A 228,545-nucleotide genomic window follows, 5' to 3' on the forward strand; every position below is an offset into this window, starting at 1 on the left:
CTTGAGTATCTGGGGCGTTCCGATGACCAGGTCAAGTTGCGGGGCTATCGGATCGAGTTGGGCGAGGTCGAGAGTGCGCTGACGGCACTCCCGGGAGTGGCCGCGGCCCGTGCGCTCATCCGCGAGGACCGACCGGGCGACAAACGCCTGGCCGCGTACCTGGTGGCCGATGCCGGGCAGGAGTTGGACGCCGGCGAGCTGCGTCGGAGCCTTACGACGGTATTGCCGGAGTACATGATTCCGGCCGCGTTCGTCGTCCTCGACGCATTGCCGCTGCTGCCCAACGGCAAGGTAGACCGCCGGGCCCTGCCCGCCCCCGAATCGGACACCCACCGAGCCGGTGGCCAGGCACGGCGTACCGACGAGGAACGGATCCTGTGCGCCGTGGTCGCCGAGACACTCGGCATCCCGGAGGTCGGTGTCGACGACGACTTCTTCGCCCTCGGCGGTGACAGCATCCTGTCGATCCAGGTCGTGAGCAGGGCCCGCAACGAGGGACTGGTCATCACACCGCGCGATGTCTTCGTCCACCGCACCGTGGCCGCGATCGCGTCGGCCGCCGTGCCGCTGGGCGCCGAGCCGGAGGCCGCGACCACCCCGGGCATCGGCGAGGTGCCGCTCACCCCCATCGCCGCCTGGTTCCTCGACCGGCCCGGCACGTTCGACGGTTACAACCAGTCGAGCGTGCTGCGCGCACCGGCCGGGGCAACCGAGAGCGATATCGCCGCGGCGCTCCAACTGCTCCTGGACCACCACGACATGCTGCGGCTCCGGGTGACGGCGACACCCGGGGGACGGCCCGGTCTCGAAGTGCTGCCGCAGGGCGCGGTGAGCGCCCGCACGCGGCTGACGCGGGTCGACATCGCCGGGCTCACCGGCGCCCGGACGGATGCGCTGGTCGCCGAGGCCGCGGAGGCCGCCCGCCTGCGGCTACGGCCCGGCACCGGCGGTGTGCTGGAGGCCGTCTGGTACGACGCGGGGTCCGACCGGCCCGGCCGGCTGCTGCTCGTCGTCCACCACCTCGCGATCGACGCCGTCTCCTGGCGCACCCTCACCGCCGACCTGGCCGCGGCCTGGCATGTGGTCACCGCCGGCGCGGCGGGCGACCCCGCGCTCCTGCCGCCGGTGCGCACCTCCTACCGCAGATGGGCGGAGCTGCTGGTGGCCGAGGCGCGGAGCGCCGAGCGCACCGCGGAACTGCCGTTCTGGCAGGAGATCCTGCGCACCGAGGACCCGCAGTGGGGCTACCGACCGCTCGACCCGGACCGGGACACCGCCGACGGCGTGCGGACGCTGACGGTCACCCTGCCCGCCCAGTGGACATCGCCGCTGCTGACCACCGTGCCGACCGCGTTCCACGCGGGCATCAACGACGTGCTGCTCACCGGCCTGGCGCTGGCGATCACCGGATGGCGTGCCGAGCGCGGGAGCGCGGGCGGCTCCGCCGTGCTGCTCGATCTGGAGGGGCACGGCCGCGAGCAGATCGCCGAGAACATCGACCTGTCCCGTACCGTCGGCTGGTTCACCAGCATGTACCCGGTGCGGCTCGACCCGGGGCCGGTGAGCCGGTACGAGGCGCGGGCGTTCGACGCCCCGCTCGTCGACCGTGCGCTCAAACGGGTCAAGGAACAGCTGCGGGCCGTCCCGGACCACGGCATCGGCTACGGCCTGCTGCGTCATCTCAACCCGCGCACCCGCGACCTGCTCAGGGACGCCGTGACGCCGCAGATCGGCTTCAACTACCTGGGCCGCTACGCCGGTTCGTCGGCGGCGGGCGGCACCGGGGACTGGCAGCTGCTCTTCGACGGGGGCGGACCGCGCAGCCAGGACCCTGACATGCCGGCGCATCACGTGCTGGACATCAACGCCTACACCAAGGACCTGCCGGAGGGGCCGCAACTGGTCGCCGGCTGGACCTGGCCGACGGATCTGCTCAAGGAGGAGGACGTCGAGGAACTCGCCGAAGGCTGGCTGCGGGCGCTGCGCGCCGTCGCGGAACACGCCCAGGCACCCGACGCCGGCGGCTACACGCCCTCCGACCTTCCGTTGGTCTCGCTCAACCAGGCTCAGATCGATCGACTGCAGAACAAGCTGCAGAACAAGCTGCAGAACAAGTGGGGTGGACGCAAGTGACCGGGTTCCAGCTGCAGGACGTCCTGCCGTTGACACCGCTGCAGGCAGGCATGCTGTTCCATGCCGTGTACGACTCCGAGGCGGTGGACGTCTACACCGCGCAGTTCGTCTTCGACCTCGAAGGACCCGTCGACGCGGCGGTGCTGTACGCGTCCGTGAAGGGACTGCTGCGCCGGCACGCGAACCTGCGGGTGGGCTTCCTCTACGAGGACCTCGACGAGCCGGTCCAGGCCGTCGCCGTGGACGTCCCGCCGGTCTTCGAGGAACTCGACTTCGGCACCGGCGACGAGGCCGGGCGCGCCGAGCGGCTCGCCGCGTTCCTGGCCGCCGACCGCACACGGCGGTTCGACCTCTCCGAACCGCCCCTGATGCGCTTCACCCTGATCCGGATGGGACACCACCGGTACCACCTGGTGATGACGAACCATCACCTTCTCCTCGACGGCTGGTCGATGCCGCTGCTGGTACGGGAACTCTTCGAGCTCTACGCGCGCGGCGGGGACGGCGGCGCGATGCCGCGCGTCGCCCCCTACCGGGGCTACCTCGCCTGGCTCGCCGGCCAGGACCGGACCGCCGCGGCCGACGCCTGGCGCGCGGCGCTCGCCGGAGTGGCACAGCCGACCCTGCTGGCCGGGGAGAAACCGGCCTCCGCGTCCTCGGGAGAGCTGCCCGAACAGCTGGTGCTGAACCTGGGCGCGGCCACCACCGCCCGGCTGCGGGAGACGGCCCGCCGGCACCGCCTGACGCTCAACACGCTGGTACAGGGCGCCTGGGGCGTCCTGCTGCACCAACTGACCGGACAGGACGACGTGTTGTTCGGCACCACCGTCTCGGGCCGGCCGCCGGAGATCCCCGGGGTCGAGACCATGGTCGGCCTGTTCATCAACACGATTCCGGTCCGCGTCGCCATCCGCCCCGACGACACCCTGGCGACACTGCTGCACCGGATGCAGGACGAGCAGGCCCGACTCCTGGGCTCCCAGTACCTCGGCCTGACCGAGATCCGCGCCCTGACCGGCCTGGACGACCTCTTCGACACCCTCGCCGTGTTCGAGAACTACCCCATGGACGCGGAAGCGCTGCGGCAGGCCCAGGAGGGCCTCCCCGGCCTTCGGGTCACCGGCTTCCGCGGCACCGACGCGGCGCACTATCCGCTCACCCTCACCATCGCGCCGGGCGACGATCTGCGAATCACCTTCGGCCATCGCACGGACGCCTTCACCTCCAAGGCCGTACGGCTGATGGCCGAGCGGCTGCGGCTGCTGCTGGAGAACTGCGCCGATGACCTGGAGCAACCTCTCGCCGCCCGGTCGGTGCTGCTCGACGGCGAGCACGCACGCCTGCTGGACCAGGGGAGGGGCGCACCCCTGCAGGCCGGTGTGCCGCGGGCCGGCCTGCCGGAGCTGTTCGCCGCCCGGGTGGCGTCGGACCCGGACGCGGTGGCGGTCAGGCAGGGCGAACGTGCCCTGTCCTACGGAGAGTTGGATGAACTCTCCGGTGCCCTGGCACGGTGCCTGACCGGTCTGGGCCTGGCCGCTGAGGACGGAGTCGGCGTGCTGGTCGGCCGCTCGGCCGCACTGGTGACGGCCTCGCTGGCCGCGGTCCGGGCCGGCGGCGCGTACGTACCGCTGGACGACCGCTGGCCGGTCGGGAGACTGCGCCGGATATCCGCCTCGGCCGGTCTGCGCGCACTCGTCGTCGCGGCGGACCTCGCCGGCCACCCCTGGGTGGCCGAGGCCCGCGGCACCCTTCCGGTCGTCGTGGTGGACACCGACGGCCGCGTCCTCGACGGCGCACCCGTCGGGCCGGGAAGCATGCCTGGCCCGACCGATGCCGCGCGGCTGGCGTACGTGATGTTCACCTCCGGCTCCACCGGCGAGCCCAAGGCCATCGGCGTCACCCACGCCGACGTGGCGGCGCTTACGGCCGATGCCGTGTGGCACGGCGCAGCCGACGCGGTCCTCCTGCACTCCACTTATGTCTTCGACGCCTCGACCTGTGAGATCTGGGTCCCGCTGCTCAACGGCGGAACGGTCGTCGTCGCCCCTGACGGCCCGCTCGACCCCGAGCGCCTCGGCCGCATCCTGGCCGCCGAGAAGATCACCGCGCTCTTCCTGACCACCTCCCTGTTCAACCTCGTCGCCGACAGCGATCCGCACCTGTTCGAGACCGTGCGCCTGGTGGCGACCGGCGGCGAGGCGGCGGCAGCGGGCGTCCTGCAACGCGCGGCGACCGCCTGCCCGCAGACGACGTTCGTCAACGCCTACGGGCCGACGGAGACGACGACGTTCGCGACGCGGTACGAGGTGCCGTCGCAGCCGATCGCGGAGCACCGGGTCCCGCCCATCGGCAGGCCGCTGGACGGGATGCGGTGCTACGTCCTCGACGCCCGGCTGCGACCGGTGCCCACGGGCGTGGTGGGCGAGCTGTACCTCGCCGGACCGGGCGTGGCCCGCGGATATGTGGGCCGCCCCGACCTGACGGCCGCGCGCTTCGTGGCCGATCCCTTCGACGCGTCGGGCGAGCGGATGTACCGCACCGGCGACCTCGTGCGATGGGACGAGGCCGGCCGACTCGTCTACCTCTCCCGCGCCGACGACCAGGTCAAACTCCGCGGCCACCGCATCGAACCCGGCGAGATCGAAGCCGCGCTCACCGCCCTGCCGACCGTGGCGGCCGCCTGCGCCGTCGTCCGCGAGGACACCCCCGGCGACCGGCGGCTGGTGGCCTACGCCGTGGCCGCGAACGGCGCGACGACCTCCGCGGAGGCACTGGCGGAGCAGCTGGGCCGCACCCTGCCCGGCTATCTGGTCCCCTCGGCGTTCGTCGTGCTGGACGCACTGCCGCTGACCCCCAACGGCAAACTCGACCGCCGGGCCCTGCCGGCACCCCGGCACACGGCGGAGGGCGGCGGACGCGCCCCGCGCACCGTGCAGGAAGAACTGCTCGCCGACCTGTTCGCCGACGTGCTCGGCATCGGCCGCGTCGGTGTCGACGACAGCTTCTTCGCGCTCGGCGGACACTCCCTGCTGGCCACCCGCCTGGTCAGCCGCATCCGCACCGCCCTCGGCGTGGAACTCGAAGTGCGCACGCTCTTCGAGCGCCCCACCGTCGCGCAACTGGCCGCGGCCCTCGACGACGCGGGCACCGCACGGGACGCCCTCGTGCCCGCGCAGCGCCCGGCGAGACTGCCGCTGTCCTTCGCCCAGCAACGCCTGTGGTTCCTGGGCAGGCTGGACGGACCCGGCGCCACCTACAACATCCCGCTGGTGCTACGACTGGACGGCCCGCTGGACATTGCCGCCCTCGGTGCGGCGCTGGACGACGTCATCGAGCGCCACGAGGCGCTGCGGACCGTGTACCCCCAGCACGACGGCGAACCCGAGCAGCTGGTCCTCGACCCGGCCCAGGCCCGGTTCACGCTGACCGTCGACGACGTCGAGGAGCCCGACCTGCCCGCCCGGATCACCGCCGCGGTGACCGAGCCGATCGACGTGGAGGCCCAAGTACCGCTGCGCGCACGCCTGCTGCGGCTGGGCGCGGAGAGCCACGTGGCGGTACTGGCGCTGCACCACATCGCCGGCGACGGCTGGTCGCTGGCGCCGCTGGCCCGGGACCTGGGCGCCGCCTACCGGGCGCGCGCCGAGGGCAGGGCTCCCGACTGGTCGCCGCTGCCGGTGCAGTACGCCGACTACGCGCTGTGGCAGCGGCGCATACTGGGTGAGGAGTCCGACCCCGAGAGCCTGACGGCCCGCCAACTGGACTTCTGGCGCCGGGCGCTGGCAGGCGTGCCGGAGGCACTGACGCTGCCGTGGGACCGGCCGCGGCCCGCCGTGACCGACCACCGGGGCGAGGCGCACTTCTTCCGCCTGGACCAGGACACCCACCAAGGGCTCGTGGAGTTGGCGCGCGCCTCGGGCTGCACCCTGTTCATGGTGGTGCAGGCGGCGGTGTCGGTCCTGCTGTCCCGGCACGGTGCCGGCGAGGACATCCCACTCGGCACCGCGGTGGCCGGCCGGAGCGACGAGGCCCTGGACGACCTGGTCGGGTTCTTCGTCAACACCCTGGTCCTGCGCACGGACCTGTCGGGCGATCCCACCTTCCGCGAACTCCTCGACCGCGTGCGGGAGTTCGACCTGACCGCCTTCGCGCATCAGGACGTGCCGTTCGAGCGCCTGGTGGAGGCACTCAACCCGGCACGGTCCCAGGACCACCATCCGCTGTTCCAGGTGATGCTGGTGCTGCAGAACCAGGCGACGGCAGACATCGAGCTGCCCGGACTCACCGCGACCGGTCAGCCCGTGCACACGGGCATCAGCAAGTTCGACCTGACGTTCAGCTTCACCGAGACGCGGGACGCGTCGGGTACCGCCGCGGGCATCGACGCCCACCTGGAGTACTCCACCGAGCTGTTCGACCCCGGGACCGTGCACCGACTCGCCCACCGGCTCCACCGCCTGCTCTCCGCGGTCGTCGCCGACGCCGACCTTCCCGTCCGCGGCTACGACCTGCTCACCGCCCAGGAGCGGTCGCGGATGCTGGGGGAGTGGGGGCGCGGCCCCGCCGCCTACCTGCCGGCCTCCACGGTGCCGGAGCTCTTCGCGGAGCAGGTGACGCGAACCCCCGACGCCCAGGCAGTACGCGACACGACGGGCACCCTGACCTACGCGCAACTCAACGCCCGTGCCAACGACCTCGCCCACCACCTGTCCGGACACGGCATCGGCCCCGAGGACCTGGTGGCCCTCGCACTGCCCCGGTCGACCGACCTGATCGTCGCGATACTGGCGGTGCTCAAGGCAGGAGCGGCCTACCTGCCGCTGGACCCCGCATACCCGCCCGCCCGCATCGCCTTCATGCTCGACGACGCCGCACCGTCCTTCGTCATCACCACCGCCTCCCTCCGCGCCGAACTGCCCACCACCGCCCGCTGCCTGGCACTGGACGACACTGCCGCCTGGTCCACCGGCCACACCGCAGACCCGCGCACCGGCCCCCTGCCCACGCACCCCGCCTACGTCATCTACACCTCCGGCTCCACCGGCCGGCCCAAGGGCGTCGTCGTCACCCACCAGGGCGTCGGCGCGATGGTCCGTACGCAGACCGAAAGGCTCGGCCTCACCTCCGCCAGCCGCGTGCTGCAGATGGCGTCGATCAGCTTCGACGCGGCGTTCTGGGACCTCTGCATGGGACTGCTGACCGGCGCCTGCCTGGAGATCGCGGACCCCGCACAACTGGTGCCCGGACCCCCGCTCGCCGGCCTCCTCGCGGAACGCGGCATCACCCACCTGACCCTCCCGCCGGCCGCCCTCGCCGTCATGCCGCAGAACGAGGGCATCCCGGCCGGCACCACCCTGGTGCTCGCCGGCGAGGCGTGCCCACCGGCGCTGGTCGCCCGGTGGGCCGACGGCCGGCGACTGGCCAACGCCTACGGACCGACCGAGACCACGGTCTGCGCCACCATGAGCGACTTCCAGCCACCGACCGCCCCGCAAGGGCCGACCCACCGGGTACCGATCGGCGTCCCCGTACACCACGCACAGGCGTATGTGCTCGACGACGCACTGGAGTTGGTGCCGCCGGGAGTGATCGGGGAACTGTACGTCGCCGGCGACGGACTGGCCCGCGGCTATCTGCACCAGCCGGGCCTGACCGCCGCCCGGTTCGTCCCCGACCCCTTCAGTCGCACCGGCGGACGCATGTACCGCACGGGCGACCTCGTCCGCTGGAACGACCGGGGCGAACTCGAATACCTCTCCCGCGCCGACGACCAGGTCAAGCTACGGGGCTTCCGCATCGAACTCGGCGAGATCGAGGCGGCGTTGACCGCGGTCCCCGGCATCACCGCCGCCTGCGCCCTCGTCCGGGAGGACCGGCCGGGCGACCGGCGCCTGGTGGCCTACGCCGTTCCCGCCGACGGACAGCGGGAGACGGCGACCGCCCGGATGCGCCAGGCACTCCGCGCGCAGCTGCCGGAGCACATGGTGCCCTCCGCGTTCGTCGTACTCGACGCCCTGCCCCTCACCCCGAACGGGAAGACCGACCGCCGCGGACTGCCCGCCCCCGGCCCGGCCACGGGCACAGGCACCGGACGCGCGCCGGACACCGAGCAGGAGAAGCTGCTGTGCGCGGTGTTCGCCGAAGTCCTCGGCGTGCCCGGCATGGGCCTCGACGACGACTTCTTCGAGGCCGGCGGGCACTCCCTGCTCGCGGTCAAGCTGGCCCAGCGCATCGAGGACCGGCTCGGCGTACGCCTGTCGATGCGTGCCCTGTTCACCGCACCCACCCCGGACGGCGTACGGCGCCTCCTGGACGAACCGGACGGCGGCGCCGCGGACGCCCCCGGCCCCGATCCGCGACAGGACGTGCGCCTGGCACCGGACATCACCCGGGCACTCGGGCCCACGCCCGGCGAACCCGCAGGCGGCCGCCGCCCGTTGCTGACCGGCGCCTCCGGCTTCCTCGGAGCGTTCCTGCTCCGCGATCTGCTGGAGTCGACGGGAGCCCCGGTGGACTGCCTGGTCCGGGCCCGCGACACCGCCGAGGGAGCCCACCGGCTGCGATCCGGCCTGGAGCGGTACGGGTTGTGGAAGGACCACTACAGCGACCTGATCCATCCGCTGCCCGGCGACCTGGCCGCACCGGGCCTGGGCCTGTCCGACAGGCAACACCGGGCACTGCGCAAGCGGGTCGGCGCCGTCTACCACAACGGCGCCAGGGTCAACTTCGCCGCCCCGTACACCGAACTCCGCGCGGCCAACGTCAGGGGCACCGAGGAACTCCTGCGGATCGCCGCCGCATCGGAGTCGGGCGGCATGCACCACATCTCGACCACCGGCGTGTACGCACCGCACACCGCCGACGGCCGCCCCCTCACGGAAGCGTCCGCCACCGGCCCCGTGCACGAACTGCCCGACGGCTACGCGCAGAGCAAGTGGGTCGCCGAGGAGCTCGTGCGCATCGCGCAGCGCCGCGGAATCCCGGTCACCGTCTACCGCCCCGCGCGCATCTCCGGCGCCACGCACACGGGCGCCTGCCAGGACCGCGACCTGCTGTGGCAGTACATCAAGGGCTGCCTCCAGGCACAGGCGGTCCCCGAGGGAGCCGACGACTCGACCGACTGGATACCGGTGGACTACGTGAGCGCGGCCATCGTCACCCTCGCCGGCAACCAACACCCGCCGGCGAACCAGGCCGACCAGGAACCGACGACCTTCCATCTCACCCACCCCGAACCACCCATGCTCTCCCAGGTGTTCCGGGCAGCGGCCACACTGGGCCACACGGTGCGACCGGTGCCGCTCGACCACTGGCGCAAGCTGGTGGCCGACCAACCGGACAACGCCGCCCAGCTCTTCCTCGGCGGCCCCGGCGGTCAGGGAACGGCCGGCGAAGCGGAGGGCGGACCCCGCCGCACACGCCGGACCTTCGACTCCTCCCGCACCCACCGCACGGCCGCGGCAACGGGAGTCCACCTCCCACCCCTCACCGACGAGACCGTACGGGCCTACCTGACGTACTTCACCGGCACGGGATTCCTCCCCACCCCCGCCCAGGACCGCTGAACCGACCCGGCACGCCCGCCCGGCACGGCCACGCACTCGGCGCAGGCAGGTCCGTGAGCTGCCCCTCGACCCGCACCCAGCAGGTCGAGGGGCAGCTCACGCTCCCGACCGAAGCACAAGGTTGATGACGACTGGCTGCCACGGGGACGTTCCGGCACGTGGCGCGCCGCGCACGTCGATTCCCCGAAGCCCCCACCCGCGCACCCTCCCGGCGCTACCGTGGAAAGGAGAGTGCGCAAGGCCAGTGAGCACCGACTCGATCCGATGGAGCGAGATGCCGGAATCACGCCACCCTGAGGGAACGACTCCTCCCCGACCGACCCGCCCGCCCCGGCAAGCAGCCGATATCGAGCAATCACCGCCGCAGGGCAGACGATTGAGCACCCTGGGCTGGATCGCACTGACGCTGGGCAGCGCGCTCCTGGGGGTCCACTACGGGATCGCACCGGTCTGGGCGGCATGGGGGCAACTGGCGGCCGGTGTGGTGCTGGTGGTGGCCGGGGTGTGGTCGGTGTTGCGGGGACGACAGCATCTGACGCCCGTCCTGACCGGTCTCCAGGGGCTCCCGGCGGACGAGCGGATCGTGTTGTTCCTCCGGTCGTTCAAGGACGACGACGGTTTCTCCCAGGTGGCCGCACTGCGGTGGTTCCGCCTGCTGTTCACCTCCATGCTGCCGACGCCCGCCCATCTGCGCACCGAGGAGGACCAAGTCGCCCGCGCGGTCGCGCCGTTCGGGCGGATGGTCGCGCTCGGGCGCCCGTCCGACCGGCTGCCGCGGCTCGGCGCCGAGCGCAGCTACGCCTCGGACGCGACCTGGCAGGACGAGGTGCTCGCCGCGCTCGACCACGCCGCGCTCGTCCTGCTGGTCACCGGGGCGGGACGGAGCCTGGCCTGGGAGGTCGACCAGGTGGTGGGACGCGACGAACCCGCCCGCCTGGTCCTCCTCGTCAGCCGCGACCGGCGCCAGTACGAGCACTTCCGCGAGGCGTTGGGGGATCATTTCCCCAACGGGCTGCCCCACTACCCGCCGGCACGGGTGCGACACCGCCTCCTGCGGGGGCGCTACGTCCGTGCCGCGATCTGGTTCGACGGTGACTGGACACCGCACTGGGAAATGCTGGACGGCAGGTTCCCCCTGATCGGCCTCTCCCGTCGCACGCAGCGGGCGCTGCCACGCGCCCTCCAGGAGGTCTACCGGCGAGCCGGGGTGCCGGCACGGGTCCCGCCCACGACGCCGCGCCCGTGGGCGGTGAAACTGAGCGTGCCGCTGCTCGCCGCGTTCTGGCTGGGCCCGCTGGTGTGGTCCGTCTTCGCCGTCGGCGCCCTCGGCGGCCGTTCCCACGCTCCCGCCGGTGGCCTTTCTCCCTCCCTCGCCACCCCTTCCGGCGACCTGCCCGCCGCCGGCCACAACACCGTCCTCGACCTCCTGCTCACGGGCTGGCCGCTCTGGTTGTGGGCGGCCGTGGTGGCCGCGTTCGCGTACCGGACGTGGCGCGGCGGGCCCTACGCCGTCACGGTGGCCCGCCTCCAAGGCGTCGCCTTCCCCGTCTTCCTCCTGGCGCTCGTGGTGTCGCTGGCGCTCTCCCCGCAGGGCTGGCTGATGTTCCTCCCCTTGGCCGGCCTGGCGTTGGTGATGGCGCAGCAGGGGCTCTACTGGCTGTTCTCCCTCGGCCTGGTCCTGCTGGTGCTGGGCGTCGTGGGCATGCCCGTGGCCACCACACTGCTCATCCGCCGCGACGTACGCGAATGGATCGACTCGCGCCTGTAGCACCGGCCCCGTGCGTTCACCAGCCGGACTGGCGGAGAACGGAGCGGATCCGCATGCCCGTTCACAGATCCGGATGCTTCGTCGCCACGTGGTAGTAGCCCGAGTGGAACACCAGAGGGGTGCCGCCGTCGGCCTCGTACTCCTCGACCTCGCCGAGGAAGATGATGTGGTCGCCGGCGTCGACGCGCTGGACGGTGCGACATTGGAAGCGGGCGACCACACCGTCCAGCAGGGGGGTGCCGGCGATGCCGGGGGTGGTGGAGGTCCCGCGGAACTTGTCGTCGGCCGGGGTGGCGAACTGGCGGGAGAGATGGTGCTGGTCGGCGGCCAGTACGTGGACGGCGAAGTGTGAGGCGTCGGTGAAGTCCGGGAGGCTCGGGCTGTTCTTGCCGGGGCACCACAGGACGAGGGGCGGATTCATCGAGACGGAGGTGAAGGAGTTCGCGGTCATGCCGACGTTGCGGCCGTCGGGGGCACGGGCCGTCACCACGGTCACGCCGGTGGCGTACTGGCCCAGTGCGCGGCGCAGTTCGCGGCCGTCGAAGCGGGCGGCGTGCTGGGCGCGCTTCTCGGCGAGGAAGCGGTGCGCCTCGGCCTCCTCGAACCACCAGCGGTAGAGGGTGCGCGGGTCGTCGAACCCGGCGGCGAGGGCGCCCGCGACCGCGGGGATCTCGGCCGCCGCCGTCAGCAGGTCGCGGTGGTGCTGACTCAGCTCCGTCAGCAGGGAGTTGGTCCAGCCGACGGCCCATTGCGCCCAGCCGCGCCAGAAGTTGTCGAAGGTGCGCTGCATCCACTGCGGGGTGAAGGCGGCGCTGCCGTGGCGGAGGATGCTGTCGAGGTAGTGGCTCGCGGCCTGGGCCGCGTTGTTCGAACCCTGGCCGGTGATCGGGTCGTTGAGGACGACGGCGTCGGCCATACCGAGGACATGCCGGCCGGAGGCCAGGCGGGCGACGGGGTGCCGGACGGTCGGGGTGAGCCTGCCGCGCAACACGCCGCCGCTGTCGGTGAGCCGGGCGTGCCGGCAGCGCTCGTATTCGTCGGGGAAGAACCGGTGCAGGATCTCCAGTGAGCGGGTGAGATGGCCTTCGGGCGTGCGGACGTCGTCCCAGCAGTCCATCGGACCGCCGGGGACGCCTTCGAAGACCATGATGTCGCAGGGCCCGGTGGTGGTGAGGGCCGGGAAGGAGAAGTACTCGCCGACGCCGGGGACCATGCGGTAGTGGACGGCGGCCTCCCCCTCCCGCGGCGCCGCTCCCGTGACGTACGTCAGAGCCAGCGCACGGCGCGGCCGGTCGTACGGGGAGAGTTCGGAGTTGCGCGGGAAGAGTCGGCTCAGCTCGCCCTTGCCGGTGGAGACCACGACGAGATCGTGCGTACGGGCGTACCACTCAAGGTCGTTGACGCCCGCCTCGTGCAGCACGAGCTCGCCGCGGCCACCCTCCGCGAACTGCTCGATCCACGCGGCACACTTGACCCGCTGGTCGACGGAGCGCGCGGGGCCCTCCAACGGCGCACGCCAGGAGACGTCCGGAGTGCCGTGCGGACCGATGAGAGAGAGCGCGATGCCGGAGATGTCCGGGGCCTGGTCCTCCCAGTGGTGCAGCCCGAGTTCGCGCTCGCTCTGCAGCGCGGTGTCGAACATGCACTGGCTGGACATGACCGGGCCGCGACGAATCTCGTCGGGGCTGCGGTCGGTGACCAGGGTGACGTCATAGCCGTGCGCCTGGAGTCCCAGGGCGAGTTGGGCCCCCGCCTGCCCGGCTCCGATCACCGCGATCCTTCTCATGTACTGCTGTCCTGCTCTCGTTGCGTGTGTATCGCTGACGTGTCGTCAGGTTGCTGTGGAGCTACCTACCGGCGACCGCTCAGGCAGTGACCTCGGCCAGGTAGTTCTTCGCCGCGACCGGGTCCATGAACCAGTGGAAGAAGTCGCGCGGGTCGTCGAAGCCGTTGACGAAGCGGGCGGCGACACGGGAGTTGGCACTCGCCGCGCCGAAGAGCTCCAGGACGTGCTGCGGCGGGGCACCGAGCATCGCGTTGGTCCAGGCCGTGGCGGCCTGCGCGTTGTCCCAGAAGCGGCCGAAGGCCAGCTCCATGAACGCGGCGTCGTACGGACGCTCGCCGTGGTCCAGGATCGTGGCGAGGTAGGAGGCCGCGCACTTCGAGGCGTTGTTGGACCCCTGGCCGGTGACCGGGTCGTTGAGGACGACGACGTCGGCGAGGCCGAGCACCTGCGCGCCCGAGGGCAGCGTGGCGACGGGCTTGCGGACGGTCGGCGCGAAGCGGCCCGCGAGGGTGCCGTTCCAGTCGGTGAGCGTGACCCGGGTGCAGCGCTCGGCCTCCCACGGCACGTACGTCCGCAGCAGCTCCTGGAACTTCGCCAGCTGCTGGTCGGGGGTGAGCCCGTCGAAGCAGTCGAGCGGCCCACCCGGGATGCCCTCGAAGAACATGATGTCGCAGGGGCCGCTGGTGGTGAGGCTGGGCATGGTGAAGTACTCGCCCACACCGGGGATGACGTTGAAGCTGACGCCGGGGCGGTCGGGCAGCGGCGCCATGCCGTTGACGTACGCCAGGGCCAGCGCGCGCTGCGGGGCGTTGTACGGGGAACGCTCGGCGTCCCGCTCGAAGAGCCCGGCGATCTCGCCCTTGCCGGCCGCGATGATCACCAGGTCGGACTCGGCGGCGTAGCGCTCCAGGTCCCCGACGCCGGCCTCGCGGAGGTCCAGACGGCCACCGCGGCGCGCGAACTCACCCATCCAGAGCGGCATCTTCACGCGCTGGTCGATGGAGCGGGCGGTGGCCTCAAGGCGGGCGTTGAAGGAGAGCGCCCGGCCGCCCTGTCCGTCGGCGATGTTCACACCGAGCCCGGCGATCGGCGGACAGGCATCGCCCCAGAAGTCGAGGCCGAGGCTGCGCTCGTGGGCCAGCGCGGTGCCGAACATGGCCTGGCTGGACATGACCCGGCCCTCGCGGATCTGGTCTCCGGTGCGGTTGGAGACGATGGTGACGTCATAACCGTGGTCGATCAGACCGACACCGAGCTGGAGGCCGGCCTGGCCGGCTCCGACGATGGTGATCTTGCGCATGAGAGGGGCCTCCGGGGGTTGGGTTGCGCGGTATTGAGCGGTGCCGTGCAGTGCCGTGCGCTGAACGGCGTTTCCGCGACGTGAGGGCGGTTGGATGGAATGCGGCTGCCCGCCGGAGGGGGGCCGGCGGGCAGCCGCGGGAAGCTGGGTGACCCAGGACCGGGGGATTGGCCCTGGGTCACCCGGCCGGCTAACGGGGCCCGGACGAATCGGCGAGCCGGGGCAGCGCAGGCAAGGGCGCCGCGATGTGCGGGGGTTCGGCCCCGGCGGCTCTCGCCGCTTCGGTCGCGCCGCGCACACGCAGCGCGCATGCGACAGGCTGTCCGCTGAGCGCGACTCCGCTTCTGACGAGCGCGGTCCGGCCCGGCACTCCCTGCATCGTTGATTCCCTGATTTCTTCTCGGGTCCGCGGCGGTGGGGAATCAACCTTGGTATGGCAAGATCGTCTCCGCTATCCGGATCACGCGGGTCGCTGTCCCGATCGCGCATCTCGGCGGTGGAGGTTCACATGCCCGCTGAAGAGCACCCGCTCGCAAACCACCAGCGGTTCCATACAACGGACATTTGGGAGGCGCGGGCCGAGGTCGGCCGCGCCTTCTGCCCGCATGAGCTGCGCATCATGCAGCGCTCGGCGACGCTCGACGCCCGGCTGCACGGCACACCCTTCGACCGCACGGGTCTGTACTACCTCGATTACGGAACGGAAGTCCGGATCACACCGGGCGACCTGGAGAACTTCTTCCTCGTCCAGATACCGCTCGCCGGCCACGCCGAAATAGCCTGCGGCCGGGAGGAGATCATCTCCACCCCCGAACTCGCCTCCGTCCCCTCTCCGACCGGAAAGGTGGACATGCGCTGGGGTGCCGGCAATCCGCAACTGATCGTGTGGCTCGACCGCGCGGCCCTGGAAGCGCACCTGGGCAGCCTGCTCGGCCGCACCGTGCGCCGCCCGATCTTCTTCTCGCTCGGCATGAACCTCACCACGCCCGGCGCCCGCTCCTGGCTCAACATCGTCGACCTCATGCGCCGGGAGGCGGAGGGGTCTGACGGCATGACAAACCAGCCCCTGGTGACAAGACAGCTCGAATCGCTCCTCATGACCCAGCTGTTGATGGCCCAGCCCCACAACTACACGCCGGCGCTGCTCGGCGAGCAGCCGCGCGTGGCCCCGCCCGCCGTCCGCCGCGCCATGGAGGTCATCGAGGGACACGCCGCCGAGCCGCTCACGGTCCCGGAGATCGCGGAATACGTCGGCGTCGGCGTACGGGCCCTCCAGGAGGGCTTCCGCCGGCACCTCGACACGACACCCCTCGCGTACCTGCGCGAGGTCCGCCTGGACCGCATACGCAAGGAACTCCTGGCCTCCGACCCGGGCACCACGACCGTCACCGCCGTCGCATCCCGCTGGGGCTTCCTGCACCCGGGCCGCTTCTCGCTCGCGTACCGCGGACAGTTCGGGGAGTCGCCTTCGGAGACGCTGCGGGCGTAGGGGACATCCGGACTCCCGAGAGGGGCCCGGCGCGGCATGCCGATCCCCTGCATTGCGATCCTCTCGCGCGCCGGCTGCTTGCTGACGCGCGAGGGGACCGTGCGGTGCCTCAGTCGGTCGGCTCCTGCTCGGCGGCCGGCTTGGCGGTGAGCAGTGCGGTGATCTCCTGGGCGAGGTGCGGGCTGAGCTCGCCCCAGCCGTCCTTGTAGCCGTAGACGCCGGCGAGGGTGCGGGCCTCGTAGTCGCCGTTCATGATCTCGATGTCGTCGGCCGTGATGAGCGCCGGGTGGGCAACGCCGACGGCCGCCGAGACCTTCAGCAGCTCCTTGCGCAGGGTGCGCAGATAGACGGCGGCCCGGGTGGCCTTCGAGGCCGGGTCGAGGCCGCGCGCCAGCCACGCGTTCTGGGTGGCGACGCCGGTGGGGCACTTGTCGGTGTGGCACTTCTGCGCCTGGATGCAGCCGATCGACAGCATCGCCTCGCGCGCCACATTGATCATGTCGGCACCCAGAGCGAAGGCGACCGCGGCGTTCTCCGGCAGGCCGAGCTTGCCGGAGGCGATGAAGGTCAGGTCGTCGGTCAGCCCCAGCTCGGCGAACGTCCCGTAGACCCGGGAGAAGCCCATCCGGAAGGGCAGCGACACCGAGTCGCTGAAGGTCAGCGGCGCCGCACCGGTGCCGCCCTCACCGCCGTCGATGGTCACGAAGTCGACACCACGGTCACCACGCGCCATCAGCGTGGCCAGCTCCTGCCAGAAGCCCATCTCGCCCACCGCGCTCTTGATCCCGACCGGCAGACCGGTCTCGGTGGCGAGCAGTTCGACGAAGTCGAGCATCGAGTCGACATCGTGGAACGCGGTGTGCCGCGAGGGGGAGGCGCAGTCCTCGCCGACCGGGATACCGCGGATCTCGGCGATCTCCGGGGTCACCTTCGCACCCGGCAGCATCCCGCCCAGCCCGGGCTTGGCGCCCTGGGAGAGCTTGATCTCTATCGCCTTGACCGGGGCCCCGGCGACCACATCCTTGAGCTTGTCGAGGTTGAAGGTGCCGTCCTCGTTGCGGCAGCCGAAGTACGACGTCCCGATCTGGAGGATGAGGTCCCCGCCGTTGCGGTGGTACGGGGAGAGGCCGCCCTCACCCGTGTTCTGCATCGTGCCGGCCAGCGCCGCACCCTTGTTGAGCGCCGTGATCGCCGCGCCGGAGAGCGATCCGAAGCTCATCGCCGAGATGTTCACCACGCTCGCCGGCCGGAACGCCTTGGCCCGCCCGCGCGGCCCGCCCAGCACCTTGGCCGAGGGCAGCGGGGACTGCGGGTCGTGCAGGTCGGGCAGCGCGCCGGCGAACGTGCGCTGCTTCAGGTAGGCGTGCCCCTGCATGTGCTCGACGTCGTTGTCGGTTCCGAACCCGAAGTAGTTGTTCTCCCCCTTCGCCGACGCATAGATCCAGGTGCGCTGGTCACGGCTGAACGGGCGCTCCTCGTCGTTGGAGGTCACGATGTACTGCCGCAGCTCAGGACCGATCGTCTCCAACAGGTACCGGGCGTGCCCGAGCACCGGGAAGTTCCGGAGCAGTGCGTGCTTCTTCTGGACAAGGTCACGGGCGGCCACCAGGGCCAATGCTGTTGCGGTGGCCGTGGCGATGCTCCGGGCGCGCATGAACGTTCCTCTCCTCGATGCTCGACTCCATCGCCACGCGGCGGAGTCGTCGTGTCGTGTCGTATCGGGCGTTGTGCGGCAGGCACAACCAACCAAGCAGGCGTCAGCGTCCGTCGGAGAACGCGCAACGATAGTAGGGGCTCGCCCGGACACATGAGGGGTCAGGGTCGCCGGGTGCGACAGTCGTCCCGTCGGGGGTTGATCCCAGCACGTCGGAACGGACCGCGCACGGTGCTGACCGTATCCGCTGCGCGGAAGATTCACCGTCCGCTGTTCCGCACGCCACGCTGCCTGGCGCCGGCACCAGGCAGCGTCGCTCGGCGGAGGAGTCGCCTACCGGCCTCGCTCAAGTGGCCTGGCCGACAGTCGCGTTGACGAGGCGACGGCGGACGGCTGTGCCTGCGGGGAGGAACGGAGCCTGGCCGAGCACCTGTTGGGCCTTGAGGCTCTTCCCCGACCGCGGCAACAACGGACCGACCGGCGAAGCACCCTCCGATCACCGGTGGCGCGGACGACCGCGAGGCACGGTCACGCCACCAGGCGCAGCCAGGCCTCCGCGAGTGCGGCGTGACCGGCCGGCGTCGGATGCACGCCGTCCGCAGACCAGTGCTCCGGCCCACACCCCGCGGCGAGTTCGGCGAACATGCCGTCCGCGGCGAGCAGGTGCGCGCCGTATGCGCGGGCGAGCTCGCGCACGACCTGGATCTTCGGGTCCAGATCGGCCCGCCACTCCTTGCGGACCGCATCGTCGATCTGCGCGTGACCGGCCTCGACGGTGCCACTGACCGGCAGGAGGAACGGCTCGATGAGGATCAACTCCGTGCCCGCCTCGGCCAGCGGCGCGAGCAGCCGGTCGTAACCTGCCGCGAAATCCTCCGCCGGGATCACCTGGCCGTCCGGGTCGATCGTGTGCCAGCCCATGTCGTTGACGCCGACGAGGATCGACACCACGTCCGGGCGCGCGTCGAGCACATCCGCCTGCCAACGGCCTTCCAGATCGCTCACCTTGTGGCCCCCGGTCCCGGTGTTCAGCCAGGTCACCGGCCGGCCCGGGTGCCGGAGGCCCCACTCGCCCGCGACCCGCAGCGGGTAGCCGAACCCGAGGCCGTCCTCACTCTCCAGCCGCCGGCTGTCGGTGATCGAATCCCCGGTGAACATCACGGTGGCTCCCGGGCGGAGGGTGATCGTCATCTGTACTCCTTGAAACGCGGGTTGGGGGAGGAGAAGGTTCGCCGGGGAACAGGGCAGCGGCTCAGGATTCCGCGATGCCGAACCACGCGCCGGCGGCCCCCTCGAACGCCTTCCGGCCGAAGTCGCGCTCGCCGGCCCAGGCGACGACGCCGTCCGGCCGGACGAGCACGGCACCCAGCCCCAGGTCGTTCCTGGCCGTCCCGGCCGCGTAACGCAGCCGGCGCTGCCACCGCCTTGCCGCAGCCCGCAGACGGCGGTCGGCGCTGAAATCGAGCACGACGCCGCGGCCGTCGTGCATCAGGTCGGCCAGGCACGTACCGTCCTCCAGACGGAAGTCCGGAGCGGTCCGGCCGACCAGCGGCTGATCGCTGCCGAGATCGTGGCGGACCGACGAGCCCGAGAGCCTCCCGAACGCGTAGGTCGTCCCGTCCCGGGTCCCGAACAGGTCGCGGAGCACTCCTTGGAGGGCATGGCCGTGCGGGTCCGGCGACATCGCTGCCACCTGGGCGCGGGACCAGTCGAGCACCCGCGCGCCGACCGGGTGGCGTTCACGGGTGTAGGTGTCGAGAAGGCCGTCCGGCGCGTGGCCGCGCACCGTCGCCGCGAGCTTCCACCCCAGATTCAGGGCGTCGCCCAGTCCGGTGTTGAGCCCTTGTCCGCCGAGGGGGGAGTGGATATGCGCGGCGTCGCCCGCAAGCAGGACGCGTCGCCGCCGGTAGGTCGTCGTCTGCATCGCCCGATCGGTGAAGCTCGACGCGAGGTGGACTGCGTTCAGCGTCACGTCGGTACCGGACACGCGGCGCAGCACCGCCTGCAGATGATCGCGGGTCGGCGGCTGCGAACGGTCGAACGCACCGCCGTCGAAGTCCATCGCGCCGATATGCCCTTCCGTAGGCATCCGGAGGTACATACCGGTCGGCGTCAGGTTGATCCCCGGGCGGAGCTTCTCGGGATCGTCGAGGGAGGCGACCATGGTGTAGCCGGTGAACCGCGGCTCGCTGCCGACGAATTCGAAGCCGGCGAGCCGACGCACCACGCTGCGCCCGCCGTCGCAGCCGACGACCCAGCGTGCCGCGTACTCCTGCTCACCGGCTCGCACCACCACGCCCTCGTCGTCCTGCGCGACGCCGGAGACGGTGACGCCACGCCTGATCTCCACACCGAGCTTGGACGCCCGCTCGGACAACACCGTCTCGATCGCCGCGAGGTCGGTCAACATGACGTCCGGCGCCAGGGTGGGCAGTCGGAACGGCAGCGCGGCGAGATCGACATCGGCCGGGTCGAGCACCATGCCGGCGAAATGCCCCAGGCCGCCGCGAAGGGGGGCCGGCCCGTCCGCGTCGAGATCCACGCCGAGTGCGTCGTCGGCACCCGACGCCGCCAGCAGCGGATGCAGCATCCCGCGGCGGTGGAACGCCTGGAGCGACGAGCCGAACAACCCCCGCATACCGAGCGGGTTCGCCCGCCACGGCGAACCGGGCTCCGACTCCCGCTCCAGCACCACGACCGAGCAGCCCGCGACCCCCAACTCGCAGGCAAGGAAAAGACCGACCGGGCCAGCACCCACGATCACCACGTCATGCATGGGAAATCCCCTTCCGAACACGGAACTCTGTGACGCGCCAAGGCTGCTGGGGACCGCTCACACCGGGCTCACACGGCGCTGACACGGGAGCGCACCGACGCCGCCCTGATGTGAGAACCCGACGGCGCGTACGCGAAGATGGGGGAATGAACGGGGGCGCGCGGCTTCGCCTCACGCTGCTCGGCGCCTTCGCGGCATCGCGCGGCGACACCGTCCTGCCCGTTCCCGGCGCCCGCCTGCAAGCCCTTCTCGCACGGCTGGCGCTCGCCGGCGGACGCCCGGTCGAACAAGGGGTCCTGGTCGACGCGATCTGGGCCGAGAACCCGCCGACCGGCCCCGCCCACGCCCTGCAGGCCCTCGTCTCACGGCTGCGCCGAACCCTCGGCTCGGCCGCCGACGTCGCACAGCTCGCGGGCGGCTACCGACTGGCCGTGGACGCCGCCGACGTGGACGCGCTGCGATTCGAGCGGCTCGCCGCGGACGGCCACCGCCGCCTGCGTGCCGGCGACCCGCAGGCGGCGGCGCCCCTCCTCGGAGCGGCCGTGGCGCTGTGGGGCGGCCACCCCGGCGCCGAGCCTGCGATCATCGCCGGCGTGGCGCCCGCCGCCGCGACCCGGCTGGCCCACGCCTCGATCGAGGCCGCCGCCGACCTCGCCGACGCCGAACTGGCACTGGGGCACGCCGAGACGGCCGCCGCCCGCCTGACCGCCCTGCTCACCGAGCACCCCGTCCACGAACGCGCCGCCGCGCTGCTCATGGACGCACTCGCCGCCCAGGGGCGCCAGGCCGAGGCCCTCGCCCGGTACGAGCAGGTCCGCGCGACCCTGGCCGACGACCTCGGCACCGACCCCGGCACCGCCTTGCGCGCACGCCACCTGCGCCTGCTGCGCGCCGACCGGCCCGCCCCCGACATCGCGCGGACCAGGCCGAGCAACCTGCCCACGCCGCTGACCCGCTTCATCGGCCGCGACGACGACCTCGCCCGGATCGACACGCTGCTCACGGCCGGACGCCTGGTCACCGTGGTCGGTCCCGGCGGCGCCGGCAAGACCCGCCTCGCCGTCGAGGCCGCCCGCCGCCACCTGTCCGCCTACCGCGACGGCACCTGGATGATCGACCTCGCCTCCGTCACCGAGCCCACCAAGGTCGGCGCGGCGCTGCTGGCCGCGATCGGGCTGCGCGGCTCGGCACTCTTCGAGGCCTCCGCCAAGCTGCGCGGCGACCCGATCGGCGAACTGGGCGTCCTGACCGACCAGTTGGGCGGCCGGGAGAGCCTGCTCGTGGTGGACAACTGCGAGCACCTCGTCGACGCCGTGGCGCACCTGGTCTCGGCGCTGCTGGCCCGCTGCGCCGGGCTGCGGGTACTGGCCACCAGCCGGGAGCCGCTGGCGATCGACGGCGAGGCCCTCGTCCCGCTCGGCCCGCTGCCCCTGCCCGCACCGCACGCGGACGTCGAACAGGCCCGCCGGACGGCGTCGGTGCTGCTGTTCAGCGAGCGCGCGGCGGCCGTGCGGCCCGGGTTCGACGTCGACGCGCACCACCTCGCCGACGTGCTGCGCATCGTGCGCAGCCTGGACGGCCTGCCGCTCGCGCTGGAACTGGCCGCGGCCCGCCTGCGCACCTTCTCGCTGTCCGATCTGGCCGCCGGGCTCTCCGACCGGTTCCGCCTGCTGACCACCGGCAGCCGGACCGCCGCCCCACGGCACCGCACACTCCACGCGGTCATCGCGTGGAGCTGGGACCTGCTCGGCGCGGACGCGCGGACGGTCGCGGAGCGGATCGCGGTGCTGCCCGGTGGTGTCACACCGGCCTCGGCCACCGCGGTCTGTGCAGGCACCGCGGTACCGGCCGGTGAGATCCGGGAGCTGCTCGCGGGCCTGGTCGACCGGTCGTTGCTGCACCTCGCACCGGACACCGGCCGATACCGGATGCTGGAGACGATCCGCGAGTACGGCCTGGAGCGCCTGACCGAGCAGGGCACCCTCACCGACGTACGGGACCTGGCCGCCCGCCACTGCGCCGAACTGGTCGCCCGCCAGGACCTGTTGCTGCGCGGCCCGCACCAGCTCGACGCACTCCACGTGCTGCACGCCGAGTACGACAACGTGCTCGCCGCACTGCGCCACCTCTCCGACACCGGCGACGCCGACCGCGCGATCGGGCTCGCGGTCAACCTGATCTGGTGCTGGCGCATGCTCGGCCGGCACGTCGACGCCGCCTACTGGCTCGGCGAGGCGGTCGCGTTGCCGGCCGGGCAGCCGAGCGTGGAGCGCGACATCGCCGAGGGGATGCTGCTGCTCAACTTCCTCGCCGCCCCGAGCACACCGGCCATCGACGCGACCGCGAAGCGGCGCGGGGAGCTGCGTCGGCTCACCGACCGCCTGCGCAGCCACCCGGAGTTGCCGGGCTGCGGCGGCGCCCTGCTCGCGATCAGGCTGGCCTCCCAGGACAAGGACGACGCGCCGTCGTCGATCATCCAGCGGCTGATCGACGGACCGGACGTGTGGCTGGCCGGGCTGGCCCACATGTTCCGCGCCCACTTCGCCGAGAACGAGGCCCACCTCGATCAGGTACGCAGCGACATCCCCGCCGCCCTGGAATGCTTCGACCGAGCAGGCGACCGCTGGGCCCTGGCCAAGACACTGCCGCTGCGCGCACTGCTGCGGCAGTACGACGGCGACCTCGACGGAGCACTGGCCGACCTGAACGAGGCCAAACGCCTGGCCCGCACGTTCGGGTCGCTCAGCCTCGACGACGAGATCTTCATCGACCTGCGCCGCATCGATGTGCACGAACGGCTCGACGAGAGCGCGCGGGCGCGGAAGTTGGTCGCCGCGGCCCGCGAGCGCGCGCAGCGCTCGGCCTCACCCGAGCTGGCGATCGTGCTCGACGCACGGGAGGCCGGTCTGCGGATGCGGACCGGCGACCTCGACCGGGCCTGCGAGTTGGTCGAGTCCGCCGAGGCCGGGCTCTCCCTGCTGCTCCCGGCCGTCGGCGCCCACGGACGGGCGCTGGTCGCCACGGTGCGGGGCGCACTCTGTCTCGCACTCGGCGACGGGCCCGGCGCCGAGGAGGCACTGGACCGGGCGCACGCGACGGCGATCGACAGCGGGGACATGCCGTTCGTCGCGATGGTGGCGGTGACCGTGGCCGGACTCGCCGCGCTCCACGGGCGGCACCGGGACGTCGCCGGACTGCTCGGCGCGGCGGCCCGCCTGCGGGGCGCCCACGACCGCACCGACCCGCAGGTCCGGGCGCTGAGCAGCCGCAGCCGGCTCGCACTGGGCGAGGAGCGCTTCACCGAGGCGTACGAGACCGGCTGGCAACTGGACCCACCGGCGGCCCTGACCCGGACCGATCCGGCCCGACTGCGCTGTGCGGCGCCGTCCGCCCCACTTCCCGAACCGGGCGATGCTCCGGCACGGCGGGCGTGAGCCCACGGCGCGAGGGGTAAGAAGACCACCCGTGACCGTCACCGCAACAACGGCCCCACCCACAGCGACAGGATCGTGCAGGACGCTCAGGAGTCCCACACCCCACCGCTCTCGCCCGCTTCGGGCGGAACATCACTTGTACGGCGAATAGCGCGCCAGGTCATTTAGAGATCGTTTATCTGGGCTCGGCAGGATGTGAAGTGTCGAGAAGGATCCTGCGCAGGAGACGGTATGGCCAAGTTGTATCTGGAGAAGCTCAAGTGCGTCACCACCGAGGGCTGGAGCGGCTTCGATGAACGGAGGCTGGTCGTCCAGGATCGCGGCACCGTGTGGAACGGCAGGGTGCTGGGAGACCGGATGTTCACCGTCAAGTACGACTGCGACTTCACGGGGACGATTGCCGTCTGCCTCGGGGAGGCCGGCGCCTCGGGCGGGGACGGCGGGCTCGGGCAGCAGTGGATCACGGACACTCCTGGCGAACGCAGCCTGCGCTTCAGGGCGGAGGGCGCCGAGTACCGGCTGCTGTACGCGGTGGAGTAGGCAACTCGCCCCAGTAGCCGGCAAGTAGACGCCCGCCGGCCCCGGATGGGGTTCTCTGGCATACAGAACGCAAGACGCCCTCGTCGTCCGACGGGGGCTTCTTCGTCTCCGCACGGAACCGCCTTCCTCTCGCCTCCGCCACAGGCGTCCCCGCCGCCCGACCGCGCGCCGCAACCGCCACGACGGCTCTCCCTACGCCACCTCCTCACCCGTTCGACGGCGGCCGCGCGCCACGCCACCGCTCTCCACCGACGATGGGCGAGGGACTACGCGATGGGCAGCCCAGCTGTGCACCGCGCACGGTCCGCCGGAGCCGACCGGCGCAGCGCCGGCACCGGCCGCCTGCACCCCATCTGCCCGGAGGTCACCGTGGGTCACGCCGTGGGCGACGTACTCGGCCTGGCCGCCGGTGTCGCGGTCAGCCCGCTGCCCATCGTGGCGATCATCCTCATCCTGGCCACCCCACGCGGACGTCTCAACGGCCTCCTCTTCGCCCTCGGCTGGATCCTGGGACTGGCGGCACTGGGAACGATCATGCTGGCCGTGGGCGGCTCGGGCAGCGCCTCCGACCACAAGCACCCCGCCACCTGGGTAGGAGCCCTCAAACTCGCCCTCGGCCTGCTGCTGGCACTCCTCGGCGCCCGGCAATGGCGCCACCGCCCCACCGACCCCTCCCAGGCACAGCTCCCGAAGTGGATGGCCGCGATCGACCGCTTCACCCCACCCAAGACCCTCGGACTGGGCGTGGCGCTGTCGGCGGCCAACGCCAAGAACGCTCCCCTCACCCTCGCCGCGGGTGCGTCCATCAGCGCGGCCGGAATCCCCGTGCCCCAGCAGGCCGGAACCCTCGCCGTCTTCGTGCTCGTCGCCTCGGTCGGGGTCCTCGCACCGCTGGCCGTCTACCTGTTCATGGGAGAGCGGGCCCAGCACGTCCTCGGCAACTGGCGAAACTGGGCCGCCCAGCACAACGCCGCCGTGATGGCCGCCCTCTCCTTCGTCCTCGGCCTCAAACTGCTCGGCGACGGCATCAGCATCCTCGCCTCCTGACGACCGCCGTCGCGCACCCGCTCCCTCCCATGGCGGTCCCGACACACAGGAGGGACAGTGGGATGAGGGGCCGAGGGAGACGGAATGATCATGGATCGTTACCCGCCCATCGCAGATCACGGCCTCGTAGGCGACCTGCAGACGGCCGCCCTGGTCTCGTCCCAGGGGGTCGTCGACTGGTTCGCGGCCCCCCGGTTCGACTCGCCCAGCGTCTTCGCCGCCCTGCTCGACCACGACCGCGGCGGCTACTTCCTGTTCGCGCCGGAGAGCCGGAACACCGTCTGCAAGCAGCTCTACTACCCCGACACCGCCGTCCTGGTCACGCGGTTCATGTCACCGGACGGCGTCGGCGAGGTCTTCGACTGCATGCCACCGGACCGCACCGGCACGCCCACCGACAGGCACGTACTGATCCGCGGCGTGCGGGCGGTACGCGGCACGGTGCACTTCACCCTGGAGTGCCGCCCGCGCTTCGACTACGGCCGGGCCACCCACCGACTCGACCTGCAGGGCAGCACCGCCACGTTCCAGGCACCGGACATCACCGCCCATCTGCAGAGCACCTTCCCGCTCCAGCAGGACGGCACGGACATACGGGGCGAGGTGACCTTGCGGCCGGGGGAGTTGGCCGCGGCGGCGTTCACCGTCGGCGGGCCCGAGGACGGCCCCCCACCGCCGGTCACCCCGGACCGGACGATGGAGCAGTTCTGGGACGTGGTGAATTTCTGGCAGGACTGGGTGCACTCCTCCCGGTACCACGGCCGGTGGCCCGGTGTGGTGCACCGCTCCGCCATCACGCTCAAGCTGCTCACCTACGCACCCACGGGTGCTCCCGTCGCCGCCGCCACCATGGGTCTGCCCGAGCAGATCGGTGGCGAACGCAACTGGGACTACCGCTACACCTGGGTCCGCGACGGCTCCCTGTCCGTGCGTGCCCTGCTCGACCTGGGGTTCGCCGAGGAGGCGGCGCAGTTCACGCGCTGGATGGGCGACCGCCTCCAGGCCCGGGAGGGCGCCGACGGCGAACCGTTGCAGATCATGTACCGCGTCGACGGAGACCCCGAGCTGTCGGAGGAGGTGCTCTCGCACTTCGAGGGCTATCGGGGTTCCGCACCGGTGCGCGCGGGCAACGCGGCCGCCGACCAGCTGCAGCTGGACATCTACGGAGAGGCGCTCTATGCCCTGTCGGAGGGGCAGGAGGCCGCCATGGGCGGCAGCTACCACGGCTGGAAGAACGTCGCGCGGACGCTGGACTGGCTGGCCGATTCCTGGGATCGCCCCGACGAGGGCATCTGGGAGACCCGTGGCGGGCGCCAGGACTTCACCTTCAGCCGGGTGATGGCCTGGGTGGCCTTTGACCGGGGGCTGCGCCTGGCGAGAGAGCACAGCCGCCCCGCAGACGCCCCTCGTTGGACCGCGGCCCGCGACGCGATCCTCGAACAGGTGATGGAGCGAGGCTGGGACGAGAAGGAGCAGACCCTCGTCCAGCACTACGGCAGCGACGTCCTCGACGCCTCGCTGCTGCTGGTCCCACGCGTCGGGTTCCTGGCCCCCAGGACGCTGAGCTGGCTGTCGACCCTGGACGCGATGGAGCGCACGCTGGTCTCGGACAGCCTGGTCTACCGCTACGACCCCGCCGCCTCCCCGGACGGTCTGCGCGGCGCCGAAGGCACCTTCAGCCTCTGCACCTTCCTCTACGTGGACGCTCTGGCCCGCGCCGGACGCATCCGCCCGGCACGCTACGCCTTCGAGAAGATGCAGACCTATGCCAACCACGTCGGCCTGTTCGCCGAGGAGATCGGCCCCAGCGGCGAGCAGCTGGGCAACTTCCCGCAGGCATTCACCCACCTGTCGCTGATCATGGCAGCCACCACCCTCGACGACGCCCTCGACCGGCAGCGCGACTGACCACCACCAAGGCCGCCGAGCCGCTCAGCCGCCCGTGGCGAAGCCGGGGAAGAGCGTCATGCCGCCGTCCACGTAGAGCGTGGTGCCCACCACGTAGTCCATCAGGTCCGAGGCGAGCCCGACCACCGCGCGGGCGATGTCCTCCGGATCACCGACGCGACCGTAGGGAATCAGCTGCAACAGGTCCTTCTCGGCATCGGGAGTGTCCCAGGCACTGCGGTTGATGGGCGTCCTGATGGCACCCGGAGCGACCGCGTTGACCCTGATCTTGTGAGGGGCCAGTTCCTGGGCGAGCGTCTCCATCATCATCTGCACGCCGCCCTTGGAGGCCGCGTAGTTGACGTGACCGGCCCAGGGGATGAGCTGGTGCACCGAGCTCATACAGATGATCTTTCCGGCCGATCGCGACACCTCGGGAACGACCCCCCGCCGCAGGAATTCCTTGGTCACCTCCCGCGCGCACAGGAACTGGCCCGTGAGGTTGACGTCCAGGACCTTCTGCCACTGCGCCGCCGTCATCTCGGTGAACGCGGCGTCTCGCTGCAGGCCGGCGTTGGCCACCAGGATGTCCACGGTCCCGAATTCCTGAACCATCCGTTGGGTCATCGCGACGACCTGGTCCTCCTGGGACACATCGGCCTCGTACGCCGCCGCGCGCACTCCGAACCCCGAAATCTCCTCGGCCACCCGCTCCGCCGCCTCGCGCCCGGCGACGTAGTTCACGACCACGTCGGCCCCGGCGCGCCCCAGGCCGATGGCCGTCGCCTTGCCGATACCCGAGTTCGCGCCGGTGACCAGAGCCGTCTGGCCCTTGAGCAGCTGCGCGGGAATGACGCCCTGAGGGGCACCCTGAGTGACGCTCACGCCGGTTCTCCTCCTCGATCGGCCGGTCTCACGACCTCAGGTGAGTCCGGCGACTCCTGACGCCACGGAACCATCCGAAAGCCCAAGCCACACGCCGGACATGGGCAGATTGCGCCGGCCGGACGACCCGACCAGGGCCCCGCCTTTCCCGAAATGCGGACGATGTGCGCCCGGGATAGGCTGTCTGGCAGCAAGGTCAGGCTCTCTGAGCGGTTTCACCCGCCGGTCGCCTATACGCGAAAATCAATTCTTTCTGCGGCGACCCGACGAACGCGGTCCGCCCCCTCGCAGTCCGCGGAGGATGGGCGACGGCCACCTCTCTTCTCGCCGGCCGTCTCGCGCCTTGCACGCCGAAACGGCGCCAGCATCCGGGCCCGCAGCACGCAGCCTCTGTGGAGGTCGGGATGAGAGTTGTCGTTGATCTTTCCCGATGTGAAGGGTACGCGCAGTGCGCCTTCCTGGCTCCGGACGCGTTCCGGATGCACGGCGAGGAAGCGCTGATGTACGACCCGAATCCCGACGACGCCCAGCGCGACCGGGTGCAGCGCGCCGCGGCCGCCTGCCCGGTCCAAGCGATTCTGGTCGACCAGTTGGAGGGCCGGGACGCGGCGGCGGAGGCGACGCCGTCATGACCAGCGCCGACAACCTGCAAGCGTTCCGGCGCGATGGCCGCATCGTGGTCGTGGGGGCGTCACTGGCGGGACTGCGGGCCGCGGAAGCGCTGCGCGACGAGGGATTCACCGGATCGTTGACCATGATCGGCGACGAGTTGGGCGAGCCCTACGACCGGCCCCCGCTGTCCAAACAGGTACTGAACGGGTGGGTGCCGGCTGCGAACACCAAGCTGCCGCGACGCCGTGACATCGACGCGGAGTGGCTGCTGGGCGTGCCCGCCGGCGGACTGGACCTGGCGACCAACCACGTGCGACTGGCCGACGGACGCGAGGTTCCCTTCGACCGGGTGCTGATCTCCACCGGAGTTCGGGCCCGGCCCTGGTTCGTCGAGAGCGAGGCGGCCCTGGACGGCGTGTACATCGTGCGGACGCGCGAACACGCCGAGGCCCTGCAACGAGCCCTCGCCGCCGGCCCCTCCCGGGTCCTGGTCATCGGCGCCGGATTCACCGGCTCCGAGATCGCTTCCATCTGCCGCGAACGCGACATCCCGGTGACCGTCGCCGAACTCGCGCCCGCCCCGCTGGTCGGGGCACTGGGCGCCATGATCGGCGAGGTCGCGGCGGACATGCAACGCGCCAACGGCGTCGACCTGCGCTGCGGAGTCAAGGTCACCCAGCTCGAGGGCGACGCACAGGGGCGCCTTCGCCGCGCACACTTCGACGACGGCAGCACGATCGACGCCGACGTGGCGGTGGTGGCACTCGGCGGCATCCGCAACACCGAGTGGCTGCGGGACTCGGGACTGGCGGCGGGCATGTGGGGAATCGCCTGCGACACCGGCTGCCGCGCCCTCGACCTCAACGGCCTGATCACCGACGACATCTTCGCCGCCGGAGACGTCGCACGCTGCCCGAATCCGATCTACGAGTACCGGCTCATCTCGCTGGAACACTGGGCCAACGCCGTGGAACAGGCCGAGGTCGCGGCGCACAACATGGTCAGCGGCCAAGCGGATCGCTGGCCCCACCTGACCCTCCCGCTGTTCTGGTCGATTCAGTTCGGCGTCAACATCAAGTCCGTGGGCGTGCCGACCTTCGCCGACGAGGTGGTCGTCACCCAGGGATCGGTGCCCGACCACCGCTTCGTCGCCGCATACGGCTACCGGGGCCGCGTCACCGCGGCAGTGAGCTTCAACAATGCGAAGTGGCTGGACCACTACCGGCGGCTCATCGAGACGGCCGCGCCCTTCCCCCCGCCGTGCCCCGCACCCGACCAGCCCGCCGACATGAAGCCGGTGCCCGTCGACTTCCCCGGCCCCACCCTGCTCGCCCAGGGCGCCACCGTGGTCGTCACCGGTCATGACCCCAGTGAGCGGCGCGTCACGGCCGCGTTCTACCAGCACCGGTAGGAGGGAAACCGAGATGACCACCACCCAGGCGTCCGACATGCTGCGCCGGATCCTCGACTACTCCTCCCGGGCCGACCCCTACCCGCTCTATGCCGAGCTGCGCAAGACGCCGGTCGCCCGGCAGGAGGACGGCAGCTACGTCATCAGCACCTATCGCGAGATCACGGACCTGCTCCACAACCCGCACCTGAGCTCGGACACCCGCAATCTCTCCCGCCCGGCGCCCGGGGTCGCGTCACAGGCCGAGCCGTCGTTCATCAACGTCGACCCACCCGAACACGACCGCCTGCGGCGACTGGCGATGCGTCATTTCGGCCCCCCGCACACCCCAAGGCTGGTGACGGGCATGGAAGACGCCCTGACCGCCACGGTCAGCGGCCTGATCGACGACTGCGCGGGCAAGGAGCAGATCGACCTCGTCGACGACGTCGCCTACCCCTTCCCCGTCGCCGTGATCTGCCACCTGCTCGGCGTGCCGCGCGAGGACGAACCGAGGTTCCACCACTGGGTGGACGACCTCATCAACTCGATCGACTACAACCCCGAGACCGACCCGAAGGAAAAACTCGACAAGGGCGTACAGGCCCGCAAAGACCTTCGCCAGTACCTCAGCGGACTGCTGGAGCAACGCCACGGGAAGCCGGGCGACGACCTGTTGACACGCCTGGCCAACGACGACGGACCCGACGGCCGGATGACCGACGAGGAAATCGTCTCGACCGCCAACCTGCTGCTGATCGCCGGCCACGAGACCACCGTCAACCTCATCACCAACGGCATGCTGACGCTGCTGCGCCATCCGCAGATACTGCAACGACTGCGCGACGAACCGGACTTGATCGTGCCGCTGGTCGAGGAACTGCTGCGCTACGAGCCTCCCGTGCACATCATTCCCTGGCGGGCGGCATACAGCGACATCACCGTGGCCGACACCGTCATCCCCAAGGGCTCGCAGATCATGCTGATGTTGGCCTCGGGCAGCCGCGATCCGAACCACTTCCACGACCCCGACCGCTTCGACCCTGATCGACGCGACAACCAGCACCTCGGTTTCGGCAGCGGCATCCACCTGTGCTTCGGCGGCCCCCTGGCCCGAAGGGAAACCCAGATCGCACTGAGCCAACTGGTACACCGCCTCGACCGTCCCAGGCTCGTCGCCGACCCACCCCCGTACCGACGCAGCCCCGTGCTCCGCGGACCGATCCATCTGCACATCAGGCAGGGCGACGGTTAGCGCGGCAGCCGAGGCCGGGGGACCGCGGCCTGGCCAGGCAGAGCACCCGGCCAGGCCGCGGCGGCGGGCCGTTTCGTCAGCACCTCGCCCCTTGGGCGAGGAGGCCCCGCCCAAGTAGTCGGGGCGGGATCCCCCGGGTTCCCGAAGGGCGGACGCGCTGCTCGCCAGGCGCCGGCAAGAGGCCGAATATCCGATGTCGCGCGGTGGTCCAGGCACGGGGCCGAGGACCGCGCCGGGTGCGCCGGTCAGGGACAGCCATCCGGCGGCGCACGACGGCGACTGCCCCAAGGCCGGCGACCAGGCATAACTCCCCCTCATCACGCTAGTTTTGACGGGGTCACAGAAAATGTGGTCCGTTGGTGAAGGGAAAGGGTTTTCTGCAGTGCGTGTGAGATTGAGGGACCGGTTGCGGTACTGGTTCGACGGCACGATGGACCGGGGGACGCCGGCCCTGATCGGCTGGCTGGGCCTGGCCTCGGTCGCCCTGATCGCGGTGGTGACCGTCCTGGTGGCCGTGTTCACCGACTCGGACACCGAGGCCAACGGCGGTTGGCCGGGCGTGGCTTGGATGAGTCTGCTGCGGACGCTCGACCCCGGGACGATGGGCGGGGACACCGGCGGACCGGTGTTCCTGGGGCTGATGCTGACGGTGACGATCGGCGGGATCTTCATCGTCAGTGCCCTCATCGGTGTGCTGACCACCGGCCTGGACGCCAGGATCCAGGCACTGCGCAAGGGCAAGTCGCGGCTGATCGAGCAGGGGCACACCGTCGTGCTGGGCTGGTCGGAGCAGGTCTTCACGGTCATCGCGGAACTGGTGGAGGCCAACCAGAGCGAACGGCGCTCCTGCGTGGTGATCCTCGCCGACCGCGACAAGGTCGCGATGGAGCACGAGATCCGCCGGCGGATCCCGGAGACCGGCCGCACACGGGTGATCTGCCGCTCCGGCAATCCCCTGCAGCGGACGGACCTGGAGCTGGTGAGCCTGGACGCGGCCAAGTCCGTCATGGTGCTGCCCTCGGTCGGGAACGACAGCGACACCGACGTCATCAAGGTGCTGCTGCTCCTCAACGGCCGCCGCTGGAAGGGCGCCCGCCCCAACATCGTGGCGGCCGTGCAGAGTTCCCCCAACCTGGCGGCGGCCCGGCTGGCCGCGGGCGAGGACGCGCTGGTGATCGACGCCGACGACATCGCGGTACGCCTGATCGTGCAGTCGCACCGGCAATCCGGCCTGTCCACCGTCTTCGGCGAACTGCTCAGCTTCGTCGGCAACGAGTTCTACCCGTACCCCGCGACCGCACTGGCCGGCACCACCTACGGGGAAGCGCTCAACCGGTTCGACCTCGGCATCCCCGTCGGCCTGCGCAAGGCCGACGGAGAGCCCCTGATCAACCCCCCGATGGACACCGCCATCGGCCGCGGGGACCAGGTACTCGTGGTCGCCGAGGACGACACCCTCATCCGGCTCGCCGACTCCCGCCCGGCGATCGTCGAGACGGCGATCGCCGAACCCGCCAGCCCGCCGCCGACCCCCGACCGCACCCTCGTCATCGGCTGGAACTGCCGCGGCGCAAAGATCGTCAGGCTGCTGGACCGCCTGGTGGAGACCGGTTCGTCGCTCGACATCGCGGCCTCCCGACGCCCCGACGAGGACTTCGGGGTGCAGCTGGAGAACCTGACGGTCGGATACAAGCCCTGCACGCCGACCCTCCGGCCGTCCCTGGAGTCCCTGGGCCTGGACCGCTACCGCAACATCATCGTCCTCACCGACGACACCGACCCCGAACGCGCCGACGACCGCACCCTGGTGACCCTGCTCCACCTGCGCGACATCGCCCTGCTGACCAACTGCCCGTACTCCATCGTCACCGAGATGCACAGTGACGCCAACCGCGAGATCGCCCAGGTCACCAAGGCCGACGACTTCATCGTCAGCACCAAGATCATCAGCATGCTGCTGACCCAGCTCACCGAGGACCGCCACCTCCACACCGTCTTCACCGACCTCTTCGACCCGGAAGGATCGGAGATCTACCTCAAGCCGGCCACCGGCTACCTCACCCCGGGCACCCCGGCGAACTTCGCCACCGTCATCGAGGTGGCCCGGCAACGCGGAGAGACCGCCATCGGCTACCGCCTCGCCCGACACAGCGACGAACCCCCGGCCTACGGGGTCATCCTCAACCCCGCCAAGACCGCACCCCTGTCGTTGGGCGAGGGCGACACCATCGTGGTCCTCGCAGAGGACGGCCGAGTGACGGCGAACGCGCCTGAACCGAGGGACGAGTCCAGCAGCGCCGCATCGGCGCAACTGACGCCGTAGAACAGGCGGGATCGTCCAGCGGTCCTCGCGGAGAAGACCCACAGCGGGCCCGACACCAACTGCCGGGCCCGCAAACATAGTTCACATCGGAAACTCAGTGCCGCGATCAACGGGCCATGGCCGCCTCGAACGGATCCCGTCGTCGGGCGGTATCCATGCTGTGGCCCGCGATCGGCACGCTCCTCGGGCCGCTGCGTTCGGGGGCGGTGGACCTGACAATGACGGGGCTTGCCAGGTCGGCGTCCCGTCATTGCAGAAATCGCCCCGACGTCTCACTCGTGCCGCTCCAAGCGCGGGGCCTGGTGGGGCGCCCGGGAGTGGAAGCCGGCCAGGAAGAAGGGCGGCTGCGATCAGGTCATGACGGTGAGTCGGTCAGGCCGGTGGGAACCTGCCATTCGCGGCGGCGGCCCTTGTTGGTCAGCAGCAGTCCCTCCTTGAAGATCAGCAACCCCAGCTGGCTCGCCACCTTCGCGGCGGGCGGCAGCGTGTCGCCCGCCTTGCCGTACCCGAAGCCGGGCAATGCGGCAGCGCCCAGCCCGAGTTGGGTGAGGCTGTCCGCGGGGGGCACCTTGACGACGTCGGCGGACTTGTCGCCGGTCAGGCGCCGGATCAGCGTGGGCCCCACTCCCGGCGGGACCGGCAACACCTCGCGGATGAAGTCCAGGACGCCCTTCGTCAGTACGGTGCCGGCTTCCGAAGGACGCTGCTGCCGGGTGAGGACGATGTCCCACAAGGCCGAGCCGTCATCGAACGTGGCGGCGTTGAGCTGCTCGTGGACACCCAGGACATGGCCGATCACCCGCCAGATGTGGAAGTAGGCGTCCCGGTCCTCGGGCAGCAGCTCGACGCCCAGCTTGGCGAGGCCGCTCGGGATCACCACGGAGAAGCTCATCAGCGTGCCGGCCAGGTCCTCCTGGTTGACCGGCACCCCCAACCTGGCGGCATCCCAGTCGCCGAGCTGGGACACGTGGTAGCGCATGGTGGCGTGCAGCAGGCGGATCTTCTGGGCCGAACGAAGCCCGCGACCGCTCGGCCCCAGGCCGTCGTTGTCGAGGACGTCCACGACGAACTGCGAGGTCTCCGCCAGCCGTCGGTACACCCCGGAGGTGAGGCGCTGGGAGCGGACGAGCACTTCGGCCCCGTTGCCGCAGGTGTAGCAGAGCGGGAGCGAGCCGCAGAGCAGAATCGCGGTGATCAACGGCTGGTATCGGCCGAGCAGTTCGTGACCGCGTTCCATCTGCGCTCGATCCGCCCAGGACGGCAGTACGGCAGACTCCTCGAAGTACTGCTGGAGCTTGGGCGACAGTCCGGCCGGCACGGCGTCGCCGTTCCGGCCGAAACCGAGCAGCGTCTGCCGCACCTGCTCCTGCTGTCCCAGCTCGTACGTCTCGGCGATGGCGGCGTCCCCGAGCGGGTCGCCGTTGGTGCGCATCTGGTCGAGCAGTTGATCCGTCCAGCCGTCGGCAGCCATGTGGTCCTCCGTCGAGGTTGCAGGGACACGTACACGTATCACCGCACTCCGAGCCAGGCGGCAGCCTCAACCGAACGAGGGCGCGTCGCCCGCATCCACCGCGCGGCCGCTCTGCGAACCTCACGCACTGCGGCAGCGGAGCCTCAGCGGAAGGGCACACCAGGAACGCATGGAGGGTCCGGCGAAGACCGCCGGCCGCTCGGGGTCCGCTGCCGCGGTGGGCCAGGAGGTGCCGGGTCACGTGATCCGCCTGCCTGGGCGCGGACCCGGCAGCGAACAGACGGGGCCTTCGCGAGATCGTGGGCGGGGCCGACGTCGGCTGATGCGGCAACTAGGTCGGGAGGCGGTCCTCCGGGACGTGGAAGCAGTCGTGGAATGCCTGGCGGCCCGGTTCCGTCAGTGCCAGGGCGCGGCCCGTGCCGATTCTGGTGACCCAGCCCGCGTCCAGGGCGTGGGAGCAGATCGCGGCTCCGACGGCGCCGCCGAGGTGGGGGCGGCGCTCGGTCCAGTCCAGGCAGGAGCGCACCGGCGGGCGCCGGGTGGTGGCGGGTAGTGCGATGCCGTGCTCGGTGAGGTGGGCCGCTCCTGCGGGAGTGAGCCGTGGTTCCGGTTCCCAGGTGATCAGGCCACCCGCGACCAAGGCGTCCGTGACGGCCAGGCCGAGGGTGCCCGCGAGGTGGTCGTAGCAGAGCCGGGCGCGGGCCAGGGCCCGCGCCCGGCCGGTGGCGCCCAGTGACGCGGGCCGGGTGGGGCGGCGCGGGGCGAGTTCGGCCAGGCTCTCGATCAGCGCCGTCACTTTGGGGCCTGCGAGCCGCAGATAGCGGTGGCGGCCGTGCCGTTCCTCGGCCAGGAGGCCGCCGCTCACCAGCAGGTTCAGGTGCTCGGTGGCCGTCGAGGGCGCCACCCCGGCATGCCGGGCCAGCTCGCGCGCCGTCCAGGCCCGGCCGTCCAGCAGGGCCAGGCAGATGTCGGCGCGGGTGTCCTCCGCGAGCAGCCGCGCCACTGCGGCGAGGTCGACGCCGACGTCGTGGTGTGTCCTGTCCGGCCTGCTCGGTCTGTCAGCCGCCATGCCCCCGAGTATCCCGGAGGGTCGGTTCGGCCGGCACCGAACCGACGGCGTTCTACGCTCCCCGCCCTGAACCGCCCCCCCGTACCGCCCTCCGAAGGAGCACGAACGCCCGATGGTGCGACTCATCACCCGGTACCTGCGACGCTGCACGGTTCCCGGTGCCCACGCCGCCAGCCCGCTGGCCCCGCCCGCGGACGCTGCTCTCGCCATGGCCCGCACGCCCTCGCCCGCACCAGACCTGCCAAGCAGGCCCGCGCCGGAGCTCGTCCTCACCGACGCACCCGGTCCCTCCGCCACGGCGGTGATCTCGGACGCCCTGGACCGCTTCAACACCGGCATCACCGGCATCGACGACCGCCTTCCGCTGGCCGTCCTGGTTCGCGCCCCCGGCACCCGCCGCATCCTCGGCGGCCTGACCGGCCGGACCTCCCTCGGCCTGCTGTTCATCGACCTCTTCCACCTGCCGCCCGAGCTGCGTGGCTCGGGCCTGGGCAGCGCGATCCTGCGCCGGGCCGAGGAGGAGGGGCGGGCGCGGGGCTGCCGGTCCGCCGTCCTGTACACCATCAGCTTCCAGGCGCCCGGATTCTATGAACGCAACGGCTGGCGCCGCATGGGGGAGGTGCCGTGCATGCCGGCCGGCACCAGCCGGGTCTTCATGACCAAGGAACTCTGAGGCCTCATGCCCCGGGGCCGCGGCGGACTGTTGACCGGGGACGTATGCAGACGTCCTCGTTCACCTCAGCGGTTTCAGCCGGATCAGCCGGAATGGGCCGGATCGGCCGGATCAGCCGGGCGGGAACGGCGAAGGGGCGAGGGCGAGTTCGCGGAGCAGCTCGACCGCGCGGGGCCAACGGCCGTACCCGGCGGCGGGGTTGAGGTGGCTCACCGGACCGACGTTCACCAGCCCCTCGTGGCCGAAGCCGCCGGTCATGGTAGTGCGGCCTATCGGCTTGCGGTGTACGGTGATCCGCCAACTGCCGCTCCAGGAGGGGGCGGTGGGTCGTACCTCGCCGTGCTCCTCGGCGGCGGTGCCGTCGTCCACGGTCAGCCATGAGCACGCATGGTGGCTGGTGAGGCCGCGGCCCCGGGCCGTCGGCCTGGGGGCGGTACCGCCCTGCTCCCTCACCCCCACCACACCCGGAGGGCTCCATGAGAACCGTCAAATCCGTCACGCGTGGAATACCCGCGCTGCTCGCCACCGCCGCGCTGCTGGCCGTGGCGGTTCCCGGAGCCGCCGCCGCTCCGGACACCGTTCCCGCCTCGGCGCCCACCGCGTTGACGGGCAAGGGGCTCGCGGCCTCGTGGACCGGTCCGCTCAGCACCCGGGGCCGGTACATCGTCGGCGCCAACGGCGACCGCTTCAAGCTCAAGTCCGGCAACTGGGCGGGCGCCCAGGGGACGTACCAGGGGAGCGGCGACGTCAACGACGTGGCGAACCACCAGGCGCACCAGAAGTCGAACAACATCCCGCTCGGCCTGGACCGGACCCCGATCCGCCAGATCATGGCCGACTTCCACAGTCTCGGCATCAACAGCGTCCGGCTGCCGTTCGCCAACGCGCTGGTGCACGACAAGACCGTGGTGCCGGACCCCGCGGTCGCGGCCAACCCGCAGCTCAAGGGCAAGACGCCACTGGAAGTGTTCGACGCCGTCGTCGAGGCGCTGACCGCCGACGGCTTCGCGGTGATCCTCAACAACCACACCACCAGCTACCGCTTCTGCTGCGGCCTGGACGGCAACGAGCGCTGGAACAGCGGACAGTCGACCCAACAGTGGATCGACGACTGGGTGTTCATGGCCAAGCGCTACCAGGCCAACAAGCGCGTGGTCGGTGCCGACCTGCGCAACGAGGTCCGCCGGGACACCTGGGACGACGCCAACTGGGGCTGGGGCGACGCCCACGACGAGTACACCGCCTTCGAGCAGGCCGGGAACAAGATCCTCCAGGCCGACCCGGACCTGCTGATCATCATGGAGGGCATCAACTGGCAGGGCATCCCCGCAGCCCCCTTCCCCCACCAGCGTCCGGACCTCAAACCGGTCCGCACCCTCTCCCACACACTGATCGACTCGAACAAGCTGGTCTACGCCGTGCACTTCTACGGCTACACCGGCCCGGCCAACACCGGTGCGGGCAGCGGCCCGGGATCAACCGACGATCCGCGCTACGAGGACTTCACCCCCGACCAGCTCGCCCAAGTCGTGAACAACGAGGGGCTGTTCGTCACCGAGGAGGGGAAGCACTTCACCGCCCCGGTGTGGGTCAGCGAGTTCGGTGCCGCCGGGCGCGGCTCCACCGACGCCAAGGAGAAGGCCTGGTTCAAGAACTTCACCGACATCCTGGTGAAGAACGACACCGACTTCGCCCAGTGGCCGCTGGTGGGCTGGAGCGACGACAAGGGCACGCCGAACGACAACTGGGCGCTGATCTCCTACGATGCGTCCGGAAAGAGGACCGGCGTCGAGGACGACGGCGACTGGCGGGCCACCGACTGGAACAAGCTGGTCAACGCCCCCGCCAAGAGCGGCCCCATCGCCCCGGTCAACCACTGGAACACCGTCTACATCGACCACGGAGACTGGAACCTCTCCCGCACCATGCTCGCCAAGGCGGACTGGAGCCCGGGCAACTCCAAGGGCAACTGCCCCGACACCGAGCGCCTGATCGGACTCAGCCACAGCCACGGCCGCGGCCTGTGCACCGACGTCGCCGAGCCGCTCAAGGCGACGGGTGTCTGGGAGATGGTCGACGACGAGCGCTACGTCCAGCAGGGCGACTGGGCCAACGGCTACAACAAGCTCCAGTGCCCGGTCAACAGCTTCGCGGTCGGGTACAGCATGAACGGCCCCGCCATGGTCTCCCTGCTCTGCGCCCCTTCCGCCACCCCGCTGCCCACCAAGGGCCGCAGCGTGTGGTTCGACCAGGGCGACAACCGCCCCACCACCGGCGGCGCCAAGGGCAGTGACTGGGCCGAGAACGACTACAAGGGCCAGTGCGCCGACAACGAGTACGTCGCCGGCGTCGCCATGACCTGGAAGTCGCTCCAGCAGGGCCGCCCCGACGCCCTGTTGTGCCGCCCCCTCACCTGATCCAACCCACACCGACCGACCAGGTGGCGCTACCCCGCCAACACTGCGGCCGACGCGTTCCACCTCCCCACCGAGCGCGCGGAGGTGGAACGCGTCGCGGCCACACGGCTCTCGCCGCGAGGGAACACGTCAGCCAGGTCCATACCGTCGCCAAGGGCATGGACATCGACGCCGGCCAGGCCGCGCCAGGGCTTGCCCACCCAAGCCCGCTGAACCTGCCCTTGTCACCGGTTCCGGTGCCGGCGGGCTGAGTTCTCCACCACCTCGGGCCGCGACGCGACGTCCATCGATGTGCCCTACGAGGCCCGTCCGGCTCGCGTCGGCCGGGCCCGGATCGATCCGCCCGTTGCCGACGTCGTCCGCAACCGTTTAACAGACCGCAGCAGCCTGAGAATTCACCAACGTCGTCCGTCAGGACGCACGTCATCAGAGGAGCGCAGTGAAGATCTCCAGTGCATTTGCATCCTCCTTGGACGCACCCGCCCACATCGCTGCCGCCGAGCGGCTCGGCTACAAGCGCGCGTGGCTCTACGACACTCCGCACCAGAGTCCCGATGTGTGGATGCTGCTGGCTCTCGCCGCGGAACGCACCGAACGCATCGGCCTCGGGCCAGGAGTGCTGGTACCGACACTCCGCCATCCCATGGTCAACGCGGCGGGGGCCGCCGGTCTGGCCGCACTCGCCCCGGGAAGGACCGCCGTCGCCTTCGGAACCGGTTTCACCAGCGCACGCGCCATGGGAGCGAAACCCGCCACCTGGGCATATCTCCGTGAATACCTCACCGCGTTCCGGGGCCTGCTCGCGGGGGAGACGGTGGAATGGCAAGGCGCCCGCCTCCGCATGATGCACCCGTCCGGCCATGCCCCCGAGCGCCCGATCGCGATCCCGATCGCCATCTCGGCCACGGGGCCCAAGGGACTCGCCGTCGCCCGTGAGCTGGGCGACGGGCTCTTCTCCGTCAACGAGGAAACGTCGGGCGCCCGGGACTTCTCCTGGGCGGCGCTGACCGTTCACGGCACGGTACTGGCCGAGGGCGAGGCGCTGAACTCGCCGCACGTCATGGCCGCGGCGGGCCCGGGGAACGCACTCGCGTACCACTTCCTCCACGAAGCCGGCCACGACGTGCGCAGCATGCCTGGCGGCGAGCAGTGGTTGCAGTCGATCGAGCGCACCGATCCGCAGGAGAGCCATCTGGCCGTTCACGCACAGCACTTGGTCGGGCTGAACGAGGCCGACCGCGCCGCCTGGCGGGCCGGGAGCTGGCAGGCGGTTCCGCGTACGACGTTCACGGGAACCCGCGAAGAGGTTCGGCAGCGTCTTGCCGAGGTCGCCGAAGCAGGCGTGACCGAGCTGATCTACCAGCCCAGCGGACCCGACATCCCCGCCGAGCTCGAGCAATTCCTTGAGGCCGCCGCAGGGCTGTGACCACGTCCCCACCGTTCAGCGGGGCCGGCACCAAGAGTCCGTGAGCAGATTGCCCGGCCCAAGGCAGTGCCTCCGGGAGCCTGTCGTGATCGCAGATCCGGCCGGGTAACGGGCAGCACCTGCGGCACGACGTGCGCCCACCGCACTGTGTCTGCTGGGCCCCACTCGTTGGAGGAACGGGCGGGGCAGTCGGCGCAGCGCCGCCGACGACCATCCGGTGTGTGTGCACATCATTTCTGCGGGCCGGTATCACGCGACAGATGAGGACGAGCCGTGCGACGTGGACTGATCGTGGTGGATGTGCAGAAGGACTTCTGCGAGGGCGGCAGCGTCCCGGTGAAGGGCGGCGCGGACCGCGCGGCGGCCATCGCCGAACTGGCGCGGCGTTCGGCGGGCAGCACGTACGCGTATGTGGTCGCCACGCGCGACCACCACATCGACCCGGGCGGGCATTTCTCCGACCGCCCGGACTTCTCGAACTCGTTCCCGGTCCACTGCGTGGTCGGAAGCGAGGGCAGCGAATTCCACCCCGACTTCGCGCCCGTCACCGCGGACGGCACCGTCGACGAGGTGTTCTACAAGGGCGCCCACTCGGCCTCGAAGAGCGGCTTCGAAGGCTCGACCGAGGGCGGAGCCCCGCTCGCCGACTGGCTGCACGACCGCAAGATCACAGCGGTCGACGTCGTGGGCATCGCCACCGACCACTGCGTGAAGGCCACCGCACTGGACGGCATCCGTGCCGGCTTCGCCGTCCGCGTCCTGCTCGATTACACCGCCGGAGTCGCTCCCGGCACCACCCGCGCGGCCGTCGACGAGATGAGGCATGCGGGCGTGCAGCTGACCGGCCATCCGGTCGTCCTCTCCTGATCGACGAACACCGCCTCCCGCCTGGCATGTACGGCCAAGCCCGCCTCGCACTGTGGGCCGATCCGAACGCCCCTGTCGTCGCCGATACGACGGCATCAGCACGCCGCGCGCCCGCGGCCCGGTCGGCGGCCGATCGCCTTGGTGACCACCGTGTCCCAGGACGGGACGGCGAACCTGGTGCCCCTGCGAGGCTCGGCCACAGCGGTGGCTACGGGCTTCCGCTGCCTCAGGGCTGGATGACGATCCGGCCGCGCAGCTTCTTCTCCGCCACCGCGCGATAGGCGTCCGGGCCGTGGTCGAGGTCGAAGGCCTGCGCGACGGGGAGCGGCCTGAACTGGCCGCGCTCGAAGTGGGGGCTGATCCGCCTGAGGCGCTCGGCGGAGGCTGTCACGTCCAGTTTGCGGCTGTCGGCGCCCAGCATCCGCAGTTCGCGGTGGTAGAAGTCCCGAAGGTCGATCTCGGCGGTGGAGGTGCCGATGGCGCTGATGACGACCAGACGTCCGCGGTGGGCGAGGGACGCGACCGCGGACGGCGTGGTGACGCCCCCCACGGCGTCGTAGACGACATCGGCGCCCCGGTCGCCGGTGATGCGCCGGATCTCGGCGGGGACATCGGTGGCGTCGTCGAAGGGCACGAACTCGTCGATGACCTCGGCCGCGGGGGTACCGGCCGCCGGGGCGTGGGGGGCGACGCCCACGATGCGCCGGGCACCGATGGCACGGGCGATCTGCGCGACGGCTCCGCCCACGCCTCCTGAGACGCCGAAGACCGCGATGGTCTCGCCTGCGGCGAGTCCGGCGGTCTCGATCGCACCGAGCCAGCCGACCACGAAGTTCACGCCGACCGTCGCCGCCTCGGCGAAGTCCAGGATTCCGGGTTTGCGGGCCAGGGCACCGACGGGCAGGGCGATGCGTTCTGCGTGCGAGCCGTCGAGGCTGAACCCGACGTCGCCCCCGGTGCCCCACACCTCGGCACCGACCCAGTCGTCGGGTCCCTCCAGGACGATGCCCGCGAAGTCACGGCCGGGAACGCGGGGGAGGACCGTGTCCTCCATGCGGCCCGACACGGCCATCACGTCCGAGGGGTTGACCGAGGCGGCCTTGACGGCAACGACCGCCATGCCGTCACCGGCGACCGGGTCCGCGACCTCAGCGACACTCAGCACCTCGGGGCCGCCGAATCGCTCGAAGCGTAGCGCGCGCATGCTCGCTGTCCTCTCTGGGTGTGGGAAGAGATCCGCTGGTCAGTGGGGGAGGGAGAAGCGTGTGTCGGTGTCGATGTCCACATCGAGCGCGTTGATCATCAAGGCCAGCCCGCTCCACCGGCCGATGATCATCAGCACTTCCAACAGCTGCTCGTCGTCGAGCGCCTCGCGCACCCGGTCCAGCGTGGCGGGTGCCAGGGTCGCGGTGGTGACCAGTTCGGTGGTCATCTCCAGCACGGCCAGCTCAGCCGGGCCGAACTCGCCCTCGGCGAGCCGGCCGTCGGCGGCCAGGGCGTCGCGTTGCCGAGATCCGATACCGCAGTCCTCGGCCAGGTGCGTGTGCTGCGCGATCTCGTAGGGACAGTGCATCAGGTGCCCGACGCGCAGGATGACCAGCTCACGCAGGCGTGCCGGCACCACCGTGCTGGTCAGGGCGGCGCGGCCGGCGAGCATCCACCCGGCGAAGGGCTCGCCCGCGTGCGCCAGGGCCCGGTAGACGTTCAGGTTGCCGCGCTCGGCGACCAGGCCGCGGACCTGGTCGGACATGCTGGTGCAGTACGAGATGCGGGTCACGAGGAGGTCTCCAGCCGGGCGTCGTGATCGATGTCCGGATCGACTGCGTTCAGGACGATCGCGAGCCCGTAGTACAGGCTGACCAGGAGCAGCAGTTCACTCAGCTCCGGCTCGTCGAGCACGGTGCGGGCCGCCGCGAAGGTCTCCTGCGTGACGGTGCCGGTCGTGCAGAGTTCGCTGACGAAGGCCAGCACGGTGCTCTCCGGCTCGGTGAAGCCGGTAACCGGTCCCTCGGCACTGAGCGCGCTGATCTCCGCCGGGCTGATCCCGGCTCTTCGGCCCACAGAGGTGTGCTGGGCGATCTGGTAGGCGCAGCGCTGGAGATGGGCGGTCCGCAGGACCACCAGTTCGCGGAGCCGCGGGCCGAAAGTGCGGCTGCCGAGTTGGGCGTCGACCATCGCGCTCCAGCCGTCGAACACCTTCGGAGCGCCTGCGAGGAGGCGGAAGACGTTCAACTCACCGTGCCGGCGCATGAAGTCACGGGCGGCAGGACTGACCGACTCGACGGGGGTGAGCGGGATGCGGGACACCGTCAGCGCTCCTTTCTGGCCAGCACGAACGTCCCCTCCACCACCTGGAACGACTCGTCCATGCAAGTGCCGTCCGGGGCGGTTTCTCCCGCGTCGTGCTCGACGAAATCCACCACCAGCGACCGCCTGACGCCGAAGACCGCATCCCGTTCCACATAGGGGTCGTCCCTGCGGACCAGCATGGTGATCAGTGGCTCGAAACCCTCGGCATGCAACCAGAAGTGCACATGCTCCGGGCGCATCGGCGACCGGTTCGCGGCACGCAGGATCTCCCCGCACGGCCCGTCGGTCGGGACCGGGTAGTACCGCGGGGCCACCGACCGGTACCAGAACCGCCCCTCGTCGTCAGTGGTCAGCAAGGCGCGCATGGCCAGCTGACCGTGCAGCTTGTCCGGCATCTGCACGTCGTAGAGGCCCTCCCCGTCGCTGTGCCAGGTGTCCACCTTGGCGCCGGCCACAGGGTTGCCGTCCGGGTCGAGCACCTGGCCGTTGAAGAACAGCGGGGGCCCGTCGACCTCACCGGAGATGTCCGATCCGTTCTTCGCCGTCGGCCGGCCCTCGACGTAGAAGGGGCCCAGCAGCGTCGAATCCGTCGCCGACCCACCACCTGGATGGTGAATCAGGTCCACCAGGACACTCAGGCCCAGAATGTCGGACAGCAGCACGAACTCCTGCCGGGTCGGAGTGCAGGTCTTGCCCACACGCTCAAGGAAATCCATCACCTTGAACCACTCCTCACCGGTCAGCCGCACCTCCCGCGTGAAGTCGTGCAGGTGCTGCACCAGACGAACGAGCAGTTCCTTGACGCGCTCATCCTCTGCGCCTTCGAAAGTCTTCTGCACCACCTCGGTGATCGAGGCCGCGGTCAGATCGATGGACATCGCATCTCTCCTGTCGCTCAAGTGCCGCCCCGCGCAGGACCATCTTGCGCCGCCTGCGGAACTCGTCCAACGACCCGATGAGACAACTACCGCTGTTCGCTCGACAGCGATCGAGAACCTCCGCCAGCTGGCGCAATGCGCCCCGTCACCGAAGAGGTGGCCTCTGGTCGCCTATGCGAGGTCTGCTCCGGGGGACCGCTCACGCCGGATTTCGGAGGAGTGCTTCGCTGGTGTGATGAGCCGGAGGTTTCGTGGTTGCCGAAAGTGAACCGGCAGAGTGCGGCGGTTGTCGGCGAATCCTGGAACCAGGTGCACGTTCGGATGTTCCCGCGCCACACCACCGGAGTGCCCGGTTGCGGGTGAGTCAGGACCAGCAGATCACGATACTGGCACCATGAGGACGTCTTCGGGGAGCGGTCTCGAAGAGGGCGCCCCTGCTTGCCAGTTCGACCTGATCCGGAAATCCTGCGTGCGTCTTGTGCGTCAGGGAAGGGCGTTTGTGTGCCTCCCCCTCTGTTCTGCTGAGCTGCAAGGGGGCTTGCCTGTCCTCTTCGTGTCTTTCTCGACGCACTGCGCTTGTATCGGACCTGTGAAAAAGCCGGTGGGCAGCGCGAGTTCGGTGCGATCGTCGTCGCGCTTCCGGTGAACTCCTGGCGGGAGGCGCACCGACGGCCTCGCGTGCCCTCCGCAGTGCAGGTCCGATGCGATCCACGACATGCGAGCGTACGGCTGACCGAATAAACTCCGTTCTGTCGCCAGGTCCCATACTGGATCACCTCAAGAGATCCGCAGCAATTCTGTGCACGAGGGTGGACATATGTCAGCGAGTGATCGGTCGGACTGCAACGAATTCTCCGACGATGGCGCGAGGAAATTGCCACCCACGGCCCGATATTCCCGCCGTGGATTCCTGGAACTCTCGGCGGCTGGAGCCGCCACGGCCGGTATGGGTGCCTATGTCACCCTCGGGGCGTCGAGGCCCTCGGATGCAGCCACACCGTCATCAGCTGAGAAAGAAGAGCTCGTAGACCAGGCGACGCCGGCTCGTTATTTCGTCCGGCGGGAAAACGGTTCGTACGAGATGAAATGGGGTCCGGTCGGCGCCGCCGCAGTCTCCGGCGATCCGAGCCTGCGATACGGGGACACCATCCCGAATGACCGGTCCTATATCCACAATCGGGCAAAGCCGCCCGCCATCGGCGTCAAGACGTGGCGGCTCAGGCTTACCGGAGACGCACTCACCCGCCCCCGGTCGTTCACGTACGCCGAACTGTCGGCAATGCCTCAGGTGACACTGCGACGCACCCTCGACTGCGGTGCGAACTGCGCGTCCTTCTTCCCCAAGCTCCCGCCCTCGGGAGCCGGCCATCAATGGCTGCCGGAAGGCTTCACCCAGTGGCACTTCGGTGCGGTGACCGCGGCTGAGTGGACGGGAGTACGAGTCAAAGACGTACTTGCCGCAGCCGGGGCCCACGGTGCGGTCGAGGTGAAGTTCATCGGACTCGACGAGATATCCAGTCCCGGTGATCCGGGCGGAACAGTCCACTACTCACAGGTCGTTCGCGCCGAGGAGGCTCTCAAGGACGACACGCTGCTGGTGTACCGCATGAACGGGACTGCTCTGTCAGCCGACCACGGGTATCCGGTACGCGTCTTGTTCTCCGGCTGGGGCGGCAACCACATGGTCAAATGGCTGGGGGAGATCCAGGCATCGAAGCGAAGCATTCCGATAACGGGTCCAGCGAAAAACCAGGTGCTCGTCGGTCCGGACTACCCCACCCCGGTCCGCCCCACAGTCGCTCCCGTCCGCAGTGCCGTCGAGCACGACCCCGAACGCACCCTCATGCCGGGAAACCACACGCTGTACGGTCGTGCTTGGTCCGGCACCGGGTCCGTCGATCGAGTCGACGTCACCGTGGAGCAACTCCTCAGGCCACAAACGTGGACCACTGTGATTCCGTGGCGTGAGGCGAAGCTCCTCAGTACGCCCGAACCCCTCATGTGGGTTCGTTTCGCGCTGCCGTGGCAGAACGTGCGGCCGGGGTACTACCGGATCATGACGCGCGCCAAGGACACGGCCGGCAACATCCAGCCTCGCCCCGAGGACGTCGTGTGGAACCAACACGGGCTGGGGTACAACGGACACCATCCCCTGGAGCTGATCGTTCTCCCGACCGGCGACATGCCGTAGCCCCGCGCGCGTCCGCCGCCGGCCCTCCGCCCAGCCGTGCAAGGCCGCTCCCTGCGCAGGCTCTGTCGTCGTCGCGGCTGGCCATCAGGCCCTCGCGACCGACCCGCCGTGAGGATGTACTTGGCACCGCCCCGCCGTCGGCCGGCCGAGGCCCTTGTGCCGGCGCACCGTGTCGGGCCGAGTAGACCTAGCCGCTCGTTCCCCTCGGCAGCACGGCATGCGCGATGCCGGTGAGGTTGCCCTGTACGACCAGGACCTCCTGCCGGTCCGATCCGTCGAGGCCGGCTGCATAGACGCTGCCGCCCAGGTCGGTCACGTACATCCGGCCGCCGTCCGGATCGAGGGCGATGCCGATGCCTTCCATCAGGTGAGTCATGAGGATCTCGGACGTATGCCTGCCGTCCGGCGGGTGCACCGGCGCGCGGTTCACGGTGTTGCCCCGCGGCGGGTCCCCGCGGTCCGTCCAGTACAGCATGCGCTGTGCGTGGTCGAGTTCGAGGTCGATCGGCTCCGGCAGCCCTTCGAAGAGCACTTCGATGTCGCTGCGTTCGGTCGCCTTCTCTCCTGCGGGCAGGTCGATTCCGGCCCGCAGGATCTTCCCCTGGCCCGCGTCGCTCGGGCCCTTCTGGCTCCAGTAGAGGTGTCCGCCGACCGGGTCGACGGCGACTCCCACGCACCACCTGGTCTCGTCCCGGCGGTCGTCCTCACCCTCGCCCGTCTGCACAAGAGTCTCGACGCGCGATCCGTCGAGGTCGCAGCACATCACACGCATGCCTTCGCGATCACCCCAGTAGAGCCTCCTGCCGGCGCTCTCGAACTGGAGCTGCTTCGGCGTGTGCGTGCCGCCGTCGGGGACGATCGTCTTTCGGTTGCCTCCGGCCATGTCCACACGCTCGATCGAGCCGTCGTTCTCCGGCGGCACACCCATGTTCGTCCAGTAGAGGTGCCCGGCCGCCACATCGACGGCCACCCCGTCGGGGATCCTGCACCCGGTGACGAGGAACGTCTTGTCGGAGCCGTCGGGGTTCACGGAGAACAGGCGACCGCCGCTGCTCGCCTCGAGCACGAACAGTCTGTCCTGGCCCTCCATCACGGTCCCTCCTGCGTCTCGGGGCCGTGCCGGGCGCGCACGGCCAGCAGGGCCGAGAGCATGGCGTCGCGCCGGTCGGCCAGCTCGTCGACCGTGTAGCCGTTCGCCTCCTTCAGGACACCGCTGACGATCGTCTCCTGGAGCTCGGGCGTGAAATCGGGGGTGCCCAGGTCCTGCCAGGCGTCCACCATGCGCGGCATGAGGGTGTCCATGAAGTGCTGGATGCCGCCTTCTCCTCCGCCGAGATGCCACAGCAGGTGGGGGCCCATGACACCCCATCGGAGCCCTGGCCCCCACGACACCGCGGCATCGGAGTCGGCCACGTCGAGCACTCCCTCCTGGACCAGGTACACCACTTCGCGGTACAGCGCGACCTGGATGCGGTTTGCGACGTGCCCCGGGAGTTCCTTCTTGAGGTGGATCGGTTTCTTGCCGATCGCGGCGTAGAACGACATGACGTCCTGGATCGTCTCCGGCGCGGTCCTCTTCCCGCCGACGACCTCGACCAGCGGCACGATGTGCGGCGGGTTGAAGGGATGACCGATGACGCTCCGTTCCGGGTGTCGGCACTCGGCCTGGATGACGCTCATCGTGATGCCCGACGAACTCGACGCGATGATCGCGTCGGGCGGCAAGGCGTCGTCGATGTCGGCGAACAGCTTGACCTTGAGCTCCGGGCGCTCAGGCGCGTTCTCCTGTACGAAGTCCGCGTCCGCGACGGCCTGGTGCAGGTCGGTGGTGAAGCGCAGCCGGTCGGGCGAGGCTCCGGGCGCCAGCCCGATCGAGGCGGCCGCGTCCCAGGCCGCCTGCACGTACGACCGCAGAGCAGTCTCCGCGGCGGGGGCGGGGTCGGTCGCCGTGACGTCGAAGCCCCGGACGAGATAGTGCGCCGCCCAGCTCGCACCGATGGTGCCGGTGCCCACGATCGCCACGCGGTGGACGGACCTGTGCGCTTTCATGCTGGTCACTGCTCCTGGAATTGTGCGGGGGTGCGGGTGTGCACAGGGCAACCCTCGGTCCGCGGGTGCGCCGACGCATCGGGCTGTGCGCCCAGGATTCGCGTGTTTCCTTGGTGCCGCGGTACAGGGCAGGTGCGCTGCCCCGTCCGCCGCCGACCCGCGGGGTTCCCCGTGACGGATGCGGGGTCCCGGGCACGGAGCGTGCTGACGTGTTCCGTGTCCGAGGTGTCGCCGCACGACCGTCCGTAGCGAGGTGGACACCACGGGGCCCGGTTCTGAAAGGGGAAACCGTGGGGTCGGCCCGAACGGCCAGGACGGCGCCGCGGGTCCGCCCGCGCCGTCCTGCAAGGGGGGCGCGCGAGGGCGCTCTGGCGGATTGGCGTGAAAGAACCAATTTGATCAGCAACGTGGTATTCCGCGCCCAATGGCTGCGGCTCTACTCCCTTCTAGCGTCGATGCCACTGATGCCACCGGATTCCCGATCGGAGGAGGGCACATGAAAGCGACACACGGCCCGGCGGCCGATGCGGGCGAGACCATCCTGAGCGGCGCATTCCCGGGCTCCGGCAAAGGGCCGTCCGAGGTGGAGCCGCCGGTACTCGGCGGCCCGGAGTACAGCGACTACTACCTGCTGGACAAGCTGCTCACCGACGAGCAGCGGGCCCTGCGGAAGAAGGTCCGCGAGTTCATGGACCGGGAGGTCATTCCGGTTATCAACCCGTACTGGGAGCGGGCGGAGTTCCCCTTCGAGCTGGTGCCCAAGCTGGCGGAACTGGACATCGCGGGCTTTCAGATCCCCGGTTACGGCTGCCCTGGAATGAGCAACGTGACGGCCGGCATGGTGATCCTCGAACTGGCCCGGGGCGATCTGAGCATGTCCACGTTCGCCGGGGTCCACTCCGCCCTGGCCATGACGTCGATCGCGCTGCTCGGCTCCGAGGAGCAAAAGCAGCGCTTCCTGCCACCGATGGCACGCCTGGAGAAGATCGGCGCCTTCGGTCTGACGGAGCCCACACACGGTTCGGACGTGGTCAAGCTGGAGTCGACCGCGCGTCGGGACGGCGATTCCTACGTCCTGAACGGTCACAAGAGGTGGATCGGCAATGCATCTTTCGCCGACTACGTGATCGTCTGGGCCCGCGGCGACGACGGACACGTGGGTGGCTACGTGGTCGAAAAGGGCACACCCGGGTTCGACGCCCAGGTCATCAAGGGCAAGACGGCTCTGCGCTGCGTCCAGAACGCACAGATCTCCCTCGTCGACGTCAGGGTGCCGGCCGAGAACCGGCTGGCGAACGTCCACACCTTCCGCGACACCGAGAAGGTCCTGCTCGCCTCGCGCTTCTGCGTCGCCTGGGAATCGGTCGGCGCCGCCATCGCCGGCTACGAGACGGCGCTGGCATACGCCAAGCAGCGCAAACAGTTCGGTATGCCGCTGGCCGCCTTCCAGCTCATCCAGTACAGGCTCTCGCGGATGCTGGCGGACATCACCGACATGCTGTGCATGCAGTACCGGCTCAGCCAACTCCTGGACGACGGCGAGTACTCGATGCCCCGGGTCGCGCTTGCCAAGATGCACTACACCGAACGAGCCCGGGCCATCCTCTCCGACGCCCGCGACATGCTCGGCGGCAACGGGATCCTGCTCGACTACCACGTGGCCCGGCACCTGTGCGACATCGAGGCGATCGACACGTACGAGGGCACCGACACCGTTCAGGCGCTGATCGTCGGCCGTGACATCACCGGCTACAGCGCCTTCGTACCCGTGGCGTCCGGCCACTGACCGGCGTGCAGCGCGGCGTCCCGTGCCGGCGGGCCGGCCCCGGGCGCCGCGCGCCACCCCGTTGAGGACTAGGAGCAGTCATGACCAACGCGCCCCTCCTGGAAGGACTGCACGTCGTCGATCTCGCGAGCTTCATCGCCGGGCCCGCCGCGGCCACCGTCCTGGGTGACTTCGGCGCCGACGTCGTCAAGGTGGAACCCCCGCATGCGGGCGACGCATACCGTTCGCTCAGCCGCATGCCTCCCAACCCCCATGTCGAAGGGGTCAACTACCCCTGGCAGCTGGACAACCGCAACAAGCGCAGCATCGCGGTCAACCTCAAGTCGCCCGGCGCTCGGACCGTCCTCGAGCGGCTGGTGCGGTGGGCCGACGTGCTGGTGACCAACTTCCCGCCGCGGACGCGCGAGAAGCTGGGCCTGGAGTACGAAGCTCTGGCCTCGCTCAATCCCCGGCTGATCTACGCCGACGTCACCGGCTTCGGCGAGGAAGGCCCGGATGCGCATCTGCCGGGCTTCGACGTGACGGCGTACTGGGCGCGCAGCGGCCTGATGGACCTCACACGCCAAAGGGCAGCGCCGCCGGCCATGAACGTGTTCGGCTCGGGCGACCACTCCACGGCGATCTCCCTGTTCGCCGGCATCATGACCGCGCTGTACCGGCGCGAGAGAACCGGTCAGGGTGCACGCGTGACGACCTCGCTGATCGCCGAAGGTGCCTGGGCGGCGAGCATGTGGCTGCAGGCCGTACTGGTCGGTGCCAAGCCTCCCCGTCCCATCGACCGGTCCGACCCGCCGAACGCGCTCGCGAACATGTACCGCACGGCAGACGACCGCTGGATCGTCCTCGCCTTCGCCAACGAGGACAAGCAAGTTCCCCTGTTCCTCCAGGCCATCGGCCACCCCGAGGCAGCGGAGAACCCGCGCTACGCCGACATCCCGAGCCGGCGCGCCCACGCCGCAGAGATCGTCGCCCTGCTGGACAAGACCTTCGCGACGCGTTCCCTGGCCGAGTGGCGCCAGGTGCTCGACGCCGCGGGCCTCACCTACGGAGTCGTCCAGACGCTCGGTGAGTGCGCCCAGGACCCCCAACTCCTCGCCAACCGGGTGTTCGTGCCGATCGACGACGGCAGCGACGAACCGCACCTGACCATCGACAGCCCCGTCCGGCTGGACCAGGAACAGAAGGTCCGTCCGGGCCCGGCCCCGGACCTGGGTGAACACACCGAGTCCGTGCTCCACGACCTCGGCTTCGACGACGCCGGAATCGAGGAGCTGCGCAGGACCGAATCCGTCGCCTGAAGCCGCCGCTCGGCAGCGCGAGGGAGGAAGGAAGACACCATCATGACCAAAGCCACGCACACACCGACCGTACGGACCGAGGAAATCGACGGCATTTTCGTGATCACCATTGACCGGCCGACGGCCCGCAACGCCATCGACGGGGCCACCGCACAGGCACTGGCTGCCGCCATCGACTACCTGGAGGCTCGTGACGACCTCAGGGTCGGCATCCTCACCGGTGCCGGCGGCGTATTCAGCGCGGGCATGGACCTCAAGGCATTCGCGGTCGGAGACGCTCCCATCGTCAGGGACCGCGGCTTCGGGGGCCTCACCCGAGCCCAGCTCAGGACCCCGCTCATCGCCGCCGTCGAGGGCTATGCGCTGGGCGGCGGCACCGAGTTGGCCCTTGCCTGCGACATGATCGTGGCCGCGCGGAACGCCACCTTCGGCCAGACCGAGGTCCGCTACGGAATCGTGCCGCCCGAGGGCGGAATGGTGCGCCTGCCCGAACGCATCCCACGCAACATCGCGCTTGAGCTCCTGCTCACCGGCGAGCCCTTGTCTGCCGAGCGCGCCGAGCGATTCGGTCTGGTCAACGAGCTCACGGATCCAGGACAGGCCCTGAAGCGGGCTCTGGAACTGGCCAGCAGCATCGCCCTCAACGCGCCCCTGGCCGTGCGGGCCATCAAACGCGTCCTCAACGAGCGGCAAGCGTTCCGCGACCAGGACGCCTTCGCCGAGCAGGACCGGATCGCCGCACCGGTTCTGGCGTCCCACGACGCCCAGGAGGGCGCCCATGCCTTCGCGGAACGTCGCTCACCGCACTGGCAGGGGCGCTGACACACGCCCGGCCCTGGCACGAAGATCGGTAGTAACCAGGAGCGAGTAGTCCACCGCCGCGAGGTCTGCCTGTCGACTCCGACGGACGACTGAAAGCGCCCCCGGAGAAGCTGCGTGCGGCCGACTGCACCGCCGTGATGGCGATGTTGCAGGCCACGGTGGGACGGCTCGACCGGATCTGGTCACGACGGGGGAGTGCGAAGGAGCGTCGAGCCGAGGTACCGAACGGCGCGCAGCGCGATTTCCAGGTCCGTGTGCCCTGGTTGGACCGGGTGTCCCATGATTTCCTCGGCCTTTCGAATGCGGTACTGCACGGTGTTCTTGTGCAGAATTTGAGCGCTCGCAGTGGCGGTGTAACTGCAGCCGTTGTCGAGGAAGAGCAGAGCGGTTTCCCGGAGCCGTGTGCTGTTCTCGTCATCGATGGCCAACGGGCCCAGGGTGCTCCACACCCAGGCACGCATGTCGTCGATGTTCGCAGCCATCAAGGCGATGGGAGCAACAGCGGAGAAGTCGGTGAATCGGGGCACCGGATCGGCCGCTGACGCGAGTTCCTGCGTGCGGACCGCCTGCCGGTGTGTGGAGCGGAATCCTTCGACGCCGCAACCCGCCTCCCCGGCACACACGTAGATGGCAGGATCGCTGCGTTCGAGCACCTGCGACAGTCGCTCGAAGGAGACGCCGCCGTGCGAGCCGAGCGGCAGCCAGGCCCAGGCCAGAACTGCATCGCGAGGAACGAAAAGCGGCCTGGCAGAGCAGGCCAGTCCGTGGGCGATCTCGTCGGTGATCCGGTGGAGCCGAGCGAGTCCCTCACCTCCGTCCGTCAGTGTGGGCAGCCAGGCCACCAGCCCGAGGTGATGCTGTCGAAGCCGGTAACCGAGGTATGGCTCAGCCCAGTTGAGGTCGACGTCATTCTCCGCGAGGATGTCTCGCACGCGTGCGGCGCGCGCCGCGGTCTGACTGAGCAGCCAGTTGTCACGTTCGTGTTGGTAGACCAGGATGACGTGCTCGGTGACCTGGTCGATGTAGCCGAAGCTCACCTGGAGCATGCGCCGGCTGGTTGCGGTGGAGATGCCGTCGTCGGCGTCCAGTTTTTTGAGCTCGTCCAGACACCACTGCAGAAAACGCCAGTGTCCGAGCCGGTAGGCCCTGATCATCGCGCTCAGGGGGATTCCCCTTTGAGCAAGTCTTCTGGAGTACTCAAGAGCAGCCGCCGGTCCCTCGACCTTTTCCAGGGGAATGTCGTTCTCGAAAACGTGCAGCAACGTGGCGACATTTTCTGCGACGCTCGCCAGCAGGATTTTGATGACGGTTGCGTCTCCCCTGAGCTCCGGGATCTCGGCCAGAAGATACGCGCCGACGTCACGGCTGACCTCTGGGAGGTGTGACCCTACGTTCTCCGCGACCACCGAGAGTTGTTGTGCGGCCTCGGGGTGCTCCGCAGCCATACCGCGATCCTACAGCTCGGCCGGTGGACCCTCCTCTTCGTCGGACACGACAGACCCTGCTTCGGCACGCCCGTTGCGATGACCGCGATGGATTGGTCCCTCGGCACGAATTCCCCGTCGAAGGTCGTACTGAGCGCCCAGTGGTTGTCCTGCGGTCCATGTCTAACCTCTCCTTGCGACGACGGGGAGAGGGGACGGTTGAGAGAAGCCGGCATGAACCTCGCATCCCTACTGGTAAGCACTGCCCGAACGCATCCGGATCGCCCAGCGCTGCGTCTGGGGGACGTCACGGTCTCCTATCGCATGCTCGACCAGGGCAGTGCCCGCATGGCGCGGCTGCTCCGCGACCGTGGTGTGAAGCCGGGGAACCGTGTTGCGGTCATGCTGCCCGACGTGCCGGAGTTCGCGCTCGCCTACTACGGCGTGCTCCGGGCCGGCGGCATCGTGGTCCCGATGAACCCCCTGCTGAAGTCCCGTGAGGTCGTCTACTACCTCGGCAACTCGGGTGCCCGGCTCCTGTTCGCCTGGCACGACTCCGCCGACGAGGCACGCACCGGTGCGCGGCAGGTGGACGCGGAGGCGGTCATCGTCAGCCTCGGAGCATTCGACGAGTTGCTGGAATCCGTCCCGCCGATCGAGGAGCTGACCGACCGGCACGACGACGACACCGCCGTCATTCTCTACACCTCGGGGACGACCGGCGAGCCAAAGGGCGCCGAACTGACACACGCCAACCTCATCCGCAACTGCCGCATCGTGGCCACCGATCTGGCCCAACTCCTCGCCGAAGACGTGGTTTTCGGTGGGCTGCCCCTGTTCCACGCCTTCGGGCAGACCTGTACCCTCAACGCCGTCGTCGTCTCCGGCGCGTGCCTGACTTTGCTGCCGCGCTTCGACGCGGCGAAAGCACTGGGAATCCTCGAGGGGCACGGGGTGACCGTCTTCGCCGGCGTTCCGACGGTGTACAGCAGGCTGTTGAGGCAGCCCGGCCTGGATGCCTACGACGTCTCTCGGCTGCGCGTGTGCCTAGCCGGCGGCGCGGCGATGCCGGTCCAGGTGCTGCACGACTTCCAGGCCGCGTTCGACTGCGTCGTGCTCGAAGGATATGGGCTCTCGGAGACCTCGCCCGTCACCTCGTTCAACACCTTGCAGGCCGGACCCAGGCCCGGCTCGGTGGGCATCCCGATCCGGGGTGTCCAGATGCGGGTGGTCGATGACGGTACGGAGGTACCGCACGGTGAAACCGGCGAGATCGCTATCCGCGGCCACAACGTGATGAAGCGGTACTGGCGACGCCCCGAGGAGACCGCCGCCGCGATCCAGGACGGCTGGTTCCTCACCGGTGACCTCGGCCGGGTCGACCAGGACGGGTACTTCTGGATCGTCGGACGGACGAAGGACGTGATCATTCGGGGCGGGTACAACGTGTACCCCCGCGAGGTCGAGGACGTGTTGTACGAGCACCCGGCGGTCGCCGATGCCGCGGTCATCGGCCTGCCCGACCCCGATCTCGGCGAGGAGGTCGGTGCGGCGGTGGTCCTCAAACCGGGCGCCCGCACGACGGCCGAGGAACTCCGCGAGTACGTCAAGCGTCGGCTCGCCGCCTACAAGTACCCGCGGCGGGTATGGGTCACGGACGCACTGCCCAAGGGGCCCACCGGGAAGATCCTCAAAAGGGAGATCGTCCCGCCGGTCGAACCGGAGGAGCGTTGAGGCGACCGCGCCGGCATGGCATCCGGACCCGTGAGCGGTGGGGCGCTCACGGTGCCTTCTGGCAACGCGAGTTCCCGGGCGCCCGTCTCGCCGTTGCTCCTACGATGTGGCCCTCCTGTGGAGCACGGTGTCGATGATGAGGTCGAGCTCCTGTGGGCTCGGTGGCCCGCCGGTGAGCAGAAAGGTCTGCATTATCAGGGCGGGACCGGTGCGAGCCGCCAACGGATGCACGGCCTCGTGGCCGTACTCGCTGCTGTGCACGCCCTCGTGCAGGATCGCTTCGATGCGCTGAAGACGTGGCGCGATGACCTTGTCGGCGAACAGGGCGCGCATGTCCGGCTCGTGCAGCACGTCGATGATGAACTCGATTCCTGGTACGAGGGTTTTGCCCGCCAGTACATCGCTGAAAGCGGCGAGGGATTCGGCGAGGTTTTCCCGGGGCGAGCGCTTCGGGTCCGGTTCGGGTAGCGGGGGAAGGGCGTAACGCAGGGCGTCCAGAACCAGGGGCTGCTTGCCGGGCCAACGCCGGTAGAGCGCGGCCTTGCCTGTGCCTGCGCGAGCGGCGATGCCTTCCATGGTGAGACGGCCGTAGCCGTTCGCGGTCAGTTCGTCGAGCGTCGCGACGTAGATCGCGTGCTCCAGTTCCACCCCTCGGCGGCGGCCGGGTGTCGCACTTTCTGCCATGGTCCCAACAGTAGACGCTGGCGTTCCTTTGCTCCTACACTCCCTTTAGTGAACGATCCCGTCTACTAGAAGAGGTGAGGGTCGGATGGCTGATCTGCATCCTGCGCGTGACCACTTGGGCGACCGGGAGCCGGCAATGGATTTCGAGGCGGTGTACCAGGGGCGTGAGATCGCCTACGGAGCGGACGACCGCAGGTCGGACCTGATCCCGTGGCGACTGGACGCCCCCCAGCCGTTGGTCGTGGAGCTGGAGGCGGCGGGTGACATCGCCGGCCCGGTTCTGGAATGCGGCTGCGGGCTCGGGGACAACGCCTTGTTCCTGGCGGGCCGCGGCTATGAGGTGACGGCCTTCGACGCCGCACCCTCCGCGATCGAGCGCAGCCGGGCCAAGGCCACCGCTGCCGGTACCCCGGTGACCTTCACGGTCGCCGACGCGACGGAACTGCGCGGCGTCGCTGTTCCGGGAGGCTTCCGAACGGTCGTCGACAGCGCCATGTTGCACTGCCTGGACGCCGATCAGCGGCAGGCATACCTCGCTGGACTGCGTCGGGTGTGCGCGCCTGGCGCGAAACTCCATGTCCTGTGCTTTCGCGGCGAGTTGGCTGATCGCCTGGGGATGCCGGCCGACATGGGCGAACGCGGCCTGCGCGAGGCCTTCGCCGGCGCATGGACGATCCGGCGTATGGAGCCCCGCCGCTACACCACCGGTTTGACCCTCCAGGAATGGCAGAAGCTGACGCCCGAAGTGTCAGGCGTCCCGGAGCAGGACGACACGGTGACCGTCGACCGAGAGGGCAGGATTCTGCTGCCGTTCTGGCAGATCACCGCCGAACTGGCCTGACGGGCAACGGTCGAGCGTCAGGGTCTTCTCCGGTATTGCGGGGAACGCCGCCACGATGCCGGTACGCGATCTCGTCGTGTACCTCGTGATGGCCGACGCACTACTGACGCATCAGGCGGTTTCGGCTGACGAGGGGCCCGCCTGGTGTCCTCGTGCCTGGCCGCATGGCCTACCGCACCAGGCGGGCCGGCGTCGTTCTCAGACGGCGCTGCGCCCGCCGTCGACGGGCAGTACCGCGCCCTGGACGAAGCTCGCGGCGTCGCTGGCAAGGTAGGCGATCGCCTCGGCGATCTCCCGCGGAGCGGCCGGGCGGCCTGCCGGGGCCTGGGCTGCCAGAGCGTCGAGGTCCCCGCCCATGCCGGCGGTGCCCTCCGTCTGTACGGGGCCGGGCCGGACGGCGTTGACCCGTACCCCGTGCGGGCCGTACTCCGCGGCCCATGCCTTGGTCAGCAGTTCCACGGCCGCTTTGCTCGACCCGTACAGCGCCATGCCTGCCATACCGTTCTCGGCGGCGATCGTGCTGAGGTTGACGATCGCGCCGCTGCCTCGCTCGGCCATGGCGGGGGCGAGCGCCGCGACCAGATGGAACGGGGCCTTGACGTTGAGGGCGTAGACGGCGTCGATGTCGCGCTCCTGTACCTGCTCGGTGGGGCCGAACGGGTAACTGCCCGCGTTGTTGACCAGGATGTCGACCTGGCCCCCGCCCAGGGCCACGGCCTTCTGTGCCAACTGCCGTACTGACTCCGTCTCGCGGAGGTCCGCGGGCGCGAATGCGGCCTTGCCACCGCGGTCCAAGATGGCGCTGACCACGGCCTCGCCGCGGGAGTGGTCCCGGCCCGCAACCACCACCTGCGCACCACGCTCGGCGAGCAGTGCCACAGTGGCGGCGCCGATGCCGCTGGTCGCTCCGGTCACCAGGGCCACGCGCCCGGTCAGATCAAAAGAACCCATGAGTTGTCCCTCGTATCGGAAGGGGAGAGGGCTGCGGAGCGCGGCTGCGCCGTGGCTGCTTCTTCCTCACCCCGTTCGTGAGCTGACATGCATCGAAAAGCGACGTTCCGCGTGGTGGATTCCGTCTTCGCGCTACGCGATGCCGGATTCCGCGGTCGGTGTGAGGATTGTTGCGCGGCCGGAGGGCATCGCGGCCTCCGCCGCGCCGTTGCTCTGCAGGTCAGGGCCATGCGGGCGGTCAAAGGCAGCCTCTATGGCGGCCATTCGTGAGATGTCTGGCCGGGGTGTGGGTACCGGCGGGATCGGCCCGGATGCCACTCAGCTTTCGACTGCCTTGGGGCGCGGCATCAGCGCATCCCACAGGGGCGTGGATTCGCCCCGGTTGTGCGCGCTGAACTCCTCCCAGTACCAGTCCTGGCCCAGCAACTGCTTCACCCGCGGGATTGCCTCACCGTCCGGTCCGCTGTAGTAACGGACCTTGTGCCTGTCGCCGTCGGTGACCATCCGGAACATCACGTCGGCGGTGAGTGCCGGATCGGAGCGGACGAGGTTGAGCGAGGCGAAGGCGTCCCATGACGCGAGGTAGTCCTCCGGGACGTCCTGCGCGCGGTCCACCTTGCTGAAGATCCCGGTGTTCATGTTGCCCGGGAACAGCGCCTTGACCGCCACTCCGAACTCGGCCAGTTCCGCGTGCAGGCCCTCGCTCAGCGCCGCGACAGCCGCCTTGGACGCCTCGTACACCGACGTGTAGGGGAAGCCCGCATCGGCGCTGATCGAGCTGACGTTGACGATGACGCCCGAGCGCTGTTCGCGGAAGATCGGGATGAATGCCTTGTTCAGTGCGATCAGTCCGAAGACGTTGGTCTGGAACTGGCGGTGGGCCTGGTCCATCGTCGTGGCTTCCAGCGGGCCGGACTGGAAGTACCCGGCATTGTTGATCAGCGCGTCCACGCGGCCGAATTGGGACCGGGCGAGTTCACCGAAGGCCAGGTCGGCGTTCTCGTCGTCCACGTCCAGCAGGAGCGTCCTGACGTTCTCCACGTCGGCGTGCACGTCCAGGTCCGACTCGTTGCGGACCGTCGCGACCACGTGCCACCCGGACTCGGCGAACCGCCGCACGGCCAGGTGCCCGAACCCACTCGCGGTGCCGGTGATCACGATGGTTTTCGCGGACATCGAAGTACCTGCTTTCACTGAGGTGATCTCCCGTGACGGCGCCGGTCGGCGGCGACCGGAAATCCGCGGTCATGCCGCCGGGTGGCGGCGAGGAAGTGCGCGAGGCTGCGGGGCGCATCGGTGGCGAGCCACGCGTGCTCGGTAGACCATTAGTGAAACACCGTTGCGGTAATAGTGCAACGTGGTTGCGGTACCCTCGACGGGTGACCCGCCCAGAGTTCGAGCGCGCCCGAAGCGCCGAAGCCAAACGCATCCGTGAAGCCGCGATCCTGGAGGCGGCCACACGCCTGGCCGGTGAACACGGCGTGCGCGCGGTGACCCTCACCGCTATCGCCGCGGCGGTCGGCATGCACAAGTCCGCCATGCTGCGCTACTTCGAGACGCGGGAGGAGATCTTCCTGCGTCTGTCCGGGAACGGGTGGGTGGAATGGTCCCAGGACGTACGCGGCCGGCTCGCCGACGAAGGCGCGGCAAGTGGCGAGGCTCGGATTTCCGTTGTCGCGAGCACCCTCGCCGACTCACTCGTCGCACGTCCGCTCTTCTGCGACCTGCTGGCACACACCCCGCTCAGCCTCGAACGCGGCGTGTCCTTCGCGGCCGTCCGGTCCTTCAAGGTGCGCGCCCTCGCCGAAGCCGAGTCGGTCGGCGCCGCGTTGTGCCGATCCCTCCCGCTGACTCCGCGGCAGGCGGGCAATGTCGTCGCGACCGCGACCGCCATGGCAGGCGCGATGTGGCAGATGGCGGCACCGGGAACCGAACTGCGCCGCTTCTACGAGGACACCCCCGAACTCACCCACGCTCTGATCGACGTCGGCCCGCGGCTCACCGACATCCTGGCCGCACTCCTGCACGGCTACTGCGCCGATACGGCGGCGTGACCACGGGCGCGAGGATGCCGTCCGGCCAGTGAGATTCACCGGCCCCGACCGCTCCGACGGCGGTCACGCCGACACGGACGTGCGCGTCATCGCCCCGGGCGCCGTCCGCAACTCCGCGTGGCTGCTCGACCGTAGGGGAGACCGGCAGGCCAACTCGGCACTCCCACGGGTCGGTGCAGGCCCGGCTTCGGTTCCATGCGCGAACCCGGAACCGCTACGAGCGGTGTGTCAAGGAGCGGAGTGGTCCACCGGCCGAGCCTTCGCCGGCTTCCCGAGTACGCGTACCGGTGAGACCGGAAGCGGGGCCGAGCCGAAGCCGCAGCCGGGCAACCATGAAGACGAGCGGCCTGGCCGAACACCTCCGGGCCGCACCGGACGCGCTACGCGAGAGAGTATGGGCTGAACAGACGAGCAAGGAGGCGGAAGTTGGACACCGGCAGTGCAGCGCTGGTCGTGATCGACCTGCAGAACGGGTTCGTCAACCACCACAGTCGCCATGTGGTCCCCGTGGTGTGCGACCTTGTCGCCCGCTGGTCCGAGGCAGGCAGACCGGTGCTCTTCACCCGCTACTTCAACCACCCGGGCAGTGCCTACGAGCGCTTCTTCCAGTGGGACCGTCTGCAAGGGCCGCCCGAGACCGACCTCGTCCCCGAACTCGTCGGCCCGGCCGCCACCGCCCACGCGACCCTCGACAAGACCGGCTACACCCTCTTCACCCCGGAAGCCACCGACCTCATTCGTCGCGAGGGATGGACCGACCTGGTCTTCTGCGGCATCGCCACCGAAAGCTGCGTCCTGAAATCCGCCGCAGACGCCTTCGAACTCGGCTACGCACCCACGGTCGTCACCGACGCCTGCGCCAGCGACGCCGGCCCCGACGTGCACGACGCCGGCCTGGTCGTCGCCCGCCGCCTCATCGGCGCAGGACAACTCGTCACCAAAGACCACGTGATCGCCCAACTCCCCACACCCTGCAACGTATCGGTGCTGGAATGACCCCATCGCCGTCACGTCGGCGAACACCCTGCACGCCGCCGTCGATACCGACCTGGTCGTCATCGGCGGCGGACCTGCGGGCGTGCTGCCGCCCCTACCGCGGCCGGCGTCGGTGTGCGCTCCGTGCTGGTCGATCGTCATCCGGCGAAACCCACAGGCATTGCCTCCGAGACCTTCTATCCGCCCGCAGTATGCGGGAAGCGTGAGCAGCCAACTCCCTCCGGAATTCACTCTGTTGGCCTCACTCGCCCATTCGAAGCCCTCATCCGGGACTGTTGTCGGCGTCCTCTTCCGGAGCGCTGTCGGCGTCCTCGCCGCTGCCGATGGGCCTCGTCTTCCGCTTCACCTCGACGCGGTTGTACACCTTCTCCGTAAGGAACGGCGGGCCGAAAGAGGCTTCCACCGGGTACTGACCCGGATCCGCGGTGGTCGCGATCTCCACCGCCGGGCGAACCACGGCCCATTTGCCCGGAGCCAGTTTCAGGTTGAGCTCGCGGCAGTACAGTGTGCGGCCCTCGTTCGCGCGCTCGCAGGATGCCTTGTCCTCCTGGCCCGCGTCGTCCTGCCGGGTGTAGGGAAGCCAGTCCTCCATGAAGCGCATGCCGCTGGGGACGTGGAAGAGGATCTCCGCCACTTCGACCGGGCAGGCGGTTGTGTTGGTGATACGGAACGCCGGGTACTTCCATTTGTCACCGGGGTGCACCACAAGCGAGTTGGACGGGGCCAGTGACAGCCTGGGCTTGGTGGCACTGGCCGGGCTGAGTGCAATGTGCGCCAGGGTCATGCCGCTGTGGCCGTCGCTGTTGGCGTTCAGCTCCTTGTGGATTCCGGCCCGGCCGGGGTTGACGAACCGCACGGTCACCTTCTCCACGTCCTTGGGGGAGTAGAAGAACAGTTGGCCCTTCTGCCACGCCGGATCGTTGGTGGGCTGCTTGCTCTGGGAGGCGACGCCCTTCTTGCCGGTGTAGTACTTGATGAAGTCCCGCTGCAGAATGAGGCGCCCGGTCGTCTCCACCTCGACCCGCAGATAGGTCGGCCGTCCGATGTCGTGTCCGGGCCACATGTTGTAGCCGTAGTAGAAGGTCAGCTCGTACAGGCTCTCCGGATCGACCTCCACCTCCTGCTCGATGAACCCGAGCGTGGCATTGCCATTGATGTCGATGAAGTTCTCGCTGGGGAAGAACGTGTCGCCGTCGGCCTTCGGGAACTGGCCGTCGGCCTCTCCGTTGATGAGGTCGACGGCGTCCTGCGGCTGCTGGACGCTCACCTGCTGCGCCTTGTCTTTGTATACACCGCACTTCCAGCCGCCCAGCCCGACGAACTGATCTCCGTTGTGCCGGCCGGCGGCCTTCAGATGGTTGCTGGTACCCCATTGGTTCGGGTTCAGCGTGTAGGTGGTGAAGTCTCCGTTGACTATGAGGTTCTTTTTCATGGGACGGCTCCCTCATGTGTCTGTCGTGGTCGCATGCACACCATCGATGCTCTGGGAGCCCCACAGGGGCGCCTACCCCGGTGTGTCCGAACGGGTGATCGCGCCTGCCCGCACGGCAACTGGGGCGAGCGCGCGGCCTGTCCGCCGTTCCCCCGATTGCGGTCGAGCGATCGCCGTCCCGCCGGGGCCGGTACAGCATGGGTGGCCGTAAGCGCCCGGAGGCGGGCGGGGGAGAAGGAAGCACGCCAACCATGAATCTGAAGACGGCAGCCACGAAGCTGAAGGAGCGCGGTCGCGGATGGGGGCGACACCGCGGGCTCCCCTACAGTTACGGTGAGCGTCACGACCGCCGACGCAGGCGCAGGAAGTTCCGCAAGGACGAGTACGCGGACGTGCGCGCCAGGTGGACCGGCATCATGCTGGGGCGCGACTTTCCCGCCCACGAGGAGCCCTACGCCTCCCGGCTCAAGGCCCTCGGCGTGAACGCCGACCGGTACCGCGGGAGCATGGTTCCGGCGACCGGCTCGCTCTGGCCCGACCTGGACTTCTCCAAAACCGGTACGGAGCTGAGCCGGAAGTCCGGGAACATGCAGGAGAGTTACGAGCGCCTGCGCACCATGGCCCAGGCATACGTCCAGCCCGGCACCGGGCACACCGGGAGCGCCGTCCTGCGCGAGGGCGTGCTGCTGGGCCTGCGCCACCTGCGCGACCAGGTCTACAACGAGAACACCCAGCGGTACGGCAACTGGTACCACTGGCAGATCGGCGCCCCGCAACGCCTCCTGGACACCTGCGTGTTGCTGCACCCGCACCTCGCGCCCGCCGACCGGGACAGCTGTCTGCGGGCGGTCGACCACTTCGTCCCCGACTCCGCGGTCGGTTCCTACACGGGCACCAGTACCGGCGCCAACCGCGTCGACCTGTGCCGCGTGCTCGCACTGCGCGGCGCCGTGGGCGAACGGTCGGCGAAGATCGCCCTGGCCCGCGACGCACTCTCCCCGGTGTTCCCGTACGTGACCGCCGGCGACGGCATGTACGCCGACGGCTCGTTCGTTCAGCACACCACCGTCGCCTACACCGGCAGCTACGGACAGGTCCTGCTCGACGGCCTGGCACGACTGCTCGCCCTTCTCGGCACCTCACGGTGGGCGGTCACCGATCCCCAGGCCCAAAACGTCTTCGACGCCGTCGACAGGTCCTACGCCCCCTGCCTCTACAACGGCCTGATGATGGACCACGTCTCCGGTCGCGCGATCAGCCGCCCCGGCGGCGACCACGGACGAGGGCGCGGCGTGATCGCCGCCGTCGTGCTGCTGGCCGAGTCCGCGTCCGCCGTCGAGCGTGCGCGCTGGCGGTCGATGGCCAAGGGCTGGCTCACACACGACACCTACGTCAAGGACCCGCTCGCCGGCCTGGGCATCGACACGCTCTCGCGGATCAAGCCGCTGCTGGACGACGAGGGCACGGCCCCCGCGCCCGAACCGGTCCGGCACATGCTCTTCCCGGCCATGGCCCGTGCCGTGCACCGCAGGCCCACCTGGGCGGCGGCCGTGTCCATGGCCTCCTGGAAGATCACCCACTACGAGACCGGCAACGGTGAGAATCTGCGCGGCTGGCACACCGGCCAGGGAATGCTCTACGTCTGGAACTCCACCACCGGACTGGGCCAGTACTCCGACGCCTTCTGGCCCACGGTCGACCCGTACCGGCTGCCTGGCACCACCGTGTCGAAGAAGCAGCTCAAGGACGGACACGGCGGTGACTGGGGCGCGTCCTGCCCCGACGTGCGGTGGGTGGGAGGTGCCACGGACGGCACCTACGCCGCGATCGGCCAGAACATCAGAGGACTGGGCAGCACACTGCGAGCGAAGAAGTCATGGTTCTTCCTGGACGACTGCGTGGTGTGCCTGGGCGCGGACATCAACAGCTCCGACGGGGTCGGTGTGGAGACCATCGTCGACAACCGCAACCTCGGCGAACGCGGCACCCACACCCTCACCGTGGACGGCGAGGCCCAGCCGGGCACCCTCCCCTGGTCAGCGACGCTGACCGGCGCCAAGTGGGCACACCTCGCCGGATTCCACGGCTATATCTTCATCGGCGGCGTCAACCTCCAGGCCCGCCGCGAGGAGCGCACCGGCTGCTGGCGCGACATCAACACCGGCGGATCGACGACCCCCCTCACCCGTCGCTACCTCACGTTGTATCTGGCTCACGGGAAGACCAAGCCACCCGGCTCCAACCATGCCTATGTGGTCCTGCCCGGCGCGAGCATCGCCACCGTGAAGGAGCGCTCGGATGTCACCACATGGCTGACGATCCACGCCAACAACGAAAAGCAGCAGGGGATCTCGGTGCCGCGGCTCGGTCTGCGGGCGGTCAACTTCTGGTACTCCGGAACAGTCGGTCCGTTCGTCTGCGAGGCGCCCGCCTCAATCCTCACCCGGGAGAGCGGCACCACCGGCACCCTGTGCGTATCCGATCCCAAGCGCACGGACCAGCCGTTCGGCATCACGTGGAACCGGAAGGTCGCGGCGGTGACCTCCCACGACGACACGATCGAGGTGCTCGGCACAGGAGACTCCCTGAGACTGCGCGTGACCCCAGGCGCGGCCGGAGCGACACACTGCTGCACGGTGACCCTCGGCTGACCAGGCCCGCAGACGATGGCCGGTACCGCCGCGGCCGCTGACGCCCACCCTGCCCAGTCCCGTCCGAACGCGGGGCCACCGCGCACGACCTCGCGGTCGGCTCGGCGCCGTTGCTCCACTGCATACCCTGGCGCGTGGCCCACAAGCACGCCTTCCGTGCCCTGGTCCGCGAGCGGCTCGGGGCGACGGCCGCGTCCGTATGCCTGTGGAGCGCGCCGCGTCTGATCCACGTTGCCGGCGACTTCACCCGCTACGACGCCCACGCCGTGCGCGAGCGCCGGCGCAGCATCGACCTCGTCCGCTACCGGTACTCCGTTTTGCCGCCTCCCCCGAGGCGTTCGACGTCGTATCCGCGCGCGGGCATCCGGACACCTCGCGGGTCAACTCCTGGGCCGCCGGCCTTTCTAGGCGAGGCCGGTGGCGCAGGGGGCCTCGACCGAATGGCTCGATGTCGACCTTGGCCAGAGCGTGTATGTGGCACCTACCATGCGAGCAGATCCATGGCCGTGCCGATTTCGGTGACGATCGGCGTCCCTTGGGCGCGGCCGGGACCGTGGAGGCTGTGGTGAGTACGGATCAGCAGTGGGACATCGTGACCGGCGTCGGGATCACCGCACTGGGTGTGGCAGCGGCCAGAGCCGTCGAGACCAGCCGCCCGGCCCCCCTCGCTGCGGATCCCTACGCCGCAGGGTTCGTCGCCGCGGCCCAGGCGCCGGTGTCGCTACCGACCACCGTGGACGCCTCTGCCGCCGGCAGCGGCTCCTGGGCGCACCTGGTCGACTATCTGGCGCTGCGCACCCGAGCCTTCGACGACTACTTCCTGCGCGCTGTCGACGACGGTGTCACGCAGGTGGTGATCCTCGCCTCCGGCCTGGACACCCGGGCGTTTCGGCTGGGCTGGCGGGCGGGTACGGCCGTCTATGAGATCGACCAGCCTCGTGTGCTGGACTTCAAGCTTCGGGTGTTGCGCGAGGCCGGGGCCGAGCCGCGCTGTGCACTGCGGCCGACCGCCGTGGACCTCCGGGACGACTGGGCCGCGGTCTTGGAGAGCGCGGGGTTCGATCCGTCCCGCCCCACCGCGTGGCTCGCCGAAGGGCTGCTGCCGTTCCTCCCGCCCGAGGCCGAAGAACACCTCCTGCACGAGATCCACCGATTGTCGGCCCCTGGCAGCCACTTGGCGGCCGAGTACTTCAAGGATGTCCGCCGTGCGTTGGAGGACCCGGTGATGCAGCAGAACGCCGCGATCATGGGCGTTCAGATGGCTGACCTGATGAGCAGCGCCCAACGGCCCAGCCCGACCGAGCGGTTGACCGAACGCGGCTGGCAGACCCGGGTGATGACGGCCACCGAGGAAGCCGCAGCTCACGAACGTGCCCTGACGTCGACCGCCATGTTCGACACCATCCGCCATCTTTTCGCCCGCCTCTCGTAGCCGGTAACCACCGGCAACCGCAGCGCTGCTGTGCGACCTCATGCGGCCGATGCCGAGGCTGCCGGTGAACTGTTCGTTTTCGCGTTCCTTTGCTGGAGGTCACAGGAGGGGAGCGCCGGTGAGGGAGCGGTCTGTCACTACTCTTCGGCGAACAGGGCACCGAGGTCGCACAAGGCGTTCAACGTGCTGGGCTGCACAGCAGCACGCCGCCTCGGCAACTGCCCCGCGCCCCCGGGCAGGTCGGCGACTCGGCATGCGTGATCAGCCGTCGGCGCTCACAGCATCGCGGGGCCTGCACGCGCAGTGACGTGATGTGGAGCGCAGGCCGGTGCCGGCCTGGTCGTCCGTCATGGAGGCGGCGACGGGGTCCCCGTGCGGGTGGATCTCCAAGAAGCCCTTCAGAGCCTGAGCAGGCGCTCGGCGTTGAGGTGGGCAATCTTTTCCTTATCGCCAAGATTGATGGGCATATGGTCCAGAAATTGGCGAGCGGCCTTCATGTTGGCGTACGGCCAGTCGGTGGTGAAGAGAATCCGGTCGATCCCAAGAACGCCGACCATGGCACGGAAAGCGTTGTAGGACAGACTCCAGCTGCTGTCCACATCGCCGGATTCCTGGTTCCTGAAGTCGCCGGCGAGGATGCCGCCGTAGAAGTTCTCGCGGAGGTATTCCTTGACGGTGCGCTTGAGGCCGCCGCTCGCCTCCCCAATGAACGAGTAGTCCGTCCGCCATGCCATCCAGCCCAATGCTTCGAAGTGGTGACCCACGATGATCTGCAGATTGGGGAACCGGTCGAACACCCCGCCCAGGATCAGACGGATGCAGTGGATCCCGGTGTCAAGGTGCCAGCCGAGCCCGGCAGCAGACATGTTGGTCGAGACATACGGATCGAATCCGCTGTAATAGGCGTCGATCACCGGCTGTGGCGGCAGGGTGGGGTGCAGGTAGATCGGCACGTTGAGGGCCTCGGCACATTCGAACACCGGCCAGAAGAACTTGTCGTCGAGGAAACGCCCGTTTACGTGGCCGTTGATCAGGGCCCCCACGAAACGATGGTCACGGACAACGCGCTCAAGCTCGCTTGCGGCAGCCGCTGGGTCACGCATCGGCAAGGTGGCGAAACCAAGGAACCGCTCGGGATGCTTCGAGATCGCAGCTGAGACGGCGTCGTTCGCCTGCCTGGTCAGGTCGACCGCGATCGAGGGCTCAAGGATCTCTGGGCCGGGGTAGGTGTGCGAGAGGATCTGCACGTCGATCCCCGCCTCATCCATAGCGGCGATCCGACCCTCCCCCAAATCGTAGATGCCCGCTGGCCAGCCGCCTTGAGCATCCGTCTCGAACCGGCCCGCCTTCTTCCATACGTCGTAGATCAACTCGCCCGGGCTGTTCTTGTTCGCCTCATGAATAGCCGGAATTTTATAGTGCTCTTCGAAACCGATAACCTTCACCTTTAGTGCTCTCCTCGATCGATACCGCCCCGATCCGGGGGCGAGGCTCTTGAATCCACGCTGACTGTGGGGCGTGGTTGTGTTCAGGCGTACAGGGCTGCCGTGCGCGGGTCGATGGGGATGCCGATCAGGGTGGTGGTTTGCGTTGTGAGAGCTCTGTGGACGGCTTCGGCCGCGCTGCCGGGCCCTTCGGTGCGCAGGCCGGTGCAGCCGTATCCCCGGGCGTGGTGGGTGATGTCGATGCCGGGGAGGTCGTAGGAGGGCGGGTGGTGGGCGCCGAAGGTGCGGGAGAGGGCTTTCATCGCGGCGTATTCGCCGTTGTTCAACACGATGACGATCAGCCGTAAGCCCAGCCGGGCGGCCGTCCAGAGGGCCTGGATCGAGTACGGGGCGGAGCCGTCGCCGAGGAGGCAGACCACGGGGCGGGAGGGGTCGGTCAGGGCGATGCCGACAGAGGCGGGCAGAGCCCGGCCCAGACCACCGCTGGCCGCGTTGTAGTAGCCGCCGCCCTGCCGTACGGGCAGGTGCCGCCACCGCACTTCCCGGAAGGTCGGCAACTCCGTCGACCCCGGATTGCCGAACACGGCCGGCGTCCGGGGCGCCGCGAGATGCTCCCGGACTCGGTCACGCACCGATTCCGCCATAGGCTCATGATCGGTTTCAGTAGAGCGCTGGGGATCCGCCACGCCGCGCCCGGCAGTCACAGGGCGTCCAATGGACCACCGCGCTCGGGCGACGCGGGCAAGGCCCGTGCAGTGGCTAGGCCGGGGGCCCGTAGGTCAGGCGGCGCAGGACGGTCTCGGTGGCCAGGCCGTCGGCTGGTCCGCCGTCCCCGGTCGTCGGCAGCGCTTCCGATCTTGCATGGCGCATCGTGATGATCGCCCATAAAATGGACAGCGGTGACGTACTCGCGTGCCGGTCAGGCGCGTGAAGTCGGTGCGGAAAGGCGATCGACCCGGGGATGGGATGCCTATGGATCAGGCCGCCAGCCCGGCGCGGACCGTCATCCTGACCGTGGATGACGACCCGGGTGTGTCGCGTGCCGTCGCCCGTGACCTGCGGCGACGCTATGGCGCGTCGTATCGCGTCGTACGCGCGGAGTCCGGCGAGTCCGCCCTTGCCGCCCTGCGCGAACTGAAGCTGCGCGGCGGCCCCGTCGCGGTGATCCTGGCCGACTACCGGATGCCGAAGATGAACGGCATCGAGTTCCTCGAGCAGGCCATCGACATCTACCCCGGCGCCCGGCGGGTGCTGCTGACCGCGTACGCGGACACCAACGCGGCCATCGACGCGATCAACGTCGTCGACCTCGACCACTACCTCCTCAAGCCCTGGGAGCCGCCCGAGGAGAAGCTGTACCCGGTCCTCGACGATCTCCTGCAGGCATGGCGGGCCACCGATCACCGGCCGGTCCCCATCACCAAGATCGTCGGACACCGCTGGTCGGCGCGCTCGTCGGCCGTACGGGAGTTCTTGGCCCGCAACCAGGTGCCGTACCGCTGGTACTCGTCCGACGATCCGGAAGGCCGCCGGCTGCTGTGTGCCGCGGGCCAGGACGGCCTGCGGCTCCCGCTGGTGGTCACTCCGGACGGCACGGCCCTCGTCGAGCCCGAGGACCGGGAACTCGCCGCCCACGTCGGCCTCGCGACGACCCCGGCAACCGACTTCTACGACCTCGTCATCATCGGTGGCGGACCGGCCGGTCTGGGAGCGGCGGTGTACGGAGCCTCCGAGGGCCTGCGGACCGTCCTCGTGGAACGCTCCGCGACCGGAGGCCAGGCAGGTCAGAGCTCGCGCATAGAGAACTATCTCGGCTTTCCCGACGGCGTGTCCGGGGCGCAGCTCACCGACCGGGCCCGGCGGCAGGCGGCGAAGTTCGGCGCCGAGATTCTGACCGCGCGCGAGGTCACCGGGCTGGAGATCAATGGCGCGGCGCGCGTGGTCCGGTTCTCGGACGGCTCCGCCGTCGCCGCGCACTCCGTGATTCTCGCGACCGGCGTGTCGTACCGACAACTGGACGCACCTCACGTGCCCGAGTTGACCGGCTGCGGAGTGTTCTACGGCTCGGCCCTGACCGAAGCGGCCGCATGCCAAGGCCATGACGTGTACATCGTCGGTGGCGCGAACTCCGCCGGCCAGGCCGCGATATACCTGGCCCGGAGCGCCAAGTCGGTCACCCTACTGGTGCGTAAACCGTCCTTGTCCGCCTCGATGTCGCACTACCTCGTCCAGCAGGTCGAGGAGACGCCCACGATCTCCGTGCGCACCAACACGGTCGTCGACGACGTCCACGGTTCGCATCAACTGGAACAGATCACCCTGCGCGACACGACGACCGGCCACACCGAACTCGTCGACGCCCAGTGGATGTTCGTCTTCATCGGCGCGGCCCCGCTGACCGACTGGCTGGCGGGCTCGGTGCTCCGGGACTCCCGCGGGTTCATCCTGACCGGCCCCGATCTGACCGCGGACGGACGCCCGCCGGCCGACTGGGAGTTGGACCGGCCGCCCTACCACCTGGAAACGAACGTCCCCGGCGTGTTCGTGGCCGGCGACGCCCGCGCCGAGTCCGCCAAGCGTGTCGCTTCCGCAGTCGGAGAGGGCGCCATGGCGGTCATGCTCGTGCACCGATATCTGGAGCAGTCATGAACGGCCGGTCGATGCCGTGCAGTCAGGAGGAACTCGGCTCGCTGTTCCTGTTCGAGAAGCTGTCCCCCGACCAGCTCGCCCGGCTCTGCCGCGAAGGCCGGGTGGAGGAGTTCCAACCCGGGCCCGTGTACGGGGAGGGCGAGGCCGCCACGTGCTTCTACGTGCTCCTCGAAGGGACCGTCGTCCTCTCGCGCCGGATCGGGGACTACGACGTGGAGGTCAGCCGCAGCTCCAGCCGCGGGGTGTACGCGGGAGCCTTCCAGTCCTACCTGGGTGACCGCCTGCGGCAGGTGTACAACAGCTCCCTGCGTGTCACCGAGCCCTCACGCTTCTTCGTACTGCCCGCGGAGACCTTCGCCGCGATCATGCGCGAGTGGTTTCCCATGGCCGTGCACCTGCTGGAGGGCCTCTTCTTCGGAGTCAAGAGCGCCCAGGAGGCCGTCGGCCAGCGGGAACGGCTCCTGGCTCTCGGGTCGTTGTCCGCAGGGCTGACCCACGAGCTGAACAATCCCGCCGCCGCGGCCGTGCGGGCCACCTCCGCGCTTCGCGAGCGGGTGGCCGGAATGCGCCACAAGCTCGGCATCATCGCGGCCGGCCCGTACCGGCGCGACAGCCTGGAGACGCTCGTCGACGTCCAGGAACGCACGGCCGAGCGCGTTGCCAAGACCCTCACCCTGAGCCCGCTGGAAGCCGCGGACCGGGAGGACGCCGTCTCCGACTGGCTGGAGGACCACGGCATCGGGGACGGATGGCAGCTCGCACCGACCTTCGCACAGGCCGGCCTCGACACCGACTGGCTGGACCAGATCGCCGCAGCCGTGGACCGGGACACCCTCGAAGGCGCCGTGCGGTGGCTCAACTACACCGTGGAAACCGAACTGTTGATGAACGAGATCGAGGAGTCGACCAACCGTATCTCGGCCCTCGTCACCGCGGCCAAGCAGTACTCGCAACTCGGCCGGGCGCCCCACCAGGTCGCGGACGTGCATGAACTGCTGGACAGCACCCTGCTGATGGTGTCCGCGAAGATCGGCCCCCACATCACCGTCGTCAAGGACTACGACCGCAGCCTGCCGAAGATCCCGGCCTACCCCGGCGAACTCAACCAGGTATGGACGAACCTGATCGACAACGCCGTCTCGGCGATGAACAGTACCGGCGCCGGCGGCACGTTGACCGTACGCACCGCGCGTGAGGGGGACCATCTCCTCGTCGAGTTCCGCGACACCGGTCCCGGAGTCCCCGCGGAGATCCGCGACCGGGTCTTCGACCCGTTCTTCACCACCAAGCCGGTGGGGGAGGGGACAGGCCTCGGCTTGGACATCTCATGGCGCATCGTCGTCAACAAACACCGAGGAGACCTGCGGTTCCACTCCGTCCCCGGCGACACCCGCTTCCAGGTGCGCCTCCCGCTGGCCTCCGCCGACCCCCGTGCCCCACAGGAGCCGTCATGACTTCCCCGAACCGAATCGACGCCTCGGTCCCACCCAGCGGAACCGGTTGCGTCGAGTGCGACGCCGGCGGCGGCTGGTGGTTCCACCTGCGACGCTGCGCACAGTGCGGCCACATCGGCTGTTGCGACGACTCGCCCGCCAAGCACGCGACGGCCCACGCGCGGGCCACCGGTCACCCGGTGATCCGCAGCTTCGAACCGGGCGAGACCTGGTTCTGGGACTACGAGACCTCACAGATGTACGCCTCGGGACCGCAGCTGGCTCCCCCGGAGAGCCACCCGGCTGATCAGCCCACCCCCGGCCCCGCGGGACGAGTCCCGGAGGACTGGGCCGACCGTCTGGGATAGGCAGCGGGGCTGCCGACGGCGCGACGTCCTCGGAAGGAGCCGGTCCGCCTGGAACGGTGCGGTGGACTCTGGTGGACTCTGCACGCAGCCGCCTTCTCCTCTTGGCACACCGACGGTCGCCACGCCCCGGGCTCCCCGCCACGGTGCGCTTCCGCCGTCGTACACACCGTGGAATCACGCGGCCTGACGGGCGATAACCTTGAGCGCCCGAGGGAGCGGGCCGGTCGACCCAGGGGGAACGAAGAGTGGCGGAAGACAGACAGGCTCCGGTCCTGGTCGGCCGGCAGCGGGAGACGGAGGTGCTCACCGCGGCCCTGGTCCAGGCAGAGGACGGTGCGAGCGGCTCCACGGTGCTGCTGCGCGGCGAAGCCGGCATGGGCAAGAGCACGCTGCTGGCCTGGGCGGCGCGCGCGGCGCGCGAGCGCGGATTCACCGTCCTGCGGGCGGTCGGCGCCGAGGCGGAGACGGACCTCGCGTTCGGGGCGCTCCACCAGGCCTTCTGGTTGCTGCTCCAACGTTCGGGCGCCCTCTCGGTCCACCAGCGGCACGCCTTGGAAAGCGCGCTCGGTATCCGGCCCGGAACCCCGAGCGGGTTCGCCGTCGGCGCCGCCGCGCTGGCGCTGCTGGACGAGGCCGTGCGGACCGCCCCCGTGCTGCTCCTCCTGGACGACCTGCACTGGATCGACTCGTCGAGCGCGACCGTCTTCGCCTTCCTCCAGCGGCGCTGCGCCGATCTGCCGCTGGTGATCGTCGGAGCCAGCCGCCCGGACGGCCCGCCCGCCCAGACCTGGTCGGCCGAGGCCGTCGACGTACGGGCGTTGCCTCGGGCGGAGGCAGCCCTGCTGCTGGCCGCCTGCCACCCCGAACTGGCGGCGACCACCCGGGACCGGGTCCTGGCGGAGGCGGCCGGCAACCCCCTGGCGATGATGGAGTTGCCGAGGCAGCTGACGGCAGACCAGCAGCGAGGCGTCGCTCCGCTGCCGGTGTTGCTACCCCTGGGGCGGAAGCTGGAGCGGATGTTCGCCGACCGGCTGGCCGCGATGACACCGGAGGCCGGGCGCCTCCTCCTGCTGGGTGCCCTGGCCACCGACCGGGAGTTCACCAGCGGGGCATGGCTGCGCGCCGTCGCGGACGAGGAGGTACGAGAGACCCTGGAGCGGCTCGAAGCGGACGGCCTGGCCCGGCTCGACGCGGCCGGTCACCTGGTGTTCCGTCACCCCCTGGTCCGTACCGCAGTGGTGTGGGCAGCCTCCGACACCGCGCGCCGCGAGGCCCACCGCACCCTGGCGGCAGCCCTCGCACCGGACGACCCCCGACGGCTGGTCCACGAGGCGTCGGCCGCGCTGCCACCGGACGAGGACCTCGCCCACCGCCTCCAACAGGCCGGCCGCGACCTCGCCCGCCGCGGCGGCGACGCGGAGGGCGCACTCCTGCTGGAGCGCGCCGCGGTCCTCAGCCCCAGCTCCTGCGATCGCGCCCGTCGGCTCACCTGGGCCGCGGTGATGGCGGCCCGCGGCGGGCAGCTGCGTCACGCCGCCGCCCTCGTCGACGAACTGAAGGCCAGCACGGTTCCGCAGGACGTCGCACCGCTCTTCGCCTACGCGGTGGTCTACGTCGATCAGAGCCACCGGATCGACTTCGAGTCCTCCGCCGCGTTGCTGCCCGCCGCCCTCGACGCGTTGACGGCGCCGGGCGCCGACGCCTTCGGCGGACTGGTGGAGCAGGTCTACTTCAAGCTGCTGCTGGCGGCCACCTACACAGACGATCCCTGCGCGTGGCGGGCTCTGGAACGGCACCGGGAGCACGTGTCCGAGGCGGGCCGGCTCTGCCTGCGGGCCTGGACCGACCCGGGCCCGGACATGGCGACCGCGTTACGGGCGGCGGCCGATGGCATGACGCAGGAGCAGGAGGCAGGCGCGGCCTGGCTCCTGCTGTGGACCGCCTCGGCGCTCGACTGCCCCGAGGGCGACCTGTGGCAGCGCCTCACCGGGCTGCACGGCTACGCCACCCAGGGCTCGGTGGCGAAGGCCAAGTGCCACCAGGACTTCCTGCTCGGCCACTGGGACCAGGCGGGCGTCAGCCTGCGCGAGGCAGAGATCGCGGACGAACTCGGCTACCACTGCAACGCTTTGATGCTCCGTCAGTGCCACGCCCACTTCTTGGCCGGGCGGGGCGACGAGGCCGCACTGCGGGAGGTCGAAGCGGCCATCAGGCCGACCGCCAGCCGCGCCCGGATGCGGTACGTGCTCGACCGCCTGACCCACCTGCGCGGCCTGGCCGCGCTCGCCCACGGTCGCTATGAGGACGCCTACGCGCAGTTCTGCGAGCTCACCCCGCCCGGGCGACTGCCCAGCGGTCCCCCCTGGCACCACGGACTGGTCTTCGACCTGGTGACGGCCGCCGTGCACACCGGCCGTCTTGCGGAGGCACGGCGACACGTCGAGGCGGGGCGGACGGCACGCTCCGCGGAGATCTCCGGCCGGCACGCCTTCCTCCTCGCGGCCGCCACCGCCGCGGCCGCCGAGGACGATGACGACGACGAGGTCGAGGCCGCCTACCGCGCCGCGTATGCCGTACCGGGCGCCGAGCAGTGGGCGTTCGACCTCGCCCGCCTGCGGCTCGCCCACGGCTCGTGGCTGCGCCGGCGCCACCGGCCCGGGGCCCGGGAGGTGCTGCGCGTGGCGCACCACGTGTTCCACCGCCTCCAAGCGGACCCCTGGGCGCGGCGGTGCGAGGAGGAACTGCGGGCCGCCGGTGAACCGGTGACGCCGTCGCAGGGCGGGCCGGTGCCGGAGTCGGCCATGCTGACCGGCCAGGAGCTGCGCATCGCCCGCCTGGCCGCGACCGGCCTGAGCAACAAGGAGATAGGCCAGCGGCTCCGGCTGTCGCCCCGCACCGTCGCGGCCCACCTCTACAAGATCTTCCCCAAGCTCGGCATCACCTCGCGGGCCGCGCTCGCCCATGCCCTCGGCACCCGCTGACCTGTCCGCGCGCCCGCCGGGCCCTGCGACGCCGCCACGGGACGGCAGTCAGATGACCTAACCCGCCGCCGCGCCCCCGGGCCACGCTGACTGCGCAGGACTTCGGAGGAAGGGCGGTCAGGTTGGACTCGCAGGTGAAGACCGAGTCGGTCGCGGACGAGGACCAGGCGGCGTCCTGGGGCGAGGCGATATCGCGGACGCTGGTGCCGGTGGAGGTGGTCCCGCTCACCGGGCAGCCGTTCGACGGGAGCCTGGTGTCGCGCCGGCTCGGATACGTGCGGATCTCGACGCTGGAGGCGGACGCCGCCCGAGTGTCGCGCACGGCCGCCCTGATCGCGCAGGCCCCGCATGCCGAGCCGCAGGTCGGAGTCGGGGTGCAGGCGTCGGGCCGGGCCGTACTGGAGCAGGACGGGCGCCGGGCGGAGGTGCCGCCGGGCGGGCTCGCGCTGTACGACGCGACACGGCCGTACTCCGTCGACTACCCGGAGCGTTTTCGCACCCATCTGTTCCATCTGCCGCTTCGGCTGTCGGGCGTGCCGGAGCGCGATCTGCGGCACGCGGCGGGCACGGCCGTCGGTCCCATGGACGGATGCGGGGCGGTGCTGTCGTCCTTCCTCGGCACCCTGGCCGCGTCCGCGCACTCCCTCCCCGCTGCGGTCGGCGACCGGCTGGCGGGCAGCGTGGCCGACCTCGTGAGCGCGCTCGTCGCCCAACTGGCCGTCGGACGAGCGGCGGACGGGCCGGCCGGCCCGAACGAGCACCTGGTCCGACGGGTGCGGCAGTACATCGACCACCATCTGGACGACCCGAAACTGACGCCCGAGCGGATCGCGGGTGCCCACCAGATCTCGGTGAGGTACCTGCACCGACTGTTCGAGGGCGAGGACGTGACGGTGTGCCGGCTCATCCGGCAGCGCCGCCTGGAGGCGTGCGCCCGCGAACTGGGCCGCGGCGGCCGTACGGCGCCGACCGTGTCGGCCGTCGCCCAGCGGTGGGGCTTCGCCGACCCGGCGCACTTCAGCCGGACCTTCCGCGCCGCCTACGGCGTCCCGCCGCACGAATGGCGCGCGCGGCGGTCCGACGACCCCCGCTGACACATCACCGAACCGCCCGCCGGCGGCCGTGAGTCGAGCCCTCCGCGGCGGTCTTCCTTCCGGGGCTCGACCGGTCGCTCGGCGACGCGGCCTGCCGCGGCCGGCTGGCCCGGGAGTGCGCCTCGGGCACCGCCGAGGCCGATCCGGACGCCGTGCACGGGTGCCTCCTGCTCGACACGTTCCGCCCCACCGGCGCCGCCCGGACCGCGCCGTCCCGGCCCGCCACCGTGCACGTCGTCCTGCCCCACCCCTCCCGGCGAGCCCCTGCTCCCGGTGAGCCCTGACCGAGAATCCTGCGAGGAGTGCTGATGTCCGTCGTTCTCGACACCGCCGAGGTACCGCCCGCCGATCGGGCCGCGTACTGGCACGAGGCCGTCTCCGGTACCTTCATCCCGCTGGACGTGTCGCTGCTCGAAGCCGCGCCCGCGCCCGCGACCCTCACCAGCCACCGCCTGGGCACCCTCCAGGTCTCCGTGGTCCAGGCCGGGCCGCAACGGGTCGAGCGCAGCGGGAGGCTGATCGCCCGCGGCGGGGAGGACCACCTCACGCTGGCGCTCCAGCACCGCGGCACCGCGCGGCTGGTCCAGGCAGGCCGCCAGGTGGAGCTGCGACCGGGCACCTTCGCGATCTCCGACGCCGGGCAGCCGTTCGCCAAGGAACTGGCGGAGCCCTTCGCCTTCACGGCCTTCCACTGGCCCCGGTCGGCCGTGGGCGTCTCCGAGGAGGACCTGCGGGTGCTCACCGCGACGGCCTTCGACACCGGCAGCGGCACCGCCCGACTGGTGGCCGCCTACCTGGAACGCCTCTCCCGGGCGGCCGACTTACTGGAGCCGTGCCCGGCCGGCCGGCTCGCCACCACGGCCCTGGACCTGCTCGCGGTGCTCGCCCACGAACGCCGCGGCCGGCCGGTTCCGGAGGCGCCCGAGGCGGCCCTCGCGACCCTGGCGCGGGTGAAGGACCACATCCTGCGGCACCTGGGCGACCCGGACCTGACGCCGGAGCGCATCGCGGCCGCCCACCACGTCTCGGTGCGATATCTGCACAAGCTCTTCCGCTTCGAGGGCGTGACGGTGGCCCGCTGGATCCAGCGCCAGCGGCTGGACATGTGCCGGCGGGACCTCGCCCGTCCGACGGCGGGGCGGGCGACCGTGGCCGCGGTGGCGGGCCGCTGGGGCTTCGTGAGCGCCAGTCACTTCAGCCGCGCGTTCCGGGCCGCCTACGGGGTCTGCCCGCGTGAGTGGCAGGCAGGCGAGGGGGCGGGCCGCCCGCCGGGGACGAGCGCGACCCGCCCCGGTGCCGGTCACCGGTCGGCGTGGATCTCCGCGACATAGCCGCCCGGGAACCGCACCATCGCGCTGTCCCGGCCGCTGACCGAGACCGGCCCCCACAGCACCGAAGCGCCGGCGGCCTTCGCCCGCCTCAGGGTCGCGCCGAGGTCGGGCACGCCGTAGCCGGTGAGCTCCCGGCCGAACGGGTACGGCAGGTGACCGTCCGTCACCGTGACCGTGGTGGTGCCGAAGCCGGAGGTGAGGCGCAGGAGCCGGTACGTCGTACCGGGCAGGCCGATGGCGGCGCCGTCGGCCTGCCGGTCGTCGGAGACGATCCGGCCGTCGGTGAAGGAGAGGTAGCTCCGCAGGAAGGCGCGCACCGCGTCCGGCGACAGGTAGAGCCGGTTCTCGGGCACGCTCACCAGGTCGGGGTAGGACGGCGGAGCGGTGTGCACATAGAGCTGGGCGCTGACCCCGCCGGGGAACTGGACGACGGCGTCCCGGCCGATCGGATCGGCGAAGGGCGCCACGGTCACGGCCGCGCCGTCGGCCCTGGCGGCCCGCACCGCCTGGTCGAGATCGGTCACCAGCCAGCCGGTGCGCTCGGTGCCGAACGGGTACGGCACGGGCGTGGTGAAGTCGAACACCGACAGCGTGCCCACCGGGGAGAGCACCAGCTCGGACAGCGTCCGGCTGGGCGTGGGCGTCACCTGGGTCGCGGTCGGCCCGATCGTGGTGCCGCCGAAAGTGGCCACCCAACTCGCCACGAACGCCTGCTCCGTGCCCGGCGCCACGTAGACGTGGGTGGAGTCGTACTGCGGGCCGACGGCGAACTGCCGGTGCGAGACCGGCGGCCTCGTCGGGGTGCTCTGGGCCACCGAGGCGGTGGGGAGCGCCGTCAGCGTGGCGATCGCCACCACCAACGGGACCGCCCGGCGGGCCAAGCGGTGCTTCATGAGGGACCTCCCGGTCGTCGTGCGCGCCCCGGCTTCCGCCGTGCCGATGGTCGGGCGCGGGTCTGGTACTGGGCGGAGGAATCGGTCGGTGGTGGGGCGGATACGGAGGTACTCAGGCCGCCGGCGGGGCCCAGTGGGCGTCGGGGGCCGAGACCCGGTGGGCGGTCACCGAGGTGACCAGGAGCAGCAGTGCGGCCAGCCCGAGCGCCAGGGTGAGCCGCCCGTGCAGGACCAGCGCCGCGCCCGCGACGCCGCCGAGCAGCATCGCCAGCGCGGAGAGGATCCGTCGCCCCTGGCGCGGTCCAGCAGCCCCGGCCGGTGCCGAATCGGCGGCGAGGCCGGTCAGGGTGAGGGTGAGCACGGTGGTGGTCAGGTCGGGCACACCGAGCCGACGGGCCACGGAGTTCTGCAGACCCATGCCCAGTCCCAGCAGGACGATCAAGGCGTAGGGGGCGCCGCCGGCCGCGGCAGTGACGGCCGCCACGGCCGTCAGGAACGTCTGGACGCCGCTGGCCATGGCCAGCAGGCGCCCGCGGTGGGTCGCCGTTCTGTTGCCCAGCCGCCCGCCGGCGAGCGCACCGGTGAGGAAGGACGCCAGCGAGACGAGCGAAGCCGTGGCCGACAGACCTGCGGCTCCCGCCAGGGCGAACCCCAGGAAGACCACGTTGCCGGTCATGTTGGCCACGAAGACGTGCCCGAGACCGAGGTAGCTCACCGCGTCCACCACCCCGGTGGCCACGGTCAGCAGCAGCATCAGCGGCGGCAGCGGGCCGTGCCGGTCCGTCCGCGGCGGGACGAGCGTGCGGAGGGCGTCAGTCAGCAGGGCGCGCAACGGCCTTTCCTTCCTCGGGTGTTGCCGGACGGCGCAGGACCGCCCGGCTGAGCAGCCCGCTCGACGGGCCGAGCACGAGGGCCACGATCGACAGCCACATCGGCCAGGCCGTCAGGCCGACCGCGTGGTCGGCGGACCAACGTCCCGGCCCGGTGAGGGCGAGCGCTCCCGACACGACGACCAGCACGAGCGGGTACTCGTAGCCGTCGTCCTGCACCCAGAGCCCGTGCGGCAGTTTGACGGTGGCCGCCACCGTCATGACGCCCATGGCGACCATGGCCGCCAGCGGGGTGAGTGCGCCCAGGGCCAGGAACAGGCCCGCACCGATCTGCCCGGTGCCTGCGGCGAGGGCGGTGAGCGGCCCGCCGCGGAACCCGTCGTGCCGGAACTCCTCCGTCCCGCCGACGAGGCCGTGGCCCCCGAGGCGGTAGCTCACCTTCTGCACTCCGTGCCCGGCGATGAGCAGGCCCACCACCACCCGGAGGATCAGCAGTCCGGTATCCATCGTGTCCTGTTCCCGTCCCTGGTTGTGTCCCTGATGCGGAGTCGGCGCGCGGGCCGGGTCAGCCCGCGGCGTGTTCGCCGATGACGGCCTGCGCGTAGACGACTCCCAGGCCGTACGCGTCGGCGTGTTCCTTGACGATCTCCGTGACGGCGCCGTAGGTCTCCGTACGGGCCCAGTCGCGCTGGAGCTCCAGCAGCACCTGCAACCAGGTGACGGGCACGGCGCCGGCCTGCGTCATCCGCTGGATGGCGTGCTCGTGGGCCGTTGGGGAGACGCCACCGGAGGCGTCGGCGACGACGTAGACCTGATAGCCCTGGTCGATCATGGAAAGCACCGGCAGGACCAGGCAGACCTCGGTCCACAGCCCTGCGATGACGACCCTGCCGCGGCCGGTGGCCTTGACCGCCTCGACGAGGGCCGGGTCCTCCCAGGCGTTCATCGAGGTGCGGTCGATGGGCTTGGCGTCGGGGAACACCGCCTGGAGCTGCGGCAGGAGCGGTCCGGAGAAGGACTCGGCGGCCACGGTGGTCAGGATCGCCGGCACGTCGAAGGCCCTGGCGGCCTTGGCGAGGCCGACGGTGGCGTTGATGATCGCGGTCCGGTCGCCGCTGCCGGTGCCGAAGAACATCTGCGGCTGGTGGTCCACGAACAGCATCACGGCGTTGTCCGGGGTGAGCAGGTCCGGGCTCGGAGTGGCGCTGACCTGGGTGAGGTCGACCATGACGGGTTCCTTACGTTGTAGGTGGGTTGGTCCTGCGCACGGTGATCCGTGGAGGAAATCGGGAGGGGCGGTCCGGGGGGCCGCGTCAGAGGAGGAAGCACGGGTCGAAGGGCTGGTGGTGCTCCGTGGCCAGGCCGCGTCCGACGCGCCATTGGCGGTACAGCTCCGACTCCGCGACGACCTGCCCGAGCAACTCCGCCTGGCGGGCCCCCGCGCCGACGGCTCCGGTACGGGCACGGCGGCCGTTGTGGTAGCCGCCGAAGTGGGCGACCGGGCTCCATCCGGGGCTGACCGCCGGCAACTCCTCGTCCATTCCCTCGTACTCGGCCGCCGCGTGGACGATCCGGCCGCCGACGACCGTCAGCAGGGACTCGATGTGCGGGATCTCCGGCTCGGGCACGGTGAAGTAGTCGTCGGACAGCACCGCCAGGTCGCCGTAACAGCCCGGTCGCAGCACGCCCTTGACGTCCTGCTCGCCGGTCAGCGCCGCGCCCGCGGTGGTGTACATCGCCAGCGCCGTCTCCCGGTCCACCCGGTTCTGCGGCGGCCGCACCGCCAGGCCGCCGACCGTACGGCCGGAGACCAGCCAGTGCAGGGCGACCCAGGGGTTGTAGGAGGACACCCGGGTGGCGTCCGTGCCGGCGGCCACGGTCAGCCCGCGCTCCAACATCGCGCGGATCGGCGGGGCTTCCGCGGCGGCCCCGAGGCCGTACCGGCGGGTGAACATCTCACCCTGGAAGGACAGCCGGTTCTGCACGGAGAGCGAGCCGCCGAGCGCCGCGATGCGGTCCAGACTGTCCCGGGAGACGGTCTCCGCGTGGTCGAAGAGCCACCGGCTCCCGGCGGGGAAGAGTCCCTCGGCGGCGAGCTTCTCGAACACCGCCAGGTCGCGGCGGATCGTCTCGTCGTAGGTCGCGTGCAGCCGGAAGCCCCAGCCGTGCTCCATGAGCAGCCGGACGGCCTTCTCGAACTCGCCCTCATATGCGGCGAGTTCGGGTCTCGGCTCGGCGAAGTTCTCGAAGTCGGCGGCAGCCCAGGTCAGGTTCTCGCCGGCGCCGTTCAGCCGCAGCCACGCGTCGCCGTCCCCGGGGCGGACCGTTTCGACCCAGCGGGTGAGATCGTCGAGTTCCTGGCCCGGGGTCTGCGGGAACAGGTGATAGGCGATGCGCAGCGAGAGGTGACCGTCCCGCGCGAGCTCGGTCACCGTGCCGTAGTTCTCGGGAAAGCTCTGGAACCCGCCGGCCGCGTCGATCGCGGAGGTCAGTCCAAAACGATTGAGCTCGCGCAGGAAGTGCCGGGTGGACGTCTTGCGCTCCTCGCCCTCCAGCGCCGGGGCCTTGGCGAGCGTGGAATAGAGGATCAGGGCGCTCGGGGCGGCCAGCAGCATGCCGTTGGGCTCACCGTTCCGGCCCCGGACGATCTGGCCGCCACTCGGGTCGGGGGTGCTCCTGGTGCAGCCGACGGCCTTCAGCGCGGCGCGGTTGAGGATCGCCGACTGGTAGAGATGGAGAACGAACACCGGGGTGTCCGGCGCAGCCTCGTTCAGTTCGGCGGGCGTCGGGAGCCGCCGCTCGGCGAACTGCTCGGACGACCAGCCGCCGACGACGCGCACCCACTGCCCCTTGGGGGTGCGGGCGGCCTGCTCCCGCAGCATCGCCAGGGCCTGGCGCAGCGAGGTCACGCCGTCCCAGCGCAGTTCCAGGACGTAGTTGAGACCGCCCCGGATCACGTGCAGATGCGAGTCGTTGAGACCGGGCACCACACGCCGGCCCAGCGCGTCGACCACGGTGGTGGACGGTCCGACGACCGGGGCGACGTCCGCGTCGTCCCCCACGACCGTGATCAGGCCGTCGCGGAGGGCGAGGGCGCCGGCCTGCGGCCTGCGGACGTCTCCGGTGAAGATCTTCGCGTTGCGGACGACGACGTCAGCGGCGTCCTCGACCGCGCGGGGAACCAGCCCGCTGACCGGCATTGCAGGCACCTCGACAGCCTCCTGTGACGGGGATCGGGTCGCGCGAAGTGGAACGGCGACCAGGACGGTCGAGCGGGCCGGCTACAGACCGGCCCGCTCGCACCCATGGCAGGACGGTAGAGCCGCCTCCGGTGCCGGACTTGGCTCACAGCGCACCGCTTCCGGTCCCAGAGCGCACCCGTCGGCAGACCGCCTCCGGACGGCGTGAAGCCCCGGTCCCCCCGCATCCGGCAGGATCGGGGGAGGACCGGGGCTTCGGTAGGGGACGGACGCGTCGCCGTTTCGTTCACGCGGTCACTTCGCCGGGCGGCGGGTTCACCTCCCCGCCGCGCGGCCGCTCATCGGCACGCCCTCGATCGCGACGTACCCGGGGGAGGCCGGCGCCCGGCACCGCACGGTTCTGACGGATGGGCAGACCACCGCCGCGATCCGGGTGGCTCACCCTCGGCCTTGTGCGGATGTCACCGGCCGGTGCCCTCCTGTGCCCCGCACCCGGAGCTCGTCGCGGAGCCCGCCTCCCCGCGCGCGGCCCGCAGGATCGCGCGACGGATGGGCTCATAGCCGGTGCACCGGCAGATGTTGGAACCGACCAGGGCGTCGACGCGCTCCGGGTCCTCACCGAGGGCGGGATCGGCCGCCAGCGCCCCGGCGGCCACCATGAGGAACCCCGGGGTGCAGAAACCGCACTGCAGGGCGTGTTCGGCGGAGAACGCACGCTGGAGCGGATGCGGCTCGCCGCCCGGCCCGGCAAGCCCTTCCACGGTGCACACCGAGCTGCCGTCGCACTGCACGGCGAACATGAGGCAGGAGCGGACCGCCGCACCGTCCACCAGTACCGTGCACGCCCCGCACACGCCGTGCTCGCAGCCCAGGTGGGTGCCGGTCAGCCGGCAGTCCTCCCGCAGTACGTCGGCGAGGACACGGCGAGGCTCGACGCCGAGCCGGTACACCGTGCCGTTGACGGTGAGAGTGATCCTCATGCGTGTCCTCCCTCGGGTCCGGCGACGCGTGACCGCTGGTCCTGAGCCGCCTGACAGAGCGTCCTGGCGACCAGGACCGCAACGGCCTGGCGCTTGTACTCGACATCGGCGTACGGCTCCGCCACGGGAGCGGCGTCCTGTGCCGCGGCGATCCGGCCCGCCCGGGCGAACGGATGGCGGTCGGGCAGCCGATATCCGTCCACGGACGTTCCGGCCTCGGCGCCGAGCAGCGACTGCTCGGCCGCGCGGGCCCGCACCGGCCGGTCGGCGCAGTTGGCCAGGCCGATGCGCGCCTCGTCGATCACCCCGTCGCGTACGGTCAGCGTGGCGGCGACGGCCACCTGGGCGAAGCAGAAGTGCGTGCGCCGATGCTCAAGGAAGCCGACCCCGGTGTCGTCACCGAGCAACGGGAACCGCACCGCGGTGAGGAGCTCATCCGGTCGGCGTGCGGTCCGGTGCGGGCCGTGGAAGTAGTCGCCAGCCGCCACCGTGCGCCCGCCCTCCAGGGAGCGCAGCTCGATGCCGGCGTCCAGCGCGGTGCCGACGGCACACCACTCCGAGGCGGGGTGCGCCCAGGCGAAGCTGCCTGCCATCGTGCCGCGCGAACGGATGGGCGGATGGGCGATGTTGACCACGGCGCGGGCGAACAGCGCGCCGAGCGGGCCCGGCACGGACTGCGCCGTCTCGAAGGCGCCGTGGCGGACCAGGGCGCCCACCCGCAGCGTGGTGCCGTCCGTCCCCATCCGGTCGAGCTCGGCGACGCGGTTGATGTCGACCACCAGCCCGGGGCGCACGCGTTGCAGGCGCATATCGAGGATCAGGCTCTGCCCGCCGGCGAGCACCTGGGCCTTGCCACGGGCGGCACCGAGCACCGCGACGGCCTCGGGCACCGTGGTCGGCACGACATAGTCGAAGGCAGCCGGCTTCACCGGACCTCCTCCCATTTCGGGGCACGGGCCGCCCGCCAGACCACATCCGGGGTGAGCGGCATCTGCAACAGGTCCGGATCGGCGATCCGCAAGGCGTCGGCCACGGCGTTGACGATCGCGGCCGGAGTGCCGATGCACCCCGACTCGCCCGCGCCCTTCGCGCCCAGCGGTGTGCCTGGGCCCGGTGTGCAGGTGCCCCTGATCTCGATGGGCGGCACCTCGGTGAACGTGGGCAGCAGATAGTCCAGCAGACCCGAGGCCACCCTCGGTACACCGTCGTCGTAGGGAATTCCCTCGTACAGTGCCTGGCCGATGCCCTGCACCGCCGACCCGAGAGCCTGCCCGCGCACGAGCGTGGGATTGAGCACCACTCCGCAGTCGTCCACGGCCACCACCCGCAACAGGCGCACGGTGCCCAACTCCGGATCGACCTCGGCCACCGCCACGTGGGCGCCGAACGGGAAGGCCATTCCCGCCTCGAACCGGTCGTCCACCCGCAGTGGCCCGGTGGCCTGCACCAGTTCGGCCAGGCCCATGGCCACCGAGCTGTCCTTGGCGGCGTGCACGGCGCCCTCGGACCAGCCCACCTCGTCGACCGACACCGCCCACAGCCGCGCGGCCCGCTCCCGCGCCTCGTCGATGAGCAGCCGCGAGGCGTGCTGCAGCATCGCGCCGGCCACCTGGGCGGAACGGCTGGCGAAGGAGCCCAGGCCCTCGGGTTGCCGGTCGGTGTCTCCTTCGACCAGCCGGACCCGCCCCTGGTCCACTCCCAGCGTTTTGGCGACCAGCGCGGAGAAGACGGTCTCGTGGCCCTGACCGCTGGGGGCCGCGCCGCACCGGGCGGTGACCGCACCGTCCGACCCGGCCTCGATGCCGCCGAACTCGTGGAGCCCACCGGGCTCACCGCCGGAGCGTTCCACGTAGCAGGACAGGCCGATGCCCAGCGGCAGGGCGTCCGGGTCCGTCCGACGCCGGGCCTGCTCCGCCCGCCATGTGCCGTAGTCGAGGGTCTCCAGCGCCAGATCGAGCGCGGCGGCGTAGTTCCCACTGTCGTAGCACCGACCGGTGGGTGTCCGGTACGGGAAGCTGTCGGGCGGGATGAAATTGCGCCGGCGCAGCTCCGCCGGATCCATGCCCAGTCGACGGGCCATCACGTCCATCGCCCGCTCCAACGCGATCGTCGCCTCAGGGCGCCCGGCGCCACGATAGGGATACGTCACCATCGTGTTGGTCAGTACCGAGCGAACCGTCGCGTGCACCCTGGGAGTGGCGTACGGGCCGGTCGCCATCCAGGCGGTCTGCATCGGCAGCCCCACCCCGAGGTGGGGATAGGCACCCACGTCGGCGTCGATGCTCAACTCGTATCCGAGCAAACGCCCGTCGGCGTCAGCGGCCAGTCGGACCCGCTGGTCCTGCCCCCGGCCGCGGGTCGCGACCAGCATGGACTCCAGCCGGTCCTCGATCCACCGTACTGCCCGGCCCAGCTGCACCGCGAGGCAGGCGACCACGACGAACTCCGGGAACGCCGCGCTCTTCGATCCGAACGCCCCACCGGTGTCAGGAACCACCACGCGCACCCGGTCGACCGACCACCCGAGCAGTGACGCCAGTTCACGCCGCAGCCGATGAGGCATCTGATGCCCCGACCACACCGTCAGCCGGTCTCCCTCGGGCACGGCGAGGATCGTCCGGCACTCCATCGGTGTGGGCATGAGCAGTTGCTGGCGGTAGCGGCCCTCCACCACCACCGCAGCCCCCTGCCAGACCGATTCCTCGATCGGCTGCCCGGCCTCCCCCTGAAAGGCGATGTTGCTCAGACCGTCGAACAGCCGGACCGCATCCGCCGCCGCGGCGGACGGCGTCACCACCGCGGGCAGCGGATCGATCCGGAAGGACACCTCGGCCGCCCCGTCCTCGGCCCGGTAGCGGTCCTCGCCCAGCACCACCGCCACGGCCTCACCCGCGTACCGCACCCGGTCCCTCGCCAGGGCCGGCCACTCGCGGCCGGCCACGGCTTCCTCCGTGGACAACCTGGCGAGCAAGGCATGGGGCACCGGAGGAAGCCCCGTCCGGCCGGATGCCGCCGGGCCACGCGAGGGAGGCTCCGACAGGTCCGCGGCGGACCAAGCTCCCACGACCCCCGGCACGTTACGGGCGGCGGCGCAATCCACCTCACGCACCGTGCCATGGCCCACCTCGCTTCGTACGAACACCGCGTCCAGACAGCCCGGCACCTCGATGTCGGCGACGTAGCGGCCTCGGCCGGTCAGCAGCCGTTCATCCTCACGTCTGGTCCATTGCTCCACGACTGCACCTCCGCGATGCGTGCTGCGCGCAGGGAAGATGATCGTCCGTCAGCCCCGTGTGAGCGCGAACGCCCCCACCGGCACGGATGTCTGGGCGCGCTGGGGAAAACGACAGTACGGTCCGTCCGGCACGATGAGGTGGGCAACACACGGAGCGGTGCGCGGTGGGGACGGACCTGGTGCACCGTGGGACAAGGTCCCGGCGGCAGCACAGCCGGTCACGATGCGGCGGAGCCGTCCTCGGTACCTGTCGGTAGCGCGACGGCGTGGCGGGGCATCATGGAGAACGGGACCCAGGCGCCGCCCGCAGCCAGCTGGGCGGCAGTCCGTCGACGGCAACGTGTAACTGGTCGGACTCGAACGCGCAGGACTGATCGACGGCTGTCACGCTCAGGCCGTGCGTGACGCATGGTGTGCGTGACTGCGCATGCAGACAGGCGTACACGCGTGAACCCACTCCTCATAGAGGACCACGCGCAGTGCTGAAAGGCCGCACATACCCAAATCGCTGAAGTGGTGCATGGGGTGGGCGGTATCCTGGGGGTTCCGTCAGGGGCCGTCTTCAAAGGTCGCCGAGTGGTGGATCGCGGTGGGGTGATTCGTCGCCATGAACTGGCCGACGCTGAAGGGGAATTCGTCTGTCGGCTGCTGCCCCGGTCGGAGTGGGGACGGAAGCGGCTGGACGGCCGGATGGTTCGCAGCGGGATGGTGCGGAAGTTCCGGGCGGGGACGGGTTGACAACCGGTCGCTGTTCCCGATGGCTTGGCCAGGACGATGGTCGGGCAGGCGAGTTCGGGGCTGCACGGGCTGCACGGGCTGCACGGGCTGCACGGGCTGCACGGGCTGCACGGGCTGCACGGGCTGCACGGTCTGCACGGGCTGCCGGCTCCCGCGGCGGCATACAGGCCGACCGGACGCGGTGGGCGCGTGAGCGGCCGAACTGCGCCCGTGGTGCTGCCCCCCTCGCTGCGTGCCTGGCTCGGGCCGATTGCGGCCCTCGCCGCGCTGGTGGTCGTCGTGCTCGGGGTGTTGTACGGCGACGGCCGCAAGCCCGGCACGGTGGATGCGTGGGTCGGGGCGGCGGTGGACGGTGTGGGGCCGTCGTGGCGGCACGTCGCGCTGGCCATGGACTTCTTGGGGGAGCCCGCCGGATCGGCGACGCTGGTCGTGGCCGCCGTGGCGGGCTGTCTGCTGCTCAGGCGTCCGCGCGCAGCGGTGTTCGCGGTTGCCGGGACCAGCCTGCCGGTGGGGACCGCGACGCTGACCAAGTCCCTGGTGGGACGCACCATCCACGGCGACAACCTGTCCTACCCGAGCGGGCACACCGCCTTCCTCACCGCGCTCTCCCTCGTGGTGGCGCTGCTCGTGACCGGCCGGCTCGGCCTCGGCCGGGCGGCCGGCACCCTGCTGGTGTGCGCCGCGGGGCTGGTGGCCGGCGGCGCGATGGGATGGGCGCAGGTCGCCCTGGGCGCGCACTACCCGACCGACGTCCTCGGCGGCTGGTGCACCGCGCTGGCGGTGACGCCGGCGACCGCGTGGCTGGTCGACCGGGCGGCCGACTGGCTGGTCGATCGGACGGCCGACGCCGGTCGATGGGAACGTCGTTGACGTCACGTCACGTCACGTCACGTCACGTCACGTCACGTCACGTCACGTCACGTCACGGCAAGCGGCGGAAGACGGGCTTCACCGGCCGCCCGCCCAGCCAGGGGGTGGGGTCGGCGGCGTCCAGTGCCTTCCGGTACACCGCACATGCCTGGGCCACCACCTCGACGGTGCGGTCGATGTCGGCGTCGTCGAGCGCGCTGCTCACCACGAACGACGGGGCCAGCACGCCGCCCGCGAGGAGTCGGCGCAGGAACAGGGTGCGGTACTGCTGCGACGGCTGCCGGTTCTCGTCGAGGGTGGCGAAGACCAGGTTGCTGGCCCGGCCCCGGACGACGACGTGGTCGCCCACGCCCATGCTCGCCGCGGCGTCGCGGACACCGGCGGCCAACCGCTCGCCGAGGGCGTGCAGTTGCGCGGTGATCCCCTCCTCGGTGTAGGTGGCCTGCACGGCCATCGCGGCCGCCAGGGAGTGCGTTTCCGCGCCGTGCGTGGTGGACAGCAGGAACACCCGGTCGTGGGAGTGCCGCAGCCCACCCCGCTCCATCAGCTCGCGGCGTCCGGCCAGCGCGGAGACGGCGAACCCGTTGCCCAGCGCCTTGCCGAACGTGGAGAGGTCGGGGACGACGCCGTACAGGCCCTGGGCGCCCGCCTCGGACCAGCGGCAGCCGGTGATCATCTCGTCGAAGATCAGGACGCAGCCGTGCCGGTCGGCCAGTCGGCGCAGGCCCGCGAGGTAGCCGGGAGTGGGGTCTGTCGTGCCCGAACGCGGTTGAGGGCTCGGGGAAGGCTCGGTCCGGCCCGTGGGTTCGAGGATCAGGCAGGCGATCTCGCCGTGATGACGGGTCAGCAATTCTTCCGTGGCGGCCAGGTCCCCGTACGGGAACGTCACGGTGAGTTCGGTGGTCGCCGTCGGAATGCCGGCGGACATCGGCGTGGTGCCGATGAACCAGTCGTCGACGGAGAAGAACGGCTGGTCGCCGCAGACGGCCACCCTGGGGCGCCCGGTGACGGCGCGGGCGAGGCGCACCGCGGCGGTGGTGGCGTCCGAGCCGTTCTTCGTGAACTTCACCATCTCGGCGGTGGGCACCGTGGCCAGGAAGCGTTCCGCGGCCTCGACCTCCATGAGGGACGGCCGCACGAAGTTGCTGCCGCGATCGAGTTCGCGCCGCACCGCCTCGATCACGCGGGGGTGGGCGTGCCCGAGGCTGACCGACCGCAGTCCGGAGCCGTACTCGACGTAGCGGTTGCCGTCGACGTCCCACACGTGGGCACCGCGGCCGTGGCTGATGACCGGGGCGAGGTTCTCGGGGTACTGGTCGTCGCCCTTGGCGTAGGTGTGCGCGCCCCCGGGGATCAGGGCGTGCAGCCGCTCGTTCGCCTGCCGCGACCGGGTCAGGGGGAGTGATTCGATGTCTTCGGTGGTCACGCCGACCTCAACTCTCGTTTCGTTTCCGGGCGTCGGCGAGGCTCGGCGCCTCCCGGTCCCGCTGGGACATCGAGGTGACCGGCAGCGGCCAGGCAATGGCGAGCTCCGGGTCGTCGAAGGCGATCGTCACGTCCTCGGCCGGATCGTGCGGACGGTCGATCCGGTACGAGGTGTCGGCGGTCCCGGTCAGCGCCTGGAAGCCGTGCGCGCACCCCGCCGGGATGTACAGGGTCGTCTGCGTCGCGTCGGACAGCTCGAAGAAGGCCCGGCCCAGGTAGGTCGGGGAATCCGGCCGCAGGTCCACGACGACGTCGAAGATCCTCCCGGACGAGCAGCGCACCAGTTTGGCCTCGCCGGCGCCGGAGCGCAGGTGCAGGCCGCGCAGCACGCCCCGGGCCGAGCGGGAGACGCTGTCCTGGACGAAGGCGTGCGGGTCGAGGCCCACCGAGCGGAGCACGTCGGCGTCGAAGGTGCGGCAGAAGAAGCCGCGCTCGTCGGCATACGGCGTCGGCTCGAACAGGTACGCACCGGCGATCGCCGGGACTTCGGTCGCTGTCATGCCGGGCGCGTTCATGGAGCCTCCCGCAAGGCGTGGGCGTGGTGGGCCGCAGGGAACAGGGCCGTGGTCAACGCGGCGAATTGGTGGTCGAGTTGCCGGGCGGCGATCAGGTTCTTCTCGGTGAGCGTCCGCCGCAGCTCCGCCGCGTGCTTCTCCAAGGCCCGGAACTGCTCCAGCAGTCGGTCGGCGTCGACCTCGCGGGCCGGGTGGCGGTACGCACCAAGACCCATCCGGGCCATGAGCGCGTCGCTCTTCGCCGCATAGCTGAGGGCGAGCGTCGGCGTGCCGACCTTCAGCGCGCAGATCAGGTTGTGGTAGCGGATCGCCACCACGGTGTCGGCGGTCGCCGTCTCCTTCATCAGGTCGGCGAGCGAGGACGTTTCGGCGGCGGTGACCAGGGGCGAGTCCACCGCGTCGAGGATCGCTGTGACCACCGGCGCATCGCATCGGTCGCCGGTGAGCAGCCGGACCGGTCTGCCGTCCTCGACCAGCGCGCGGACGAAGCGCGTCGTCCCGTCCAGATAGCGCCGGTGGATCTCCTCGGCCCGGGCGCGGTCGTCGTCGCTGCCGCGGAAGGCCATCACGCCGACGCAGACCAGGCCCGGCGGGCCCGCGGGCATGCCGGCCTCCGGCGTCGGCAGGGAGAACGCGAGGTCCGGGAAGACCGCGTCGTCCGCGGTGTCCACGCCCATCGCCCGCAGCGCGTCGCGGGACTGGTCGTCCCGGTACGAGCGGTATGCGGCCAGCCGCGCCGACCAGCGCACCAGGGCCCGGGTCGACCGGTTGCCGATCGCGGCGGCGCCGACGCCGACCAGCGCCACCGGGGTGCGCAGCAGCCGGCCGGACGCGCAGAGCAGGAACAGTGCGTACGGGAAGCCCCACGGCCGCAGCGGCAGCGTGGCCTCCAGGACGCCCATGCCCGGCACGATCACCACGTCGTGCCGGCGGACCCACGCGGCGGTGCGGAAGGCGTCGACGAGCTTGCCCAGCCCCTTCGCCGCGATCGCGCCCGCACGGGACGCCGTCCGGTACTCCCCGCGGTACCAGTGCAGCCGCGTCGCGGGGATCCCGTACCGGGACGTGACGACCTCGGGGCCGCCGCACAGCGCGTCCACCACCGCGCCCGGGTGCGCGGCGCGGAGGTAGCCGAGCACGGCCTCCAGCGACCCGTCGTTGCCGAGGTTGCCGGAGCCGAGCAGACCGAACACCCCGACGCGCACCGGAGTTTCGTCCCCGGGCCTCATGGCTGCCTCCCCTCGCGGCCGGCGACCAGGGCGTCGACGGAGACGCCGAGCTGGGCCGGGTCGACCGGGGCGCGGTCCTCGACCCGCTCGCCGGTGCCCGGCCGGACCCGGCTGGTCATCCACGCGGCCAGGTGGCGGTGGCACGCTCGCCGGTCGGCCGAGGACAGCGGCGCCCGCCGGATCGCCGAGGCAAAACCCCAGACGTACTCGGCGAGGAGACGGGGCGTCGGGTGCAGCGGGCCCGCCCGGCGCGGGTCGAGGTTGACGCACCGGGCGCGCTTGGAAGGATTCGCCCGCTCGGCCCGGGTGGGGTGGTCGCGGCGGAAGTACAGCAACTCCGGCACCTGGTGGAAGGGCCCGTGCAGGGTGAGCTCGGCGACGAACGTGCGGTCCGCGTGGTGGTAGCTGTCGAGCGGCCTCACCCGGCGCAGCACATCGGCCCGCAGCACCCCGTAGAAGTCGTCGCCGCCCGGCTCGAACAGCAGGCTGCGGAAGCGCTCCGGCGCGTGCGGGGAGTCGGTGGCGAGCCCGTACTCGTACGGGACCTTCACCTCGCCGGCACCGTCGATGACCGCCTGGCCGGTGTGCGCGAGGATCACGTCCGGCCGCTCGTCCAGCGCCTCCACGCAGCGTCGCAGCAGGTCGCGGCCGTAGAGGTCGTCGTGCGAGGCCCACTTGAACAGCTCGCCGCGGCACTCGACGAACACCCGGTTGTGGTTGGGTGTCGCGCCGATGTTCCGCGGCAGCCGGAGGTACCGGATGCGCGGGTCCCGCGCCGCGTACGCGCGGCAGATGTCCTGGGTCCCGTCGGTCGAGGCGTTATCGGAGACGACCAGCTCGAAGTCCTCGTAGGTCTGGCCCAGCAGGGCCTCGAACGATTCGGCCAGGTACTCCTCGCCGTTGTACACGGGCAGGCCGATGCTCAGCCTCGGTCGGGCGGTCATGAGGTCCTCACTTCGGGGGTGGGGGAGGAGTGGCGCTCGTCCAGGGCGGACCGCAGGTGCAGCCACCACACGGCCGAGCCGCTGACGGTCGCGGCGGCGACGCCCCAGGCCGAGCCGACGGTGCCGGCGGCCACCGCCCCGCCGAGCCCGCCACCGACGTAACAGGCGGAGGCGAACAGCTGGCAGCGCAGGCTGCGTCGGGCCGCGGCGAGCGCACGCAACCCGGCCGCCGCGCCGGTGCCGAGACCGGCGCCCGCGACACCGAGCGTGATCGGCACGATGAGCTGCGCGGCGGAGGGCCACACGTCGCCGAGCACCAGCGCGCCGAGCCGGTCCGGCACCAGCAGCAGCGCCCCGCCCCAGAGCAGCGCGCCCGCGGCCTGCCCGCCGCCCAGCAGGAGACAGAACGAGCCCAGTCGCTGCGGGGCCCGCCGCAGCACCCGCGCCGCCTCCGGGACGGTGACCAGCGAAAGCCCCATCAGCACCGCGAGGAACGGGCCGAGCAGCAGCTCTGCGCCCCGGACCGCACCCACCGCGCCGACCCCGACGATCGCGCCGAGCCCGTAGGCCCGCAGCTGGCTCGCACCGCTCAGGGCGACGTTCTCGACCAGGTACCGGTAGCCGAGGTCGCGTTGCTCGCGCAGCCACCCGCCCGCCAGGGACGTCCGGGGCCGGATGCCGGACTGGAGGCAGCCGTACCCCGCGGCCACCGCGGCGGCCGCGCCCCAGGCGAGCAGGAAGGCGGCCACGCTGCCCACGTGGGTCGCCACCACCATGGCAGGGACGAGCGCGACGCCGCACACGACGTCGTTGACGAACGCCTTGCGCCCGGTGCCGGCGGCGAAGAACGCGAACCGCCAGGCGTCTTGCAGCAGCAGCGCCGGCAGCACGACGCCGAGGCAGGCGAACGCGGGCCCCACGCGGCCGCCGAGGGCGAGCCCGACCACCAGGCACGCCGCGCCGAGGGCGGTGCCGAGGCCGAGCGCGGTGCCCGAGGACCGGGCCACCGCCGCGCGCCAGGACGCGGCCGGCACGCTGCTGAAGCGCACCACGAGCGGGTCGGTGGCCAGTCCGCGGGAGACGTTGAGCACCACGCCGTAGGTCACCCAGGCCAGGCTGAACACGCCGAACGCGGCCACCCCCAGCGAGCGGGCCACATAGATCCCCACCACGAAGTTGGAGATGCTGGAGGCCGCCTGGTCGGCCAGTCCCCAGGACAGCCGGCCGACCATGGCCCGCTTGGCGGTCCGCCGGGCTGGTCCGGCCGGGGCCGCCGATACCGTCGTCTGCTTCCCCCCGGTGGTCATCGGCGTCATGCCTTGATCAGCCCGGCGGCGCCCAGGGCGTCGGCCGCGGCGGCGACGGTGTCGAACGGCAGCCCGGACCGCTCGGCGACGTCCAGCAGAGCGTGCTCGCCGTCGGAGAGGTTGAGCACCCAGAGCATGGCCAGCTGGGCCTGCTTGGTGTCGCTGCGGCCGCCGAGCGCGTCGTACAACCCGCGTCGCCCCAGCTGAGGTTCGCCGTAGGGGCTGAGGTTGAGGTAGCGCCGGTTGCGGTCCAGTACGGCGCACGCCTCGCGGCAGACGGCGAGGGTGTCCGCCATCGCCTCCGGGGAGACGAAGTCCGGGTTGTCCGCCGAGGTGTGGTACTCGGGATAGGCGGCGTACGGGGTCCGGCTGAGCGACCCCACGCCGAGGTTGAATCCGGGGGAGCAGTACTGCCGCTCGTCGTAGCCGTACGGGGTGAACTCCACGACACGGTGCGGGCGTCCGGAGGCGGCGAGCACGTGCCGCAGCACCCGGTCGATCTCCGCGTCGCCCCGTCTGCTCTGCTTGTACGTCAGGTGGCCCGGGTCTCCGGCGCAGGCCAGCACCAGGCCGTGCTTGACCCGGTCGATCCGCTGGGCGTTGCGGGCGAGCCAGGTGATCGCCCCGATGGTGCCGGGCGCGTAGAGGAACCGGTAGGTGTAGTACGGCGTCCGTTCGGCCAGCGCCCGGGCCAGGAACGTCGCCACCGCGATACCGGCCAGGTTGTCGTTGGCCAGCGACGGATGGCAGACGTGGCAGGAGACGATCACCTCGTCGGGGACCTGACCGCGGACCACGTGCTCGGCGTAGGTGAGGTGACCGTCCGCGAGGGTGGAGTCGACGCACACCTCGTACGCGCCGTCCGGCAGCGCGTCCAGGGTCTCCTGCGCCAGGCAGAACCCCCAGTCCGGCGTGTAGTAGCTGGTGCGGTACGGCACCCAACTCGGGTGTTCCGGCAGGGTGTGCAGGTGCCCGCGCAGCTCGGACAGCGGCATGGTCGCCGACACCGGCACGCTGTAGCCGAGCACGTGCAGGCTGGACGCGGCGAAGTCGACGACCCGCCTGCCGGTGGCGTCGGCGATGTACGCGTCCCGGATGTTCCACTCCTGCGGCACCGTCCAGTCGAGCACCTGCGTCCCGGTCGGCACCTCGTGCACCGTGAGCGGGACGTACTCGCCGACGATGTCCAGGGTGTCGCGCACACCGTCGCCGGTGATGCTCCGGCACAGCGGGTACAACCGCTCCACCAGCGCGTGCATCTCTGCGCCGAGCCCGGTCATCGGCGCCGCCGCAGGGTGTCGTCGACCGCGCCGGTCTCGGACGCCGCGCGCAGCACGGCGAGCCGCGTGAAGCGCCGTTCGAAGCCCTCCCGGGTCAGCCCGAACTTCCGGTAGGCGTCGGCGAGTTCGAGCGCGCCCTGCTTGACCGTCCACGCGCAGTCGAAGCCGGGGATCGCGGCGCGGAACCGGGAGAAGTCCACCCGGTACGACCGCGGATCGGCACCGGTCTCCCCGGTGATCTTCACCTGCGAGCCGGGCACCGCCTCGGCGACCTGCTCGGCGATCTCGGCGACCGTGACGTTGTTGATCTCACTGCCGATGTTGAACGCCCGGTCGTGCACCGCCTCCCGCGGCGCGTCCAGCGCGGCCGCGAAGGCCCGGGCGATGTCGACGGCGTGCACCAGGGGGCGCCAGGGGGTGCCGTCGGAGAGCACCAGCACCTCGCCGGACAGCAGCGCGTGGCCCACCAGGTTGTTCAGCACGATGTCGGCGCGCAGCCGCGGTGAGTGGCCGAAGGCGGTGGCGTTGCGCAGGTACACCGGGCTGAAGCCGCCGTCGGCCAGCGCGTGCAGGTCGTCCTCCACCCGCACCTTGGACTCCGCGTACGGCGTCACCGGGCGCAGCGGGGCGTCCTCGGTCACCAGGTCGTCACCGCCGGCGGCGCCGTAGACCGAACACGTCGAGGCGTACAGGAAACGCCGCACCCCGGCGTCGCGGGCCAGTCGCGCCAGGCGCACGGACGCATGGTGGTTGATGGCGTAGGTGAGCTCCGGCGCCAGCGATCCGAGCGGGTCGTTGGAGAGCGCGGCCAGATGGATCACCGCGTCCACCCCGGCCACATGGGCGGCCGTGACGTCACGGAGGTCCACCCGGTGCCCCGCAGGGTCCGCGGGCGTCGGGCCCAGGACGCAGTCGGCGAACAGGCCGGCGTCCAGGCCGACGACCTCGTGCCCGGCGGCGGTGAGGATCGGGGCCATCACGGTGCCCAGGTAGCCCAGATGCCCGGTCAGCAGTACGCGCAAGGTTCATTCCCCCAGGTCGAGAGTGAGTTTGGTGACGGCGAACGCCTCGGCGTAGCGCGCATGGCATTCGATGCCGCGGATGCGGGCGAGACCGAGGAAGGCCTCGCGGTCGTACCAGGGTCGGTGCCGCTGCGAGGGGTAGTGCTCCTGCAGCAGTCGCACCTTCTCTTCGGCGATCTCCGGCGACAGCGGCTGGTACGCCGCCATGCGGCCCAGATCGCCGTCCCACTTGACGATCTCGTAGCCGAGCACGAGGTGGTCGCGGAACGCGGTGGGGATCAGCTGCGCCAGGCCGCGGTGGTCCTGATGCGCGTCGTCGGTGCGCGGGGCAAGGACGAGATCCGGCTCCGTGCCCGCGCGCAGCTCCTCGACCGCGGCCTTGGCCTCGTCCCAGTGCACGGGCAGTCGGCCGTCCGGCAACTTGTCCACGGTCAGGTGCAGTTCGGCGCCCGGGCAGAAGGCGGCGAGCGCGGCCCGTTCCTCCTGCTCCCGCTCGCTGCCACCGCCGGAGAGCACCAGCGCGTCGATGCGCAGGCCCGGCCGCGCGCGGCACAGCGTGAGCAGCGTGCCGCCGGCGCCGATGGCGAGGTCGTCGCAGTGCGCGCCCACCGCGACGATCCGGTCCAGGCGCTCGGCCCCGAGCCGGATCACGCCCGCGCTCCGGCGCAGTCCCTGCTGCCGGTCGCGCGCGCCCCCGCGCCGTCCCGTTCCCACACGGCCCACGGGCGATCGCCCCGGGCGTAGGCGGCGTCGAGCGCGGCCCGCTCCTTGACGGTGTCGGTCGGCTTCCAGAAGCCGCGGTGCCGGTGCGCCACCAACCGGCCCCGCTTGGCGAGTCGGCCGCATCCGTCCGCGACCAGGTCCCCGTTCTCGGGGATGTGGTCGAAGACCTCCTGGCGGAGCACGAAGTAGCCGCCGTTCTCCCACAGCGGCAGTTCGCTCACCGCGGTGATGCCCCCGACCAGGCCGTCCTCGCCCAGGTCCACGCAGTGGAACGAGGACTGCGGCGGCACCACCATCATCGACGCACCGGCATCGCGCCGGGCGAAGGAGTCGATCATCTCCGGCAGCGGGGCGTCGGTGAGCACATCGGCGTAGTTGGCGAGGAACATCTCCTCGCCGTCCAGGTGGTGCCGCACCCGGCGCAGCCGCTCCCCGATCGGCGACTCGACGCCGGTCTGCGCGAACGTGATCGTCCAGTCGGCGATGTCGGTGGACAGCAGCTCGGTCCGCCCGCCCCGCAGCACGAAGTCGTTGGACGTCGTCTCCTCGTAGGTGAGGAAGAAGTCCTTGATGTGCTGTGCCCCGTACCCGAGGCAGAGGATGAACTCGGTGTGCCCGAAGTACGCGTAGTAGCGCATGACGTGCCAGATCAGCGGCCGCGGACCGACCATCGCCATCGGCTTGGGCATGTCGTCGGCGGCTCCGCTGCGCATCCGCAGCCCGTAACCGCCGCAGAACAGAACGACCTTCATGGCGTGACCTCGACAATGCTCAGTTCCGGGATGGGGAAGACCAGCCGGCCGCCCCAGGCGTGCACAAAGGACAACTGCTCGACCAGTTCGTCCCGCAGGTTCCACGGGAGGACGAGGACGTAGTCCGGTCGGTCGGCGGCGATCTGCTCGGGCGGCAGGATCGGGATGCGGGTGCCCGGGGTGAACCTGCCGTGCTTGTACGGGTTGCGGTCGACGGTGTACGGGAGCAGATCGGGGCGGATGCCGCAGTGATTGAGCAGGGTGTTGCCCTTGCCCGGGGCGCCGTAGCCGACGACCGTCTCGCCGCGCTCGGCCGCCCCGATGAGGAACGTCAGGAGGTCCCGGCGGACCTTGGCCACGCGTCCGGCGAACTCGGTGTAGCCGGACAGCTCCTGCAGCCCGGCGGCCTTCTCCCGGGCCAGCACGTCGGCCACCTGGGGCGACGGCTCGCCGGCCACCTCGAGCGGCCGGGCCCACAGCCGGAGGGAGCCGCCGTGCGTGGGCAGCAACTCGACGTCCACGAGGGCGAGTCCGCCGCTCGCCAGCGCCCGGATCGCGGACGCGACCGTGTAGTACTGGAAGTGCTCGTGGTAGATCGTGTCGTACTGGTTCCCCTCGATCAGGGTCAGCAGGTGCTGCACCTCGATGGAGACCCAGCCGTCGTCGGCGACCAGCGCGCGCAGCCCCTGGGTGAACCCGACGACGTCGGGGATGTGCGCGTAGACGTTGTTGGCCACGACCAGGTCCGCCGGGCCGTGCTCGGCGCGGACGGCCGAGCCGGTGTCCGGGGTCAGGAACTCCGTGTGCGTGGGCACACCCTTCTCCCGTGCCGCGGCACCGACGTTCACCGACGGCTCGATGCCCAGGCAGCGGATCCCCCGGTCCACCACGTGCCGCAGCAGGTACCCGTCGTTGCTCGCGACCTCGACCACGAAGGCGTCGGGGCCGAGAGCCAGGCGCCGCACGGCGTCGGCGACGAACGTGCGGGCGTGCTCCACCCAGGAGGCCGAGAAGGAGGAGAAGTACGCGTACTGGGTGAACGTCTCCTCCGGCGTGATCAGCGGCGGGATCTGCGCCAGCCAGCAGTCGGTGCAGACCCGCAGGTGCAGCGGGTACGCAGGCTCCGCCGCGTCCAGTTGGTCCGCGGCGAGGAAGCTCTCACACGGTGGCGTCGCCCCGAGGTCGACGACGCTCGCCAGCGCTTCCGAGCCGCAGAGTCGGCATCGTGTCATCTACTGCCCCCCATTGATTCCGTCCCCCTTGATTCCGTCCGACCCGCGATCGCGGTGCGGTACGCATCCACCAGGCGCTCAAGGCCGACGGCCGGGCAGAAACCCTGCTCGTAACGGCGTCGGGCCGCCTGGCCCATCTCCCGGTTGCGGGCCGGCTCGGCCGCGATCCGGCGTATGCAGGACACGAGCGAGGCGGCCTTGCCCGGCCGGTGCAGCAGCCCGGTCACCCCGTCCTCGACGAGTTCGACGAAGGCGCCGTGACCGGCGGCGACGATCGGCACCCCCGCCGCCATCGCCTCGACGACCACCAGGCCGAACGCCTCCAGCCACGTCGAGGGAGCCAGCACGGCGACCGACCGCGCGACGGCCTGCTGGCACCGAGCCGGGTCCAACAGGCCGACGTAGCACACGTCGTCACGCCCCTCCGCCCAGGCGGACACCTCTCGCTCCAGCGGCCCCGTGCCCGCGATCACGAGGGGCACGCCCACCCCGCCGTCCGCTGCGATCTCGTCCCACGCCGCCATGAGCAGCCGCACGCCCTTGGCCTCCGCGAGCCGACCGAGATACAGCAGATGCGCGCCGGCGCCCGCTCGGCGGACGTCCGGTTCGGGCACGAAGTTGTGCTTCACCGCGAGCCGTTCGGCCGGCATGCCGGCCCGCACCAGGACATCGCGCTGCGCCGCCGAGATGCACAGGAACCGCTCCACGCCGGACCACCACCGCCGGCGGTTGACCGACAGGCTGACCGCGAGCGGCACCGTCGCAAGCCGGGAGCCCCGGTAGCAGCCGTGCCGGACGGCGGGCAGCGGCGCCGCCCCGACGCACTCGGTGCACGGCCGGCCGTCCCGCTGCAACGTGCCGGGCGGGCAGACCTGGGTGTAGTTGTGCAGCGTGGCCACCGCGGGCACGCCGGCGTCGGCGCAGGCGGCCAGCACCGCGGGCGACAGGAGCGGGAAGACGTTGTGGACGTGCACCACGTCCGGCCGCTCGGCGCGCAGCCGGGCGGCGAGTTCCGAGCGGACCGCCGGGTTCCACGGCACCAGCAGCGGCACCGCGGCCTTGCTCAGCAGGGAGCGGGCGGCGATGTCGTCGCTGCGCCGCTCGAACACCTCGACCCGGTGGCCGGCCGCGCGCAGCAGCGCCGCCTCCTGGTCGACGACCTTGTTCTCCCCGCTCGGCTGCGCCGAGGCGTAGCGGTTGTGCACCACGAGGACATGCATGGTCAGGTCACCTCCGATCTCTGGGCCCGTCGCGGGATGCGGCGTCGGGGAACCACGGGCGTCGGGACGGGCGGGGCCGCGGCAGGCGCCGCCAACAGCGCGGCGGCGACCGTCAGATGCAGCAGATACGGCGAGGCGTCGCCCAGCCCGGCCTCGGTGTACGACGCGATCGCGCAGTAGCTGATCAGGAAGATCGCGCAGGCCCTCGGCAGCGACGGCGGCCGCAGCAACGCCACGCCGCCCAGTACGAGGAGGAGCGCCGCCACGAGGGCGATGCCGATCAGACCCTGCTCGTGGTAGACGGCCAGCCAGCTGTTGTCGATCGGCAGCCCGCCGAAGGACTTGTCGCCCAGGCCGACGCCGAACAGCTGCTCCGCGGTCGTCCGGGGCGCCGCCAGCAGGGCGTCCCAGACCTTGGCCCGGCCGGTGAGATTGGAGAAGTTCTCCTGGCTCTGCCCGCGCAGGAACCACGCCTCCAGCACGGAACCGAGCGCCACCGCGGCCACCGCGGCGCACAGCACCGCCCAGGTGAAGAACCGGCGGGCCGCGGCGCTGGTCAGCAGGAGCGAGCCGATCGCCAACGCCAGCCCGATGAACAGGCCGAGCGTGGCCGTCCGGGTGTGGGTCAACGCGAGCAGGATCAGCGACGGCACGATGACGACCGCCGCGCCGGCCCGGTCGGTCCGGCGGCCCAGTACGAGCAGCACGGTGAGCCCGATGATCACCGCGGCGTACTGCCCGATCTGCGGCGGGGTGAGCGGCCACAACGCGCCGACGAGGCGCCCGCCGTAGAGGTCGGGCAGGGCCGCACCCGGTGAGACGACCAGGCCGGCGGCCACCGACCCGAGCACCGCGAAGTACATCCGGATGTGGTGCCGGACGAACGTCGGGCCGCCGTCCCACCAGCGACTGAGCAGCCACAGCGTGCCGACGAAGAGAGCCAGCCGGGCGCAGCGGAACAGCGCGCCGAACCCGGACTCCAGGCGCGCGCTGGAGATCACGCTCGTCACCAGCAGCAGAGTGAGCAGGGACAAGGGGGCGCTGGGTCGCACCCGCAGCCGGGGATTGAGGACGAGCGCCAGCGCGAACGCGGCGACCAGCGCGCCCATGGTGACCAACTGGATGAGGGAGCGGGGCAGCGGAACGATGGTCTTCGCCCCGGCGGAGCCGAGCGTGTTGAGGACCAGCAATCCCCAGACGATCCCGACCGTCTTCGGTGTGCCGGCAGGCCGCGGTTCCGCGCCGGGGTGCGTGCCCGCCGTGTCCGGTCCGCCCGGCAGCGCACCGCGCGTCAGGTCCCCGCCCATCTCAACCACCGGCCTGTGGGTCGAGAGTGCTGCCCGCGTCCTGCCGGTACGGCGCGCCCTGCCACTGCCCGGAGTCGAGGACCCGGCTGGGATCGTGGGCGACGAACGTCCACGGGCCGACGTAGACGTTGTCGTGCCAGCGGTTGTGCTGCCGGCCGGTGATCGCCTCGGCCACCCCGTCGCCCTTGTACGGGGACCAGTCCGGATAGGTTCCGTAGTTGGCCAGGACCGCCATGCGGTCGCATTTCGCCGTGCAGTTGACGACGGAGGTGTCCAGCACGAAGCGGTTGCCGTGGATGTCCACCCGCTGGGTCTTCCACCGGCAGTCGGCGTAGAGCGGTGCGCGGGCGATCGCCGGCTTCGCACAGCGGCCGGTGTCCCGCACCAGCAACGTGCAGGCTCCGGACGAGGTGTTGGCCGGGCTGTTGCAGAACCGGTCGGCGTTCTCCCACAGGGTGATCCCGTTCCAGTTGTTCTCCAGCACGTTCCGGTAGATCTCGATCTTGTCGGTGCGCGCGCGGATCCGCGGTTCGCCACCGGACTCGGACAGATAGACGGTCGCGAACGGGAAGTCGTCGCCACGGTCGGCGGCCCGGCGGCCCTCGACCCAGTTGTTCCGCCGGATCGTGTTGTTCCGGATGACCGCGTTGTAACTGGTCTCGTAGATCAGGGCGGCGCCGTCGTTGGCCTCGATCACGTTGTTCTCGATGCGGAAGTCGTTGTTGTCGGTGTCCGCCCACAACCCCGTTCCGCGGTTGTCGTGCACCCAGTTGCCGCGTACCTCGGCGCCGTCGACGGCCCAGAACTTCACGCCTCCGGTGCAGCCGCAGCCCGGCCGGCGCCGTTCCCAGTCGCCGGTGTTGTTGCCCGTGATCTCGTTGCCCTCGACCACCAGGTCGCCGACATGGCCGCCGCTCGTGTAGGCGTTCATGCCGTACTGCCCGTTGTCGCGCAGGCAGTTGGCGCGGACCCGCTGGTGGGCACCGGCCATCAGCCCGGCCCCGGAGTTGTTCCGGATCGTCGCGTGCTCGATCACCCACCCCTCGGCCGAGTCGTGGTTGACCACGCCCTCGTTCTGCGGCGCCACGAAACCCTGCACGGTCAGGAAGCGGAGGGTGACGTCGCGGGCGGTGCCGCCGAACGCGTACTGGTTCTCCTTTCGGCCGTCGAGCACCGCGCCCGGCGCACCGAGGTACCGGTCCCCATTCTTGGGGACGACCTGGGCGTAGCGATCCGGGTCGAGCCGGTGCGTGCCAGGGCGGAGCCAGAACGTGGTGTGCGGCGGATTGTCCTTGGTCTTCGCCGCCAGGTCGCCGACCACCGCGGGATCGACCGTCACCGCGCCCGCCGGCGCCTTCGCCGGCCCGGCCGCGGGTGCGGCGCACACCCGGGCCACGGACGTGGACGGTGCCCCGAACGTGACGGGCGCAGCGGTCGGTTTCGCCTGGCCGCCGTGCGTGCCCGCACAGCCGGTCGCCGCCAGCAGGGCCAGCGCCAGCGGTGCCGCCGCCCACGCCCAGTGCCGCCTCTCTATCCCCACGCGCCCCCCTAGCCGCGGAACCTGAGCACGGTGGTGAAGCCCTCCGCGCCGTCGGCGAAGCCGGTGCCGACCAGCGTGGTGGCGGGTTCCTTGCGCCCGAAGCCGGCGGAGTACCAGCCCAGCGGCGGAGCGGTCTCGCCGCGGTGCGCCCGCCAGCGCAGCTGCCCGGGCAGGTCGAGCACCGCGGAGCGGTCCTCACCGTCCCGGGTCCAGGTGAGCACCGCCCGGTCGTCCACCAGCTCCGCGGCGATCGCCGGACCGAGGTGGAACGCGAGGCGCACCGCGGCCCGGCGCCGGCCGCGCACCTCGTCCACGACCCTCAACTCCCGCCGCGCGGAGGACAGTTCCACCCTGCGGCGGTGCACCGAGCCCTGGTATCCGTCGTGCTCGGCACACCAGCGGGCCACGCCCTCCTCGGAGGCGCCGGACGGGTCCGCGACCAGGACGCGGCTGCGGGCATGCCGGGTCCACAGGAACGGGCCGCCGGAACCGGACTGGTCACCGCCGTCCAGCTCCAGGGTGTTGTGGCCGAGGGTCGACCGGAAGTACCGCCGCCACTCGGGCTGCCCGTGGTAGCAGAACGTCCCCGGGTCGGCGAGCACATCGACCCCGTCGTGCCGCACCTCCACGGACAGCGCGTCCGCGTGGGCGTGCGCGGCGATCGACAGGAAGCCGTGCGGACCGCCGTCGCAGCGGCACCAGATCCCCGCCGGGCCGCGCAGGACGGTCATCCCGGCGTCGGCGAAGTGCGCCGGCCGGCTCGCCGGGCGGGCCACGTCCCGCACACCAGGTGCGATCAGCGCGGCCAGCAGCGGGGTGCGTACATCGGTGGCGGTCACCGTCGGCCACCAGGCGAGCCGGCCGAACACGGCGTCGCCGGTGGCCAGCAGCGAGGCCCAGCGGTCGGTGCCCGCGCCGTCCACGACCAGACCGTGACCGTCGTCCGCGTCGCCCTGGCGCGGCGGCCGCAGCCGATTGTCCACGACGGCGGCGAGCGCGTCGGTCATCCGCAGCAGCACCAGCCGGACGGTCGCGGGGACCGGCCTGCCCGCGGCGCCCGCCTCGGCCAGCGCCGCCAGGCCCAGCTCCAGCACGAGTCCGTGGTACTCGGTGGCCAGTTCGCGGTTGAGGCCGGAGCCGAAGGTGTTGCCGCGCAGGTGCCGTTCCAGCGACCGCAGCGCGCCCGCCCGCCACCGCGCCGAGGCGGGGAACCAGCCGAACGCGCAGGCCGCGGCGAACTGTCCGGCGGCCTCGGCGATGACGTGGTTGTTCGCCGAGGACCCCCGGCTGGGGAAGGCGGCCAGCCAGCGCTGGTGGTGCCAGATCTGGTGCAGCGCCACCGGGTTGGCCTCGAACAGCCCGGCCGCGCCCGGCCAGCCGTCGAGCAGCCGGCGGATCCACACCCAGGACAGCAGCCGGATGCCCAGCTCGATGCCGCTGATCCAGTGCACGCCGCGCAGCGGCGGGTTGGCCGCCCACCACGACCGCAGATGCGCGGCCACGCGCTCGGCGTACCGCTCGTCCCCGGTGACCGCGTAGGCGGCGGCGAGCACGGTGAGGTACTGGTGCCGGGACAGCTCCCAGATCTGCTTGATGTCGCCGACCGCATCCTCGTTCCGGTACGGCACGTCGAAGGCGTAGCCCGACGGGGCCCGGCGCCCCGTCTTCGGGTCGTACCACCAGTCCGGATCGGCCAGATCGTCGCGGACCACCCCGAAGTACTCGGCGTGCCCGTCCATCAGCCGGTCCGCCTCGGCGATCAGACGTTTCGCGGCGTCCGGAGTTACGGCGGCGAGCGCCCCGGCGGGCAGCACCGCGGTGAACCGGGCGCCGGTCACGCGCGGGCCGTGCGGCCGCGCCGACCGCCACCGCCGCCTGCGCACCGCGTCGCCCACCCGGCCGCCGACCTCCCGCGGTCCCATCCGGGACAGGCGTCGCAGGTACCAGCCCGGACTCCCCGAGATCACGGTCATCGCGCCCTCGCCAACGTCACCGGCGCGCCGCCGACCAGGCCGGCCCGCACGGCGAGGGTGGCCGCCGTGGTGGCGACCAGCGACTGAAGCGGCACCGGCATCGGCCCGCCGGTCCGCACGGCCTTGATGAACGCGGCCAGTTCGGCGGACTGGCCCTTGTCCCGGGCCTTGGGCAGCCGCGAACTGACCCACTTCTTGGGGCCGTACACCGAGGCCCGCACGAAGTCGTCGAGCCGCAGCACCTTGCCGTCCGCGACCAGGTCCAGCGTCTCCTTGGGGAAGCCGGGCGCGCCGGTGGTGAGGTAGCTGAGGGTGGCGGTGGATCCGTCCGGGTAGCGCAGCACGACCTGGAGGTCCTCGTTGCCGGACGGGGCGAGGGCGTACACCGAGACCGGGTCGGCCCCGAGCAGCCAGCTCGCCGTGTCGATGAAGTGGCCGCCCTCGCCCTCGAACCGCGAGCCCTCGGTGCCCTGTTGGAGGTACCAGCTGCCGTGCTGGAGGCGGCCCGCGTTGACCAGGTAGCGCAGGCTCGCCGGGCCGGTCCGGGCGCCGAACTGCTTCCTGGCCTCGGTCAGCAGCGGCGCGAACCGGCGGTTGAAGCCCACCTGCAGCCGGTCGTTGCCGGACTCCTCCACCGCCGCGAGCACACCGGCCAGCTCGTCCTCGGTGAGGGCCAGGGGCTTCTCGACGAACACCGTCTTGCCGGCCAGCAGCGCCTGCCGGGTCAGTTCGGCGTGCGAGCTGTGCCGGGTGACCACGAACACCGCGTCGACGGCCTTGTCGCCGAGCACGGCGTCGAGATCGGTGGTCGCCTCCGCGAAGCCGAACTTCCGCTGCGCGTTGGCCGCGGACAGCGCCGTCGTGGTGACGACGGTCGACAACTCGACGCCCTCGCGCCCGGCCAGGTGGGGGAGCAGCATCGACGTGGCGTAGTTCCCCGCGCCGACGAACGCCAGCCGCACCGGCGTCCTGGTCGCCCGGACCGGACGGTGCCGCACGTGCACCGCCGGCACGGCCACCGCCTCCCCGGCCCCCGCGTGTTCGGGATACCGGAACAGCACGGCCACGGCCTTCACGTCGCCGTCCTCCAGGCGCCGGTACGTCTCGACGGCGTCGTCGAAGGCGGCGACGTGCGAGACCAGGGGCTCCACGTCGACCCGGCCGCGGGCGACGAGGTCGAGAAAGCAGGCCAGGTTGCGGCGCTCGGTCCAGCGCACGTAGCCGATCGGATAGTCCCGCCCCTGAAGCTCGTACTCAGGGTCGTAGCGCCCGGGCCCGTAACTGCGGGAGAACCGGACGTCGAGTTCCTTCTCGTAGTACGCGTTCCACGGCAGGTCCAGGCGGCACTTGCCGATGTCGACGACCCGGCCGCGGTCCCGGCTCAACTGGGCGGCCAGTTCGACCGGTTGGTTGCTGCCGCCGCCGGCGGCCAGGTACACCTGGTCCACGCCGTGGCCGTCGGTGAGTTCGGCGACGGCGGCCTCCACGGCCGCGGACGCGGGATCGCCGCAGGCCGCGGCCCCCAGGCGCACGGCCAGCCCGCAGCGCGCCGGGTCGGGGTCGACGCCGACGACGCACACTCCCGAGGCGACGAGGAGCTGCACCACCAACTGGCCGATCAGACCGAGGCCGATGACCAGCGCCACCTCGCCGAGCTGTGGCTCACCGCGGCGCACGCCCTGCATCGCGATCGCCCCGACGGTGCCGAAGGCGGCATGCCGCGGTGCGAGGCCATCCGGCACCGGGGCGTAGAGGTTCCTCGGCACCCAGTTCAACTCGGCGTGCAACGCGTGCTCGTTGCCGGCGCAGGCCACGAAGTCGCCGACCTTCACCTCGTCGATCCCGGCGCCGACCTGCTCGACCACCCCGCACAGCGAGTAGCCCAGCGGCGTGTAGGAGTCCAGCTTGCCCATCACCTTGCGGTAGGTGGCGGGCAGCCCGTTGGTGGCCACGCTCTGCATGACCTTGGCCACCTGGTCCGGCCGGGAGCGGGCCTTGCCCAGCATCGACATACCGGCCTCGGACACCTTCATGAGCTCGGTCCCGGTGGATATCAGCGAGTAGGAGGTGCGGACCAGCACACCGCCCGGCTTGCATCCCGGCACCGGCACATCGAGCACCGCCAGCTCACCGCTCTTGTAGTTCTGCACAACCTGTTTCACCCGAGCTCCTCTTGTCTCCACGCCGTCAAGCCGCCCGGCTCCGGCCGGAGCCGGAGGTCGCGCCGCGATACCAGTACTCCAGGGTCAGCACATGCCACAGATGCTTGGAGAAGTCCCGCTGTCCGGCGGCGTCCTCGGCGACCATGCGCGCCAGGGCGTCGCGGCGCAGCAGCCCGGAGGTGACGAGCACGCCGTCGTGCACCACCTCGCGCACCAGCGGCGCCAGGTCCCGGCTCATCCAGGCGCGCAGCGGGGCGCTGAACAGGCCCTTGGGCCGGTAGACGATCTCCCGGGGCAGGATCGAGGCGGCCGCCTCCTTGAGGACCGCCTTGCCCTGCCGTCCGACGATCTTGCGATCGCCGGGCACCGCGAACGCCGCCCTGACCACCTCGACGTCCACATACGGCACCCGCACCTCCATCGACGCGGCCATGCTCGACCGGTCCGTGTAGGCGAGATTCAGACCCGGCAGGAACATCCGGGCGTCGCCCAGGCACATGCGGTTGACGAAGTCGTCGAGGTCGTTGTCCTGATAGACCTCCGCGTGCTCGGCGAGCACGTCCTGGACCGTCCCGGCCAGCTCCGGATCGAGCAGGGCGAGCAACTCGTCCCGGTCGTACATCGTGTAGCTGCGCCGGAACGCGGTCTCCTCCGGCAGCTCGGCGAAGGAGAGGAACCGCTTGGCGAAGCGCACCGACCGGTACCCCCGGCGGGCCGTGGCGACCGGCAGCCGGTCCACGGCCCGGGACAGGCCGCGCCGCACCGGGCGCGGGACGCGCTGGTAGCGCAGCGCGAGCAGATTGGCCAGGTGCTTGCGGTACCCGGCGAACAACTCGTCGGCGCCCATCCCCGAGAGCATCACCTTGACCCCGGCCTCCCGGGCGGCCGAGCAGATCAGGAACGTGTTGATCGCGGCCGGGTCGCCGATCGGCTCGTCCAGGTGGTACGTCATCTGCGGCAGCAGGTCGAGCACGTTCGGCGCGATCTCGATCTCGTGCAGGTCGACGCCGAACCGCCCCGCCACCTGCCGGGCATGGCGCAGGTCGTCCGGCATCGCCTCGAACCTGGCGTCCTCGGCGCGGAACCCGATCGTGTAGGCGGAGATCCCGGGCCGGTCGCGAGCCGCCAGCGCGGTCAGATAACTGGAATCGAGACCGCCGGAGAGGAACGTCGCCACGGGCACGTCGGCGCGCAGATGACGCCGGGTCGACTCCTCGACGACGGCAGCCAGGTCCGGCCGCTCGCCGGACCGGGCCCGCTCCTGCCCCTCGGCGGCGACGTCCTTGAGGTGCCAGAACCGGCCGCGCTCCACCCGGCCGTCGGGCCGGCACCGCAGCCAGCTCCCCGGCGGCAGCTTCTCCGCCTCGCGGAACGCGCACCGCGAGTCCGGCACCCAGTAGTAGAGCAGCGAGGCGACCAGCGCCGCATGGTCCACCTCCAGCGAGCCGCCGGTCACTGCGGCGAGCGCCTTGAGCTCGGAGGCGAACGCCAGGCCCGCACCGCGCCGCAGCAGGAACAGCGGCTTGATGCCCAACTGGTCCCGGACGAGCACCAGTTCGCCGGTCCGCTCGTCGAAGATCCCGAACGCGAACATACCGCGCAACCGGGGCAGGCAGTCCGTGCCCCAGCGCCGCCAGGCCTCCAGCAGCACCTCGGTGTCGGAGGTACCGCGGAAGCGCACCCCGGCGGACGCCAGCTCGGCACGCAGCTCGGGCGCGTTGTACAGCTCGCCGTTGTACGTCAGGGCGAGGCCGTCCGAGACCATCGGCTGGGCGCCGGTCCCGGACAGGTCGATGATCGCCAACCGGCGGTGCCCGAGCGAGACTTCGCCGTCACCGACGGGGTGGTCGTAGCGGCCCGCCCCGTCCGGACCGCGATGGGCGAGGGCGTCGGTGAGCCGGTCGGTGACGGCCTTCCCGTCCGGCCATCGGTACGTCCCTGCGATGCCACACATGTCCTACCGAGCCTCCTGATCGTTGTCCGGGACCCGCGCCGCCCACATCGACTGCAGCTGCGTCCGCGGCCGACCGGTCCCGTTGTGCCGGGCCGGCCGCTCGGTCCGCCCGCGCAGCGCGGTCTGCAGCCCGTCCCACAGCGTGCCGTCGGTCCGGTCCCGCGGATCGGGGTCGATCAGCACCACACCGAGCACCGCGACGCGCTGGTCCGCGAGTTGGCGCGCCACGGTGTGCAGCCAGGCGGCGCTGCCGTGCCCGGCCCGCACGACGAGCACGGCCCGGGTGCCGAGGCACGGGAGGTCGGTCCACGCGGTGCCGGGCGCGACCGAACCGACGCCGAACCGGCGCCCGTCATGCGCCCCGGCCGCGGCACGCTCGCCGCTGACCACGCTCGGGCCTCCCGGCTTCCGGCGGCGCCCCGCGAGCCGCGAGCCGGGCAGAGCGTCGACGATGACCACCGGCCCGTCCGATGCCAGGCACCCGGCGACGTCCAGGGCGAGCGCGCTCGTGCTGCGCGCACAGCCCAGTTCCAGCAGCGACACCGGTTCCGCCGAGCCCCGCACGGTGCGGGCCAGGGAGCCGACGAGCCGTTCGCGTGCCGCCCGGATCCGCCGGCGCTGCCACGGCCGGCCCGATCGCCGGGGCAACTCCGCGATGACCGAGGCGCCCAGGTTCGCCGCGATGTCCCGGCGCAACACGGGGCGGTCCGTCACCACCACACCGACCGCGGCCAGCGCGAGCCCCAGGACCAGTCCGAGGACCAGCCCGACCGCGGCGTCGGTGAGCGCGGTCCTGGCCAGGGAGCGTGGCAGCGCGTGCGGGGCGTCCACGATCTGCGTACCGGCGATGACCCGGGGCGTGCCGGTACGCGCCTCCTCGGCGCGCTGGTCGAAATCGGCGATCCGCGAGGTGAGCTCGGCCCGGCGGGCGAAGCGCGACTCGATGCTCGCGGAGTCCTTCGGATCGCTGCCCGACGAGCGGTCCCCGATCGCCTTGTTGACCTGGGCGAGCTCGACCCGCAAGCGGTCACGCTGGTCGTCCAGGGCCTTGGCCTCGGCCTTCGCGGCATCCCACATCCGCCGCACATGGTCCGCGACGAACGCATCGGCCAGCGCCTTGGCACGGGCCACCGCCTCCGCGTCGCTGCCACCCGTCACCTCGATCTGCAACAGGTTGTTGGTCAGGCCGGTGCCCTGATAGTCCCGCAGGAAGTCGGCCGGTTTTTCAGCGGACTTGAGGGACTTCAGGGCCTCGTCGGCGATTTTCGTGGTCCCCAGCAGCGCGACGTCGGTGCGGATCAGCGTTCCGGGATCGTTCGGCTGGTCCTCCTGATGCGCGACCAGCACCTTGGTCACCGCGGTCGGCGGCGTCGGCAGCAGGACCGCCACCGCCCCGCCGACGAGCAGCCCCAGCAGCGCCATGGCGCACCACAGGCGCCGCCGCCTCCGCACGGCCACCACCAGCGCCTGCAGATCCAGCAGCGGAGCGGCGGCCGACGCCTCCGACGTCGTACGCGTCGTCACCCGGCACCCCCCGACGCGTCGTCGCCCACCGCGAGCGCCGGTGTGGCGGCGTCCCGAGGACGGCCGGCAGTCCGCGTCGGACGGGCCCGGACCGCGCCGGCCAGGACGACGCCGACGACCTCGTGCTTGGCGTCCGCACACGCCTCGGCGACGCCGGCGAGCTCCCCTGCGGTCCAGCTGCCCGCGCTGAGCACCACCAGGGCACCGGACGCGTCGTCACGGTCCGGCACCAACGGCCGGTCCACCGAAACCCCCACCACGTGCAGCACGGGGCATCCCGTCCGCAAAGGGCTCGGGGAAGGACCGCCCCCGGCCTCGGCGACGAGCTGCCCGGCGGCCCGGCGGGCGATCTCGTCGCCGTCCGGGACGACGACCAACAGCCGTCGAGGAGACGGCAGTTCGTTGCGGAGACGGGCGCACACCCGCCGGTAGCGAAGCTGCCTGCCGGCCTCGTCGCCCGATGCCTGCGGGGTGGGTGCGTCCCACCGGATGTCGAGGCCCAGCAGCCCGCGGAGCCGGGCCCGCGGGCCACGGCCCGCCGGCCGGCGCACGGGCCGCTCCTCGGGAACCTCGACGGTGCCCAGCAGCGTCGAGCCCAGCGCCGCGGCGATCTCCGGTGCGGCGCGCAGCCGGCGGCTCATCCGCGCGGCGGTGAGCTGGCCGACGACCGCGAGCAGGAAGAACAGCAGCGCCCCGGCGACGATGAGCTGCGTTCTCGTCGGCGGTGCCTCGCCGGCCGGCCGGGCCGCCGGCCCCATGACGACCATGTTGGCCTTGGTGGCGGTCGGGGCGGCCTGGTCCAGCTTGTTGACGGCCTCCTGCAGCGCGGTGCGCAGCTGCGCGAGCTCGGTGCGGGTCTGCACGCTCTCCACCGTCCGCCCCGGATCGGCCGCGTCGGCCAGCTCGGTGATGCGCCGGCCGGTCTGCACCACCGTCTGCCGCAGCGCCTCGGGCCGCGCCGCCGCTTCGGGGTCGGCGCTGTCGCCCGCGATCCGTGCGGCGAACGCGACGAACTGATGGACCATCTGGTCCGAGAGCTGCTGGGCGCGCTCCGGGGTGTCGGCCGTACCCGAGACCATGATGATGTTCCCGTCGGCGGCCTTGGCGCCCACCCGGTCCCGCAGCTCACCACCGCTGACCCCGGTCCAGCCGAGCGCGGCGGCCGTGCGGTCGACCACCGCCGAACTGGTCGCGATATCCACCTGGGTCAGCAGCTCACGCTCCTCCCACTGCCCCGGCAGCAGGACCGACGCCGACGCCGTGTAACTCGGCGGAAACAGCAGCGAGGCGCCGAAGCCGACGAGCGCACCCACCACGGCGAGGACGGTGAGGAGCCGCCGGCGCCCACGGATGATCCGCCCGATCGTGACCAGGCGTATCGAGTCATCGCTCAACGGCGGGGCCTCTTCCCCGTCCGGTTCCGATCGCCCGCCGGCACCGGAGTGCGGCCGCGGCAGGCGGCGGAGTAGGCGGCGAGCAGCGCGGCCTGCGAGTTCCGCCAGGAGAGCTGCCCACTGATCCGCACCTGGCCGATCTTGCCCATCCGGGCCCGCCGCTCCGGGTCGTCCAGCAGCAGCGCGATGAGCCCGGCGAACTCGGCCTCGTCGTTGGCGGGCGCGTAGACGGCGGCGTCACCGGCCGAGACCCGCGCCTCCCGGAGGTCGAACGAGACGATGGGCCGCCCCATCGCCATGTACTCCAGAACCTTGTTCATGGTCGACACGTCGTTGAGCGGATTGCGCGGGTCGGGGGAGAGGCACACGTCCGCGGTGGACAGATAGCGCACCAGGTCGGCGTCCGGAATACGCCCGGTGAACTCCACCTGCTCCGACAGTCCGAGCCGCCGGGACAGTGCCACCATCGCGTCGAAGGCGTCGCCGCCGCCGACGAACACCGCATGCCAGTCGGTCCGCCCGAGCTCGTCGCGCAGCTTCGCCAGGGCCCGCAAGGCGTAGTCGACGCCGTCCTGCGGGCCCATGACGCCCAAGTAGCACAGGAGATGAGGCTTGCCGCGCTTCAACTCCGGCTCGGACGACACCGGTTGGAACCGGTCCACGGCGGGCGCGCTGCGCACCACGAAGACGTCCTCCGGCCGCTTGCCGCCACGGCGCACCGCGACGTCCCGGTAGCTCTCGTTCGTGGCGAGCACGACGTCCGCCGCCCGGTAGGTCCGCCGTTCCAGCGCGCACACGGCGCGGTAGAGCAGGTCCTCGCCGCGGTCGAACCGGGAGAGGTACAACTCGGGTACCAGGTCGTGCTGGTCGAAGACGAACCGCGCACCGCGCCGCTTCAGCCACAGTGCCGGCAGGAACAGCAGGTCGGGCGGGTTGCAGGCGTGGACCACATGGACCGGGCCGACCTTGCGGGCCAACCGGGCCGTATGCCACAACGCCGATCCGTACTCCCGCAGATAGCCGGCCGGGCCTCCGGTGGCCGCGCGCAGCGGGTAGCGGTGGATCCGGACCCCGTCGATCACCGCCTCCGGCTCGGTGTCCCGCTTCTCCCCGCGGGGACAGATGACGTGCACCTCCCAGCCCGCGTCACGCAGCGTCGTGCACTCCTGCCACACCCGCCGGTCGAACGGCACCGACAGGTTCTCCACCAGGACCAGCGCGCGCCGGCCCGTCCCGTCGCCGCCGGCTGCGTCACCCGACGCCGTGTCACCAAGCAAGGCCCATGTACCCCGGTTCGGCCCGGCGCGCCTCGGCGTCGGGAAGGCGGATGAGATCGACGATCACCGGGCCGCCACCATGGGGCAGCGCCGCCACCACGGCCGGATCCCTGGTCCCGACCAGACACACCTCGGCGTGCTCCAGCACCTCCTCGACGGAGTCCGCGAGCAGCTGCGCGAGGTGCGGCAGCCGGGTCTCGATGTACTCGCGGTTCGCACCGAGCAGCCGGGACAGGCTCACATTGGCGTCGTGGATCCGCAGGTCGTACCCCTTGCCGAAGAGCACCTCCGCCAGCTCGACGAGCGGGCTCTCACGGAGGTCGTCGGTGCCGGGCTTGAAGGACAGCCCGAACAGTCCCACCCGGCGCTTCCCGGTGCGCTCGACCAGGTCCACCGCACGCTGCAGATGGTCGGCGTTGGAGGGCAGCACATGGGCGAGGATGGGCACCGAGACGTCGGCCCGCCGTGCCGCGTGGACCAGGCTGCGCAGATCCTTGGGCAGACAGGAGCCACCGAAGGCGAAGCCGGGCCGCAGGTAGGCGGGGGAGATGTTCAGCTTGCGGTCGGCCAGGAACACGTCCATCACCTGGTGCGAGTCCACCCCCAGTGCCTGGCACACCGCGCCCAGCTCGTTGGCGAAGCCGATCTTGAGGCCGTGGAACGCGTTGTCCGCGTACTTGATCGCCTCGGCCGTCGGGATCGGCACCCGGAACACCGCGCCGGGCAAGCCCTCGTACAGCGCCGCGACCACATCGCCGCTGGCCCGGTCGAGCTCGCCGACGACGGTCTTGGGCGGGTCGAAGAAGTCCCGCACGCTCGTGCCCTCGCGCAGGAACTCCGGGTTGACCGCGACCCCGACGTCCACCCCGGCCGTGCCGCCGACGTGCTTCTCCAGGATCGGTACCAGCAGGTTCAGGCAGGTGCCCGGGAGCATGGTGCTGCGGAACACGACGGTGTGCCGCCCGCCGCGCCCACCGCGATCCGCCAGCGCGGCGCCGATCTGTGCGGTGACCCGCTCCAAGTACGTGGTGCACAGGCTCCCGTTGGGCTCCGACGGCGTGCCCACGCAGACCAGCGACACCTCGCTGCCCGCGATCGCCTCGCGGACGTCGCCGGTGGCGCGCAGCGCTCCGGTCCGCACGACCTCGGCGATGAGCTCGCCGATCCGCTCCTCGACCACCGGGGCCCTGCCGTCGTTGACCAGGTCGACCTTCACCTGGTTCACGTCCACCCCGATGACCTCGTGCCCCATGCCGGCCAGGCACGCGGCCGACACGCAGCCCACGTAGCCGAGCCCCAGGACGCTTATTCGCATGACTCGTTCCTCCCCCCAGGCAGGCCCCTTCGGCCTGCGGTCCGTGCGCCCGCCGGACGACGCATCCCACGCATCAGTAGGCCCCCTGCCCTTGGAGCACCGCACGCAGCGTCTTCCACAAGATCACCGTGTCGAGCGCGAGCGACCAGTCCTCCACGTACCGCAGGTCCAGCCGGACGGCCTCCTCCCACGGCAGGTCGCTGCGCCCGCTGATCTGCCACAGGCCGGTCAGCCCGGGCTTGACCAGCAGCCGCCGCCGGATGTCCGGGCCGTACGCGGCGGACTCCTCCGGCAGCGGAGGCCGCGGACCGACCAGCGACATCGATCCGGTCAACACATTGAAGAGTTGCGGGAGTTCGTCGAGCGAGTACCGCCGCAGCACCGTTCCCACCCGGGTCACCCGCGGATCCCGGCGGAGCTTGAACAGCAGACCGGCGCCCTCGTTGCGGTCGGCCAGCGCGGCACGTGCCCCGTCGGCCCCGGCGACCATGGTGCGGAACTTGACGATGGTGAACTCGCGGCCGTCCTTGCCGACCCTGCGCTGGCGGTAGAACGCCCCGCCCCGACTGTCCACCAGCACGAGCAGCCCGACCAGCACCATCAGCGGCGCGAACAGCATCAGCAGGATCGCCGCGCCCAACCGGTCGACGACCTCCTTGACCGCCCGGCGCCCCCCGGTGAAGGCCGGCATGCTGACCCGCAGCAGCGGAATCCCGAGCACCGCGTCGACATGCAGCCGCGGGCCGGCCACCTCCATCAGCACGGGGGCCACGACCATCTCGGCGTCGCTGCCTTCGAGGTTCCAGGCCAGCCGCTGCAGCCGGTCCGGTGACCAGTGCGGATCCGGCGTGACCGCGACGACACGGTAGCCGTCGCGGTGGACGTGGCCCGCGACGTCCGTCAGCCGGCCGACGACCGGCACGCCGTCCAGTCGGTCACCGTCGGCCCCGAGACCGTCCGTCGTGCACACCGCGTCCACCCGCCAGCCGAGGTGCGGGAACTTGCGGGTCCGGGCGATCAGGTCGCGCACGGTGTCCAGACTTCCGGCGGCGAGCACCGGTCGCAGGCACCGTCCTTCCTTCCGCTGCCTGTGCAGCCGGAGACGCAGCAGATACCGCGCAGTCATGGTGATCAGCGCGATCGCGGGGATCGCGACGAAGATCCAGAGCTTGATGTTGCGCGAGGCGAGGGCGATCCCGCCGAGCGCCAGCACGACAGTCGCCGTGAACAGCGAGCGTCCGAGCCGGCGGAACTCCTCGGCGCCCTGGCCGAGGACGGCCGGAGCCCACGACCGGCTCACCGCAAGCGCCCCCAGCACCAGCAGCTCGGTGCCGAAGGCGAGAATTCCCCATTTCTCATGCCAGTTGGCCGCGTCCCGGGCCCCGAAGAAGTTGCCGATCGCCGCCACCACGAAGGCGGTGACCACCGTATCGCTGGTGATCACGGTACGGCGGTACCGCTGCTCCCAGTCGCTCGCGGGCCGGTTGGTCGACCCGTTCTCCGGACGCCCGCGCGCCGATAGCAACGGGCCGACCAGTTCCCCCTGCTGCACAGATCCCCCCAGGCCGTCAGTGATCTCGACGCATTCGCTCCCCACGCCTCCTCCCCCAGGAGGCCCCACCCCCGCATGCCCTCCCGGCTGTTGCAGCGCTACGTGAGCGCCCCACCCGGGCGGCAGTGGACTCGCATGTCGTGCCGGACTCCCGAGGTGCGCGGAAGCCCGTCACAACCTCGGGCTCCCCACACCCAAGGCCCCCTCTCGGGCTCCACGAACCGATCCCCCCACGTCCGGCACCGAGGACATGACTGTCCCCAGTACCGGACCCAAAGATCATGATTTGTTGCCTCGTGTCATGTGAAGCAGCGTCAATGTAGACCATCAAGGCCCAACTGAAGAGGGGAATGTGTGCAACTTGTGGCCAAACTTTGAAGGTTGATCCACTGAATGGTCACCACCGGTGGTGCCTTGACGGGGGACGCACCGTGTGACCTGTGACGACGGGAGTTCTCGGGGCTGCCGGTACCGGCAACCCCGGGGCGCCCCGGCGCTGCCGGCCGGCCCGCGCCGGCAAGTGCGCGGCCAGGCTCCGGCTCGGGCGAGGGCCCGGCCGCAGGGGATGCAGGTGCTGGTCCAGCACCACGGAAGGCCCGTCAGAAGGACCGGACTTGACGGAAAGTCAGTTCGCCATCTGAGTGTCTGGAGCAAGCCTGCGGATGGCGAGAAAGGAACGGGCGACAGTGACGAGAATGAGGTGGTGGTGGGTCAGTCAAGTCAGTCACCCGCCCTCGGCCCTGCGCCCCCGCGGGTTCTTGTGCCACGTCGACCTCGGTGGGGGTTGCTGCTCGTTGATCCGGTCGGCCCCGGTGGAGCCCCGCGCGCCCGAGGGGTCGACCGGAAGAGGACACCTTCGTACGCGTGAACGCCTCATCGGCCATCACGTCGTTGCCGCGTATTCTTCGGGTCGCCAATCCCCGGGCGTTCAGGGGCTATTGCTCATCCTGATGGATTCCAGGATTCTGCTGGTGACGCCGAGACTTCAGCCCATAGAATGTCGCGCGCTGCTCGCGATGGCGGCCGGTGAAGTTGGCGGTGGGGCGGGGTGCCGTGATTGAGCTGCAAGAACGCGCAATGCAGGGTGGTTCCCCCGAAGGCTTTGAACGGGTGTTCGCTTTTCCTTGCCCGCGCCACTTAAGCATCATCTGTCACATCCTTATTCCGCAAAGCCGTCCACTCACCAGCAGTGGGCGCTTTCCCGATTCCTGGTGCCCGCGTCCGGGCGCCGCGAAGTGGACGTGCAGCGAGAAGTGCGTGCTTCGTTTTCCTGCCAAGAAGTGTGGAGTGTGATGCCATGAACCAAGTTGGCGCAGATCCGGGCCGCCCGGCCCGGAGGCTCGCGGCGCCGCTGGCGCGCATAGGGTTGTCTGTTCTCTTACTGGCAGGTGGCACCATGGGAGCGTCGGCCGGACCGGCCGCCGCCTCAACTGCCGACGGCACGCTGACAGTTCAGGTGCTGCGCGACTTCTTCGGCACCGGCGTGATCAACACGACGATGGACGTGCCGCAGCGGGGCATGAAGGTGCAGGTCTCCGACCGCGCCGGGCACGTTGTCACCGGCCTCACGGACGCCACCGGAAAGGTCGTGGTGTCGCGGTCGACGGCGCTGAGCGGCGGCCGATACCGCGTCGACGTCAGTATTCCGGCACCGTACGCCAACTACCTGCGGGCGGCGCCCGCGTCGACGGCGGAAAGCCACTTCGACAGCTTCACGTCGTTCGTGGACGTGTCGGGCGGAAAAAGCGCGTCAGTGGTGACGGGGGTCTGGGATCCGGCCGACTACGCGCTGCCGGAATCACGGTATTTCGTGCCGGTCCAAAATGGCGCCAACGGAACCGACACCCGGGCCTTGGTGGCGTTCGGAACGAAGACCCGAGGCACCTGTCCCGCCGATGCGCCGTGCCCCACCACACTGGCCACCCAGGCCCAGGTCGGCACGACGTTCGGGCTGGCGTACGACAAGTACCAAAGCCGGCTGTTCCAGGGCGCGTTCGCCCGCCGATACGCCCCGTACGGGCCGAAGGGCGGCGGCGCGATCTATACGGTGCCGACCGACGGCTCGGGCGCACCGGAGCTGTTCGCACAGGTGCCGGGCGCCACGACAACGCAGCACGACACCGCCAACATGATCAAGGACCCCGGCTTCACCGACGCACCGGGCAAGGAGAGCATCGGCGGCCTGGCCCTGTCGGAAGACGGCTCCACGCTGTACGCGGTGAACCTGCGGACCCGCAGCCTGGTGAGCTTCAACGCGACAGGAGCCACCGCCTCGGGCCCCAAGGCGACGGTGCGGATCCCGGACCCGGGGTGCGCGAGCGCCGGCGACTGGCGACCGTTCGGCCTCGCCGTCCACAACAACGCGCTCTACGCCGGCGGCGTGTGCACCGCGGAGAGCACCCAGCAGCGCGCGGACCTGAAGGCCGTCGTCTACGCCTACGACGGCAAGCGGTTCACCACGGTGCTGACCCACGCGCTCACCGACAAGCGCGGCACCGTCTTCACCGGCGCCGGCAACGGCGCCCAGGCCACCCACTGGAATCCGTGGAACACCACCCTGGAGAAGTGGGACGAACGGAAGCTGGGCGGCGCCTTCATCGATCCGCAGCCGGAGCTCGCCTCCCTCGCCTTCGCCCGCGACGGCTCGATGATCCTGGGCTTCCGCGACCGGTTCATGGACGTTCTCAGTGCGAAGGGGCTGGACCCCCGACCGAACAACAACACGCCGGAAATGGGCATGTCCGGTGGTGACATCACCATGGCCTGCGCCGACCCCGACGGTGGATACGCGTGGGAAGGCACGGGCAACTGCCCCAACCACGCCACCCCCGCCAACGACGGCGGTGAGGAGGCCGGAGTCGTCGAATACTTCCCGGGCGACTTCTTCGGCGGCGGACACCAGGAGACCGCGCTGGGATCGGTGGCCTACATTCCGCAGCAACAGTGGGTCGTCAGCACGGAGTTCGACCCGACCGTCAACGTGGAAACCGCCGGGACCGGCTACTACGACATCACCACCGGTCTGGGCCCGGGCAACAGCCCATCCGCCAACGCGTACCAGTTCGTCGGTCAGGAACAGAACGGATTCGGCAAGGCCGGCGGACTCGGTGACATCGCCTACGCGGCGGCGAACGCACCGATCCAGATCGGCAACCTCGTGTGGTTCGACGGCGACCACAACGGGATCCAGGACCCGGGGGAACCGCTCCTGCCGGGGGCGACGATCAACCTGCTGGACGCACACGGCAAGCAGGTCGCCACGACCAAGACCAATGCCGCCGGAGAATACTATTTCGGTGGTGTCGGCGCCGCGTACCAGCTCACGCCGGGCGCGAAATACACGGTGCAGTTCAACGTGTGCACCGCGGACACCAGCAAGGTGCCCGGCCGGCCCCCGACGAGCGCACTGCGCTTCACGCTCCCGCGAGCCGGTGCCGACCGTGCGCATGACTCCAACGTGACCCCGCCGACCACCGGGAAGCTGTGCAACGGCTACGCGCCTGTCACCGCACCGACCAAGCCGGGCGGGGTCGATCACACCATCGACGCCGGGGTGTACGTCCCGAAGGCGACACCCACCCCGACCCCGACCCCGACGCCCACCCCGACCGCGCCACCGGCCTCCACACCGCCGTCACCCGCGCCGCCCGCCGACCAGGCACCGGCCGACAAGAGCCCGGGCTCGCTGGCGCACACCGGTATGTCCAGGCTGCCGGAGATGATCGCCGCCGCCGGCCTGCTGGTGGGCGGGGGCCTGGCCCTCGCATACGTGAGCCGTAGGCGTCGCGCCCAGAAACACTGAACGAACGGAACACCAGTGATCTGCCTGCCCGCGACCCGGAGGGCGCGGTCGGGCAGATTCACGTCTTGGCCGGCCCACGAGGGCCGGCCTCGGCGTCGTCTGTCACGGACGGCAAAGTGCCGCCGTGACCGCACGGCGGCCGAGCAGCGTCGTGACGGAGAGGGTGAATCAGCAGAGTGCCAGCGTCGAGCCGCGTGCGGAGCGTCAGAACCCAGCAAACCCCACCGGGCCGTGCGGCCGACCGGCGCCGCTGGCTGCGCCCGCGCTGGGCGGCAGCCGGCCTCGGCCTGGCGGTGGCCGCCGTGGCCGCGTTCCTGATCGCCGACGGCAGCTCGGGTGACGGCGGCCGGCGTGCACTGACGTCGGACGAGGCGAACCGGCTGGCGATCACACGGTTCCTCAACTACCAGGCACACGGCCGTACGGTGACGATCACCGTGCCGGGCACCGCCGGCGGGCTCGTCGTCACCGGATCCATCGATTTCCAAGGCAAGCTCGGTTACGGCGTGGTGCACGGCACCGGGCGCGACACCTCCAGCGACGGGCTGATCCAGTGGACGGCCACCACGGTCCTCGTCCATCCGATGGCGCATGTCCCGGCGCAGGCACCCGCGTCGCCGCCCCGCTCGGGCTGGTACAGCCGTCCCCTGCAGTCGTCCGGCATCGCGCTCGACAGCTCGCTGGCCATCGCACTCAACCTGGCCGGCGACCGACCGGACAATGCCCAACTGCTGCCGCAGAACGGCGCCGCCTGGTGGGGAAAGGACCAGGTGGACGGGCATCGGGTGGACGTCATGACCGGGCCGTACTCCCGCGGCCACGCCGGAACGGCGGGCACCGTGCGCTACTGGATCGGCGAGGACGGCACCATGTACCGGGTCCGCATCAGCGTGGGTTCCGAGACACAGCCGGTGGTCATCGATTTCGGCACCCGGAAGTACGTTCCGGTCAAGCCCGCACCGGGAGTCACCCCGAGGCCGTAGCGGCCGCTCAGGACGTCTGCACCCGCGCGTGCGCGGCGAGCAGGGACGCCGGCGGCAGCGGGATGCCTGCCGTTGCCGGCAGGGCCGGAACGGCCTGCACGGCGGTGGCGCCCGTCGTGGTGGCGTGGGGGAACTGCGGCTGCGGGCCAGGCGCCGCGACCTCGGTGAACGGGATGCCACCGGGTGCCGTCGGCCTCGTCCAACTGCCTGCCGGTGAGGGTGTCTTGGCCGGAAGCGGGCAGGCCGCGGCTGTCGCAAGGGCGGCAGGCACCGTGCTGCGCAGATCGTTGCCGCGCAGGCAGTTGCCCCGCCCCCGCGTGGCGGTGGGGAACGTCCAGCCGACGTCGACGCCGTTGCCGGTGAACGTGTTGGCCACGATCTGATTGCCGACCGGAGGAATGTCGGCGGTTGCCGTGATCACCAGCCCGGCGTTGCCGTTGTCGGCGATGCGGTTGCGGACGAACTGGTTGTCGCTGCCGCCGTCGATGCCGATGCCGATGCCCCATCCGCCGTCGGCCTGCGCCGGGGTGGCCCTCTGCTGGTTGGCGGCGATCAGATTGCCGGCGAGGACGGCGCCCTGCTGCGGCAGCAGTTTCTCCTGGTGGTCGGAGTTGGTGGTGAGCCCGACCCGGTTGCCGACCAGGCGGTTGCCGATCACGTACATGTCGCCGCTGGCGTTGGTGCCTTCGTAACCGACCGCGTTGAGTTCGGCGATGTTGTCCCGCACCACGATGTGACAGGGCTTGCACTGTCCGACGTAGATCCCCGAATCGGCCCCGCCCGAGGTGTACGAGCGCTCGATGACACCGTTCTGCGCGGAGAACGCGTAGATGCCGTACAGGCCGTTGCGGGTCGCCGTCACATAGGAGACCAGGAACGACTTCAGGAAGGTGGCGGGCTCATCGCCGGTGTCGTAGCCGCCGCTCCTTCCCGGCAGGCCGGCGGCCGCCTTCGCCGAACCGGTGACCAGGACCCCGTTCTGCGTGTTGTTCTGCACGGTCAGGTTCTCCACAGCCACCCCGGGCGCCGTGACGACGATGCCGTTGGGCTGCCGCAACCGCCCGTCGATCACGACCTTGTCCCGGGACTCCCCACGAAGCGTGACACCAGGCGTGGAGACCTGCACCGACTCGTGGTAGACACCCGGAGCGACCAGCACCAGGTCACCGGAGCGAGCGAGCGACACCGCATCCGAGATCGTCGGGGCATCGCCAGGCACGCGGATCGTCACCTGCGCACCGCTCGGCCGCCTGCCTTTGCCCGATCCTCCCTCGCCGCCGCCGCCGCCGCCGCCGCCGCCGCCGCAGCCGGCCGCCAGCGTCAGTGTGCCCAGTACCGCCGCCAAGGCGCGAAGAGCCAGTCGAGACATGATCCCAGTCTGGCACAGCGCCCAATCCACCGCCAGAATCAGGAAGTTGACACATATCTGCGATTCCGGTGTGGCACTCTGCACACCATGCAGCAAGCCGATCGCCAGCCGTCGCGCCGCACGTTCCTCAACGCCACCGGCACCATGGCGGCCGCCGGTCTGGCCGCAGGGTGCGCAGCGGACTCCGCCCGGCCGGACCGACACACCCCTACCGCAGACGCCACACCCCCGCCGGTTCCGGTGACGGGCCGCCATCAGGCAGGCATCACGCTCCCTCAGCCGGCCCAGCCCAACCTGCTCGTGGTGGTGGCCGACCTCGCTGCCGCCGTGGCCGGCGGTCCGTTACTGGCCGAACTGGGCGAGGCCATCCGCACACTCGTCGCGGGCACCGACCGGCGCCTGCTCGGCCAGCCGCCGGGCGACCTCACCGTGACCGTCGGCGTGGGCCCCCGGCTGGTGCGCACCGCCGGTGCCGCGCTGCCCGGCGCGGCCGACCTCCCGCGATTCTCCCGCGAGCGGATCGACCCCCAGGCACGCGGCGGTGACCTGTTGCTGCAGATCTGCGCCAGCGACGCGCTGCTCCTCCCGGTCGTCGCCGCCGCGCTCCTGGACCAGGCCGGCGACCGCATCCACGAACGCTGGCGGCAGTCCGCGCGCCGCGGTACCAACGTGCCCGTCGGCAACGGCCTCACCGCGCCCCGCAACCCGCTCGGCTTCATCGACGGCATCGTGGGCCCGCACACGACCACCGAACAGCAACGCGACCTGTGGCTGGCCGGGCCCCCCGCCGTCGCCGGCGGCACCCTTGCCGTACTGCGGCGCATGGAACTCGACCTGCCGCGGTTCGCCGCCCTGTCCACAGCCGAGCAGGAAGCGGTCTTCGGGCGACGCCGGGCCAGCGGCGCCCCCCTCTCCGGCGGCACCGTCGCCGCAGGCCCGGAACTCGGAGCCAAGACACCGGACGGACGCTATCTCGTCCCCGCGGACGCCCATGTGCGCAGGGCGAACCCCACCGTGGTCGGCGTCGGCCTGATGCTCCGCCGCTCCTACACCACCGACGCGCCCGCCGCCGGCCTGCTCTTCATCAGCTTCCAGAACGACCTGCGGACCTTCACCGCCACCCTCACCCACATGGACACCTCCGACGCGCTGCTGCAGTTCACCACCACCACCGCCAGCGCGAGCTTCCTGATCCTCCCCGGCTTCGACCGACAACACCCGCTCGGCTCCCGCCTGTTCGGCTGACCAAGGCGCACCCGGCGGCATCCGTGAAGCCCGTCGCGGTCAGGCAGGCTTCGAGGGCCCAAGTGCCGCCCTTCGAAGCCGAGGTTGGTGCCCACGGGCGGCAGGCCGGGCCGCTCTCCTGGTACGCGAGGGTGTGGCCGTGGCGCCGATCAGTCCTGGCGGAGCGGGCAGTTGTCGGGGCAGTCGCCGGCCCGGCCTCCACCGTCCTCCCGGGCGCTCGCCCCGCGCGCGTCGCACACCTCGTGGACGCAGGGCTCCGCGTAGGCGTCGTACGGTCCGGATCCGGCCGCTGCGCCGCAGCCGCCGTCCCCGGCGTCGGCCCTCCCCTTGTCGTCGCACTCCGGGGCCGGGCCCAGCAACACCTCGATGCCGGCCCGCAGATACCGCTCCAGCGTGGCGTCCGGCACCGAGACCAGGGCAGGGGGGCGGATCTCCGTCCGCATCAGGCTGGTGCCGAGCATCCAGGCCGCCAGGAGTTCCGCGCGCAGATCGGCGTCCGGCCCGCCGAGGCGGGCTGCCAGGCGCTTGGAGAACACCTCGGTGAGATCGGCGCGCAAGCGCCCCACCGCCTCGTCGCGGCCCGAGGACCGCAGCACGGTAAGCACCGGGTGCGGGAAGTCGCCCTCCTTCGGCTGCCCGAGCAACATCGCACAGAACCAGTCGGGGATCGTTTCGACCGGCTCTTGAAGCAGCGGCTCGAACATCTTGTCGGTGCAGGCCACGTCGTTGAACAGCGCCGCCTTCGAGCCGAAGTAGCGGTAGACGAGGGCGGCGTCCACGCCCACGTCGCCGGCGATGTCCCGCACGCTGGTGCCCTCGTAGCCGTACTTGCCGAAGCGGAAGGACGCGGCGGCCCTGAGCGCGGTACGCGTGGCCGAGGCCGAGCGCCTGCGGACCACTTCCTCCGACGCCTCACTGTTCTGCACTCCCGTCACGTCACCGCACCTCCGTCGTCCGTGGCCCATCCGTCACCGCTCATATTCCCGGCTGCGACGACTGTCTCAAAGTCATCGGCCTGATGTCATCGATCGTTGACTTGAGTTCGCGCCACATGTCATACCTAAAGCGGTTCAACGATTGATGACTTGAGTGCTTGCCACGCCAGGGCGGTACCACGGGGGCGCCCGCCACCGGACCGTCCGCACGGCGCGGCGGCCGCGCCCCGCCGCCGTCGCCACAGGTGGGCACCCCCATGAACGGAAGTGGTGAACTCCTATGCCTACGCAACGCGTTGCCGTGATCGGAACCGGCTATGTCGGACTGACCACCGGCGCCTGCCTCGCTTCCCTCGGCCACTTTGTGGTGTGCGCGGACGCCGACCCGAACAAGGTCGAGCGGTTGCGTGCGGCCCGGGTGGACATCCTGGAGCCCGACCTCCCCGAAACGGTCCAAGTCGCCCTTGACGCGGGCCGGTTGGAGTTCACCGGGGACACCGCGGCCGCCGTCGCCGAGGCCGGCGTGGTGTTCCTGTGCCTGCCCACCCCCATGGGGGCAGGAGGTGCGGCCGATCTCGCCGCGGTGGAGGCCGTCGCCGGCCAGATCCGCGAGGTCCTGCCGAACGACTGCGTCGTCGTCAACAAGTCGACCGTGCCCGTCGGCACCTCCGAGCGGGTCGCCGCGCTGCTCGGCCGGCCGGATGTGGCCGTGGTGAGCAACCCCGAGTTCCTGCGCGAGGGACGCGCCGTCCACGACTTCCTCCACCCGGACCGCATCGTCATCGGCGCCGCGGACCAGGACGCCGGCCGACGCCTGGCCGACCTCTACGCCGACCTGGACGCGCCGCTGGTGCTCACCGACCCCGCCAGTGCCGAACTGACCAAATACGCCGCGAACTTCTTCCTTGCGATGAAGCTGTCCTTCGCCAACAACCTCGCCACCGTCTGCGACCGCTTCGGCGCCGACATCGCCGACGTCACCGAGGGCATCGGGCGCGACCCGCGCATCGGCGACGCGTTCCTGCGACCCGGCCCCGGCTGGGGCGGCTCCTGCCTGCCCAAGGACACCCACGCCCTGCTGACCGCGTGCGACCAGGCCGGGGTCGGCTTCCCACTGTTGCGCGCCACCATCGAGACCAACGTCACCCACCAGCAGCAGCTCGTCGAGCGCATCGCCGCCACCTGCGGGCGCGGCGACGGCGGCTCGCTGCGCGGCGTGCGGCTCGCCCTGTACGGCCTGACCTTCAAGGCCGGCACCTCCGACCTGCGCGACTCGCCCGCGCTCGCCGTCGCCCGACTGCTGCGCGAGCGGGGCGCCGAACTCACCGCCTACGACCCGGCGTTGCGCGAGGAACAGCCCGACCTGAGCGATCTGGTCGACCTCGTCGACGACCCGGTGCGGGCGGCGGAGGGGGCCACGGCCTGCGTGATCCTCACCGAATGGCCGGAGCTGCGCGATCTGGACTGGGCGGCGATCGGCGCACGCATGGCCGGCCGCGAGGTCCATGACTTCCGCAACCTGCTGGACGCGGACCGGCTCACGCGAGCCGGGCTGACCTGGCAGGGCATCGGACGCGGGACGGCGCCGGCGCGGGCCGCGTGACCTGAGGTGCGCTCGGCGGCCTGCCGTCGCACCCTCCACGCCACCCGCACCCCGTCTCCATCCCCCCACCGAAGAAGCCACCAGAGAAAGGTTTTCGCGTCATGCGAGTCCTGTGCACCACCCACGGCAGCCCCTCCCACGGGCGGGCCCAACTGCCCCTGCTGCGCGCCCTCGCCAAGGCCGGACATCAGGTGCAGGTGGTCACCAACGACGACCTCGTCCATGTCTTCGCCGAGGACGACGTCCAGGTGACGCCCGCGCTACCGGAGTTCGACCCGACCTCCAGGCTGGGTCCGTACCTCGCCGAGGTCCAGAAGATCGCCGACATGAACGAGCGGATGGCGGAGCTCAGCCGCCTGATGCAGCGGACCATGGCCGGGCCGAACATCAAGCCGCACCTGGACGTCCTGCTGCCCCTGGCCCGCGACTTCCGCCCCGATGTGATCCTGCGCGACGGCATGGACATGGCCGCCGTACTCACCGCCGAACTGCTGGGCATACCGCAGCTGCCCACGCCCTCCGGGTTCAGCAACATCATGAACCCCGCCGAGGTCCTGCCCGAGCTCAACAACCGGCGCACGGAGTTGGGCCTGCCCGTAAACGAGGACCCGCTGTCCCTCGTCGCGCACGGCCGCGTCGACTACGTGCCGCCCGCCTACTCCTTCGCCCAGCACCTGCCCACGTCGTGGGCCTACCGGCAGACCGTGGACGTCGAGCGCCGCACGGCGCTGCCCGCGTGGGCCGCCGAACTGCCCACGGACCGGCCCCTGGTGTACGCCGCGATCGGCACCGCGCTGCCCATGCTCCACAACCGCAAGTCCGACCAGCCCACGCCGCTCCCGGTGGAGTTCCCGGACCCCATCGAGAGCCTGGGCGCGATACTCGGGGCGGCGGCGGAGCTGGACGACTGCACCGTGGTCGTCTCGACGTCTGGAATCCCGGTCGACACCGCGGGGGTGCCCGGGCACGTCCACGTCGCCGAGCGGGTGCCGCAGCCGCTGCTGCTGGAATCCGTCGACCTCTTCCTCACCCACGGCGGCTTCAACAGCATCCGCGAGGCGATGCGCACCGCCACGCCGCTGGCGGTGCTGCCGCACTTCGGCGACCAACACGCCAACGCGGACCGCGTGGAGAAGCTGGGCCTGGGCCGCCACATCACCGACCGCAGCGCGGCCGGCATCGCCGACACCTGCCGCACGCTGCTCGCCGACCCGGCGCCCCGGGCGCGGGCCAGGTCGGCCCGCCTGGCGATGCTGACGCTGCCGGAGGTCGAGCAGGCGGTCGGCGACCTGGAAGGGATAGCCGGCTGACCGATCGGCCACCGGGCCGGGGCGGTACGGGAGCCACCTCCCGCCGCCCCGGCCCGCCCGTTATCGCCCACCGCTCCACCTCAGAGGACGACACGTGACCTTCTCCGACACCCGACGACAGGGCGCGGCCGGCGACGCACCCGCGCGGCTCAGCCACCGGCAGATCACCACCGTCATGTCCGGACTGGCTCTCAGCATGTTCCTGGGGGCGCTGGACCAGACGGTGGTCTCCTCGGCGCTGCGGACCATCGCCGACGACCTGCACGGACTGGCGGCCCAGGCATGGGTGACCACCGCCTATCTCATCACCGCCACGCTCGCCACCCCGCTGTACGGCAAGCTCTCCGACATCCACGGCCGCCGCCCCGTCTACCTCGTCGCGATCGCCCTGTTCACGGTCGGCTCGCTGCTGTGCGGAGCCGCCGGATCGATCCACGAGCTCGCGGCGTTCCGTGCCGTGCAGGGCCTCGGCGGCGGTGGCTTGATTTCGCTGGCCATGACGATAGTCGCCGACATCACCACCCCACGCGAACGCGGCCGCTACCAGGGCTACTTCATGGCGGTGTTCGGCGGCGCCAGCATCGTCGGCCCGCTGGTGGGCGGCGCCTTCGCGGACCGGGCCACCCTCCTCGGCGTCGACGGCTGGCGCTGGATCTTCCTGATCAACGTGCCGCTCGCCGCCGCGGCCGCCGTGGCGCTCGTCCGCGTGCTGCGCTTCCCCCACCAACGGGTGCGGCACCGGCTCGACTACCTCGGCGTCCTCACCCTGGCCGTGGGCCTGGTGCCGCTGCTGACCGTCGCCGAGCAGGGCCGCACCTGGGGATGGAGCTCCCCCCAGGCACTGCTGGCCTACGCGATCGGCGCGGTGGGCCTGGCCGCGTTCGTCGTGGTGGAGCGGCGGATGGGCGAGGCCGCGCTGCTGCCGATCCACCTCTTCCACATCCGGACCTTCCGCATAGGCGTCGGGCTGAACTTCGTCGCCGGCATCGGCATGTTCGGCGCGATGACGACCCTGCCGCTCTACCTCCAACTCATCCGCGGCATGAGCCCGATGGCGGCCGGCATGGCCACCCTGCCCACCGTCGCCGCGAACCTCGTCGTCACGTTGCTGGTGGGCCGGCTGGTGTCCCGAACCGGTCGCTTCAAGATCTATCTCGTCTCCGGATTCGGCTCGTTGGCCGCCGCGCTGCTGGTCTTCGCCACACTGGGGGTGGACAGCCCGCTGTGGCAGGCGATGCTCGGCATGGCCCTGATGGGCGCCGGGCTCGGCGCGTCGATGCAGACGCTCACCGCGCTCTCGCAGTCCGAGATACCCCGCACGGAGATGGGCGCGGCCACGGCATCGGTCAACTTCTTCCGCTCCAACGGCGGCACGGTGGGCACCGCCGCCTTCCTGTCGCTGCTGTTCGCCACGGCCGCCGGCCACATCACCGACCGGCTGACCACCGCCCGCCATGATCCGGCCTTCCGCCATCTGCTGTCCCAACCCGACAACGCGCACGCCCTGGTGGGCGTCCTGCGCCCCGGCGGCGGCGTCAACCTGGAGGACTCCGCCTTCCTGCGCGCCCTCGACCCCGGCGCGGCACTGCCCTTCCTGGAGGGATACGCCGCCTCCCTGCGCCTCGTCTTCCTCACCGGCGCCGCCGTGATGCTGGCCGCCTTCCTCATCGCGGCCTGGCGGGTGCCGAAACTCACCCTCTCCGGCGAGTAGCCGCCCCCGGCCGACACCAGGCACCGACGGCGGAGTTCCGTGAGGCCGACGGCGACGCCGGCCCGAATCCGGGCGCGGCGTCGACCGCCGGCTCCACCTGACGTGCACGGCTCACACCCCGCTGGAAGGCTATGGGCCGTAGGGGGCTGCCGCCGTCGGGTCGCGACGGCGGCAGCCCTCCCCACAGTTTCAGCCCTCGCGGGGGTAGAAAGCGCCGACGGCGTCGCCTTGGACCGTGCAGGCCGTGTCGTGGTAGCGGTCGACGAAGGTGCCGGTGAGGCCGGTGAACGCGTCGTAGTTGTGGTCCAGGGGCAGGTCCTTACCCACCCTGAACCGCAACTGCATGTGGACGGACTCGCGGGGCTTCAGCGTCTTCGGGCCGGGGATGGCGCCGCCGGCGTCTCCATTGGCCTGGCGCAGCGTCTTCCAGGCGCGCCGCGCGGTGTCCCAGTACTGAGGTCCACTGCCCCGTCTTGGCGTCGTGGTATTCGGTGTCCAGCTCCAAGTACGGCCGGTCGACGTCTTCAGCTGAGGACACGACCAGGAAGGTGCTCCGGTACACCATGTGACGCTCGTCCATCGGCCATGCCGCCGGACCGCCCTGCCCTCGTGTCTGCATCCGGCCGGCGGTAGCACTCCAAGTGCGCACTCGGGGCGCGCAGTTCGACCCTCAGTCCGCCCGACCTAACACCGCATCCCCCACTCCGTCAGCGCTCGCGTCCCTCGGGCCGCTCGCCGCACAGGGCGGGGCCGTGGGCGAGCAGAATGCTCAGCGCCGTGTAGTCCGATCCGGGACGGCGGACCGGCATGAACACCTCCAGCCGGTCGCCTTCGGTGCGGTAGCCCGCCTTGGTGGCGCGCGCCGACAGGGCCGGGCTGCCGACGTGCGCGGCCAGTCCCCGTACGTCGAGGTGGACGCCGCGGCTCGGGTTCCCGGACACGTAGCCGATACGGGACCAGTCCAGCAGCCCGGGGAAGGGCGTGAGCGTCAGCCCGTCGCGGGTGAACGTCAAGGCGCCCCAGCGCAGTTCGCCGCCCGCGTCCAACTCCTCCAGGTGCCGCTGTGCGAGGGCTTCGGCCACGCCCTGCGAGGCGCGCGCGTGGAACGCCTGGGCGGTGCCGAGGGGCGCCGCCTTGGCCAGGCGCCAGAAGCCGGTCGGCTGGCGGACCTTGAGGTAGTCCAGGCCCCTGAGGCGGATCGGACCGCCCGTGTACGGGCGGATGACGATCTTGAGCACGTCGTGCGAGTGGCTCAGGTTGATGTGGACGGACACATTGGTGGCCCCGACGGAGGCGATCTCGTACCAGGCGTAGCGCAGCGTGCGGCGCCAGGGTCGGCGCAGCTCGAAGCCGTGCTCGTACTCGTGGATCCGGATCCGGGTGTGCCGGACAGCCAAGGCGATGCACAGCGCGGCCGCCCCGGGGATCATCCAGAAGACCAGGCGGAACGAGGACTCCGTGTCGTAGTGGTCACCGGCGATGGTGCACATCACGATGAACACGATGACGAGCGGGACGAGTACGGTGAGCGGCCGCCGTGGCAGAGCTCCCTGGTAGGTCCACACCCGTTCCCCCAGCAGCCCGGGCCCCACCGCCGCGCCTGCCGCCATCGCACACCTCGCATGATCGTCCGATACCACGTCGTCGAGTCTCAAGGCGGGTGCGCGCAGGGGGAATCGGGAGAACTACTCAATTCCCGTGCAGCCGCGGTGCCGGTGCCGCGCGTCCGTAAAATGGCCGCCCATGGAAACGGGGGCAGCACCAGGGGCGTTCGTCGGCCTCGGCGGCGAACTGACGCCGCTGATCGGGCGCCGGGCGGAGACGGCCCGGATCGCGCGGCTGCTCTCCGGCGCACGGCTGGTCACGCTCAGCGGAGTCGGCGGCGTGGGCAAGACCCGGCTGGCACTGCGCGTGGCGGCGGACGCGGCGCGCTCCGCCTTCCCCGACGGCGTGTACGTCGCCGAACTCGCCGACCTGCGGGACCCCGAGTTGCTCGCACCGAGCGTCCTTGGCACCCTCGACATGGCGAACCCGGGCCGCGCCGGCGCCCCTGCGACGGCCGCCCTCGCCGCCCGACTGCGCGAGCGCCGCACCCTGTTGGTGCTGGACAACTGCGAGCACCTGATCGACGCGTGCGCCCGCCTCGCCGACGCGCTGCTGCGGGCCGCGCCCGGGCTGCGCATCCTGGCGACCAGCCGGCAGCCGCTCGGTATCGCGGGTGAACAGGTCTTCTCCGTCGAGCCGTTGCCGGTGCCGGCGGCGGACGCGGGACACGGCGTGCGCGCCCTGAGCGGCAATCCGGCCGTCGCGCTGTTCACCGACCGGGCCGCCGCCGTGCTGCCCGGCTTCACCGTGACCGACTCCGACGCCGCCGCCGTCGCCGAGCTCGTACGCCGTCTGGACGGGCTGCCCTTCGCGATCGAGCTGGCCGCGGCCCGCATCCGCAGCCTGACGCCGCAGGAGATCCTGGCACGGCTCACGGACCGGTTCGCGCTGCTGACCGGGGGCAGCCGCGTCGCCGCCGACCGGCAGCGCACCTTGCGCGCGCTGATCGACTGGAGCCACGGCCTGTGCACGGAGCGCGAGCGACTGCTGTGGGCGCGGGCCTCGATGTTCCGCGGCGGCTTCGACCTGGAGAGCCTCGAACGGGTCTGCACGGACGCCGACCTGCCGCCCACCGCCCTGCTCGACACCCTCGACGCACTCGTGGCCAGGTCGATCGTCAACCACCGCCAGGAGCACGGGCGTTCGCGCTACCACATGCTGGAGACGGTACGGGAGTACGGGCACGAGCGGCTGGCCGCGTCCGGCTCGCTCGACACGCTCCGCGGCCGCCACCGGGACCGGTACGCCGAACTGACCGCACGGGCCGGGCGGGAGTGGTTCGGGCCCCGGCAGGTCGACTGGTTCACACGGCTGCGCCTGGACCACCCGAACCTGCGCACGGCCCTGGAGTTCTGCCTGGAGCGGCCCGGACAGGCGCGAGCCGGGCTGGCCCTGGCCGTGGCGCCCCGGCACTACTGGATCACCGCGGGCCTGCTGTCCGAGGGCCGCCGCTGGCTGGCGCAGCTGCTCGCCGCCGACCACGCGCAGGACGACGGCGGCGAAGCGGCCGGCCCGACCGCCGTCGTCCGCCTACAGGCCCAGGTCACCGACACCTACCTGAGCATCCTGCAGGGCGCCCCGGACGCCGAGGTGCGGCGCGCGCTCGCCACCTGCGAGGCGGCGGCCCGGCGAGGCGGCCACCGGCGGGAGTCGGCGTGGGTGTGGCACCACCACGGGATCCTCGCCGTCTGGCGCGAGGACGTCGCGAGCGCTGCCGAGCTGTTCGCGCGGGCGCGCACCGAGTTCCACGCGCAGGGCTGCCTCGACGCGGCCCTCGAATGCCGGGTCAAGTTCGCCATCGCGCACGCCTACGGAGGTGACGTCACCGAGGCCGACGAGGCCTGCGGCGAGGTCGAGGCGGCCGCTCAGGCGCACGACGAGTCATGGCTGCACGGCATGGCCCTGCTCGCCCGCGCCCTGCTGGCCCGGCGCGCGGACGCCCCCGCCGACGCGATCACGCACGCCAGGGCGGCCATCGCCCGGCTGCGCCCGTTCCAGGACTGGTGGGACGTGGCCATGTGCGTGGAGGTCATCGCATGGAGCACCCAGGACGCCCCGCGGCGCGCGGCCCGGCTCCTGGGGGTGCTGCACCTGTTGTGGGAGTCGCTGGGCGGGCGACTCGGCTCGGCACCGTTCATGCGCGCGCAGCATCTGCGCTTCGAGGCTGAGATACGCCAGGCGCTGCCCGCCGCCGTCTTCGACCGGGAGTTCCGCCGCGGGGCGCGCGCCACGGCGGACGAGGCGATGGCCTACGTACTGGACGACGCGGCCGGGGCCCCAGGGCTGACGCGGCGCGAGAGCCAGGTCGCCGAGCTGGTCGCCGAGGGCCTCACCAACAAGGACATCGCGGCGCGCCTGACGATCGCCCAACGCACCGCGGAGAACCACGTCGAACGCATCCTGGGCAAGCTGGGGTTCACCTCCCGCACGCAACTGGCGGTGTGGACGTACGAGCAGCGCGGCGAACCCGCCGGAAGCCGACGGCGGGCAGGGCCCACAGGGCGAGCGCCGGCAGACTGAACGACGCCCAGCAGGCACACACTCCAGCCCGCCGCCGCGTACCGGCCGGTGGAGGCGAGTGCGCCCAGGGCGACGTGGGCCGGCTTCGGGCCGAAGCGTTCGTTCGCGGCGGGCCTTCGAGTCGGCGACGCTCGGCTCGCCTTGCCGGGCCAGTCCGCCTGGCCCCTGATCCCCTCGTGGCCGATGGTGGTGCCTGGGACGGCTTGCCGCCGCCCGCCTGCGGCTCATGGCCCACCAGGCCGGCTCGCGCATCGCGGACATCGGTGCCGCGCACGCGGTCCCGGCCTCACAGCCCCAGGCTGTCACCGCCTCCTCAAAGGAACCAGCCATGTCGAACTTCACCCCGTACCTGGAGCGCAACCGGGCTTTCGCGGCCTCCGGTGCCCAGGCAGACGTCCCCCAGCTCCCGTTCATCCCCTTCGAGCAGCTGTACCTGATCACCTGCATCGATCCACGCGTGGAGCCCGCGGCTGTGCTGGGCGCCCGGCTCGGAGAAGCGATCGTCGCACGCAACATCGGCGGCCGCGTGACGCCGGCGATCATCAAGGACCTTGCCTGGATCGTGCACCTGCATGAGAACAAGACGCCCGACGCGGACTGGTTCGAGATCGCTGTCATCCACCACAACGACTGCGGCTCAGGACTCCTCGCAGATGACGAGCTGCGCGCCGGCTTCGCCGCCCGCGGCGGCTGGGACGAACGGACCTCCTTGGAGATGGCCGTCCTGGAGCCGTCCAAGACGGTGCAGAAGGACGTCGCCAAGCTGCGCTCGGCACCCGAGCTCGCGTCGGCCATCAGCGATATCAAGATCGGAGGCTACGCCTACGACCTCGGGACCGGGAAGATCACCACCGTCGTCCAGCCCGGCTGAGCACGACACGGTCGGCCCCGGCGATCCCGGTCCGGCGACAGGACGGAGGCGACCGCGTCCGACAGACCGGTTCCCGGCCGTCCGGCACCGAGGCACCCGACGGTCCGAACGGCTTCGCGCCAGATCAGCGATGTCCGTTGTCTTCGCGGCGGATGATAGGGCGACGCCAGAGCGCGTCCGCAGCCGATGAACCTCCGGACAGCCCCTGCTGAGCCGCCGACCCGCCCCGCCTCGGACGACGGACCGCCCACGGGCTCGGCCGGGCGAGCGGCATGTCGATGGGCCGATCGCACGCCGAGGCCCCAGGATTGACCGGGTGAGAACAGGCAGTCCCCGCACCCCGGCGGGCAGAGCCGAGCAACGAGGAAACCAGACGAGGTCCGCCATGCCCGTACACCGCGTCGGACTGGTCGTCCACCAGGGCCGGGACGCCGCCCGGGAAGCAGCCGGCGTCGTGCACGCCTGGTGCGAGGCGCACGAGGTCCCCTGCACCGAGATCGACGTCTGGTCGGCGGACCAACGCCGCCGCTCCGCGCGCGAGGAGGCCCGCGCGGCCGGCGACCCCGACCTGGTCGTCACCCTGGGCGGGGACGGGACCTTCCTGCGCGGCGCCCGGATCGCCGTGAAGACCGGTGCCACCGTGCTCGGCGTCGACCTGGGCAAGGTCGGCTTCCTCACCGAAGTGCCGGCCTGCGACATCACCACCGCCCTCGACGCCGTCCACGCCGGCCACGCCCCGGTCGAGGAGCGCATGACGCTGACCATGCGCGCCTCCCGCCTCCCGGAGGTGCCCGCCGAACTGGAGGCCCCCCTCTGCTACGGACGCGGTCCGGCCCTCCCGCCACCGCAGACGCGACCGGAGAGCACCGCGGGCGACGGCTGGGGTCTGCCGCTGGACGTCAACGCCCTGAACGACGTGGTGGTGGAGAAGCTCACCCGGGACCACCAGGTCGACGTCGGCGTCTACATCTCCGGCAGGCTGCTGGCCGCCTACTCCGCCGACGGCCTCGTGGTCGCCACGCCCACCGGCTCGACCGCCTACAGCTTCGCCGCCGGCGGCCCCGTGCTCTCCCCGCACATGGACGCCGTCGTCTTCACCCCGATCGCCGCCCACATGACCTTCAACCGCACCGTCGTCGCAGCCCCCGACGAACCGGTCGCGCTGCGCCTCCTGCCGCACTCCGGCCGCGCCGCGGTCAGCATCGACGGCCAGCTCCGGGGCGTCCTCGACCCGGGCGACTGGATCGGCGTCTACCGTGCCCCGCAACGCGTACGGCTCGTCCGCCTCCAGCCCACCGACTTCTACGGACGTCTGCGGGACCGCTTCCAGCTCACCGACGCACCCGCCACCGCCACCGACGGAGAATCCGCCCCGTTCTTCCGCCCCCACTCCTCCGTCCCCCCGGACCTGGCGGGCCTGCGCCTGCCCCCTCCCACCGCAGCCCGCTGACCCCTTCCTCGCCGGGCGACGTTCGCTTCCTCACGGTGCACTCGGGTTCTTGGAACTCTCGGAACGCCTGCCTCATCCCCGTGCCATCGAAGGCAAAAGCGTTGCCGCTGAAGACCGCTGATCAGTAGGTTTGCGCCATCATGAGGACGCGAACTCTGAGCTTCGGCTTGTATGCAGACGAGCAGGGGCTGGTATGGGTCAGGGAGCTCGTCGACCGGGCGGTAGGTTCCCGGAATGCCCGGATCGTCAAGGCCAGGTGGTCGGCCAGAGAGGAGGCCGCACGGCGACCCTGATCTGGACGCACCAACTACCCTGCCCAGGAGCCGGGTTGTGACGCGACGTGCGTGGGGGATGTGAAGAGTTCGGGCATGACGCCCGGGATTCGGTCACGGGAGCGGAAAACTCGGAGGCTCACTCGGCGCTTTCGGACAGGTCGGGCGCCGACCTACGCGATGGGAGACCGATCAATGAGGTTCACTCCGGTACGGCGCAGAGTGCGGATGGCCGCGCTCGCGCTCTCGGCCGCCGCGGCCCTTACCGTCGGCGCGACCGCCACGACCGGCGCGGCAGCGGCCCCCGCCCCCGCGAAACAGGGGCCGACCTCGGTGGCGTACGTCGAGGTGAACAACAACAGCATGCGCAACGTCGGCAAGTACACCCTCGCCAACGGCGGCGGCAACGTCTTCGACGTCGCCGTGATCTTCGCGGCGAACATCAACTACGACACGGGCGCGAAGGCGGCGCGCCTGTACTTCAACGAGAACGTGCAGCGCGTCCTCGACAACGCGGCGACAGAGATACGGCCGTTGCAGCAGAAGGGCATCAAGGTCGTCCTCTCGGTGCTCGGCAACCACCAGGGCGCAGGCTTCGCCAACTTCCCGTCACAGCAAGCGGCTTCGGCGTTCGCGAAACAACTGTCGGACACTGTGGCCACGTACGGCCTCGACGGCATCGACTTCGACGACGAGTACGCCGAGTATGGCAACAACGGCACCGGCCAGCCCAACGACAGCTCGTTCGTGCACCTGGTGACGGCGCTGCGCGCGAACATGCCAGGCAAGATCATCAGCCTGTACAACATCGGCCCGGCCGCGTCGCGTCTCTCCTACGGTGGCGTCGACGTCTCGTCCTCGTTCGACTACGCCTGGAACCCGTACTACGGCACCTGGCAGGTCCCCGGCATCGCACTGCCCAAGTCGAAGCTGTCTCCGGCGGCCGTCGAGATCGGCCGAACCTCGCAGAGCTCGCTCGCGGACCTCGCCCGCCGCACCGTCAGCGAGGGATACGGCGTCTATCTGACGTACAACCTCGATGGCACCGACCGCAGCGCCGACGTGTCCGCGTTCACCAGGGAGCTGTACGGCAGTGACGCCGTCTACACGCCGTAAGGCGACCGCCCGCCCCAGTGCACGGCGCTCCCTCGGGGCTTGCCGCATCCCGTAGGGCCGCGATCCGCGCGGACCGCGCCTTCGACAACGATGTCGGGGGCGCGGTGCGGGGTGACCGGTCACCCACGTCTCCACCAAGCCCGTAGGAGAAGTGGTCGCACGTAATGCTGTGGAGCCGCCGTAGGATCCGCAGCCGCTCGTGTGGATACTGATCACCATGCGCATTGACTTCGACCCCGCTGAGATGCCCCGTAACGAGTTCTACAGGCTGCTGACCGCCACGGTCGTGCCGCGGCCGATCGCCTGGGTGTCCACCGTGACCCAGGACGGGACGGCGAACCTCGCCCCGCACTCCTTCTTCAGCATCGCCAGCGTGAAACCGCCCGTGGTGCAGTTCAGTTCCGTCGGCCGCAAGGACACCCTGCGGAACATCGAGGACACCGGCGAATTCGTCGTCAACTTCACGCCGGAGGAGCTGTTCGCGCAGATCAATGACACGGCTACCGACTTTCCGCACGGCGTGAGCGAGTTCGAGGCTGCGGCGATCGAGCCCGAGTCGAGCCTTCGGGTCAAGCCGCCGCGGGTCGCCGCCTCGCCGGTGGCATTGGAATGCGAACTGCACAGCACTCTCCGGATCGGTGACGGGACCGTGGTGTTCGGACGGGTGGTGCATGCCGTGGTGTCGGAAGACGTGCTGGTGGACGGGCACCCGGAAATCAGCAAGCTGCGTCCGCTGTCGCGGCTGGGGAAGAACGAATGGGGAACGGTCAGCGGCGTGCGCGACCTCGCCCGTATTCGGCATGAGGACTGGCAGGGACCCGCGGCCGACCGGTAGGCGAAGCCGGCCGTCCGTCGGTGGGACGGTGCCCGGGAGGCGCGGGGGAGCGAGGGTTTCACTTCAGTTCATGTGAGAGGGGCTTCCGCAGCTCAGAGAGGTGCGGAAGCCTGGGCCGCGACGATGGCCCAACGCGAGGGAAGACTCCGATGGCTACCGGCAGTTGACGAATGTCGGAAAGCGGTATCCGGGTGGAGTCCGGTAGTGGTCGGAAATCGGCGGTCGGGAGTGGCTGGTGCACGGTTGCGTTACTGGGCGGTTGGTATCCGGCAGAGGGCCGATTCCCGGCCGCGACTCGGGACCTCGGAACGATGCCCTAGCCGAAGAGCGGGCTTCCGGAGCGGCGTTGAGCCGGCGGTCGGTGTTGCGCGGGGTGGCCACCACAGCGCTTGTCGGGGCAGGTGGGGCTACGGCGGCGGTGCCCGTGGTGTCCGGGGGTGGGGCCGCGTACGCGGCGACGGACGACGGGCGGCGGCCGCTGCGGGTGATGACGTTCAACCTGCGGTACGCCTCGGATGTCCGCCCGAATTCCTGGGGCGAGCGCAGGCCGGCGATGCGGAACCTGTTGCGTCGCGAGGCTCCCCACCTCCTCGGTACGCAGGAAGGGCTGTACGGGCAGTTATGGGATATCGCTGATGATCTCGGGCCGCACTACGGCTGGGTGGGTACGGGGCGAGCCGGCGGAAGTCGGGACGAATTCGCGGCGATCTTCTACGATGTGCGGCGCCTCGCCCCTGTTGAATACGACCATTTCTGGCTTTCCGACACGCCCTATGTGATCGGGTCGAAAACCTGGGGCAACACCGTGATCCGGATGGCGACTTGGGTGCGTTTCCGGGATCTGCTGAAGAGCGGTGGCGGAGGCGGGAGCGGGGAAGTCGGGCGGAGCTCGGGGGAAAGGGAAGACCGGGGTTCTGCGGAGTTCTACCTCTTGAACACGCACCTCGATCACGCCGTGCAGTATGCGCGGGAGCGTTCCGCTGCGCTGATCAACGAGCGGCTGGGCACCCTGGACCCCGCCCTGCCGCGGATCGTGACCGGCGACTTCAACGTGGCGGCGCACCAGAACCCCGTGTACGAGACCATGCTCGGGGCCGGAAGACTCGTCGACAGCTGGGATTCCGCAGAAGAACGGAGCGCCCGGTACGGGACCTTCCACGGATACCGGCCGCTGGTGCCGGACGGGGACCGGGTCGACTGGATTCTCACCTCGCCGACGATGCGGACACGGCGGGCGTCGATCAATACGTACTCCATGAACGGACAGTTCCCCAGCGATCACCTTCCGGTCCAGGCATGGATCGACTGGTAGGCCTCTGGGCGGAGAGGTGGCGCTAGCGCGGGCGGGCCGGGGTCGCGCCGCGGACCTGGAGGCCGTCGAGGAGTTCTCGGGTGGCTGCCGCGACGGCGTCGACGGCCTGGTCGAACACCTCGCGGTTGTGAGCCGCCGGGGCGCGGAATCCGGAGACCTTGCGGACGTACTGCAAGGCGGCGGCGCGGATGTCCTCGTCGCTGACCTCGGGGGTGACGGGCGGGCGGAGCGTCTTGATGCTGCGGCACATGCGTCCAGTCTGCCCCGTCAGATGGCCCGCCGGGTGTGGATCAGCTGAGGCCGGTGACTCGCATGGTGATGTTGAGGCGGCCGGCGGCCATGCCGGTGGCGGGATCGCCGGTGCCCGGGTGGACCTTGGGCACGCCGTGGTACACGAACCGCGACGGACCGCCGAAGACGAAGAGGTCTCCCGAGGCCAGTTCGATGTCGGTGTAGGGCTTGGTGCGGGTCTCGGTGTTGCCGAATCGGAAGACGCAGGTGTCGCCGATGCTGAGGGAGACGACCGGCGCGCTGGAGTGCTCTTCCTTGTCCTGGTGCATGCCGAGCTTGGCCTCGGCGTCATAGAAGTTGATCAGTGCGCTGTCGGGCGTGTATGTCTCGCCCGCCGCGGTGTCCTGATACGCGTCCACCAGCGCGCGGCGGCCCAACGCGAGCAGCCACTCCGGGAATTCGGCGACCCGGGCACCGTTCACGTCGTCGGCGGTGCGGCTGTAGGCGTACGGCTGCCAGTGCCATCCGATGCACACCGTCTGGACGGACATCACGCCGCGCCGGAGTCTGGTGTGCCGGATCGGTACCGGGCCGCGTGCCCAGCCGCGGCAGGCGGTGACCAGCTCGCGCTGCTCCGCGAGCGAGAGCCAACCGGGGAGGTGGACCGCCCCGGGGGCCAGCTCCCGACGCGTGAGCCCTGTGGCGCTGCTCGGTCCGGCGGACCCGCGGAGCTGCCCGACATCCTCGAAGCCCGGGAGTGGGGTGGTCATGGGCGCGGTGACCTGCCTTGATGTGGAGAGGGAGCGGAGAGGGACGCGGGAGGCGGGGTGGGGCTGCTTGGCGGCTGTGCTTTCAGCGTGCCATGTCGGCGCGGTGGGTGGGTGGTGGGGGCTGTGACGCCACCATGGCCCGGTGGGGCGGGTGAGCGGGAGGCACATGGCCGCCGCTGCGGCGGGCGCGCGCTCGATGCCCGCCGACTGCGGTCAGATGAGCGTGGGTTGGAGGGCGCCTTCGTGGGTCAGCAGCGCGGTTTTGCGCTCCACGCCCGCCGCGTATCCCCGCATGGCGCCGTCGGCGCCGACCACTCGATGGCAGGGGCGTACGAGCAGCAGCGGGTTCGCCCCGATCGCGGCTCCCAGGGCACGCACGTCGGTGCGTGGCACGCCGAGGGCGTCGGCGAGACGACCGTAGGTGGTCGTGGTCCCGTAGGGGATGTCGTCCAGGGCCCGCCAGATGCGCTCCTGGAATTCCGTACCCGCGGTGTGAAACTCCAGCGTGAACCTGGTCAGCTGACCGGCGAAATAGGCCCGGAGCTGCCGGATGACCTCGGCGAACGGGCCGGCGTCCTGGCGCCAGTGTGACCCTACGGCCGGGGCCGTGCGCTGCCCGGGCATGGAGAGCGAGGTGAGGGCGATGCTGCCGGGAGTGGTGGGGGAGTCCGCACCGACGAGCAGCAGTTCGCCGAGGGGACTGCCGAGAGTCGTGTAGTGGGTCGCGGTGGGTGTGGCGGCGGTCGTGGCATGGGTGTTCATGGTGTGTCCTCGTGCCTGCTGTTACCTGGGCTTTCTTTGAGTCTGCCGGTTTTCCGGCGAGAAGACTGGCGGAAATCGGACGCGGCGGCTCCGGGTGGGGTGAAGGGCGCGAGACGGGTGGCCGTCTGGCCGCGCGATAGGAGGGGTGCTGGTGGCATCCGTCCGGGCAGATGCCCGATGGGAGGGGAGGAAGGGCCACGGCCGGAACGCGGAAGGCCGGATGCCTCAAGGCGACGAAGACGGCCCCGGCGCGGCCCGCTGGAGGCGAGCATTACCGGAGCCGTCGTACGTGACCTCGAAGCTACGTGGTGTCCGACTCAGGCGGCCTCGACGACCTCCGTGTCCTCAGCACGCACCGCTAGCGTCCAGATCTCCAGCAGCACCGCATACTCCGCCATGTCCTGAGCAGTCCAGGCCAGACCGTGCCGGGCGCGCACGAAACGCCGGATCGAGTCGTTGGCCTCGGACACAGGAACGGGCGTAGCCGTAGGGGCAGAAGGAGTTGGGGACATGTGAGACATGCTAGGGGCAGCCACTGACAACGCATCCCCGCGTACTTCAGTCATAGGGCCCCCGAGCCCGCTCCGCCGCTCGTTCTGACGCCACCTCAACTCGCTGACCAGCAAAGACCGTCAGCACCTCGCCCTCCCCTCGCTGCCTGCATGTGTCCATTCCCACACGCTCCGCGTTCGCCCCACTCTTTCCGCCCGTCAGCGAACCGTCAACAGGGCGTCATGAGATCCGGCCTCCGGGAGACCCGCCCTCCTGTCCCACGGTGAACGGCCGGCAGGGCAGGGGAGTGCTGATCCGCCGCGGCTAATGGCGGCGTGAGTCGCGCTGGGCCGGGTCTCTTGGGCGCAGCGGTGATGCCGGCGGCTATGGGCGGTTCCCCGGATCGGGTGGTGTTTGCGGGGTGCGCGTGCTGCGGGGCGAGGCTTGACGGGCGGAGGAAAGGGCTTCGGTGGCCGCTGTCGGCCTGGCCAGGGCGTGCGGCCGTGGGGGCGCCCCGCTGCTGCGTGTGCTCTGTGCGGCCGTGGGACGGAGCGGTGGTGTCAGTGGCCGCCCTTACGGTGGCTCCCGTATCCATCCGAGCTGCTGGCGCTCCTCGGACCGGCCCCGCTCCCGTGGCAACGCACGGGAGCGGGGCCCTTCGCCGATCCCTGTCGGCTCAGCTTCCGCTCGGGGGCGCGAGGCGTTGGGTGTCACCTCCGAAGGCCAGGTGCGTGGTCCGGGCGGCGAGCAGCCACAGGCCGTCGACCTTGCGGAAGGTGTCCTCGTAGTGGCCCACGTTGGTCGGGGGCCGGGAAGGGGCTATCCCGTCGACGAAGCCGTCCACGCGGTAGGTGGTGAGGTAGGAGGTGGCGGTGGCCGTCGTGGCGGAAGTGACGGAGACCAGGATGTTCGTCATGAGCCGGCGGGAGAGCCGGTCCGTCGGACGGGAGCCGAAATACTCGCGCAGCGCCTCGCGGCCCACGATACGACGGTTGCCGTGGGGCCATTCCCAGGTGCCGTCGTGGGTGAACAGTTCGGCCACGGAGCTCGGGTCTCCGAGGTCGAGGCGGTGGACGAAGTCGATGATCAGGCGCTCGCAGGCGCGCTCGGCGAGCAACCGGTCGATGGGGTCTGTCGATTCCTTGCTCATCGGAAGTCCTGAGGTAGATGGCGCGTGGCGCGGGTGCGCTCACGGGCGTTCGAGAGGGCTATCGGGTTTCCCGGGGTGGGGCGGAGGCCAGTTGGCCCGCCGGGGTCGGTGCGAGGGGGTGGCGGGTGCCGGTGCCGGCCCTGGTGCCGCATATGGCCTGGGCGAGATGAGCGTTCATGGCGGTGTCGATCGGGCCCGGCACGGGCTGGCCGTTGCCGTCGAGTTTTTCGTAACGGGTGAGGTTGAAGCCGAGGGACACCTGGCGGCGGCCGTCCGTGCTGGTGAGAGACCAGGTCATGGCGCCCAGTACCAGACCGTTGTGGCCCCAGAACTCCCCACAGGGTGAGGCCGTCCGAAGCAGACCGAGGCCGTAGCGCACGGTGGTGCCCTCCATCGGCACGGTGGTCTTCATCTGACGAAGCTCTGCCGGCGCGAGCAGAGTGCCGCCCAGGAGGGCGCGGTAGAAGCGATTGAGGTCGGGCATCGTCGACACCAGGGAGCCGGCCGTCGAGGCCCAGGACATGTTGTAGACACTGAAGTCCCGCGGCGGATCGAAGCCTCCGTAGGCCGCCTCGTACATCTTCGCGTGCGGACCGGAGAGGTAGGGGGAGGCCGGGAAATAGGTGTGCCGCAGACCGGCTTTGCGGATGACGTGTTCGGTGATGTACGCCTGGGGGGACTGGCCGGTGACCTTCCGCAACAGCAGGCCGGCGAGGACATAGTTGGTGTTGGAGTAGTGGTGGGCCTCGCCCGGCTTGCCCAAGGGCGGTGCCGCTACCCCCAGGCGGGCCAGTTCCTCCGGGTCGAACTCATGGAAGCGGTTGCCCTCCAGGCTTTCCGCCGTGTTGAAGATCTTTGGGCTGTATTCGCCGATGCCGCTGGTGTGGTTGAGCACCATCCGGACGGTGATGGCGCGGACGCGCTCGCCCGGGACGAGGTCGGGGAGATAGCGGCCGATGGGAGCGTCGAGGTCGATGCGGCCCTTGCCGACCTCCTGGAGCACGGCGACCGCGGTGAAGGTCTTGGTGATGCTGCCGATGCGGTGTTCCATCAGCGGGGTGGTGGGGCGGCCGCTGTCGACGTCGGCGACCCCGGCCGCGCCGTGCCAGTCATCCGAGCCGTCCCGTACGGCCGAATACGCGCCGTACATTCCCGCGTCACGGAATGCCTGGAGGGATCTCTGCAGGGCGGCGCGGTCGAGCTTGGAGCCCGGGGCAGGGGCTGCGGCCGTTGAAGTCGCGGCCGACAGGGCGGTGTTGGCGGTCAGCGGGCGCACGGGCGGGGCAACGGCGGAGGCCGACGCGGCGATGGGGACGCTGAGAAGACATAACGCGGCGGTGGTGGCAGTGAGGGCCGCCAGCCTTGAGCGGTGGCGCGTGGAGCGGTCAACGGGCATGGAATCTCCTGGAGTTCGAGCCTGAAGGAGGCTCAGGCAAGGGTGCAGGGGAGAAGGGGCAAGGTGGTCAGCAAGCGTGGGCCCTCAGTGTCGACAGGGCGTCCACTGGCGTTTCCTTGCTCTGATTCTCTCGGTGAGACGGGCACAGGACATCAACCTACGGGTCTACCTTGATCCGGAATTTCGGCGATGAGCGTCGGAGCGTGGTGTGACCGGCGCCGAAGCCACCGTCCAGGCCGTGCCCCTTCGAACACCGGCTGCCTTCCCGAGTCTTGAACCGCACCGCACCGCACCACACCACACCGCGCCGGCCGACCGGAAACCGGGTGCGGACTGCCGGCGCCGTGGTGTGTGATCGGGGTATGGCGATGGTGTTGGGCAAGCCGAAGGCCGACGGGTTGAGCGAGACCGTGGGCGTGCTGCGGGAGTGGCAGAACGACGGGGCGCCGATGCAGCTGCACGCGGGGGACCTGGGCTGGTTCTGGCGGTTCGGTGCAGAGGCGACGGCCGCGGCGGTCCGGACCTGGAGCCGGGACGGACGGATCCTCGCCGTCGGGCTGCTGGACGGTCCCGGGCTGTTGCGGCTGACGATCGCACCGGACGCCCAGCGGGACGAGGAACTGGCGCAGCAGCTGAGAGAGGACCTGACCGAGACGGAGCGCGGAGTGCTGCCCGAAGGAAAGGCGACCGTCGAGGCACCCAGGGGCGCACTGGTCCACGATCTGCTCTTCGAGGACGGCTGGAAGGCCGGTGAACCATGGACGCCGCTGCGCCGCGACCTCACGGAGCCGGTGCGGGACCCAGGCGTGCGGATCAAGGTGATCGGGCCGGATCAGGCGCATGTGCGGGCCATCGTACAGCGGGCGGCCTTCGAGGGATCGACGTTCACGGACGAGCACTGGCACGCGATGGCGGCCGGACTGCCGTACGCCGACGCCCGGTGCCTGGTCGCGTACGACGACCGGGGCAACGCGGTGGCGGCGGTGACGGTGTGGTCGGCCGGTCCGGGGAAGCCCGGGCTGCTCGAACCGATGGGCGTGCACCGGGAACATCGCGGTCACGGCTACGGCAGGGCGATCACCGTCGCCGCGGCGGCCGCACTTCGGAGGCTGGGCTCGTCGAGCGCGATCGTCTGCACCCCGGGCTCCCATATCGGCGCTGTCGCCACCTACAGGTCAGCAGGCTTCCAGCAGCGCCCCGAGGTCCGGGATCAATGCCGGGACGCCTGAGTCGACTCTCGAATGTTGAATGGCGAAGCGCATGCCGTATGACGCATGCCGTGGTGGTGAGGCGCGGCGCGTCGGCGTGGGCGACGATGGAAGGGCCGGGGTTGCTGCGTCATGCGGCAGCGACGGGGGCGGCATCGTGAGCGTGGCAGTACCCGCAGAGCAGGATCGGGAGGCCCCGATGGATTACCCGGAACGCTATGAGCTGGTATTTCAGGCCCCCGCGGTGGAGGACGACGTAGTGATCGTCCGGCGTACCGACCGGGCGGGAGCGGGCGGGTATCCGATCTACGAGGACGAGTCGGGGATCGTACGCGCGGAGATCAGCGACCGGGGCGAGGTCCGCATGGTGGCCAGTGGAGGGCACCAGGCCCCCCGGACACCGCTGCTGGCCCGACGGCTGAGCCCGTGACGCCAAGACGCGGGAGCCCATGACGCGGCGGTGGGACGAAGCCTGGTTACGCGACGTTGCGTGACGGTGGAGCCCCGGGATCGCCGGGCACATCGAGAGAGCCTGGAACGCCACCCGCTCGACGGGCAAGGCGTCGGCGCGGAACGGTCCGCGTCAGACGCTGCGCAGGTGCGGGCGCCGGGGAGCCGGGGCCTGGCGCGCGGGCTCGGCGTCCGCGTCGGGGGCGGGGGGAGCGGTGCCTTCGGGTACGGGCTCGACATCGGGCGACGGCTCGGGATCGGGGACGACCCGCAGGCGGGGGCGGATGTCGGCCTCGGCGGTGTCTCCGCGGAGAACGGCCAGGGCGCGTTCGAGGGTTTCTCCGGTGATCTGTATCCGGATTCTGGCCAGGCGTTCTAACTCGTTCTGAGACACCATGTCAGCGTACCTGCCGTAACGTCACCCCTGGGGCCACAGAGACGGAACCGAACGCGACAGCAGGAAGCGCGAGGAGAGGTTCGTGGGAGAGCCCCGCCGGAGAGGAGCCGGGGTCAGGGCGCGGACAGCGCGTGGGCGAGCGCGGCCTCGGCGTGCAGCCGGGTCGTGGGAAAAACGGGCACCGGGCTGTCCTGCGGGCCGATGAGCAGCTCGATCTCGGTGCAACCGAGCACGATGCCCTCGGCCCCGGCGGCGATCAGGTCGTCGATGACGGCGACGAACGCATCGCGGGACTCCTCCTTGACGAGGCCCACGCACAGCTCCTCATAGATCACGCGGTGGACGGTCTCGCGCCCGGCGGCCTCCGGAACCAGCACATCAAGGCCGTGGCCCGCCAGACGAGCACGGTAGAAGTCCTGCTCCATGGTGAACGCGGTGCCCAGCAGCCCGATACGGCGAAGTCCCTTGCCGCGCACGGCTTCCGCCGTGGTGTCGGCGAGGTGCAGGAGGGGGACGCCGACCGCGGACGACACCCGGTCGGCGACCTTGTGCATGGTGTTGGTGCAGATCAGCAACAGATCGGCGCCGGCCGCTTCCAACGCCCGGGCGGCCTCGGCCAGGACGTCGCCGGCCTCGTCCCAGCGCCCCTCGACCTGGAGGCGTTCGATCTCCGCGAAGTCCACGGAATAGAGCACGCACTTGGCCGAGTGCAGTCCGCCCAGCCGCTCCCGCGCCAGCTCGTTCAGCAGGCGGTAGTACTCCGCCGTGGACTCCCAACTCATGCCGCCGATCAACCCTATGGTCTTCATCGGCACACTCTCGCACACAGCGGTGACGGTCCCCGCACCGCCCTATCGCCGGACCGGCCGACCACATGGCGTGCCATGCGGTCGGCCGACGGGGGACCGACTCCAGCCGAGGGGAAGGTCACAGCCCCCAGCGGATCGGAAGGTGGTGCATCCCGCGCATGAGGAGCCCGGGGCGCCAGGTCGGAGCGTCCACCGAGGTGTCCAGGGCGAGGTCCGGGCAGCGGTCCAGGAGGGAGCGGAGGGCGATCCGGCCCTCCATACGGGCCAGCGGCGCGCCGAGGCAGAAGTGGATGCCATGGCCGAAGGCGACGTGCCCGCGCGGGTCGCGGGTGATGTCGAAGTCGTCGGCGTCGTCGAACCGTTGGGGGTCCCGCGAGGCCGAGGCGAGGGAGATCAGGACGGCGGAGCCGGCGGGGATCAGGGTGCCGCCGATCTCCACCGGCTCGTCGGCGAACCGCCAGGTGGCGGTCTCCACCGGGCCGTCGTACCGCAGCATCTCCTCCACGGCGTTGTCCAGCAGACCGCCGTCGGCCCGTAGGGCGGCAAGTTGGGCGGGATGCTCAAGGAGGGCCCGGACGCCGTTGGAGATGAGGTTGACCGTGGTCTCGTGACCGGCGACCAGGAGGAGGAAGGCCGTACCGATCAGCTCCTCGTGGGAGAGCCGGTCGCCGTCCTCGTCGCTGGTCCGGATCAGTGCGCTGAGCAGCCCGTCGGCGGATTCGCGGCGCTGGTGCTCGATGAGGTCGGTGAGGTACCCGGCCATCGTCCCGAAGGCGTCCTGCGCCGCTTCCGCACTGGTCGGCGAGACGATTTCCTGGGACCAGGTGCGGAAGGCGTCGCGGTCGATGGACGGCACACCCAGCAGCTCGCAGATGACGGTCATCGGCAGCGGGAAGGCCAGCGCCTCGATGAGGTCGGCCCGGTGGTCCGGCGCGGCCAGCATCGCGTCGAGGAGCGCGTCGGTGACGTGCTGCACGCGGGGGCGGAGCGCCTCGACGCGGCGGGCGGTGAACTCCTTCGCCACCAGCTTCCGCAGTCGCGTGTGATGCGGCGGGTCCACATCCAGCATGTTGGTGAGCAGCGGGTCCTCGTCGTCGATCACCCGTTGCAGGTCGGACTTGTGCCGGTCCTTGCCCAGGCGCGGGTCGGCGAGCGCGGACCGGACCGCCTCATGGCCGACGATCAGCCACGCCTCCTGGTCGAACGGGGTGCGCACGCGGTGAACGGGACCCTGGGCGCGCAGCTTGGCGTAGTACGGATAGGGGTTGGTGACGAAGTCCTCGCCGTAGGAGGCCAGGTCGATCACCGGGAACGTCCGGGCATCGTCTGCCTGGTCGGCCGCCGGAGACCGCGGCGACGCGGGTATCTCGAAGACCTCTGATGCCTGGGAGGTCTGAGCGGGCTGCGGGACCTGCGGATTCTCCGGCACGTACTGTCCTGCCTCTCTCGACTTACGAGGTGTTTCGTCCGTCCAACAAGACGCGCTTCGGCGCTGCACCCTGAGATCCGGCTGCACTGCTCACCGTATGCAGACGGGCTGACCGGGGTCGTCGTTCCCGCGGAGGAGCTGCGGAGGGCGACGTCCTCCCACCGCAGTGCAGCGGAGTAGTCGGGGGGTGCAGATCCCGCGGCCGGCGGTGGCCGCGGGCGACCTGCGACGAACGGCCGAGCAGCAGGCCCGGCGCCGAGGTCGCGGACGTGGGCCGGGCCACGGCGGCGATCGGACCGGCCCCGTCCCACCGCGCACGGTCCGCAGACAGGACCGCTACGGTCCGCACGCGGCGCTCGCGGACCGCACACCACACCAGGCAGGCCCGCTCCCTGTCGTCGCCACAGGGGAATCCAGTGGAGGCAACGGCCCGCCCGATGCCATGCTGTGCGACGTGAACGGACCCGAGATCGCCCTCAGTTTCGCCCCTGAACTCCACCTTTTCGTCGGAGCGGAACGCAGCGCCGGCTGGACGCCCCTGGTGACCGACGGCGCCTCGACGCTCGGCCATATCGTCGAGTCGCTGGGCGTCCCGCTGACCGAGGTCGGGCGACTGGTCGTGGACGGTGCGGAGGCCTCCGTCTCCCACATCCCGCGGCAGGGCGAGCACCTCGCGGTGCACGCCGTCGCGCGGCCGCAGCACGTCCCCGGCGCACCCCTGCGGTTCCTGCTCGACGTGCACCTCGGCACCCTGGCCCGCCGGCTGCGGCTGCTGGGCGTCGACGCGGCGTACACCAACGAGGACCCGGGCGACGCGGCACTGGCCGCACTCTCCGCGAAGGAGCAGCGGGTGCTGCTCTCCCGGGACCGCGGACTGCTCCAGCGGCGCGAGATCTGGGCCGGCGCCTACATCTACAGTGACCGGCCGGACGACCAACTCCGCGACGTCCTCGGCCGGTTCGCCCCCGCACTGGACCCCTGGACGCGCTGCACCGCGTGCAACGGCCGCCTGACCGCCGCCGACAAGGACGCGGTCCAGGAGCAGCTCCAGCACGGCACGCAGCGCACCTACGACGTCTTCGCCCAGTGCACCTCGTGCGGACGGGTCTACTGGCGCGGGGCCCATCACGCCCGCCTGGAGGCGATCGTCCAGGAGGCGCTGCGGGCCGGCACCGGCTGAACCGCGACCGCCCGCACCCGAGCCCCGGCCCCCGCACGAATTCCGCGACCCGGGCGAGCGTGCCACCGGCGTCGGTGTGCGGCTGCCCGGTCCTTCCCGGCGCCCGCGCGGCATCCGCATGACCTGCGGTGTCGTCGACGAACAGGGCGCGCGCCGGGTCCGTCACGCCCGCCCGCCGCGGTGCGACGGCGTAGCTGCCGGGGTCGGGCTTGGCGCAGACGACCTCGCAGGACAGCACGGCGCCGTCGACCATGCCCAGCACTCCGGCGCGGGCGAGCGCGGCATGCGCCTCGGGCCAGGCATTGCCCACCAGCACGGTCCTGGCCCGGCCGCGCACCGCCCGCAGCCCGGCCATCAGGTCGGCGTCCCCACGCTGACGGCAGGCCAGATCCCGTCGGATCTCGGCGCTCAGCCCGCGGTCGGCGCCCAGCCGCCGCCGGACGCTGTCCCACCAGTCCTCCTGACCGGTCCGGCCGATCAGCACCCGGTCGTCGTTCCCGTCGAACAGCGCGGCCAGGAAGGCGTGTTGGGAGATGCCGAGTCGGCCGCCCCGCTCGGCTGCGTCCGCCGGCAGGTGATCCGGCGAGGGCACCGCGCCCACGTCGATGAGGATCGCGGGCGCGCCCGGACCTCCGATGTTCATCCGCCGGCCCCCTCGTCCCATGCCGCCCCGCCGTCTGGTCCGTCGCCCGCCCGACTCCTTCTGGACTCCACGGCGAGGACAACCGATTGACGCTACGTCATCGCAGACGCCACGCCGTGGAATGCGCCAGGCAGCCGGGCGAGTCGCCGGTGGCCTCCCCGTCGATGTCCGGTCATCGCCCCGGCGGTGTCTGTCGATGCGGTGCCTGGGAAACGCCCCGTCGTTCGCCGGGCGACGGGCCGTGCCTGGATTCCGGACTCTCCGTCAGCGCGCAGTCGCCCACGGTGGTCATCGCCCCCGGTGCGGCTCGCGCTGAGCCCCCTTTAGCGCGCCCGTAGTCCAACGTGATGACGACACGCCGGAGCCCCGCGCCGTCCAACGGGTGAATACGCCGCCCTCCGCCACCCGAAGAGCCGATGTCGTCCCTCGAATGCGGCGTTCTCCGGTGGTGCCGAGCCGGATTCCGACTGACGGTGATCACGTCGCTACTGCGATCCGATGTGCCGACGAAGTGTCAGCCTTCGCAGTCGCGCCGAAAGGAACAGTCTCCATGCGCACTGCCCGCACTCTGTTCGCATCTGCCGCCATCACAGCGGCACTCACCATCTCTGCCCCCGGCGCGAGCGCCCTGGGGCTGGTCGAGGACTTCACCTCGGGCAGCGCCACCTCCGTCAGCGGCAACGACAACGACCACGGCCGTGGCGACCGTGACGGCGGCGGCCGTGGCGGCCGTGGCGGCCGTGACCGCGGCGGCGACCGTGGCGGCGACCGCGGTGGTCGTGACCGCGGTGGCGACCGTGGCGGCGACCGTGGTGGTCGTGGCGGCCGTGAAGGCGGCGGCGACCGCGGCGGCGACCGCGGCGGTCGTGGCGGCCGTGACGGCGGCGGCCGTGACTGGGGTCGTGACTGGGACCGCGGCCACGGCCACGGTCACCACCGCAGCCCGCACGGCGGCGTGCACACCGGTGGTGGCGCCCTGGCCATGCACGTGATCGGTGACTGGGGAAGCGGCTACGGCGACGACGACGGCGGTCGTGGCGGTCGTGGCGGTCGTGACGGCGGCGGCCGTGGCGGACGTGACCGCGGTGGCGACCGCGGCGGCGACCGTGGCGGCGACCGCGGTGGTCGTGACCGCGGTGGCGACCGCGGCGGCGACCGTGGCGGTGACCGCGGTGGTCGTGGCGGCCGTGACGGCGGCGGTCGTGACGGCGGCGGCCGTGGCGGCGACCGTGGTGGTCGTGACGGCGGCGGCCGTGGTGACGGCGGCTGGGGTCGTCGTCCGAGCGGTGGCGTCCACACCGGTGGCGGCGGGATGGCCATGTCCGGCAGCGGTCTGGCCGCCGGCTCCGTCCTGATGCTCGGTGGTCTGGGCGCCGGCGCCTACATGCTGCGTCGCCGCAACACGTCGGGCACCGCGGCCTGATAAGGCTGCCCCCTCCGGAGGTCGATGTGCAGTCGCGGCCACCGTCCTCGTGGGACGGTGGCCGCGGCGATTGCGGGTCCACCCCACCGGCGCCGCGCGCCCGGCACCGACCCGCGTGCCGGGCGGCGACGTCGCCCGCCCTTTGCACCTCGCCCCGCCCGCTCACGAAAGGGCCCCTCATGACAACCCAGCAGTCGCCCCAGCCGAATCCGAGTTCCGACTCGCCCGAGAAAGCCGTACCCCGCTCCGTGGGACGCGGCCTGATCTGGGCCGCGGGAGCGTTTCTGCTGGGTTCCTTCCTCGTCTACAACTCCGTGGACACCTCGGCGGACGCCAAACCGCTGTCCTCTTTCTCCGCCGGCCAGCAGGCCCACCGGCCGATCTCCGATCTGGCGTTGGCCCGCTCCGCCCCGAAGCGGCTGACGATCCCGGAGATCGCCGTGGACGCGCCCTTCACCCGGCTCACCCTCGGCCCCACCGGGCAGCTCAACGCGCCCCCGGCCGCCGACACCAACCTCGTCGGCTGGTACCAGGACGGTGCCGCACCGGGGGAGCGCGGCGCCGCGATCGTCGCGGGGCACGTGGACACCAAGACCGGCCCGGCGGTGTTCCTCCAACTGGAGACCCTCAGGCCGGGGAGCACCGTCGAGATCACTCGCGAGGACGGCATCATCGCCACGTTCAAGATCGACTCCGTGGAGACCTTCAGCAAGGCGAACTTCCCCAACGACCGGGTCTACGCCGACACTCCGGACGCCCAACTCCGCCTGATCACCTGCGGCGGCTCCTACGACCGGAAGGCCAAGGACTACACGGCCAACGTGGTGGTCTTCGCCCATCTCGTCTCGTCGAAGCACGTCTAGGACGCGTCGAGTCCCCGCGCGGTGCGGCGCGCCGCAAGTGTCTGAGGGAGCCGGGTACCGGGGCCCGGGTCGGCCGAACGCCGGCCCGGGCCCCCGTTTTCCGGACGCCTTCGCGACGGCACGCAGGGGAAGGGCACCGTTCGACGCGGGGCCCCGGGCCGCTCACGCCACGGAACGGACAAGGACACCATGCCGAACAGCAGGCACCGCATTCCGCTCCCTGACGGTGTGAGATGAGCGCCGGGCGTGGGAAGCCGCCCGGCCGGCGCCCGGCTCGGAAAGCGGCCGGCGGTGGCAGCGCCGCCACCGACCGCCTTCTGCGCATCGCGCTGCGCCGGCGCAAGAAGCCGCTGCGTGCCGCGGACGTGATGATCACCGACCGGCCGGCGGTGCGCCGGGCGGTTTCGGCGGCCGCGCTCGGCAACACGATGGAATGGTTCGACTTCGGCGTCTACGCCTACCTGGCGGGCACCTTGGGAAAGGTGTTCTTCCCGGCCAGTTCGCCCGGCGCGCAGGTCGTCGCGTCGTTCGCGACGTTCGCCGCGGCATTCGTCGTGCGCCCCCTGGGCGGCCTGGTCTTCGGACCGCTCGGCGACCGCATCGGCCGCCAGCGGGTACTGGCCGCCACCATGATCATGATGGCGGCCAGCACCTTCGCCATCGGCTTCCTGCCCGGCTACCACGCCGTCGGCTTCGCCGCGCCGATCCTGCTGCTGATCTGCCGACTGGTCCAGGGATTCTCCACCGGCGGCGAATACGCCGGAGCCACCACCTACATCGCCGAATACGCCCCCGACAAACGACGCGGATTCCTCGGCAGCTGGCTCGACTTCGGCACCTTCGTCGGCTACTCGCTCGGCTCCGGCCTGGTCACCGTCCTCACCGCGGTACTCGGCGAGGACGGACTGGTGTCCTGGGGATGGCGGCTGCCGTTCCTCGTCGCCGGACCGATCGGACTGATCGGCCTGTACATGCGGATGCGGCTGGAGGAGACCCCGGCCTTCCAGCGCGAGGCCGAACAGGCCCACCAGGAGGCGGAGGCGGTCCGCGCCGCGGGCGGCGAGGACCCGGTGGAGGTCGCCCGCCAGTCCGGACACGGCAGGCTGAAGGAGATCTTCACCCGGCACTGGCAGGCCGTGCTGATCTGCATGGGCCTGGTGCTGCTCTACAACGTCACCAGCTACATGGTGACGTCCTACCTGCCGACCTTCATGAGCGAGACGCTCGGCGAGGACCCGCTCACCGCGCAGCTGCTGATCCTGGGCACCATGATCGTGGTGGCGCTGACCATCACCACCGTCGGCCGCACCTCCGACCGCTGGGGCCGCCGCCCCGTCTTCATGGCCGGCAGCATCGCCCTGATCGCCCTGGCCGCCCCCGCGTTCCTCCTCATCCGGGCCGGCGGCATCCTGCTGCCCGCCCTCGGCTGCCTGATCCTCGGCCTGCTCCTGGTCTGCTTCGCCGGCACCTCCGCCGCCACGCTCCCCGCGCTCTTCCCGACCCGACTGCGGTACGGCGCACTGTCCATCGCCTACAACATCTCCGTATCGCTCTTCGGCGGCACCACGCCGCTCTTCGCCTCCGGGCTGGTGCAGCTGACCGGGAACCACATGGTCCCCGCGTACTACCTGATGGGTGCCGGCGTGGTCGGCTTCGTCGCGACGCTGTTCCTGCACGAGACGGCGGGCAAGCCGCTGCGGGGCTCCGGACCGATGGTGGAGACCACCGAACAGGCCCGGAAACTGGTCGCCCACAGCCGCACCGAGTCCGGGCGCCGGGCCCGGGACGTCTGGATCCGCCTGCGGCACCCCTGGGCCCGGCCCTGACCAGGCTCCCGCCACCGGGCCGCTACGACCGGACGGTGCCGTCCCAACACCATGTCGTACGGCGCGGACGCCCGGGCAGCGCGAGCCGTCCGGTGGCCCACAGCAGCGTCGACCAGGGGTCCGCCCCCACCAGGACGTCCGGGAACAACCGGGCCAGCACCCGCGCGCACACCTCGGCCGGCGGCTCCCAGTCGAGCCCCAGCCCCGCGGCCAGATCGTGGGTGTGGACCACCGTCTCGACGATCCCCATCGCCGCGAACCCCTCCGGGTCCGACACCCCGAACACATGGTGGGCGCGTGCCTGCGGCGGCGTGGTCCGCACCATGGCCACCAGCAGCGCGCCGCATGCCTCCAGGGTCTGCAGGAGACCGGCGGGCCCGGCCGCGCGGTCGGCGTGCACCGCGTTCGCCGGACCACCGGGGCGGCGGGCCTGCCAGACGAAAGGCACCTCGCGGTCCAACGGCGGTGTGCGTGGCCCCAGTTGGACGGCGTAGGCGAAGAGGTCGTCACTGAGGTGTTCGACGGTCTCCCAGCAGTCCCACTCCAGCGACCCGGCCCGTCCGCCGTCCCACGCCGAGGCGGGCGCGGTGTGCAGGAGGTCCACCGCGAGCCCTACGGCGCGGGCGAGATCGTCGGCGGTCACGGGACCTGGGGTGGCGGGCGAGGGCCGGTGCGTCGCGTCGGCCGGGCTGCTGCTTGATCGGGACATGCCTGGACGGTACCGCGCGGGCCGGGGACCGGGGGAGGCCCGAACGACGGGGCGCGGGCCGGTCGTCCGCATACCGGAGCGGTGGTGGCATGACGCACGCGAACTCCGACGCGCTGTCGGTAACTGTCCGTATTTGACGGACTATCATCAGCGCCATGTCCGCCCCAGAACTGATGCGTATCGTGTCCCGAGACTCGCCGATGGCTCTGGCCCAGGTGGAGCGTGTCCGCGCCGCACTGGCCGCGCTGCACCCCGGCATCATCACGGAGGTCGTCCCCGTCAAGACGACCGGAGACCGGTGGCTGGGGTCGCTCTCCCAGGTGGAGGGCAAGGGCGCGTTCACCAAGGAGGTCGACGCCGCCCTCCTGGCCGGCGCGGCGGACCTCGCGGTGCACTGCGTCAAGGACATCCCCGGTGACCGTCCGCTGCCCGTCGGCACGACGTTCGCCGCCTTCCTCAAGCGGGACGACGTCCGTGACGCCCTGATCCACCCGGGCGGCCTCTGCCTCGACGAGCTGCCCGCCGGCACCCGTATCGGTACGTCGTCGGTGCGTCGGATCGCCCAGCTCGCCGCCTCGCACCCGCACCTGGAGTGCGTGCCGATGCGCGGCAACGCCAACCGCCGCATGGAGAAGCTGGCCGCAGGAGAGGCCGACGCCCTGCTGCTGGCGCTCTCCGGTCTGGAGCGGATCGGACGCACCGACACCGTCACCGAGATCCTGCCGGTGGACCTCATGTGCCCGCCGATCGGCGCGGGCGTGCTGGCGCTCCAGTGCCGGGAGGACGACGCCGACACCATCGACGCGGTGAGCGGCCTCGGCGACCCGGCGACGCACCGGGAGACCCTCGCGGAGCGGATGCTGCTGCACGTCCTGCAGGGCCACTGCAACAGCCCGATCGCCGGGTTCGCGAGCACCGACCGCCGCGGGGAGCTCTCGCTGCGGGCCAGCGTCTTCACGCCCGACGGCAAGACCGTGCTGCATGCACACGAGTGGGCCGGCCCGCTCACCCCTGAGACACTGGGGACGTCCGTCGCCGTGGCGCTGCTGCGCCAGGGCGCCCGCGAGCTGATCGACGGCATCGCGCACTGATCCCGTCGAGCACCCGCACGCGAGCAGGGAGTGCGGTTCATGCGTCCTCGGATGCCCGCCGAGTGGGCTGAGCACGAGACCTGTCTGATGGCCTGGCCGAGCCGGGAATCCCGGTGGGGAGCGGCCTTCGCGGCCGCTCGGCGGGAGTACGCCGAGGTGGCCCGGGCGGTCTCCGCGTTCGAACCGGTGCTGATGATCGCCGCGCCGGGGCAGGGCGCACCGGCCCGTGCGCAGTGCGGCGCGGGCATCGAGGTCGTCGAGCTGCCGCTGGACGACTCCTGGCTGCGGGACTCGGGGCCGCTCTTCGCGTTCACCGAGGACGGCCGGCGGGTCGGCGTCGACTTCCGCTTCAACGCCTGGGGCGGCAAGCACCGCCCCTGGGATGACGACGACAGGTTGGCCGCGCGGCTGCTGGACCGGTTGCGCATCGACCGGGTGCACTCCGAGATGGTGCTGGAGGGCGGGGCGATCACCGTCGACGGCGAGGGCACGCTGATCACCACCGAGCAGTGTCTGCTGAACCCCAACCGCAACCCGGGGATGGGGCGTGCGGACATCGAGGCCGAACTCGGCCGGCGCCTGGGGATCGGCAAGGTGATCTGGCTGCCCTACGGCGGGCTGGCGGACACCGCGACCGACGGCCACGTGGACAGGGTCTGCGCCTTCGTGGCTCCGGGGAAGGTCGTCGCCTTCGCACCCGCTGACGAGCGGCATCCCGATCACGCCCGGATGCGGGCCAACCGCGCGGTCCTGGAGGCGGCCACCGACGCCCGGGGCCGGGGGCTGGAGATCGTCGAACTGCCGCAGACCGCGTACGGCACGGTCGAGGGCGGGGGCGTCGAGATCGGATACCTCAACTTCTACCTCGCCAACGGCGGGGCGGTGGTCCCGGTCGGCGGCGGCGACCGGGACCGGGAGGCGCTCGAGGTGCTCGCCGCCGTCCTGCCCGGCCGCCGGGTGGTCGGCGTGCCGGCCCCGGCGCTCGCCTTCGGCGGCGGCGGGGTCCACTGCGTCACCCAGCAGTTGCCGGGGGTCTCCCGCACCGGTTAGGGCCGGTCCGACGGGTCGGCGCCGGACCGGCCCCGGCCGCGGACCCGTTCAGGACTGCGGGCGCTTGCCGTGATTGGCCGGGTGGTTGCGGCGTGACTTCTTCTTGCGGCGACGCTTCGACGACATGGGTTCTCCCTTCCGTACGAGGCAAATGGTGCATGTCCGGCATATCTACCATCCCGCTCGAACTTCTTCCGGGGGGAGTGATGGTGGTGTCGGGGGCGCTCATTTGACGCTCCGGCGCCACAAAGTGCCGCGAGAGACCGGCATTTGGTCGGGAGCACCCCCTCGCACCCGCTAAGCTTGCTGGATACAAGCAATGTATCCAGTGGATCACCTGGATCGCGTTTTCACGCATGCACGCATTCGGTGCGAAGGATCACGACGATGAGCAACAGCACGGCCCATGCCTCCGACGGGGCGGAGGTCTCTGAGATCACCGCCGCTTCGAGCCTGGACGAGGCGGCCGAGGGGCTGGGGACGGTGATGGTCCGTTTCACCCGGCTGATCGCCGCCTGGAAGCAGCGGGTCAAGCACGACGCCGGCGCCGCCGACCGGGTCCTGCTGGCCAGACTAGTCTGCGGCGGCGACCAGCGGGCAACCGACCTGGCCGCCGACGCCTTCCTGGACCTTTCCACCGTCAGCAGGCAGGTGCGCTCGCTGGTCGAGCGCGATCTGGTCGCCCGTCGCCCCGACCCGGAGGACCGGCGCGGCTCGCTGCTGACCGCCACCGAGGCGGGCCGGGCCCGCTTCGAGGACTACCGGCGTCAGCGGGACGCCGAGCTGGCCGGGATCCTCGAATCCTGGTCGCCGCAGGACCGGGCCGACCTGATCCGGCTGATGAGCCGGCTCAACCACGACCTGGCAGAACGTCAACACTCACGACCGTGCTCCGGGGGAGACCAGGGCACCGCCGTGGAGCAGGGAGAGATACGTAGATGAGCACAGCCACCTCTCCGCCAGGGGCGCAAGCCAAGGCGATACCGGGGGCGGGGGTTCTCACCCACCGCCAGATCCTCACCATCCTCAGCGGTCTGATGCTGGGGATGTTCCTTGCCGCGCTCGACCAGACCATCGTCAGCACGTCCATCCGGACCATCGCCGACGATCTGCACGGCCTGAGCCAGCAGGCCTGGGCGACCACCGCCTACCTGATCACCTCGACGATCGCCACACCGCTGTACGGCAAGCTGTCCGACCTCCACGGCCGCAAGCCCTACTACCTGGCCGCGATCAGCATCTTCGTGGCGGGCTCGGTGCTCTGCACCTTCTCCACCTCGATGACCGAACTCGCCGCGTTCCGCGCCGTCCAGGGCCTGGGCGCCGGCGGTCTGATGTCGCTGGCGCTGGCGATCATCGGTGACATCGTCCCGCCCCGGGAACGCGCCCGGTACCAGGGCTACATGCTCGGTACGTTCGCCACCTCCAGCGTCGCCGGTCCGCTGATCGGCGGCGCGCTGGCCGGCCAGGCCCACCTGCTCGGCATCACCGGCTGGCGCTGGGTCTTCCTGGTCAACGTGCCGATCGGCATCATCGCGCTGTTCGTGGTCGCCAAGGTCCTCAACATCCCGCACACCCGGCGCAACCACCGCATCGACTGGTGGGGCGCGCTCACCATCGCCATCGGCGTCGTCCCGCTGCTGCTCGTCGCCGAGCAGGGCCGGGAGTGGGGCTGGACCTCGTCGAAGTCGATCAGCTGCTACGTGATCGGCGTGCTCGGCATCATCGCCTGGATCCTCGTCGAGCGCCGGATCGGCGACGACGCGCTGATCCCGATGCGGCTGTTCCGCAACGGCACCTTCAGCAAGACCAGCCTGCTGTCCGTGCTCATCGGCATGGGCATGTTCGGCGGGATGCTGATGATCCCGCAGTACCTCCAGATCGTGAAGGGCGCCAGCCCCACCAAGTCGGGCCTGGAGATGCTGCCGCTGATGGCGGGCATGATGATCGCCTCCATCGTGTCCGGCCAGATCACCTCCAAGACCGGCCGCTACAAGATCTTCCCGATCATCGGCACCGCGCTGATGATCGCCGCCATGCTGCTCTTCCACTTCCGCGTCCAGTGGGACACCGCGCTGTGGGAGACCATGGTCTACATGCTGGTCTTCGGCCTCGGCCTGGGCGGCTGCATGCAGACCCTGGTGCTGGCCGTGCAGAACGCGGTCCCGCCGAAGGACATGGGTGTGGCGACCGCCTCGTCCACCTTCTTCCGGCAGATGGGTGCCACCGCAGGTACCGCGATCTTCCTGTCGGTGCTCTTCACCACCGTCGGCGACAAGATCGGCGACGCGTTCAAGAAGGCCGCCTCCACCGCGCGGTTCCAGGAGGCGCTCAAGGACCCCGCGGTGCTGCGCGACCCGGCCAACAAGCCGGTGCTCGACATGCTCCAGCACCCCGGCAAGGGCGGCTCCTCGGGCGTGCTGAGCGACTCCTCGTTCATCCAGCACCTCGACCCGCGACTGGCCGAGCCGTTCAAGCGCGGCTTCGCCGACTCCATGCACACCGTCTTCCTGATGGGTGCGGTCGTCGTCGCGCTGGCCTTCGTCCTGATGTGGTTCATCAAGGAGATGCCGCTGCGGCAGATCTCCGGTCTGCAGGCACGGGCCCAGGCGGAGGCCGAGGCCAACGGCGAGGCCCCGGCGGCGGAGGCCGCCCCGGCCGCCGCACCGGCACCGGCGGAGGCGGCCCCGGCCGCCGCGGCAGTCGCCTCGGACCCCGGTCCGGACGTGTCGGGACCGGTCATCCACGGCACCGTGCGGGACAGCGGCGGCCAGCCGGTACCGCAGGCCGCGGTCACCCTGATCAGCGTCGGCGGCCGGCAGCTCGGCCGCACCGCGACCGACACCGACGGCGGCTACGCGCTGCCGACCACCGGCCCCGGCACCTACGTCCTGATCGGCTCCGCAGGCGCCCGCAAGCCGCAGGCGCTGACGGTCGTGGTGGGCGCCGAACCGGCCGCCTTCGACCTGACGCTGAGCGGCGCGGCCGGGCTGTCCGGTGAGGTCCGCGAGGAGAAGAACGACGACCCGGTACCCGGTGCGCTGGTCGTGGCCACCGACGTGCGCGGTGAGGTCGTGGCCTCCGGCGTGGTCGGCCAGGACGGCGGCTTCACGTTCAACGAACTGACCCCGGGCAGCTACACCCTGGCCGTCAGCGCGGAGCGCCACCGCCCGTCCGCCCTCCAGGTGGAGGTCGCCGCCGGCACCCGCAACTGGTACGAGATCCGGCTGACACTGGGCGCCCAGGTGCGCGGCACCGTCCGCACCGCCCAGGGAGGCGCGGTCAACGACGCCCGGATCACCCTGCTCGACCCCACGGGCAACGTCGTGGGCAGCGCCACCAGCGGTCAGGACGGCGAGTACGTCTTCACCGACCTCGACAGCGGCGACTACACGCTGATCGCCAGCGGCTATCCGCCGGCCGCCGCCCCGCTGCGGCTGGCCGCCTCCGGCCAGGCCGAGTGCGATATCGAGCTCAGCCACGACACGGTGAACTGACCCCCGCCGCCACGTGCGGCACGGGAAGGGCCCGGCGACTTCGGTCGCCGGGCCCTTCGCCGTACGGGGACCTTGCAAGGGATCGGGACCGCTACGGCTGCGGCTGGATCACCTGGTCATCGGCAGCGGCACCCGCGGTGGCGGAGTCGGCGTGCCGGGAGGTGAACGGACACGTCCAGTCCTTCTCCGTGAACCGCCCCGAGAAGTGCCGGGCCGGCTGCTCGTACTCGTACGCCACGAAACTCGGGTTGACCGAACCGTTGTTGCGGACCTCGCGCCGCCGGATCGCGTCCTGTATCGAGTAGAACTTCTCGCCGAGCATCATGAACTGCGTCAGGGAGTTGAACGCGACGGTCGGCGCGGGGGAGCGGCGACTGGCCCGGGACGCGCCCGGGTGCATCCCGACCAGGAAGAAGGACATCCCGCCCACGTGGAAACCGAACTCGGGCCGGCCGGGGTCGGAGGTGTAGCCCTCCTCCAGGCCGTGCTCGTCACTGTCGAGGTCGTGCATCAGCTGGAGGTGCCGCCACAGCGCCTCCTCATAGCCGGGCTCGTCGAGATCGCCGGGACCGTCGAAGGTCGCCACGAACGTGCGGAAGCTCTGGGACGACAGCAGCGGCCGGGTCTCGGCGGCGTACGCCAGCAGATCCCGGTGGTTCTGCTCGGCGGACCGCGGGTCGCCCAGCTCCCCGTAGTGCCGGTGGGTGAGGGCATCGCGCTTGAGGGCCGACCGCGCGCCCAGGCAGCTGAACTCGTGGGTGTGTATGAAGCGTTCCAGTGCGGCGCGGTGCACCGCGGTATGGCATTCGGTCATGGTGCGCCTTGTGAGTGGGTGGGTGGGTGGTGGGCGGCGGTCCGGGAAGATCGGCGGCTGTCGTGATCGACGGTGTGATGCATCGATCACCGTGGCAAGGATTTAACCGGACAAAGGTTCAACGCGAGGGGTTTTTCGTACGGAGCAGGGGGGCCGGTGCGGCGCCCGGCCGCAGAGGTGCCCACCGGCCCCGGGACGCGACCGGCGCCGACCCCGGCATCGCCGCCCCCCGCCTGGACCGTGACGCGCTGCGGCCCAGCCCACCCCCGCCTAGGCTGCCGAACATGAGCGAGCGTAGCGAGCGCACCACGGGACGCCGCGCGCCCGGCGCGGGCGCGGGAAGCGGGCTGCCGGTATGAACACACAGTTCGACGTGGTGGTTCTGGGCGCGGGCCCCGGAGGGTACGTCGCGGCCATCCGAGCCGCCCAACTCGGCCTGCGCACGGCGATCGTCGAGGCCAAGTACTGGGGCGGTGTCTGCCTCAACATCGGCTGCGTCCCCTCGAAGGCACTGCTCCGCAACGCCGAGATCGCCCACATCGTCGGCCGCGAGGCGAAGACCTTCGGCATCCAGGTCGACGGGCAGGTCACCTTCGACTACCGGGAGGCGTTCCTGCGCAGCAGGCGGGTGGCAGAAGGCCGCGCCAAGGGCGTGAACTTCCTGATGAAGAAGAACAAGATCGAGCAGTTCGAGGGCGTGGGCACGTTCATCGACCCGCACACCCTCCACGTCACGCTGGGCGACGGCCGGACCGAGACCCTCACCTTCGGCCACGCGATCATCGCCACCGGCTCGGTCACCCGGCTGCTGCCCGGCACCTCCCTGAGCCGCCGGGTGGTGACCTACGAGGAGCAGATCCTCTCCGACGAACTGCCGCGCAGCATCGTGATCGCCGGAGCGGGCGCCATCGGCGTCGAGTTCGCCTACATCCTGCACAACTACGGTGTCGAGGTCACCCTCGTGGAGTTCCTCGACCGCGTCGTCCCGCTGGAGGACGAGGAGGTCTCCGCGGAACTCGCCCGCCGCTACCGCAAGTTGGGCATCAGCGTCCTGCCCTCCACCCGGGTCGAGGGCATCGACGACTCCGGCGAGAAGGTCCGCGTGACCGTCACCACCGGCGGCCAGCGGCAGACCCTGGAGGCCGACCAGATCCTCCAGGCCGTCGGCTTCCAGCCGCGGATCGCCGGCTACGGGCTGGAGAACACCGGCGTCCGGCTCACCGAACGCGGCGCCATCGACATCGACGGCCGCTGCCGGACGAACGTGCCGCACATCTTCGCCATCGGCGACGTCACCGCCAAGCTGATGCTGGCCCACGCCGCCGAGGCGATGGGCATCGTGGCCGCGGAGACCATCGGCGGGACCGAGACCATGGAACTGGACTACGTGATGATCCCGCGGGTGACGTTCTGCCAGCCGCAGATCGCCAGTTTCGGCTGGACCGAGGCACAGGCCCGCGACCGGGGCTTCGACGTCCGGGTGGCCAAGTTCCCGTTCACCGCCAACGCCAAGGCCCACGGCATCGGCGAGACCGCGGGCTTCGCGAAGCTCATCAGCGACGCCCGGCACGGCGAGATCATCGGCGCCCACCTCATCGGGCCCGAAGTCACCGAACTCCTCCCGGAGTTGACCCTGGCGCAGAAATGGGACCTCACGGTCCATGAGGTGGCGCGGAACGTGCACGGTCACCCCACCCTCAGCGAGGCGATCCAGGAAGCGGTGCACGGCCTCGCGGGGCACATGATCAACATGTGAGCGCGGGGCACCTCCGGCAGGACCCGGTGCACGACCAGGCCGGGGAACGATCGTTGCACGTCGATGACGTCGGCCTCACCGTCGGCTCCGGAGATCCGGCCGGCGTCGTGTGCGGTCCGAGCGGACGCTCGAGTTATGCCGCCGTGGCGGCATACAGACCAGCTGGCAATGACCGCGCCCCGCCGCTGGTGAAGCTGCCGATGAGCGGCGCCTCAGAGGGCATCGCCGCCGGCTTCACGGCCCTGATCCCGGTGCTGGAGCGGGAGCAGTCCCGCGTGGCCGGTGGCATTGGTGCGCACCCGCCCCAGCAGATCACGAAGCGTCCGCCGCTCGTCGGCGCTCAGGCCCGCCAACAGCCCCTGCTCGACCTGCTGGTGGACGGGCCACAGGGCCGCGAGCGCCTGCTCGCCCTCCGGGGTGCGGGTGTAGGCGTTCTCCCGGTGTGCGAGCCAGCCGCGTTCCGTCAACGGGACCAGGAGGTCGTGGAGTTCCTGGGCGTCCACCCCCAGGTCGCGGCGGAGTTCGTCCGCCGGCGTGTGCTGTTCGGCCGTGACCACCATCAGCGCGATGACCTGGGCGGAGGAGAGCCCGGCGGCCTCGCGCGCGGCGCGGTCGAGGGCGTCCCGGATGAAGCGGCCGGTGAGCGTGATGTCGCGGCCCAGGCTGCCGCGGATGCGTTCGGTCAGCACGGAGAGCACCCTTTTCGTTCGCAGTTCGTACATCGAAATGCCGGCCGCCACACCGACGTTGAGCGATTCCACCGCCCCGGCCATCGGGATGGCGACCAGCAGGTCCGCCGCGTCGATGACCTCCTGGCCGACCCCCGACGTCTCGCCTCCGACGACCAGGGCCACCGGGCGTCCGTCCAGCGGGGCCAGTGCCTGGAGGTGACGGCCGTGCGGACTGGTCGCCACGATCTGGAATCCGGCTGTCCGTAGCGCCGCGACCGCCTCGGCGGGGGAGCCGAAGCGTCGCATGCGGGCGGTGAGCGCCGTGCCGCGCGAGGAGTCCAGTACCCGGCGGGACGTCATGTCCGTACCGGGGTCGGTCAGCACGATGTCGTCGATGCCGAGCGCCCGTCCGCTGCGGACAAGCGTGCCCAGGTTGCCCGGATCGGCGACGCCGTCGCAGACCAGCACGAAGTCGCCCCAGGGCGCGGACACTTCGGCTTCGGCGGGGAGCGCCGCGAGCGCCAGCCACGCCACCGGGCGGCCGGAGCCGGCCACCTGTCGCAGCACCCCGTCCCGGACCCGGTGCACGGCGACGCCCCGGTCCCGCAGCCGCCCGGCCAGCTGCTCGTCCTCGGGAGCGGACGCGCTCTGCGCGCGCAGCACCTCCCGCAGCGGCGTGCCGGCCGTGAGCACCTGCTCGATCAGCGAGCGGCCCTCCAGCACGCATGCGCCGGCCGCCGCGCGTCCCGCCCGGCTGCCCAGCGCCCGCACTGCCGCCACCCGGACGTCCTTGACGGACGTCACGACCTGTCCCGTATCGCCGGCCTCGACCGTGGCCGGCCGGCTGCTTCCGGTCCCGTTCACGGCGCGATGGTCTCACGGCGAGGGGTCGGGACGGCCGGGCCTGTGGAGGGCCGGGCACGGTCCGGCTTCGGCGGGCCCCGGTGCGGGCGTTCCCCGGCTCGTTCGTCCACGCGTCCGTGACCGGCGATGATGGTGGGTGTCGGAACAACGGGAGGTGGGTCATGAACCTGGTGCCGCACGAGGAAGGCGGTGGGCCGGCGTGCCTGCTGCACCAGGTGTGCCCGGAATGCGGTCGGATCCGCGAGCGCCCCACCGACCCCGGGTGCCCGCACTGCGCACCGCCGCCGGGTGGCGCCGCACGGTCGCGGGACCGCGACGCCGAGGGCAGGGCCCGCAACGCCCGCCCCCGCGACGGGCTCGGGCGGCCGCTTCCCTACGGACAGGAGGGGGTGCCCCGACAGTCCGAGGGTGTGATCCGCACGCCCGCGCAGACGCTGGCGGAGGCGCAGCGGCTGTTCGCCGAGGGGATGCCGTTCCATGCGCACGAGGTGCTGGAGGACGCGTGGAAGTCCGCGCCCGCCGACGAGCGGCCGCTGTGGAAGGGCCTTGCCCAGATGGCCGTCGGCGTCACCCACGCCCTGCGGGGCAACACCACGGGGGGTGCCCGGCTGCTCCGCCGCGGTGCCGATGCCGTCGAGCCGTATGTGTCCCGGGCCCCGCACGGTCTTGATCTGGCGGCCTTGGTGGCATGGGCGCGTGACCGCGCCGTGGACGTCGAGCGGCACGGGGTGCCCGAGGGCGGCGACCTGGTGCCGCGCCTGCGCCGCGAGGGCGGGGAGGAAGGGCGCGAGCGGCACTGACGTCCGGGCCTGCGCACGGAGCGGCCCCCGCCCCGGCCGAACGCTGTGCGATCGGCCGGGGCGGGGGCGGGTTGCGCCGCCGTCAGGCGGCGAGTGCGCTGATGCCGAGCGCGAGGAGCGCTGCGACCTTGGCCAGCTCGAAGCCCACGTAGAGCAGGTGGGTCCGCGAGCGCGGCAGGGTCTCGCCGGCGAGGACCCGGTCGGACCGGCGGTTCAACATCGGCCGGATCACGGCGAGTTGGACGGCCAGGATCAGTGCGGTGACGGCGGCCGCCGCACCGATGGCCACGGTCGGGTGACCGACGGCCACCGCCACGATCACGACGGTGGCCAGGCCGATCTCGACCCTGTTGAGTGCCCGGAAGACGATGCGGCCGATGCCGAGCCCGATCGGCACGGTCACTCCGGGGGCGCGGAACTTCAACCGGGCTTCCAGGAAGGAGATCCCCAGCACCATCCCGAGCCAGAGGAAGGCGCTCGCCGCCGTGACAGCGGCTGATATGGCGTTCATCGGCTGCTCTGCCCTTCCGGTGTTCCGTGGTGCCGACCGGGCCGTTCCGGTCGGCATGGCCGCATTCCGCTTCCGCTTACTGCTGGCCGAGCCACAGGTCGGGCCCGAACACCTCGTAGTGGACGTCCTGCGCCGGCACACCCCGGCGCAGCAGGTCACCGCGGACGGCGCGCATGAACGGCAGCGGGCCGCACAGGTAGGCGGTGACGCCCTCCGGCAGTTCCACGGCGCCGATGTCGGCCCGGCCGGCGGACGCGCCGGGCTCCTGGTCGCTGGACTCCTCGTACCACAGGTGGAGGGCGGCGTTCGGCAACTCCCGGACGAGCTGCCGCAGTTCGGCGCGGTGGGCGTGGTCGGCGGGGGTGCGGTCGGCGTGCAGCACGGTGACCGGCCGGGTGGAACCGGTGGCCGCCAGGTGATTGAGCATGGCGAGCATGGGGGTGCTGCCGATACCGGCCGACGCCAGCAGCAGCGGCCCGTCGTCCTCGGCCAGGGTCAGGTCGCCGAACGGCGCGGAGACGGTGAGCACATCGCCCGCCTCGGCGTTCTGGTGCAGCCAGGAGGAGACCTCGCCGTCGGGCCGCACCTCCTCGCGGACGTGCTTGACGGTGATCCGCCACTCCGGGCGGCCGGGGGCGGCCGAGAGGCTGTACTGGCGGATCTGGTGGGCGCCGTCCGGCAGTTCGACCTGCACGCTCACGTACTGGCCCGGGCGGAAGGCGCCGCAGGGGCGGCCGTCGGCGCGCCGCAGCTCCAGGGAGACGATGTCGGGGGTCTCCTGGCGGCGCTCGACGATCGTCATCTGCTGCCAGATCTCGCCGTCGGCGGTGCCCGCCTGCTGGTAGAGCCCGGACTCGATGGCGATCAGCGCGTTGGCCATCAGCCAGTAGACCTCGTCCCAGGCCTCGGCGACCTCGGGGGTGACGGCGTCGCCGAGGACCTCGACTATCGCCGCGAACAGGTGCTTGTGGACGATCTTGTACTGGTCGGCGGTGATGCCGAGGGAGGCGTGCTTGTGCGCGATCCGGCCCAGCATCGCGTCCGGGCGGGTGTCGGGGTGCTCCAGCAGCATGCCGGCGAAGGCCGCGATCGAGCCGGCCAGTGCCTGCTTCTGCTCGCCGTTGGCCTGGTTGCCCCGGTTGAACAGGTCCCTGAGCAGTTCGGGGTGCGCGTCGAAGAGCTTGGTGTAGAAGAGTTCGGCGATGTCCCCGATGGCGGCGCCGACGGCGGGCAGCGTGGCGCGGACGACGGGGGTGGACTGCTGGGAGAGCACCGAGTACCTCCTGAAATTAGCTAACGATCTTCCAATTTAACGGCGTGCGGATATCGCTCGTCCCATGGGGGGCGGGGTTAATCCGGGGTGGCCGATCAGCCCGGGGGAGGGGTGGTCAGCCTGACGAGCACCGGCCCGGTGGGTGAGGTCACCAGGTCGGACACGGTCAACGGGTCGAGCGTGGCGTAGAACGCGTCCTGCGCCTCGCGCAGCGCTCGGCGTAGCCTGCACGCCGCGCGCAGCGGGCAGGGTGCATCGCCTTCACAGGTGACGACCTCGCCCTCGCCCTCCAGCTCACGCACCAGCCAGCCGACGGAAGCCCGTCGACCCAGGCTGGTGAGTTCCAGTCCGCCGCCGCGTCCCCTTCGGGCCTCGACCACGCCGAGGTGCTGCAGCCGACTGATCGCCTTCGTCATGTGCGTGTACGGCACATTCACCGCCTCCGCCACTTCCCGAGTGGTCAGAGACGCGTCCTGCTCCGAGACCGCCAGGCGCATCACGGCACGCAGGGCGAGATCAGTGAACTTCGTCAACCGCACGCTGTGACGGTATCAAATACGCATGTGGCATTCATATTTCCCGGGGGTCCTTCGCGGTGTGGAGTCCGTCACGGACTCGGCTACGCTCCACTCACCAGAAAGCCCGGCGCCGCAGCCGCTTCGAGGCAGGCGGCGCTGCACCAGGCACGTATCGGACGGTGACGACTGATGGCCCACGCGCACATCGACCCCCGCGACCCCCACCCCGCCCCGGCGCCGCAACTGCTCTGCGACGCCCGCGCGCTCACCGCGCACGCGGGCACGACGGCGGGGGCGCTGTGGCGGTTGGCCGAACCGGGACGCCAGCTCGACGCCAACCTCGTCCACCTCCCGTCCGGGGAGCGCGTCGACACCCACGTCGAGCCGGACCTGGACGTCTTCCTCTTCGTCGTCGACGGCGACGGCACCCTGGGGGCCACGCAGGGCCCGCAGGCGCTCGCCGAGGGCAGCGTCGTATGGCTTCCGCACGGCTCCGCCCGCAGTCTCGCCGCGGGCGAGCGCGGGATGTCCTACCTCACCGTCCACCGCCGCCGCCCCGGCATGCAGATCCGGACCACGCCCCCCGAGCCGTGGGCTGCCGCCGTCCCGGACTGATCGGCCGGCGCCGGGGTTGCGGCCGGTCAGGCGCGTGCCAGGCATGCCGTGCGCCAGTCATGCGGCCCACCGGGCGCGCCCCGGGCATCGGAATCCGGTCACGGTGACCGGCGCGGACGACGGGTGTCCCTCTCGGGCGGGGTGCGGATGCGTCGCGCGCAACGCGACGGGCGGGTGGGGGAGCAGGGGCGGGCGCGCACCCGACTGGCGAGAGCCGGTGGGTGCGCGCGCCGCCCCCTCGGCGTTCGGCCGTGCGCCCCGGGAAGGGCGAGCCGGCCGGTATAACGTTGCATATGCCGATTGACGAAGCCGCATCGCAGAAGCCGTCCGTCCGGTCCGCCGCATGGTCCGAACTCGACGAGGTGGCCGAGGAGGTGACGGTGGCCGTCATGGCGGCCTCCCGCCTCGTGATCGCCGTGTCGGCACGCGCGCTCGCCGCGATAGACGACACCGTGACCCTGCCGCAACTGCGGGCCCTGGTAGTCCTGGAGAGCTGCGAACCTCTCAAACTCGCCGCGCTGGCAACGACGTTGGACGTCAACCCGTCGACCGCGATGCGCATGGTCGACAAGCTCGAGGCCGCCGGACTGGTGGACCGCAGGACCAATCCCGCCAGCCGCCGCGAGGTCGTACTGCGTCTCTCGGCGGCGGGGCGGGCGATGGTGGAGCAGGTCCTCGCGCATCGCCGGGCCGAGATCCGCACGCTGGTCGGTCGGTTGCCGGCCGAGCAACGCGCGGGTCTCGTACCGGCGTTGCGGGCCCTGGTCCAGGCCGCCGGCGAGCTGGCCGTCGATCCCTTCGACGAGGTGCGGCGGATAGGCGGACTGGTCGAGGACCCGCTCGGCTCGGACGGGCGCGCCGGACTGGGATGACACCGGGCTAAGCGGACCGGGTGGCGGCGCGCCGCGCAGGTCAGCGCGGCGTGCCGGTCCGCCGCCGCTGCGCGACAGCGCGGGATGCGGTGCGGCGCGGGGTGGACGCGGCGCGGGCCCGGGAGCGGTACACGACATACGGCCGGACCAGATAGCCGACCGGGGCCGTGAAGGCGTGGACGAGCCGGCTGAACGGCCAGAGCGCGAAGAGGACCATGGCGAGCGCGGCGTGCACCTGGTAGACGAGCGGGGCGTGCGCCATCGCCGCGACGTCGGGGTCGAGGGTGAACAGACTGCGGAACCAGACGGAGACGCCGAGCCGGTAGTCGTAGGGGTTGGCCACGGAGGAGGCCGTCGCGGCCAGCCCGGCCAGGAGGACCGTGGTCAGCACGGGGTGGACGAGCCGGTCGCTGCGGCTGGTTGCCTGGCGGACGGCGGGCACCCGCAGCCGGCGCCACAGGAGGACGGCCAGGCCGCAGACGGCCGCGACGCCGGCCGCACCGCCTATGGCGAGGGCGAGGGCGTGGTACGTCGTCTCGCTCACCCGGAGGCGCTCGGTGAGCGATTCGGGCACGAGGAGCCCCATGACGTGGCCGCCGGCGACGAAGAGCAGGGCGTAGTGGAAGAGCGGGCCGCCGATGCGCAGCAGCCGGGACTCGTGGAGTTGGCTGGAGCGGGTGGTGAAGCCGAAGCGGTCGTAGCGGTAGCGCCAGAGCGTGCCGGCGACCAGGAGGGTCAGGGAGAGGTAGGGCAGGACGCCCCAGAGGGTGATGCGCACATGCGTGGTCACCGGCGGACTCCTTCGTCGTCCGAGGTGGTCAGGATCGGGAAGGGGACGGGGACGGGGGTGTCCGGCGCGGGTGCCGGCCGCGGTCCTGCGGGCACCGTGCGCCGGACGGCCCGCAGTACGTCGGCATACGGGCTGCGGTAGGCGTCGAGTGCCTGGCCGAGCAGGTCCAGGGCGCCGCGGTAGTGGTGGAGCAGGGGGGTGCCCGCCTGGGGGCAGCGGGCGGCGAATTCGAGCATCGTGGGCAGGTGGTCGGGGAGTTCACCGGCGGCCGGCTCCCAGCCGTGGGCGCGGTACCGGGCCTTGAGCGCGGCCAGGGACGCGCCGCGGCGGCGGGTGTCGCCGTCGGTGTAGTGGGTCAGGTGCAGGGTCCGGCGGCGGCTGCGGTCGAACGTGGTCACATAGCGCGCCGCCAGGTCCAGCGGCGGGATCGGTGCCGCCAGCCGGCAGAAGCCCCGCAGCAAGTCGGCATCCATGCCCTGGAGTTGGTCGAGGGTGGCGGCGACCTGGCCGGCCCGTCGCGGCCAGGACGAGTCGGGGTAGGAGAGGAGCAGGGCGGCCGCCTGGTGGAGGGCCCGGTGGCGGTTCATCGGCGCCGGCCCTTTCCCCCGCGGGGCGGGAAGAGGCCGCGCGGTGTGCCCCGGCCGTTCCAGTTCAGCAGGTTGATCCGCCCGGCGGGTCCGCTCGCCGGCGCCCCGGCGGGGGACAGCGGCGCGTGGAAGGCGTCCGGGTCGTACATGCCGGGCCCGCCGTGCCCGTCCAGGCTGCAACCGGTGTCCCCAGTTTCCGCGTCGCGGTCGGCGTCGACGGTGTATCCGGTGGGGATCACATACCGCTCCTCGTACTTGGCGAGCGCGAGCAGCCGGTACATCGCCTCGATGGAGTGCTCGTCCATGCCGACGCCGCGCGCGATGGCCGGATCCCGTTCCTCGCCGAGGTTGATCCGGCGCATATGCGCCCGCATCGCGGCGAGCCGGCACAGCGCGGCCTCGACCGGCACGGGGTCCCCGGCGGTGAAGAGCCCGGCCAGGTAGTCGAGCGGGATGCGCAGGGAGTCGATGGCGCCGAAGAGGGTGGCGGGGTCCTCGCCGTCGTGGCCGCTGCGGGTGAGGGCGTCGACGACGGGCGAGAGCGGAGGGACGTACCAGACCATGGGGAGGGTGCGGTACTCGGGATGAAGGGGCAGCGCGACCCGGTAGCGGGTGATCAGATCGCGCACGGGGGAGCGGCGGGCGGCGGTGATCCAGTCGTGCGGGATGCCCGACTCCTCGGCGGCGCGGACGACCTCGGGGTCGAACGGGTCCAGGAAGCAGTCGAGTTGGGCCTGGTACAGGTCCCGTTCGTCGGGGACGGCGGCGGCCGCGCCGGCCCGGTCGGCGTCGTAGAGCATGACCCCGAGATAGCGCAGCCGGCCGACGCAGGTCTCCGAGCAGACGGTGGGCTCGCCCGCCTCGATGCGCGGGTAGCACAGGGTGCACTTCTCGGCCTTGCCGGTGGCGTGGTTGAAGTACACCTTCTTGTACGGGCAGCCGCTGACGCACATCCGCCAGCCGCGGCAGCGGTCCTGGTCGACCAGGACGATGCCGTCCTCGATGCGCTTGTAGAGGGCGCCGGAGGGGCAGACCGCGACGCACGACGGGTTCAGGCAGTGCTCGCAGATCCGCGGCAGATAGAACATGAACGCCTGCTCGTACTCCAGCCTGACCTGGTCGTTCATCCGGCGCAGCACGGGATCGCCGGACAGGTGGGCAGGGCCCCCGCCGAGGTCGTCGTCCCAGTTGGGGCCCCAGGTGACCGCGGTGGGCCGGCCGTCGATCAGGGAGCGGGGGCGGGCGGTCGGCAGGTCCTCGCCCAGGGGCGCGGAGATCAGCGTCTCGTAGTCGTAGGTCCAGGGCTCGTAGTAGTCGTCGAGGGAGGGGAGTTCGGGGTTGGCGAAGAGGCGGGCCAGGCGGCGGGCGCGGCCGCCGGAGCGCGGCACGAGCCGCCCCCGGCCGTCCAGCCGCCAGCCGCCCTGCCACCTGTCCTGGTCCTCGTGGCCGCGGGGGTAGCCCTGGCCGGGGCGGGTCTCGACGTTGTTGAACCAGGCGTACTCGGTGCCCTGGCGGTTGGTCCAGGTCTGTTTGCAGGTCACCGAGCAGGTGTGGCAGCCGATGCACTTGTCGAGGTTCATGACCATGGCGACCTGCGCCATGCAGCGTCCGACGGTGGCGGGGCGACGGGGCATCTTCAGTACTCCACATGCTGGGTGCGGCGCCGGATCACGGTGACGGCGTCCCGCTGGTTGCCGGTGGGGCCGTAGTAGTTGGGGGCGAACGACAACTGGCCGTAGCCGCCGATGAGATGGGTGGGCTTGATCAGCAGGCGGGTGAGGGCGTTGTGCACCCCGCCGCGACGGCCGGTCGCCTCGGTGCGGGGGACGTTCACCAGGCGCTCCTGCACGTGGTACATGAACACCGTGCCGGGCGGCATCCGGTGCGAGACCACGGCCCGGGCGGTCACCACGCCGTTGGGATTGACCGCCTCGACCCAGTCGTTGTCCGCCGCGCCGATGGCCTCGGCGTCGGCCACGCTCATCCAGATCACCGGACCGCCCCGGGCGAGGGTCTGCATGAGGAGGTTCTCCTGGTACTCGGAGTGGATCGACCACTTCGAGTGCGGGGTGAGGTAGCGCACCGTCACCGAGCGGGAGTCGTCGTCGGCCGGGGCGGCGGTGCCCTGGACGGCCGCATGGTCCAACGGCGGGCGGTAGACGGGGAGTTGTTCGCCCAGCTCGGCGATCCAGTCGTGGTCGAGGTAGAAGTGCTGGCGTCCGGTGAGGGTGTGCCAGGGCTTGCGGTGCTCGGTGTTGACGGTGAAGGGCGCGTAGCGGCGGTCCGGGGCCTCCTTGCCGGACCATTCGAAGCTGGTGCCGACCTGGACCGGCCGGTCCTGGGTGTCGGAGAAGACCACCCGGCGCTCGCGGACCGCCTCGGCGAGCCCGGCGAATCCGCTGCCCGGACCGCACCGTTCGGCGAGCCGGTCGAAGCCCTCGGCGGCCAGGCGCCCGTTGGTGGTGCCGGACAGCGCCAGGATCGCCTCGCACAGCTTCACGTCGGTGTCCAGGAGCGGGCGGCCGCGGGCCGGACCGGCAGCGGCCCGCCCGCACCGCTCGGCCAGCCAACGGGCCTCCGGCGCCGGACGGACGGTGACCCCCTTGACCGTCATGCCCTGCTCCTCGGCGAGCGGACCGAATGCCGCCAGCTTCGCCGCGACGGCGGTGTAGTCCCGCTCGACGAGACTGAAGAGGGGCAGGTTGCGGCCCGGTTCCGGGCGGACACCGGCCTCCCGCCAGTCCCGCGGGGTGCCGCCGGGCTGGGCCGTCTCCCCCGGGGTGTCGTGCTGCGGCGGGGTGGCAACCAGGTCGTGGGCGGTGTCCAGGCGGCCGGCCGCCAACTCGCTGAACCTCGCCGCCAGTCCGTGGAAGATCTCGAAGTCGGTGCGTGCCTGCCAGGGCGGGCTGATCGCCGGGGAGAAGGCGTGCACATAGGGGTGCATGTCGGTGCTGGACAGGTCGTGCTTCTCATACCAGGTCGCCGCGGGCAGGACGAGGTCGGCCAGCAGCGTGGTGGAGGTCATCCGGAAGTCCAGGGCCAGCAGCAGGTCCACCTTCCCGCGGGGCGCCGTCCGGTGCCAGGCGAGGTCGCGCGGCCGGCTCCCCTCCGGCGCCTCCTGCGCACGGGCGTTGTCGCTCGCCCCCAGCAGGTGCCGCAGGAAGAACTCGTTGCCCTTCGCCGAGGAGCCGATCAGATTGGCGCGCCACACGGTCAGCACCCGCGGCCAGTTGGCCGGCGCGTCCGGGTCCTCGCAGGCGAACGCCAGGCGGCCCGCGGCGAGTTCGGTGGCCGCCCACTCGCCGGGGTCACGGCCCGACGCGTGCACCCGGCGGCCGAGTTCGAGGGGGTTGGCGGTGAACATGGGGGCGGAGGGCATCCAGCCGAGCCGCATCGACTGGGCCACCAGGTCCGCGGTGTGCCGCCCGGCGAAGGTGCCGGCCCCGGTCGGCGCGGCCAGCGCGCCGGCGTCCTGGGCGTCGTACCGCCACTGGTCGGTGTGCAGATACCAGTACGGCGTGCCGGCCACCTGCCGCGAGGGCCGCACCCAGTCCGCGGCCGACTGGAGCTGCTGCCAGCCGCTGTACGGACGGACCTTCTCCTGCCCCACGTAGTGGGCCCAACCGCCGCCGTTCACGCCCTGGCAGCCGGTGAGCAGCAGCAGGGTGAGGAAGGACCGGTAGACGGTGTCGGAGTGGAACCAGTGGTTGGTGCCCGCCCCCATCACGATCATGCAGCGGCCGCGGGTCCGCTCGGCCGTGTGCGCGAACTCCCGTGCCGCGCGCACCACCGCGGCCGCCGGCACGGAGGTGATCGTCTCCTGCCAGGCCGGGGTGTACGGCTGCGCGGCGTCGTCGTAGCCCTCGGGCCAGTCACCCGGCAACCCCGGCCGACGGACGCCGTACTGGGCGAGGAGCAGGTCGAAGACGGTGGTCACCCGGCGCCCGGCGATCGTCCGTACCGGTACGCCGCGCCGCACGGTGCCCGGGGTGTCGAAGCGCGGCATCAGCACCGGAGCGCAGGCACCGCCCTCCCGATGGAAGGAGAGCGCGGGCTCGATCCCGCCCAGGTCCAGGTTCCACCGGCCGGCGCCGCCCTTGGACCAGCGGTCCCCGAGGGTGCCGTTCGGCACGACCGGACGGCCGGCGGCCGCATCGAGCAGCACCGGCTTCCAGGCCGCCTCCTCATCGCCCGGGGCCAGCTCCAGGGTCGCGGCCGTGAGGAACTTGCCCGGCACGAACCCCCCGTCCCGCTCGTCGAGTTCGACCAGGAACGGCAGGTCGGTGAAGCGCTTGACGTACGCGGTGAAGTACGGGACCTGTCGGCGGACGAAGCACTCGGTGAGGACCACATGCCCCATCGCCATCGCCAGTGCCCCGTCGGTGCCGGGATGCGGATGCAGCCACTCGTCCGCGAACTTCGTCGCGTCCGCGTAGTCGGGGGAGACCACCACCACCTTCTGGCCCCGGTAGCGGGCCTCGGCCATCCAGTGCGCGTCCGGGGTCCGGGTCACCGGCACGTTGGAACCCCACAGCATCAGATAGGCCGCGTCCCACCAGTCACCGGACTCCGGTACGTCCGTCTGGTCGCCGAAGACCTGCGGCGAGGCGATGGGCAGGTCGGCGTACCAGTCGTAGAACGACAGCATCGGTGCGCCGATCAGTGCCAGGAACCGCGCGCCGACCGCGTGCGAGGCCATCGACATGGCAGGGATCGGCGAGAAGCCGGCGACCCGGTCGGGACCGTACGCCGCGAGGGTGTGGACGTGGGCGGCGGCCGCGATCTCCAGGGCCTCGTCCCAGCCGATCCGCACCAGGCCGCCCTTGCCGCGCGCCGACTGGTACCGGAGCCGCTTGTCCGGATCACCGGTGACCTCCGCCCAGGCCGCCACCGGGTCGCCCAGGCGCTCGCGCGCCTCGCGGTAGAGCTCCAGGAGCACCCCGCGCACATGCGGATAGCGCACCCTGGTCGGCGAGTAGGTGTACCAGGAGAACGAGGCGCCCCGCGGGCACCCGCGCGGTTCGTACTCCGGCCGGTCCGGGCCCACCGACGGGTAGTCGGTCTCCTGGGTCTCCCAGGTGATCACGCCGTCCTTGACGTACACCTTCCACGAGCACGAACCGGTGCAGTTCACCCCGTGGGTGGAGCGCACGACCCGGTCGTGTGCCCAACGTTCCCGGTAGGGCGCGTCGTTGACGCTCTGGTCGGTCCGGTAGACCGCCCGCAGGTCCGGTGTCGCGGGCGTCCTGCGCAAGGACGTCCCGATCCGCAGCAACTGCTCAGCGGCCAGCGCCGCGACTCGTTCCGCTTCCTTGCGGGTTCCGCGTCGTCCCACCACCGTTGCTCCTTTCCCAGCACGCAGGTAGCGGTTCCGACCAGCTGGCGATGGTCGCGTTCCGCTTGGACCAGCTTGACCATGCGGAGGACCTGCCGAGGGCGGGTCCGCGAAAGGGTTGATGAGAGCTATACGTAGTTTTTCTTGCGCTTTGCAATATTTGCCACTGGCACGTACTTAGTGATCATGACGGGGTGCGGGGGGGCGGGAAAATGCCTACCGAGGGTGACGCTGTGGGGTGCGGCGGACCGCTGGGCGAGCCGGTGGCCGCCCGCGGCGGGTGCGCCTCAGGGGGCCGGGTGCCCGGATTCGCCCGCGGCGTCGGCCAGCGCCCGCAACGCCCTTATCAGGCCGGTGCGTTCGCGTGCCGGGAGGCGGGCGACGATCGCCCCGATCTCCTCGCGGCGGCGCGCCAGCACGGTCTCGACGAGCCGCCGGCCGGTCGCGGTCAGGCGCAGGGCGACTTCGCGGCGGTTGCTGGGGTTGACCTGCCGGTCGACCAGGCCGGCGGCTTCCAGCCGGTCGACCATCCGCATCGCGGTGGAGGGGTTGACCTGCAATGCGGCCGCCAGTGCGGCGAGATTCACCGGGCCCCGGCCGTGCAGGACGATCAGGGTGCGGAACTGGGGGAGGGTCGGCGTCGGGTCCACGGCGGTCAGCGACCGGGCGGAGATCGCGAGGAAGATCTGGGATGCCGCCATCAGGGCCGCCGTGGCCTCCTCGGCGGTCTCCCGCAGATCACCGTCCGACGACGTCGCCACCGGCCCGTTGTCACGGTGCGTGCGCTGTCCCATCGCCTTGCTTTCGCGAAGCTCTCCCGCGGCCCGAAAGGGCGTGGAGAGCGGGAAACTTCCGTCTCCCGCACCATTCATCATTGCAGAGTGCAATGGTAATCTGAAGGTGAGGTCTCCGGAGCATCGAAGCATTCGCATCGAAGCATCTGAGAGGAAGCGATTCGCATGCCTGACCTCTCTCACCACACCACCGCGGACATCACCAGCCACCCCGACGTGCCCGAGATGCGGGAGCGTTACGAGCGTCTGCTCACCGGCAGGCAAGCGACCGCCCTCGACGGGCTGATCCTCCTCACCGGGACGTACGCGGCGATCTCGTCGTGGGTGGTGCACTTCCATGCCGCGAGCCCGGAACTCGCGGTGAACAACCTCATCATCGGCCTCCTGTTGGCCGTGATCGGTCTCGGGCTGACCCGGGTACCGGCACGCATGTACCGGCTGAGCTGGACCTGCGCGGTGATCGGAGTCTGGATGATCATCTCCCCGTGGGTCGTGACCGCCGGCCACACCGCGACTGCCGGAATGATCTGGAACAACGTCGTGATCGGAGCCGTGGCATTGATCCTCGGGCTGGCCGCCACGCGGCTGGCGATGACGGAGCCACGAGGGAAGTCCCGTACCTAGCCGAAGGGGACGGCGCCCGACCGTCCGGAGGAGGCGACCATGAGTCTCTCCCTGCATGACCGGCGGACCCTCGCCCAGATCGAGCAGTACTTCATGGCCGACGATCCGGACCTGGCGCTGCTGCTGACCACCTTCGGGCAGGACGGACCGCGGGGCCGGCGGTCGCTCCGGCTCCCGCGCGGCCGGGCCGGGACGGTCCTGGCCTACGCGACGGTGGCGGTCTCCGCCGTACTGCTCGTCGCGGCCTGCCTGGCGCAGAGCGTGGCGCTGCTGTGGGCGGCGGGCGCCGTCGCGGTCGCCTCGACGGTGCCGCGCCTGATGGCGAGGCTCCACGCCGCCGTTGAGCGCCGGCGCCAACTGCACGACCGGGTATGAGAACGACCGGACCAGCGGCCGCTCTTGGTACCCGGAACATCACTGGACGCAACGCCGTCGAGGGCGGTGCCTTCCCGGCGGGAGAACAGTCCCTGTGGAGGTACAGGAGGCGGGTGAGTTTGATGAAGTGCTTCGACTGCGCATGGGCCGAAGAGGTCGTCGATGCCGTCGGAATATGCCATCACTGCGGTGTCGGGGTGTGCATCCGGCACTCCCATGTCGCTCTGGCGCCCGGCCACCGGCTCGCCGGGGTCGGCCAGTCGACGCTGTCCCGGCCGGCCCGCGAGCTCACCTGCCTGACGTGCCACCTCGCCATGTCCCCCACGTACTCGGCCCAGAAGAAGCGAAGCGTGCACTGAGGAACCGGCCCGTGCAAGAGGTCTGCGGGCGCCCGTTCGGCTCCAGGCGGGCGGGGTGCGCTCTGTTGACGCTCTGGGTGCCGCACCTGCCCGTCTGGAGTCTTCGCCTGCCGGGATCTCCGTCCCCCACCCCTCCGGTGGGGGACGGAACGGTGCTGCGGGCCGGGCTTCCCAGGGGCCTCGTCCTCGTCCGGGGGCGGATCACCGCGGACCCCGGCGGAGGGAAGGTGAACAGTCGGAACGGGGATAGGAAAGTTTCCCACCAACTCCTGGACGGCCGGCGGCCGGAGCGCTAGCTTCGCCACCGTCCGGTCATGTACCTGCCCCGCGTTCGACTGCGTGAACGCGGGGCGGAAGCGGCGAGGGCCTCCCCTGCCCCGCCCCGACTCCGAGGAGTGGCATGTCCCCACGACCCCGATTCTCAGCTCCGTGGCGGTGCCTGGTGGCGGCGGGCGCCGCCCTCGCCGCGACCGCGTGCACCGGCGCGTGGGTGCCCACGGCCGCGGCCCTGCCCACCCACGCCGCCGCGGCCCGTACCGGGACCTGGTCCGGGCAGTTCAGCGGCTACGGCTCCGCCTCCTGGAAGAGCGCCTGGGGCGTCGCGTCGAAGGGTGCCTGGGGCCAGTCCGAGCTCAAGGGGATCAACGACTCCACCGCACCGGGCGACGGCTCGGCACTCCAAGTCACCTACGGCGCCGGCTCCTCGGCCCACTCCTGCTCGAACTGCCCCAACCCCGGGGGCGGCCAGTTCTACACCCAGCTCGACAAGATCGGCCGGTCCGACCTGGCACGCTCGACCACGCTGGACCTCAAGTACTCCCTCAAGCTCCCCAAGGGCTTCGACTTCGGCAAGGGCGGCAAACTGCCTGGCCTCTACGGCGGCGCCATCGCCGAGGAGTCCGGCGGCAACCACGGCAAGGGCTGGTCCACCCGCTTCATGTTCCGCGCCAAGTCCAGCCCCAACGAGGGAGAGGTCTACCTCTACACCCCCACCAACTCCGGCCCCACCGGCTACGGAGTGGACGTGGGCCTGGGCTCCTGGAAGTGGCGCGCCGACGGCGACTGGCACACCGTGGAGCAGCTGGTCGACCGCGCCGGCGGGGACGTCACCGTCTGGTACGACGGCAAGCAGGTGCTCCAGGCCGAGAAGACCGCCACCGGTATCGCCGACATCCCGTTCGGCGGCGTGTTCTTCTCCACCTTCTTCGGCGGCCACGACACCAGTTGGGGCCCGAAGACGACCGAGCGCGCCGAGTTCGCCGACTTCTCCCTGTCGGCCACGGCCCAGCACTGAGCGGCTCTCCGCACGAACTCCCCGCGCTCCCCTGCCACTTCGTCCCGCGCGCCCGCGCCGTGCTCGATACCGCGGGGCTATGGTGACGCCCTGATGCTGGTCGGCCAGAACCCGGAGGTGGGGCGACGGTGGGTGGACCCGGCCCGCGAGCTCGTCATCAGTTCCCGCTGGGGAGCCGGGGTGGAATCCCTGATCGCCGAGGTCTCGGAGGCGGTACGCCCGGGGTGAGCGCGCCGGAAGGGACGTGACGGCGGCAACTCCGGTCGGGCGTGCGGGAGTACGGCGGGGCGCAGGCGCCGGTGCGCGCCCGGCGAGCGCGCCGCGATGCCTCCACGGGCGGCCCCGGGTCCGCGGATATGCCCCATGGCGCGGATGCCCCGAACCGATACTGACGGCAGTTCTCCGACTGCCCGCCCGGCGCCGCCGACGGGCAGTCGCCACTTCCCGTCTCGACAGAGGAGCATTGCCATGCGTCGTATGCGTGCGCTCGCCGTCGCTTCGGCCGCCCTGGCGGTCACGTTCGGTCTCGCGCCCACCGTGGCCGCCGCCCCGGCCAAACCCGTTCACCGGGCGGCCTACAACTGCACCTCCGGATACTTCTGCATCTACAGCGACTGGAACGGCAAGGGCACCCGTTGTCAGTGGTCGCAGCGGAGCAAGGCGAACACCGCCGACGACTGCTCGTTCATCCAGCGGGGCCGCAACGTCTACTCCGTGTGGAACAGGACCGGCCATCGGGTGCAGTACTACACCCAGACCAACTACCACCACCGCGTCGGCTCCACCCAAGCCGGAGCGCGCGGCAACCTCCAGGGCAGCTACCAGATCCGTTCCTTCAAGCCGCAGTAGGCGGATGACGCCTCGTCGGTCGGGTCTCCGCGGGATTCCGGCGGAGTCCTGATCGCACCCTTGGAGGGAGCGCGAGGGCGGATCACCGTGGGGATCCGGGCGGGGCGGACCCCGGCGGGACGGGGCTGCGGGGCACCGCTGGACGGGCCTCGCGGCCCCGAGTGTCTGCCGGGCCGGGGCCGGGCCAGGCGGTCTCGCGCCGGCCCGGCCCCGGCCGGGTGTCCAGGTCACGGTGCCCGTGCCGGCCCAGCGTCGCAGCACGGGAACCCGGGCCAGGGGACGGCCGCGTCGAAAACTGAAATGGATTGCAAGTTTGGAATCCGCTGTGCTTTTATCTCAGGCATGTTCTCACCCGTCATCCGGACCCGGGGGCTGACCCGGACGTTCCGGCTCAAGAGCGGCCCCGTGCACGCCGTACGCGGCATCGATCTGACCGTCGACCGCGGCGAGATCCTCGGCTTCCTCGGCCCCAACGGGGCCGGCAAGACCACGACCCTGCGCATGCTCACCACCCTGCTGCCGCCCAGCGGCGGTGAAGCGGAGATCGCCGGATGCGATCTGCTCCGGGACCCGGCCGGTGTGCGCCGACGGATCGGCTATGTCGCGCAGTCGGGCGGGCTCGACCCCGCCTGCGCGGTGCGCGAAGAACTCCTCACCCAGGGCAGACTGCACCGACTGTCCCGGCGCGAGGCGGGCGAACGGGCCGATGAACTCGCCCGGGATCTCGGCCTGTTGGAGCTGATGGATCGGCCGACCGCGGCGCTCTCCGGCGGTCAGCGCCGCCGACTGGAGATCGCCCTCGGACTGGTCAACCGGCCCGAGGTGCTCTTCCTCGACGAACCGACGACCGGTCTGGACCCGGGCAGTCGCGCCGAGCTGTGGGACCTCGTCCGGCGCGTCCGCGTCGAACACGGCACCACCGTCTTCCTCACCACGCACTATCTCGACGAGGCCGATGCGCTCGCCGACCGCATCGTGGTGGTGGACGCGGGAACGGTCGTCGTCGAGGGAACCGCCGCCGAGTTGAAGAGCCGGTACGCCGGTGATGCCGCGGCCAGTCTCCAGGACGCCTTCTTGGCCATCACCGGACGCACCACGACCGAGGAACCCGTCGCCATCTGACCGGCCGACCGGCCCACCGGGCAGTCCAGGCCATCGCGACGGCCCAGGCAGTCCCGACAGTGCAGAGATCCCGGACCGCGCCGGCAGGCAGGCGGCGCAGTCACCGCAGACCATTCAGACGACTCAGAACACTCAGACCGACCAAGGCCCTCTTATGACGCTTCTCGCCGATACCGGCATCATCTTCGGCCGCTACCTGCGGGCGACCCTCCGCTCGAAGACCAGTCTCTTCTTCGGCATGCTCCAACCCTTGCTCTTCCTGGCCCTCTTCGGCCCCCTGCTGACCAGGCTGGACCTGGGGACCCGGGGCTCTTCCTGGCAGACGCTGGTGCCGGGGGTGCTCATCCAGCTTGCGCTGCTGGGTGGTTCATACGTCGGACTCGGGTTGCTGATGGACCGCAACCTCGGTGTGATCGACCGGATGCGGGTCACCCCGGTGAGCCCGTTGGCCCTGCTGTTGGGGCGGACCCTGCGCGATGTCGTCCAGTTGGTCGTCCAGTCGGTCGTGCTCGTCCTGCTGGGGCTGGTTCTCGGGCTGCGGGCGCCGCTCTTCGGTGTGGTGCTGGGGCTGTTGTTCGTCGCGGTGCTGTCGGGTGCGCTGTCGGCGCTCTCCTACGGTCTGGCCATGAACGTGCGGACGCCGCCGGAGTTCGCGGCCATCGCCAACACGGCCGGGATGCCGCTGATGCTGCTCTCGGGTCTGCTGCTGCCGATGACGTTGGCGCCCGGCTGGCTGGACGGCGTCTCGCGGGTCGTCCCGCTCCGCTACATCGTCGACGCCGTGCGCCAGGCGTTCCTCGGCCACTACGCGAATGGAACGGTCATGGTGGGAGCCGCGGTGACCGTGGCCCTGGCGGCACTCTGTCTGCTGGCGGGGACCCGGATGTTCGCCCGTATGCGGCCTTGAGCGGGCGCACGGACGTCGGCCCGGGGGCGGACCGTTGGCCGGGCGGGGCGGGACGGCGGGGTGCCGCTACGGTGTGATCATGACCGATTTCGCATGGGACATCCTCCTCCTCGGTGGCGCCTCCGGCGCGGGCAAGAGCTGCGCCGCCGCCCAACTCGCCCGTGAAAGGGGAGCGTTCGTCGTCGAGTTCGACGACGTGGTGAGCGCGCTCCACCGCTTCACCGAGGCCGGGCACCACCCCGCACTGCACCACTTCGACGGCATACCCGACACCTCGATGCTCGATGTCGACCACGTGGTGGACCTGCAGATCGCCACCGCCCGGGCGTTGGCACCCGCCCTCCTCGGCGTCGTGGACAACCGTCGCACCGTGGACGTCCCCGCCGTCATCGAGGGCGACTACCTGGATCCGGCGGCCGTCGCCGCGGCCGTGGCGGAGAGCGCGGCCGACGACCGCCGCGTACGTGCGGTGTTCCTGCACGAGGGCGACCCCGACCGGATCACCGCCAACTACGCGGACCGCGAGCCGGACGGCGGCCGTCAGACACACCGGGCACAGGTCAGCGCCCGGTACGCACACTGGCTCGCCGAACAGGCCGCACAGCACGGGCTGCCGGTGGTGCCCGCCAGGCCCTGGCACGACACGTCGGCGCGTATCGAGCAGGCCCTCGGCCGCTGAACCGACGTCTCTCGGTAACGGTGGCTCCCAACTCTCGTTATACGGGGACGAGTTACGCGCGCGTGAGGGCATCCCCGCAGACCAGAGCCCGGGTGGTGGCGAACGGCCGGACAGTGCCTGGCACGTTGCTCGGGATGGCTCGTCGGGGCAGGTGCGGGGCGGCCTCGTTCTAAGGTGGAACGCCGCCTGCGGGGAGGCCCCCGGGCGGCATTCGACGGTTGACCGCGTCCGACGGCCGTGACCGGGCCGGGGGCACAACGGACTTCGAGGTGAATGGACTTGACGGATGCGCAGCGGGCGACAGGGGCGGCCGATGAGGGTGTGGGGGGAGAAGAGGGGAGCGGTGGGCGTCGGCGGCTTCTGCTGCTCCTGCTGGTGGCGGGGGCGGTGTACGCGCTCGACCTGGTGAGCAAGCTGATCGCGGTGACGAAGTTGGAGAACCACGCCCCGGTTCCGGTGATCGGGGACTGGCTGGAGATCCGGGTGCTGCGCAACTCCGGCGCGGCGTTCGGGCTGGGCGGGGCGATGACGCTGGTGTTCACGCTCATCGCCGCGGCCGTCGTCGTGACGATCATCCGGCTGGCGCGCAAGCTCCGCAGCATCCCGTGGGCGATCGCGCTGGGTCTGCTGCTCGGCGGCGCGCTGGGCAACCTCACCGACCGGCTCTTCCGCGCCCCGGGCGGACTGCAGGGTGCGGTCGTCGACTTCATCTCCGTCCGCGACTTCAGCGTGATGAACCTCGCCGACTGGGCCATCGTCTGCGGGGGCACCCTGATCGTGTTCTTCTCCTTCCGCGGCTGGGAGTTGAGCGGCGGCGGGGCCGCCGCGGGCAGAGCCGGCGCGGAAGCCGTCGGGTCCTGAGGCAGCCCGGCATGCCGCGGGCCGGCGGGTGCCCCCGAGCCGTCCCGCGGCGGCGGCGTCGGTGGTCGCCGCCGGGTGACCGGTGGGTAATGTCGTCGCGCAGCGCCTCGGGCGGGGGTGCCAGGCGCTCCGGGCGGATGGCACCGTCCCGCCCGTCCCGAACCGTCATCGATCACAAAAGGGTGGTACTCCATGGCAGATGACGTTCTGACCGGCTTCGACCGCGGTACCTTCACCCACGACGGCGTCCGGCGCCGGATACTGCGGCGCGGCACCGGGCCCGCGGTGATCGTGATCGCGGAGATCCCGGGCATCACGCCCAAGGTGCTGGAGTTCGCGAAGCGGGTGGCCGACATCGGCTGCACCGTCGTACTGCCGGTGCTCTTCGGCACGCCCGGCCGCGAGGTCAACCCCGACAAGGTCGGTCGGCTGCACTCCAAGCTCTATATGAACTCGTCGATAGGGAAGGTGTGCGTGAGCCGGGAGTTCACCGTGCTGGCCACCGGGAAGTCCTCTCCCGTGGTGACCTGGTTGCGGGCCCTGGCGGCGCATGAACACCAGCGCTGCGGAGGGCCCGGGGTAGGGGCCGTCGGGATGTGCCTGACCGGCGGTTTCGCGCTGGCGATGGCCGTCGACGACCGGCTGCTGGCTCCCGTGCTGTCCCAGCCGTCGATGCCGCTGGCCCTCACCAGGCGCCAGGCCGCCGGCATCGACATCTCGCCCGAGGACCTCGCCGTCGTGCGTGGCCGCTGCCAGCGCGAGGGTCTTGAGGTGCTGGGGTTGCGGTTCCGCGGCGACCGGCTGGTGCCCCAGGAGCGCTTCGCCTTCCTCCGTCGCGAACTGGGCGATGCCTTCACCGCCGTTGAACTGGCGGACGAGGACGCCAACCCCGAGTCGCCGATGACGCCGCACTCCGTGCTGACCGAGCACCTCGTCGACGAGCCCGGCCATCCGACCCGTGCGGCGCTGGACGAGGTCCTCGGCCTCCTCCGCAGGCGCCTGCTGGAAGGGGATCGGGCGGCGGACCGCGCGACGGACGCGGAGGCGCCGTCCGGCGAGTGATCCAAGGCCCTGGGGCGTTGAGCAGCGAGTTTCCGCTCTCCCGGTCTCGATCATGGACATGACGTGCGGTAACGTCGAACCCGGCGTGGGGCGCGCCCGGCGGTGTCCGCACCTGCCGGGCCGCCCGACTCGCACGAACCGGCCAGGAACGAGCGCCGGTCCAGGATCCCCGGATTCCTGGATTTCCTCGATTCCCTGATCTCCGCGATCCGGGAATCGAGGAAACGCACAAGCACGAAAGACGGAGAAGCGCATGTCCCAGGCACCGCCCCTCAACAACCCGGCGCAGCACCCCGGCTACGCCGCGCCCGCCGAGCTGCCCAACGGCCAGGCGGTCGCCTCGATGGTGCTCGGCATCCTGGGGCTGCTGATCATCCCCATCGTGCTGCCGATCATCGCCCTGTGCCTGGGCATCTCCGCGCGGCGCAAGGCCGACCGCGGCGAGGCGGGCGGCCGCGGCATGGCGATCGCCGGCATCGTGCTGGGCAGCGTCGGCTGTGCCCTGGCCGTGCTCGCGATCGTCGTCGCGGTGGTCCAGTTCGTGAGCTCCGGCAGCCTCTGAGCCTCAAGCCGGTCTCCTGTGCGGGGACGTCGATGCCCTTCCGCGGCATCGGCGTCCCCGCGGCGTTTCGCCGTCAGGGTCGGGCGCGGAGCGGGGGAGGGGCCGCGGTACGGGGGAAACCGGGGCGGGGGTTGCGGGGTGGGGCGGAGGGGGCCCGTGGACATCGCCGCTGCGGAGGGGCAGCCGGGGCTGACGTTCGACGGTGCGCGGGTGACGATCCGATTGCGATCGCCGCGGTGCCGGTTCCCCGCCGGGGCGCCCTCGTTGGCCGGGCATGGAGTGTGGTGTCTGCGGGCCGGAGAGTGTCGGCACGCCGCGGCTACGCGGGGCCTACTGGCTGGATCAGCAGCACGTCAGGGCGGATCGCTGTTGTTCGTGGTGCGTGCCGCGGGAGGTACCGGCGGTGCCACGCGTGCATCGCGCGGTGGTCGCCGTCGCGGCGATGGTGGTGGCGGTGCTGCTCGTGCTGACCACCGTGCTGGGTGCCTACTTGCGGTGAGTGCGGTCCTTCCGCCGTGGCGCCGGCAGGGGGTAGACGTCGTCGGCCGCGGTCAGGGGACGGTGGCGCAGGTCCAGATAGGCCCGGACGGAGACGCCGGGCCGCCCCGGCGTCTGCCAGGGCGCCGACGGGCCGCTCGAACGCCACAGACGCCCCAACTCGGCGGCGGCAAGGGTGGCGGTGGCCTCGTCGGCGGCGGTGACGTCGATCACGACCATGCCGGGCTCGCTGACATGTTCCTCGTGGATATGCACAGTTCTGTATGACCTATTTCGCACCGCGGCGTAAGGAAAAGCCAGCACGGTTCATCCGAACGTGGTTGGCATGTGGTGTGGGTTGACAGGTGGGGCGGGTGTGCGGGGCGTTCAGGCGGGGGAGTGGGAGGCGTGCAGCCGGGCGTAGAGGCCCTGGGCACGCAGGAGTTCGCCGTGCGTGCCCTGCTCGGCGATCCGGCCGGAGTCCATCACCACGATCAGGTCCGCGTCGCGGATCGTCGACAGACGGTGGGCGATCACGAAGCTGGTGCGGCCCGCGCGCAGGGAGTTCATGGCCTGCTGGATCAGCACTTCGGTACGGGTGTCCACCGAGCTGGTCGCCTCGTCCAGGACGAGGACGGCCGGCCGGGCGAGGAACGCCCGGGCCACGGTGAGCAGTTGCTTCTCCCCGGCGCTGACGGTGCCCGACTCGTCGTCCAGCACGGTGTCGTACCCCTGGGGCAGGGTGCGGATGAACCGGTCGGCGCAGGTCGCGCGGGCCGCCTCCTCGATGTCCGCACGGGAGGCACCGGGCGAACCGTAGGCGATGTTCTCCGCGATCGTGCCACCGAACAACCAGGTGTCCTGGAGCACCAGCCCGAAACGGGAGCGCAGATCGTCCCGGGTCATCGTCGCGGTGTCGGTGCCGTCCAGGAGGATGCGCCCGGAGTCGGGCTCGTAGAACCGCATCAGGAGATTGCCGAGGGTGGTCTTGCCGGCGCCGGTGGGACCGACGATCGCCACCGTGCTGCCCGGTTCCACACGGAGCGAGAGGCCCTCGATGAGAGGGGTCTCGGCGGCGTAGCGGAACGAGACGTTCTCGAAGGCGACCCGGCCCTCGGCGCGGGCCGGGGAATGCGCGGGACGCGGGTCGGGGGTCTGCTCGGGGGCGTCGAGCAGGGCGAAGACGCGCTGGGCGGAGGCGATGCCGGACTGCAACCGACCCGCCACCGACGCGATCTCCACGATCGGCTGGCTGAACTGGCGCGCGTAGAGGATGAACGCCTGGACGTCGCCGAGCGTCAGGGAGCCGCTGACGACCTTCCACGCCCCGATGACGGCCACCAGCACATACCCGAGGTTGGTGACGAACATCATGACCGGCTCCATGGCACCGGAGGCGAACTGCGCCTTGGCGGCCGCCTGGTACACCGCGTCGTTGCAGGCGTCGAAGCGCTCCTCGGCCGCCGCCCGCCGGTCGAACCCCTTGATCAGCGCATGGCCGGAGCACATCTCCTCGACGTGCGCGTTGAGCGCGCCGTTGGCGGACCACTGCGCGGCGTAGTGCGGCCGGGCGCGCTTGCCGATCCGGGCCGCGAGCAGCGCCGCCACCGGCACGCTCAGCACCATCACCGCGGCCAGCGACGGCGAGAGCACCAGCATCAGCACCAGCATCGTGAGCAGCGAGAAGACCGAGGTGATCAGTTCGCCGAGGGTCTGCTGGAGAGTCTGCTGAAGGTTGTCGATGTCATTGGTGGTCCGGCTGAGCAGCTCACCGGCCGGCTGCCGGTCGAAATGCCGCAGCGGCAGCCGGGTCAGCTTCTCCCGGGCGCTGCGCCGCAGTTCGTGGTTGGTGCGCCACACCGCGGACGCCACCAGCCGCCCCTGCGCCAGGATGAACAGCGACCCCACGACGTAGAGCACCAGCAGGATCACCAGCAGCCGGCCGACCGCGCCGAAGTCGACGCCGGGAGCCGGGCCCGCGCCGCGGCCGAGCACCCCGTCGGCGATCAGATCGGTGATCCGGCCCAGCAGCAGGGGCCCGAACGCGTTGAGCACGATCCCGCCGACGCCCATCAGCACGGCGAGCGCCACGACGCGGCGGTGCGGACGCAGCAGGCCGACGAGCCGGCGCACCGGCCGGGCCACCGCCTGCTCCTCCTCAGGGACGTCCGGCGAGACCATGGGCGGCTTCCTCCTCGGTGAGCTGCGAGAGCGTGATCTCGCGGTAGATCGGGCTGGTGCGCAGCAGCGCCTCGTGGGTGCCCTGGGCGACCACCCGCCCCCGGTCCAGGACGACGATCCGGTCCGCGTCGCGGACGGTGGAGACCCGCTGCGCCACCGTGATCACCGTCGCGCCCGCGGTGTGCGGCACCAGCGCCGCCCGCAGCGCGGCCTCGGTCGCCTGGTCGAGTGCCGAGAAGCAGTCGTCGAAGAGGTAGACGGCCGGGCGGCGCAGCAACGCCCGGGCGAGGGACAGCCGTTGGCGCTGCCCGCCGGAGACGTTGCCGCCGCCCTGGGTGATCTCCGCGTCGAGCCCGCCCGGCATCCGCTCGACGAAGTCGGCGGCCTGGGCGACGCGGAGCGCCTCCCACAGGTCGTCGTCGGTGGCGTCCGGCACCCCGAAACGCAGATTGCTCGCCACCGTGCCGGAGAACAGGTACGGCCGCTGGGGCACATACCCGATGGTGGCGGCGAGCACGTCCGGAGCCAGCTCGCGGACGTCGGTGCCGCCGACCCGTACCGTCCCGGCGGTCGCGTCGGACAGTCGCAGCACCAGGTTGAGCAGGCTCGTCTTGCCGCTGCCGGTGCTGCCGAGCACCGCGATCCGCTCGCCCGGCTCGACCGCCAGGTCGACATCGTGCAGCACCGCGTCCTCGGCGCCCGGATAGCGGAACCCGGCGCCGGACAGCTCCACCCGGCCGGCGGGGCCGCTCAGCGGCCGCGGCGCGGACGGCGGCGCCACGCTCGTGTCGGTGTCCAGGACCTCCGCGATCCGGTCGGCGCAGACCCGGGCGCGCGGCACCGACAGGAACACGAACGCGAGCATCACCACCGACATCAGGATGAGCGACAGATAGCTGAGGAAGGCGCTGAGCGCACCGATCGGCACATGGCCCGCGTCGATCCGCCGGGACCCGGCCCACAGCAGTGCGAGGGTGAACCCGTTCATGACCAGCAGCACGACCGGCAGCATCGTCGCGATGAGCCGGCCCACCCGCTGCGAGAGGTCCAGGAACGCGTCGTTGGTCTGCGCGAAGCGCTGCCGCTCGTGGTCGTCGCGGACGAAGGACCGCACCACCCGCACCCCGGTGATCGCCTCGCGCAGCAGCCGCCCCAGCCGGTCCAGCGTCAGCTGCATCCGCGCATACAACGTCCCCATCCGGGCCAGCAGCAACCCGAAGCAGACCGTCACCACCACGACCAACGCCACCAGCAGCAGCGCCAGCGGCACGTCCTGGCGCAGCGCCAGCACCACGCTGCCCAGACACATCAACGGCGCGCAGACCACGATGCCGAAGCCGGACTGGGCGAGGTTCTGCACCTGCTGCACGTCGTTCACCGACCGGGTCAGCAGGGACGGGGTCCCGAACCGACCGACCTCGCGGGCGGAGAAGTCCAGGATGCGGCGGAAGAGCGCGGCCCGCAGATCACGGCCCATCGCCGTCGAGGTCCGGGCGGCCAGCGCCGCCGCCCCGAGCGCGGCGGCGATCTGCACCAGGGCCACCGCCACCATCACCGCGCCCAGTTCCGTGATGCGACCGCGGTCGGCGCGCACCACCCCCTCGTCGATGAGCGCGGCACCGAGCGTCGGCAGCAGCAACGTGCCCAGGATCTGCACGAACTGGAGGGCGATCAGCGCGACCGTCGCCCAGGCGTAGGGGCGCAGCTGTGCCCGCAGGAGTTTCAACAGCACGGAGGAACACCCCGGTTGACGGCGGCCCGCGGCCGCGCAGTGGAAGGAGTCGGCCGGCCCGCCGACCCGGCCATTGCACCGCAGTCGGCACCCGAATTTCCCTAGTGTTGGGTTCCCCAACGCGTTTTTGACGGCCTGCCACTCGGGAATTCCCTAGAAAGCCCGGGATGCGTTGACAGCATCTTCGGCGGCTTGCGAGCGTGCGGGTGTCTATCGTCCGGACTGCGTATTCGATGCCAGGTCGTGGCCGAGCTCAAGCGTTTGGACGGTCTCTTTCCGTGTCCGAGAAGGGTTTGCCATGTCCAAACGAGCGCTGATCACCGGAATCACCGGCCAGGACGGCTCCTACCTGGCCGAACACCTGCTGTCCCAGGGCTACCAGGTGTGGGGCCTGAACCGAGGCCAGGCCAACCCGCGCAAGTCCCGCGTCAGCCGCCTGGTCAGCGACCTCAACTTCGTCGACGGCGACCTGATGGACCAGGCCAGCCTGGTCTCCGCGGTCGACACCGTGCAGCCCGACGAGGTCTACAACCTCGGCGCCATCTCCTTCGTGCCGATGTCCTGGCAGCAGGCCGAACTCGTCACCGAGGTCAACGGCATGGGCGTGCTGCGCATGCTGGAGGCCATCCGCATGGTCAGCGGCCTGTCCACCTCCCGCACCGTCAGCCCGCGCGAGCAGATCCGCTTCTACCAGGCGTCCTCCTCGGAGATGTTCGGCAAGGCCGCCGAGACCCCGCAGCGCGAGACCACCCTCTTCCACCCGCGCAGCCCCTACGGCGCGGCCAAGGCCTACGGCCACTACATCACCCGCAACTACCGCGAGTCCTTCGGCATGTACGCGGTCTCCGGGATGCTCTTCAACCACGAATCGCCCCGCCGCGGCCAGGAGTTCGTCACCCGCAAGATCACACTGGCGGTCGCCCGCATCAAGCACGGCCTCCAGGACAAGCTGGCGCTCGGCAACCTCGACGCGGTCCGCGACTGGGGCTACGCCGGCGACTACGTCCGCGCCATGCACCTGATGCTCCAGCAGGACGCCGGCGACGACTACGTCATCGGCACCGGCCAGATGCACTCGGTGCGCGACGCGGTCCGCATCGCCTTCGAACACGTCGACCTGGACTGGCAGGACCATGTCGTCATCGACCCCGACCTGGTGCGCCCCGCCGAGGTCGAGGTGCTCTGCGCCGACTGCACCAAGGCGGAGGAGCGCCTGGGCTGGAAGCCGGAGGTCGACTTCCCCACCCTCATGCGCATGATGGTCGATTCCGACCTGACGCAGGTCTCCCGCGAAAACGAATACGGCGACCTGCTGCTCACCGCCAACTGGTAGCGGCTCCCGAGCATTCGAACACTAGGGAATTCCCGCCGGAATTCCGACGACACTCGCCACATGGATTCTCCCGGTGAGTGGCGAATCCAGGTGGCGATCCGAACGTCCCGCCCACGCGGTGCGATGAAGCCGGACGCCATTCACGTGCGGCCGTCGGCTGTCGAGATGGGTTGAGTTGAGATGGACAACGAACAAAAGCTCCGGGACTACCTCAAGCTTGCGACGGCCGACCTTCGACGCGCGCGGCGGCGGGTCAACGAACTGGAGACGGCGGCCCAGGAGCCGGTGGCCATCGTCGGCATGACCTGCCGCTACCCCGGAGGCGTCCGCAGCCCCGAGGACCTCTGGCACCTGGTCGTCTCCGGTGAGCACGGCGTCAGCCCGTTCCCCACCGACCGCGGCTGGGACCTGGAGGCGCTGTCCACCGCACCGACCGCGGCCGGCGGATTCCTGCACGACGCCCCCGAGTTCGACGCGGACTTCTTCGGCATCTCCCCGCGCGAGGCGGTCGCCATGGACCCGCAGCAGCGCGTGGTCCTGGAATCCGCCTGGGAGGCGTTCGAACGCGCCGGTATCGACCCGACGTCCGTCAAGGGCAGCCGCACCGGCGTCTTCCTCGGCGCCATGGCCCAGGACTACCGGGTCGGTCCCGCCGACGGCGCCGAGGGCTTCCAACTCACCGGCAACACCGGCAGCGTGCTCTCCGGCCGCATCTCCTACACCTTCGGCACGGTCGGCCCCGCCGTCACCGTGGACACCGCCTGCTCCTCCTCCCTCGTCGCCGTCCACCTCGCCACCCAGGCTCTGCGGGCCGGCGAGTGCACCCTTGCCCTCGCCGGCGGCGTCACCATCATGTCCGGGCCCGGCACCTTCATCGAGATGGGCCGGCAGGGCGGACTCTCCGCCGACGGCCGCTGCCGCTCCTTCGGCGACACCGCCGACGGCACCGGCTGGGCCGAAGGCGTCGGCATCCTGGTCCTGGAACGCCTCTCCGACGCCGTCCGCAACGGACACCAGGTCCTGGCCGTCGTCCGCGGCACCGCCGTCAACCAGGACGGCGCCTCCAACGGCCTGACCGCCCCCAACGGCCCCTCCCAGCAACAGGTCATCCAGCAGGCCCTGGTCAACGCCCGCCTCGCCGCCGGGGACATCGACGTCGTCGAGGCCCACGGCACCGGCACCACCCTCGGCGACCCCGTCGAGGCCCAGGCACTGCTCGCCACCTACGGCCAGCACCGCCCCGAGGACCGGCCGCTGCTGCTCGGCTCGGTCAAGTCCAACCTCAGCCACACCCAGGCCGCCGCCGGCGTCGCAGGCGTCATCAAGATGGTGATGGCGATGCGGCACGGCGTCCTGCCCCGCACCCTCCACGCCGACGAACCCACCCGCCACGTCGACTGGTCCCAGGGCGCCGTGCGGCTGCTCACCGACCACACCGACTGGCCCGACACCGGTGCCCCGCGCCGCGCCGCCGTCTCCTCCTTCGGCATCAGCGGCACCAACGCCCACACCATCATCGAGCAGGCCCCCGAGTCGCAGCCCGCGGACCCCGCCGAGACCACGCACACCACCCCCGCCGCGGCCCCCGGCATCGTCCCGGTCCTGCTCTCCGGCCGCACCCCGGACGCCCTGCGTGCACAGGCCGCGGCCCTGCACACCGCCCTCACCGCGGACCCGCGCCCCGAGCCGCTGGACCTCGGCTACTCCCTGGCCACCACCCGCGCCGGGCTCGAACACCGCGCCGTCCTCCTCACCGCCGACCGCCCGGAACTGACCGCCGGCCTCACCGCACTCGCCGACGCCGCCGACCCGGCCGACGCCCCCGCCTGGACCACCGGCACCGCACGCGCCGAGACCCGGCTTGCCGTGCTCCTCACCGGCCAGGGCGCCCAGCGCCTCGGCACCGGACGCGAACTCGCCGCCCGCTTCCCGGCGTTCGCCACCGCCCTCGACGCGGCACTGGACGCCTTCACCCCGCACCTGGACCGCCCCCTGCGCGAGGTGCTGTGGGGCACCGACGCCACCCTCCTGGACCGCACCGAGTACGCCCAGCCCGCCCTCTTCGCCGTCGAGGTCGCCCTCTACCGGCTGATCGAGTCCCTCGGCGTCCGCCCCGACCACCTCGCCGGACACTCCGTCGGCGAGATCGCCGCCGCCCACCTCGCCGGCGTCCTCACCCTCCCCGACGCGGCCACCCTCGTCGCCGCCCGCGGCCGCCTCATGCAGGCCCTGCCCGAGACCGGCGCGATGATCGCCGTCCAGGCACCGGAAGCCGACGTCGCCCCGCTGCTCGCCGGCCACGAGGACCGCGTCTCCCTCGCCGCCGTCAACGGCCCCTCCGCCGTCGTCCTCTCCGGCGACGAGACCACCGTGACCGCACTGGCCGAACAGCTCGCCGCCGACGGCCACCGCACCCGCCGACTGCGCGTCAGCCACGCCTTCCACTCCCCGCTGATGGCGCCGATGCTCGAAGACTTCCGCGCCGTCGTCGAGAGCCTCACCCTCCACCCGCCGTTGCTGCCGGTCGTCTCCAACCTCACCGGCAAGCCCGCCACCGTCGCCCAACTCACCTCCGCCGACTACTGGGTCGACCACGTCCGCCACGCCGTCCGCTTCGCCGACGGCATCGACTGGCTCGCCGGGCACGGCACCACCGCCTTCCTCGAACTCGGCCCCGACGGCGTGCTGTCCGCCATGGCCCGCACCTGCCTGGACGCCACCGACACCGACGCGGTCACCCTCCCCGCCCTGCGCGCCGACCGCCCCGAGGAACACACCCTCACCACCGCACTCGCCGGCCTGCACGTCCACGGCACCACCGTCGACTGGGCCGCCTACTTCGCCGGCACCGGCGCCCACCGCACCGACCTGCCCACCTACGCCTTCCAGCGCCGCCGCTACTGGCCCAAGGCCCTCCAGAGCAGCACCGCCGACCTGCGCTCCGTCGGCCTCGGCGCCGCCCACCACCCCCTGCTCTCCGCCGCCGTCTCCCTCGCCGACGCCGGCGGCGTCCTCCTCACCGGCCGCCTCTCCCGGCAGACCCACCCCTGGCTCACCGACCACACCGTCCGCGGCACCACCCTGCTGCCCGGCACCGCCTTCCTCGAACTCGCCGTCCGCGCCGGCGACGAGGTCGGCTGCGACCGCGTCGAGGAACTCACCCTCGCCGCACCCCTGATCCTGCCCGAACAGGGCGGCGTCCAGGTCCAGTTGTGGATCGGCAACCCCGACGCCGCGGGCCGCCGCACCGTCAACGTCCACGCCCGCCCCGACACCGGCGACGACGCCCCCTGGACCACCCACGCCACCGGCGTCCTCACCACCGCCGACCCGGACCCCGCCACCGACCCGCACCCCGCCCTCGACACGGCCGCGTGGCCCCCGGCCGGCGCCGAACCGCTGCCGTTGGACGGCCACTACGACCGGCTCGCCGACGCCGGCTTCGGCTACGGCCCGCTCTTCCAGGGCCTGTCCGCCGCCTGGCGCCACGGCGACGCGGTCTACGCCGAGGTCACCCTGCCGGAGGCCGGCCGGTCCGACGCCGAGGCGTTCGGCATCCACCCCGCCCTGCTCGACGCCGTCCTGCACGCGGCCCCCTTCACCGGCCTCGGCGAACGCGGCCGCGGCGGCCTCCCGTTCTCCTGGGAGGGCGTCTCCCTCCACGCCGGCGGCGCCACCACCCTCCGCGTCCGCCTGACCCCCGTCGCCGACGACGCGCTCGCCCTGACCGTCACCGACGGCACCGGCGCCCCCGTGCTCTCCGCCGACTCGCTCGTCCTGCGCTCGGTGGACTCCCACCGGCTCGACACCGCGGCCGCGCTCGCCCGCGACGCCCTGTTCCGTCTGGACTGGACCCCCGTCCACCCGACCGCCACCGACCCCGGCACCGTGGCCCTCGTCGGCACCGACCCCTTCGGCCTGCGCACCCACCCCGCGCTCACCGACGCCGCCCACCACCTGGACCTCACCGCCCTCGCCACGGCGGACGGCCCCGCCCCGTCCACCGTCCTGCTGCCCCTCGCCGGCCACAGCGGCCCGGCCACCGGGGACGACGACACCGACCCGGCCGCGTCCGCACACCGCTGCGCCGCCGACGCCCTTGCCGCCGTACGGACCTGGCTGGACCACCACGAGCGCTTCGCCGCATCCCGCCTGATCCTCGTCACCCGTGGCGCGACGACCGGCCACGACGTGGCCGCCGCCGCGGTGTGGGGCCTGGTGCGCTCCGCGCAGTCCGAGAACCCGGGCTGCTTCGCCCTGCTCGACTTCGACCCCGACACCGACCCCACGGCCCTCCCGCCGACCGCCCTCACCTGCGAGGAGCCGCAACTCGCCGTGCAGGGCGACACCCTGCGGGCGGCCCGCCTGGTCCGCCGGACCCCCGAGGGCAACGACGACGCCGGTGCGGCGTTCACCGGCGAGGGTGCCGTCCTGATCACCGGTGGCACGGGTGGTCTGGGCGCGGTACTGGCCCGGCACCTGGTGGCCGAGCACGGGGTGCGGGACCTGCTGCTGGTCGGCCGCCGCGGCGAACAGGCCCCCGGCGCGGCCGAGTTGGTGGCGGAGCTGACGGAGTGCGGCGCGCGGGCGCGGGCCGTCGCCTGTGACGTGACCGACCGGGATGCGGTCGGGGAACTGCTCTCGACGCACCCGGTGTCGGCCGTGATCCACGCCGCCGGTGTGCTCGACGACGGCATGGTCGCCGCGCTGACCCCGGAGCGCCTGGCCGCCGTGCTGCGGCCGAAGGTGGATGCCGCCTGGCACCTGCACGAGGCCACCCGTGACCTGGACCTGGACGCGTTCATCGTCTTCTCCTCCGTCGCGGGCGTCTTCGGCAGCCCCGGCCAGGCCAACTACGCGGCCGGCAACGCCTTCCTGGACGCGCTCATGGCGCAGCGCCGGGCCGCCGGCCTGCCCGGCCTGTCACTGGCCTGGGGCCCGTGGGAGCAGACCGGCGGCATGACCGGCACCCTCACGGACACCGAGGCCGACCGGCACGCCCGCTCCGGCGTCCCGCCGCTCTCCGTGCCGCAGGGCCTCGCCCTCTTCGACGCCGCCCTGACCGGCACCGACACCACCTGCGTCCCGGTCCGCCTGGACCTGCCCGCCCTCCGCGCACAGGGCGACGTCCCGCCGCTGCTGCGCTCGTTGATCCGGGTCCGCACGCGCCGCACCGCCGTCGCCGGCTCCGCGACCGCCGGCAACCTCGCCCAGCGCCTCGGCCGACTCGACCAGGACGGCCGCGACGAACTGGTCCTGGACCTCGTGCGCGGCCAGGTCGCGCTGGTCCTCGGCCACGCGACCGGCAACGACATCGACGCCGGCCGCGCCTTCCGCGACCTGGGCTTCGACTCGCTGACCGCCGTCGAACTGCGCAACCGCCTCAACACCGTCACCGGACTGCGGCTGCCCGCCACCCTGGTCTTCGACTACCCGACCGTCCGCCACCTGGCCACCTACGTCCTGGACGAACTGCTGGGCACCGACGCCGAGGTGGCGACCGTGCAGCACGGTGCGGTGGCCGTGGCGGACGACCCGATCGTGATCGTGGGCATGGCCTGCCGCTACCCCGGCGGCGTCACGTCCCCCGAGGACCTGTGGCGCCTGCTCACCGAGGGCACCGACGCCGTCTCCGGATTCCCCACCAACCGCGGTTGGGACGTCGAGTCCCTCTACCACCCGGACCCCGACCACCCGGGCACCGCCTACACCCGCTCCGGTGGATTCCTGCACGAGGCGGGGGAGTTCGACCCGGCGTTCTTCGGGATGAGCCCGCGGGAGGCGCTGGCGACCGACTCGCAGCAGCGTCTGCTGCTGGAGTCGTCGTGGGAGGCGATCGAGCGGGCCGGTATCGACCCGCAGAGCCTGCGCGGCAGCCAGACCGGCGTGTTCGCCGGTGTGATGTACAGCGATTACAGCGCGATGCTGGCGAGCCCGGAGTTCGAGGGCTTCCAGGGCAGCGGCAGCTCGCCGAGCCTGGCATCGGGTCGCGTTGCCTACACGTTGGGCCTGGAGGGCCCGGCGGTGACGGTGGACACCGCGTGCTCGTCGTCGCTGGTGGCGATGCACTGGGCGATGCAGGCCCTGCGCAGTGGCGAGTGCTCGCTGGCGTTGGCCGGCGGTGTGACGGTGATGTCGACGCCGGCGGTGTTCGTGGACTTCGCCCGGCAGCGCGGACTGTCCCCGGACGGGCGGTGCAAGGCGTTCGCGGACGCGGCCGACGGCGTCGGCTGGTCCGAGGGTGTGGGCATGCTGGTGCTGGAGCGCCAGTCCGACGCGCTCCGCAACGGTCACGAGATCCTGGCCGTGGTGCGCGGCTCGGCCGTCAACCAGGACGGTGCCTCCAACGGCCTGACCGCGCCCAACGGTCCGTCGCAGCAACGCGTCATCCGCCAGGCACTCGCCAGCGGCGGCCTGTCCGCCGGTGACGTGGACGTGGTCGAGGCGCACGGCACCGGCACCACGCTCGGCGACCCCATCGAGGCACAGGCGCTGCTGGCGACCTACGGCCAGGAGCGGGACGCCGAGCAGCCGTTGCTGCTGGGTTCGGTGAAGTCCAACCTCGGACACACCCAGGCCGCGGCCGGTGTCGCCGGTGTCATGAAGATGGTCATGGCGATGCGGCACGGTGTGCTGCCGCGGACCCTGCACGTCGACGCGCCGTCGTCGCATGTGGACTGGTCCGAGGGCGCCGTCGAGCTGCTGACCGAGGAGACCGCCTGGCCGGAGACCGGCCGGGCCCGTCGCGCCGGCGTCTCGTCCTTCGGCATCAGCGGGACCAACGTCCACGTCATCGTCGAGCAGGCACCGGACGCCAAGGCACCCGCGGCGGCGAAGCCGCGGCGCACGCCGGGCGCCGTGCCGCTGCTGCTCTCCGGACGCAGCCGGGATGCCCTGCGCGGCCAGGCAGCACGCCTGCTGGGCCACCTCCAGGCCCGCCCCGAGGCGTCGCTCACCGATGTCGCGCTGTCCCTCGCCACCACCCGGTCCCGCTTCGAGCAGCGGGCCGCCGTCGTGGCACCGGACCGCACGCAGCTCCTCGCCTCGCTGAGCGCGCTCGCCACCGGACGGCCGGACCCCGCCCTCGTCGAGGGCGAGGCCGCCGGACGCGGCAGGACCGCGGTGCTGTTCACCGGACAGGGCAGCCAGCGCGCCGCCATGGGCCGTGAACTCTACGAGGCGCAGCCGGAGTTCGCCGCGGCGTTCGACGCGGTGTGCGCCGCGCTCGACCCGCTGCTGGACCGGCCGCTGCGCGAGGTGGTGTTCGCCGAGCCCGGCACCGACGAGGCCGCACTGCTGGACGAGACCGGCTGGACGCAGCCGGCGCTGTTCGCCGTCGAGGTCGCGCTGTACCGACTGGTGGAGCACTGGGGCGTCCGCGTCGACCTCGTGGCCGGGCACTCGATCGGCGAGATCGCGGCGGCCCATGTCGCCGGCGTGCTGACGCTCCCGGACGCCTGCCGGCTGGTGGCGGCGCGTGCGTCGCTGATGCAGGCGCTGCCGGCCGACGGTGCGATGGTCGCCGTGCAGGCCACCGAGGACGAGGTCGTCCCGCACCTGACGGACGCGGTGGCGATCGCCGCCGTCAACGGGCCCGAGTCCGTGGTCGTCTCCGGCGACGCGGACGCCGCCCAGCAGATCGCCGAGGCCTTCGCCGCCCGCGGGCGGAAGACCAAGCGGCTGCGGGTGAGCCATGCCTTCCACTCGCCGCACATGGACGGCATGCTGGACGCCTTCCGCACCGTCGCCGAGGGACTGACGTACCGGGCGCCGCGCATCCCGCTGGTCTCCGACCTCACCGGCGAGCGCGCCGACGACGCACAGCTGTGCACCGCGGAGTACTGGGTGCGGCACGTCCGCGAGGCCGTGCGGTTCGCCGACTGCGTGCGGACCCTGCGGGAAGCCGGGGTCACCACCTTCCTGGAACTGGGCCCCGACGGGCTCTTGACCGCGATGGCCCAGGACACCCTCGGTGACGACCCGGACGCCGAACTCGTGCCGTTCCTGCGCGCCGACCGCCCCGAGGAGCCGGCCGCCGCCACCGCCGCGGCCCGCCTCCAGGTGCGCGGCGTGGACGTGGACTGGGCGGCGTACTTCGCCGGAACCGGCGCCCGCCGCACCGACCTGCCGACGTACGCCTTCCAACACGCCTACTACTGGCCCCAGTTGCCCACCCCGGTCACCGCCGGCAACGCCGACCCGGCCGACCAGGAACTGTGGGCCGCCGTCGAGCGCGGCGACGCCCGCGAACTGGCCGGCATCCTCGGCCTGGGGGAGGCGGACCTCACCCCGCTGGACTCCCTGCTGCCCGCACTCACCTCCTGGCGGCGCGGCAACCAGGAGAAGCACCTGCTCGACACCCTCCGCTACCGGGTGGAGTGGACGCCCCTGCACAAGCCGGCCGCCCCCGTCCTCGACGGCACCTGGCTGCTGGTCGCCTCCGACACCACCGCGACCGACGAGGCCGCCCTCCTGGACGCGCTCGCCGACGCCCTCGGCACGCACGGCGCACGGGTGCGCCGCCTGGTCCTGGACGCCTCCTGCACCGACCGCACCGCGCTGGCCGAACGCCTGGCGCAGACCGACGGCGTGGACGCCACCACCCAACTGCTGTCCGTGCTGCCGCTCGACGAGCGCGCCGCCGACGGCTGCCCGACGCTCACCCGGGGACTGGCACTGACCCTGGCCCTGGTCCAGGCCCTCGCCGACACCGGGGCACAGGGCCGACTGTGGACCGCCACCCGCGGCGCCGTCTCCACCGGCCCCGCCGACCCCGTCAGCCACCCGGTCCAGGCAGCCGCCTGGGGCCTGGGCCGCGGCGTCGCCCTGGAGCACCCGCGGCTGTGGGGCGGCCTGGTCGACCTGCCGGACACCTTCGACCAGCGGGCCGGACAGCGCCTCGCCGGCATCCTCGCCGTCAAGGACGCCCCGGACGGCGAGGACCAGGTGGCGCTCCGCGCGACCGGAGTCTTGGGCCGCCGACTGGTCCGCCACACCGTCGACGCACTGCCCGCCGAAGGGGAGTTCACCGCCTCCGGCACCGTCCTGATCACCGGCGGCACCGGCGGTCTGGGCGCCGAGGTCGCCCGGTGGCTGGCCCGCTCCGGCGCCCAGCACCTCGTCCTGACCAGCCGCCGCGGCCCCGACGCGCCCGGCGCCGCCGAACTCCGCGCCGAACTGGCGGAGTTCGGGTCGAGCGTCTCCGTCGTCGCCTGCGACGCCGCCGACCGCGACGCGCTCGCCGCCGTCCTCGCCGACCTGCCCGAGGACCTGCCGCTGACCGGCGTCGTGCACACCGCGGGCGTCGGCCACTACGGCCCCGTCGACACCCTCACCACCGCCGACCTGGCCGCCCTCACCGCCGCCAAGCTCGCCGGCGCCGCCCACCTCGACGCCCTGCTCGGCGACCGCGAACTGGACTTCTTCGTCCTCTTCGGCTCCATCGCCGGCGTCTGGGGCAGCGGCAACCAGAGCGCCTACGGCGCCGCCAACGCCTACCTCGACGCGCTCGCCCTGCACCGCCGCGCCCGCGGCCTGGCCGCCACCTCCGTCGCCTGGGGCCCCTGGGCCGAGGCCGGCATGGCCGCCGACGACACCGTCTCCGCGACCCTGCGCCGCCAGGGCCTTGGCCTGCTCGACCCGGCCCCCGCCCTGACCGAACTGCGCCGCGCCGTACTCCGCCAGGACGTCACCGTCACCGTCGCCGACGTGGACTGGCAGCGCTACGCACCGCTGTTCACCTCCGCCCGGCCCAGCGCCCTGCTCCTGGGCCTGCCCGAGGTACGGGCACTGGCCGCCGAAGCGCCCGCCGGACCGGACGGCGCCGACGCCTCCGAGATCGTCACCCGCGTCCGCGCCCTCGACGAGCCCGCCCAACTCCGCCTGCTCACCGACCTGGTCCGCACCGAGTCCGCCACCGTCCTCGGCCACACCTCCGCCGACGCCGTCCCCGAGAGCCGCGCCTTCCGCGACGTCGGCTTCGACTCGCTGACCGCCGTCGAACTCCGCAAGCGCCTGGGCGCCGCAACCGGCCTGTCCCTGCCCAGCACCATGGTGTTCGACTACCCGACGCCCCGCGAACTCGCCCAGTACCTCCGGGCGGAGATCCTCGGCGCGGTCCTGGACGTCGCAGGCCCCGTCGCCACCGTCGCCGCCGACGACGAACCCCTCGCCATCATCGGCATGGCCTGCCGCTTCCCCGGCGGCGTCAGCTCCCCCGAACACCTCTGGGACCTGGTCGCCTCCGGTACCGACGCGATCAGCGACTTCCCCGTCAACCGCGGCTGGCAGACCGGGCACCTCTACGACCCCGACCCCGACCACCCCGGCACCACCTACTCCACCCAGGGCGGCTTCCTCCACGAAGCCGACGCCTTCGACCCCACCTTCTTCGGCATCTCGCCCCGCGAGGCCCTGGTCATGGACCCGCAGCAGCGCCTGCTGCTGGAGACCACCTGGGAGTCCTTCGAACGCGCCGGCATCCGCCCCGAAACCGTCCGCTCCAGCCTGACCGGCACCTTCGTCGGCTCCAGCTACCAGGAGTACGGCCTCGGCGCGGGCGACGGAGCCGAGGGCCACATGGTCACCGGCTCAAGCCCCAGCGTGCTGTCCGGCCGCCTGGCCTACGTCTTCGGCCTCGAAGGCCCGGCCGTCACCGTCGACACCGCCTGCTCCTCCTCGCTGGTCGCCCTGCACCTGGCCTGCCAGTCGCTGCGCAACGGCGAATCCACGCTCGCCGTCGCCGCCGGCGCCACGGTCATGACGACGCCCAACCCGTTCATCGCGTTCAGCCGGCAGCGCGCCCTCGCCAAGGACGGCCGCTGCAAGGCGTTCTCCGACGACGCCGACGGGATGACCCTCGCCGAGGGCGTCGGTGTGGTCCTCGTCGAACGGCTCTCCGACGCCCGCCGCAACGGCCACCCGGTCCTCGCCGTCCTCCGCGGCTCCGCCATCAACCAGGACGGCGCCTCCAACGGCCTGTCCGCCCCCAACGGCCCGTCCCAGCAGCGCGTCATCCGCCAGGCACTCGCCAACGCCGGCGTCGCACCCGGCGACATCGACGCCCTGGAGGCCCACGGCACCGGCACACCGCTCGGCGACCCCATCGAGGCCCAGGCACTCCAGGCCACCTACGGCCGCGACCGCGACCCCGAGCACGCCCTGCTGCTCGGATCGGTCAAGTCCAACATCGGCCACACCCAGTCGGCCGCCGGCGTCGCCAGCGTCATCAAGATGGTGATGGCGCTCCGCCACGGCCGACTGCCGCGGACCCTGCACGCCGAGGAGCCCTCCTCGCACGTGGACTGGTCGTCCGGGACGGTGCGACTGCTCACCGAGACCCGCGACTGGCCGGAGACCGGCCGCCCGCGGCGGGCCGCGATCTCCTCGTTCGGCATCAGCGGCACCAACGCCCACGTCGTCCTGGAACAGGCACCCGCCGAGGACACCCCGGCCGAAGCGCCGCCCGCCACCGCACCGGTGCCGCTCGCCGGCGGCGTCGTCCCGTGGGTGGTCACCGCCCGCAGCGCCGCCGCGCTGCGCGGCCAGGCCGACCGCCTCCTGTCCCACCTGGAGACCGCCGAGAGCGTCGAGACCGGCGAACCGACCGTCCGCCCGCTCGACATCGGACACTCCCTGGTCGCCGCCCGCGCCCGCTTCGAACGCCGCGCCGTGATCGTCCCACCCGCGGAAACCCCGGACACCGCCGACCTGTTGACGGCCCTGCGCGCCGTCGCGACGGACGGCCCCTCGCCCGCGGTCGCCCGCGGCCTCGCGGACGTCGAGGGCCGCACGGTCTTCGTCTTCCCGGGCCAGGGCTCGCAGTGGGTCGGGATGGGCGCCCGACTGCTCGATGAGGCGCCGGTCTTCGCCGAGCGGATGGCCGAGTGCGCCGAGGCGTTGGCCGAGTTCACCGACTGGTCGCTCCTCGATGTGCTGTGGGGCGCCGAGGGCGCGCCGTCGCTGGAGCGGGTGGACGTCGTCCAGCCGGCGTCGTTCGCCGTGATGGTGGCCCTGGCGGCGCTGTGGCGTGCGCACGGCGTGGAGCCGGACGCGGTACTGGGGCACTCGCAGGGCGAGATCGCCGCCGCGGTGGTCTCCGGCGCGCTGTCGCTGCGGGACGGCGCCCGCGTCGTGGCGCTGCGCAGCCAGGCGATCGGCCGTTCGCTGGCCGGGCGCGGCGGGATGATGTCCGTCGCGCTGCCGGTGGCGGAACTGGAGCCGCGCCTCGCACCGTTCCAGGGCCGGGTGTCGGTCGCCGCGGTCAACGGACCGCGCTCCGTCGTGGTCGCCGGCGAGCCCGAGGCACTGGACGGGCTCCAGGCCGGTCTGACCGCCGAGGAGATCCGCGCCCGGCGGATCGCGGTGGACTACGCCTCGCACTCGCACCAGGTCGAGGACCTGCACGACGAACTGCTTCAGGTACTGGCCGAGCTGTCGCCGCGCCCGTCGGAGGTGCCGTTCTTCTCGACGGTCACCGGCGACTGGCTGGACACCACCGGGATGGACGCCGACTACTGGTTCCGCAACCTGCGCGGACGGGTGCGGTTCGCCGACGCGGTAGGGGAGTTGCTGGCGGCGGAGTACCGCGCGTTCATCGAGGTCAGCTCGCATCCGGTGCTGTCCATGGCGGTGCAGGAGGCGATCGACGAGGCCGGCGTGCCGGCCGTCGCCGCCGGCACCCTGCGCCGCGACCAGGGCGGCACCGACCGCTTCCTGCTGTCGGCCGCCGAGGTCTTCGTCCGCGGCGTGGACGTCGACTGGGCGGGCCTGTTCGAGGGGACCGGTGCGTCCCGGATCGACCTGCCCACCTACGCCTTCCAGCGCGAACACCTCTGGGCCGTCCCGCCCGCCCCGGAGGCCGCCACCGGCACCGACCCCGACGACGCGGCCTTCTGGGACGCCGTCGAGCAGGCGGACGTCTCCGCACTGACCGCCGCGCTCGACACCGACGAGGAATCCGTCGCCGCCGTGCTCCCGGCACTGTCCTCCTGGCGCCGGGCCCGCCGCGACCGCTCCACCGTCGACGCCTGGCGCTACCGCGTCGCCTGGAACCCCCTCGGCGGCCCCCTGCCCCACCCGTCGCTGACCGGCACCTGGCTGCTGGTCACCGCCGACGGCATCGACGACACCGACGTCGCCGGCGCGTTGGAGACCCACGGCGCCACCGTGCGGCGCCTGGTCCTGGACGCACAGTGCACCGACCGGACCGTCCTGCGGGAACGGCTGGCCGGTGCGGAGGACGCGACCGGCATCGTCTCCGTCCTCGCCGAGGCCGAGCGGACCGACGCGGTGCCGGGCACCTCCCTGGTGCTCGGTACCGCCCTGACCGTCATGCTCCTCCAGGCACTCGGGGACGCCGGAATCGACGCCCCCGTATGGGCGTTGACCCGCGGCGCGGTCTCCACCGGCCGCACCGACCAGCTCACCGCACCCGTCCAGGCCCAGGTCGCCGGCATCGGCTGGACCGCGGCCCTGGAGCACCCGCAGCGCTGGGGCGGCACCGTCGACCTGCCCGCCACCCTCGACACCCGGGCCGGCCAGCGGCTCGCCGCCGTCCTGTCCGGCGCCCTCGGCACCGACGACCAGCTGGCGATCCGGCCCTCCGGCGTCTTCACCCGCCGCATCGTCCGGGCCGAGGCCGCCACCGGGCAGCCCGCCGGCCGATGGGTGCCGCGCGGGACCACACTGATCACCGGCGGCTCCGGCACCCTCGCCCCGCACCTGGCACGGTGGCTGGCAGCCCAGGGCGCCGAGCACCTGGTGCTGGTCAGCCGACGCGGCTCCGACGCCCCCGGGGCGACCGAACTCGCCGCTGAGCTGGCCGACTTGGGGACCCAGGCGACCCTCGCCGCCTGCGACATCACCGACCGGGACGCCGTCGCCGCGCTCCTGGACGGCCTCAAGGCCGACGGGCGCACCGTCCGCACCGTCGTCCACACCGCCGCCACCATCGAACTGCACACCCTGGACGCCACCACCCTGGCCGACTTCGACCGGGTGCTGCACGCCAAGGTCACCGGCGCCCAGGTCCTCGCCGACCTCCTCGACGACGCCGAACTGGACGACTTCGTCCTGTACTCCTCCACCGCCGGCATGTGGGGCAGCGGCGCCCACGCCGCCTACGTCGCCGGCAACGCCCACCTCGCCGCCCTCGCCGAGCACCGGCGCTCCCGCGGACTGCCCGCCCTGTCGCTGTCCTGGGGCATCTGGGCCGACGACCTCAAACTGGGCCGCGTCGACCCGCAGATGATCCGCCGCAGCGGCCTGGAGTTCATGGACCCGCAGCTCGCGCTCAGCGGCCTGAAGCGGGCACTGGACGACGACGAGACCGTCATCGCCGTCGCCGACGTGGACTGGGAGACCTACCACCCCGTCTACACCTCCGGCCGCCCCACCCCGCTCTTCGACGAGGTGCCCGAGGTCCGGGCGCTCACCGCGGCCGCCGAGCACGCCTCCGGAGCCGACGCCGAGGGCGAGTTCGCCACCGCGCTGCACGCCCTGACCGACGCCGAGCAGCAGCGCACCCTGCTGGAGACCGTCCGCACCGAGGCCGCGGCCGTCCTCGGACTGTCCTCCGCCGAGGACCTCACCGACCAGCGGGCCTTCCGCGACGTCGGCTTCGACTCGCTGACCGCCGTGGCCCTGCGCAACCGGCTCGCCGCCGTCACCGGCCTCACGCTGCCGTCGACGATGGTCTTCGACTACCCCAACCCGGCCGCGCTCGCCGCCTTCCTGCACGGCGAGCTGGCCGGCACCAAGGCCGCCGGCGCCGCCGTCACGACCGGCGCGCCCGCCGACGACGACCCGATCGCCGTCATCGGCATGAGCTGCCGCTACCCCGGCGGGGTCAGCTCCGCCGAGGACCTCTGGCGGATCGCCCTGGACGAGGTCGACGCCATCTCCGGCTTCCCCGCCGACCGCGGCTGGGACGCCGAGGGACTCTACGACCCCGACCCCGACCGGGCCGGCCGCACCTACTCCGTCCAGGGCGGATTCCTGCGCGACGTCGCCGAGTTCGACCCCGGCTTCTTCGGCATCTCGCCCCGCGAGGCCCTGTCGATGGACCCCCAGCAGCGCCTGCTGCTGGAGACCGCCTGGGAGGCCTTCGAGCACGCCGGCATCGACCCGGTCGCCCAGCGCGGCAGCCTGACCGGCACCTTCGTCGGCGCCAGCTACCAGGACTACGCCTCCGGCGTCCCCAGCAGCGAGGGCTCCGAAGGCCACATGATCACCGGCACGCTCTCCAGCGTGCTCTCCGGCCGGGTGTCCTACCTCTTCGGCTTCGAGGGCCCGGCCGTCACCCTCGACACCGCCTGCTCCTCCTCGCTGGTCGCCCTGCACCTGGCGTGCCAGTCGCTGCGCAACGGGGAGAGCTCCCTGGCCCTGGCCGGCGGCGTCAGCATCATGTCCACCCCGATGTCGTTCGTCGGCTTCAGCCGGCAGCGCGCGCTGGCCGAGGACGGCCGCTGCAAGGCGTACGCCGACGGCGCCGACGGGATGACCCTCGCCGAGGGCGTCGGCCTGGTCCTGCTGGAGCGCCTGTCCGAGGCCCGTGCCAACGGGCACCAGGTCCTCGCCGTCATCCGCGGCTCCGCCGTCAACCAGGACGGCGCCTCCAACGGCCTGACCGCCCCCAACGGCCCCTCCCAGCAACGCGTCATCCGCCAGGCGCTGGCCAACTCCGGTGTCGCGCCCGGCGACATCGACGTCCTGGAGGGCCACGGCACCGGCACCGCCCTCGGCGACCCCATCGAGGCCCAGGCGCTCCTGGCCACCTACGGCGCGGACCGCGACCCCGAACGACCGCTGCTGCTCGGCTCGGTCAAGTCCAACATCGGCCACACCCAGATGGCCTCCGGCGTCGCCAGCGTCATCAAGCTCGTCCGCGCCCTCCAGGAAGGCGTGGTGCCCAAGTCCCTGCACATCGACCAGCCCTCCACCCACGTCGACTGGTCCTCCGGCACCATCGGACTGCTCACCGCCCGCACCCCGTGGCCCGAGACCGGCCGGCCCCGCCGCGCCGCCGTCTCCTCCTTCGGCCTCAGCGGCACCAACGTCCACGCCGTCCTGGAACAGGCCCCCGCGGACGACGAGTCCACGCCCGCCGACCCGCCGCGCGACGCCCTGGTGCCGGTCCTGGTCTCCGGTCGCGGCGAGGCCGCACTGCGCGCCCAGGCCGCCCGCCTGCTCGCCCTCGTCGAGGAGCGGCCCGAGGTCCACCTCACCGACCTCGCCCACTCCCTGGCCACCTCGCGCGCCGCCCTGGAGCGCCGCGCCGCGGTCCTCGCCACCGACCGCGCCGAACTGCTCCGCGGTCTGCACGCACTGCGCGACGGACAGCCCGGCGCCGGCCTCGTCCAGGGCACCGCCGGACGCGGCCGCACCGCCTTCCTCTTCACCGGACAGGGCAGCCAGCGGGCCGGTATGGGCCGCGAACTCTACGACCGCCACCCGGTGTTCGCCGACGCGCTGGACGCGATCCTGGCCCGTCTCGACGACGGCCTGGAACGGCCGCTGCGCGAGGTGCTGTTCGCCGCACCCGGCTCCGCCGAGGCCGCACTGCTGGACCGGACCGGCTACGCCCAGCCCGCGCTGTTCGCCGTCGAGGTCGCGCTGTTCCGCCTGCTGGCGTCCTGGGGCCTGGCCCCGGACTACCTGGCCGGCCACTCCGTCGGCGAGCTCGCCGCCGCACACGTCGCCGGCGTGCTGTCCCTGGACGACGCCTGCACCCTGGTCGCCGCCCGCGGCCGGCTGATGCAGGCGCTGCCCGAGGGCGGCGCGATGGTCGCCCTGGAGGCGGCCGAGGACGAGGTCCTGCCGCACCTGGCGGACCTCGCCGACCGGGTGTCCGTCGCCGCCGTCAACGGACCGCGCTCCGTGGTCGTCGCCGGCGTCGAGCAGGACGTGCTCGCCCTCGCCGAGACCTTCGCCGCCGACGGACGGCGCACCAAGCGCCTGCGGGTGAGCCATGCCTTCCACTCGCCGCTGATGGACGCCATGCTCGACGACTTCGCCGCCGTCACCCGCGGGCTCACCTACCACCCGCCGACCATCCCGTTCGTCTCGAACGTCAGCGGCGGCCTGGCCACCGCCGACCAGGTCTGCACGCCCGAGTACTGGGTCGGGCACGTCCGCGCCGCCGTCCGCTTCGCCGACGGCATCGACTGGCTGTCCACCCAGGGCGACGTCCGCACCTTCCTGGAGCTCGGCCCGGACGGCGTGCTCAGCGGCATGGCCCGGGAGAGCCTCACCGACCCCGCCCGCACGGCACTGCTGCCGACCCTGCGCGGCGACCGGCCGGAGGAACCGGCCCTGGTCACCGCCGTCGCCGCGGCCCACGCACACGGCACCGCCGTCGACTGGACCGCCTACTTCGCCGACCACGGCGCGCGCCGGGTGGCCCTGCCGACCTACGCGTTCCAGCGCGAGCGCTACTGGCCCGACACCACCGCCGCGGCCACCACCGCCGCCGCACCCGGCTCCGCCCTCGACGCCGAGTTCTGGGCCGCCGTGGAGCGCGACGACGTCGCCGCCCTCACCGCCTCCCTCGACCTCGACGACACCACCGTCACCGCGATGATCCCCGCGCTCACCGCCTGGCGGCGTCGCCGCGGCGAGCAGACCGCACTGGACTCCTGGCGCTACCGCGTCACCTGGAAGCCGCGCGGCGGCACCACCGCGCCCACCACCCTCACCGGCCGCTGGCTCGTCCTCGTCCCGCACGACCAGGACGAGACCACCGCCGCCTGGGCCGCCGAGGTGGAGAACGCCCTGGGCACCGCCACCGTCCGGCTGCCGGTCAGCACCCCCGACCGGGCCGACCTGGCCGCCCGCCTGGCCCAAGTCACCGACGACGAGGGCCCGTTCGACGGCGTGCTCTCCCTCCTGCCGCTCGCCACCGGCGACGCCGGCCACCCCGACGCGCCCGCCGCCCTCACCCTCACCACCGCCGCCCTCCAGGCGCTCGGCGACGCCGGGATCGACGCGCCGCTGTGGAACGTCACCCGCGGCGCCGTGGCCGTCGGCCGCGCCGACCGGATCACCGCCCCCGACCAGGCCGCCGTCTGGGGCCTGGGCCGCGCCGTCGCCCTCGAACTCCCCGGCCGCTTCGGCGGCACCGTCGACCTGCCCGCCACCCTCGACGCCCAGGCCGCACGCCGGCTGCGCGCCGTACTGGCGGCCACCGACGGCGAGGACGCGGTCGCCATCCGCCCCTCCGGCGTCTTCCTCCGCCGCCTCGCGCACGCCCCCGCAGGACCCGACACCACCCGCACCGCCTTCGACCCGGCGGCCGGCACCGTCCTGATCACCGGCGGCACCGGCGGCATCGGCGGCCACGTCGCCCGCCGCCTCGCCCGCGACGGCGCCACCCACCTGCTGCTCACCAGCCGCCGCGGACCCGACGCACCCGGCGCCGCCGAACTCCGCGCCGAACTGGAGGCGCTGGGCGCCCGCGTCACCCTCACCGCCTGCGACGCCGCCGACCGCGACGCGCTGGCCGCCGTCCTCGCCGAGATGCCCCACGACGCCCCGCTGACCGCGGTGTTCCACACCGCCGGCGTCGTCGACGACCACGTCCTGGACGCGCTCACCCCGGAGAGCTTCGCCACCGTGCTGCGCGCCAAGACCGTCGCCGCGCACCACCTGCACGAACTCACCGCCGACCGCGACCTGACCGCGTTCGTGCTCTTCTCCTCCACCGCCGGCGTGCTCGGCGCCGCCGGACAGGGCAACTACGCGGCGGCCAACGCCCAGTTGGACGCCCTCGCCGAACACCGCCGCGCCCAGGGGCTGCCCGCACTGTCCGTGGCCTGGGGCCCGTGGGCCGGCGCCGGCATGGTCGCCGACGACACCGAACTGACCGACCGGGTCCGGCGCGGCGGCTTCGAACCGCTCGCCCCCGAACCGGCCGTGCGCGCCCTGCTGCGCGCCGTCGAGCACGACGACACCACCGTCGCCCTCGCCGACATCGACTGGGAGCGGTTCCTCCGCGCCTTCGCCGCCGTCCGCCCGCAGCCGTTCGTCGCCGACCTCCCCGAGACCGCCCAGACCACCCCGGCGACCGCCACCGGTGCCGCCACCGGCCTGCGGCAGCAGCTGGCCGAACTGCCCGAAAACGAACGCCCGGCAGCCGTCCTGGACCTGCTGCGCACCCACGTCGCCGCCGTCCTCGGCCACGCCGACCCGCGCACCGTCGAGGACGACCGCGCCTTCCGCGACCTCGGCTTCGACTCGCTGACCATCCTGGAACTGCGCAACGCCCTCAACGCCGCCACCGGCCTGAGCCTGCCCGCCACCCTCGTCTACGACCTGCCCACGCCCCGCGCGATGGCGGACTTCCTCCTCGCCGAACTGCTCGGCACCCTGCCCACCGACACCACCGCCGCCCTCGCCACCACCGCCACCGACGACGACCCGATCGCCGTCATCGGCATCGGCTGCCGCTTCCCCGGCGGCGTCACCTCTCCCGAGGAACTCTGGCAACTCCTCGACGAGGGCCGCGACGGCATCAGCCGCTTCCCCGACGACCGCGGCTGGGACCTCGCGGCCCTGGGCGCCGGCGCCTCCGCCACCCTCGACGGCGGATTCCTCACCGGCGTCGCCGACTTCGACGCCCGGTTCTTCGGCATCTCACCCCGCGAGGCACTGGCCATGGACCCCCAGCAGCGGCTGCTGCTGGAGACCACCTGGGAGGCCCTGGAGCGGGCCGGCATCGACCCGGCCGGCCTGCGCGGCTCCACCACCGGCGTCTTCGTCGGCACCAACGGCCAGGACTACCCGACACTGCTGCGCCGCTCCGCCTCCGACGTGGCCGGCTACGTCGCCACCGGCAACACCGCCAGCGTGATGTCCGGCCGCCTCTCCTACGCGCTCGGCCTCGAAGGCCCCGCCGTCACCGTCGACACCGCCTGCTCCTCCTCCCTCGTCGCCCTGCACTGGGGCGGCCGGGCACTGCGCACCGGCGAGTGCGACCTCGTCGTCGCCGGCGGCGTCTCCGTCATGGCCAGCCCCGACTCCTTCGTGGAGTTCTCCACCCAGGGCGGCCTGGCCCCCGACGGCCGCTGCAAGGCGTTCTCCGACGCCGCCGACGGCACCGCCTGGTCCGAAGGCGTCGGCATCCTCGTCCTGGAACGCCTCTCCGACGCCCGCCGCAACGGACACCAGGTCCTCGGCCTGATCCGCGGCACCGCCGTCAACCAGGACGGCGCCTCCAACGGCCTGACCGCCCCCAACGGCCTGTCCCAGCAACGCGTCATCGCCCAGGCCCTCGCCGACGCCCGCCTCGCCCCCGCCGACATCGACGCCATCGAGGCCCACGGCACCGGCACCACCCTCGGCGACCCGATCGAGGCCCGGGCCCTGATCGCCGCCTTCGGCCGCGACCGGGACGCCGAACAGCCGCTGCTGCTCGGCACCGTCAAGTCCAACCTCGGCCACACCCAGGCCGCCGCCGGCGCCGCCGGCGTCATCAAGATGCTGCTGGCGATGCGGCACGGCACCCTGCCGCGGACGCTGCACGTCGGTACCCCCTCCGGCCACGTCGACTGGAGCGCCGGCACCGTCGCCCTGCTCGACGACGCCCGGCCCTGGCCCGAGACCGGACGGCCCCGGCGCGCCGGCGTCTCCGCCTTCGGTGTCAGCGGCACCAACGCCCACGTCGTCATCGAACAGCCCCCGGTCGACGACACCGCCCCGGCCACCGCGCCCGCACCGGAGAACGCCCCCGCCGTCGTGCCGTGGATCCTCTCCGGCCGCAGCCGCGAGGCGCTCCAGGCCCAACTCGACCGGCTCACCGCACACACCACCACCCACCCCGACCTCACCCGCCAGGACATCGGTCGTTCGCTGGCCACCGACCGCACCCTCTTCCCGCACCGCGCCGTGCTGCTCGCCGGCCCGGAAGGGGCGCGCGAGGCCGCCCGCGGCACCGCACCCCGCACCCCGGGACGCACCGCCTTCCTGTTCTCCGGACAGGGCGCCCAGCACGCCGAGATGGGCCACGACCTCTACCGGCACTTCCCGGCCTACGCCGACGCGCTGGACGCCGTCCTCGCCCGGTTCGACACCGTGCTGGACGTCCCGCTGCGCCCGGCGCTGTTCGCCGCGCCCGGCACCCCCGAGGCCGCGCAGCTGGACGAGACCGGCTGGACGCAGCCCGCGCTGTTCGCCGTCGAGGTCGCCCTGTTCCGCCTCGTCGAATCCTGGGGCGTCACCCCGGACTTCGTCGCCGGCCACTCCATCGGCGAACTCGCCGCCGCCCACGTCGCCGGGGTCCTCTCCCTGGAGGACGCCTGCACCCTGGTGGCCGCCCGCGCCGCCCTGATGCAGCAACTCCCGGCCGGCGGCGCCATGGTGGCCGTCGAGGCCACCGAGGACGAGGTCACCCCGCTCCTCACCGACGACGTCGCGATCGCCGCCGTCAACGGGCCCCGGTCCGTCGTCGTCGCCGGCACCGAGGACGCCGTCCGCACCGTCGCCGACCACCTCGCCGCCGAGGGCCGCCGCACCCGGCAGCTGCGGGTCAGCCACGCCTTCCACTCGCCGCTGATGGACCCGATGCTGACCGAGTTCGCCCGGGTCGCGGGGACCCTCACCTACCACGAGCCGCGCATCCCGTTCGTCTCCACGCTCCTGGGCGCCCCGGCCGCGGCCCAACTGCGCACCCCGGACTACTGGGTGCGGCACGTCCGCGAGACCGTACGGTTCGCCGACGGCGTGCGCGCCCTGCACGACGCCGGCGCCACCGCCTTCGTGGAGATCGGCCCGGACGGCGTGCTGTCCGCCCTGGCCGAGCAGACCCTGGACACCGCCCCGGCCGTGGTCGTGCCGCTGCAACGCCGCGACCGCGCCGGGGAACTGGCCCTCCTGGAGGGCCTGGCCACCCTGCACGCCCACGGCGCCGGCCCGTCCTGGGCCGCCTACTTCGAGGCCACCGGCGGCCACCGGACCGACCTGCCCACCTACGCCTTCCAGCGCGAACGGTTCTGGCCCGAGCCCGGCGCACCCGCCGCCACCGCACCGGACCCGGCCGACGCCGCCTTCTGGACGGCCGTCGAACGCGCGGACGTCGAGGGCCTGGCCGCCTCGCTCGGCCTGGACGGCGACACCGTCACCGCGATGGTGCCGGCGCTGTCCGCCTGGCGACGCCGGCACGGCGCCGAGACCGCCGCGGCGGCCTGGCGCTACCAGGAGACCTGGACCCCGCTGCCGGCACCGGACGCCACCGCACCGGCCGGCCCCGCCCTGCTGCTCGCCCCGGCCGGACACACCGAAGCGGCCTGGGTGACCGCCGTCGCCGACGCGCTTGGCACCGACACCGTCACCGCCGAACCGGCCACCCTCGAAGAGCAGTTGACGACACCGGACGCCGGTGGCTGGTGCCTCGTCGTCTCCCTGCTCGCCGCCGCCTCCGACACCCTTCCCGACGACGCGGCCCGGCCCGCCGCCCTCCTCGCCACGCTGGCGGAGGCCGGCATCGACGCACCCCTGTGGTGCGTCACCCGCGGCGCCGTCTCCGTGGCGGGTCAGCCCCCGACCGCCCTCGGTCAGGCCGCCCTGTGGGGACTCGGCCGGGTCGCCGCGCTGGAGCACCCGGAACGCTTCGGGGGCCTGGCGGACCTGCCCGTCGACCCCGACGACCACACCGCCGCACTGCTCGCCGCGCACCTGGCCGCACCGGGCACCGAAACCGAGATCGCCCTCCGCGCCACCGGCGTCCACGGCCGCCGCCTGACCCGTACCCCCGCCGACCCCGACGGCGCCATCTGGCGACCGACCGGCACCGTGCTGGTCGTCGGCGGCACCGGCGCCATGGGCGGCCACACCGCCCGATGGCTGGCCCGCGAGGGCGCCCGCCACCTCGTCCTGGCCCACCCCGAGGGCACCACGACCCCCGCGGCCACCGAGGCCCTCACGGCCGAACTGACCGCGCTCGGCGCCCAGGTGACGCTCACCGCCTACGACACCACCGCACCGGAGGACTGGGCCGCACTCCTCGACGCGCTGCCCGAGGACGGCCCCCTCACCGCCGTCGTCTACGCGGCCGAGGACGACGCCACCGCCGACACCGCGGCCGACCTCACCGCCGCCCTCGCCCCCGTCACCGCCCTCGGCGCCGCGCTCGCCGGCCGCCCCCTGGACGCCTTCGTCCTCTTCGGCTCCATCGCCGGGGTCTGGGGCGTCCGCGGCCGGGCCGCCGAGGCCGCCTCCGGCGCCTACCTCGACGCCCTCGCCCGCACCTGCCGCGACCGCGGCACCCCGGCCCTGACCGTCTCCTGGGGCGCCTGGACCGAACTGGCCGACGCGTCGCTCGCCGCCCACCTGCGGATGAACGGCCTGCCGGTGATGGACGCCGACACCGCACTGACCGCCCTCGCCCGGGCCGTCGCCGAGGGCACCGCAGCCGAGACCGTCGCCGACGTCCGCTGGGAGACCTTCACCCCCCTCCACCACGAGGCCCGCCGCACCGCCCTGTTCGACACCCTGCCCGAGGCCCGCACGGCACTCGCCGAGGCCGCCCGGGACCGCGCCGAGGGGCGGACCGCCGCCGGCGACTACGGCCGATGGCTGGCCGAACAGCCCGCCGCCGACCACGACCGCATCCTGCTCGACCTCGTCACCGACAAGGCCGCCACCGTCCTCGGGCACGCCGACCACGGCCTGCTCGAACCCGACCTGCCCTTCCGCGACCTGGGCTTCGACTCGCTGACCGCGGTGGACCTGCGCAACCAGCTCACCGCGGCCACCGGCCTCGCCCTGCCCGCCACGCTCGTCTTCGACCACCCCAACCCGGCCGCCCTCGCCGCCCACCTGCGCACCGAACTCCTCGGCGAGGACACCGAGTCCGCCGCCGTGGTCGCCGCCCCCGTCGCCACCGGCGACGACCCGGTCGTCATCGTCGGCATGGCCTGCCGCTACCCCGGCGGCATCACCTCGCCCGAGGACCTGTGGCAACTGGTCAGCGACGAGATCGACGCGGTCGGCGACTTCCCGACCGACCGCGGCTGGGACCTGGCCGCGCTCGCCGGCGACGGCCCGGGCCGCAGCGCCACCGCCCAGGGCGGATTCCTCTACGACGCCACCGACTTCGACCCCGGCCTGTTCGGCATCTCGCCGCGCGAGGCGATGGTCATGGACCCGCAGCAGCGGATCCTGCTGGAGACGTCCTGGGAGGCCCTGGAGCGCGCCGGCATCGACCCGGCGACGCTGCGCGGCAGCGGCACCACCGGCGTCTTCGTCGGCGGCGGCTCCGGCGACTACCGCCCGCCGGCGGAGATCGGACAGTGGCAGACCGCCCAGTCCGCCAGCCTGCTCTCCGGACGCCTCGCCTACACCTTCGGCATCCAGGGCCCCACCGTCTCCGTCGACACCGCCTGCTCCTCGTCGCTGGTCGCCCTGCACCTGGCCGCACAGGCCCTGCGCGCCGGCGAATGCTCGATCGCCCTGGCCGGCGGCGTCACCGTGATGGCCACCCCCGTCGGATTCGTCGAGTTCAGCGCCCAGGGCGCCCTGTCGCCCGACGGCCGCTGCCGCGCCTTCTCCGACGACGCCAACGGCACCGGCTGGTCCGAAGGCGTCGGCATGCTCGTCGTCGAACGGCTCTCCGACGCCCGCCGCAACGGCCACCGCGTCCTGGCCGTCCTCCGCGGCTCCGCCATCAACCAGGACGGCGCCTCCAACGGCCTGACCGCCCCCAGCGGCCCCGCCCAGCAGCGCGTCATCCGCCAGGCACTCGCCAACGCCCGCCTCGCCCCCGCCGACATCGACGCGGTCGAGGCGCACGGCACCGGCACCACCCTCGGCGACCCCATCGAGGCCCAGGCCCTGCTCGCCACCTACGGCCAGGACCGCGAACGCCCCGTGCTGGTCGGCTCGTTGAAGAGCAACCTCGGCCACACCCAGGCCGCATCCGGCGTCGGCGGCGTCATCAAGATGGTCCTCGCCATGCAGCACGGCCAACTGCCGCGCTCCCTCTACGCCGAGAACCCCAGCTCGCACGTCGACTGGACCGCCGGCAACGCCCGCCTGCTCACCGAGCGCACCCCCTGGCCCGACGCCGACCGGCCGCGCCGCGCCGCCGTCTCTTCCTTCGGCGCCAGCGGCACCAACGCCCACACCATCCTGGAACAACCGCCGCTCGACGAGCTCCCCGCGCGGCCCGCGGACGACGGCGCCCCGCTGCCGTTCCTGCTCTCCGGCCGCTCGCAGAACGCCCTGCGCGCCCAGGCCCGCCGCCTGCTGGCCCACCTCACCGCACACCCCGACACCCCCGCCACCGACCTCGCCTACTCCCTGGCGACCACCCGGGCCGCCTTCGAGCACCGGGCCGCCGTCACCGCCACCGACCACGACGGCCTGCACACCGGTCTCACCGCCGTCGCCGAGGGCACCACCGCACCGCAGACCGCCGAACACCACCTCCAGCGCACCGGCAAACGCGCCGTGCTCTTCTCCGGCCAGGGCTCCCAACGCCTGGGCATGGGCCGCGAACTCCACGAGCGCCACCCGGTGTTCGCCGAGGCCTTCGACGCCGTACTGGCCCGCCTGGACAGCCACCTGGACACCCCCCTGCGGGACGTCGTCTGGGGCGCCGACGAGGAGGCGCTGAACGCGACCGGACACACCCAGCCCGCCCTCTTCGCCGTCGAGGTCGCGCTGTACCGCCTGGTCGAATCGTGGGGCGTCCGGCCCGACTTCGTGGCCGGCCACTCCGTCGGCGAGCTCGCCGCCGCCCACGTCGCCGGCGTCCTCTCCCTGGACGACGCCTGCCGCCTGGTCGCCGCCCGCGCCGCCCTGATGCAGCAACTCCCCACCGGCGGCGCCATGATCGCCGTCGAGACCACCGAGGACGAGATCACCCCGCTGCTCACCGACGGCGTCTCCCTCGCCGCGGTCAACGGCCCCACCGCCGTGGTCCTCTCCGGCACCGACGACGCCGTGACGGCCCTGGCCGACACCCTCGCCGAACGGGGCCGCCGCACCACCCGGCTGAAGGTCAGCCACGCCTTCCACTCAGCCCTCATGGACCCGATGCTGGAGCGCTTCCGCACCGTCGCCGAGGGCCTGGAGTACCACCCGCCGCGCCTTCCCGTGGTCTCCAACCTCACCGGCGACGTCGCCGCCACCGAGGACCTGTGCACCGCCGACTACTGGGTGCGCCACGTCCGCGGCACCGTGCGGTTCGCCGACGGCGTGCGCACCCTGACCGACCGCGGCGTGCACCTCTTCCTCGAACTCGGCCCGGACGCCGTGCTGTCCGCCATGGCCCGGCAGAGCGCCCCGGACGCCGTCGTCGTCCCCGCCCTGCGCCGCACCCGCGGCGAGGAGGAGACCCTGGTCGCCGCCCTGGCCCAGCTGCACGTCCACGGCACGGGGCCGCGCTGGGACGCGTACTTCGCCGGCCGCGGCGCCCGGTGGCTGGACCTGCCGACGTACCCCTTCCAGCGCGGCCGCTTCTGGCCGGAGGTCATCCCCGGGACGGCCGCGGCCGCCCCGGCGGCCGGAGCGCCCGCCGAGAACGACGCGGCCTTCTGGGACGCCGTCGCACAGGAGGACTTCACCGCATTGGAATCCGTACTCGATGTGGAGAGCGACACCCTCTCCAAGGTGCTGCCGGCCCTGATGGACTGGCGCAGCCGCCAGGCCGACGAGTCCCAACTCGCAAGCTGGCGCCACCGGATCGTCTGGAAGCGGCTCACCGGCGCCGCCGTCGCGCACCGCAAGGCGCTCAGCGGCACCTGGCTGGCGGTCCTCCCCGAGGGCCTTGCCGACGACCCCTGGGTGACCACCACCCTCGACGGCCTCGGCACCCACCTCGTGCACCTGGAGGCGGCCACCGCCGACCGGGCCGCACTGGCCGACGCGATCCGCGCCCACACGGCCGACGGCACCCGCCTCGGCGGCGTGGTCTCCCTGCTGGCCCTGCGCGAGGAGCTGACCGGCGCCGTACCCGAGGGCACCGCCCTGACCACCGCCCTCCTCCAGGCCCTCGGCGACGCCGGCGTCGACGCCCCCCTGTGGTGCGTCACCCGCAGCGCCGTCTCCGCCGGCCGCACCGACCGACCGCACCGCCCGCTCCAGGCCGCCCTGTGGGGCCTCGGCCGGGTCGCCGCGCTGGAGTACCCGCAGCGCTGGGGCGGCCTGGTGGACCTGCCGGAGGAGCCCGACGAGCGGTCCGCGGCCGGCCTCGCCGCCGTCCTGGCCGGACTGGACGGCGAGGACCAGGTCGCCGTCCGCGGCACCGCGCTGCTCGGCCGCCGCATGGTCCCGGCCCCCGCCCGCAATCCCTCCGCACCCTGGAACCCGACCGGTACCGTCCTGATCACCGGCGGCACCGGAGCCCTCGGCGCACACGTCGCCCGCCGCCTGGCCAAGGACGGTGCCGCGCACCTCGTCCTGCTCAGCCGGCGCGGCCCCGACGCCCCCGGCGCCGCCGAACTCCGCGCCGAACTCGACGCGTTGGGCACCGCCGTCACCATCGCCGCCTGCGACGCCGCCGACCGCGACCAGCTGACCGCCGTCCTGGACGCGCTCCCCGCCGACCGGCCGCTGACCGGCGTGGTGCACGCCGCCGGCGTCCTCGACGACGGCATCCTGGACCGGCTCACCCCCGAACGCTTCCAGGACGTCTTCCGCGCCAAGGTCACCTCCGCCCTGCTGCTGGACGAACTGACCCGCGACCGCGACCTGGCCGCCTTCGTCCTGTTCTCCTCCGCGTCCTCCGCGGTCGGCAACCCCGGCCAGGCCAACTACGCCGCCGCCAACGCCGTCCTGGACGCCGTCGCCGAACAGCGCCGGGTGCTCGGCCTGCCCGCCACCTCGGTCTCCTGGGGTGCCTGGGGAGGCGGCGGCATGGCCGACACCGACGGCGCCGACGAGGCCGCCCGGCGCGCCGGCGTCGGCGCCATGGACCCGCACCTCGCCGTCGAGGCGCTGCTGCGCCTGGTCGCTGAGAAGGAACCGACCGCCGTCGTCGCCGACGTGGCCCTGGACCGGTTCGCCGGCGCCTTCGGCGGCGCCCGGCCCAGCGCGCTGCTGCGGGAGATCCCCGGCTACCGCGAGAGCCTCGCCGCCCAGGCCGAGGCGGAGACGGCGGACGGCGGCCTGGCCGCCCGGCTCGCCGCACTGCCGCCCGCCCGCCGCCCGGACACCGTCGTCGACCTGGTGCGCACCCGCGCCGCACAGGTGCTCGGCTACCCCGACACCGACGCGGTCGGCGCCGAACGGACCTTCCGCGACCTGGGCATCGACTCCCTCGGCGCCGTCGAACTGCGCAACCAACTCGGCGCAGCGACCGGCCTGAGCCTCCCGGCGACCCTGGTGTTCGACCACCCGACCCCCGCGTCCATGGGCGCGTACATCCTCGACCGGCTCTTCCCCGACGAGCCGGCCGCAGCCGAGGACGAGAGCGAGATCCGGGCCCTCCTGGCCACCGTGCCGCTGGACCAACTGCGGGAGATCGGCGTGCTGGAGCCCCTGCTCCAACTCGCCGGACGCGGCGGCCGGGCCGCGGAGGACGACGACGGCGAATCCGTCGACTCGATGACAGTGGCAGACCTGGTGCGGGCCGCGCTCAACGGCCAGTCCGACCTGTAGCGCGATTGATGGAGCAGACGATGAACGCGCCCGAGAACCCCGACAACACCGTAGTCGCCGCGCTCCGCGCCGCGGTCAAGGAGACCGACCGGCTCCGGCGGCAGAACCGGATGCTGGTCGCCGCGGCCAAGGAGCCGATCGCCGTGGTCGGCATGGCCTGCCGCTTCCCCGGCGCCGTCAACTCCCCAGAAGCACTCTGGGAGATGGTCGCCGACGGCACCGACGTGATCTCCGGATTCCCCGAGGACCGCGGCTGGGACCTCGACGCGCTGCGCAACAGCGGCACCGACGCCCGCGACACCTCCGTCAGCCAGCGCGGCGGATTCCTGGACTGCATCGCCGACTTCGACCCCGGCTTCTTCGGGATCTCCCCGCGCGAGGCGGTCACCATGGACCCCCAGCAGCGCCTGCTGCTGACCACCGCCTGGGAGGCCGTCGAACGGGCCGGTATCGACGCCACCACTCTGCGCGCCACCCGCACCGGCGCGTTCATCGGCACCAACGGACAGGACTACGCCTACCTCCTCGTCCGCTCCCTGGACGACGCCACCGGCGATGTCGGCACCGGCATCGCCGCCAGCGCCGCCTCCGGACGCCTCTCCTACACCCTCGGCCTCGAAGGCCCCGCCCTCACCGTCGACACCGCCTGCTCCTCCTCCCTGGTCGCCCTGCACCTGGCCGTCCAGGCCCTCCGCAACGGCGAATGCGGTATGGCGCTGGCCGGCGGCGTCAACGTGATGGCCACCCCCGGCTCACTGGTCGAGTTCAGCCGCCAGGGCGGACTGGCCCGCGACGGCCGCTGCAAGGCCTTCGCGGACGCCGCCGACGGCACCGGCTGGTCCGAGGGCGCCGGCATCCTCCTGCTGGAGCGGCTCTCCGACGCCCAGCGCAACGGCCACCCGGTGCTCGCCGTGGTCCGCGGCTCGGCCGTCAACCAGGACGGCGCCTCCAACGGCTTCACCGCCCCCAACGGCCCCGCCCAGCAACGCGTCATCCGCCAGGCGCTGGCCAACTCCGGCCTGACCACCGGCGACATCGACGCCGTCGAGGCGCACGGCACCGGCACCCCGCTCGGCGACCCCATCGAGGCCCAGAGCATCCTCGCCACCTACGGCCAGGACCGCACCGCACCGGTGCACCTCGGCTCCATCAAGTCGAACATGGGCCACACCCAGGCCGCCTCCGGCGTCGCCGGCGTGATCAAGATGATCATGGCGATGCGGCACCGCACCCTCCCGCAGACCCTCCACGTCGACCAGCCCTCCACCCACGTCGACTGGACCTCCGGCGCCGTCGAACTCCTCACCGAGACCCGCCCCTGGCCCGAGACCGGCCACCCGCGCCGCACCGGCGTCTCCTCCTTCGGCGTCAGCGGCACCAACGCCCACGTCATCCTCGAACAGGCCCCGGACACCCCCGCCCCGGCCACCGGCACCACCCCCTCCCGCACCCCGCGGGCCCTGCCCTGGCTGCTCTCCGCCCGCACCGAGGCCGCCCTCCGCGACCAGGCCACCGCACTCCTCGCCCACCTCGGCACCGGCACCACCCACGCCGCCCTGGACACCGCGTACTCCCTCGCCACCACCCGCGCCGCCCTGGAACACCGGCTCGCCGTCGTCACCGACCCCGACGGCACCACCGGCCGGGACGCCCTGGCCGCCTGGCTGGCCCACGGCACCGCCCCCGACACCCACGAAGGCCACCCCGCCGGCCGCACCCGCTGCGCCGTCCTCTTCTCCGGCCAGGGCGCCCAACGCCTGGGCATGGGACGTGAGCTGCACGCGGCCTTCCCGGTGTTCGCGCAGGCCCTCGACGCCACCCTGGACCTGCTCGACGTCGAACTGGGCGGCTCCCTCCGCGAGGTGATCTGGGGCACCGACGACGCCCCGCTGAACGAGACCGGCCACACCCAGCCCGCCCTGTTCGCCGTCGAGGTCGCGCTCTACCGCCTCGCCGAATCCTGGGGCGTCACCCCGGACTTCGTCGCCGGCCACTCCATCGGCGAACTCGCCGCCGCCCACGTCGCAGGCGTCCTCTCCCTGGAGGACGCCTGCCGCCTGGTCGCCGCCCGCGCCACCCTGATGCAGGCACTCCCGGCCGGCGGCGCCATGGTGGCCGTCGAGGCCACCGAGGACGAGGTCACCCCGCTCCTCGCCGACGGCATCGCGATCGCCGCCGTCAACGGACCGACCTCACTCGTCGTCTCCGGCGAGGAGAGTGCCGCCCTCGCCCTCGCCGCCCGCCTGACCGAACAGGGCCGCCGCAGCACCCGGTTGAAGGTCAGCCACGCCTTCCACTCCCCGCTGATGGACCCGATGCTGGCCGAGTTCCGCGCGGTCGCCGAGGACCTGGACTACCACGAGCCGCAGATCCCGGTGGTCTCCAACCTCACCGGCGCGATCGCCGATGCCACCCTGCTCGGCTCGGCCGACTACTGGGTCCGGCACGTCCGCGAGGCCGTCCGCTTCGCCGACGGCGTGCGCACCCTCGCCGACGCCGGCGTCGGCCTCTTCCTCGAACTCGGCCCCGGCGGCACCCTCGCCGCCCTCGCCCAGCAGACCGCCCCCGACGCCGCCACCGTCCCCGTCCTGCGCACCGACCGCCCCGAGGAGCCGGCCGCGGTCGCCGCACTGGCCCGTCTGCACACCGCCGGCGTACCCGTCGACTGGCCGGCCTTCTACGCCGGCACCGGCGCCCGCCGCACCGACCTGCCCACCTACCCGTTCCAGTACGCACGCTACTGGCCCAAGACCACCTACCGGCCCGCCGACGCCACCGGCCTCGGCCTGGCCGCCGCCGACCACCCCCTGCTCGGCGCCGCCATGTCCGTCGCCGGCTCCGACGAACTCCTGCTGACCGGCACCCTGTCGCTGACCACCCACCCGTGGCTCGCCGACCACGTCGTCGGCGGCATGGTCTTCTTCCCCGGCACCGGCTTCCTCGAACTGGCCGTGCGCGCCGCCGACCAGGCCGGCTGCGACCGCGTCGAGGAACTGACGCTCGCCAGCCCGCTGATCCTGCCCGCCACCGGCGCCGTCCAGGTCCAGATCGCGGTCGGCGCCGCCGACCAGGACGGCGCCCGCGAACTGCGCTTCTTCAGCCGGCCCGGCACCGACCAGGACGCCGACTGGACGCAGCACGCCACCGGCCGGATCACCGACGGCGCACACCTCCTCGCCCTCGACACCACCACCTGGCCGCCCCGCGACGCCGAACCCCTCGACATCGACGGCCTCTACGGCCGCTACCGCGCCAGCGGACTCGACTACGGGCCCGTCTTCCGCGGCCTGCGCGCCGTCTGGCGCCGCGACACCGAGATCTTCGCCGAGGTCGCGCTGCCCGAAGGCGTCACCGACGCCGACGCCTTCGGCCTCCACCCCGCCCTCTTCGACGCCGTCCTGCACAGCACCCTCTACGCCTCCACCGGCGACCGCAGCCTCCTGCCGTTCGCCTGGAGCGGGGTGTCCCTGCACGCCTCCGGCGCGACCGCACTGCGCGTGCGGATCACCAGCTGCGGCACCGACGCCGTGGAGATCATCGCCACCGACCCGCAGGGCAGCCCGGTCATCTCCGTCGAAGCGCTGACCCTGCGCGCCGCCGGCCCTGACACCGGCACCGACGCCCGCCGCGACGACGTCAACTCCCTCTTCCGCATGGACTGGACGCCCCGCACCGTCCACGCCCCCGCCACCCCCGCCACCTGGGCCGTCCTCGGCGACGACGGGCTCGGCCTGACCGCCGCGCTCACCGCCGCCGCCCCCGACACCGTCGCCGGCCTCCCCGCCCCGCTCGCCACCCTCACCGAACTCACCGCCCACGGCGACCGGCCCGTGCCCGACATCGTCGCCGTGCCCCTGCGCGGCGACACCGACCGCGGACCGGCCGCCGCCCACGCCCTGACCCGCACCGTCCTGGAACTGCTCCAGCAGTGGCTCGCCGAGGACCGCTTCGCAGGCTCCCGGCTCCTGCTCGTCACCCGCGGCGCGGTCGCCGACGGCACCCGCGCCCCGCTCGACCTGGCCGCCGCCCCGCTCTGGGGCCTGATCCGCACCGCCCAGTCCGAGAACCCCGGCCGCCTGCTCCTCGTCGACCTCGACGACACCGCCGCCTCCGCCGCCCAACTCCCGCTGCTGCCCGCCCTGTTCGACACCGACGAACCCCAGGCCGTGGTCCGCACCGGCACCGTCCGCGTCGGCCGGCTCGCCCGCCTCGACTCCGGACCGAGCCTCGTCCCCCCGCCCGGCACACCCTGGCGACTGGGCAGCCGCGCCAAGGGCAGCCTCGACGGCCTCGCCCTGCTGCCCCACCCCGAAGCCCACCGGCCGCTGGCCGGCCACGAGGTCCGCGTCGAGATCCGCGCCGCCGGCCTGAACTTCCGCGACGTCCTCAACGCGCTCGGGATGTACCCCGGCGACGCCGGCCTGTTCGGCTCGGAGGCGGCCGGTGTGGTCACCGAGACCGGACCGGGCGTCACCGGACTCGCCCCCGGCGACCGCGTCATGGGCATGCTCTTCGGCGGCTTCGGACCGCTCGGCATCGCCGACGCCCGCCTCCTGACCCCCGTCCCCGAGGACTGGTCCTGGGAGACCGGCGCTTCGGTCCCGCTGGTGTTCCTGACCGCGTACTACGCCCTGAAGGAGCTGGGCGGTCTGCGGCCGGGGGAGAAGGTGCTGGTGCATGCCGGTGCCGGTGGTGTGGGCATGGCCGCGGTCCAGATCGCCCGCCATCTCGGTGCGGAGGTCTTCGCCACTGCCAGTGAGGGCAAGTGGGAGGTGCTGCGCTCGCTGGGCGTGGCGGACGACCACATCGCCTCGTCCCGGAGCCTGGACTTCGAGACGGCGTTCGCCGCCGTCGCCGGCGACGGCGGGCTGGACGTCGTCCTGAACGCGCTGTCCGGGGAGTTCGTGGACGCCTCGATGCGGCTGCTCGGCGACGGCGGACGCTTCCTGGAGATGGGCAAGACCGACATCCGCGCCGGCGACACCGTCCCCGACCACCTCACCTACCACTCCTTCGACCTCGGCATGGTCGACCCCGACCACATCCAGCGGATGCTGCGCGCCCTCGTCGACCTCTTCGACCGCGCCGCCCTCACCCCGCTGCCGGTCCGCAGCTGGGACGTGCGCCGCGCCGGCGAGGCGTTCCGCTTCATGAGCCTGGCCCAGCACATCGGCAAGATCGTGCTGACCGTGCCGCGGTCCCTCGACCCCGACGGCACCGTCCTGATCACCGGCGGCACCGGCGGCCTGGCCGGCCTGCTCGCCCGCCACCTCGTCACCGCACACGGCGCCCGCCACCTGCTGCTCGCCGGCCGACGCGGCCCCGACGCGCCCGGCGCCGCCGACCTGGCCGCCGAACTGACCGCCCTCGGCGCCGACGTCACCCTCGCCGCCTGCGACGCCGCCGACCGCGACGCCCTGGCCGCACTGCTCGCCACCGTGCCCGCCGACCACCCGCTCACCGCCGTCGTGCACACCGCCGGCGTGCTGGACGACGGCATCCTCACCGCCCTCACCCCCGACCGCCTCGCCGCCGTCCTGCGCCCCAAGCTCGACGCCGCCTGGCACCTGCACGACCTCACCCGCGACCACGACCTGGCCGCGTTCGTGCTGTACTCCTCGACCTCCGGCGTCATGGGCGGCCCCGGCCAGGCCAACTACGCGGCCGGCAACGTCTTCCTCGACGCACTCGCCGCCCACCGCCACGCCCACGACCTGCCCGCCACCTCGCTGGCCTGGGGCGCCTGGGAACAGGGCGCCGGCATGACCGGCGAACTGACCGACCACGACCTCCACCGCGTCAGCGACGCCGGCGGCCTCCCACTGCTCTCCGCCGAACGCGGCCTCGCCCTCTACGACGCCGCCACCGCCACCGCCGAACCCCTGGTCGTCCCCCTCGGCCTCACCGGCGGCGCACTGCCGGCCGCGGCCGGCATCCCCGCCGTCCTGCGCGGCCTGGTCCGCAGCACCGGCCGCCGCGCCCGGGCCGGCTCCGCCGGCGTCTCCCGCGCGGGCCTCGCCGAACGCCTCGCCACCCTGCCCGAGGACGAACGCCCGCCGTTCCTCGTCGAGTTGGTGCGCACCGAGGCCGCCACCGTCCTCGGCCACGGCTCCGCCGACCCCGTCGACGCCCGACGCGAGTTCCGCCAACTCGGCTTCGACTCGCTGACCGCCATCGAACTGCGCAACCGGCTCGGCAAGGCCACCGGCCTCACCCTGCCCGCCACGCTCATCTTCGACTACCCCACCCCCGAGCAGCTCGCCGCCTACCTCCACGACGAACTCCTCGGTGCCGACGCCGCCGTGACCGTCACCGCGGCCGCACCGGCCCCCGCCGCGGACGACGACCCGATCGTCATCGTCGGCATGGGCTGCCGCTTCCCCGGCGGCGTCGGCTCCCCCGAAGAGCTGTGGGACCTGGTGGCCGCCGACACCGACGCGATCACCGGGTTCCCCGCCGACCGCGCATGGGACCGCCACCCCCTGCTCGGCGGCGCCCCCGGCGCCCTCTCCGGACAGGGCGGATTCCTCCGCAACGTCGCCGACTTCGACGCCGAGTTCTTCGGCATCTCGCCGCGCGAGGCCCTCGCCATGGACCCGCAGCAGCGCATCCTCCTCGAAGTCGCCTGGGAAGCCGCCGAACGCGCCGGCATCGACCCGCACACCCTGCGCGGCAGCTCCACCGGCGTGTTCATGGGCGTCAGCGGCCAGGACTACGCCGGCCTGGTCATGCGCTCGCGCGACGACATCGCCGGCCACGCCACCACCGGCCTCGCCGTCAGCGTCGTCTCCGGCCGCCTCGCCTACGCCCTCGGCCTGGAGGGCCCGGCCCTCTCCGTCGACACCGCCTGCTCCTCCTCCCTGGTCTCCCTGCACCTGGCCGCCCAGGCACTGCGCGCGGGGGAGTGCACCATGGCCCTGGCCGGCGGCGTCACCGTCATGACCACGGCCGCCAACTTCACCGGCTTCTCCCGGATGGGCGGCCTCGCCCAGGACGGCCGCTGCAAGGCGTTCTCCGACTCCGCGGACGGCACCGGCTGGTCCGAGGGCGCCGCCGTCCTCGTCCTGGAGCGCCTGTCCGACGCCCGGCGCGCCGGCCACCGCGTCCTCGCCGTGGTCCGCGGCTCGGCCGTCAACCAGGACGGCGCCTCCAACGGCCTGACCGCGCCCAACGGCCCGTCCCAGCAGCGCGTCATCCGCCAGGCCCTGGCCAACGCCGGACTGGCCCCGGCCGACGTGGACGCCGTCGAGGCGCACGGCACCGGCACCCCGCTCGGCGACCCCATCGAGGCCCAGGCCCTGATCGCCACATACGGCCAGGACCGCAACCCCGAACACCCGCTGCTGCTCGGCTCGATCAAGTCCAACATCGGCCACACCCAGGCCGCCGCCGGCGCGGCCGGCCTGCTCAAGATGGTCCTGGCCATGCGCCACGGCACCCTGCCGCGCTCCCTGCACATCACCGAACCGTCCTCGCACGTGGACTGGTCGAACGGCACGGTCCGCCTGCTCACCGACCAGACCGCCTGGCCGGAGACCGGTCGGGCCCGTCGCGCCGGCGTCTCCTCGTTCGGCATCAGCGGCACCAACGCCCACATCATCCTGGAACAGGCACCGGCCGAACCCCGGCCCGCAGCCGGCGAGACCCGGCCCGCACCGACCGTGGTCGCCTGGCCCGTATCCGCCCGCACCCCGGCCGCCCTCGACGCCCAACTGGACCGCCTGCGCACCGCCAGCACCCTCCCGCCCCTCGACACCGCCCACTCCCTGGCCACCGGCCGCTCCCTCTTCGAGCACCGGGCCGTGCTGCTGGCCACCGCGGACGGCGTCACCGAGGCCGCCCGCGGCGAGGCCGGCGAACGCCGCACCGCCTTCCTCTTCTCGGGGCAGGGCGCGCAGCGGCTCGGCATGGGACGCGAACTGCACGCCGCCTTCCCGGAGTTCGCCGAGACCTTCGACGCGAC

General features: G+C 71.8%; 152 protein-coding genes and 2 pseudogenes. 74 read left to right on the forward strand and 80 right to left on the reverse strand.

Annotated elements, in window-relative coordinates; all coding sequences use genetic code 11:
- From ACIQE0_RS24280 to ACIQE0_RS24290, 3 genes are all read left to right on the forward strand, one after another.
- Positions 1-2,133: condensation domain-containing protein (locus ACIQE0_RS24280; protein ID WP_402335780.1), on the forward strand; the 2,133-nt coding region annotated here is incomplete at its 5' end.
- Positions 2,130-9,698 (forward strand): amino acid adenylation domain-containing protein, encoded by a 7,569-nt coding sequence (locus tag ACIQE0_RS24285; protein ID WP_402335783.1) that lies wholly within the window; start codon positions 2,130-2,132, stop codon positions 9,696-9,698. The genes ACIQE0_RS24280 and ACIQE0_RS24285, both read left to right, overlap by 4 nt.
- Before the next feature lie 376 nt (positions 9,699-10,074).
- Positions 10,075-11,466: a hypothetical protein gene (locus tag ACIQE0_RS24290; RefSeq protein WP_402335785.1), complete on the forward strand. Its 1,392-nt coding sequence runs from the start codon at positions 10,075-10,077 to the stop codon at positions 11,464-11,466.
- Between the two features lie 61 nt (positions 11,467-11,527).
- On the opposite strand, the gene ACIQE0_RS24295 is transcribed toward ACIQE0_RS24290, so the two are convergent.
- Together ACIQE0_RS24295 and ACIQE0_RS24300 are read right to left on the reverse strand one after the other, a co-directional pair.
- Complete coding sequence (locus tag ACIQE0_RS24295) at positions 11,528-13,252, reverse strand: styrene monooxygenase/indole monooxygenase family protein (RefSeq protein ID WP_402335788.1); 1,725 nt, start codon at positions 13,250-13,252, stop codon at positions 11,528-11,530.
- 79 nt (positions 13,253-13,331) lie between these two features.
- Positions 13,332-14,552, reverse strand: coding sequence for a styrene monooxygenase/indole monooxygenase family protein (locus ACIQE0_RS24300; RefSeq protein ID WP_402335790.1), 1,221 nt, complete (start codon positions 14,550-14,552; stop codon positions 13,332-13,334).
- A gap of 508 nt (positions 14,553-15,060) precedes the next feature.
- Between ACIQE0_RS24300 and ACIQE0_RS24305 the strand changes: the two genes are divergently transcribed.
- The gene (locus tag ACIQE0_RS24305; protein WP_402335793.1) at positions 15,061-16,041 is read left to right on the forward strand and encodes an AraC family transcriptional regulator; all 981 of its coding nucleotides are present in this window, start codon (positions 15,061-15,063) and stop codon (positions 16,039-16,041) included.
- 109 nt (positions 16,042-16,150) lie between these two features.
- Here the strand turns inward: ACIQE0_RS24305 and ACIQE0_RS24310 are convergent, their stop codons facing one another.
- From ACIQE0_RS24310 to ACIQE0_RS24320, 3 genes are all read right to left on the reverse strand, one after another.
- Positions 16,151-17,695, reverse strand: a complete 1,545-nt coding sequence (locus ACIQE0_RS24310; RefSeq protein WP_366329748.1) for an FMN-binding glutamate synthase family protein — start codon at positions 17,693-17,695, stop codon at positions 16,151-16,153.
- Positions 17,696-18,223: 528 nt separating this feature from the next.
- Positions 18,224-18,886 carry an SGNH/GDSL hydrolase family protein gene (locus ACIQE0_RS24315; RefSeq protein ID WP_402335796.1) on the reverse strand — a complete coding sequence of 221 codons (663 nt, stop codon included), beginning with the start codon at positions 18,884-18,886 and terminating at the stop codon, positions 18,224-18,226.
- Between the two features lie 61 nt (positions 18,887-18,947).
- A complete protein-coding gene (locus tag ACIQE0_RS24320) occupies positions 18,948-20,471 on the reverse strand; it encodes an FAD-dependent oxidoreductase (RefSeq protein ID WP_402335798.1) in 1,524 nt (507 codons plus the stop codon).
- Between the two features lie 146 nt (positions 20,472-20,617).
- Between ACIQE0_RS24320 and ACIQE0_RS24325 the strand changes: the two genes are divergently transcribed.
- From ACIQE0_RS24325 to ACIQE0_RS24340, 4 genes are all read left to right on the forward strand, one after another.
- Entirely contained in the window at positions 20,618-23,905 is a 3,288-nt protein-coding gene (locus tag ACIQE0_RS24325; RefSeq protein WP_402335801.1) for an ATP-binding protein, read from the forward strand.
- 231 nt (positions 23,906-24,136) lie between these two features.
- Positions 24,137-24,445, forward strand: coding sequence for a hypothetical protein (locus tag ACIQE0_RS24330; RefSeq protein WP_366329752.1), 309 nt, complete (start codon positions 24,137-24,139; stop codon positions 24,443-24,445).
- Positions 24,446-24,718: 273 nt separating this feature from the next.
- The gene (locus ACIQE0_RS24335; RefSeq protein ID WP_366329753.1) at positions 24,719-25,492 is read left to right on the forward strand and encodes a GAP family protein; all 774 of its coding nucleotides are present in this window, start codon (positions 24,719-24,721) and stop codon (positions 25,490-25,492) included.
- Positions 25,493-25,582: 90 nt separating this feature from the next.
- Positions 25,583-27,400: a glycoside hydrolase family 15 protein gene (locus ACIQE0_RS24340; protein ID WP_402336113.1), complete on the forward strand. Its 1,818-nt coding sequence runs from the start codon at positions 25,583-25,585 to the stop codon at positions 27,398-27,400.
- Between the two features lie 24 nt (positions 27,401-27,424).
- On the opposite strand, the gene ACIQE0_RS24345 is transcribed toward ACIQE0_RS24340, so the two are convergent.
- Positions 27,425-28,264, reverse strand: coding sequence for an SDR family oxidoreductase (locus ACIQE0_RS24345; RefSeq protein WP_366329754.1), 840 nt, complete (start codon positions 28,262-28,264; stop codon positions 27,425-27,427).
- A gap of 404 nt (positions 28,265-28,668) precedes the next feature.
- On the opposite strand from ACIQE0_RS24345, the gene ACIQE0_RS24350 reads away from it, so the two are divergent.
- The 4 genes from ACIQE0_RS24350 to ACIQE0_RS24365 all read left to right on the forward strand — a co-directional run bounded on the left by ACIQE0_RS24350 (position 28,669) and on the right by ACIQE0_RS24365 (position 33,844).
- Positions 28,669-28,896 carry a ferredoxin gene (locus ACIQE0_RS24350; protein WP_366329755.1) on the forward strand — a complete coding sequence of 76 codons (228 nt, stop codon included), beginning with the start codon at positions 28,669-28,671 and terminating at the stop codon, positions 28,894-28,896.
- Positions 28,893-30,287, forward strand: coding sequence for an NAD(P)/FAD-dependent oxidoreductase (locus tag ACIQE0_RS24355; RefSeq protein WP_402335807.1), 1,395 nt, complete (start codon positions 28,893-28,895; stop codon positions 30,285-30,287). The genes ACIQE0_RS24350 and ACIQE0_RS24355 overlap by 4 nt, the downstream gene beginning before the upstream one ends.
- 13 nt (positions 30,288-30,300) lie before the next feature.
- Positions 30,301-31,521 (forward strand): cytochrome P450, encoded by a 1,221-nt coding sequence (locus ACIQE0_RS24360; RefSeq protein ID WP_402335810.1) that lies wholly within the window; start codon positions 30,301-30,303, stop codon positions 31,519-31,521.
- Positions 31,522-31,909: 388 nt separating this feature from the next.
- On the forward strand, positions 31,910-33,844 hold the full coding sequence (locus ACIQE0_RS24365) for a potassium transporter TrkA (RefSeq protein WP_402335812.1): 1,935 nt from the start codon (positions 31,910-31,912) through the stop codon (positions 33,842-33,844).
- A 355-nt stretch (positions 33,845-34,199) separates the two neighbouring features.
- Here ACIQE0_RS24365 and ACIQE0_RS24370 read toward each other — a convergent pair whose 3' ends face one another.
- Together ACIQE0_RS24370 and ACIQE0_RS24375 are read right to left on the reverse strand one after the other, a co-directional pair.
- The gene (locus ACIQE0_RS24370) at positions 34,200-35,315 is read right to left on the reverse strand and encodes an oxygenase MpaB family protein (protein WP_366329759.1); all 1,116 of its coding nucleotides are present in this window, start codon (positions 35,313-35,315) and stop codon (positions 34,200-34,202) included.
- Positions 35,316-35,646: 331 nt separating this feature from the next.
- A complete protein-coding gene (locus tag ACIQE0_RS24375; RefSeq protein WP_402335815.1) occupies positions 35,647-36,384 on the reverse strand; it encodes an ArsR/SmtB family transcription factor in 738 nt (245 codons plus the stop codon).
- 112 nt (positions 36,385-36,496) lie between these two features.
- Here ACIQE0_RS24375 and ACIQE0_RS24380 point away from each other — a divergent pair, with 112 nt between their 5' ends.
- Positions 36,497-37,057: a GNAT family N-acetyltransferase gene (locus ACIQE0_RS24380; protein ID WP_402335818.1), complete on the forward strand. Its 561-nt coding sequence runs from the start codon at positions 36,497-36,499 to the stop codon at positions 37,055-37,057.
- 111 nt (positions 37,058-37,168) lie between these two features.
- On the opposite strand, the gene ACIQE0_RS24385 is transcribed toward ACIQE0_RS24380, so the two are convergent.
- Positions 37,169-37,519, reverse strand: a complete 351-nt coding sequence (locus tag ACIQE0_RS24385) for a glycoside hydrolase family 36 N-terminal domain-containing protein (protein WP_402335821.1) — start codon at positions 37,517-37,519, stop codon at positions 37,169-37,171.
- 14 nt (positions 37,520-37,533) lie between these two features.
- Between ACIQE0_RS24385 and ACIQE0_RS24390 the strand changes: the two genes are divergently transcribed.
- From ACIQE0_RS24390 to ACIQE0_RS24400, 3 genes are all read left to right on the forward strand, one after another.
- The gene (locus tag ACIQE0_RS24390; protein ID WP_402335824.1) at positions 37,534-39,474 is read left to right on the forward strand and encodes a glycoside hydrolase family 5 protein; all 1,941 of its coding nucleotides are present in this window, start codon (positions 37,534-37,536) and stop codon (positions 39,472-39,474) included.
- Positions 39,475-39,943: 469 nt separating this feature from the next.
- A complete protein-coding gene (locus tag ACIQE0_RS24395; RefSeq protein ID WP_402335827.1) occupies positions 39,944-40,900 on the forward strand; it encodes an LLM class flavin-dependent oxidoreductase in 957 nt (318 codons plus the stop codon).
- Between the two features lie 273 nt (positions 40,901-41,173).
- On the forward strand, positions 41,174-41,767 hold the full coding sequence (locus ACIQE0_RS24400; protein WP_402335830.1) for an isochorismatase family protein: 594 nt from the start codon (positions 41,174-41,176) through the stop codon (positions 41,765-41,767).
- Between the two features lie 226 nt (positions 41,768-41,993).
- On the opposite strand, the gene ACIQE0_RS24405 is transcribed toward ACIQE0_RS24400, so the two are convergent.
- Genes ACIQE0_RS24405 through ACIQE0_RS24420 form a run of 4 tightly spaced genes read right to left on the reverse strand, consistent with a single transcriptional unit; the run spans position 41,994 to position 44,955 of the window.
- Complete coding sequence (locus ACIQE0_RS24405) at positions 41,994-42,971, reverse strand: zinc-binding alcohol dehydrogenase family protein (RefSeq protein WP_366329766.1); 978 nt, start codon at positions 42,969-42,971, stop codon at positions 41,994-41,996.
- Positions 42,972-43,010: 39 nt separating this feature from the next.
- The gene (locus tag ACIQE0_RS24410) at positions 43,011-43,544 is read right to left on the reverse strand and encodes a carboxymuconolactone decarboxylase family protein (protein ID WP_402335834.1); all 534 of its coding nucleotides are present in this window, start codon (positions 43,542-43,544) and stop codon (positions 43,011-43,013) included.
- On the reverse strand, positions 43,541-44,074 hold the full coding sequence (locus tag ACIQE0_RS24415; protein WP_402335837.1) for a carboxymuconolactone decarboxylase family protein: 534 nt from the start codon (positions 44,072-44,074) through the stop codon (positions 43,541-43,543). Before ACIQE0_RS24415 ends, ACIQE0_RS24410 begins: the two co-directional genes overlap by 4 nt.
- A gap of 2 nt (positions 44,075-44,076) precedes the next feature.
- The gene (locus ACIQE0_RS24420; RefSeq protein ID WP_402335840.1) at positions 44,077-44,955 is read right to left on the reverse strand and encodes a dioxygenase; all 879 of its coding nucleotides are present in this window, start codon (positions 44,953-44,955) and stop codon (positions 44,077-44,079) included.
- Positions 44,956-45,772: 817 nt separating this feature from the next.
- Here ACIQE0_RS24420 and ACIQE0_RS24425 point away from each other — a divergent pair.
- Positions 45,773-47,146 (forward strand): molybdopterin-dependent oxidoreductase, encoded by a 1,374-nt coding sequence (locus ACIQE0_RS24425; protein WP_402335842.1) that lies wholly within the window; start codon positions 45,773-45,775, stop codon positions 47,144-47,146.
- Between the two features lie 187 nt (positions 47,147-47,333).
- Here ACIQE0_RS24425 and ACIQE0_RS24430 read toward each other — a convergent pair whose 3' ends face one another.
- The gene (locus ACIQE0_RS24430; protein ID WP_402335845.1) at positions 47,334-48,236 is read right to left on the reverse strand and encodes a YncE family protein; all 903 of its coding nucleotides are present in this window, start codon (positions 48,234-48,236) and stop codon (positions 47,334-47,336) included.
- Positions 48,236-49,195 carry a 3-hydroxyacyl-CoA dehydrogenase NAD-binding domain-containing protein gene (locus ACIQE0_RS24435; protein ID WP_402335848.1) on the reverse strand — a complete coding sequence of 320 codons (960 nt, stop codon included), beginning with the start codon at positions 49,193-49,195 and terminating at the stop codon, positions 48,236-48,238. The genes ACIQE0_RS24430 and ACIQE0_RS24435 overlap by 1 nt, the downstream gene beginning before the upstream one ends.
- A gap of 496 nt (positions 49,196-49,691) precedes the next feature.
- Between ACIQE0_RS24435 and ACIQE0_RS24440 the strand changes: the two genes are divergently transcribed.
- The 3 genes from ACIQE0_RS24440 (at position 49,692) to ACIQE0_RS24450 (ending at position 53,101) form a co-directional block, all read left to right on the forward strand.
- Complete coding sequence (locus tag ACIQE0_RS24440) at positions 49,692-50,981, forward strand: acyl-CoA dehydrogenase family protein (RefSeq protein ID WP_366339687.1); 1,290 nt, start codon at positions 49,692-49,694, stop codon at positions 50,979-50,981.
- A gap of 80 nt (positions 50,982-51,061) precedes the next feature.
- On the forward strand, positions 51,062-52,279 hold the full coding sequence (locus tag ACIQE0_RS24445; protein ID WP_366339689.1) for a CoA transferase: 1,218 nt from the start codon (positions 51,062-51,064) through the stop codon (positions 52,277-52,279).
- Positions 52,280-52,321: 42 nt separating this feature from the next.
- The gene (locus ACIQE0_RS24450) at positions 52,322-53,101 is read left to right on the forward strand and encodes a crotonase/enoyl-CoA hydratase family protein (RefSeq protein ID WP_402335852.1); all 780 of its coding nucleotides are present in this window, start codon (positions 52,322-52,324) and stop codon (positions 53,099-53,101) included.
- A gap of 182 nt (positions 53,102-53,283) precedes the next feature.
- Here the strand turns inward: ACIQE0_RS24450 and ACIQE0_RS24455 are convergent, their stop codons facing one another.
- Positions 53,284-54,546 (reverse strand): PucR family transcriptional regulator, encoded by a 1,263-nt coding sequence (locus tag ACIQE0_RS24455; RefSeq protein WP_402335855.1) that lies wholly within the window; start codon positions 54,544-54,546, stop codon positions 53,284-53,286.
- Positions 54,547-54,759: 213 nt separating this feature from the next.
- Here ACIQE0_RS24455 and ACIQE0_RS24460 point away from each other — a divergent pair, with 213 nt between their 5' ends.
- The gene (locus ACIQE0_RS24460) at positions 54,760-56,259 is read left to right on the forward strand and encodes a long-chain fatty acid--CoA ligase (RefSeq protein ID WP_366339695.1); all 1,500 of its coding nucleotides are present in this window, start codon (positions 54,760-54,762) and stop codon (positions 56,257-56,259) included.
- A 99-nt stretch (positions 56,260-56,358) separates the two neighbouring features.
- On the opposite strand, the gene ACIQE0_RS24465 is transcribed toward ACIQE0_RS24460, so the two are convergent.
- Positions 56,359-56,943: a helix-turn-helix domain-containing protein gene (locus ACIQE0_RS24465; protein WP_366339697.1), complete on the reverse strand. Its 585-nt coding sequence runs from the start codon at positions 56,941-56,943 to the stop codon at positions 56,359-56,361.
- Positions 56,944-57,079: 136 nt separating this feature from the next.
- Between ACIQE0_RS24465 and ACIQE0_RS24470 the strand changes: the two genes are divergently transcribed.
- Entirely contained in the window at positions 57,080-57,784 is a 705-nt protein-coding gene (locus ACIQE0_RS24470) for a class I SAM-dependent methyltransferase (protein WP_402335860.1), read from the forward strand.
- Between the two features lie 198 nt (positions 57,785-57,982).
- Here the strand turns inward: ACIQE0_RS24470 and ACIQE0_RS24475 are convergent, their stop codons facing one another.
- Both ACIQE0_RS24475 and ACIQE0_RS24480 read right to left on the reverse strand, forming a co-directional pair.
- The gene (locus ACIQE0_RS24475) at positions 57,983-58,735 is read right to left on the reverse strand and encodes an SDR family NAD(P)-dependent oxidoreductase (protein WP_402335863.1); all 753 of its coding nucleotides are present in this window, start codon (positions 58,733-58,735) and stop codon (positions 57,983-57,985) included.
- A 318-nt stretch (positions 58,736-59,053) separates the two neighbouring features.
- Positions 59,054-59,911, reverse strand: a complete 858-nt coding sequence (locus ACIQE0_RS24480) for an SDR family oxidoreductase (RefSeq protein ID WP_402335866.1) — start codon at positions 59,909-59,911, stop codon at positions 59,054-59,056.
- A gap of 203 nt (positions 59,912-60,114) precedes the next feature.
- On the opposite strand from ACIQE0_RS24480, the gene ACIQE0_RS24485 reads away from it, so the two are divergent.
- Both ACIQE0_RS24485 and ACIQE0_RS24490 read left to right on the forward strand, forming a co-directional pair.
- Positions 60,115-60,789 (forward strand): TetR family transcriptional regulator, encoded by a 675-nt coding sequence (locus ACIQE0_RS24485; protein WP_402335869.1) that lies wholly within the window; start codon positions 60,115-60,117, stop codon positions 60,787-60,789.
- A gap of 426 nt (positions 60,790-61,215) precedes the next feature.
- Positions 61,216-61,785 carry an isochorismatase family cysteine hydrolase gene (locus ACIQE0_RS24490; protein WP_366339710.1) on the forward strand — a complete coding sequence of 190 codons (570 nt, stop codon included), beginning with the start codon at positions 61,216-61,218 and terminating at the stop codon, positions 61,783-61,785.
- A 262-nt stretch (positions 61,786-62,047) separates the two neighbouring features.
- On the opposite strand, the gene ACIQE0_RS24495 is transcribed toward ACIQE0_RS24490, so the two are convergent.
- Positions 62,048-63,217 carry a hypothetical protein gene (locus ACIQE0_RS24495; protein ID WP_402335872.1) on the reverse strand — a complete coding sequence of 390 codons (1,170 nt, stop codon included), beginning with the start codon at positions 63,215-63,217 and terminating at the stop codon, positions 62,048-62,050.
- A gap of 251 nt (positions 63,218-63,468) precedes the next feature.
- Here ACIQE0_RS24495 and ACIQE0_RS24500 point away from each other — a divergent pair, with 251 nt between their 5' ends.
- The 3 genes and pseudogenes from ACIQE0_RS24500 (at position 63,469) to ACIQE0_RS24510 (ending at position 67,300) form a co-directional block, all read left to right on the forward strand.
- Positions 63,469-65,868 (forward strand): polysaccharide lyase 8 family protein, encoded by a 2,400-nt coding sequence (locus ACIQE0_RS24500; protein ID WP_402335875.1) that lies wholly within the window; start codon positions 63,469-63,471, stop codon positions 65,866-65,868.
- A 128-nt stretch (positions 65,869-65,996) separates the two neighbouring features.
- A pseudogene (locus ACIQE0_RS24505) lies at positions 65,997-66,179 on the forward strand (transporter); the annotation flags it as partial.
- Between the two features lie 254 nt (positions 66,180-66,433).
- Entirely contained in the window at positions 66,434-67,300 is an 867-nt protein-coding gene (locus ACIQE0_RS24510; RefSeq protein WP_402335878.1) for a class I SAM-dependent methyltransferase, read from the forward strand.
- Positions 67,301-67,698: 398 nt separating this feature from the next.
- Here ACIQE0_RS24510 and ACIQE0_RS24515 read toward each other — a convergent pair whose 3' ends face one another.
- Together ACIQE0_RS24515 and ACIQE0_RS24520 are read right to left on the reverse strand one after the other, a co-directional pair.
- Complete coding sequence (locus tag ACIQE0_RS24515) at positions 67,699-68,745, reverse strand: amidohydrolase family protein (RefSeq protein WP_402335881.1); 1,047 nt, start codon at positions 68,743-68,745, stop codon at positions 67,699-67,701.
- 83 nt (positions 68,746-68,828) lie between these two features.
- Positions 68,829-69,377 (reverse strand): thiamine pyrophosphate-dependent enzyme, encoded by a 549-nt coding sequence (locus tag ACIQE0_RS24520; protein WP_402335884.1) that lies wholly within the window; start codon positions 69,375-69,377, stop codon positions 68,829-68,831.
- A gap of 340 nt (positions 69,378-69,717) precedes the next feature.
- Here ACIQE0_RS24520 and ACIQE0_RS24525 point away from each other — a divergent pair, with 340 nt between their 5' ends.
- From ACIQE0_RS24525 to ACIQE0_RS24550, 6 genes are all read left to right on the forward strand, one after another.
- Entirely contained in the window at positions 69,718-71,394 is a 1,677-nt protein-coding gene (locus tag ACIQE0_RS24525) for an FAD-dependent oxidoreductase (RefSeq protein WP_402335887.1), read from the forward strand.
- A complete protein-coding gene (locus ACIQE0_RS24530; RefSeq protein ID WP_402335890.1) occupies positions 71,391-72,848 on the forward strand; it encodes an ATP-binding protein in 1,458 nt (485 codons plus the stop codon). Before ACIQE0_RS24525 ends, ACIQE0_RS24530 begins: the two co-directional genes overlap by 4 nt.
- Positions 72,845-73,195: a UBP-type zinc finger domain-containing protein gene (locus tag ACIQE0_RS24535; RefSeq protein ID WP_366337062.1), complete on the forward strand. Its 351-nt coding sequence runs from the start codon at positions 72,845-72,847 to the stop codon at positions 73,193-73,195. Before ACIQE0_RS24530 ends, ACIQE0_RS24535 begins: the two co-directional genes overlap by 4 nt.
- A gap of 245 nt (positions 73,196-73,440) precedes the next feature.
- A complete protein-coding gene (locus tag ACIQE0_RS24540) occupies positions 73,441-76,176 on the forward strand; it encodes a BREX system ATP-binding domain-containing protein (RefSeq protein ID WP_402335895.1) in 2,736 nt (911 codons plus the stop codon).
- A gap of 122 nt (positions 76,177-76,298) precedes the next feature.
- On the forward strand, positions 76,299-77,270 hold the full coding sequence (locus tag ACIQE0_RS24545; RefSeq protein WP_402335898.1) for a helix-turn-helix domain-containing protein: 972 nt from the start codon (positions 76,299-76,301) through the stop codon (positions 77,268-77,270).
- A gap of 308 nt (positions 77,271-77,578) precedes the next feature.
- The gene (locus tag ACIQE0_RS24550; RefSeq protein ID WP_402335901.1) at positions 77,579-78,601 is read left to right on the forward strand and encodes a helix-turn-helix domain-containing protein; all 1,023 of its coding nucleotides are present in this window, start codon (positions 77,579-77,581) and stop codon (positions 78,599-78,601) included.
- Here the strand turns inward: ACIQE0_RS24550 and ACIQE0_RS24555 are convergent.
- The 8 genes from ACIQE0_RS24555 to ACIQE0_RS24590 form a co-directional block, all read right to left on the reverse strand.
- Positions 78,571-79,494, reverse strand: coding sequence for a glyoxalase (locus ACIQE0_RS24555; protein ID WP_366337071.1), 924 nt, complete (start codon positions 79,492-79,494; stop codon positions 78,571-78,573). The genes ACIQE0_RS24550 and ACIQE0_RS24555 overlap by 31 nt on opposite strands.
- A gap of 112 nt (positions 79,495-79,606) precedes the next feature.
- Positions 79,607-80,326 (reverse strand): YoaK family protein, encoded by a 720-nt coding sequence (locus tag ACIQE0_RS24560; RefSeq protein WP_366337073.1) that lies wholly within the window; start codon positions 80,324-80,326, stop codon positions 79,607-79,609.
- Positions 80,307-80,831 carry a DoxX family protein gene (locus ACIQE0_RS24565; protein WP_402335904.1) on the reverse strand — a complete coding sequence of 175 codons (525 nt, stop codon included), beginning with the start codon at positions 80,829-80,831 and terminating at the stop codon, positions 80,307-80,309. Before ACIQE0_RS24565 ends, ACIQE0_RS24560 begins: the two co-directional genes overlap by 20 nt.
- A 58-nt stretch (positions 80,832-80,889) precedes the next feature.
- Positions 80,890-81,552 (reverse strand): hydrolase, encoded by a 663-nt coding sequence (locus ACIQE0_RS24570; RefSeq protein WP_402335907.1) that lies wholly within the window; start codon positions 81,550-81,552, stop codon positions 80,890-80,892.
- An 85-nt stretch (positions 81,553-81,637) separates the two neighbouring features.
- On the reverse strand, positions 81,638-83,524 hold the full coding sequence (locus ACIQE0_RS24575) for an amidohydrolase (protein WP_402336116.1): 1,887 nt from the start codon (positions 83,522-83,524) through the stop codon (positions 81,638-81,640).
- 461 nt (positions 83,525-83,985) lie between these two features.
- Entirely contained in the window at positions 83,986-84,504 is a 519-nt protein-coding gene (locus ACIQE0_RS24580) for a (2Fe-2S)-binding protein (protein WP_402335910.1), read from the reverse strand.
- On the reverse strand, positions 84,501-85,433 hold the full coding sequence (locus tag ACIQE0_RS24585) for an FAD binding domain-containing protein (RefSeq protein WP_402335913.1): 933 nt from the start codon (positions 85,431-85,433) through the stop codon (positions 84,501-84,503). Before ACIQE0_RS24585 ends, ACIQE0_RS24580 begins: the two co-directional genes overlap by 4 nt.
- Entirely contained in the window at positions 85,430-87,739 is a 2,310-nt protein-coding gene (locus tag ACIQE0_RS24590) for a xanthine dehydrogenase family protein molybdopterin-binding subunit (protein ID WP_402335915.1), read from the reverse strand. Before ACIQE0_RS24590 ends, ACIQE0_RS24585 begins: the two co-directional genes overlap by 4 nt.
- A 927-nt stretch (positions 87,740-88,666) precedes the next feature.
- On the opposite strand from ACIQE0_RS24590, the gene ACIQE0_RS24595 reads away from it, so the two are divergent.
- Positions 88,667-89,347: a phosphatase PAP2 family protein gene (locus ACIQE0_RS24595; RefSeq protein WP_402336119.1), complete on the forward strand. Its 681-nt coding sequence runs from the start codon at positions 88,667-88,669 to the stop codon at positions 89,345-89,347.
- Between the two features lie 52 nt (positions 89,348-89,399).
- On the opposite strand, the gene ACIQE0_RS24600 is transcribed toward ACIQE0_RS24595, so the two are convergent.
- From ACIQE0_RS24600 to ACIQE0_RS24700, 21 genes are all read right to left on the reverse strand, one after another.
- Positions 89,400-90,773 carry a glutamate-1-semialdehyde 2,1-aminomutase gene (locus tag ACIQE0_RS24600; protein ID WP_402335918.1) on the reverse strand — a complete coding sequence of 458 codons (1,374 nt, stop codon included), beginning with the start codon at positions 90,771-90,773 and terminating at the stop codon, positions 89,400-89,402.
- Positions 90,774-90,780: 7 nt separating this feature from the next.
- Positions 90,781-91,332 carry a dTDP-4-dehydrorhamnose 3,5-epimerase family protein gene (locus ACIQE0_RS24605; protein WP_402335921.1) on the reverse strand — a complete coding sequence of 184 codons (552 nt, stop codon included), beginning with the start codon at positions 91,330-91,332 and terminating at the stop codon, positions 90,781-90,783.
- An 11-nt stretch (positions 91,333-91,343) separates the two neighbouring features.
- On the reverse strand, positions 91,344-92,576 hold the full coding sequence (locus ACIQE0_RS24610; RefSeq protein ID WP_402335924.1) for a polysaccharide pyruvyl transferase family protein: 1,233 nt from the start codon (positions 92,574-92,576) through the stop codon (positions 91,344-91,346).
- Complete coding sequence (locus ACIQE0_RS24615) at positions 92,573-93,520, reverse strand: glycosyltransferase family 2 protein (protein WP_402335927.1); 948 nt, start codon at positions 93,518-93,520, stop codon at positions 92,573-92,575. Before ACIQE0_RS24615 ends, ACIQE0_RS24610 begins: the two co-directional genes overlap by 4 nt.
- Entirely contained in the window at positions 93,517-94,836 is a 1,320-nt protein-coding gene (locus ACIQE0_RS24620; RefSeq protein WP_402335929.1) for a hypothetical protein, read from the reverse strand. Before ACIQE0_RS24620 ends, ACIQE0_RS24615 begins: the two co-directional genes overlap by 4 nt.
- Entirely contained in the window at positions 94,833-96,107 is a 1,275-nt protein-coding gene (locus ACIQE0_RS24625) for a DUF4910 domain-containing protein (protein ID WP_402335932.1), read from the reverse strand. Before ACIQE0_RS24625 ends, ACIQE0_RS24620 begins: the two co-directional genes overlap by 4 nt.
- Positions 96,104-97,129: an NAD-dependent epimerase/dehydratase family protein gene (locus ACIQE0_RS24630; RefSeq protein ID WP_402335935.1), complete on the reverse strand. Its 1,026-nt coding sequence runs from the start codon at positions 97,127-97,129 to the stop codon at positions 96,104-96,106. The genes ACIQE0_RS24625 and ACIQE0_RS24630 overlap by 4 nt, the downstream gene beginning before the upstream one ends.
- A gap of 3 nt (positions 97,130-97,132) precedes the next feature.
- Positions 97,133-97,780, reverse strand: coding sequence for a PIG-L deacetylase family protein (locus ACIQE0_RS24635; protein WP_402335938.1), 648 nt, complete (start codon positions 97,778-97,780; stop codon positions 97,133-97,135).
- The gene (locus ACIQE0_RS24640) at positions 97,777-98,604 is read right to left on the reverse strand and encodes a glucose-1-phosphate cytidylyltransferase (protein WP_402335941.1); all 828 of its coding nucleotides are present in this window, start codon (positions 98,602-98,604) and stop codon (positions 97,777-97,779) included. The genes ACIQE0_RS24635 and ACIQE0_RS24640 overlap by 4 nt, the downstream gene beginning before the upstream one ends.
- Positions 98,601-99,836, reverse strand: a complete 1,236-nt coding sequence (locus ACIQE0_RS24645) for a methyltransferase domain-containing protein (protein ID WP_402335944.1) — start codon at positions 99,834-99,836, stop codon at positions 98,601-98,603. Before ACIQE0_RS24645 ends, ACIQE0_RS24640 begins: the two co-directional genes overlap by 4 nt.
- Positions 99,833-101,056 (reverse strand): glycosyltransferase, encoded by a 1,224-nt coding sequence (locus ACIQE0_RS24650; RefSeq protein WP_402335947.1) that lies wholly within the window; start codon positions 101,054-101,056, stop codon positions 99,833-99,835. The genes ACIQE0_RS24645 and ACIQE0_RS24650 overlap by 4 nt, the downstream gene beginning before the upstream one ends.
- Positions 101,057-101,058: 2 nt before the next feature.
- On the reverse strand, positions 101,059-102,363 hold the full coding sequence (locus ACIQE0_RS24655) for an O-antigen ligase domain-containing protein (protein ID WP_402335950.1): 1,305 nt from the start codon (positions 102,361-102,363) through the stop codon (positions 101,059-101,061).
- A 1-nt stretch (position 102,364) separates the two neighbouring features.
- Entirely contained in the window at positions 102,365-103,903 is a 1,539-nt protein-coding gene (locus tag ACIQE0_RS24660) for a right-handed parallel beta-helix repeat-containing protein (protein ID WP_402335953.1), read from the reverse strand.
- An 8-nt stretch (positions 103,904-103,911) separates the two neighbouring features.
- Entirely contained in the window at positions 103,912-105,876 is a 1,965-nt protein-coding gene (locus ACIQE0_RS24665; protein WP_402335955.1) for an alginate lyase family protein, read from the reverse strand.
- Complete coding sequence (locus ACIQE0_RS24670) at positions 105,873-108,038, reverse strand: bi-domain-containing oxidoreductase (protein WP_402335958.1); 2,166 nt, start codon at positions 108,036-108,038, stop codon at positions 105,873-105,875. The genes ACIQE0_RS24665 and ACIQE0_RS24670 overlap by 4 nt, the downstream gene beginning before the upstream one ends.
- Positions 108,039-108,063: 25 nt before the next feature.
- Entirely contained in the window at positions 108,064-109,992 is a 1,929-nt protein-coding gene (gene asnB, locus ACIQE0_RS24675; RefSeq protein WP_402335961.1) for an asparagine synthase (glutamine-hydrolyzing), read from the reverse strand.
- Positions 109,993-109,995: 3 nt separating this feature from the next.
- Complete coding sequence (locus ACIQE0_RS24680) at positions 109,996-111,516, reverse strand: Wzz/FepE/Etk N-terminal domain-containing protein (protein ID WP_402335964.1); 1,521 nt, start codon at positions 111,514-111,516, stop codon at positions 109,996-109,998.
- Positions 111,513-112,910 carry a polysaccharide biosynthesis protein gene (locus ACIQE0_RS24685; RefSeq protein WP_402335967.1) on the reverse strand — a complete coding sequence of 466 codons (1,398 nt, stop codon included), beginning with the start codon at positions 112,908-112,910 and terminating at the stop codon, positions 111,513-111,515. The genes ACIQE0_RS24680 and ACIQE0_RS24685 overlap by 4 nt, the downstream gene beginning before the upstream one ends.
- Positions 112,907-114,187: a glycosyltransferase family 4 protein gene (locus ACIQE0_RS24690; protein WP_402335970.1), complete on the reverse strand. Its 1,281-nt coding sequence runs from the start codon at positions 114,185-114,187 to the stop codon at positions 112,907-112,909. The genes ACIQE0_RS24685 and ACIQE0_RS24690 overlap by 4 nt, the downstream gene beginning before the upstream one ends.
- Positions 114,177-115,502, reverse strand: a complete 1,326-nt coding sequence (locus ACIQE0_RS24695) for a nucleotide sugar dehydrogenase (protein WP_402335973.1) — start codon at positions 115,500-115,502, stop codon at positions 114,177-114,179. Before ACIQE0_RS24695 ends, ACIQE0_RS24690 begins: the two co-directional genes overlap by 11 nt.
- Before the next feature lie 73 nt (positions 115,503-115,575).
- Positions 115,576-117,054, reverse strand: coding sequence for a sugar transferase (locus ACIQE0_RS24700; RefSeq protein WP_366337160.1), 1,479 nt, complete (start codon positions 117,052-117,054; stop codon positions 115,576-115,578).
- Between the two features lie 1,396 nt (positions 117,055-118,450).
- On the opposite strand from ACIQE0_RS24700, the gene ACIQE0_RS24705 reads away from it, so the two are divergent.
- Complete coding sequence (locus tag ACIQE0_RS24705; RefSeq protein WP_402335976.1) at positions 118,451-120,856, forward strand: SdrD B-like domain-containing protein; 2,406 nt, start codon at positions 118,451-118,453, stop codon at positions 120,854-120,856.
- Between the two features lie 302 nt (positions 120,857-121,158).
- Complete coding sequence (locus tag ACIQE0_RS24710; RefSeq protein WP_366337162.1) at positions 121,159-121,839, forward strand: hypothetical protein; 681 nt, start codon at positions 121,159-121,161, stop codon at positions 121,837-121,839.
- 7 nt (positions 121,840-121,846) lie between these two features.
- On the opposite strand, the gene ACIQE0_RS24715 is transcribed toward ACIQE0_RS24710, so the two are convergent.
- On the reverse strand, positions 121,847-123,058 hold the full coding sequence (locus ACIQE0_RS24715) for a right-handed parallel beta-helix repeat-containing protein (RefSeq protein WP_402336122.1): 1,212 nt from the start codon (positions 123,056-123,058) through the stop codon (positions 121,847-121,849).
- Positions 123,059-123,295: 237 nt separating this feature from the next.
- Here ACIQE0_RS24715 and ACIQE0_RS24720 point away from each other — a divergent pair, with 237 nt between their 5' ends.
- Positions 123,296-124,453 carry a Dyp-type peroxidase gene (locus ACIQE0_RS24720; RefSeq protein WP_402335979.1) on the forward strand — a complete coding sequence of 386 codons (1,158 nt, stop codon included), beginning with the start codon at positions 123,296-123,298 and terminating at the stop codon, positions 124,451-124,453.
- Positions 124,454-124,602: 149 nt separating this feature from the next.
- Here ACIQE0_RS24720 and ACIQE0_RS24725 read toward each other — a convergent pair whose 3' ends face one another.
- Positions 124,603-125,388, reverse strand: a complete 786-nt coding sequence (locus ACIQE0_RS24725; protein WP_402335981.1) for a TetR family transcriptional regulator — start codon at positions 125,386-125,388, stop codon at positions 124,603-124,605.
- A gap of 280 nt (positions 125,389-125,668) precedes the next feature.
- On the opposite strand from ACIQE0_RS24725, the gene ACIQE0_RS24730 reads away from it, so the two are divergent.
- From ACIQE0_RS24730 to ACIQE0_RS24740, 3 genes are all read left to right on the forward strand, one after another.
- Positions 125,669-126,991 (forward strand): UDP-glucose dehydrogenase family protein, encoded by a 1,323-nt coding sequence (locus ACIQE0_RS24730; RefSeq protein WP_402335984.1) that lies wholly within the window; start codon positions 125,669-125,671, stop codon positions 126,989-126,991.
- A 101-nt stretch (positions 126,992-127,092) separates the two neighbouring features.
- On the forward strand, positions 127,093-128,301 hold the full coding sequence (locus tag ACIQE0_RS24735; RefSeq protein ID WP_366337137.1) for a glycosyltransferase: 1,209 nt from the start codon (positions 127,093-127,095) through the stop codon (positions 128,299-128,301).
- Between the two features lie 94 nt (positions 128,302-128,395).
- Positions 128,396-130,012, forward strand: coding sequence for an MDR family MFS transporter (locus ACIQE0_RS24740; protein ID WP_402335987.1), 1,617 nt, complete (start codon positions 128,396-128,398; stop codon positions 130,010-130,012).
- A gap of 189 nt (positions 130,013-130,201) precedes the next feature.
- On the opposite strand, the gene ACIQE0_RS24745 is transcribed toward ACIQE0_RS24740, so the two are convergent.
- Together ACIQE0_RS24745 and ACIQE0_RS24750 are read right to left on the reverse strand one after the other, a co-directional pair.
- Positions 130,202-130,357 (reverse strand): hypothetical protein, encoded by a 156-nt coding sequence (locus ACIQE0_RS24745; protein WP_366337141.1) that lies wholly within the window; start codon positions 130,355-130,357, stop codon positions 130,202-130,204.
- 362 nt (positions 130,358-130,719) lie between these two features.
- Complete coding sequence (locus ACIQE0_RS24750; RefSeq protein WP_402335991.1) at positions 130,720-131,622, reverse strand: hypothetical protein; 903 nt, start codon at positions 131,620-131,622, stop codon at positions 130,720-130,722.
- Between the two features lie 133 nt (positions 131,623-131,755).
- Between ACIQE0_RS24750 and ACIQE0_RS24755 the strand changes: the two genes are divergently transcribed.
- The 6 genes from ACIQE0_RS24755 to ACIQE0_RS24780 all read left to right on the forward strand — a co-directional run bounded on the left by ACIQE0_RS24755 (position 131,756) and on the right by ACIQE0_RS24780 (position 139,993).
- Positions 131,756-134,137, forward strand: a complete 2,382-nt coding sequence (locus ACIQE0_RS24755) for an ATP-binding protein (RefSeq protein WP_402335994.1) — start codon at positions 131,756-131,758, stop codon at positions 134,135-134,137.
- Positions 134,138-134,465: 328 nt separating this feature from the next.
- Positions 134,466-135,008 (forward strand): carbonic anhydrase, encoded by a 543-nt coding sequence (locus ACIQE0_RS24760; RefSeq protein WP_402335997.1) that lies wholly within the window; start codon positions 134,466-134,468, stop codon positions 135,006-135,008.
- Positions 135,009-135,393: 385 nt separating this feature from the next.
- Entirely contained in the window at positions 135,394-136,458 is a 1,065-nt protein-coding gene (locus ACIQE0_RS24765) for an NAD(+)/NADH kinase (protein ID WP_402336000.1), read from the forward strand.
- A 467-nt stretch (positions 136,459-136,925) separates the two neighbouring features.
- On the forward strand, positions 136,926-137,846 hold the full coding sequence (locus ACIQE0_RS24770; RefSeq protein ID WP_402336003.1) for an endo-beta-N-acetylglucosaminidase H: 921 nt from the start codon (positions 136,926-136,928) through the stop codon (positions 137,844-137,846).
- A 217-nt stretch (positions 137,847-138,063) separates the two neighbouring features.
- Positions 138,064-138,681 (forward strand): flavin reductase family protein, encoded by a 618-nt coding sequence (locus ACIQE0_RS24775; protein ID WP_366337153.1) that lies wholly within the window; start codon positions 138,064-138,066, stop codon positions 138,679-138,681.
- Positions 138,682-139,168: 487 nt separating this feature from the next.
- Positions 139,169-139,993 (forward strand): endonuclease/exonuclease/phosphatase family protein, encoded by an 825-nt coding sequence (locus ACIQE0_RS24780; protein ID WP_402336006.1) that lies wholly within the window; start codon positions 139,169-139,171, stop codon positions 139,991-139,993.
- Positions 139,994-140,015: 22 nt separating this feature from the next.
- On the opposite strand, the gene ACIQE0_RS24785 is transcribed toward ACIQE0_RS24780, so the two are convergent.
- The 6 genes from ACIQE0_RS24785 to ACIQE0_RS24810 all read right to left on the reverse strand — a co-directional run bounded on the left by ACIQE0_RS24785 (position 140,016) and on the right by ACIQE0_RS24810 (position 144,794).
- On the reverse strand, positions 140,016-140,243 hold the full coding sequence (locus tag ACIQE0_RS24785) for a DUF2277 domain-containing protein (protein WP_384098464.1): 228 nt from the start codon (positions 140,241-140,243) through the stop codon (positions 140,016-140,018).
- 40 nt (positions 140,244-140,283) lie between these two features.
- Positions 140,284-140,994: an alpha-ketoglutarate-dependent dioxygenase AlkB gene (locus ACIQE0_RS24790; protein ID WP_366335345.1), complete on the reverse strand. Its 711-nt coding sequence runs from the start codon at positions 140,992-140,994 to the stop codon at positions 140,284-140,286.
- A gap of 213 nt (positions 140,995-141,207) precedes the next feature.
- Positions 141,208-141,756 carry a methylated-DNA--[protein]-cysteine S-methyltransferase gene (locus ACIQE0_RS24795; protein WP_402336009.1) on the reverse strand — a complete coding sequence of 183 codons (549 nt, stop codon included), beginning with the start codon at positions 141,754-141,756 and terminating at the stop codon, positions 141,208-141,210.
- 317 nt (positions 141,757-142,073) lie between these two features.
- Positions 142,074-142,226, reverse strand: coding sequence for a hypothetical protein (locus tag ACIQE0_RS24800; RefSeq protein WP_366335342.1), 153 nt, complete (start codon positions 142,224-142,226; stop codon positions 142,074-142,076).
- 698 nt (positions 142,227-142,924) lie between these two features.
- The gene (locus ACIQE0_RS24805) at positions 142,925-143,398 is read right to left on the reverse strand and encodes a nuclear transport factor 2 family protein (protein ID WP_402336012.1); all 474 of its coding nucleotides are present in this window, start codon (positions 143,396-143,398) and stop codon (positions 142,925-142,927) included.
- 58 nt (positions 143,399-143,456) lie between these two features.
- Positions 143,457-144,794, reverse strand: a complete 1,338-nt coding sequence (locus ACIQE0_RS24810) for a serine hydrolase domain-containing protein (RefSeq protein WP_402336015.1) — start codon at positions 144,792-144,794, stop codon at positions 143,457-143,459.
- A gap of 362 nt (positions 144,795-145,156) precedes the next feature.
- Here ACIQE0_RS24810 and ACIQE0_RS24815 point away from each other — a divergent pair, with 362 nt between their 5' ends.
- Together ACIQE0_RS24815 and ACIQE0_RS24820 are read left to right on the forward strand one after the other, a co-directional pair.
- Entirely contained in the window at positions 145,157-146,023 is an 867-nt protein-coding gene (locus ACIQE0_RS24815) for a GNAT family N-acetyltransferase (RefSeq protein ID WP_402336018.1), read from the forward strand.
- A gap of 178 nt (positions 146,024-146,201) precedes the next feature.
- Positions 146,202-146,432 carry a DUF6296 family protein gene (locus ACIQE0_RS24820; protein ID WP_366335334.1) on the forward strand — a complete coding sequence of 77 codons (231 nt, stop codon included), beginning with the start codon at positions 146,202-146,204 and terminating at the stop codon, positions 146,430-146,432.
- 153 nt (positions 146,433-146,585) lie between these two features.
- On the opposite strand, the gene ACIQE0_RS24825 is transcribed toward ACIQE0_RS24820, so the two are convergent.
- From ACIQE0_RS24825 to ACIQE0_RS24835, 3 genes are all read right to left on the reverse strand, one after another.
- The gene (locus ACIQE0_RS24825; protein WP_402336023.1) at positions 146,586-146,846 is read right to left on the reverse strand and encodes a hypothetical protein; all 261 of its coding nucleotides are present in this window, start codon (positions 146,844-146,846) and stop codon (positions 146,586-146,588) included.
- Between the two features lie 116 nt (positions 146,847-146,962).
- Positions 146,963-147,658, reverse strand: a complete 696-nt coding sequence (locus ACIQE0_RS24830; RefSeq protein WP_402336025.1) for an aspartate/glutamate racemase family protein — start codon at positions 147,656-147,658, stop codon at positions 146,963-146,965.
- Positions 147,659-147,776: 118 nt separating this feature from the next.
- Positions 147,777-148,964 (reverse strand): cytochrome P450, encoded by a 1,188-nt coding sequence (locus ACIQE0_RS24835; RefSeq protein ID WP_366335351.1) that lies wholly within the window; start codon positions 148,962-148,964, stop codon positions 147,777-147,779.
- A gap of 577 nt (positions 148,965-149,541) precedes the next feature.
- On the opposite strand from ACIQE0_RS24835, the gene ACIQE0_RS24840 reads away from it, so the two are divergent.
- Entirely contained in the window at positions 149,542-150,267 is a 726-nt protein-coding gene (locus ACIQE0_RS24840) for a Mut7-C RNAse domain-containing protein (protein WP_366335328.1), read from the forward strand.
- Between the two features lie 112 nt (positions 150,268-150,379).
- On the opposite strand, the pseudogene ACIQE0_RS24845 reads toward ACIQE0_RS24840, so the two are convergent.
- Together ACIQE0_RS24845 and ACIQE0_RS24850 are read right to left on the reverse strand one after the other, a co-directional pair.
- Positions 150,380-150,931: pseudogene (locus ACIQE0_RS24845) on the reverse strand (HAD family hydrolase); the annotation flags it as partial.
- Between the two features lie 493 nt (positions 150,932-151,424).
- Positions 151,425-152,207 (reverse strand): hypothetical protein, encoded by a 783-nt coding sequence (locus ACIQE0_RS24850; protein WP_402336028.1) that lies wholly within the window; start codon positions 152,205-152,207, stop codon positions 151,425-151,427.
- A gap of 305 nt (positions 152,208-152,512) precedes the next feature.
- Between ACIQE0_RS24850 and ACIQE0_RS24855 the strand changes: the two genes are divergently transcribed.
- Entirely contained in the window at positions 152,513-153,196 is a 684-nt protein-coding gene (locus tag ACIQE0_RS24855) for a class F sortase (protein ID WP_366335324.1), read from the forward strand.
- Positions 153,197-153,429: 233 nt separating this feature from the next.
- Positions 153,430-155,022, forward strand: coding sequence for a glycine betaine/L-proline transporter ProP (proP, locus tag ACIQE0_RS24860; protein ID WP_402336031.1), 1,593 nt, complete (start codon positions 153,430-153,432; stop codon positions 155,020-155,022).
- A gap of 22 nt (positions 155,023-155,044) precedes the next feature.
- On the opposite strand, the gene ACIQE0_RS24865 is transcribed toward proP, so the two are convergent.
- Positions 155,045-155,731, reverse strand: coding sequence for a maleylpyruvate isomerase N-terminal domain-containing protein (locus tag ACIQE0_RS24865; RefSeq protein ID WP_402336034.1), 687 nt, complete (start codon positions 155,729-155,731; stop codon positions 155,045-155,047).
- A 155-nt stretch (positions 155,732-155,886) separates the two neighbouring features.
- Between ACIQE0_RS24865 and hemC the strand changes: the two genes are divergently transcribed.
- The 4 genes from hemC (at position 155,887) to ACIQE0_RS24885 (ending at position 161,369) form a co-directional block, all read left to right on the forward strand.
- Positions 155,887-156,822, forward strand: coding sequence for a hydroxymethylbilane synthase (gene hemC / locus ACIQE0_RS24870; protein WP_402336037.1), 936 nt, complete (start codon positions 155,887-155,889; stop codon positions 156,820-156,822).
- A 39-nt stretch (positions 156,823-156,861) separates the two neighbouring features.
- The gene (locus ACIQE0_RS24875; protein WP_402336040.1) at positions 156,862-157,872 is read left to right on the forward strand and encodes an agmatine/peptidylarginine deiminase; all 1,011 of its coding nucleotides are present in this window, start codon (positions 156,862-156,864) and stop codon (positions 157,870-157,872) included.
- A gap of 387 nt (positions 157,873-158,259) precedes the next feature.
- Positions 158,260-158,814 (forward strand): MarR family winged helix-turn-helix transcriptional regulator, encoded by a 555-nt coding sequence (locus ACIQE0_RS24880; protein ID WP_366335313.1) that lies wholly within the window; start codon positions 158,260-158,262, stop codon positions 158,812-158,814.
- Positions 158,811-161,369 (forward strand): MFS transporter, encoded by a 2,559-nt coding sequence (locus ACIQE0_RS24885; protein ID WP_402336043.1) that lies wholly within the window; start codon positions 158,811-158,813, stop codon positions 161,367-161,369. Before ACIQE0_RS24880 ends, ACIQE0_RS24885 begins: the two co-directional genes overlap by 4 nt.
- Positions 161,370-161,460: 91 nt before the next feature.
- On the opposite strand, the gene gntA is transcribed toward ACIQE0_RS24885, so the two are convergent.
- The gene (gene gntA / locus ACIQE0_RS24890; protein ID WP_402336046.1) at positions 161,461-162,183 is read right to left on the reverse strand and encodes a guanitoxin biosynthesis heme-dependent pre-guanitoxin N-hydroxylase GntA; all 723 of its coding nucleotides are present in this window, start codon (positions 162,181-162,183) and stop codon (positions 161,461-161,463) included.
- 355 nt (positions 162,184-162,538) lie between these two features.
- Here gntA and lpdA point away from each other — a divergent pair, with 355 nt between their 5' ends.
- On the forward strand, positions 162,539-163,939 hold the full coding sequence (gene lpdA, locus ACIQE0_RS24895; RefSeq protein ID WP_402336049.1) for a dihydrolipoyl dehydrogenase: 1,401 nt from the start codon (positions 162,539-162,541) through the stop codon (positions 163,937-163,939).
- Between the two features lie 212 nt (positions 163,940-164,151).
- Here the strand turns inward: lpdA and ACIQE0_RS24900 are convergent, their stop codons facing one another.
- A complete protein-coding gene (locus ACIQE0_RS24900; RefSeq protein ID WP_402336052.1) occupies positions 164,152-165,474 on the reverse strand; it encodes a TrmH family RNA methyltransferase in 1,323 nt (440 codons plus the stop codon).
- A gap of 161 nt (positions 165,475-165,635) precedes the next feature.
- Between ACIQE0_RS24900 and ACIQE0_RS24905 the strand changes: the two genes are divergently transcribed.
- Complete coding sequence (locus ACIQE0_RS24905; protein WP_402336055.1) at positions 165,636-166,274, forward strand: DUF309 domain-containing protein; 639 nt, start codon at positions 165,636-165,638, stop codon at positions 166,272-166,274.
- A gap of 82 nt (positions 166,275-166,356) precedes the next feature.
- Here ACIQE0_RS24905 and ACIQE0_RS24910 read toward each other — a convergent pair whose 3' ends face one another.
- The 3 genes from ACIQE0_RS24910 to ACIQE0_RS24920 form a co-directional block, all read right to left on the reverse strand.
- On the reverse strand, positions 166,357-166,785 hold the full coding sequence (locus ACIQE0_RS24910; protein WP_402336058.1) for a hypothetical protein: 429 nt from the start codon (positions 166,783-166,785) through the stop codon (positions 166,357-166,359).
- A gap of 76 nt (positions 166,786-166,861) precedes the next feature.
- Entirely contained in the window at positions 166,862-168,058 is a 1,197-nt protein-coding gene (locus ACIQE0_RS24915; protein WP_402336061.1) for a globin domain-containing protein, read from the reverse strand.
- A 95-nt stretch (positions 168,059-168,153) separates the two neighbouring features.
- Positions 168,154-168,597, reverse strand: coding sequence for an Rrf2 family transcriptional regulator (locus ACIQE0_RS24920; RefSeq protein ID WP_366335298.1), 444 nt, complete (start codon positions 168,595-168,597; stop codon positions 168,154-168,156).
- A gap of 168 nt (positions 168,598-168,765) precedes the next feature.
- Between ACIQE0_RS24920 and ACIQE0_RS24925 the strand changes: the two genes are divergently transcribed.
- Complete coding sequence (locus tag ACIQE0_RS24925) at positions 168,766-169,191, forward strand: hypothetical protein (RefSeq protein ID WP_402336064.1); 426 nt, start codon at positions 168,766-168,768, stop codon at positions 169,189-169,191.
- Positions 169,192-169,484: 293 nt separating this feature from the next.
- Positions 169,485-170,063, forward strand: coding sequence for a MarR family winged helix-turn-helix transcriptional regulator (locus tag ACIQE0_RS24930; protein ID WP_402336067.1), 579 nt, complete (start codon positions 169,485-169,487; stop codon positions 170,061-170,063).
- 40 nt (positions 170,064-170,103) lie between these two features.
- Here ACIQE0_RS24930 and narI read toward each other — a convergent pair whose 3' ends face one another.
- The 5 genes from narI to ACIQE0_RS24955 form a co-directional block, all read right to left on the reverse strand.
- Complete coding sequence (gene narI, locus ACIQE0_RS24935) at positions 170,104-170,853, reverse strand: respiratory nitrate reductase subunit gamma (RefSeq protein ID WP_402336070.1); 750 nt, start codon at positions 170,851-170,853, stop codon at positions 170,104-170,106.
- On the reverse strand, positions 170,850-171,440 hold the full coding sequence (narJ, locus tag ACIQE0_RS24940) for a nitrate reductase molybdenum cofactor assembly chaperone (RefSeq protein ID WP_402336073.1): 591 nt from the start codon (positions 171,438-171,440) through the stop codon (positions 170,850-170,852). Before narJ ends, narI begins: the two co-directional genes overlap by 4 nt.
- Positions 171,437-173,074: a nitrate reductase subunit beta gene (narH, locus tag ACIQE0_RS24945; protein WP_402336076.1), complete on the reverse strand. Its 1,638-nt coding sequence runs from the start codon at positions 173,072-173,074 to the stop codon at positions 171,437-171,439. The genes narJ and narH overlap by 4 nt, the downstream gene beginning before the upstream one ends.
- A gap of 2 nt (positions 173,075-173,076) precedes the next feature.
- The gene (locus tag ACIQE0_RS24950; RefSeq protein WP_402336080.1) at positions 173,077-176,775 is read right to left on the reverse strand and encodes a nitrate reductase subunit alpha; all 3,699 of its coding nucleotides are present in this window, start codon (positions 176,773-176,775) and stop codon (positions 173,077-173,079) included.
- A gap of 287 nt (positions 176,776-177,062) precedes the next feature.
- Complete coding sequence (locus ACIQE0_RS24955) at positions 177,063-177,569, reverse strand: MarR family transcriptional regulator (protein ID WP_366335285.1); 507 nt, start codon at positions 177,567-177,569, stop codon at positions 177,063-177,065.
- A gap of 165 nt (positions 177,570-177,734) precedes the next feature.
- Here ACIQE0_RS24955 and ACIQE0_RS24960 point away from each other — a divergent pair, with 165 nt between their 5' ends.
- The 12 genes from ACIQE0_RS24960 (at position 177,735) to ACIQE0_RS25015 (ending at position 186,263) form a co-directional block, all read left to right on the forward strand.
- The gene (locus ACIQE0_RS24960) at positions 177,735-178,193 is read left to right on the forward strand and encodes an SPW repeat protein (RefSeq protein WP_366335283.1); all 459 of its coding nucleotides are present in this window, start codon (positions 177,735-177,737) and stop codon (positions 178,191-178,193) included.
- Positions 178,194-178,232: 39 nt separating this feature from the next.
- A complete protein-coding gene (locus ACIQE0_RS24965; protein WP_366335281.1) occupies positions 178,233-178,568 on the forward strand; it encodes a DUF3040 domain-containing protein in 336 nt (111 codons plus the stop codon).
- Between the two features lie 122 nt (positions 178,569-178,690).
- On the forward strand, positions 178,691-178,927 hold the full coding sequence (locus ACIQE0_RS24970; protein ID WP_402336126.1) for a DUF2180 family protein: 237 nt from the start codon (positions 178,691-178,693) through the stop codon (positions 178,925-178,927).
- A gap of 400 nt (positions 178,928-179,327) precedes the next feature.
- The gene (locus ACIQE0_RS24975; RefSeq protein WP_366335277.1) at positions 179,328-180,221 is read left to right on the forward strand and encodes a polysaccharide lyase; all 894 of its coding nucleotides are present in this window, start codon (positions 179,328-179,330) and stop codon (positions 180,219-180,221) included.
- 93 nt (positions 180,222-180,314) lie between these two features.
- Positions 180,315-180,449 (forward strand): hypothetical protein, encoded by a 135-nt coding sequence (locus ACIQE0_RS24980; protein ID WP_366335275.1) that lies wholly within the window; start codon positions 180,315-180,317, stop codon positions 180,447-180,449.
- Between the two features lie 240 nt (positions 180,450-180,689).
- Entirely contained in the window at positions 180,690-181,070 is a 381-nt protein-coding gene (locus tag ACIQE0_RS24985; protein WP_366335273.1) for a peptidase inhibitor family I36 protein, read from the forward strand.
- 342 nt (positions 181,071-181,412) lie between these two features.
- Positions 181,413-182,192: an ATP-binding cassette domain-containing protein gene (locus tag ACIQE0_RS24990; protein ID WP_366335271.1), complete on the forward strand. Its 780-nt coding sequence runs from the start codon at positions 181,413-181,415 to the stop codon at positions 182,190-182,192.
- Between the two features lie 154 nt (positions 182,193-182,346).
- Entirely contained in the window at positions 182,347-183,099 is a 753-nt protein-coding gene (locus ACIQE0_RS24995) for an ABC transporter permease (protein WP_366335269.1), read from the forward strand.
- A 79-nt stretch (positions 183,100-183,178) separates the two neighbouring features.
- Positions 183,179-183,778, forward strand: coding sequence for an AAA family ATPase (locus ACIQE0_RS25000; RefSeq protein WP_402336088.1), 600 nt, complete (start codon positions 183,179-183,181; stop codon positions 183,776-183,778).
- A 279-nt stretch (positions 183,779-184,057) separates the two neighbouring features.
- Positions 184,058-184,639: a signal peptidase II gene (gene lspA, locus ACIQE0_RS25005; protein ID WP_402336091.1), complete on the forward strand. Its 582-nt coding sequence runs from the start codon at positions 184,058-184,060 to the stop codon at positions 184,637-184,639.
- Positions 184,640-184,831: 192 nt separating this feature from the next.
- Positions 184,832-185,701, forward strand: a complete 870-nt coding sequence (locus ACIQE0_RS25010) for a dienelactone hydrolase family protein (RefSeq protein WP_402336094.1) — start codon at positions 184,832-184,834, stop codon at positions 185,699-185,701.
- A gap of 253 nt (positions 185,702-185,954) precedes the next feature.
- Entirely contained in the window at positions 185,955-186,263 is a 309-nt protein-coding gene (locus tag ACIQE0_RS25015) for a DUF4190 domain-containing protein (RefSeq protein WP_402336097.1), read from the forward strand.
- A 486-nt stretch (positions 186,264-186,749) separates the two neighbouring features.
- Here the strand turns inward: ACIQE0_RS25015 and ACIQE0_RS25020 are convergent, their stop codons facing one another.
- From ACIQE0_RS25020 to ACIQE0_RS25030, 3 genes are all read right to left on the reverse strand, one after another.
- Positions 186,750-187,016 carry a DUF6207 family protein gene (locus tag ACIQE0_RS25020; RefSeq protein ID WP_366335262.1) on the reverse strand — a complete coding sequence of 89 codons (267 nt, stop codon included), beginning with the start codon at positions 187,014-187,016 and terminating at the stop codon, positions 186,750-186,752.
- Positions 187,017-187,127: 111 nt separating this feature from the next.
- Entirely contained in the window at positions 187,128-188,921 is a 1,794-nt protein-coding gene (locus ACIQE0_RS25025) for an ABC transporter ATP-binding protein (RefSeq protein ID WP_402336101.1), read from the reverse strand.
- Positions 188,899-190,653: an ABC transporter ATP-binding protein gene (locus ACIQE0_RS25030; RefSeq protein ID WP_402336103.1), complete on the reverse strand. Its 1,755-nt coding sequence runs from the start codon at positions 190,651-190,653 to the stop codon at positions 188,899-188,901. Before ACIQE0_RS25030 ends, ACIQE0_RS25025 begins: the two co-directional genes overlap by 23 nt.
- Positions 190,654-190,951: 298 nt before the next feature.
- On the opposite strand from ACIQE0_RS25030, the gene ACIQE0_RS25035 reads away from it, so the two are divergent.
- From ACIQE0_RS25035 to ACIQE0_RS25045, 3 genes are all read left to right on the forward strand, one after another.
- On the forward strand, positions 190,952-191,986 hold the full coding sequence (locus ACIQE0_RS25035; RefSeq protein WP_366335256.1) for a GDP-mannose 4,6-dehydratase: 1,035 nt from the start codon (positions 190,952-190,954) through the stop codon (positions 191,984-191,986).
- A 180-nt stretch (positions 191,987-192,166) separates the two neighbouring features.
- The gene (locus tag ACIQE0_RS25040) at positions 192,167-220,582 is read left to right on the forward strand and encodes a type I polyketide synthase (RefSeq protein ID WP_402336107.1); all 28,416 of its coding nucleotides are present in this window, start codon (positions 192,167-192,169) and stop codon (positions 220,580-220,582) included.
- 20 nt (positions 220,583-220,602) lie between these two features.
- A partial coding sequence (locus ACIQE0_RS25045; protein WP_402336110.1) for an SDR family NAD(P)-dependent oxidoreductase occupies positions 220,603-228,545 on the forward strand: 7,943 nt, incomplete at its 3' end.

It is taken from the genome of Streptomyces sp. NPDC093097 (assembly GCF_044754325.1).
In the GTDB taxonomy this organism is placed as follows: Bacteria; Actinomycetota; Actinomycetes; order Streptomycetales; family Streptomycetaceae; genus Streptomyces.

Bases quoted from the DNA above. Each gene is read 5' to 3' on its own strand.
- ACIQE0_RS24530 (WP_402335890.1), top strand. From the start codon at position 71,391: ATGAACGGCCGGTCGATGCCGTGCAGTCAGGAGGAACTCGGCTCGCTG.
- ACIQE0_RS24625 (WP_402335932.1), bottom strand. From the start codon at position 96,107: ATGACCGGGCTCGGCGCAGAGATGCACGCGCTGGTGGAGCGGTTGTAC.
- ACIQE0_RS24465 (WP_366339697.1), bottom strand. From the start codon at position 56,943: ATGGCAGAAAGTGCGACACCCGGCCGCCGCCGAGGGGTGGAACTGGAG.
- ACIQE0_RS24460 (WP_366339695.1), top strand. From the start codon at position 54,760: ATGAACCTCGCATCCCTACTGGTAAGCACTGCCCGAACGCATCCGGAT.
- ACIQE0_RS24855 (WP_366335324.1), top strand. From the start codon at position 152,513: ATGACAACCCAGCAGTCGCCCCAGCCGAATCCGAGTTCCGACTCGCCC.
- ACIQE0_RS24360 (WP_402335810.1), top strand. From the start codon at position 30,301: ATGACCACCACCCAGGCGTCCGACATGCTGCGCCGGATCCTCGACTAC.
- ACIQE0_RS24500 (WP_402335875.1), top strand. From the start codon at position 63,469: ATGAATCTGAAGACGGCAGCCACGAAGCTGAAGGAGCGCGGTCGCGGA.
- ACIQE0_RS24745 (WP_366337141.1), bottom strand. From the start codon at position 130,357: ATGCAGTTGCGGTTCAGGGTGGGTAAGGACCTGCCCCTGGACCACAAC.
- ACIQE0_RS24925 (WP_402336064.1), top strand. From the start codon at position 168,766: ATGGCCCACGCGCACATCGACCCCCGCGACCCCCACCCCGCCCCGGCG.
- ACIQE0_RS24425 (WP_402335842.1), top strand. From the start codon at position 45,773: ATGTCAGCGAGTGATCGGTCGGACTGCAACGAATTCTCCGACGATGGC.
- ACIQE0_RS24455 (WP_402335855.1), bottom strand. From the start codon at position 54,546: ATGGCTGCGGAGCACCCCGAGGCCGCACAACAACTCTCGGTGGTCGCG.
- ACIQE0_RS24615 (WP_402335927.1), bottom strand. From the start codon at position 93,520: ATGACCGCCCGACCGAGGCTGAGCATCGGCCTGCCCGTGTACAACGGC.
- ACIQE0_RS24695 (WP_402335973.1), bottom strand. From the start codon at position 115,502: ATGCGAATAAGCGTCCTGGGGCTCGGCTACGTGGGCTGCGTGTCGGCC.
- ACIQE0_RS24315 (WP_402335796.1), bottom strand. From the start codon at position 18,886: ATGACGATCACCCTCCGCCCGGGAGCCACCGTGATGTTCACCGGGGAT.
- ACIQE0_RS24980 (WP_366335275.1), top strand. From the start codon at position 180,315: ATGCTGGTCGGCCAGAACCCGGAGGTGGGGCGACGGTGGGTGGACCCG.
- ACIQE0_RS24760 (WP_402335997.1), top strand. From the start codon at position 134,466: ATGTCGAACTTCACCCCGTACCTGGAGCGCAACCGGGCTTTCGCGGCC.
- ACIQE0_RS24550 (WP_402335901.1), top strand. From the start codon at position 77,579: ATGTCCGTCGTTCTCGACACCGCCGAGGTACCGCCCGCCGATCGGGCC.
- ACIQE0_RS24380 (WP_402335818.1), top strand. From the start codon at position 36,497: ATGGTGCGACTCATCACCCGGTACCTGCGACGCTGCACGGTTCCCGGT.
- ACIQE0_RS24910 (WP_402336058.1), bottom strand. From the start codon at position 166,785: ATGAACGCCATATCAGCCGCTGTCACGGCGGCGAGCGCCTTCCTCTGG.
- ACIQE0_RS24985 (WP_366335273.1), top strand. From the start codon at position 180,690: ATGCGTCGTATGCGTGCGCTCGCCGTCGCTTCGGCCGCCCTGGCGGTC.
- ACIQE0_RS24340 (WP_402336113.1), top strand. From the start codon at position 25,583: ATGGATCGTTACCCGCCCATCGCAGATCACGGCCTCGTAGGCGACCTG.
- ACIQE0_RS24970 (WP_402336126.1), top strand. From the start codon at position 178,691: ATGAAGTGCTTCGACTGCGCATGGGCCGAAGAGGTCGTCGATGCCGTC.
- ACIQE0_RS24575 (WP_402336116.1), bottom strand. From the start codon at position 83,524: ATGCCGGTCAGCGGGCTGGTTCCCCGCGCGGTCGAGGACGCCGCTGAC.
- ACIQE0_RS24785 (WP_384098464.1), bottom strand. From the start codon at position 140,243: ATGTGCCGCAGCATCAAGACGCTCCGCCCGCCCGTCACCCCCGAGGTC.
- ACIQE0_RS24865 (WP_402336034.1), bottom strand. From the start codon at position 155,731: ATGTCCCGATCAAGCAGCAGCCCGGCCGACGCGACGCACCGGCCCTCG.
- ACIQE0_RS24570 (WP_402335907.1), bottom strand. From the start codon at position 81,552: ATGGTCGACCTCACCCAGGTCAGCGCCACTCCGAGCCCGGACCTGCTC.
- ACIQE0_RS24295 (WP_402335788.1), bottom strand. From the start codon at position 13,252: ATGAGAAGGATCGCGGTGATCGGAGCCGGGCAGGCGGGGGCCCAACTC.
- ACIQE0_RS24735 (WP_366337137.1), top strand. From the start codon at position 127,093: ATGCGAGTCCTGTGCACCACCCACGGCAGCCCCTCCCACGGGCGGGCC.
- ACIQE0_RS24375 (WP_402335815.1), bottom strand. From the start codon at position 36,384: ATGGCGGCTGACAGACCGAGCAGGCCGGACAGGACACACCACGACGTC.
- ACIQE0_RS24350 (WP_366329755.1), top strand. From the start codon at position 28,669: ATGAGAGTTGTCGTTGATCTTTCCCGATGTGAAGGGTACGCGCAGTGC.
- ACIQE0_RS25015 (WP_402336097.1), top strand. From the start codon at position 185,955: ATGTCCCAGGCACCGCCCCTCAACAACCCGGCGCAGCACCCCGGCTAC.
- ACIQE0_RS24305 (WP_402335793.1), top strand. From the start codon at position 15,061: ATGCCCGCTGAAGAGCACCCGCTCGCAAACCACCAGCGGTTCCATACA.
- ACIQE0_RS24965 (WP_366335281.1), top strand. From the start codon at position 178,233: ATGAGTCTCTCCCTGCATGACCGGCGGACCCTCGCCCAGATCGAGCAG.
- ACIQE0_RS24820 (WP_366335334.1), top strand. From the start codon at position 146,202: ATGGATTACCCGGAACGCTATGAGCTGGTATTTCAGGCCCCCGCGGTG.
- ACIQE0_RS24815 (WP_402336018.1), top strand. From the start codon at position 145,157: ATGGCGATGGTGTTGGGCAAGCCGAAGGCCGACGGGTTGAGCGAGACC.
- ACIQE0_RS24880 (WP_366335313.1), top strand. From the start codon at position 158,260: ATGAGCAACAGCACGGCCCATGCCTCCGACGGGGCGGAGGTCTCTGAG.
- ACIQE0_RS24450 (WP_402335852.1), top strand. From the start codon at position 52,322: ATGACCAAAGCCACGCACACACCGACCGTACGGACCGAGGAAATCGAC.
- ACIQE0_RS24905 (WP_402336055.1), top strand. From the start codon at position 165,636: ATGAACCTGGTGCCGCACGAGGAAGGCGGTGGGCCGGCGTGCCTGCTG.
- ACIQE0_RS24445 (WP_366339689.1), top strand. From the start codon at position 51,062: ATGACCAACGCGCCCCTCCTGGAAGGACTGCACGTCGTCGATCTCGCG.
- ACIQE0_RS24645 (WP_402335944.1), bottom strand. From the start codon at position 99,836: ATGACACGATGCCGACTCTGCGGCTCGGAAGCGCTGGCGAGCGTCGTC.
- ACIQE0_RS25040 (WP_402336107.1), top strand. From the start codon at position 192,167: ATGGACAACGAACAAAAGCTCCGGGACTACCTCAAGCTTGCGACGGCC.
- lpdA (WP_402336049.1), top strand. From the start codon at position 162,539: ATGAACACACAGTTCGACGTGGTGGTTCTGGGCGCGGGCCCCGGAGGG.
- ACIQE0_RS24470 (WP_402335860.1), top strand. From the start codon at position 57,080: ATGGATTTCGAGGCGGTGTACCAGGGGCGTGAGATCGCCTACGGAGCG.
- ACIQE0_RS24310 (WP_366329748.1), bottom strand. From the start codon at position 17,695: ATGCGCGCCCGGAGCATCGCCACGGCCACCGCAACAGCATTGGCCCTG.
- gntA (WP_402336046.1), bottom strand. From the start codon at position 162,183: ATGACCGAATGCCATACCGCGGTGCACCGCGCCGCACTGGAACGCTTC.
- ACIQE0_RS24610 (WP_402335924.1), bottom strand. From the start codon at position 92,576: ATGAGGCCCGGGGACGAAACTCCGGTGCGCGTCGGGGTGTTCGGTCTG.
- ACIQE0_RS24420 (WP_402335840.1), bottom strand. From the start codon at position 44,955: ATGTCCATCGATCTGACCGCGGCCTCGATCACCGAGGTGGTGCAGAAG.
- ACIQE0_RS25035 (WP_366335256.1), top strand. From the start codon at position 190,952: ATGTCCAAACGAGCGCTGATCACCGGAATCACCGGCCAGGACGGCTCC.
- ACIQE0_RS24300 (WP_402335790.1), bottom strand. From the start codon at position 14,552: ATGCGCAAGATCACCATCGTCGGAGCCGGCCAGGCCGGCCTCCAGCTC.
- ACIQE0_RS24335 (WP_366329753.1), top strand. From the start codon at position 24,719: ATGGGCAGCCCAGCTGTGCACCGCGCACGGTCCGCCGGAGCCGACCGG.
- ACIQE0_RS24430 (WP_402335845.1), bottom strand. From the start codon at position 48,236: ATGGAGGGCCAGGACAGACTGTTCGTGCTCGAGGCGAGCAGCGGCGGT.
- ACIQE0_RS24605 (WP_402335921.1), bottom strand. From the start codon at position 91,332: ATGACAGCGACCGAAGTCCCGGCGATCGCCGGTGCGTACCTGTTCGAG.
- ACIQE0_RS24975 (WP_366335277.1), top strand. From the start codon at position 179,328: ATGTCCCCACGACCCCGATTCTCAGCTCCGTGGCGGTGCCTGGTGGCG.
- ACIQE0_RS24320 (WP_402335798.1), bottom strand. From the start codon at position 20,471: ATGCATGACGTGGTGATCGTGGGTGCTGGCCCGGTCGGTCTTTTCCTT.
- ACIQE0_RS24765 (WP_402336000.1), top strand. From the start codon at position 135,394: ATGCCCGTACACCGCGTCGGACTGGTCGTCCACCAGGGCCGGGACGCC.
- ACIQE0_RS24650 (WP_402335947.1), bottom strand. From the start codon at position 101,056: ATGCATGTCCTCGTGGTGCACAACCGCTACGCCTCGGCGCAGCCGAGC.
- narH (WP_402336076.1), bottom strand. From the start codon at position 173,074: ATGCCCCGTCGCCCCGCCACCGTCGGACGCTGCATGGCGCAGGTCGCC.
- ACIQE0_RS24990 (WP_366335271.1), top strand. From the start codon at position 181,413: ATGTTCTCACCCGTCATCCGGACCCGGGGGCTGACCCGGACGTTCCGG.
- ACIQE0_RS24495 (WP_402335872.1), bottom strand. From the start codon at position 63,217: ATGAAAAAGAACCTCATAGTCAACGGAGACTTCACCACCTACACGCTG.
- ACIQE0_RS24780 (WP_402336006.1), top strand. From the start codon at position 139,169: ATGACGTTCAACCTGCGGTACGCCTCGGATGTCCGCCCGAATTCCTGG.
- ACIQE0_RS24790 (WP_366335345.1), bottom strand. From the start codon at position 140,994: ATGACCACCCCACTCCCGGGCTTCGAGGATGTCGGGCAGCTCCGCGGG.
- ACIQE0_RS24875 (WP_402336040.1), top strand. From the start codon at position 156,862: ATGCGTCCTCGGATGCCCGCCGAGTGGGCTGAGCACGAGACCTGTCTG.
- ACIQE0_RS24795 (WP_402336009.1), bottom strand. From the start codon at position 141,756: ATGAACACCCATGCCACGACCGCCGCCACACCCACCGCGACCCACTAC.
- narJ (WP_402336073.1), bottom strand. From the start codon at position 171,440: ATGAACCGCCACCGGGCCCTCCACCAGGCGGCCGCCCTGCTCCTCTCC.
- ACIQE0_RS24535 (WP_366337062.1), top strand. From the start codon at position 72,845: ATGACTTCCCCGAACCGAATCGACGCCTCGGTCCCACCCAGCGGAACC.
- ACIQE0_RS24390 (WP_402335824.1), top strand. From the start codon at position 37,534: ATGAGAACCGTCAAATCCGTCACGCGTGGAATACCCGCGCTGCTCGCC.
- ACIQE0_RS24885 (WP_402336043.1), top strand. From the start codon at position 158,811: ATGAGCACAGCCACCTCTCCGCCAGGGGCGCAAGCCAAGGCGATACCG.
- hemC (WP_402336037.1), top strand. From the start codon at position 155,887: ATGTCCGCCCCAGAACTGATGCGTATCGTGTCCCGAGACTCGCCGATG.
- ACIQE0_RS24325 (WP_402335801.1), top strand. From the start codon at position 20,618: ATGAACGGGGGCGCGCGGCTTCGCCTCACGCTGCTCGGCGCCTTCGCG.
- ACIQE0_RS24525 (WP_402335887.1), top strand. From the start codon at position 69,718: ATGGATCAGGCCGCCAGCCCGGCGCGGACCGTCATCCTGACCGTGGAT.
- ACIQE0_RS24730 (WP_402335984.1), top strand. From the start codon at position 125,669: ATGCCTACGCAACGCGTTGCCGTGATCGGAACCGGCTATGTCGGACTG.
- ACIQE0_RS25025 (WP_402336101.1), bottom strand. From the start codon at position 188,921: ATGGTCTCGCCGGACGTCCCTGAGGAGGAGCAGGCGGTGGCCCGGCCG.
- ACIQE0_RS24580 (WP_402335910.1), bottom strand. From the start codon at position 84,504: ATGAGGATCACTCTCACCGTCAACGGCACGGTGTACCGGCTCGGCGTC.
- ACIQE0_RS24435 (WP_402335848.1), bottom strand. From the start codon at position 49,195: ATGAAAGCGCACAGGTCCGTCCACCGCGTGGCGATCGTGGGCACCGGC.
- ACIQE0_RS24555 (WP_366337071.1), bottom strand. From the start codon at position 79,494: ATGAAGCACCGCTTGGCCCGCCGGGCGGTCCCGTTGGTGGTGGCGATC.
- ACIQE0_RS24475 (WP_402335863.1), bottom strand. From the start codon at position 58,735: ATGGGTTCTTTTGATCTGACCGGGCGCGTGGCCCTGGTGACCGGAGCG.
- ACIQE0_RS24755 (WP_402335994.1), top strand. From the start codon at position 131,756: ATGGAAACGGGGGCAGCACCAGGGGCGTTCGTCGGCCTCGGCGGCGAA.
- ACIQE0_RS24705 (WP_402335976.1), top strand. From the start codon at position 118,451: ATGGGAGCGTCGGCCGGACCGGCCGCCGCCTCAACTGCCGACGGCACG.
- ACIQE0_RS24720 (WP_402335979.1), top strand. From the start codon at position 123,296: ATGCAGCAAGCCGATCGCCAGCCGTCGCGCCGCACGTTCCTCAACGCC.
- ACIQE0_RS24565 (WP_402335904.1), bottom strand. From the start codon at position 80,831: ATGGATACCGGACTGCTGATCCTCCGGGTGGTGGTGGGCCTGCTCATC.
- ACIQE0_RS24995 (WP_366335269.1), top strand. From the start codon at position 182,347: ATGACGCTTCTCGCCGATACCGGCATCATCTTCGGCCGCTACCTGCGG.
- ACIQE0_RS24640 (WP_402335941.1), bottom strand. From the start codon at position 98,604: ATGAAGGTCGTTCTGTTCTGCGGCGGTTACGGGCTGCGGATGCGCAGC.
- ACIQE0_RS24665 (WP_402335955.1), bottom strand. From the start codon at position 105,876: ATGACCGTGATCTCGGGGAGTCCGGGCTGGTACCTGCGACGCCTGTCC.
- ACIQE0_RS24805 (WP_402336012.1), bottom strand. From the start codon at position 143,398: ATGAGCAAGGAATCGACAGACCCCATCGACCGGTTGCTCGCCGAGCGC.
- ACIQE0_RS25000 (WP_402336088.1), top strand. From the start codon at position 183,179: ATGACCGATTTCGCATGGGACATCCTCCTCCTCGGTGGCGCCTCCGGC.
- ACIQE0_RS24810 (WP_402336015.1), bottom strand. From the start codon at position 144,794: ATGCCCGTTGACCGCTCCACGCGCCACCGCTCAAGGCTGGCGGCCCTC.
- ACIQE0_RS24440 (WP_366339687.1), top strand. From the start codon at position 49,692: ATGAAAGCGACACACGGCCCGGCGGCCGATGCGGGCGAGACCATCCTG.
- ACIQE0_RS24405 (WP_366329766.1), bottom strand. From the start codon at position 42,971: ATGCGCGCGCTACGCTTCGAGCGATTCGGCGGCCCCGAGGTGCTGAGT.
- ACIQE0_RS24775 (WP_366337153.1), top strand. From the start codon at position 138,064: ATGCGCATTGACTTCGACCCCGCTGAGATGCCCCGTAACGAGTTCTAC.
- ACIQE0_RS24330 (WP_366329752.1), top strand. From the start codon at position 24,137: ATGGCCAAGTTGTATCTGGAGAAGCTCAAGTGCGTCACCACCGAGGGC.
- ACIQE0_RS24830 (WP_402336025.1), bottom strand. From the start codon at position 147,658: ATGAAGACCATAGGGTTGATCGGCGGCATGAGTTGGGAGTCCACGGCG.
- ACIQE0_RS24930 (WP_402336067.1), top strand. From the start codon at position 169,485: ATGCCGATTGACGAAGCCGCATCGCAGAAGCCGTCCGTCCGGTCCGCC.
- ACIQE0_RS24355 (WP_402335807.1), top strand. From the start codon at position 28,893: ATGACCAGCGCCGACAACCTGCAAGCGTTCCGGCGCGATGGCCGCATC.
- ACIQE0_RS24480 (WP_402335866.1), bottom strand. From the start codon at position 59,911: ATGTCCGCGAAAACCATCGTGATCACCGGCACCGCGAGTGGGTTCGGG.
- ACIQE0_RS24770 (WP_402336003.1), top strand. From the start codon at position 136,926: ATGAGGTTCACTCCGGTACGGCGCAGAGTGCGGATGGCCGCGCTCGCG.
- ACIQE0_RS24960 (WP_366335283.1), top strand. From the start codon at position 177,735: ATGCCTGACCTCTCTCACCACACCACCGCGGACATCACCAGCCACCCC.
- ACIQE0_RS24955 (WP_366335285.1), bottom strand. From the start codon at position 177,569: ATGGGACAGCGCACGCACCGTGACAACGGGCCGGTGGCGACGTCGTCG.
- asnB (WP_402335961.1), bottom strand. From the start codon at position 109,992: ATGTGTGGCATCGCAGGGACGTACCGATGGCCGGACGGGAAGGCCGTC.
- ACIQE0_RS25010 (WP_402336094.1), top strand. From the start codon at position 184,832: ATGGCAGATGACGTTCTGACCGGCTTCGACCGCGGTACCTTCACCCAC.
- ACIQE0_RS24620 (WP_402335929.1), bottom strand. From the start codon at position 94,836: ATGACGCCGATGACCACCGGGGGGAAGCAGACGACGGTATCGGCGGCC.
- ACIQE0_RS24750 (WP_402335991.1), bottom strand. From the start codon at position 131,622: ATGGCGGCAGGCGCGGCGGTGGGGCCCGGGCTGCTGGGGGAACGGGTG.
- proP (WP_402336031.1), top strand. From the start codon at position 153,430: ATGAGCGCCGGGCGTGGGAAGCCGCCCGGCCGGCGCCCGGCTCGGAAA.
- ACIQE0_RS24655 (WP_402335950.1), bottom strand. From the start codon at position 102,363: ATGGGCGGGGACCTGACGCGCGGTGCGCTGCCGGGCGGACCGGACACG.
- ACIQE0_RS24370 (WP_366329759.1), bottom strand. From the start codon at position 35,315: ATGGCTGCCGACGGCTGGACGGATCAACTGCTCGACCAGATGCGCACC.